The sequence below is a fragment of the Paenibacillus sp. FSL H7-0940 genome, from assembly GCF_037979415.1.
GTDB lineage: Bacteria > Bacillota > Bacilli > Paenibacillales > Paenibacillaceae > Paenibacillus > Paenibacillus amylolyticus.
The window spans coordinates 4,152,058-4,382,743 of the sequence record NZ_CP150280.1 but is presented as its reverse complement, the minus strand read 5'-3'; the positions used below and the strand labels follow the sequence as shown (position 1 = coordinate 4,382,743).

The following is a 230,686-nucleotide window of genomic DNA, read 5'->3' as shown; positions in this document are numbered from 1 at the left end:
GATCAAACAACAGCTCAAACAGATTGAACAGGAGGAGCAGGTACAGATCATCTATGCCTGTGAATCGGGCAGTCGGGCGTGGGGGTTTCCTTCCCAGGACAGTGATTATGATGTGCGTTTTCTGTATGTAAGACCGCTGGAGTGGTACTTGTCGATTGAGGATAAAAGGGATGTTATCGAACGCCCCATCAGTGATCAGCTCGATATTAATGGTTGGGATATGCGTAAGGCTTTGAAGCTGTTTCGCAAATCAAATCCACCGTTACTGGAGTGGCTGCAATCCCCCATTCAGTATGATGAACAGTATAACGTGGCACAGCATATCCGTGCACTGTCGCCTTTGACCTTCTCGCCCAAGTCCTGCATGTATCATTATCTCAATATGGCAAAGGGGAACTTCCGCGATTATTTACAAGGGGACCAGGTGAGGATTAAAAAGTATTTCTATGTTCTTCGTCCCTTACTGGCTTGTGGTTGGATCGAACGTTATGATGCAATGCCACCGATGGCATTTGAAGAGCTTGTGCAAGAACTTGTACCTGCGACTACACCGCTGTATACGGAGATTCATGAATTGCTGCGCCGGAAAAAGGCGGGCGAGGAACTGGATCTGGAGCCGCAGTTGCCAGCAATACAAGCTTTTTTGGCGGAGAAGATCGAGCATTTTGAACAACTGGCCGGCCAGATGGAGAATGAGCAAATTATTGAATTTGAAGAATTGGACCGGATTTTCCGTTTTGCATTACAAGAGGTGTGGGGGAACAATTAGGACGTTTCTTCTCACCCAGGCAAGCGATTCGATGATGAATGTCCGCGTCCGAACGTTTTATAGTCCAGGTCGGCTGGCTGATTGTGACGAATTGCAATTGCTAGGGAGAGTATGTTCTAAGGAACACAGGACGTCTTATATGGCCTCCAGGGTGCCTTTTTAAAATGTAAGGAACATGGGACACGTTATTGTCCGAAAAAGTCGGATAAAAGGCTGGAAAATGGCGGTTTAGCCCCATATAGCGTGACTTGGGTTCGTTAGGTTTCAAGGGGGCTTCTCATCATGAAATAAGACGCCAGCGATTCGTTAGCGCTCCATCATGCACTTGTGCTGCTTTGGCTCAGGGACGTTTAAGTACGCTTGGGCTTTCAGCAGGTTTGCAAGAAACGCACTAGTGCGTGACGACATTTTTCATATATAAGGAGGAGAACTGATGCATCTGATCTTGAAAGCAAGCGGCGCTGACGCGGGGGTTGTATCCCATTTATTAGCGAAGAATCCGCTGAATATATATGACCGCGTAGACAAAGGTGTGCGTGTAAGAATGGTGTACACCACAACTACAGAGAGCGAAACAGAAGTGCTGATTCATGCCGAGCCTGATCCTGTGGATCTGGTCAGAGGTACACCTGATGGATATGACATAACGCAATATATCAATGATCGTGAGTTCGTGACCAGCAGCTTGTTCTGCTCCTACATACGTGGGGCGCTAGGGACGGCCTTGAATGGTAAGCCCATGGAAGACTATGTGCAATGGGTAGGGCATGCTTTCGAGTTGGAACTGACCTTTGGCCCAGTGGCTTCCGATCTGCCGGATCGAGTTGTGGAAGAATTATTCTCGCCATTAGGATACGCCGTTTCGGTGGAGCGTGGAGAACTATCGTATTCATTTGATCTGAAAAATAAAAGCACGGTTCGCCATATCATCCTGCGTGGACGTAATACGGTACAACATGCACTGCGTCAGCTTTTTCTACTGATTCCAGTGCTGGATAATTACAAACATTATTTCATCAGTGAAGATGAGATCGATAAAATCAAACGGTATGGTGAAGGGTGGCTGGATGCTCACCCACTGAAAGAACTCATTGTGAAGCGTACGCTACGATTTGCCGAACTGATTCGGCAGTATGAGCGACAAGAGGGTGCTTTGTCTGCGTCTCTTGGACAGGAGAGAGGAATATCTCAAGTCTTGGATACGGTTATTCAGGAGAATAAAGCAGGGCATCAGGAAGAAGGAGAACAAGAGCACCTGGGGTCCGAGTCCGATAGCGATGAGAAGCAACTGAATGCAGATTCTAGAGGTCCAGGTGAAGGTACGGATGCAGATACAGAGATAGAAGATGGTGATCCCAAGATTGCTGATGTAGATACAGGTACAGCTGGAGGAGATGGCGGGCAATCTGAACAATCTGAACCTCTTGTGCGGTTAAACGAGTTGCGTTATCGTGCGATTACAGATGTGATTGCAGCGTTGCCAGTCAAACGGAAGATTGTTGATATGGGAGCGGGTGAAGGCAAGCTGTCTGCCCGTTTGGCGTACATTCCCGGTGTGGAGGCAATTCTGGCCGTTGAACCTTCCGGTCAGTCGCGGCTCCGGGCTATGGAGCGCTTCGCGAAGCTGGAGGGTCGTTCTGGAGTGGTGGCTATGCCGGAGCCAATCATCGGTTCACTGTTTTATTTTGACGAGCAGATGCAAAACCAGGACGTTATGATTCTGTGCGAAGTGGTTGAGCATATCGAGGAATATCGTCTGAACGGAATTATGGATACAATCATGAACGATTATCAGCCAGAAGTGCTGCTGGTCACTACACCAAACAAAGAATATAACGAAGTGTATGCAATGGAGCAGGAAAGTTTCCGTCACCATGATCATCGCTTTGAATGGACTCGTGCGGAGCTGGCTTCCCGGTGTGAGGAATGGACGCAGCACGGGAACTATGGCTATGAAATTAAGGGTATCGGTGAGCATGTAGAGGGCTATGGACAACCTACCCAACTGGTCATTTTTGAACGGAGAAAGGAGAGTCTATCATGAGTGGAAAAACGGGTTCTAGCGAAACAGCTGGTGTGGGCAGAGGACAGCTGGATCGGGAAAGTGGGACAGAGGAAAGACAACGCGAGATTCGTCTGCCTCATGCAGGTATCGTTGTTCTTGTCGGCCCGTCCAACAGTGGAAAAAGTACACTGCTGGATCGTCTCGTTGCAGAAAGTGTCATTCGCCGTACAGAAGCCATCTCGTCAGATCAATTCCGCATGCTGGTTGGAGATGATGAGTATGTGGATTGGAAACAACGTCCCCGCAGCGAAGCGAATGTGATCTATGCGGAGTATCAGCAAGTATCGGCCAAAGCATTTGAGGCGATGGAGGCGATGCTGGCAACCCGCTGCCGTCTGAACAAGCTGACCTGGGTGGATGCGACACATCTGTATCCCGAGGATCGCGAGCGCCTGATTCAGGTGGCAAGAAAGGCTCATGTGCCTGTGATTGCTGTGGTGCTGGATATCCCTGAAAAAGAGCTGCTGGAACGTGATGCCCAGCGGGAGTATCCGCGTGGACGTCAACGGGTAAAACAACAGGTGCAGCAGTTCAAGCGCACATTGCGCTCGATCCGTGAGGATGGCTTCGATGCCAGTTATGTGCTGAAGCAGCCGGATGAGATTACGTTTGTCCGCACATCCAATCCACTGGTGACCGACATGGGTACAGGTATTGATATCATCGGAGATATTCATGGCTGTTACGATGAAATGATGGAAATAATCGTGCGTCTCGGGTATGTGGACGAGGATGGAAGTGGTCTGTACCGTCACCCTGAAGGAAGGAAATTGGTTTCCGTTGGTGACGTAACGAGCCGTGGGCCAGAATCATTAAATTGTCTGTTGTTCTGGCAACGGCATTGTGCCGCCGAGCTCGCCTACATGATTGACAGTAATCACGGCTGGAAGATCGCGCGTTATCTGGATGGTCGTGATGTTACGTTGAGTCATGGTGACGAACGGGTGGAGATGGAACTGCTACAGTTTGAGCGGGAGCAAGGCCAAGAGAAAGCAAAGCGAGTACGTGCAGAGCTTAGGGCATTTCTGCTTGATGCACCATCTCATCTGGTCTTTTCCCGGAACGGGGTAAGACAGGTGGTTGTAGCACACGCGGGAATTCGAGATCATTTTATCGGAAAACAGTCCAAACGCATTCAGGATTACTGCCGATATGGCGATGTAGAGGGTACGGATGAGCAGGGTCGGCCTGTGCGCAAGGATTGGTACGTGGATCACAATTCGGGTGAATGCATCGTCTGGGGACATGATCCCCGTCCATATCCTACGATTGTGAATGATACGGTCAACATTGATCAAGGTGTCGTTTTTGGTGGCATGCTCACTGCTTGGCGAATGCCAGAACGTGAGGCAGTCAGTGTTCCGGCGAAGCAGGATTATGCTGGAGATCCGGATAGTCCATTAAAGCGCTGGGAACAGCGGCGTTTTGCTCCGCCCAACATACGTAAGTTCAAGGAGGGTTTCACGGTTCAGACAGCATCCAAACTTGATGTGTCTGTGCACGGTGAGGTGGCGAAGACGGCAATTGATACGTTTTCCCATTATACTGTACCGCTGGAAGAACTGATTTACATCCCGCCTACGATGAGTCCGCCGCCGGGTGTCTGTTCTGTAGAGGGATATCTGGAGCATCCACAGGATGCGTTCCATTATTATCGCTCACAGGGCGTTACCCGTATGGTTGCCGAGAAGAAACACATGGGCAGCCGGGCCATTTTGCTTCTTTTCCGGGATGAGCAAGCTGCGGTGCAGCGAGTGGGTAGGCCGATGTTGGGGAACATTGTGACCCGGACGGGCCGATCCTTTTTTGACCCTTCGACAGAGCAAGATGTGCTTTCCAGATTACATGCGGACTTGACCGTAGACGGTTATTTTGATCGTCATCAGACGGAGTTTGTATTGCTCGATGCGGAGATTGTACCTTGGAATCTAAAGGCGCGTGAGCTGATTGCTTCACAATATGCACATGTGGCTGAAGCCTCCATGATGGATCGCTCTACGGTGCTGGACAAACTGCGCGAAGCTCAAGCAGCAGGTCGTAACGTAGAGGAGTGGTTGCAGGAAACAGTAGGTAAACTCACTAATGCCGAAACGTTCCGCGATGTATTCCAGAAATACTGCTGGGATGTGGATGATATCGGGGACATTCGGATTGCGCCGTTCCATACACTTGCACATAGCACGGGAGCATTTTGGGAGCAAACACATGAATGGCATATGGAACAAAACCGTGAGTTCGCCCGGATGTCGACCTTGATGATGGAGACGGAATATCGCGTGATCGCAAGTGAGGCAGATGAAGCGGATGTCATTCGTTGGTGGGATGAGATTACGGCGGAAGGACATGAGGGGATTGTGATCAAACCCGAAACATTCCGCGCCTGGAATAGCAACAAAATCATCCAGCCTGCGATAAAAGTACGAGGACGTGCATATTTGCACATCATCTATGGTATGGATTACCTGGCACCCGACAATCTGTCCCGGCTTCGTAAACGCAAAACGTCCAAAAAAGAACGTCACGCCTTAATGGAGAGTGCTTTGGGCATGGAGGGGATTGAGCGCTTTATACGCAGAGAGCCAGTGGAACGAATTCATGAATGCGTGCTGGCGACGCTTTCGCTAGAATCAGAGCGAGTAGACCCGCGTTTGTAAACTGTTATGTGAAAATAAATTTTGTTATTAACCTATATTGTATGGGTAATTATGGTATGATACTCTGGCCAAACTAATTGCTGGAGGTTATCCGTATGCGTATCAAATTAATAAGCAGTTTGCTTGCCATTTTTATGATTTTTGCTACTGTTGCATCTGCCCATCCGGGAAGAACAGATGCAAATGGGGGACATACCTGTCGAACCAACTGTGCAAAATGGGGGCTGAAACAAGGGGAATATCATTATCACAACGGAGGTTCTTCTTCGAGTTCCAAATCTTCCTCTTCAAGTTCATCCAGTTCAGGAAGTACCAAGAAAAGTAATAAGTCTTCAACGGCAACCCAAAAGAAAGCCACTCCTAAACCAGAATATATCAAGTCTGCTATTCAGGTGAAGGTGAATGGTTCCAAGGTTATTTTCACCGAGTCTCCAATTATAATGAATAACACGAATCTCGTACCTCTGCGTGAGATGGCCAAAGCAATGAAAGCCAAAACGTCTTGGGACAGTAAGACTCAGACCATTACCGTTACCAAAGACAAGTACAAGCTAATCTTTACCTTGGGCAGTAAAAAGGTGAAGGTTAACGGGAAAGAAGTCACCCTACAGGCAGCACCCAAAGAAATTAAGGGAACGACGTACATTCCCCTCAGAGTTTTGGTAGAAGGGCTTGGGGCATCCCTCACTTCTTCTGGTAATACGCTGACGGTGAAAGTCAAATAATAAGAATAAGAATTCATAAAGAAGCAGGTTCGGAGTTTATCCGACCTGCTTTTTTTTGTATATGAACTTCGTTAAAGCGAAACCTCATCAGGCCATTTTACTTGGCGCTGCAACTTTTGACATGACCCGGATCAGTCGGTATGAGCAACGGCGCGAATCTCAATCAGTTGATGAGGGAAGGCCAGACAAGATGTCCCAACCATCGTAACAGCCGGACGATGAGTACCAATGTACTCTTTATACACAGCAACACATGGCTCAAGATGCTCCTGCGGGTGAACCAAAAAAATCTCCAGTTCAGCAATGTTCGACTTGGTCACGTTAAATCCTGCGAGCACGCGATCCAAGTTATCCAATGTCTGGCGGACCTGTGCTTCAATATCATCGACACCAATAAACGTCCCCTGCATATCATGCGAAAATTGACCTGCAATGTAGATCGTACCGTTAATGCTGTATCCCTGAGCAACGCTGAATGCCTCTTCCCACGGGACCCCGTGGCTATATATTTGAGCTGTAGTCATAAGTTTCTCTCCTTTGAAAATTCAAGATATGGTTAGTATAAACGGAGAAAAACGACTTGGGCAGTACGCACTTTCATGACAGTGACTATCCATTGGGATAGTGTAAACACGGTGTTTGTGAGCCTAACGACTCATTTCAGAGAATCTTTATATCAGGATATTTAATTTAGGTATAACTAACTTAAGTCCTATATCCTTCCACTAGAATCTGGGTAATAATTATAATAGGCAAGTGATTAATGGAATCTCATAACGTAACGATAGGGGGTAACCTGTATGGCATCTGTGATTCTGCTGGTGAAACAGACGGAGGACGATGAGAAGGTTATTTATCGCTTCGGACCGAATGAGCGAAAGATGGGGCTCATTGAGATGAATAAGATTAAGGAAAGTGTGAAGGAACTGGAACCTGTCCAGGTGGATGGGGTAAGCCCGAGTTTTTTCTTTAACCGAGCCGCGCAGCGACTGGTACGATGTTTATTCAGGGAAGGCGGCAAGTTCCCGGAACGAACGACGTTTGAATCATAGTCTTAGCACCGCAAAAATAAGTCCACAACCCTGCTCATGGGTCATGGACTTATTTTTCGTTTCAGAACGTTTTGGCATAAGAAATCAGTGCTGTTATCGTGATGATGTTAAGCAACGTTGAGATTAGCACCGTCTGGGCTGCAAAATCTGGTTCGTTATCGTATTCTTCTGCGAGAATGGATGCATTGACACCCGTCGGCATACCGGAAGCGATAATAAGTGCCTGTGCAGCGATACCTTCCAACCCAAGCAGTAGCACAATTGAAATCCCGATAGCCGGGCCAATCAGAAGACGCAAAAATGTGCTAATATACACATCAAGGCGATACAGTTGAATTGGATATTTTACAATCTGTGCCCCGAGTGTCAGAAGCGCCACGGCAACCATACTTTGCTGCGCATAGGTCAGTGGCATGGACAGGAACGTAGGCAAGGGAACCTTCCACATGTGTAACAGAATCCCCAGCAAGAGCGCATATGGAACAGGCATTTTAAGAAATCCAATAATCACAGCACGGTAATTACCTTTGAGCTTCGCGCCCTGAATGGACAACACGCCATAGGTAAATGTCAGTAATGCCTGCAAAGACATGACCAGTGCCTGAATGGAAGAGGCGAGTGGATCGCCGCGGAATACCAGTGCATTGATGGGCAGTCCATAGTTGCCTGCGTTATCCAGCATAATACTGTTGTTGAAAGCAGCCTTCATGCCTTTATTCATCCGAAGCGAGCGCGCAAATACAGAACCTACAATATAGAGAATCAATACATATATCGCGTAAAAGAGTGTCACGGTCCCAAGCAGTTCGCCCGACATATCCGAGTGGTACATGCTCATAAAGACGGCTGCGGGGGTAATACAATAGAAATTGATTTTGGCGAGTGTGTACAAGTCCAGCTTGAACACCTTTTGCATCCATGACCCCACGGCGATCAGGAGAAAGACGGGCAGGACGACTTCAAGCATGATGTCTGCAATCATTAGTTCAGCTTCCTTTTTCATGAAAATTTCAATCCGATTTCGAAAATGCTTTGCTCATTATATCATTTTATACACAACCGAATGTGGGAATAGGCTAAAAAAGATCAGGAGGGGTTGCATCATGATTCCAGATCATCTGGATGTTGGTTTATCGATATTGTTTATTGGTTTCAATCCGAGCATTACGTCTGGAGAGACAGGTCATCATTATGCTTACAAAGGAAACCGGTTCTGGCGCATCCTTGAACGGTCGGGGTTAACCCCGCGTTTATACGATGCACAGGAGGATGGAGAGTTGCTGAAGCTGGGATATGGATTCACGAATATTGTGGCCCGTCCCACCAGAGGTATGGAGGATATTACGAAGGAAGAGTACGCAGAAGGACGACAGATTTTACGGCAAAAGCTGGAGGAATACCGACCGGACATCGCCTGTTTTGTCGGAAAAGGAGTGTACACCCAGTACAGCAAGCGTACCAAAGTGCAATGGGGATTCCAGGACGACCCGGTCGTCAAGGAAATTCAGGAGTTCGTCGCTCCGTCGTCCAGTGGACTCGTGCGCATGTCGATGGATGAGATTGTGGCGATCTATTCCCAGCTTGCTGATTTTGTTGCGGAGAAGAACAGGGAAGATTAAGAGGCAAGTAAGGCAGGAAAGGTAAGATAGCAGGAAGAGGCTACCACGGAATGTGTGATTCGGGTTGCCATAAAGTTCACCACCAAACCTGTAGAGAATGTGCAGCGGCAATTACAGAATGTTGGTACGCAGAGTTCACCCAGTCGGCTTTGGCGATAAGGGCGAATTCTTTTTTTTGGATAAAGTGAGAGGTTTCGGGAACGGCTTCCGTCTATATAGTACAGAACCATGCATGGAAGCTGTGGAGAAGGGGGATTACATGAATCAACAGATACCGGAGGAGGAGCTTATTCAGCGTATTGTTGCAGGGGATAAGCAGTTGTTCTCCGTGCTAGTGGATCGATATAAAAATAAAGTCTACGGCATCATGCGCGGAATGGGCGCGAGTCATCCGGATGCACAGGATCTCGCTCAGGATACGTTTATTCGCATCTATTGTTATCTCCCTTCGCGGCGGGAGGGAAGCAGTTTCTCGTCGTGGGTGTATACCATTGCGGTGAATCGGATGCGGGATTTTATACGGGAAAAGAAACCCGTCATGTTCCCGGTCAATCAGGGGATCGAACCTGTCAGTAATGAAACACCTGAAAAGCGTGTGCTGCATAAAGAGATGCAGCGTGAAATATATCGACAGCTCGAACAGTTACCTGAATCGTATCGCCTGGTGTTATTACTGAAGTACACAAACGAGTTGAGCTATGAAGAGATTGCAGACATTACAGGCATGAGTTCAACCAAAGTGCGCAACGCCCTTTATCGCGGGAAAAAAACGCTGAGGAAGCAAATGGAACGCAAAGGAGGTTTAGCTACGTATGAAGCCTATTTCAAAGGATGAAGATCGGTTGTGGGAAGAGCACCTGTTCCGTGAGGAGCCGGATGCGGATTTCACGCTTAAGGTCATGCAGAAGCTGGATGGCGTGTCCATGGAAAGTGTGGAAGAAAAAAGTCCATTCGTGAAAAAATCTATGAGAGCACATTGGATGCGCCGGACTGGAATCGCCGCAGCGGCAGTTGTGATTCTTGCCGGAGGGGCCTGGTATGCTTTTGATCACACAGCAGAGCCAGCGCAACCCGCGGTAAATGCTGTAGATCGTCTGCCATTGCCTAACATACCTGTGCCTGAAGCATTGAAATATTCCTATTTTGCGGATGATTATAAACGTCTTAAACCTCTTGGACTTGTGGTTAATCCGGATATCAATATCAATGACCAGGGCTACACGCTTAAAATTGAAGACGTGCTTGTAGACCGATCTCATATGGTAATGACCATGCAACAAACAACACCTGATGGATTAGGGGTATCACGGTTTCTGCCTGAGTTGGGGAGAATTCATGTTACGGATGAAGAGGGGCGACAGGTTGCCACTCTTGCAAGAGATGCAAGAACAAAGGGCCCTCTAACTGAACGATTGTTATTCCAGTTTCATGATGAAATTCCGGATCAAGTGGTCGTGCGGGGTGAACTGCGTAATTTAAATGTGGGCAGATATTATGATTACGAGAAGAAATCCTACGAAGATAGAGATGTTACGGTGGATTGGAGCTTCAAATTCAAGATCGATATGACCAAAGCCAAATCATTGGCTGTTGAAAATTCTATGGATAACACATATACGACGCCAGAAGGACTAAAGCTTGATATGACACAGCTTGTACGCACGCCAAACGGAACTCGGCTTGACCTGAATGTGAGTCTGGATGATGAACTTCGTGCCAAAGTTGATGAGAATTGGGCGAGCTATATGAGTATCATCTACCATCTTGAGATTCCTGAAACAAATGAATATCGAATTTTCAATGGAATAAGACCAGATGCCCGTCAAGCCAAGTTCCAGCTCCAAGATCAGAGTGACTTAAGGAACGGTGGGCCGTTGAAGTTGTCAGAGACATGGGACCCTGCGTTGGTAACGGTAGATGCGAAGAACATTCGCTTTGTTCTGGATGGTTACACCCTGCCGGTGAAAGAAGAGAAATCAGTGGAAGTTGACCTGAATAAGAGGCGTAAGGACACGAATTTTTATACTTTTGCACAATTTGAACAGCTTGGAGATAAAATATTATTCTATGATTTTGAGTACGAGCCACTGATGGAATCGTATGATCCTCCGAAGATTGATGTAAAGGAAGGGTATTCACTAGTTCTGAAGGGGAGTGGGACGTTCCGAAATGCTTTCATGGGTGATCGCTGGGTTGCAGTAGATTCGGATGGAAAAGAGTATCCTGTTGAAGTGAACGGTTATCCGGATCAACCTAATAATAACGGTGAATACGTTGAAGATGATCTGCAATTAAAAATTCGGGGGTTTAACGAAGAAAAGGGTACAAAATTCACTTTGAAAAGAACCGTAGTCAATAGAGAGTATCGTGATGTGAATTGGGAAGTGGATCTTCCGTCGTACGATAGCCTGCCTTGGCTGAAATAACCACTAGTACAATTCCTCAGACATGAAGTAAATGAAGCTTCGAATGGATGATATAAGGATGGGTGGATGGATCATCAGATTTAAGTGTGAATGTACAGGAATATAAGGATATAAGCCTAATATACGAAAAAGGCCCTGCATAATATGCGGGGCCTCTTTTGTATGCACCAGACTTATGGGACAGCAAGTACCTAACGAATTCATCTTCAGAAAAGAGCAGTACCTTTTCCGAATTATGCCGATTCCCTTGGAATCAACGTAGTCGATAACATAACCGTCTCTTTCGGCGTTCCCGGGCGTTCGATCCGGCGTTGTAAAGCTTCAACGGCACGCTGTCCGAGTTCCTCTTTGCACAGGTTAACCGTGGTCAGGGGCGGGGAGGACGTAACGGCAGAATGTACATTGTCGATACCGATGACAAGACAATCTTTAGGCGTGGAGATGCCCATCTCCTTTAATTTGTGCATCCACTGCAAGGCGATATCATCATTAACACCAATCCAGGCATCAGGGCGCTCGTCCTCTGGCATGTTTTGAATGGTGGTAGCCAATTGGTTAACCCATTCGCCGTTCTCATACGGAATATTCCATTCTCTGAGGCTGGTCGTATGACTGGTGTCCACATGGAAATGGTTCAAGGCCAACTCAATCCCGATTTTCCGCTGCGCGAAGCTGGCAGCACGACCATCATCTGTGATGAGGCCGATCCGTCGGCAATTCAGAGACATTAGATATCTAGCCACGGTGATGCCAGCTTCCAGATTATCATGGCTGATCGTATCACAATTCAGCAGGGGTTCCTGATGATCTACCAAAATAATAGGCCGACCCGTCTGAGAGAGTCGTTGCAGAACCGTATGCGGGAAAGCTCCCATGACAATAATCCCGGCACAACGTTCCCAGTCCAAGTGAGGAGCAATAGCTTTTTCGGGTGAGGTGTTCTCGTCCGTCACTCCGAGTGAGGGAGATACAATGGCATGATGCCAACCACGCTCATTACAGGCGGAGATCATGCCTGACAGAACACGTTGCCAGTAGTGGGGTTCACCGCGGTTGAGCTGATTCATGCAAATGAGAACAAACGGTGGATCGGACGGATCTGCATGGTTTGCAGTAGCAGAACTATTGCTAGTACCTGGAGTACTTTGGCGATACCCCAGTGCCCGAGCGAGTTCCAGAACCCGTGCGCGTGTTGCTTCACTGACACCCGTCTTGCCACTGAGTGCGCGGGAGACGGCATATTTGGATAATCCCAGCTGGTCAGCCAGCGTCTGAATGGATACTTTGCGTGACATATCATTACTCCTTCATTTGACGATCATCTTCTGACACAGTACACTTACAAATAATAATGTTATTATAATTTATCATAACAAAAATAACAATATAATTAGAGTGTTAGCTCCAATCTATATATGTTCAACTAAATATTTACACGATAACGGAGAGGGCAGAAATAACCTGAAGAAGCGAAGCGTGCGCCTTTATCACCGGATTTCCCCTTGAGAAAGGGGATCGAAAAATCTGGGGATAACAGCGATCAGAAGGTTAGGTTATTCTGCAATCGGAGTGCTGGTGTAAAAAATTATTAGCTGAACTTAAATAAACCAATTCAAAGGAGACAACATCCATGGAACAGTTCAGATTACCGAAAATCCCTATGCCGCATCTGGAATTGCCGCAAGCTGTGCAGGATATTCTGACTGAGGCGGACGAGCGTTTGCAACATCGACCGAGATTGCTGACTCAGTTTCGCAATTGTTTTCCGAATACACTGGAAACGACCACGAAGCTACTGGAGGATGGGACAACCTTTGTGATTACAGGGGATATTCCCGCCATGTGGTTAAGGGATTCGGTAGAGCAGGTTATGCATTATGTTCCACTTGCGAAGGATGATGAGAAGTTGCAACGTATCATTGGAGGGCTGATCAAACGTCATACGTTCTACGCTGATATGGATATCTATGCCAATGCGTTCAATGAAACAGCGAATGGATGGCATTGGGATGCCAATGATGAGACGGAGATGTCGCCCTGGGTGTGGGAACGGAAGTTTGAATTGGATTCCCTCTGTTTCTCCATGAAGTTGGCTTATGCATATTGGCAGGAGACTGAACTTACGGATATATTTGACGAGCGCTTCAAGAAAGTAATGGAGAATATCGTACACCTGTGGGAGATAGAACAGCATCACACAGAGCAATCACCTTACCGGTTCATGCGCCGTAATTGTCCTGCCCATGATACGCTGCGTAATGAAGGATTGGGTATGCCGGTGAATTATACGGGGATGATTTGGTCCGGATTTCGTCCGAGTGATGATGCCTGTGATTTTCATTATAATATTCCGGCGAACATGTTCGCTGCGGTAACCTTGCGCCAGATGGGGGAGATCGCGAAGTGGGTGTTCCGGGATGAGCAGCTGGTGAGTCAAATGGCTCGTTTGGAAGAAGAAATACAACATGGCATTTCCCTGTACGGTACTTACCGTCATCCGGAGTATGGACAGATATATGCCTATGAGACGGACGGTTACGGCAACTTTTGTCTAATGGATGATGCGGGCACACCTGGACTGATGTCCATACCGTATATGGAGTATGCTTCGATTGAAGACAGGATATATCAGAACACACGTCGATTCATTTTAAGTAAGGAAAATCCGTTCTATTATGAAGGGCGGGTAGCCAAAGGTATTGGTAGCCCTCACACCCCTCCGGGATACATCTGGCATATGGCGCTATCCATGCAGGGTCTGACCGCAGACAATGACGAGGAAATACTGGCGATGATTGAATTGCTGGAGAACACGGATGCGGGTACTGGATATATGCATGAGGGTTTCCACGCCGATGATTCCAGTACGTTCACCAGACCATGGTTTGCCTGGTCCAACAGCCTGTTCTCGCAGTTGGTGTATAAGGCAATGAAAAAAGGAATTCTATAAAATGATGAAAGTCCAAAAAAACTGCTCACTGCTCGCGAAGCAGCCGTTCCGGTTACGAATCGTTCTTTCGATCGCTGTTATCCCCGGATTTCCTGATCGACTTTTGTAAAGTCGAAATCCGGGGATAAAGGCGAGCACTTCGTTTCTTCAGAATCGATTTCGTTCCCTGCACTACTTTTGCTATTTGGAATGACAATTTTTTTGTGACAACATTTTTGGAACTAGGAGAGTAAGTGAAAAAACAAGAAAGCCCAAACTGCTAAACTTTTGCAGTTTGGGCTTTCTTTAATATGAAATATACAGGCGCTTTGCTATGTGTTTTTCAGTAGATCGGCGATGAACACTTTCTGTCCTGTGCGGGCGCTTTCCAGGGAAGCGAGGACCATGGCCATGCTGAACTGGTTATCACTGCAATCGGTCTCAGGCAATCGCCCTGATTCCAGTGCGGCGAACATGTCTTCGAGACAGCCGTGATGTCCTGTTTTGTCCATGACAGGCAAGTCCGCTTCAATCCGCTCACTTGGCTGGAAAAAGGATGGTTTGCCGTCAGCATCCAGGCTTTGCGCAGTAACTACTTCAGCATAGATGTCATCATGACCATCCCAGATGGCGGTTCCTTTTTCACCGATTACGCGCCAGCTTGCTTCCCATGATGTGGGTACACCTTCTGCGCACCAGGACCCGCGATAGTTGAATACGGACCCGTCGGACATCTCAAATATACATAACGCCATCGCATTGCCCTGATACCAGGAACCTGGAGGATTGAACTCATGGCAGTACACAGATACCGGGTTGGCTCCGAGAATATACCGTGCCTGATCAAACGTATGTATCGCCATATCGAGCAGCAGTGGACTATCCATCAGATCACGGAATCCACCGAAGTGTGGCCCGAGGAAAAAGTCAGCCCCTGCGTAACCTACCTGCCCTATAGCTCCGCCGGAAATGAGGTGCTGGTAGGCGCGGATACGCGGATCGAAACGGCGATTCTGCATGACGGCTTGAATGTGTCCTGTGCTGCGAGCGGTTTGCACAATATCTGTGCAGTCTGAGAAGGACTCTGCCAGTGGCTTCTCGCCAAATACGTGACATCCTTCCTTCAGCGCCGTCATGGCAATGCCGTAGTGACTCGCCGGAATTGTGACATCAAATACGATATTTGCACCAGTCGCTTGAATGGCTTCACGGATATCGGTGAACGTAGGGCAGGTGAGGCCATGTCTTGTAGCAAAAGCAAGGGCTGTCTGTTCATATAGATCGACCAGTCCGACGATTTCTGTATCCGGCCTTTGCAAGGCATAATCCGCCCATGTGTTTGCCATGGCACCGCAGCCAGCAATAATTACCCGATAAGGATGAGTCATGTTCTCATCTCCTTTGCATGGAATTGTGTTATACAGCTCGCATGGTTTCCTATACCGGATTGGGCACAAAATCGCCGCCGCGGCATTGTTTCAAATATCGCAATGCATGCACCTGTCCGGTCATTTCGAGTTCGTCTTTGTAGACAGGATCATGCCAGCCTTCAATGTCAATCGTACCCTGATAACCGTTCTGGCGCAGAATGGTGATAATGTCTGCCCAGTTGTTATCCCCGAAGCCGGGTGTGCGGTGCCAGACAAATTCACGTGGGCCATGCACACCGTATTCCTTGACAATATCCCAGGCAATCGTGGCATCTTTGCCATGTACGTGGAAGACTCTATGAGCCCATTTGCGTAGCTGTGGAATAGGATCAATCAGGCTGGACATTTGATGGCAAGGCTCCCACTCCAAGCCTACATTTTCATCCGGAACAGCATCAAACATCATCTCCCAGGCCGTCGGGTTATGGGCAATGTTCCAGTCGCCCGTCTGCCAGGTTCCACCCATATCACAGTTTTCAAAAGCAATGCGTACACCCCGGTCTGCTGCCCGGCGTGCCAATTCACCAAATACTTCCTTGAACCGGGGGATAGACTCGTTAATGGGTTGATCGGTCAGACGTCCGGTGAACCCGGAGACGATATCTGCACCAAAGAGCTGTGCATGATCGATAACTCGCTCCCAACTTGCCAATGTATCGGCGTTGTCTCCGGCTCCTGTGAGCGGGTTACCAAATACACTCACCGCGGAGATGACAATACCTTGTTCGTCCACGATTTCACGGACACGTTTGGCTGTCTCTGCCAGATCCAGATCACCAGTTGTTTGCCAGAAGGTCAGGTTAAATGATTCGAAGCCATGTTGCATGATCTGCGGGATAACGCGGACGGCGTCCTGCCCGCCTACAAGTGTACCGATGCGTAATGATTTATTCATGGTTGTATTTCACTCCAATATTGGCTTATAGTACTTCGTGACACACTCATTATAGCCGTGGATTAACGGGATGGCTCTAAACAATCTTGTGTAATAATAGTCGGATCTTGTGAAGAGGGGGAAGAAGTCGTGCTGGATCTGAAAGCGCTTCACGAAAATACCCGAATTGACCATAAATCACATCCATTTCAGCTGTTCCAAAATCGGTGTTTAGATATGAAAGCTGAAGAATGCATTTTGTATTTGCATTGGCATGAACATTTTGAGCTGATTATCATGCGCAAGGGCAGTGCGCTGTTTCATATTGATAGCAAACCTTATGTGGTTCGAGCAGGTGAGGTCATCATCATTCCTGGAGGTACATTACATGTCGGATATGCTCTGGATGAGGGGGATGTGCATTATGATTCCGTTGTGGTCAACCGTGCACTGTTCCATGATTTCACTCATGATCCTGTGCATGAGCAATATGTCGCGCCGTATTTGGAAGGAAGAGTGAGATTTCCGGTCAAACCGGCAGAGGAAAATACAGCCTGCACAGGCTATTATTCTTTGCTGAATGAAGCTGTGGAGGAAATGGCGTTACAGCCCCCGGCTTATCAGCTCGTGGTGAAGTCCAAGTTGCATGCCTTGTTCACCCTGCTTGCGCGAACCTTTATGCCGCAGCAGCTACCGGATAAAACGGTCGGATCGTATTTTCCAAACCGCGAACGTTTCAAACAGTTGATTGCACAGATTGAAGCGGACCCCACAGGTAAGATGTCTGTTACGGAAGCGGCAAGTCATGTGGGATTAAATGCGTATCACTTCTGCAAAATGTTCAAAAAGCTGACCGGACGTACCTTTGTGGAATACGTGAACGGGTGCAGGATGAGTGAGGCAGAGCAGCTGCTGCAAGGCAGTAGTCTGACCATTACGGAGATCGCCGCCAGAGTTGGCTGCGACAACGCCAACTATTTTACGAAGTTATATAAACAGTACAAGGGCATGACTCCCTCGCAGGGACGGGGGAGAAAAGAAGGTTGAGCACGACCAGTTTAGTAGTAGTCTCGAATAAAAGGTCTATAAAGATGGTTCTGACCCTATTTAACTCGCAGTCGCAATTGTGAGCAGAAGCAGAAGCAGTAAAGCACACAACAATGATTACCGTAACCATAATCATCGCATACGCACATATACAAAGAATAACCCGGATAAAGGCCTCTTCAAGGCTGTTATCCGGGTGGTTTTGATTCAATAATATCAAGACAATCATCTATGTGTACAACGTGCTCATTTCATAAACCTAGAGAACAGACGATTGGCTTTCTTGGCGAGGTCGTCCATTTTGACGTTGGCATGATCGAACTGATTGTATCCCCATTTGATCGTTTGCAGCATGCGTGGAGATATGGGCGTTCCTTTGATCCGTGGATAGATGTTGTGATAAGCCCAGACAAGATGCTCCCAGCGATTGTCATTGCCGTCCTGGATATACTCGGATACGTCAATCACTTTCCCGCGTCCATCCTGAAGTATTACATTTTTCAGATGAATGTCGCGAGGGTTCAACCCGCGGCTGCGAACGGCTTCTCGCGCTGCGTCCACATCGAGCATCACCTGCTCGGGGACAGCGATTCCTTTTTCCAAACATTCCAGCAAGGTATCCCCGGGTTCAAAACTGATCACGAGTACATTCCGGCCGCTGCCGTAATAGGTAGGGAAGTATGGCAGACCTTTGAGCTGCTCGTATACCTGTTTTTCATTTTCGAGTTTGTCCAAGGCATGATCCGAGTACATCTTGAAGGCATACTGCGGCAAGCCGTCATACGTAAATACAGCCGCGTCTGTACCTGTGCCAATGCAATTTAATCCTTCTACATCGCCGATGATGTTTACGAGCTCATTCCGGTCGCTTCCGATGACTTGGATCTGTTGTAATGCTTCTTCCGCCTGGAACCAATCCGGTCGATTCATGGGTGGTGCCTCCTTTTAGGATATGCCTGTACAATTTTTTTTCATATAATCTTTTTCTAACGAACCGAGTAAGTCTTATTTCACGTAAATCGCCAGATCTGAAAATGTAACGAATCAGAGACACGCTATTGACTCATTTGCTTGCAATAAACACGTTCTACAACCGAAATACGACTAATTAGCTTGTCTGGGGTTCGTTAGATTCCGTAAAACCTCATGATCCACGTGATAAGGTGTGTGAGATTCGTTAGCGCCGGGCCAGCACTGGCTTCGGGCTAGACCGTACTAACATCCCGGTCCCGAATTCGTGCCCTCTATAGAGTATATTATGCGTTCTGCTCCGCAATTTCATCTTTTGGTGATGTTACTATATAAACGATACGGATCGAATCGGAAACGGTTGCGTTAGAAGAAAATAACGGAAGCGCGCTTGCGGCAATGTTGCCCGGGCTTTATACTTTGAGCATTAAGGGATCTCATGCAGATCCGGCATACAGAAAGGCAGAATATCTTATGGCACAATACCCGCAATGGTCTTATTCGCAGTCGCGGGCGAGTATGTTCGATGAGTGCCTGCGCAAATATTATTATCATTATTACGGTGCCCATAACGGTTGGAAGACAGACTCTGCTGATGAGATGCAGGTTCGTCTGTACCGTCTGAAGCAGCTCAGCAATCTGTATCTTGTCTTCGGGGACCTAGCGCATCGCATGTGTGAGTCGGCGGTACGCAGCAGGGAAGAGGGCAAAGATAAACCGCGTGAACACTTCCTGGAACAGACCATACGCAAGCTGCTGAATCAGGCGTATGTGGAATCCATGGACGCGGATCAGTGGCGGCTGAACCCCAAGAATCGCACGATGCTGTCAGAGATCTATTATGGGGATGACACGTTGAATGACCGGATCGCCACGATTAAGGAACGGGCTTCGGCCTGTGTCGGTAACCTGTACCAGACGCTTACGTGGGAGGACTTGTCCCGGGCAAGTACGGACATTCTGGAGATCGAGAAATGGGATACCATGATGCTGCACGATACACGCGTGTATGTGAAGATGGACTTATTGTATCGGCGCAGTAACGGCAATATTGTCATTGTGGACTGGAAGACGGGCAAGGAAGATGACTTCTCCGATCAGCTAATGCTGTACGCATCCTATGTGAGAGAACACTACCGGGTTCCCTTGGAGCAGATTGAGCTGCGAGTGGAGTACCTGTTAACCGGAAAACACCGGGAGTTTACAGCGACAGAAGAGGATATCCGGAAGGTAGAGGAGAACGTGGGTCGTTACATTGAGGAGATGCGATCCTGCGTGGAGGATGAGTATTACAACCGTCCCAAGGACGTCACCTACTTCACAGCGATGCCATCACACCGGTCCTGCCGGGATTGCAACTTCCGCGAAGTGTGCAGTGAGCGAGCAGTCTGAAGCGCCAAAACCGGAGCAACCTAAAGGCCTTATACCAAACAACGAGCTATTTCATATGTGAAAAAAATCAAGAAGCGCAAGCCGGGAACATCATCTGCCCGACTTGCGCTTCTATTGCGTCCCACAGGCCTGGCGACAAGGCGCCGAGGTGGAACGATTATATCAAGATTACTGGACAGCGGCGGTATTCTCCAGCGCCTGACCCGCAGGAACATAGGCATGCCCGAGATCCCGGGCAACCGCCTCATACGTGATGTGTCCATTCAGCGCGTTGACCGCGCTGCGAATGGACGAACTGCCGCGAATCGCGGCGGCTGCACCGTGGTTGGCCAGCTGCAGCGCATAAGGCATGGTGGCGTTGGTCAGCGCCACCGTGGACGTACGCGGCACGGCGCCCGGCATGTTCGCCACCGCGTAGTGCACGACGCCATGTTTCACATAGGTCGGTTCATCGTGGGTTGTGATATGATCAATGGTCTCAACGATCCCGCCCTGATCAATCGCGACATCCACTATGACCGAACCCGGTGCCATCGTCTTCACCACCTGCTCGCTGACAAGCGTTGGCGCCTTGGCGCCCGGAATCAGCACCGCACAGATCAACAGATCTGCCGCGGCAACAGCTGTTGCGATGTTGGACGGGCTGGATACTAGCGTGTGGATCTGATTGCCAAAGATATCATCCAACTGGCGCAGACGATTCAGATTCAGGTCAAGGATGGTCACATCGGCGCCAAGACCAATAGCTATTTTGGCTGCATTTGTTCCCACCGTTCCACCACCAATAATGACCACTTTCCCCCGACTGACGCCTGGTACGCCGGACAACAGAATACCCTTGCCACCTTCCGTTTTCTCCAGTAGTTGTGCTCCGATCTGGGAGGCCATGCGGCCTGCAACTTCACTCATAGGGGTTAACAGGGGGAGAGCACTGTTGACCTCCAACGTCTCATACGCAATAGCCGTTACCCGACTTTTAATAAGGGCTTTGGCAAGCTCAGGTTCCGCTGCGAGGTGCAGGTATGTGAACAGAATCAGTCCCGGACGAAAATATCCATATTCACTGGCAAGCGGTTCTTTCACCTTGATAATCATATCGGCTTCGGTCCACACGGACTTGGCATCCATCCGAATCTCGGCGCCCACAGTTTGATATTCATGATCCGTGAATCCACTGCCGATCCCCGCGCCTTGTTCAATCAGTACCTGGTGACCGGCTCTGATGAAATCAGCAGCCCCGGCCGGAGTCATTGCTACACGATTCTCATTATTCTTGATTTCTTTGGGAATTCCGATTCTCATCACCATGCACCTCGTCCATTTATTGGTTGTTAGCTTATACTACAAGTTTATGACTTGGATAATCGTTTTGCACCTTACTTGATGTCTAATATTTAGAAATTGAACTCAACATATTGTCGAAAAAGACTGTTCAGGACATTTGTCCATGGATTATAATGTAAGAAAAAATAACACAAAGAGGGATCGCCATTGCGAAATGACCGTGTGTTTACGATCAAAGATATCCTTGCACGTCCGGTATTTGGCCGAGCACGACTAGCGGCAGGGAAGGATGGAGTGAACCGTCAGGTTGGCTGGGTTCATGTATTGGAGATTACCAATGTATCTCCATTCGTAAGCCCCCATGATCTTATTTTATCCACTGGACTGTGGCTTCAATCGGAAGAAGGGCGCGAAGAGTATCTGCTTCAACTCATTGGCAGTGAGGCAGCCGGGCTGTGTGTGGAGTTTGGTACCAGCATATACGGAATCCCGGAAGAACTGATTGAACTGGCGGACAGACACCAGTTTCCGCTGATCGTATTTGAGCAACCGGTCCGTTTTGTTGAGATTACACAGGATATTCACTCTCTGCTCATTAATCATCAACATCAGTTGCTGAAAAGTCTGGAAGCATACTCCCGTCAGCTTCAGCAACGAACATTACAGAGTACGGATATGTCTGCTGTGCTGAACCTGCTGTATGAGTACGCTACCAAACCGGTGGTGTACATTTCGTCCATGGAGCCGGGCAGTTTTGTGCCCGAACTTGTTCCGGAGATGGAACAGGCCATCTATACCTGGTATGAGCAGGAGGTAGAACATCTGGATTTGAATGATTCAGATACCGAATTATGGTTCCACATGGACGAAGAGAAGGCTCTGCTGTGTCATCCGGTCGTCTGTTTTGGCCAGGTATTTTCGGCTGTAGGCATGATTGTGCATCCCGCAGCTCCAGTCGAATATCTCAAGCTGCTGCTCGACTATACAGCGAAGGCAGCGGCAGCGCTCACGCTTCGCTCCCAGTTTCTTGAAGAGAAGATGGTCCGCAATCAGAATGAACTGATCCAGGATCTGATGAATGGCAACATCCATCAGGAGGAACAGGCTCAGACTAGAATGGGGCTTCGTTTGCTGGTGAAGGGACAGTACTGGTTTGCAGGAGGGGTCATCGAGATTGAGCATCGATTGAAGGGTACAGGCCGGGAGAGGATGGAAGCCAATCATCAGGATGTTCTTGTCCTGCTGCGTTCCCTGCTCAAGAAGAACAATCTGCCTAGCCTGATTATGCTGAAGAACAATCAGGTGTATCTGTGCTGTGCGAAGGAAGCAGTCTCGGCTGCTACACGTCATCAGCTGCTACGCTTGCTGGAAGGAATCGCTCTGGACGTGAAGCAGTTTGCGAGCCGCAACTTGAAGCAGGTCATGATTCATGTGGGATTTGGCAAGTTTCGCAGCCGTTTGACCGGTCTACCGGAGAGCCTTCAGGAGGCCTATCAGGTGATCGAAGTTTCGAGATCGGTAGATTCGATGGAACATGTTCACTTTTACGAACGTATGGGTATATATCAAATGTTAAAAGCATTACCCCAATCCTTCCTGCAACCCTTTGTCCAGGATCACCTGGGTATGTTGATTGAACATGACCAAACGCATCACCTGCGATTGGTAGAGACGTTGGATGCTTACCTGCAGAACTTTGGTTCCAAACGGGATGCGGCCGCCCAGTTATTTATTCATCGGCAAACGTTGTACAACAGACTGGAGAAGCTGGAAGAACTGATGGGTCCAGGTTACATGGATCAAGGGAGAAGAATCTGTCTGGAGATGGCGCTGCTCGCGCACGCGATGATTGAGAATGGGCAGTGGCACTCCTCTTGATGAGGTGAAAGGGATGCAAGACAGACTGTGCACCCATCTTACACTACCTTGAGCACAGTCTAGCAGTTTCTACTAATCCGCCGGGTATGTTGTAATGAAGCAGGCAGGCGTTGCAGAGTGGAAGTGGAGCGTCGGCCCCGATAAAGCTTCATTTGACCGGAGGATGGTGCCAGTGATAAGGAAGAAGGCGCAGCCAGCCGATACGGGGGGGATGACCGGTCAGGGAGTCCTTCCGGTTCTGCGACGTTGTCCTCCATTGAAATGCCACTTTGGTGCAGCCATTCATTAAGTCGTTTAGGATTGATTCCAAGTTGTCCGCTCAGATTACAGATATCGAGGTTTATTCTCACACAAATCCGCCTTTCCTGGAATATCGGGCTGGTAGTAGGGTATGAAAGGGAAGCATGAATTCGAGATCGGTAAATGCTCATGTACATGTTGGCTGTGCTTGATTGGCGGAATGATCCATTATGTTAAGAAGTAGCGCGGAGGGGTCTATGTATACCTTGTAAAAACGTTTCCATGTCCGCTGTTTTGAATATTTACTATAAATTGGCTTTTAACAAGATTCTATCACTTCACATGCAATTGCGCGTCTCAATATAGTCTCAATTTTGTGAGAGAAAAAAGTATATTAAAAGTACCAGTATCTAGTACGGAGGACATATATGGGAAACAGTAGTGAGGCTCAATACGACAAATATGTTGAGGATGGCAAACGTTTCATTGGTCGAACCAAGGAACTGACGACACTGGAGCGGTGGTTCAATCATCCGGAAGCGCCACTGACCATATTTTCAATTACGGGTATGGGAGGCATCGGTAAATCTTCCTTGCTTTCAGAGATGTTATCCGTATCTCGTGATCAAGGTGCGACGGCAATATGGATGGATGGCCGATCATGCGGCGCAACGCCTTCCGTTTTTATGGAATATTTGTCCTCTACTTTGGAGTTGGAAACACTGGATAATGACGGATATCCGCGACCACTGAGCTTGCTGAAAGACACTTCGGTCGAGAAGCGATTGGTCCTGGCAGTGGATAATTATGAAGAACTCGCACTGCTGGAAAGTTGGTTCATGGAAGTCTTCATATCCAAACTTCCGTTAAGAGGGATACTTGTCATTCTGGCATCACGCCCAGAACTTGCATCCGCCTGGCGGACACATCCCCGATTGCATCAGCGGTTTGTACAGATGCAGCTTCAACATTTTACCGTCGAAGAGATTTCGGAGTATATCTCGGTTGCGGGCTCTCTGATTCAGGGGATGGCAGGTACTATTACGAGAATGACCGATGGACATCCGCTGGGTTTGGCGCTTGCTGTGGAAGCTGCGGATCAGAGACGGAATCTTCCCCATGCCGAATGGGCTGAACTGTCGCATATGATTAGTGCCCGATTGCTGTTGGAACTGACGATTCCTCGTCTGCATCCCATGGTGGAGGTGTTAACCCTGCTTGGAACAGCAAATCAGGAATTGTTATCATCTGTACTGGATATGACTGTGACCCAAGAAGAGTACCACATGCTGAGACAGATGTCGTTTATTCGTTCCGGCCCGGATGGTCTTGCCCTGCATGACATGGGCAGGGTGCATCTGCTACGGGATTTGCGCCAACGTGAGCCGCATCGGTTGCAGACGATGCGTATCCAAATCGCGAAGTTGCTTAAACCGCTACATGAACAGGCAGGTTCGCATGAGCGCCGCCAGATTGCCCGGAAGATGTTGTTGCTCTGTCAGGAGTCCATGCTTCAATTCCGCAAGTACGCGGATGTGTCCCGTGATTCCTTGTTCTCCCCTCTTGAAACGATGAAACAAGAGGATCTGCCTTCGCTGCACAGGCTGTTACAACAATGGTGTGAGTACAGCGTGGCACCAGATCAGGCCGTGTTCTATGGCCCGTTCCTGGATGAGCTGGCGCACCGTTATCCCGAAGGGATCGTATTGATGCGTGACCAGCTTGGAGAGCCGATCGCCATGTTCATTACAGTGCTAGTACATAGGGAAAGTAGCGGTCTGCTACTGAAGCATTTTCCAAATGAGATGAATGAATGCTTCACACCACAGGAGCTTGGTAATGATCCGGATCGGAGTGATACTCACTTTGCTTTGTTGGCTGCGGCAAGAGATGACGTGCCTGGTTACACACGAGAAGAACTGGTGGGGTATATGGCACTGGACCGACTGTCTCTCTTGGGTGATGGTGCGAGAGTGATATTGATTGCAACGAATCCTCATCTGAAGTTGTTCCTGCTGAGTATTGGCTTTCAGATGCGGAGAACCCGAACCCGTGCTTGTGACAGATATGAGGACCCGGCAGATGTGCTTGATTTGGATTTGCGTAGTGGGCAATTCGGAGCGTGGGTTATGTCCCTGCTTGATCCTGAATGGCAAGATGATCGGATACAGTCAGGAACAACGGTGCGGGAGCGGACATGCTGGTCGGAACAGGAGGTTCGCAAGATGCTGGGGCACCTTCGTTCTCCAGGAGAATTGCATGAATATGCTGGCAGGGTTGCAGGAGCAAGGGATGGGATCCAGTTACAGCTGTATGTCATGGATCTGTTGGAGGGCAGAGTGCATGGCCTATCTCCACAGGATCAGATGCTGTTATACGCAGCCTACTGGACGCATGCTGGCAATCCAACTGCCGCAGCCCAGACGTGTTCCATGAGTCGGGCGACATTTTATCGCCATCTCAGAACAGCGCTGACTCGCTTGGCGCGGATTTTGTAGGGTTCTATTCATTCATATACCGATAATAACGACAAGAAGAGGCTGGTCATAGACCAAGCCTCTTCATGCGGTTATAGAGCGTTGCCCTGGAGATGCCAAGTTGCTTGGCGAGGGTTCGTTTGTTACCACTTGCTGCTTTCAGATATTGAATTAGAAGTTGCGCTTCATAGGTGTCCAATTTTTGCTGGTAGGTAACACCGGAGACAAGTTCGGAATCATCCGAAGGTTCTGTTTCGTCCACATTTGCAACCGTTCGAGGTTCTTGTTCTGCTCCCGCCGAATCCTGACGTTGCTGATATTCGTTGTTGGCATGTGAATGGATTCCGGATGCCAGTTGAATTTCGGACTGTTCTTGCATGGTGAGGGAAGTGAGGGTATCGGGCAGATATTCCTGCTTCACCTCACCATCTGTCGTCAGAATGGTCAGGCGTTCGATCACATTTCGTAATTCACGTACATTGCCTGGCCAATCATATTGGAACAGCAACTTAAACACTTCAGGTGGAACCAACTCAATATGACGGTTATAGAGCAATGAGAATTCTTGAAGGAACGTCTGGGTTAATTCATAGATATCTTCCTTGCGCATACGCAGAGGAGGGATGACAAGGTTAATGACATTCAGCCGATAGTAGAGATCTTCTCGGAATTGATTACGGGCAATCATACTCATTAGATTCTGGTTGGTTGCTGCGATAATCCGGCAGTCGGCCTGCTTCATACGCGTTCCCCCCACAGGAAAGTAACTCTTCTCCTGCAACACCCGAAGCAGTTTCACTTGCAATTCCAATGGCATCTCACCGATCTCATCCAGAAAAAGAGTACCCCCTTCGGCAAGCTCAATCTTGCCCTTTTTGCCTTTGGGATCTGCTCCGGAGAAGGCACCTTTTTCGTAGCCGAATAACTCACTTTCAAACAATGAAGCAGGGATTGCCCCACAGTTAATAGCGATGAACGGTGCAGTCTGCAATTCACGGAGATCATGAATGGCTTTGGCGAATAACTCCTTGCCTGTGCCGCTCTCCCCGAGAATAAGTACGGTTGCTGAGGTGGTACTGATCTTGCGAATGGTCTCCATGCACTGCTTGATGACCGGGCTGCTGCCCTTGATTCTGGCAAATGGATCTAATTCGGGACGTAGCCGAGCAACGGCTTTCTCCAGGTGTTGGACTTTGGAGGTCATATGTAATAGTTCCTGATGTAATCGGATTTCGGTTGTTATATCCACTTCGGCAGCAACTGCACCCACAATATGTCCATCCAGTTGGACAGGACGAGCATTAATAAGGGCGAACAGGTCGGGCCGTGGCTGATGCTGTTTGCGATAGACCGTTTCGCCGGTATACAACGTCTTGAGAGATTGTAGCCGATCTGGAGGGAAAAAGTCCGCCGCGGGTTGTCCGATAATATCATTTTTGCTGATCGAAAAAACATGCTCCGCGCCAGTTGTCCAGTAGGCCACTTTGGCATCTTCATTAATTAATGTCAGAGCTGAACCCGCTGTCTCCAGTGTGGTCTCAAAATAAGCTTCTATTAGGCGATGCGCATGCATCATGGCATGCAAAACATCGGATACGGCGATATATCCCAATAGAGGGCCATCATCCTGAATGAATAAATAAGAAGATGTGTCGAATAAGCAGAAGGCATCTACCAACGATGTTGATGACGGAATGGTAAGTGTGGGGAGGTCTGTATCCAGAACATCCATATCCGTACGCAATAAAGACATTAATTCTGGAAGTAAATGTTTCATCGATATCACCTCAGTTAGGGCATAACTTTCAGAACTGTACCTGTTACAAGGAACTTTTATGATCGGAGTAAATGGAAATATTTGAGTGAGATAGTTATCCATATTATAGCTTTCAAAGTGAAGTGTGTATAGATTTTTTGACATGAATCATACATAAGACAATCGGAAATAGTGGTTAATTTTGTTTTGTACAACTAGAATACGCTCTCAATCTGAAGCGAAAGTGAAGCATTCATGAACATGACAGTATCAGTTCGTTAATCTCAACACATTCACTGGGCAGGTTAAGTGATTCTATATGTTGACTCTCAATTTGTCCACACCATTAAGTATCGTCTGAATAATACTATACCAAGGACTGAAATGAATGAATTCAATCGAAGGAGGGTGATGAAATGGCGATTCTATCAACTGGGCCCATTGAGAATAATATTTCAGGAATAACGGGGATCCGACCAACTCAATCCGTTACGGTCAAAATCGATAACCGGAATGCGACAGATGTGTTCACAGTGCTTCTTCGGGGCTATTACCTTAATGTAGTCAGAACATTATATGTAGAAGAACTGCTCAATGTATCACCTAATCAGGTCATAACCAAAGTTTATAATGGGAATTTTGATGCTTTTGAGTTTGTATTTTCAACCTCAGACACGGCTGCTCCAGAAGCACAAATATCCGTATGGGGTAAAAATGCCGCAGGCGAATTAGTCGCGGCTCACCGATTGGTATCCCAGGAGTTATTGGGAGAAACGCTGAGCACAACGGGTGTAACTGGAGCCACTGGAGCCACGGGTATTACGGGAGTAACAGGAGGCACCGGAGCTACTGGAGTGACAGGAGCTACGGGAGTAACGGGAGGCACTGGGACCACCGGAGTAACAGGAGCCACGGGCGTTACGGGAGTAACGGGAAGCACCGGGGTCACCGGAGTAACAGGAGCGACGGGCGTTACGGGAGCAACGGGAAGCACCGGGGCCACCGGAGTGACAGGAACCACGGGCGTTACGGGAGTAACAGGAGGCACAGGGGCCACCGGAATAACAGGAGCCACGGGCGTTACGGGAGTAACGGGAAGCACCGGGGCCACCGGAGTGACAGGAGCCACGGGTGTTACGGGAGTAACGGGAAGCACTGGAGCTACTGGAGTGACAGGAGCGACTGGTGTTACAGGAGCAACGGGAAGTACCGGGGCTACCGGAGTGACAGGAGCCACTGGTGTTACGGGAGCAACGGGAAGCACCGGGGCTACTGGAGTGACAGGAGCCACTGGTGTTACGGGAGCAACGGGAAGCACCGGGGCTACTGGAGTGACAGGAGCAACGGGCGTTACAGGGGCCACCGGAATAACAGGAGCCACGGGTATTACGGGAGTAACGGGAAGCACTGGAGCTACTGGAGTGACAGGAGCAACGGGAAGTACCGGGGCTACCGGAGTAACAGGAAGCACTGGGGTTACCGGAACAACAGGTGTCACTGGAGCAACCGGTACAGCAGGGCAAGGGTTGTCCTCTTATGCCTATATTTTTAATACTTCAGCTCAAACTGTAGCTATTGAAGCGGATGTAATCTTCGACAGCAACCAAAATCTTACTAATATTACTCATGCGCCCAATACCGCTGCGATTATTATTGGTAATGCCGGGGACTATGCGGTGTTTTTCAACGTTGCAGGTGTGCAGGCAAACCAATTCACCCTTTATCAAAACGGAGCCCCTGTAGGTGGCAGTGTCTATGGTTCAGGAGCTGGGACTCAACCGAATCCAGGCATGGTCATTATTACGGCTGCTCCCGGTGATGTGCTGACATTACGGAATCATTCCAGCGCATCAGCTGTTGGTCTGCAAACACTAGCAGGTGGAACACAGACCAATGCTAATGCTTCTATTCTTATTCAACAGTTAAGTGGTTAACTTTTAAATAATAAATGGGTGTGTCCAGAAAAATAGACATTTAAAATTGTGGTCCTATCTCATAATTAGTGGTTGACAGTCTTCGGTCGCAAATCATGGGAAGTTCTCACTTTAATAATTTTCGCATTAAAAGAGTCATAATATAAAGTCTAGCCGCTCTTTTTGAGTGGCTAGACTTTAGCTTAATTAATAGTTAAGTTCTCTCATTAAAAACATTATTACCGGCTAGGATTCCTGTAGAGCTCATAACCATCCTCTAGAACGCTGAAGTTCGTTAAACTTAGCATTTTTGTTTATCGCTTTAATATGCGGTGGGGTCGTTAGCGCTTGGAGCGAGAGAGCCCCTTTTCGTTATTGTATAACTTGGTTTACAGCCTTGGTTTAAATGCATCTCGATGTTCTCTCAGGAATGCATCAAGTGAACGCGGCGCTCTGCCAAGCAAGCGTTGGACCGTATCCGTCGGCTTCTCTGGCACAACGGAAGACATCGTCTGAATTTCCACAACGTGGTCTGCAAGCCAAGGAGGCATCTGTCCATGTTCGATCAGATCCGTTCGAAGCTCCTCGGGTTTGAGGTTGAAGAATCCGATCGGACGATTGAACAGGGTGGACATTTTATCTGCAATCTGTGCATAAGTGAATGCTTCGGAACCGGTAAGCGTATAGATGCGGTTCACTGGTTTGTCGCTAGTCAGCACTTCTGTGGCAATATCTGCGATGTCTCGGCAATCGATGAAGTTGCACGGGGAATCTCCAATGCAGCCGAAGAATACATCTTGAGTTGTAATGGTTGGTGCGAGTCGGAGCAGATTTTGCATAAAAGCATAGGGCCGCAGCATTGTATATGTCATCCCGGATTTCACTAGAGCTTGCTCGATTTGTTCATGCCAGCCTGCTACAGTTACTGGTGAACGTTCGTCATATGCTGGGCTGGATATTTTGACGACATGCTTGACTCCCTCTTGCGCAGCCATCTGAATAATGGATGTCTCTAGTTCCACTTGTTTAGGGTTGTTGGATAACGCTAGAAATAGTTGACTGGTACCCGCCAAAGCTCTGCGCATGGATTCGGAATCATTTGCATCGGCAGCACAGATTTCAATCCCGGACAACGCCAAGTCCGCCATTTGTTGACGAAGCTTATCCGGCTTTCTACTTACTGCCCGAACGGGAATACCTCTTTCCATCAAACGTCTCAAAAGTACATTTCCAATCATGCCTGTTGCTCCAATAATAGTAATCATGTTTCAATCTCTCCTTATAATGAACTTGTTTATTTGATAATGTAAGCTCGCCAGCGCCATGTCATGATCGTACAAGCTATTGCACCGGACAATGGAAAATCGAACCCAATATGATCCAACCAAGCCCATGAAGAACTCGGGTTTACGATCTGCAATACATTAGAAATCCCCCACGCCGCCACCAAGCCAAACCCTGCGCCTGCAAGTGCCAAGCAGCCCACGACAATGATTCGGGGGGCTTTTGCCACCCACCGTGTGCGGTTCTTACGGTTACGAAGCCAGAGTCCGGCCCATAGAGCCATAAGCAGAGACGCCCCTCCAATCGTTGTTAAAGCTCGTAACTGAAGGACTTCATCAGCGGTAACGATTCCCCCGATGCTTGCCATGATGGCAGGAGACAAGTAGGCCGGGATTAATTCACGCCACAGCACAAAAGGTTTTGGGGGAGGATTAGCAGCTCGGTTTGGATAAGCTTCCTCGGAATGAATGGGGTCATTAAGGTTAACCATATCACTACTCCTTTTTTGTTTAGAAATCACTGATTTGCTTTCATCTATAAGTAATTAGGAGCCTAACTATATGGCGATAGAAATGGGCTAGTTGAACTAGCCCGGTTCACCTTTCTTCGTTATGCTCCTAGGATTTTGGTTCGGAGAAGTCGTGTGACTCATCTGTAAGTGCAGCAATACCTTGTGTTACACGCCCCAGCAGGTTGAGAAACACACTCCTTTCCTCGATCGTAAGTAATCCAACCATCGCTTCCAGTCTGGCAAAATGTTCCGCAGCCATATCCGTTAGTTTTTTCGCACCTTTGGCGGTCAAAATGACTGACTTCTGACGACCATCAACGGAACTCGTCCGACGAGCAACCAGTCCGTCGCGTTCTAAAATCTCGATTAGACCAGTTACGGTAGCACGGGTTACACCCAGATTTTCCGCCAGTTGGGAGGGCAGTTCTTCTCCTTCGTGATCTTCAAGATCTGCCAACAGACGATATCGTCCTGTCGATAAACCAAATCTGGAGAAATGGATTTCTGCAGCATGCCCAAGTTTGGCTCCTGCTACCATCAGTCTGGATGCGACAAGCACGGCTTGTGCATCCACGTCTAATTGATAGCGATCAACCTGACGCTTCGTTTGTACTAACGAAGGGATGAGGTACATATCAGTTGTTGATTTGTTTTGATTGTCCATACATATAGTATGGTGCCTAACTATATAGTTGTCAACTTTTGTTTAGACCATTCGTCAAGTTGGATGCTCTCGTAAAGTGTTCGTACACAAAAAACCATGTGCCCAGAAAGAAAGAGGCGACATGGTTTTCTTTTGTCTTTTTTCATATATATTGATCCAGTTGGAGAATAACTATCGGAACATATTCTTAACGACCATCCAGAGATTAGCCGGTTTTTCGGCCAAACGGCGGGTATAGTACGGATACCACATGGTGCCATAAGGTACGTAACAGCGAATGCGATAGCCTTCTTTGGCGAGACGTTCCTGTTCGCTCATGCGCAGACCATATAACATCTGAAATTCAAAGGCATCCGGAGAGATTCCCCGATCCTTGGCGTATTGTTTTGTCCAGTTAATGATGTGATCATCATGCGAGGCAACCGCAGTGTACACACCCTGATCGAGGTGATTACGAATCATCGTTTTGAATTGATGAATGACTTCAGAAGTATTCTGATAGGCGACTGATCCGGGTTCTTTGTAAGCACCTTTAACCAGACGAAGCCGAATGCCTTCCCGAATCATATCACGCGTATCTTCTTCGGTGCGATGCAGGTAGGCTTGCAATACTGTGCCTGTATTATGCAGTCCTTCCGAGTGCAGTCTTCGCACAATATCCAGCGTTGCTTGAGTAAATGGACTATCCTCCATATCAATTCGGACAAAAAGATCATGCAATTTGGCTTGTGTGGCAACGGTACGGATATTTTGGTAACCCTCTTCCGGTTCAAGTGCGAGGCCCATCTGGGTTGGTTTTAGCGAGACGTTGGAGTCTACGCCTTCACGTGCAATGCCTTCTACCAGGCGTACATACTCATCCCTGTATAATGCCGCTTCGCTCAGGCGAGTGATGCCTTCGCCCAGATGATCGAGTGTAGCCATAATGCCTTTATTATTGAGTATATGGATCTCTTCGAGAGCTTCTTCCAAGGTGTTTCCTGCAATAAATTTGCCTGCCAGCTTCTTACCATATCTAATGGACAGGTTCTCTACAGCTTTGTTGCCTGCCACGGTTAATAAGGTTTTGCGATATATTTCCGTTCCCACACTCATTTTCGTTTCCTCCTTCAGCATTGTGCATCCTTAATTCAAGCAAGAAACGTGCCAGATTTGGCGATGGTCTACTATTTTTCATGGAGATTTTAACTTTATAAAAAGGAATCAAAAAAATCTGGGGATAACAGCGATCGGAAGGTTATTCTGTCATCGGAGTGGCCCGTGTGAATTTTCTTTAGTTAAATTTAACGAGAAAAATATTTCAGTCTCAACCGGAGTTGGCACGGATTTTGCTACATATATTTGGTGATGAGTAACATGCAAAATAATTCAGGCGAGCAGCCAGCGAATCCCACATCCTGAAGGAGGAATCATTGATGAATATCCCTTTTGTTAACGAACCATTCACACCCTTTGCAGTACAGGCGAACCAGGAAGCATTTGAAGACGCACTTCGTCAGGTAGAAGCTGAACTTGGGCAGGAATACCCGATTATTATTGGTGGGCAAAAAATAACAAGCAGCCGCACGTTAACTTCCGTGAACCCTGCAGCCAAGAATCAAGTTGTCGGAACGATCCATCAGGCAGATCGAGAATTGGCCGAAAAGGCCATTCAGACAGCGGCGGAGACATTCCAGACATGGAAACATACTGAGCCGAATGAACGGGCCCGTTATCTATACAAAGCAGCTGCCATTATGCGCCGTCGCAAGCATGAGTTCTCTGCATGGATGGTTTATGAAGCCGGCAAGACTTGGCCTGAAGCCGATGCGGATACAGCAGAAGCCATTGATTTTATGGAATTCTATGCACGGGATATGCAGCGACTGAGTGAACCGCAGCCTCTCGTGCGGATTGCAGGGGAAGATAATGAACTGAGTTATATACCGCTGGGCGTTGGTGTTGTTATTCCACCTTGGAACTTCCCGCTGGCGATTATGGCAGGTATGACCTCTGCTGCACTGGTCTCCGGCAACACGGTGGTGTTAAAGCCAGCAAGTACAACTCCGGTGATTGCCGCCAAGTTTATGGAGCTGCTCGCAGAAGTTGGTCTGCCGGATGGCGTTGTGAACTTTTTACCAGGACCAGGCAGTGAAGTGGGTGATTATCTCGTGGATCATGCGCTCACCCGGTTTATCAGCTTCACTGGTTCCCGAGATGTGGGACTGCGAATTAATGAACGTGCAGCACGAACAGCTCCAGGTCAGAAGTGGATCAAACGGGTTATTGCAGAGATGGGCGGCAAGGATTCCATCGTAGTAGACAGTGACAGTGATCTGGAACTCGCGGCAGAGTCCATTACCGCTTCGGCATTTGGTTTCTCAGGACAGAAATGTTCGGCGTGTTCCCGTGCCATTATTCATAAGGATGTATATGATGAAGTATTGCAAAAAGTGATTGAACGGACACAGAAACTGACGATGGGTAGTCCGCTTGAAGTTGGCAGTCAGGTTGGGCCCGTTATCGATGACAAGGCCTATGCGAAGATCACGGAATATATTGAAATCGGCAAGGGTGAGGGGCGGCTTATGCACGGTGGCGGTACAGGGAACGTTGAAGGTTATTTCATTGAACCAACCATAATTGCCGATGTGGATCCCAAAGCCCGGATTGCTCAGGATGAGATTTTTGGACCTGTGCTTGCGTTCATCAAAGCAGAATCTTTCCAGGATGCTTTGGATATCGCCAATAATACAGACTATGGTCTGACCGGCGCGGTGATCTCACGTAATCGTGAACATCTGGAACAGGCAAGACGCGAATACTTTGCGGGTAATCTGTATTTCAACCGGAAATGTACCGGAGCACTGGTAGGTACACATCCATTTGGCGGATTTAACATGTCAGGCACGGATTCCAAGGCAGGTGGAAGAGACTATCTGTTGTTGTTCACACAGGCGAAGCTGGTATCGGAGAAATACTAGACAGAAACTCATAATCCAACTAAAAACTTCTTACATTCGCTTGAATAGTATGCTATTATCCCTGCAAATCCTTTTGTTCGTATAAGAAACACAGATGTTTATTGCCGAAGGCATAAGGAGGGTAACGGATGTTAGGTGTTCAGTTGGTACAGGAACAACGTATTCGGCTGTCCATCACGCCGGAGATGAAACAATCCTTTCATTTGCTAACCATGTCTGGCCAGGATCTGACCCGTTACTTGCTGGATGCGGCGGCGGAAAATCCAGTACTCGAAATGGAAGAACAAGCCGCGCCCCTCGCCCGGATTCCGCGGCGAATGGATCAGCGCAGGTGTGATTCCTATGATCCGTTGCTTCAGGCTAAAGGTGCCGAACCTACTCTGGAACAATTGCTGATTGCGCAAATTCGAGTGATGACAATTCCAGACGAATTGGAAAATATGGCCGTATATTTGGCAGGGTGCGTTAATGATGATGGTTATCTGACGGTTGAACTGGCAGAGGTGCAAGCAACACTTGAGCTTCCGATGAGCAAGATTGCAGCGGGACTGGAGCTTCTCCAATCGCTGGACCCTGCTGGTGTAGGGGCGCGGAATCTGCAAGAATGTCTGTTGCTCCAGATTAGACGTGATCCATCAGCCTCGCTGAATGCGGAATGGATGGTGAAAGCGGGATTGGAAGCACTGGTTCCTTTTCACCCAGGTAGAACAGGGAGACGATTAGGTATGACTTCACGGGAAGCTCAGACTGCCTATGACTATATTACACGTCTGGACCCCAAGCCCTGTCGATCGATCGGATGTACGGAACGGCCACATTACATTATTCCGGATGCCATTGTTGGGTTGCGTAACGGTGAGGTCCATTATAGTTTGCATGCAGCAGGTAACCCTCGGGTATCGATGAATGAAGCGTGCTTCTGCTGGATCAGGGAAGAGGCTCCCGACGCAACCTGGTCTACCCGCGTGGCAGAAGCGAGGGCTATCATTCGGAGTGTACACTTGCGGCGCAGAACTTTAGTGCGTGTGCTGGCGGCAGTGATGGAAGAGCAGAAGCACTTTTTGGTCAAAGGCCCATCCGGGCTAAAACCACTTAATCTGGCTGTTATTGCAGAGAGGATTGGCATACATGAATCAACGGTAAGTCGTGCGGTGAACGGTAAATACATTGAGACCCCACATGGTGTATATGAACTCAGGGATTTTTTTGCCTCGGGAATCAGTACAACGTCAGGGGATAAAACATCAGCATCAGCGGTGAAACGTAGATTAAAAGAAATCATTCGCACGGAACAGGCTCAGCGTCCATACTCGGATAGTCATTTGGCCACATTGCTCGCCGAGGAGGGGATTGTCATCTCCCGCAGAACGGTTGCCAAGTACAGGGAGGAACTTCAGATTCTACCTTCCCTTGAGCGTAAACGGTGGGTTTAATCGAATAGCTGGCGTCTTATCATCTCTGAATACAAGAACCCCCGCAAACCGGATAAACGGTATGCGAGGGTTCTTGTTAATTATTTGTGTTTGGGTTGCTGCATTAGTTTTCCTGATTACCTACAAACGTTCCATATTACGCAGGAAGTGTTCTCCGGCAATCCCTGGTGTAGTCATCTGTTCCGGATGAAGAATCTCTTCCAGTTCTTCCGGTGTCAGCAATCCGCGTTCGAGAATAATCTCTTGCAAGGAAAGTCCAGTCTTGAGTGCTTCCTTCACAATGGAAGCTGCCACATTATAACCTAAGTGTGGGTTCAACGCCGTAACCACACTGAAACTTTGCTTCATGATTAATTCGCAGCGCTCACGGTTAGCTTCCATCTCTTCAACTGCATAACGCGTGAAAACATCGATGCCGTTATTCATAATTTTCAGCGATTGCAACAAGTTGAACGCAATAACTGGGCCCATGACATTCAGCTCGAATTGACCGGCTTCACACGCCATACAGATCGTATGGTCGTTCCCCATCACCTGGAAGGATACCTGGTTAATGACTTCTGCCATAACAGGGTTGACTTTGCCCGGCATAATGGAGGAACCTGGCTGACGCGGTGGCAGGCGCAATTCATTGAATCCTGCACGTGGACCTGAAGCCATCATGCGAATATCATTACAGATTTTGGAAAGGCTAACCGCACATACCTTCAGCGCCGCTGAAAGTTCCAGATAGGCATCTGTGTTCTGCGTTGCATCCACGAGATCCTCAGCTGTTTGTAGTGGAAGTCCGGTAACATCAGACAGGTGCTCTGTAACCTTGACGATATATTCGGGTTTGGCATTGAGCCCTGTACCTACCGCAGTTGCACCCATGTTAATGGTAAGCAAGCGGCGATTGGCGAATTCAAGACGCTCAATATCCCGTCCGATTACACGGGCATAAGCTCCGAATTCTTGTCCAAGGCGAATAGGTACGGCATCCTGAAGATGGGTACGGCCAACCTTGACCACATCGTTAAATTCCACTTCTTTTTTACGGAACGCATCCTGTAGTCTCTTCATGGTAGCGAGTAACGTCTCCGACAGTCGGTACGCCGCAATGCGCAGTGCTGTAGGTACCACGTCATTGGTGGACTGGGACATGTTCACATGATTATTGGGATTGCAATGGAAGTAGTCTCCCTTGCTTTTGGTTAACAGTTCCAGCCCGCGGTTGGCCAGAATTTCGTTCATATTCATATTCATGGAGGTGCCTGCACCGCCCTGAATGGAGTCTACAATAAAATGATCCAGATGATGGCCTTTCATCATTTCTTCAGCTGCCATGACAATCACATCGCCAATCTTGCTCGGCAGCATCTTCAACTCCATGTTGGTAATGGCTGCTGCCTTCTTCACCGCAGCCAGAGCCGTGATCAGCTCCCGGTGTACCGGAACGCCGGTAATCGGGAAGTTTTCCACGGCCCGTACCGTTTGAATTCCGTAATAAGCATAAGCCGGGATTTCTTTTTCACCGATAAAATCTTTCTCCGTCCGTGTGGACATAGTAGACATCTCGTTCGCCTCCAGTGGCATCAATAAAAATAGTTCGGCTCCAGCGTTGCTGAAGCGCACTCAGTATATCATTTAAGCAAAATGGATGCCAATCTAAATCATTTGGCCACTTGTGCCGATAATAAATAAAATTAGGGATATCCAAGCTTGTCTTATACATTATGCGCTATATGGTAGAGAAGTCATGCATGAACGGCAAGTATGAGGGGGAATAGAACGTTTTCAGTGATGTATATCACATGAAATTTGGTACTTGATTGGTAAAATAGGAAAAAAGGACTACGGGGTGTGCACATGAAATGGACTTTAGGAGCAAAGACTGTCGCAGGTCTGGTACTGATTTCGATTATTACCTACGGAACTAGCGGCTTTTTTATATTTTTTGTCAAAGACTGGATTACATTAGATATTCCGAATTGGGTATACATATCGATTATTTTGATCATGGGAGTATGCTGGAACGGGATTCTGGGATGGTTTGCCTCACGTTGGCTGACTCGTCCAATCGTTCATCTGTCCCGGGCTGCACAGCAGGTGTCAGCGGGGGATCTGACAACCGAAATTCCACAGCGACGCACGCAGGATGAACTTACTGTATTATATGATGCTTTTCGCGCAATGGTTTCTAACCTTCGAAGCATTGTAAATGATATTGCAGACAGTACAAGAACGACTTCACAGAACGCACAGTCTCTGAGTGAAGCAATTACCCAGGCCGCTGAACAGATCGAGATGATGTCGGATGCGGTGGATCATATTGCGGTAGGCGTAGAAGAGCAGAAGGTCACTTCCCATCAATCTCTGATCACTGCGGATGAGATGCTGAACGATTTCCAGCGTATGCATAGCCAGTCCATGGATATGACAGAGATGTCCGGTCAGATGGAACGATCGGTGGATCATACCAAACAGACTTTCTCATCGTTGATGAAAGGAATGGACGAGCTGGCCGAGTCGCACAATCGTTCCCGCGATATTATGTTGTTGCTGGAGAAGGAAGCCTCCGATATCGAGGTAATTACCCAGTCTGTCAAAAACATCGCAGAGGAAACAGGGTTACTTGCCCTGAATGCTTCCATTGAGGCTGCACGAGCTGGCGAAGAGGGTTCTGGTTTTGCAGTTGTGGCGCAGCAGATCCGCAAGCTGGCAGACGAAAGTAAGGAATCGGTACACCGTATTAATGAGCTGATTAGTCGTGTGCAAGAGCGGATCAGGGAGACAGCCCAACTGTCTCATGAGCAGCATGGTCTCGTGGTTAATGAATCGGAGCGGACCGTGTCTGTGGATCAGACGTTGCATGAACTGACAGGCACAGTGGAAGTATTTATGAAGGGTGCGCATGATATCGGCTCCAAGATTGCAGAACAGACCGGTCGCGTGGAGCAAACGCACGGTCATGTGAAGAAAATCCAGGGCAAAGCCGGATCGTTCTCAGATGAGGCGAGACGAATTATGGATGCCGCACACGAAGAGACAGCCATCATGGAGGAGATTTCATCCTCGGCTGAAGAACTGAGACAATTAACCGATCGGTTATTGGACAAAACCAAAGCATTCCGGATGCAGCCTTAAGCTGTGTTCGGGATTTTTTTTGTTTTTGGAGAACAGTTTTGGCATGATAATTTGCTTATTCTGGTTAAAGCCGAACGTTCTTTCGTGAAAACGAAAATTTGTAAAGATTATTTTATGAAAGATTAACAAATTCGCAACTTGCAGGCGATAAATGAAGATATAATAGGATTATCACAACAGATAAAGGAGCCCAGTATATTGAAAACTTGGACAGGTATCCTGCTGATGATTATTTTGGCGGTAGCTACGATTAGTACAACTTCGGCTGCCAGAACCATGAATGAATCGCAAAAACAGCTTAACATAGATGATCAATCCAGCCAGACCGCAGTGGGCGAGGCTTCCAATATAGATAAACTGCATGACACAGCGAAGACAACACAGGAATCGATTCCCGTGAAAGAGGAATACGTTTCGGTAGCTCCAGAGAATGAGAAGGTCAGATTATACCCTATGAAAGTTGAGGGTTCAGGATATATATATAACGGAATGATTTTGGAAGTGGACGGCAAAACGCGAGAATTTAGTGATTGGCAGGGAGAAGGCGGGTCTTACAAACCCGAAGTGCACGAGCTGGATATGAATGGAGACGGCCAGAAAGAAATTATCGTTTTGTACACAGAAGGTCATGGAACAGGTATTTATTTGGGACAAGCACGTATCATTAATCCGGTAACGCTGGAAGAGATGAAGATGCAATCTCTGGATGAGATTGTGAAACAGCATGTGAAGTCAAAAGTTACGGTTAGACCAGACCGTGTGGATGTTGATGTCGCCGTTGATGGCGTTCAAACAGAACCTTTACGGATCGAGGAAGATACGAGTGGCGGCGTATATAACGAAGAGTTGGGATTCGGTGGAGTTACCTATTACAGTGTAGAGGATGGCCAGCTTGTCGTATCAGCAGCAGGATCTTACGGTGCGGCTTTATATGCCGGCGATCTGACATTCACTTATGAGTATCAAGATGGCGAGTGGAAGGCCGTAGATTTGAAGTACAGCATGGAAGTGTATGAAGAAGAATATTATGAATCTTTTGATTGATACCATCCTGTTGATATCGTAGTGCATCGGGAATTGAAAGTTCTCAAGTGTGAAGTTAAGTGAACATCTGACAAGAATATCTTCCTTACTCCGTATACGGACAGTGGGAAACAGGGCGAGGCTGAAAAAAAATGGGGACATACAGCCTTGTTTTGTGCTGCCCGAAAATAGGCACTGTGTACTAAAAACGTAGGAAACAATTGACATTATCACTTTAGTCGTTTAAATGTATAAAGGACAAATCATTTTAACATTCAGGAGGGATTTTGATGAAGAAAAAGGTTGTACTGGGTTTGATGGTAGGCACATTAACGCTTGGGATCGGAACAGGTGCACTCGCAGCAACAGGATTGGAACAGATTAAAGCCTATCTGAACAGCAAGATTACGCTAAAAATGAATGGTGCCACGGTGACAGCCAAAGATGCCAATGGTAAAACAGTGTTGCCTATCACTTACAACGGAACGACTTATTTGCCTGTGCGTGCTGTGGGATCTTTGCTTGGGACAGAGATCACGTATGACAGTGCAACTTCATCCGTCCTGATTGGCGGAACGAATGGATCTGCGCCCGTAACCAACGGAAAAGTAACGCTGAGTGCACTGGGAACATCCGTACTGGGATCTACTGCTTGGCACACCAAAGATCCTAAGGATACCACATATAAAGGCAAGGATTACAAGGATGTTTATCTGCATAATGATCCTACGAAACAGGGGGATGATATCCAGATTAATACGGGTAAAAAGTATTCTTCTCTGCACTTGGAACTTGCCGCGCTGAAAGGAAATCAGGAGATTCATATCTATGATCAGGATCTCGCGACACTCAAAAAGTTCAATATCACTCCAGAAAGCGGTATGATGAGTCTAGATGTGGATGTTAAAGGTACAGACGCTGTCTATGTAGAGATTGTATCTGAAGATCCGGGTTCGGCTCTGTTTGTACCGCTCACAACATCGTATCTGACGAAGTAAAACACAATCTGCAAGTTTGCGACCTTACAGAAGGGGCAAGGCAAGCATAAACATAAAAAAACGATGATTCACTATGCGATTCCTGAACCGTATCCGGTATTCAGAGTTGCCTGGTGAACATCGTTTTTATTTTCTTTTTGTTACGAATATTAACGAATGACGGTATCCAGCGGTTTGAGATTGGCTTCAATCTCAGCGCGGCGACCTTCAAGGAATGGAGGCAAAGCAAGCGATTCTCCCAGATGCTCCAATTCTTCGTCTGTATCAAATCCCGGACCATCGGTTGCAAGTTCGAACAGAATACCGTTTGCTTCACGGAAATAGAGGGAGCGGAAGTAGAAGCGATCTACAAAACCGGAGTTAGGGAATTGGAAGTTACGAACCCGTTCCACCCACTGTTTCAGTTCTTCTTCGTTATCCACACGGAACGCAACGTGGTGTACGCTACCACGTCCAGGACGCTCTTGGGCAAGGTCATTCCGTTCCTCGACATGCACCTCGGAGCCGCTGCCACCTTCACCGGATTCAAAAATGAGTACATCAGGTTGACCTGGAGTAAAGGCAGGGTAACTTCCTTTAGCTCTGAAACCGAGCAGTTCGGTAAGAACCGGCGCGGTAAGGGAAGCATCTTTTACCGTAAGATGGATAGGGCCAAGACCTACAATGCCATATTCGGCAGGCACAGGGCTCTGATCCCATGGTTTACCACCAGCGACACCTGTATTGTTTTCATCCGAGACCAGAATCAGACGTTGTCCTTCAAAGTCTGTGAACGAGAGCGTGGCACGACCACCCCGTTCAACAATCTCTCCATGTGGGACTTCGAATTCGTCAAAACGTTGCTGCCAGTAAGTAAGTGCCGCATCACTTGGAACACGCAGTGACGTTCCAGATATGCTGTTCACCCCTTCACGAGTCTGTCCGGCCATCGGAATCTCGAAGAAGGTAAGTTCGGTACCCGGATTGCCTTTTTCATCGCCATAGAAGAGATGGTAGACGGACACGTCGTCTTGGTTGACCGTTTTTTTGATGAGGCGCAAACCCATGATGTTGGTGTAGAAACGATAGTTCTGATCGGCATGTGCTGTTAGAGCGGATACGTGGTGAAGTCCTTTGATTTGCATAATAATTCCTCCTAGATGAAATGGGATAGTGTAAATGTTCAGTTGAACGTTTGTTAAGTGCGGTATATTGTATTTCGATTAAGAAAGTTACTAACTTTTCGTTTGTTTTGGTTCTGAATTTATCTTAACATAAAGATATTTAAATTACAATGCTTATTTAGAATTCCAACTGGACAGCACTTTCATTCAATGGCAAAATGAAAAAGTTAACATTAAAGAGAGATACTGTTGGTGAAATCCTTGTAAAGGAGAGAAGAGATGCATGGCGTATCCACCATGGCTGGACCCTTATGATGCAGAGCCGTTTATCCTGTTCTCCACTTCACATATCGTTTCAATTAGCGTAATTACAGCATTGATTGTACTGATGTTTTTGCTTCGGCACCATCTTCGATCATGGTCAGAGAGGGCACGCCGCATACTGCGGATTGTTCTGGCTTGTATCATGTTTGCCTCCGAAATCGTGCTGCAGCTCTGGTATGTGTATGGAGGGATATGGAGCCTGCAGACGTCACTGCCACTCGAACTATGCAGTCTGTCTCTGCTATTATCGGCGTTGTTACTACTGACACGCAGTCGACTGTTGCATTCTGCACTGCTGTTTGCAGGCATTGCCGGAGCCCTTATGGCGATCCTGACTCCTAATCTGGGTTATGGTTATGCACATTTTCGATTCATTCAATTTTTCGTCGCTCATGCCTGTATCATTCTGGCTTTACTCTACATGACTTGGGTGGAACAGCTGCGACCTAGCTGGAGATCTGTAGCAGGTTCGATGATATTTGTGAATGTGGCAGCACTAATTGTATACATTGTAGATGTCATGCTTGACGCGAATTATATGTTTTTGAGACACAAGCCGAGTACACCCTCGGTGCTGGATATGCTAGGTCCGTATCCCATGTACATCCTTGGGGAAGAGATACTTGCGCTAGTTTTGTTCTCGCTAATGTACATTTTGCTCTTTGCCATTCCAGATCGGTTGAAGCATCGTGTGAAAAAAGGTAAAAGCTCCGCGGTATAGGGATAATCCTTGTAGTTGCGTCTGCGCCGTATTATAAACTCTTTATAAATAAAATATCCCGCAGTAACCTGACTGGATCAGGTCGCTTGCGGGATGTTTGGGCGTTGTCCCTGAATGGGGCCAGCTTTTATATGTTTATCCACGGAGCAGAGATTCCGCACCATCCACGTAGATTCGTGTACCTGTAACATGAGAGGCTTCATCGGAAGCGAGGAACAGAACGAGGTTCGCCACTTGCTTCGACGTTCCAGGTTCGCCCTTGAGCGGATGTTCGTGACCCTCAGGGAATTCAACAGGAATCTGTACTTCTTTCAGATCATCCGACGGGTAGGTGTTATCATCAATGTTGGTATCGATGGCTCCCGGGCAAACGGCATTTACACGGATCTTATAACGAGCCAGCTCCAGTGCAGCCATCTTGGTAAATGCAGTTTGTCCCGCTTTGCTGGAAGCGTATGCAGAGAAACCAATCCCTGAGAAGACCCGGTTACCGTTGATGGAACTAGTGATAATGATGCTGCCGCCATGTTCTTTCAGATGAGGAATAGCATATTTGACGGTTGCGAAGGTTCCGCGCATATTGATCTCCATCGTCTGGTCCCAGTCCTCAATTTCCATCGTTTCAATCGGGGCCATCGTTCCGTTAATGCCGGCATTCGCAAATATGATATCCAGTTTACCCGCTTCAGCCGCAGCCTGATTGATTGCCTTCTGCACATTATCCGGTTTGGAGATATCACATTCGATCACATACGCTTCTCCGCCAGCCTTTTCAATCGTCTGCTTGGTTTCCTCCGCATTTTCGGGTGTGCGATCCAGCATGTACACTTTGGCCCCATGTTCGGCGAATCGAATAGCAGTAGCCTGACCAATACCCGATCCACCTCCGGTTACAATCGCCACTTTGCCTTCCAAACGTTGTTCTGTCATCTCTGATCCCTCCATGAGTTAGATTATCGTTGTACGCTCTACTTCTAACATACCCGGCTCAAGATGCGTGAATCATATGTGTATATATCAAAAAGAACAGGACCGCAATGCGGCCCTGTTCTGTGAGCAGATCATCTTCATGATCTGTCTGCTGTAATATTATTTTGGCATGTGAATGGTAGGAAACACCCTCAGGTCATGCCCTGGTTTACTTATGTTTCTTCCAGTCCATTGCACTGTTATTGAGCAAATATTCGAAATCGTTATCCCGGCGCTTCTGCTCCGCTTGGCGAGCTTCTTCTGCCTGCTGACGTTCCTGCTCTTTAAGAGCCGCCTCGGCAGCCTTGGCTTCATCCGCCTGAGCTTTCAGCTTCTCCAGCACATCACTGCTAAGCAGATCCTTCAGTGTTGTGGGTTTATCCTGTGCTACTGCTGCTTTGGGAGCAGGAGTGCGTTTTTTGGATTTTGCCATAGGAAAATCTCCTTTCCAAACATGAATCAGGTTCCATTTATCGTACAGTAGTCATAGTATATCAGGTTCCCGTAAAGCATTCCATGAATCTGCGGAACAAAAGCAGGAAAACGAGGGTTGCGTGACGAATGAAAACGGGTATAAAATCATATACTATTACCGATACTGCGACTATTCCCTGGAGAAAGGAGTCGTTGTTCGTGGAAGTAAACCGTGGTTTACTGAAAGGGCTTGCATGGGGCGTTGCCTTTAGCTGCCCGTTATGGATTGCGATTATCGGCTGGTTACGTTTGATGGGATGGATGTATTGAGGATGATGCCGGAAGAGGTCATTTTTTATAAAGTCATATATGTAACCGTTATCATTAAAATCAATAAATAAAGCTCTGCCTTGCGAGATACGCACAGGACAGAGCTTTTGTTTGTTTAGAGTTCCTTACAAGTCATAACCATGGATTATTATCCATTTGGCAAGGAAGTTAATTAAGGCATTTTTACCGGCTCTGGATACTCCAGACCGTGGGTGTCTACCGTAACCTTTTTCATGACTTGATCAGTAACCGGTTTGTCATTTTCACCTATTTCCTGAGCTGCAATGTTATCCACAACTTCCATACCTTCGGTCACTTTTCCAAAAGTAGCATATGCATTATCCAAATAATCAGCATCTGCTAACATGATGAAGAATTGGGAGCCTGCTGAATCAAGATTATCCGATTTACGTGCCATCGAAATAATTCCCCGAGTATGATTTAGGTGATTCTTGTGGCCATTGGATGTAAATTCCCCTTTGATCGTATAACCTGGGCCGCCTGAACCGTTGCCATTGGGATCTCCACCCTGAATCATGAAGCCGGGAATGACCCGGTGAAAGATCAGGCCGTCATAGAACCCTTTATTCGCAAGGGAGATGAAATTATACACCGTGTTGGGCGCAATCTCGGGGTAGAGCTCAATAACGATCTTTTGACCATCTTGCATCTCAATGGTAGCTACCGGGTTTGGACCTTCAGGTGCGGCCGGGACCGGCGTTTGTTCGGCACTGGTTGCAGGGCGTCCGCAACCACTAATGACGATAAGCAGCATCGCAAGAACGAGCGATACTGCGGTTGTTTTTTTCCACCGTAAAGACATAAAAACGTTCCTCCTTGCATCTCTGCATTATATATTTTCTCCAAATCATATTTGGATATTTACCCAACTATCATACCGTTTTTGTGGACAGGATGGCAATGTAATACATGTGTTTGTGGTGAACAAAGGATGGCCTTCATGGAATGATGGGTGTAAAATAAGGAAAATGCTTCCGCATCGGGGACGTACGGGTCTGTTCCGTCCGCTCCAATACACGGCAGTCCCGGCGTCAGTAACGGAAAGGGCGTGCGGGTATATGAACTTCTCGTGGAAGCGCAATCTGGTCATATTGTGGATTGGTGTATTTTTTTGCAGCACCGCCTATTCGATCTCAATTCCATTTCTGCCCCTGTTTCTAAGTGCTGACTTGGGGGTTCGTGATCACCTGGAGTTATGGTCAGGGCTGGCATTTGGCATTACGTTTCTTGCGAGTGCACTCGTGTCTCCGTTCTGGGGATCACTGGCTGACAAATACGGACGCAAGCCCATGCTGATCCGGTCGGGATACAGCCTTGCCGTCTTGTATTTAATCAATTATTTCGTGCAGGACCCGTATTCACTAATTGTTGTTCGATTGTTTCAGGGTCTGCTTGCAGGGTTTGTTCCAGCAGCGATTGCCTTGGTAGGCACGAATACACCTGAAGAGAAGACTGGTTATGCACTTGGTATTATGTCCACTGCAGGAGCCACTGGTGGTATTATCGGACCGTTAATTGGTGGCGTGGTGAGTCATTATTATGGTAACCGGAATGCATTTTTGTTTTCGGCTATTGTTGTGTTAGTCTCAGCAATCATCGCAACCTTCTGGGTAAAAGAAGAGAACTTCAACCGGAACAAAGCGCGTTCCCACGTCATGGATGACATTCGTGAAGCGAGAGCGAATCGTTTGTTTATGACGGTGCTTGGCATGATGGGCATATGTACATTTTCCGTCATGATTCTGGAGCCACTATTGACGGTCTATGTGATGGAGATGGGCGTTCAGCCGGATCGTGCCTCACTCAGCTCGGGTATTATTTTCTCAGCGGTGGGGGTAGCAACCGTTATTATGGCGCCGCGTTGGGGCAAGATTGGTTCAAGGATTGGATACGGTAAAGTGTTGATCATCGGACTGGTTGGTGGGGCTGTAGGGAATCTTCTGCAGTTCTTTACAACAGGTTATATCGCATTCGGCATTTTACGATTTGTGTATGGTTTATTCTTTGCGGCTGTATTTCCGGCAATTAACGCCATGATTGTGCAGGCTACCGCATCGAGTTTCCGGGGAAGGGCTTTTAGTCTGAATCAATCCGCTGCCCAGATCGGGACGATGGCGGGACCGATTATTGGTGGTGTACTTGGAGGCTGGCTGCCGATACGCTGGATATTTATTATTAATGGAGTTGCATTGATCATCACTGCGATGGTAGCGAAGTGGTCAGGATTGGATCACAAACTGCCCGTGGCAAGTAAGGTTTCCGCTAAGCGATGATGCTAAATCACTAAGTGTAAGTGAACTTACAGGTAACAAAAAAGATGACGCTGTGAAATTACAGACGTCATCTTTTTTAAGTCTACTACGGATCTATTAAGTTAGTCATCTGAAGAGGGCTTACGAGAAGCCTTCTCTTTGGGAATGGCATGCTCGACCGCATCACGTTGATCCTCATCCTCAAGTGCTTCGGGGAAGGAGTCCTCAGTGAACAGTCCGAAGTCCGGGTCAATATCCCGTTCGGTCACGAGATTATCCGGTTCATGCACATGCTTCTGGCGATCTTCCTTCATCGTGTATGCACCTCCTCATTCAGGATGTCATAACAGCTGTTAATGTCGTGGTGGAATGTCGTTCTCTGGTTTGGCATCTGCACCAGCACCATTAAGCAGATCGGTACCATGCAGCGCATCCGGATCGGGTGCAGCAGGATCAACCGGACTGTTCGGTTGCAGAAGATCTGCATCCGGTACAGATTCCAGCGGTGTCTCAGCCAAACGTGAATCCAATTCCGGCTCATCCACAGCGGTTGCGGCTACGGGTGCCAGATCCGAATCTTCCGTTACAATCCGTCTGCCGGAAACTTCATCAAAGGTATCCATATCGCCTTCCGGGACTTCCGTCTCTGGCGGAATATCGCGGGACCTCTGATAACGGTCATAATAGCGGTCGCTCTCTTCGTTACTAATTGGTTTGTCAGACATGAGTAACACTTCCTTTCATTGTCGGTTGTCCAAATGCTTCTTACCCCGTAGTTACCCAAAGCGCTAATATTGTAATCTTGCACAGGTTATTATCTCCGGGTGTTCGCTACGATATGAATGCCTTAGAATTTGGGGAATACATACTTCACCAAGAAGTATAAGAATCCGAAAAAGATAATGATATATGCGGCATATTTAATAAATGTGGAAGCGACCATACTTGAATCCGATTTATGCTGAACATCCTTATGTTCCACCTCAACCGTACGATGGGGCTCATTCATTGTAATCATCTCCTTAGCGTGTTTGTTTGCTTTGAGAAACCATTACACCCGGAGCAAAGGATTGAATCGCAGCCACCGTTTTTACAGCTTTTCCTGTTTTGCCTATGTTATGATGAAGCTTGAATATGTAAGGGAGGGATTCATGTGGACTGGTATACACTGGGTAATATGATCACACGCATCCGTATCGGGCAAAAGGCGTCCACACCCGGGTTCTCCCGTACCGTCATCCGTCGTCCGGATGGTTTGTTTTGGGTAGGCGGTATATGGTCCGGGCAAGTTGTCCAGTTACGGGATTTCCTTTTTTCCGACATATGGACCATCTATGATGATGAGGAGACAGAGCAGTGGCTTGAATTTCGCAGTCAAGTTGAACAGAAAGAACGGGAAATGATAGTGAACCAGTTCGAAGACTTGCGTGATTAATCGGATAACTTTAACAATAAAATGGAAATAAGACTATAAATCGACTTAAATGTGAAATTTCATTTTATCTCAAGAAGGTGACGTGACAAACGGTGGCGAATGATAAATGAGAGAATCTAAGATAGTGAAAATTAGAACTTTGAGGTGCTGTGAATGAAAAATGTGCCCAAAGCTATCGTCATCTTATGGATGAGTGTATTGATTATTCTAGGCATGCCACATGGGATAGTCTTTGCAACTACAGGAGCGGTTCAGCAACCTGTATCCATTACAGGATGGGAAGTAAAATGGGGGAACGTTGACGATCAAGGGTTCATCAGTGAGGTTAAGGGAGCAGACGAGATATGGGAAAAGCAGGGCAGCGATAAATTAGAGTATAGCAATACGGATCGATCGAATTCTTTATGGACTCGCCTGACCATTCCTGAGTTGAGTGAGGAAAGTTCAGCCATTCGATTTGAGAACGTTAAAGGCAATCATATTGTTGTTTATCTGGAAGACCGCAAGGTCTACGAGAATTATCATTACAATTATGATAATAATGCTGTGTTGCTGCCCTTATCCAGCGAAAATTCAGGTGACACGCTCTATGTATGGTCGCAAAATGAAAAAGGCCGTCTGGGGATACAAGGTACTGTTCAGGTTGGACCTTATGCCGCGTTACAGGAGAAATATATTCATAACGGACTTATTGATGTAATTTTGGGCGCGACCTTTGTGTTCACAGCGATTACGATGCTGAGTTGTACGTTCTTCCTTGGCAAATTCCATAAGGGATTATGGATCTCGCTATGCATTGTGATGGGTTCCATCGGCACGATGATCATCACGTACTCGCAATTTTTGTATACGTTCTATCAGGTATATGGTGACCTGTATTCCGTAGTCTTTGATCTGGCGATGCTGCTGGGTATGCCAGCGCTATGTTATTTTTTTGAACAGATAATCGGGCCAGGACTGCATGGAATCTTCACCAAACTGCGAAAAATACTATTCATATATTCAGTTATCGCTGTGTTCTCTCTATTTATCTATGTTACTTCAGGTGGGCAATGGGAGATCCTCTACAATCTGCTCGTACAGCGTGTGGTTGGCATTGTGCTGGTCATTCTGCTGACAATCCTGTTAGTTGGTACCATCGCCAAAGCGCTGCAACGAAATCGGGAAGCTATGCTGCTTGCAACGGGATTTGGTACATTTGCCTTGATCAGTGTGGCTGAACTGTTATGGTATTATCAGCGGAGTGGGACGTATCATCTGTTATGGTGGAAATGGTCCATGGTTGCATTTGTGATCTCGTTGATTGCCATTCTCGGAAGTCGTTTTGCCGAAAAACATACTAAAGTTCTAGAGTATTCCAAGGAACTGGAGCTGTTCAACAATGAGTTGCAGCGATCCGAAAAGATGGAGATTATTAGTGAATTGGCCGCTTCCGTTGCCCATGAAGTACGTAATCCACTTCAGGTGACAAGAGGGTTCTTGCAACTTATGACGGAACAGGAAGACAACAAAAATAAGGGGTATGTGCAAATTGCACTGGAAGAACTTGATCGGGCTTCGGGCATCATAACGGATTTTCTTACCTTTGCCAAACCTGAGTTTGATCATATTATCTCGCTCAATATCTCGGATGAGTTCAATCATATTGAAGGCATTCTTGTACCGATGGCTAATCTGGAAGGTGGTAAAATCACCACTGACATTCCGCCAGATCTATATATTCGAGGCAATTCCTCGAAGTTTAAGCAGGCTTTTATCAATATTATTAAGAACAGTATTGAAGCTCTGCAGGGACAAGGCCAGATTGATATCTGGGCGTACAAGCAGGACGGAATGATTAAGGTGCATGTCAGGGATAACGGAGAAGGAATGGACGAGGAAGCACTCTCCCGGTTGGGCGAGCCTTATTTCTCCAATAAAATCAAAGGCACAGGCCTCGGCATGATGGTGACATTCCGTATTGTTGAAGCGATGCAAGGACAGATCAGCTTTACAAGCACCAAAGGGGTAGGAACAGAAGCGGTTGTAACTTTTGTCGAGTTCGTCGATTGACGAACTCACAGAAGGATACAGCGGCTTTTTTTGTTCCTACCCCTAATTTCTTACACTACAAGATTAGCTCACCCGAATTAACTTCTCCAAGGTCCGCAATTCACATCATAATTTACTTTGGAAGGATTGGGAGGTATGACAAGCACATAGTCATTCTGCTGCTCCTCAACAGTACGGACCTGAATGTGCTCCGGAATTACGATGCCAAACGCTTCACGAAGCGCCTGCTTCGGATTGGAGTGCAATTGTTGTCTGAAGTGCTCGTCAGTCCAAGCCTTTTCAATAATATCCTCATGCAACGTTTTCTCTGATACCATCATCGTCAACATTCCCTTCATATTTAAAATTAAACTGAATTAGCTTAGTCGTTATGCTCAGAATCCCAATTGTTGCTCGCTAATCCAGTGATGAAACCCACCTTGGAGGAGCTGTTTCTTCCGTTGTGTAATGTCCTGAACAGCTTGTACTAAAGTGCTGCATAAATAAGAATTAAACGCCTCGAGATGCGATATTCCTAAGTTAGACGATGTTAGTGTACGATTATAGTGATAAGCAATGTCTACGTAAGAGTTCATGAGTTGTGTATTGTATACATTGTCATGTATACGGTCGCTTAGAGGATGAACTGGATAGTTATGATTCAATGCTGCGGATATGTGGGAGAGGTAGCTGTTGTAGTTTCCATGCACAGCATCTTGTTGCGTGTCTGTGAAGTCATCGGTCATCTGGAGTGTCATGAGTGTGATGTTGATGGTAGAACACACCGGGATGATCCGGTCGGACTGATTCAGCAGAAGCAGTGCACCAGTAGCTCCAATGAGGAGTGGGGCAGCCTTTTGCGCAATCAACAAGGGATTCTGTTGGAAATAATCAATGGAATGCTCACCCGTAACACTCACGGCCCAATCCACTACATATTGTCTGAAATAGACCCAGAACGTGGAGGAAGGATTGAATAATACCGAGTAAGATTGAAGTGCATCCATGTAATATAGATTACCCAGGGATAACTTCAATGTGGCATTCTCCGGTTGTTCATCCATCACGTCGTCCTGATTCAGAAAATATAACATATGGATGAGACAGGCTGTACTTAATTGGTGTGCTTTCTCTGGGGGTAGTTTATCTGAGTGTTGCATCCAAAGTGGAGTGATGTACCCGATGTAGCTGTGTCCTGAATCTCGTAACAGCGGATTAACCGAACGAAGCTGCTCTAATGCATGTCCTGACAAGGGTTCGGGATATTCCCGTACGAGTTGCTCCGCTGAAGCAAACACGACCTCCAGATCGGATCTAAACGGATCTAACCAATCTTTCCGCATTATTACATATCGTCCTTCCTGCGATAAGGTGACTAAGGACTGTTCGACTAGATCATGAAGTTACACTTAGTATAGCGGAAATAAACTGAAAAAAATAGGATTTTTTGTGATCAATTGTGAGAAAAATGATGACTTTTTGTATTTTATGGCATAAAAAAGTGGATTTTAGGCTCAAACTAGGAAGGCACAGGATTTCGACATCGGAAAGGCGGCAGAAAAATGAATTTGAAATGGAAAACATGGAAGGCAGCCGGATTGGCAGCCGTAGTTATAACAGCAGCAACAGGACATGTGGCATTTGCTGATCCAGCCGTTCGTGCTGAGCAACATGATGATGCGTCAAAAGCTTCTTCCTCCGGCAAACCAGCGAAGCCATGCATGCAGGCAGGACACGGTCTGTTTATGATTGGTGAGACGGCAGACTTGCTTGGGATTGGACTTCGGGATCTGAAAGAACAGATGGAACTTGGCAAGACGTTGTCCCAGATTGCGAAAGAGCGTAAGGGACTTAGTGAGGAGCAGTTATTGCAGAAGTTGAAGCCTACACTGGCACAACGTTTGGATCAAGCTGTGGAAGAAGGTTGTCTCACCAAGGAACAAGCTGCAGCCACGAAGGCAGACATGGATACCAAGTTGAAAAAGGTCATTAATACACCGCTGCGTGATTTGCGGCGTGAATTTGCCCACCATGGCAAACGTTCCATGGTAGATAAGGGCGAAATTGCCCGGTTTATTGGAGTGACCCCTGCTCAACTGCACGAGCAGCTTCAGGGAGGGAAATCCCTGGCTGAGATTGCTCAGGCAAAAGGCATTAGCGAAACGCAGCTGGTGGACAAGCTGAAGGAACAATTAACGGGTGATTTGAAGAGATTTGTGAATCAGAAGGGCAACGTGCATCCAGCCCCGGGTCCCCAGGAACCTGTTCCTGGACGATCAACTTCGAGCGAAGTAGAATAAAGAAGAGCGTCTCCGTGAGGGGACGCTCTTCTTTATTCTAAAACGGCTCACTCGTTCCCGGACTGCGAGTTGAGCCGGGTGACGGAGTTCGCTCAGGTGAATTTCTTTTGTCCACAGCAGCTGATGGATTGGGAGTTGAACGTGGTTTACGCATTAACCCTACGGTGAAACGTGAGCCAGGAAGCTTGGATAGCGCCCAACTGATTGCAAGAGCAATACCAACGGTTACAAGGAACGATAGCAACGTTACAGGCAGATGCAATCCACTGAGTTGAAGCGGTCTGGTGACATAAGCGATCGCGTAGATCACCAGTGCATGAACCAGATATCCACCAAATGAATAGCGGCCAATCCAGGCTAAGAGGCGCTGAAACCGTGTATCTTTGCCCCGCATTAGTACAAGGAAACCATACATCATAAACATCTGAGCCATAATGATCAGGAATGTGGTTGGTTTCAGATAGGTGGAGATATTCAGATTAACAACATCCCCGGACCCACGCAGCACATCGTAACCAAGCCATATATACATCCCTATAAACAGACAGATCGTCCATGGCAGGATCTTTGTGGTCCAGCTCCTCCAGCTATCCACTGACCAGGCACATACGGCACCCAGTAAAAAGTAGAACCAGTACATCACCCATGAATAGGAGCGATATTGCAGCAACGTTGACCAAGGCTCAGACATGGATTCTGTCCAGCCCCCCATATTATAGTAGGACCATTGCATAAGCAGGGCATATAGTGCTGCTGCAAAGAGAATTAGTCCGATAATGACTTGCATGGGCGTGAAACGTGAGGTGTTCTGGATACGTCTCTGAATGGCTTTTGCTCCTGTCCAGAACAGGGGGAACAGAATATAGAACTGAAACACCATAATAACAAACCAGAGATGATACCCCGTCTGTGGTATAAACAGTTCACGAATCAGACTGCGAAAATCCGGTATGCCTGCAAGCCAGAACGCGGGGGTGAAGATACGGACAGAAAGCCAGTAGATCAGTGTCCATACGACAAACGGCATATAGATATCGCCAAATCGCTTTCGAATGAAGCGAGGATAGTCCGGTTTGGTGTTACGATGATGGTAAAACAACATTACACCCGATAGAAATACAAACGTTGGCGTACCAAATCGGGTCAGATGATAAATCATGGTCAGCATAATGGAATCCGGTTGTTCAATATCAGCGCGATAGATATACTCAGCGATACTATGCTGCATGACGATTGCCAGAAAGGCAATGCCCCGCAGTTCAGTCCATTCCGTTATTCGCGGTTTTTTCACATTGTAATCCTCCCTCCAGGAACCGGAGTTCATTATATAAGGGTACATGTTAAACATTAAGGCTGCATTAAATGGTGAAAATAGGTACTAAAAAAGACGGCTTTGGCCGTCTTTTCTGTTGATATATCTCATGCTTGTTTTAGTTCTGATCCTCTGATGATGGAGTCTCTGAGGACTCGGCATCTTCTTCAAACAGTTTCTGAATGTAGGACTGGAGTTTGGTCACATCAACACCCAGTACCTGAGCTGAGCTGACCAGTTCATTGGTGAGTAGTTTGTTCGGTGGAATCTGCTGCTGATCGATATCGTTCACATGGATATCGAAGCCAAGTGATGCGAGTTTTAACATCTGGGTTGGACTGAGGTCTGTCTCAATGTAGGGAGCGATCGCTTCCAGGATATCAGGGATTTTGAAGAGCGACGTGGTGCTCTGCATTTTCTTGGCCAGCTCGGTCATGAAGATCCGCTGCCGTTCGGTGCGCGTAAAATCCGAGGTGGCATCATGCCGGAACCGAACATATTGCAGAGCGGTTTTGCCGTCCATATGCTGCAATCCTTTTTTTAAGTCAATGTCGTACATATGTTTATCTGCTTTACTGGTGTAATACATGTCTTTCTCCACATCGATTTCAATGCCACCTACCGCATCAACAAGTGCCATGAAACCTGTAAAGTCTGTGTAGACATAATGCTGAATGGGAATACCGAGCAGATCACTGACGGTTTGTTTGGTCAGCTCCGCACCCCCGTAGGAAAAGGCTGCATTAAGTCTGCTTTTGCCATGCCCGGGAATGGCAACATAGGTATCACGCAGTACGGAGAATAGATGGGCTTTCTTGGTGACCGGATCAATGGAAGCGACCATGACCGAGTCTGAGCGTCCTGAATCATCGCCTCTTGAGTCTCCACCAAGGAGCAGAATGTTCACCCGTTCCTGGCCCTCCCATCTGGGAATCGTTGTTGTTGGTGTGTCTGAATCGTTGTCTGTGCCGGAAGAGGACGAGTTGGATGAAGTCCCGGAAGCCGTGGAGATGCTATTGGCAAAATGAACAATCGAATATCCGTAATATACAACGACACCTGTAATCGCAAGTGCCAGGGTCAGGGCTGTACCCCATAACCATTTTTTAAGCATAATCTTCACCTTTCTATGATTGAACTGATATGTAACCCAAACTAGTTTAACAAAAAGAAAGCAAAAAGTCCTCTTTGATTTCGTAACTTCGGTCAATTTGAGGATTGTTTGACAAATAGTTAGTGTATATTTAATATGTAAAAAATAATCTTGTTTTGTGTAATGGGGGTATTAAAAGCCAGTTATGAATCAATCACTATTTAATTGGATTAATCAGTTTGCAGACCAAATACCGTTTCTGGACTGGTTTATGATCACATCATCCGAGTATGCGGTTTGGGTCATGATTGCACTGCTCGTTATTGTATGGTTTCTCGGCGATCCATCGAAACAACGAATTGTTTTCTATGCCTGTGTGGCTTCCATTGTAGCGCTGGTTCTGGCCAAATGGGGGATTTCACCAGCAGTCGGTCACCCAAGACCTTTTGTAGAAGGGACTGTGCATCAGCTGGTTGCCCATGTACCTGATCCTTCTTTTCCAAGTAAACATGCTTCCTTTGTATTTGCTCTAGCGGCTGCTTCATTCTTTATTGGACGTCGCTTCGGGTTATGGATGTTGTTACTCGCTGTGTTGACAGGGGTGTCGCGTGTATATGTTGGTGTGCATTATCCAGGAGATATTCTGGGAGGATTCATTCTCGGAAGTCTGCTTAGTGTGGTTCTGATTACAACCCGCAATTATACCAAGTCGATTCCCGACTTCTTCATTAACATACACCGACGTGTTTTTCGTTAGCTTTTGAAAGCAATGTCTAGTGAAGTTTTGGTAGTTTAGTTTATTGAAAGAAGTCTCTTATCTCTGGTTCTGCCAAAGATGGGAGACTTTTTTTGTGTTATGTTCGAAGTTACCTGAAATTTATAGAAATTGAATTCTAACATCTACAATTCATGACGATAGGTGACGATATATTATAAATATGTATTATTTTGAGGAGTGGGACACATGGAAGACACGCGGGGGAATAAGTTGGGGATATTGAAGTTAACGATTCGAGGCAAGTTACTGACAGGTTTTCTTATCGTCGTGGCTCTGCTGGTTGTTGTAAGCGTTTATGCGTTAATACAGATCCATAATATGTCTGGTAAAGCCAATGATGTGGATCAGACCTGGATGCCGAGTGTAAGCCTCCTTGGCTTGATGAATGGGGATGTTTCGGATGTAGAGCGGTTGGCGCTGGCAATTATCGTTGAACAAGACGAAGAAGAAAATGTCAAGGTGAATGAAGCGTTAAAGTTGCTCCTCACCAAGATTGAGGATGAGCGTAAACAGTTGCTTACATACATTGAGAGCAATGATGAATCGATGAAGCTCTACAATGATTTCAGTACGAATTATGATGCGTATCTGGAGAAAATGCCTGCATTCATAGAATTCGGTATTGCAAATAACTATGAAGAAGCAAGTAGACTGCACACTGAAGCCTATCCAATGTGGTACACAGCAAACGACTCTATCACCAAGTTAATCACTTTAGGCAATGAAGGATCGCAAGCCGCAACGGGTGATTCTGTCGAGTTGGCTGAGAATACATTTAATGTGATTTTGGCAGTGACAATTTTTGCATTCCTGGTCGCGATATTCATTGCATTCTTCATTGCAAGCATTATTTCACGTCCAATCAAAAAGATGAATGAAGCGGCCTTGGCTATTGCCAATGGTGATCTGACGGGTGAGACGATTGTGCTCAAGAACAAAGACGAATTGGGAACGCTCGCGGCTTCCTTCAATACCATGAGTGGCAATCTGCGCTCCATGATTGAATCGGTGTCGATGACTTCCGAACAGGTAGCTGCTTCATCGGAGGAGCTTCTTGCAAGTGCGGAGCAGAATACTCAAGCCTCGGAACAGATTTCCGAAACGGTTGAGGAACTGGCCGTAGGTACGTCGGATCAAGTTGATATTGTAAAACGCTCTTCACAGGCGATGAATGAGATGGCTCTCGGATCGGAGCAGATTGCCGAGCTTGCTCAGAGTGTATCCGTATCTGCTGTGGATGCGGCGAATCAATCTTCCGAAGGAAATATGATTATTCAGCAAGCGGTTGAACAGATGGGTTCTGTTCGAAATTCCATTGCTTCGCTGACTGAATTGGTTACAGGGCTGGGGGAACGTTCAGCAGAGATTGGAACCATTACGGAGGTAATCAACAACATTGCCCGGCAGACCAATCTGCTTGCACTGAATGCAGCCATTGAAGCCGCACGAGCAGGAGAGCACGGACGTGGTTTCGCCGTAGTTGCGGGAGAAGTGCGTAAGTTGGCTGAGGAATCTTCTACATCTGCGCAACGAATTACGGATCTCGTTCAATTGATTCAGAAAGATACGGATCATGCTGTTCAGGCAGTCAAAGTGAACAGCAGTGAGACAGAAGCAGGAATCGAGATGGTTACTGCGGCAGGACAAGCGTTCGAGCAGATCTCGGATGCGGTCAACAAAGTAGCGGGTGAAATTCAGGAAGTATCTGCAGGTTCAGAGGAAATGTCGGCGAGTACAACTGAGGTTGTAGGATATGTAAGTCAAATTTCCAACATTGCTGGAGAGGCAGCTGGCGGGGTTCATAATGTATCAGCCGCAACTCAGCAGCAGTTGGCTTCGATGGAAGAGATTGCTTCATCCGCAGGTTCATTATCCAAAATGGCCGAAGAACTGCAGGAGCAGATTAACAAGTTCAAAGTGTAACCAATGAGATGTTCTCATACCTAAGGTGTACAAAAACATACTGACAGGATGGTCAGAATGCCATTCGATTTGTACTGTTGATGATAACAAGGGCGAGAAGCTGTTTCTCTAACGCGCATATGCGTTAGAGAAACAGCTTTTTTTGTCACATGACGCAGAGCAGGTCACAACAATGTTATTTCAGAAGTCACCAACGCTTATATAGCTGGTGAAACAAACGGCTATAATGGTAATTAATGGTGGAACTTACACTGAAATACACCATGGGGAGGAGCGATATAAACTTGCAGTCCAGAGTAATGCATACGGAATATTGATGAAGAGGAGATGAATAGTTGAACATGAAGGGGAGCTGGTGGAGACGAGTCGCTATGATCGCGTTATCGGCAGGATTACTGGCAGGGAGTTTATCGATGGGCACAGGAATTCGTAAGGCGGATGCGGCCGCCGGAAATCAGAACTATGCTGAAGCACTGCAAAAGGCCATTTACTTCTATGAGGCACAGCGCTCGGGTCCGTTGCCAGCGAGTAATCGGGTCGAATGGCGTGGTAATTCGGGCATGCAGGATGGAGCTGATGTAGGCGTTGATCTGACCGGAGGATGGTATGATGCCGGAGATCACGTGAAGTTTGGATTTCCGATGGCTGCTTCCGCAACGATGCTCGCCTGGTCTGTCGTGGAATACAGTGACGGATATGAACAGGCCGGACAACTGGAGGAGATCAAGGATAATATCCGATGGGCGACCGACTACTTTATGAAAGCGCATACGAAACCAAATGAATTATGGGGACAAGTGGGGGCAGGTAATACCGACCATGCCTGGTGGGGACCCGCAGAAGTCATGCAGATGAACCGTCCTTCGTTCAAGATTGATGCTTCATGCCCGGGCAGTGATCTGGCGGCAGAAACGGCTGCAGCGCTGGCAGCGTCATCGATTGTATTTGCAGATGATGATCCGGCATATTCGGCCAGACTGCTTCAACATGCGAAAGAGCTGTACAACTTCGCAGATACATATCGGGGGGAATACACCGATTGTATCACTGATGCTGCAGCGTTTTATAATTCGTGGACAGGATACGAAGACGAGCTGGCATGGGGTGGCGCATGGCTTTATTTAGCTACTAATGATAGCGCTTACTTGTCCAAAGCCATTGCAGCTACGGACCGGTGGTCTTCTAGCGGAGGCTCAGCCAATTGGCCCTATACCTGGACACAAGGTTGGGACAGTAAACATTATGGTGCCCAGATCCTGCTTGCCCGTATTACGTCCAGTTTGAACATGCCGGAGGCGACAAGATTTATTCAGTCGACTGAGCGCAATCTGGATTATTGGACGGTTGGAGTCAATGGGACACGAGTCAAGTATACGCCGGGAGGTCTGGCGTGGCTGGATCAGTGGGGATCGCTCCGATATGCAGCGAATGCATCCTTTATTTCTTTTGTATACTCCGACTGGGTCAGTGATCCTGTGAAAAAGTCGAGATATCAGGATTTTGCTGTCTCACAGATGAATTATATTCTGGGCGATAATCCGCGTCAGAGCAGTTATGTGGTCGGATATGGGCAAAATGCACCTCAACATCCGCATCATCGGACCGCTCACAGTTCATGGCTGAATAACGAAGATATCCCGGCTAACCATCGCCACATTCTGTATGGTGCCATGGTCGGTGGCCCGGATGCATCGGATGGATATACCGATGATATCGGGGATTACGTGAGTAATGAGGTCGCAACCGATTACAATGCTGGTTTTACCGGCGCACTGGCAAAGATGAATTTGCTGTTTGGTCAGAATCATCAGCCCCTGGCGAACTTCCCTGCACCTGAGGTGAAGGGAGATGAGTTCTTTGTGGAGGCTGCGATCAAATCATCAGGCGCCAATTATACGGAAATCAGAGCACAGCTTAATAATCGTTCCGCTTGGCCTGCCCGAATGGGAGATCAACTTTCTTTTAAGTATTTCCTGGATCTGAGTGAAGTGTATGCTGCCGGACGTACGGTATCGGACGTGCAAGTGACAACCTCCTATACGGAGGGGGCGACGGTATCCCAACCAGTTGTGGTGAATGCAGCCCAGCATATCTATGCCATTACGGCGAACTTCGGTAATACCAAGATCTATCCAGGTGGGGAAGGAAATTATCGTAAAGAAGTACAGTTCCGCATTACAGGCCCACAGGGTGCATGGAATGCCAGCAATGACCATTCGTTCCAGACGCTGACCACAGGCACTCCTGTGAAGAGCATATACCTTCCAGTCTATGATGCGGGGGTGAAGGTGTATGGACAGGAGCCTGGTGTTACACCAGTCACGGTCCCAGCCGCACCCGCTGGCGTGCAGGCTGTAGCGGGAAGTAGTCAGGTTAACCTGACCTGGGCCGCTGTATCCGGGGCCGAATCGTATACGGTGAAGCGTTCCGAGGTGAGTGGAGGACCATATATAACTGTTGCGACAGGGGTTAATGGATTGACCTACACAAACACGGGACTGACCAACGGGACGGCTTATTATTATGTAGTGACTGCTGTGAATTCAGCAGGGGAATCATCGGGTTCTGTGCAGGTGTCGGCTACCCCGCAAGTAGCTTCGACGGTGCCAGGAGCGCTGACTTTAAGTGGGACAGCTGGTGATGCGCAGTCGGTCCTGACCTGGACAGCAGCCTCGGGCGCTACTAGCTATAAGGTACAACGTTCGGTGGCAGGCGGGACATATGCAGATGTGGCAACCGGATTGTCCGTGTTGACTTACACCGACACAACAGCGCTGAATGGCACCACGTACAATTACCGGATTGCAGCTGTGAATGCGAACGGACAGACACTGTCCAATGTCCTGGCACTGACGCCTTCTGCACCTCCGGTGACGACGGGTACACTCGAAGTGCAGTACCGCAGCGGAGGGTCTGGGAATTCAAGTAATGCAGCGACTCCGCAGTTCAACGTGAAGAATACCGGAACACAGGCGATTGATCTCAGTACCGTGAAGATCCGATATTATTTCACCAAGGATGGTGCGGATCAAATGACCTTCTGGTGTGATTATGCCGAGATGGGCACGGCCAATGTTGAAGGTACATTTGTCGCAGTGAATCCGGCGAAGGGTACCGCAGATACGTATCTGGAGATTAGCTTCAAGTCCGGAGCAGGCAGTTTGGCCGCTGGAGCAGAGACCGGCGTGATTCAAGCACGCTTTTCCAAAAATAACTGGAGCAATTTCGATCTAAGTAATGATTATTCCTATGATGCTTCCAAGACGGCTTTTGCCGCATGGAACAAGGTAACCGGGTATCAGGGAAACACCAAAGTATGGGGCTTGGAGCCGTAACTGGCTGAATCATAAGCAGAAGAGCAGCATGGACAGACCAACAGCAATTATATTCAATTTCCACTATTCCAGGGAGGTATATATTAATGTTGAAATCAGCTGCGAAAAAAAGTTTAACAGCCATGCTGGCGGGAACCGTCATGTTGACCGGATACACCGGACTCTGGGCAGGGCCGCAAACAGCACATGCCGCAGATCAGGCCATCGAGATTCAGGCAGACAGCATTAATGAAGTTCGGTTTTTGCAATTATATGATCAGTTGAAAGATCCGGCGAACGGATATTTTTCGCCAGAGGGTCTACCGTATCATTCCATTGAGACCCTGCTCAGTGAGGCACCGGATTATGGTCATATGACGACGTCAGAGGCATACAGTTACTGGCTGTGGTTGGAAACTATGTATGGCCACTACACGGGAGACTGGTCCCAACTGGAAGCAGCTTGGGACAGTATGGAGAAATACATTATCCCGGTCAACGAAGGTGACGGCAAGGAAGAGCAGCCTACGATGAGCTCATACAACCCGAACAGCCCTGCTACGTATGCAGCGGAAAAACCTTTTCCTGATCAATATCCATCGCCACTTAATGGTCAATATGCAGCGGGTAAAGACCCGATTGATGCTGAACTTAAGGCGACCTATGGTAACAATCAGACCTATCTCATGCACTGGCTGGTCGACGTGGATGACTGGTATGGATATGGAAACCTGTTGAATCCATCACATACGGCTACCTATGTGAACACGTTCCAGCGTGGGGAGCAGGAGTCTGTGTGGGAAGCCATTCCGCATCCATCTCAGGATGATAAATCTTTTGGTAAGGCAAACGAAGGCTTCATGAGCTTGTTCACAAAGGAAACTCAGGTACCGTCAGCGCAATGGCGTTATACAAACGCAACGGATGCGGATGCACGTGCAGTACAGGTGCTGTATTGGGCGAAGGAGATGGGATACAACAATCCGGAATATCTGGATAAAGCGAAGAAGATGGGGGACTATCTGCGCTACGGCATGTATGATAAATACTTCCAGAAAATTGGAAGTGCAAAGAGCGGTACACCAACTCCGGGTACAGGCAAGGATTCCAACATGTATCTCATGGCTTGGTATACGTCTTGGGGAGGTGGCTTGGGTCAAGGTGGGGATTGGGCTTGGCGCATTGGAGCGAGCCATACCCATCAGGCTTATCAAAACCCGGTTGCAGCGTATGCTTTGTCTGATCCGGCTGGCGGCTTGATTCCGGAATCAGCAACAGCGAAGGCAGATTGGAATGCGACGTTGAAACGTCAGTTGGAATTCTACACTTGGCTACAATCCCATGAAGGAGCCATCGGCGGGGGAGCAACGAACAGTCTGGATGGTTCATACAAAGCCTATCCGGCAGGCGTAAGTACATTCTACGACATGGCTTATCAGGAGGCACCTGTATATCGTGATCCGGATTCCAACACCTGGTTTGGATTCCAGGCATGGCCGCTGGAGCGTGTAGCCGAGATGTATTATATTCTTGCGGAAAGCGGGGACTTGACCTCTGAGAACTTCCAGATGGCCAAGAAGGTAATCACGAAGTGGATCGACTGGAGTAAGGATTATGTATTTGTAGGTGAGCGTCCGGTGACGGATGCGCAAGGGTATTATCTGAATTCGGCTGGACAGCGCATTTTGGGAGGAACTAATGTTCAGGTAGCAACAACGCCGGCGCCGGGAGAGTTCTGGATTCCGGGTGGTCAGGAATGGCAGGGTCAACCGGACAAATGGAATGGATTCAGTTCGTTTACGGAAAATCCGAACTTCCGTGTAACGACCAAAGATCCAGTGCAGGATACAGGGGTTCTGGGAAGTTACGTTAAAGCTCTGACCTTCTTCGCAGCGGGAACTCAGGCAGAGAACGGCACACTTAGTGCGGAAGGCCAAGAAGCCAAGGATCTGGCTGAGGCTCTGTTGGATACAGCTTGGGATTACAATGATGGTGTGGGTATTGTTACGGAAGAAGAACGTAAAGACTACTTCCGCTTCTTTGCCAAAGAGATCTACATCCCGGCGAACTGGTCTGGAACCTTTGGTCAAGGCAATACGATTCCAGGTACAGCAGGTGTACCTTCCGATCCGGCGAAAGGTGGCAATGGCGTATACATTGGATACTCCGACTTGCGTCCGGCCATCAAGCAAGATCCGGCATGGGCTTACCTGGATAATCTGTACAAAACGTCATATAACACAACCACGAAACAGTGGGAAAACGGTGCACCTACCTTTACGTATCACCGGTTCTGGTCACAGGTGGATATGGCTACAGCGTACGGCGAGTATGATCGTCTCCTCGGAGATTCGGATAGTCCGGAAGTGGAAGTACCCGCTGCTCCTGCTGGCGTAACAGCAACTGGAGGAAGTGAGCAAGTGGTTCTGAATTGGAACGCAGCCGCTGGTGCAGCCTCGTATACCGTGAAACGTGCAGAGGTGAATGGTGGTCCTTATACGTCTGTAGCGACAGGGGTCACAGGATCGACATTCACGGATACAGGCTTGACCAACGGCACAACGTATTATTATGTCATCACTGCGGTGAATGCCGTAGGTGAGTCTGCACCGTCGACACAGGCATCTGCAACACCACTCGCAGGTACCGTTGCGCCAGGCGTATTCAACCTTACTGGAACGGCTGGCAATGCCCAGGCGGTACTGACATGGACCGCATCAACTGGAGCAGCGAGTTATAAGGTACAACGTTCGGTAGGCACCGGGGCATATGCTGATCTGGCAACAGGTTTGACCGCACTGACGTATACCGACGCTACAGCGGTGAATGGTACGGCTTATAATTATAGAGTCGTAGCCATTAATACGAGTGGTCAGACGAATTCAAATGTATTGGTGTTGACCCCATTGGCACCTCCAGTTACAACGGGAACGCTTGAAGTACAATACCGTAATGGTAGTTCAGGGGCTTCGGTCAATGCGATTACTCCACAATTTAATGTGAAGAATACAGGTACAACTGCTGTGGACTTGAGCAAAGTGAAGGTCCGGTATTATTTCACCAAGGATAGTGCCGCTGATCTGAGTTTCTGGTGTGATTATGCACAGATTGGCAGCGGTAACGTGGAAGGGCATTTTGTTTCGATAGATCCGGCCAAGGGCACGGCAGATACGTATCTGGAGATTGAATTCAAAGCAGGTGCCGGCAGTTTGGCCGCGGGTGCCGAAACCGGAATCATCCAGGGACGTTTCTCGAAAAACAACTGGACGAATTTTGATCAAACGAATGATTATTCCTTTGATTCTACCCAATCGGCCTTCAGTGCCTGGACAAAAGTGACAGCTTATCAGGATGGCGCCAAGGTATGGGGAATTGAACCTTAAATGAGTTGATCGACCGATTGTAGAGTGATGTTACTCATCATACAGGTTAAGCCGGGGAGGAATCCCTGGCTTTTCTTGTTTTATGGAAAGCAAAAATGAAATTCGAAATAATCACCGGAAACTGCTGATAAATCGATCCGTATTGAGTCTGGAGGCAAAAATGTGAATTCGGTGAACGGTAATCGGCAAATGAATCATAGTAATGTTTACCATATTTGCGATTTTAATCATTAAAATCTAGGTCATATGGCATATACCCTGAATGAGAAACGACCTAACTCTTTTATCGCGGTAAAATGAAGCATATCAAATAGTTACAATAATTTAACCTTTCAAAAAGAAGGGATCAGCAGTGAATTTTTCCAGCAGATTATGGACATACCCTGATACTTAGTGCTCAAGTTCGCCTATATCAATACAGGACTTTTGACTGATGAACGTTATGGATAGCCCGTTTACAATGGGGCAAGCCCGGGAGAACCAAGCCAGGTTAAAATTCTGTAACATCAGGGGGAACTCGACATCATGAACTGGAAAAAAACGATTATTACGGCAAGTGTCACAGCAACGATGCTGATGGGAAGTCTGACGACAGGAGCACTAACGGCACAGGTATCGGCAGCTGCTGTTAACAATTCACAAGTAAAAGTAATTTGGGGCGTAAACCTACGCACAACACCTTCTTCTTCTGCGAAGATTGTTCGCTTGGTCGCTAAAGGGGAAACGGTAACGGTGCTTCAGCAATCCGGTTCGGATTGGTATAAGATTAAGGATTCTGCTAACCGGACAGGCTACATATCTTCTTCATCCAAATACACACAAGCGATTAGTGGCGGCACAAGCGGATCGGGTTCGAATAGTGGTACATCGGTGACCGGCAATGCGTCTGTAGAAAAAGTGATTGCAGCGGGAATGAAATATTTGGGAACACCTTATGAGTTCGGAGCCAGTCGTAACAGCACAGCTACTTTTGACTGTTCCAGCTTTGTACGCCAGGCCTTCATTGATGCACTTGGCATCAAGCTTCCAGCGGATTCCCGCAAACAGGGAGACTATGTAAAAGCCAAGGGTACAGTTCAGACGAACTGGAAAAACCTGAAACGCGGCGATCTGATGTATTTCATGTCGTATAAAGGCAGCTCTGCATCATCGTATTCGGGCGTGAATAAATCTAGCGCAACGATTACTCATACAGGGATTTACCTGGGCAACGGCAAGGTATTACATACGTATTCCAACGCTGGCGGTGGTGTAACAACTAGTGATATCTCCGGCAAACACTGGGAGTATCGCTTCCTGTTTGGTGGCAGTGCGCTGTAGGTTAGAACAAGAACTTTAATCTATAATCCACGCATGTTCATATGCATACAAAACACCTCCCATTCTGCCTTTGACAGGCGAGTGGGAGGTGTTTTGGTGTTATTTATTACTTTGAAAAACTCAATCGTGATAGTACAGTCGGAACAGGATATCCTGATTGTAGTTGCCGAATCCCTCGCCATATAAGGTAAGCCCGCCTACATGCTGAGCATCTTCCTCCACCGAAAGACGAAGAGTCCATTGGTTGCGTTCGACCGGGATATCTGCGAGTGTAATGTCGGATAGATGTTGTCCATCAATAAACGTACCCTCATTGGTAATTCGCAGTACCTTGAGCATGCCGTACTGATTGACACTGTCACTCCACCATTCAGGGGTGAACATGCCACGTCCGTTGCCTGAATCTCCAGGACTTGTCCATTCCCCCAATCGGATGCCATTCAGCATGAATGTAATATCTGAGGGCCAATTCGGATTAACCGAAGGTGCTTCTGATCCGATCTCAAGGGACAATTCAATCGCATTGATCTGTTGTCCGGATAAAATATAGTTTGGAATTTTGTACTCCACAAATCCACGGCCAAACCACAGAATATGTGCATGCATCCGCTCGGGGTCGAGAAAATAACGAGGGTCATCATACTGTCCGATAACATGATTGGATGTAGCCAGACCACATGTCGGATAGACGTCAAAGTGGGTGTAGTGTCCCACAGGGACGGAAACCTCGTGAAGCTTGCGGGCTGTCCCGCTTTCCTGCGGCATGGAGATGCCAATCCAGTCTACAGCAAGGCTGTTCATTTTATGTGTGCCGCCGTCTTTGCGTATCATTTTGGACTGAATAATGCCCACATCCTGAAGTTTGCGGACATGCATGGTCACGATGGCACTACTCAGACCCAGTGAAGCAGCAAGGTCTTTCACATTCATCGGAGTCTCTGCAACAAGGCGGATGATCTGTAGACGGACTTCACTGGCAAGTGCTTCATATAGGGGTAGCCATTCGGCATCGGTATTTGCTCTGATCACAGTTGTTCCTCCATTTTATCTGTATAGAATTAAGTTAAACATAAATTCAGTAAAAAGAATAACATTTTGCAAAATTCAGGTTGAAATTAAGGCTATAATCGATTTTAATATAAATATGAACGTTGATCCATAGAATATCAATTAATTTTTATATTAATCTTAGGGAGTTGAAATTCATTATGGAAAAAGCAAAAATGACGGTAGATAAAGATTTTACTATTGGTGTAGTGGATAAGCGCTTGTACGGATCATTTATTGAGCATCTGGGACGTGCAGTCTATGGCGGGATTTACGAGCCGGGGCATCCATCAGCGAACGAACAGGGTTTCCGTACGGATGTGCTGGAGATGGTCAAGGAGCTGAACGTACCGATTGTACGTTATCCTGGAGGTAATTTTGTATCCGGTTACAATTGGGAAGATTCGGTTGGGCCTGTGTCAGAACGCAAACGCAGACTGGACCTGGCCTGGAGAACGATTGAGACCAATGAATTTGGCTTCAACGAATTCGTGGACTGGGCAAAACAGGCTAATTCTGAAGTCATGATGGCCGTTAATCTGGGAACACGGGGTACGGATGCAGCTCGCAACATTGTGGAATACAGCAACCATCCGGAAGGTTCGTACTATAGTGATCTTCGCATCAAGCATGGATACAAGCAGCCACATGCGATTAAAACATGGTGTCTGGGCAACGAAATGGATGGTCCTTGGCAGATTGGTCACAAAACGGCAGATGAGTATGGACGGTTAGCTGTTGAAGCGGCAAAAGTCATGAAGTGGACGGACCCGACGATTGAGCTGGTAGCCTGCGGAAGTTCGAATCTGAATATGCCATCGTTCCCGGAATGGGAAGCAACGGTGCTGGATCATACGTATGATCACGTGGAGTATCTGTCCTTGCATCAATACTACGGCAATCAAGAGCAAGATACACCAACGTTCCTGGCACGCTCGCTTGAAATGGATCGTTTTATCGATACCGTGAAGGCAACTTGTGATTATATCAAAGCGAAGAAACGCAGCAAAAAGACGATGTATCTGTCCTTTGATGAGTGGAATGTATGGTATCACTCCAATGAAAATGATTCAAAGATGGACCCTTGGCAGATTGCTCCGCCACAGCTGGAGGATATCTACAATCATGAGGATGCACTGCTTGTTGGATGTATGTTGATCAGTATGCTCAAACATGCGGATCGGGTTAAAATGGCCTGTCTGGCACAACTCGTTAACGTGATTGCACCAATCATGACAGATACGGGCGGTGGTTCATGGAGACAGACAATCTTCTATCCATTTATGCATACGTCTCTCTTCGGGCGTGGAACAGCATTGGTGCCATTGATCCAGTCTCCAAAATACGATACAAAACAAATCACGGATGTTCCTTATCTGGAAGCTATTGCGGTTCATAACGAAGAGCAGGGTGAAGTGACTGTATTCGCAGTCAACCGTCATCTGGAAGAATCCCTTCCGCTCGAAGTGGATCTGCGCAGCTTCGGGAAGTGTACCGTGATTGAGCATATCGTGCTGGAAAGTGATGATCTCAAAGCATCGAATACGGCAGCACAACCAAACCGCATTGCTCCTCATAATCGCGGGGGTGCAGTTGTATCTGATACTTTGATTACGGCGAGTTTGGCGAAAGCATCATGGAACGTGATCCGTTTGAAAGTGCAGTAGGGGATTAGCATAAAGGGATGGGACACGTGAGAGCGCAATGGCAGGCTTGATGCCCGAGAAGGAAGCCAGCGGACAGCGGATCAGCGTGTTCCTTCAATCAAAAAAGCTGGGTGCGAGTTCATCGCATCCAGCTTTTTTTCGTTGTATTTTATAGGGAAAAGGAAGGCATGGGAGGCATGAGTAATGAAGTGACAGACAAGGTAGCATTAAGTTAGGTAATGGCGTGTGTTGAAATGAATTACATGGTCCTGCCATACGGATACGCGCTAACGAACCTAGGACACCTTATTGTGCCGATTATCGTTATAGTAGAAATTTAACGAATCGGAGACACGTTATCCTAGCAAAAAGACGGATAAATCTCGGTAAAAGCATGCCCAGAGCGGAAATAAGGTTTCTAGGATTCGTGAGAATATTAGAGTATCCAAAAACAGACTAATAACGTGTGCTGAGTTCGTTACAATCGACCCACCTGTGTGAAAAGGTTATTTCTCTTTCGCTTTGATTCAGCGTAGCTTCCGCTCCAATTCAAAACTCAAAACTTTCACCGTCACGTGGGATGAGCACCTGACCATCCAACTGCTCGGATGCCAGATAAGTCGCAAGATCCGTACGAGACATCACACAATGGTTAATCGCATCCATGTGCACAGCGATGACATGAGCAGATGGCGCATGGCGCTTCACGGCGACAACGTCAGGCCCGTCCATCGTAATGGGATCACCCTCCACGAAGCGTGCACCTCCGGCATTCACGACAATGACTTCAGGCGTATATTGGCGGATGGCCTCAGCAGGTTCTTCACACCAGATGGTATCCCCCGCAATATAGGTGACAGGTTCTGCATCTGCTTCAAGTACGAAGCCGGACACCTTGCCCATACGTTCACCGATTTCACCTGTGCCATGATGCCCGGATGTACGGGCAAATCGGACAGAGTGATGCTCATGTTTTTCATCTACAGCTGTTACATTCGTGAATCCGGCACCTAGAAATACATTCTCATCCCCAGGCTGGCAGATCAGGGGAATGTCTTTGCCAAGTTGTTTCGCCGCTGCTTCATCCCAGTGGTCCACATGCGTGTGTGTCACAATCAACAGATCCGGATTCAGATAATCCGTTTCGGTTTCGGGCAGACCGACTCTCGGGTTACGTAGCTCATTCGGTGTGTTCGGGAATGCAGGCATGACTTCGGCGTTCATCAGCATCGGATCAACGAGAATGTTCAGCCCTCCGTATTCCAGCCACAGTGTAGCATTGCGAATCAATTGAATTTTCATTATATTTGCACTCCTTCGAGTTGTTTAATAGTATTACCCTATATGGTATACAACCCGTTTAACGGCGTACATAACATGATGAATGGAATTAGGCCACGCTAATTTCACCGTGAAAGGATTGCTGAAGCAAGATGAATGAAATGATAGATGACACGGATATACGTATTTTGCAGATTCTGATTCAGGATGCCAAACGTTCTCACAAAGAGATCGGTGAAGAGGTTCATCTCACGGGACAGGCGGTTGGTGCAAGAGTGCGCAAGCTGCAAGATCTGGGTGTGATTGAAGGGTATACGGTAAAATGGAACCCGGAACGCCTTGGCCTTGGTCTACAGGCCTTTGTCACAGTTTTCTTGAACTCCGGCGACAGACATGCCGCCTTTCGTACATTCATTGCTGAACGTGAGGACATCGTTGAAGTCCATCGCGTCAGTGGAGAAGGCTGTTATCTGATGAGAGTGCAGACTGGCACCACAGAGCAGCTTGGCCAACTGCTTGAAGCGTTGTTGCCTTACGGCAATTACAAAGTCAGCCTGTCCATAGGTGTAGAGAAATCACAGTGATGTGTGGGGAGCTTGTCCTCATCCATCCCGGTACTCAACGATCCTGTTGCTGTTCCAGCAAAGTCTCCTGAAGTAAGGACACCGCCTGGTTCAGCTCTTTTTTGCTCAGCAGATGATCTGTCTGAATATGAGACCGTGTGCCGTCTTTTAAGTACAGGACAAACATGGGAGAAGCGGACAGGAGCCACTTGCTGCGGGCAGGTGAGGCGAGTTCGACTTTGCGAATCTGGCTCCAAGCAATCTTACGTTTGCCCGTGCTTAACGCATCATCATCCCAGGATAACAACACGGCAGGGGTTCTGGTTAGTCGTGACACAAACATGAAGAACAGCGGTCCGATCAACCACATACCCAGCACGGCTGCAATGGAATAGTATATGGTCTCCAGTCTTTCGGCTTGTCCGTCCACGATGATCCATAATAAGCTCACGCACAAGAGAAGGAAAAGGAAGCATAAACTTCCCTTCCATAGAGCTGTGCTGCGTTGGTAACGAATCTGCTGATGGTCACGCTTGGGTGTTTCGGGTTGTTGCATAGATGTTCCTCCTAATTAACAATGCTGATCGATATGCCAAACGTGCCGCCTGCATAAGCAGAGCGGCATGTTCAACGTTCTGTATTTACTATAACTCAGTTTCATTACCCTGATATAGCTGAATTTTTACCTGCATCACGCGCATGGGTGTACAAGTCTGCATATACACCTTTGGCTGCGATTAGTTCCTGGTGCGGTCCTTCCTCCACAATCTCACCATTTTCCATCACCAGAATTCGATCGGCATGCATCACCGTGGACAGACGATGAGCAATAACAATGGTGGTGCGTCCCTGGGATACCGATTCCAGCGCCTGCTGCACAAGCTGTTCCGTGTGTGAGTCCAGATTGGCGGTTGCCTCATCCAGGATGAGCACTCGGGGCTGGAACACCACGATTCGGGCAAATGAAATCAACTGCCGCTCCCCGGCGGATAGTCCGCTTCCGCGTTCGGATAGATGCGTATCATATCCTTGAGGCAACCGTGAAATCATCGTATGTGCCCCGACAAACCGACAGGCCTCAATTGCCTGCTCTCGCGTAATATCCTCACGAAACATCCTCACATTATCAATAATGGAACCGGAGAACAGGAAAGGTTCCTGTTGAATCAGACCCACGATACGATGAAGCTTAGCCTGCGGCAGCTGCCGAATATCGGTACCATCAATCTCGATACTACCCTTGTCTACATCATAGAAGCGATTGAGCAGGGAGATCAGTGTACTTTTGCCAGCACCTGTTGTGCCCACGATACCTACCATTTCACCCGGATAGAGGTGCAGGTTCATCTGTTGGATCAAGGGCCGGTCTGCCCGATAACCAAACGACACATCATTAAAATCAATCTGGCCCATCACATTTTGTGGTTCAAGAGAGGAGGCCATACCGGGTTTGGGATCAGCAACTTCAGGCCGTGTATTCAGAATGTTCCAGATGCGATCCATCGATACGGTCGTGGACTGGAATGTATTCCATTGCATCGTAATCTGGTTAATCGGTTGAAAGAACTGGCGGATATAGCTGATAAACGCATACAATACCCCGACTTGCAGGGACTCACCCAGTACGGCGCGACCTCCAAGCCAGACCATCATGACCAGTGCTGCATTGCCAAGGATATCAAATGTCCGGTTGAAGATGACATTGGAACGGGCTTGCGCAATGTTGGCTTTCAGATGGAGCGCATTCTGTTCCGAGAAACGTTTCTTCTGTTCTTCCTCCTGGTGAAAAGCTTGAATCAGGAACATGCCGGACAAGTTCTCCGCCGTAAATGCGATCAGACGGGAAAGACGCGTACGGGCATTTTGATAAGCTTTCCGCAGTCGACTACGGAATAATACCGCAACCACCGCAATGACAGGCAGAACGATCAGGGAGTATGTCGCCAGCACAGGATCAAGTTGGAACATAAAGACGATAATGAGCACCAGCATCATACCATCCCGAATCAGACTGAGCAGTACTTGAGTGAAAAAGCTGCTGATGGTCTCCGTATCACTGGATACGTTTGTGACCAGACTGCCGATATGAAAACGGTCAAAGAAGGACATGGACATCTTGGAGATATGCTTGAACAGGTCCTTTCTGATCCGGGATACAATGTTCTGCCCTACGTGCTGCAACAGATTATTCTGGATATAGGTAAAAATAAAACTGATGACAGCCAGCCCGAGAAAGATGGCTGCGAGCTGAACGAGAAAGCCCACACTGGTCTGGCCCACGGCCAGATGATCATCGATGGCGATCTTCACCAGATAGGGTTGCAGCAGATCTGCCGATATGCCAAGCAGTGAACAGAAGAAGATACCGGCAAAAGCCCATTTATGCGGTTTGGCGTATGCCATCATCGCCTTAAACGAAGTTCGTTTACTCTGATCGGCCTCTGCATCTTGGTGAAGTTCAGCGTTAGCGTTAGACATGATGTAATCCCTCCTCCTGCAAACGGTAGGTGGCCGCATATAACCCCTTGGCAGCCATCAACTGCGCATGTGTTCCCTGTTCAGCGACTCGCCCTTCATCCAGAACGATAATATCGTCGGCGTGACGGACCGCGCTGATGCGATGAGAGATGATTAATGTAGTCTTGCCCTTGCCGATCTCACGCAGGCTACGCAGAATACCACTCTCGGTGACAGCATCAACCGCACTCATGCTGTCATCCAGAATAAGTAACTGTGCTTGTTTGATCAGTCCTCTTGCAAGGCTGGTTCGCTGACGCTGTCCACCAGACAAGGTGAGTCCACGTTCGCCAAGCAGTGTATCGAAGCGATCAGGAAAACGGACAATATTATCATAGATCATGGCTTGCCGTGCACTATGTTCCACTGTATCCAGCGATACTTCCCGGTCGCTGAATGCGATGTTATCCCGGATCGTGGTACTAAACAGGAATCCATCCTGAGGGACATAGGCGATGCGCGATCTTAGGCTTTCCAGCGACAGCTTCCGAATATCGGTGCCATTGATGCGAATCGTTCCTTCAGGTGGTTCATATGTACGCAGCAATAACTTAACGAGGGTACTTTTACCTGACCCGGTCTTGCCTACAATACCGACCGTTCGCCCGGCACGGATATTGAGTTGAATGTTTTTGAGAGCAGGAGATGAACTGCCAGGATAGGAGAAGGTTAGATTCTCCATGGAGATATCTTGTACGGTTTGGAGCGATGTGGCTTCAGGAAGTTCACGTACATCCGCTACTTCGCTGAGCAGGTCATTCACTCGTTCCAGTGATGCGCCTGAGCGCTGAACGGTATTAATAACATTGCCGATCTGTTGAAGCGGTCCCATAATAATGCGCAGATATAAGGTTAAGGCGACAAAACTCCCGAGTGTAATTGAATTCTGCATGGTCATAATACCTCCGACAAGCAGAGAAACGACCAATGAGATAGCTCCCAGCAGTGGTAGCAAGGCTTGAAACAAGGAAGACAGACGAACCAGTCGAAGCTGTTTGCTCTTGATCTCATCGACGGTAGTTCCAAAGCGTGCACGAGCACTGTCTTCGATGGCAAACGTCTTGGTTACGCGAATGCCACCCAGCTGCTCTTCCGCCGATTCCGTCATGGTTGCAAGAGCTTCCTGCACGTCGCGAGAGCGCTTGCGAATCCGCGGACCAAAAAACACGACCAGAAATGGAATCGCCAGCAAAGGAACAACACTGATTAAAATGAGCGTCAACGGAATCCCGCTAAGCAGCATCATGACAATGCAGGACAACAGCAGGAAGGTGGCATTGGTCATGAGCGTCACACCATTGGATATCGCTTCACGTACGGAAGTAACGTCATTCATGACATAACTGAGCAGCTTTCCGTTCCCCTGTTTGGAGAAATAATGTTCGCTAAGTTCGGAAAACTTACTGAATATACGCTCACGTGTCATGAATTCGAAGCGTCGACCGAGCTTCATAATCATGAATTGCCCGGTACCGAACAGCAGATTATACCCGATGGCAATAGCTAGAAGGGACAGGCTGTACCTTACGACCGTCTGCATCTGAAGAGAGTTCTGCATCAACTGATCCGTGAAGCTACCGAGTAAGCGGGGCAAGGAAGCTTGCCCGACATTGGAGGCGATGATCAGAAGAACAGCAACCAGATAAACAGGCCAGTTCGACACAACATAACCGCGGAGTAATCCTTTCTTGGACATAAGCGTTGTTCTCCTTTTGTTATAGGTGAAGTCAGTTCAGGCAGGTGGAGTCAAGAAAAGGGCCGACACCTGTTATTAGCGCGTCGTGCCCTCTTACTGTATGCGATCAAGTTCGTTGTTTATCCGTCATCCGATAGATTTCTCTATTCTTATTTTTGCGCTAATCCGATGGGATGTCAACGAAGCCAGTTAGCAAAAAGCAGGTGATCGGATTATCGACGTCGGAAAGGAGCTCTATGCAGTGTTCTCGTGTTGTATTCACCAGATGTCGAAATTACTGAAACATTTTCTAAGGATGCCCCGTCTGTAGGAATGAAGAGGTAAAAAATAGGCTTTACTAATCATATGGAGGTGCCAGGAAATGAAACATAAAAAAGGTTTGGCTGCAACACTTGCGCTCTGCGTTTCTTTGACAGCAGGAGGTGCATCGGTATTTGCTTTCACAGATGTGAAGGATGAAGGTCAGAAGTCGGTTGTGGATTCATTGAAATCAAAAGGTATTGTTAACGGAGTAACGGCGGATCTGTTCCGTCCAGATCTTGCATTGTCCGAGCCACAGGGTGTTCAACTGATTGTGAATGCATTTGGTCTGAAAAATGAATTTGCGGAAGCATCCGCTCAGAATAAAATCAGTCCGGATACGTGGTATGCCGATGCGGTGCAGGCCGCTACTCAGAATGGACTGTCCATTCCGGTTGAAGTGAACCCGCAGGGCAAGATGACACGTGAACTGTTTGTCATTTTGCTGAATGAAGGGATTAACACAACCGGGAATTATCCGGTCATCATGAAGTATAATCTTGTTAAGGACGAAAATAAAATCGGTAAGGACGCCATATCTGCAGTCCAGAACCTGCTGAACATGAACATCATTGAACTGGATAAGGACGGTAACTTCCGTCCAGATCAGTCGCTTACCCGTATGGAGGCTGCAAGCATGATCTTTAATGCACTTGAATTTGTGGATAAACACGGCAATGGCGGCTCAGCAGAGCCAACTCCAACCAATCCAGGTGAAGGCCAACAAGCGATTGTACCTGAAGTAACAACGACCAAGGTTGATGACAAAACAACCAAAGTTAAACTCAGTGCTGAAATGCCGCATCCTGGTTATGGATTGAAGATTGATGATGTGAAATTGGAGAAGGATGGACGCGCTATCGTGCTCTATTCCATTATTCAACCTGATCCAGACATGATGTATCCGATGGTTATCACCAATGTGACTGCAGAAACGGATATCCCAACAGGGTATACAGCAGAAGCTCAACCTTCTGGTAAGTAAATTCACTGCAAACCCTACAAACTGAACATGGTTAAAACGGATGTGTATCTTCCAAACCACTCTCCATACATGTATGGAGAGTGGTTTTTTATTTGAGTTGAAACTGTACACAGGTTTTCATATGATTATTTATATTACATTTAGTGTAATTAATCCTGTCGCTTTTTTATAAAGAAATGGATATCTACTTAGGATGTAAAGCCAGTTCGTGTTAGCGGAATGGCTTTTTTTAATGGTCTTTTCCGAAATATCTACTGTTTTCAGATTCCACACCTTGTGCAAAATTTACATATATGACTCCAAATTACTAGTGTTTATAAGCGTTTATGTATCCTGAAGGCAAAGATAAAAACAACATATATACGAAAGAGGGAGGAGAAATATAGAATAAAGGCAAGCCATTACAGGCTTGTAGTTTGCGAGAGATGTATGATAGATAATATTACATTGTATCACGTCGGTAAAACCTTGAAACCTGCAAACCTTAGAATTCAGTATGATGGCTGTAGACATCAATACCGTGTCCCATGCGTATATGTGGGTTTTGACTTTAAGGTCTGTTTTCTAACCTAAGTTCGGATCTGACATCTTTCAAGTTGATGTGATGAAACTCTCAATGACAACTACAGGAGGGAAATAGGTCAAATTCTACATGTTTTATACCCGCGAAATGACAATGACAAGCTGGCAACAAAAGTGTAAACCCCTGTTGTAACAGTATATTCCGTGATTTTAGAAGTGAAGATGGAAATGGCATATTTACGGATTCGAAAATGATCCATAAACTCAGTATGTAAGCGTTACCAAAAAAGGAGGAAACAACTGATGCAACCAGATGGGAAGTCCGCCTTATCGCAAAACTTATCGGTATACACCAATCCGAGCAGTAAGAAAAATAAATTATGGAGAAGGACGATTCGGAACTGGGAGTTGTATCTGTTTATTGCGCCAGCCTTTTTATACTTTCTGATATTCCATTATGGTCCGATGTACGGCATACAAATTGCATTTAAAAACTTTATCCCAACGCTTGGTGTCACAGGAAGCCCATGGGTCGGATTCGATCATTTCATCCGTTTCTTCAATTCGTATTATTTCTGGGATTTACTATGGAATACCCTTAGCATCAGCTTGTATGAGCTGGCTATAGGTTTTCCACTGCCGATTATTCTGGCGTTATCGTTCAATGAAGTGAAGGATTCCTTCTTCAAGCGTACTGTGCAGACCGTCACGTATGCACCGCATTTCATTTCGGTCGTGGTGATGTCGGGGATGATCATTACCTTTTTATCACCCTCGTCAGGCATGATTGTCAATTTGGTACAGGCCCTTGGATTCCAGGCACCTCAATTCCTGACGGACCCTGCGTGGTTCAAGACAGTGTATGTACTATCAGGAGTCTGGCAAAGTGCAGGCTGGGGCACCATTATATACCTTGCCGCTTTATCGGGTGTGGACCCGCAACTGCATGAAGCGGCTGTGGTGGATGGTGCGAGCCGGTTCAAACGGATTTTGCATATTAACATTCCAGCGATCATCCCTACGATCACCATCTTGTTAATTCTGAATATGGGCAGTATTCTGGGCGTCGGATTCGAGAAAATCCTGCTGCTGCAAAATCCGCTGAACATGGGCTCGTCCGATGTCATCTCAACATTTGTCTATCGATCCGGTCTGGTCGATGCGCAGTACAGTTTCTCTACGGCGGTGGGATTGTTCAACTCCGTAGTGAATGCGATTCTGCTTATTACCGTGAATCAGATTGCACGCCGCACCAGTGAAAACAGCCTATGGTAAAAGGAGGGGAATATACATGTCATCCGCTGTGAAAGAAAGTAGAAGTGATAAATTGTTCTTATTGTGTAATTACATCTATCTGACGGTAGCGCTCGTCATTGTGCTGTATCCGCTGTTATACATCATCAGTGCTTCAATCAGTGATCCCAAATATGTAGCCTCCGGTGAGATGTGGCTGCTTCCAAAAGGGATTACGTTTGAAGGTTACGCCCGGGTGTTTGAGAACACCAACATCTGGATTGGGTACAAAAATACGATTATCTATACCGTTGTAGGCACCATCGTTAACCTGATTGTTACACTACCGGCAGCCTATGCGCTCAGCCGCTCGGACTTTGTGGGACGCGGATTCTTCATGGCGATGTTTATGGTAACGATGTTCTTCGGCGGAGGGCTTGTCCCAAGTTACCTGCTGGTCAAGGATCTTGGTATGGTGAACAGCATGTGGGCACTTATTCTGCCCGGGGCTGCATCCATCTGGAATATTATCGTATGCCGGACGTTCTTCCAATCGACCATTCCCAAGGAGTTACAGGAAGCGGCGCATATTGATGGGTGTACCAACACCCGGTTGTTCATCAAGATTGTGCTCCCGCTTTCGATGCCAATCATTGCAGTGATGGCGCTCTTCTATGGAGTCGGACACTGGAACAGCTATTTTAGTGCCATGATCTATCTGAATGATTCCTCCAAGTACCCGCTACAGCTCTTTCTGCGCCAGATTCTGGTGCTTCAAGAAATGGCGGCTCAAGGGGGAGGCGCTATCGATACGTCTTCAGCCACGGCGATGAATACCAAAGCGGAGATCGCTGCACTGGTTAAATATGCCGTCATTATTGTTGCCACCCTACCTGTCATTGCGGTGTATCCATTCCTCCAGCGTTACTTTGTACAGGGTGTTATGATCGGTTCCGTTAAGGGATGATCTTAATCCATATACCACATTAAACAAGGGGAGTTGTTGTTATGAAAAAGCTTCGCAAGGCTTCATCCATTACACTCTGTCTCACCTTATTCGCAACATTGCTTGCAGCTTGTGGTTCAACCAATGAAGACGGAAGCACGACCACCAAAGTAGAGGGGGTCAAAAAAGAAGGTTTCCCCATTGTAGACAAAACGCTAACGTTAAAGGTCATGTCCCAGGATGCGGGCGTAGCCGACTGGAGCACGATGCCTGTGCTGCAAGAAATGGAGAAACTGTCGGGCATCAAGCTGGAATACCAGCTCTCACCAATCGACAGCTTTGAAACGAAGAAAAATCTGGTTTTCGCGAGCGGAGACTTGCCGGATATGTTCTATGCTGCGGACCTCAAGCCAGCCGAACAGGTGACTTATGGCAGCCAGGGCATCCTGATCCCGTTGGAAAAATACATTGACGAAGGTTACGCCCCGAATATCAAAAAGATTCTCGATGAGAACCCGGATGTCCGCAAATCATTTACAACACCTGATGGGCATATGTATGCACTCCCATTCATTGATAAAGCCGCCGTGTGGTATAGAGGCCCAATGTGGTACAACGGGGAATTCTTGAAGGCACTTAACGTAGAAGAGCCCAAGACTACGGAAGAATTGTATACGTATCTCAAGCGTGTAAAAGAAGAAGATCCCAATGGCAATGGCCAACAAGATGAAATTCCGCTTACTTCTGTAAAACTGGATGATCTTCGCATGTTTTTCTTCGGCTTCTGGGGAATGTACAACGAAGGCATCTATTCCGATAAGGACGGTAAAGTTCACTATCCTTATCAAGAAGAGGGCTACAAAGGTTATCTGACGTTCATGAACCGCTTGTGGAAGGAAGACTTGCTGGATCATGAGACCTTCTCTCAAACAGGTGATCAGAAAAAAGCTAAAGGTGAAAGCAACAAACTTGCACTGTTCAACGATTACCATCCATACTTCACACTCGGTGGTGAACCTAGCACGGATCATCCGCTGATGACACCCGTGAAGAGCGAGGTGGCAGACTCTCCGGTATACGGCAAGCATCCGGGCATGTCGGCTCGCGGTACCTTTGCTATTACAAGCAGCAACCCGTCACCCGAGGCGACGATGCGATGGATCGATTACTTATACAGCTATGACGGTGCGACACTGTTCAATCAAGGTCCGGAAGGTGTGTTGTGGAAATTCAAAGACAAGGAAAATCACGTGAAAGAGTGGCTCCCCGTTCCTGGCGGCGGTGATCGTGAGGAATACCGCGGTAAAATCACGCCGAACTTTGGTATCTTGACACCGGGTATTAATGATCCGGATGTAGCGAAGGGTCTACGCACCGAATTTGATGAGTGGATTGACCAGCAGAATCAAGAGAAGTTGGTACCTATCGGAAAAGCGCCATTTCCTAACGTGTATTTGACGAATGAAGAGCAAAGCGAAGCAACCGCTCTATTGTCTGACCTGGATACGTACGTTAAACAGATGGAAGCGAAGTTTGTGACCGGCCAGGAACCACTTGAGAACTGGGATAAGTACATTGCACAGATGAAGAAAATGGGCAGTGACCGTATCATCGAACTGTATCAGGGGGCATATGACCGCTGGAATTCGGGGCAATAAAGCCTATCGAGGTACATCCCATGCAGAAAGACAGCAGTTAGCTTCAATATTGTTAGCTGCATTAAATTTTTCGCATATAAGAATTCACGGGGGAGGTGTGGACCGTTATGCAGAAATGGTTTGAAGAAGCCAAACTGGGGATATTCATCCACTATGGCATCTATGCGGTGGACGGGGTTGCGGAATCCTGGTCCTTCTATAATGGCAGGATATCCTATGAAGAATATATGAAACAGTTGGATGGTTTTACGGCATCGGAATTCAATGCGGAGAAGTGGGCGGAATTGATTGAGAAGTCTGGTGCCCGGTATGCCGTATTGACAACGAAGCATCATGATGGCGTTGCTCTATGGGATACGCAATATAGTGATCTCAATGTTGTCAAACAGACACCAGCGAATCGGGACATTGTGAGGGAATATGCGGAAGCGATTCGGGAAAAGGGCATTCATCTGGGGATGTATTACTCGCTCATTGATTGGTCACACCCGGATTATCCTAGCGTGTATGAAGGTGGGAAAGTACCGGAGGATCTCAGTAGTGTCAACCGGCATTCAAGTCCTGTGGACGGTGTTCAAGATCAGGCAAAGTGGCAGAAGTTCCTGCAATTTAATAACCATCAACTGGGAGAGATTTTAACAAATTACGGAAAGGTGGATCTGCTGTGGTTTGATGGGGACTGGGAACGGAGTGCCGAGCAGTGGAATCTGCCGGAGTTCAAGCATTATCTGCAATCTTTTAACCCGGATATCATCATCAACTCCCGCCTTCAAGGTTATGGGGATTACAAAACGCCTGAGCAAGGCATTCCGATCACAAGACCGGAGGGACCCTGGGAATTCTGCACCACGATCAATAGATCTTGGGGTTATGTGCCAACCGATCATAAATATAAATCCCTAAATCAGATCATTCGAATGTTCTGTGACTGCATTTCGATGGGCGGTAATATGTTGCTGGATATCGGTCCGCGTGAAGATGGCACCATCGATCAGAGGCAGGAGGATATTCTGCTTGGACTGGGAGCTTGGATCCGAACCCATGAAGAGGCCGTCTTTGGTACGGGGGAAGGCATTATGCCTCGCTATTATCTGGGGGGAAGCACCGTATCAGAGGATCGAAAGACGCTGTACCTGTTTGTGTATGACGATCCAAAAGAGAATGTGTGCATCAAGGGTCTCTGCAATCCGATTAAGAAAATTACCGTGCTGCATTCGGGCAAAGAGCTTAATCATGAGATTCATGGGGGCGTGCCTTGGTTCAATATCCCGGGGACAACGTGGATCAAGATGACCCCGGAGGACACGCATGAACAGGTGACCGTTCTTAAGATCGAATTCAATGAGGAGCTGGAAATGTACGGCGGCTCTGGAGCCGTTGTCACCCATAACTAACCATTACGGGGAGGGTGTGTGCTGGTAGAAGCATGCCCTCCCTTACGAATTGGAGAGAGTGACATGAACAGAAGTGGAGTGCCAGAACCCAGGATTGAGTATGCTCCCAAACATTATATATGCAAGCGTGCGCAGGAACCGTTGGTGTTAGACGGTCGTGTGGATAAGGCATTTTGGAATGCGGCTCATTGGACGGAGGATTTCGTTGATATCGAAGGTGATCTTCGTCCGAAGCCAGAGAAACAGACACGGGTAAAAATGCTGTGGGATGACGACTATTTCTATTTTGCTGCCGAGCTGATTGAAGATCAGATCTGGGCTACCCTGACTGAACGTGATTCCGTTATTTTCTATGACAATGACTTCGAGATTTTTATCGATCCCGACGCGGATTCCCATCAATATTATGAGTTCGAGATCAATGCGCTCAATACGGTATGGGACCTGTTATTAGTGAAGCCGTATCGGGATGGTGGGCCTCCGGTTAACGGTTGGGATATTAGCGGTCTCAAGACGGCCGTATATATCGACGGGGAACTGAACAGACCTGGTGCAGAGAACCGGAAATGGAGCGTGGAAGTCGCGATTCCCTGGACCAGTCTAAAAGAATGTGCCGAAGGAAACCGTCCACCTGCGCCGGGTGAGTTCTGGCGCGTCAACTTCTCGCGTGTGGAGTGGCAGACCGAGGTACAGGACGGTGAGTACCGCAAGGTGCTGAATCCAGATACTGGAAAACCTTATCCGGAGGACAACTGGGTGTGGTCACCCATGGGCATCATCAACATGCATTACCCGGAGTTGTGGGGTTATGTTGTATTCTCGGATGAAGGAACGGATCAGTCGTTTGAGTTGCCGGAAGATGAACGAATCAAATGGGAGCTTCGCAAGCTCTATTATCGTGAACGCAATTATTATGAAACCCATGGTGAATTTACACAGGATGTGAAGCTGCTTATGGGTGAGGAATCGTGGAGCTGTGAGCCTGTTATTGAAACGACTCGTAGCCTTTTCCAGATTACTGCGCCGTCTTCGGACGGAACGGCCTTGATCTGTATTCGGGAAGACGGAAAGCTGTGGAAGGAGTGAGAACGCAATGACCAGCCAAACCTTGGTATTTTCCCTTGATGCACAGTCATTGGAGATAATTGAGCAGAAGTTCCAGGAGAAGGTACGTTTTGCAGAGGCCCGCAAATCGGAATTGTTTCATGTTTTTCAGCAGGAGCTAACGCAAGAAGAGGCATGGGCGTTGAAGTATGTCTATGCCTATATGCCGGTAAACGACATGGCTGATTATAACGGGGACTTGTTCTTGAGTCATGTGCGCCGGGCTTTGGACACCCGCAAACGTGTGCCTTGGGGAGAACGCGTTCCTGATCATCTGTTCCTTCATTTTGTACTGCCTTATCGTATAAATACGGAAAATATTGAAGATTACCGCGGCTTATTGTATGACGAATTAGCCGAGCGGACTACGAACTTATCCATGGCAGATGCCATTTTGGAGACGAATTACTGGTGTCATGAAAAAGCGACCTATATAGGCAGCGATCTGCGTACGATATCACCGCTGACGATGATCCGGAATGCTCGTGGTCGATGCGGCGAAGAATCCACGCTGGCGGTAGCCGCTCTTCGCAGTATTGGTATACCTGCCCGTCAGGTCTACACACCACGCTGGGCTCACTGTGACAGCAACCATGCTTGGGTAGAAGCCTGGGCAGATGGTCAATGGTATTACATCGGGGCATGCGAGCCGGAAGCCCGTCTGAACCAAGGGTGGTTCAGCCCGCCAGCCCGCAGGGCCATGCTGATTAATACGAGGATCTATGCCGACTATCCCGGACCAGAGGATATTACGCTCTCGGAAAAGGGATATACGGAAATTAATTTACTTGAGAACTATGCGCCCACACGCAACATCTATGTGAAGGTGAAAAATGAGCAGGGAGAGCCCGTACCCGGCGCGAGTGTTCGTTTTGAGCTGTACAATACGGCTGAATTCTATCCGATTGCCGAGATTAGGACGGATGCACAAGGGGAAGCAACCTTTAAGACTGGCTGTGGTGACCTTTTGATTCGTGCGGTCAGCGGCGGCAAGTGGAGTGAGGTCCTATTCAAGGCTCAGGAAAATAAGGATGTAGAGCTTGTGCTGGACTCGTCAGAGCAGCCTACAGGGATTGTAGATTTCGATATGGTTCCTCCTCCGGAAAGGGAAGGAGAGGTCGTGGTTGCATTACCAGAGGAGAAGATTGAGATTCATAATCGTCGTCTGGAGGAAGGAGCGCAGGCACGGAGCGAGTATGAGGACACGTTCCTGAGTGAGGAGGAAGCTGTATCTCTGGCTAAAAAGGTTGGACTGCCCTCGGTACGTGTATGGGATGTTCTCCACAAGGCACGGGGGAACAGCCGGGAAATTGCAGCTTTCCTAGAGGAACGTTCCAATCCATACGGTGAGTGGCCGCTCCGGTTGCTGGAGTCGATGAATGAAAAAGATTTAATTGATACTTTTCGCCAGACGCTGGATGGTCATCTGATTGGTGCGCTCTCGCAGCAAGGATCTTGGGCGGAGGATACGTTTGTGAGATACATCCTGTGTCCGCGGATCTCCTATGAGATGCTGGTCCCTTATCGAGGTGTATTCCAGAATGCCTTTTCGACAGAGGAGGTAGTGACGTTTAGGGAAAATCCTGCGACGCTTGCCCGAATGCTGGAACAGCAATATGAGTACTATGACGATCTTCCTAATCTAAAAGGCAAAGGGAATCCAATAGGGACGTATAGTCTAATGAAGGGAGACTCTCAGTCGCTGGATATTTTGTTTGTGGCTGTATGTCGCAGTCTGGGTATTCCGGCCCGATTACATCCGAGCGCACAGAAACCACAGTATCTAAGTGACAAAGGCTGGGAGGATGCAGTGTTTAGTCTCGTCTCACCTCTAACTCAGGAGAGCACAAGCTGGGGAATGCTCCGACTTCATAGGGATATAAAAATTCCGCAGGATACATCTGAAGCATCCTATTTCGAGAACTTTACGTTTGCCCGTCTGGAAGATGGCGTCTACAAGACGTTGATTTATCCTTATGGCAATACGAATGTCTATAGCGAGCCATATGAGGTTGAGGCAGGAGCTTATCGCTTAACGACAGGCATTCGTCTGAACGATGGAACGGCAAAAGTACGATTCGTTTACTTTACCGTGCGCGCCGGAGATACCACTGAGGTTGTATTGTCTTATCGTGAGAATGAGGTTAATATTCCTGTACTGGGTAAACTGGCACCAGGAAGTATACTGACCCTTCTGGACGGTTCAGAGGTAGAACTGAAGGAACTTCTGGGATCGGAGGGTGCTATTGCTGCCTGGATTGAACCGGAGCGGGAACCGACCAAACATCTGATTCGTGAACTGTGCGAGCTGGCAGAGCCGCTGGATAGGCTGGGTATACCAATCGTACTCATGATCGGAGATATGGAATGGAACGCTGCCTTTGACCCTGCTGGTTATCCAAAGCTGCCTGTACGCACGGTTTTTGTACGAGATTCCAGTTATGCTTCCTTGTCCGGCTTCATTTTGAAGCCTGCAACTCACGAAGCGGGTTATCCACATCTGTTCGTGCTGGATACTCAGTATCAAGTTCGTTATTCGGCTTCCGGGTACAAGATTGGTACCGGGAAGGAAGCCTTGCAGATTGCTGCTGCGATATCTCAATCATCGAACGGATCGGAGTGAAGAGAGTGACGAAATATATTGCTGCGGGTTATGCTGTTGATTCAGTTCTTCCCGATATGACACATGAGGATCTCTTGAAGTTAACACATCTGAACATAGCCTTCGGACATGTCAAGAATGATGCAATCACTACCGAGCATTTAAAAAATGGCCATGTGATCCAGAACATCAAGCGGGAGCATCCAAAACTTAAAGTGCTGCTGTCTGTAGGTGGATGGAGCGCTGGCGGTTTTTCCGAAGCTGCCTCAACCCAGGCGGGGAGGGACAGCATGGCTGAATCAGCGGTTAGGGTGCTGGAGGAATATCCTTTTGACGGGATCGATCTGGACTGGGAATATCCTTGTTACGGTGAAGCTGGTATCGCATCCAGCCCAGATGATAAACGGAATTTTACGTTACTTCTCAAGACAATCCGGGAGGCACTGAGTGCTAAGGGAGAAGCGGATGGCCGTCATTATCTGCTCACCATTGCGGCAGGGGCTGATCAATACTACGTTGATGGTACAGAGATGGCCGAGGTGCAGCAGTACCTGGACTACGTGCAGTTGATGACCTATGATATGCGTGGCGGTTTTCAGGTTCTGACCGGACATCATACGAATCTGTACACGCCAACAGGAGATCTGTTTCGAATCAGTACGGATGCTTCCATGAACCTGTTTGTTCGCGCAGGCGTTCCGAAGGAGAAAATTGTGATTGGAGCTGCCTTCTATTCCCGGATCTGGACTGAGGTTCCTGACCGAAACCACGGACTCCATCAAATGGCCGGCAGCACAGGCGGCTACGGTCCGTCATTTGCCGAGCTGGAAGCGAAGTACATTAACAAGAATGGTTACACCCGTTATTGGGATGAAGAAGCCTGTGCACCGTTTTTGTTTAATGGGTCCAGCCTCATATCTTATGATGATGAAGAATCGATCCAATGCAAATGTGATTACGTAAAGGATCAAGGTCTGGCCGGGATCATGTTCTGGGAGTACGGCTGTGATCCAACTCACCGTTTGCTGGGTGCAGTGCATCAAGGACTGAAGGTTCTTCCGGCTGGGAAAATCGGATAAGGCCGCCAGCCGCGACGAATCAGATTATGTCTACGGACTAAAAACATACGAAGGGGCCGTCCTATACGTTATGAGCATGACGTATAGGACGGCCCTTGTTTGCGTTGTTTTGGTCTAATGAATCAGGCACATGTTAGACGATGTCTCCCTTTATCCAATACATTCCTCGTCATCATCATCAGGAGAATCGGCGGAGCCATTGGGACGGTGCATTTTACGGTATTGCCCTGGGGTATAACCCGTCTCTTTTTTGAATTTGCGGATGAAGTTTGGTGTATCCAGGTAACCGACACGCGTGATGATATCTTTTAACGGATCGGTTGTATGCAGCAGTAGTCGAATGACCTCATCCATCCGTTTCTGCCAGATATATTGGGTAAAGTTCATGCCGATCTTTTCTTTGAAAGAACGACTGAAATAGGATGAAGAGATCGTGAATTTCGATGAAATCGTACCTAAACTGACATCATAATCAGAGAAATTGGCATCGATATAAGCCACGATTTCATCCATAAGAGAGCTTTCTTCCGTCTCACTCTTTGCCTCGACATGGGCGCAGATTTCGGCGGCAAGGCCTGTCAGTTTTTTCTCCAAATCCTCTAACGAGTCGTAGGAAGTGATCCTTGGAAGGTGATCAACCACATGATGGATTCCAAGCTCCGAAGCGGTTTTGAGCATTGTATTCAGAATATCAAAGCAGATGCAACGCAGCAGCGGTACAGATGGCATTTCGGATTTCAGGGTATTCAACGCAGTTGACACCATCTGAACCGCCACATCATAGCTGCCTTGTTTTAAGCTCTGAACCAGCTTTAATAACACATCCTTAGGGACCCAGAAGGAGGAATCCTGTACATCGGAACCAGAGAGGTCGTTAAAGTATGTACTCCTGCCCTGTCCATGAAGCATCGATGCTTCCAGAGCGGTCGAGGCCTCAATGTAGGACTGATTCAGCTGTTTCGGATAAGTGTACCGATTGCCTATCCCGATTGCGGGCGCGACCCCGGTGTGTTCTGTCACCATCCATTGCAGTTTTTCAACGATAGGCTCCATACGGATATTCAGGCTACCTTCATGCCCAATTTCGGCATCGAATCCCACGATAAGGGCCAATTGGTCTGCCTGTGGCAGCTCTACGCCGTAAGCATATGCAGACAACTCCGGCAGGTCCACATCGTTCATCAGCTGCATGACAGTAGGTTGCTCGGGGTTATCACCGATAGGAAAAGCATGCATTTCCCAGCCCATGATCATGACAAAATAATGGGACCGGTTAAAGCGTATGCCAAGCTTATCCGTAAACTCAGAAGGAAAATCTCCGGTGTGACCGTGCTTCAGCAACATGAGCAAAATATGATTGCGAGCATAGGGCTCCTGAAGATCTACGCGCTGACTATAATCATGCAGTGTTTTCTTGATCCATTCCAGCTCGTTGGTGGTGGAGGATGGATCAGGATCATTTTTCAACCGAATGAACTCCATTAAGTCTGAAATCGGATGGTACTGTCTTCGGGCCAACATAATGGCGAGGAACGTGCCCATCACCACCATGAAGGAGAAAACGAGAACAACAAAGGTGCGAATATGAACGATTCGGCTAAAAAATTGGTTGCTGGGCATAGCGGTTACATAAGTCCAACCCGCATCCGATTTAACGGATACAACCGAATGTGGTTCTTGATTTAAGGAGATGCTGTGCGTGCCGGGTTCAAGAGCAAACAGAGCGTTAACTTCCTGTTCGGATATGATTTCTCCCTTGTAATTGGCTGCCAGTACTTGCCCGAAATTATCGAAAATATAAGTCATCCCGTGATAGTCGCTAAGGATGGAATCAATTAAGCCCGTCAGATTGGACTCGTGAATCAAGTACATGACGGTTCCATGGGCGGGCGTATTGTTAGGTGCAATCGGTACAAGGTATGCCAGCATGGAATTGGGTATTCTGGTTCCTTGGACGACCTGCTCCGCTGGACGTATTGTGGGGGACTGTACGTTATTCAAATCCCGGATCATGTCTGTTTTGTTCCACGTAGTAAATTTGTAGCGGCCAGTGAATACATCCAGGTTCTCAGAACCTTGAGAAGAATAGATGTTATCATCTCCACGGAAGAACAGGAATAACTCATCGATAATGGAACTGGTGGCTTTGTATTTGACCAATGCGCCGATGGATTCCCGGCTATAGTACGGATGGTGGGTCCAATACCGCGTTAACTGCTCATCGTAGGCGATGCGAAAAGCGATGTCTTGGAGTTCTTTCATGCGATCATCAATGACAGTTTTGGCTTGAGTGAGCTGATTGACATTGGTCTGTTCAATCTCTGAACGGAGCGTGTCCACAGCGTTGTGATAAATAATGATGGTTAAAATAACAAGAGGGATAAGAAAAATGGAGATATAGGATAGGGTGTACTTAAACAGAAGCTTGGACTTGAAGTGATTCCATTTCATATCTGCAACCTCCCGTTTATCTTAGTGCTGCAGCGATAGCGCTCTCATATGGGCAGTGAAGCTATTGTTAAGATGGGAGCTGCTGGGGTGTTCCTTCTAAAAATACTAGGAGAACTTCTCTAATAAAGCAATGGTTCTTTTATAAATTCCAGTGCAATCCGTAAGAAAGATATAGTTATAGCAAAATCCCCTCAAAGTTCACTCATTTCCTTATGCTACCACACAAGGCTTTTCAAAGAGTAACTACTTTAAGGGGATAATTTTACTGATCATATATTATATTTTCTATTACTGAATATAGGAGTTACAACGATTATTCGTCCAGAGGTTCATAGTCAAACCAATCGTAACTTGCAGGCGTACACTCCCCCGATGGAGCATAAGCGTACATGGCGATCATCACACCTGTGAAACCACTTGCTACTTCGGTAGATAACAGATGTGTTTCCCCTGAACCCACTTCGATGGCATCGGATGAACCTTGCTGGTAGAGGAACGTGAAGTGATTACGGTCAGCCTTGATTTGTAATACAACCGGCCCCGTGTCACAGTCAAGCACCTGTTCGGTTCGCAGAGAGCCGACGGTTCGCCGCAATACGATTTTCTTCTGCCCATAGACCTGTGTTACAGCCAAATCGTAATGATATTTATCATTCATAAATAAGGTTAATCCGGCTTCCTCACCGCTCGCAAATGGCTCATAACACAGCTCGGTGGCCATATTGCATAAGAAATGGCTCAATCGACGCCCAACAAAGGCTGGATTTTGTCCATCATCGAGTGAAACCGGCTGACCCCGCAGGATGAGTTGCCCGGGATTTTCTGTGAGTGTCCAACTATTCGGAGCCGGGTTCCGTAAGAAGATCCAGTTCATGTCCAAAGTTGGTTCGTCAAAATGATCCCGTATAGCCCGAGGTGACCAAGGATGCTCAGGCAATGAAGGTCCGGTCATCTCTGGTTCAATATGTCCGTCCACACCGATTATCGGCCAACCGTCATCCGTCCAAGTGACAGGTGCCAGGAAGGTCTCGCGTCCCAGATGGTGTCGCATGGGGTAACCTGCTGGACGAAGGCCCAGACATACGGCCCACCAGCTTCCATCCTGGATCTGGACAAGGTCTGCATGACCGGTTGCGTGAATGCTGGATTTCATGCTCCGATTGGACAGAATCGGATTATGAGGACACGGATCAAATGGTCCGTATGGCTCTGTGCTCCGAGCGATGGTCTCCATATGGCCATACTCGGTTCCACCTTCGGCGATCATCAGATAATAGAGGCCGTTTATTTTATACATGTGGGGAGCTTCGGGGGCTGCTCCTCCGGTTCCAGTCCAGATCAATCGACTATCGGTTAGTCTGGCTCCGGTCGTGATGTCTATCTCGCACTGATAGATGCCTTCGCCTTCATCGCCGTTACAGGCCGTTTGAAAATACACACGTCCATCTTCATCAAAGAAAAAAGAGGGATCAATGCCGCCCTGATCAATAAAAATCGGAGCAGACCATGGTCCCTCGGGCAGGGCACTACGCACATAAAAATTTCCGCCGCCGCTGACATTGGTTGTTGTCATGTAGAACCAGCCATCATGGTGCCGGAGTGTTGGGGCAAAAATGCCGCCAGAACTGCCCGCGTTCGCTAAAGGGAGTTGCTCAGTTGTTGTGAGGACATGGCCGATCTGTCGCCAGTTCACAAGGTCTTTGCTGTGGAAGATGGGCACACCAGGGAAATATTCAAAGGTACTGGTTACCAGATAATAGTCTTCATCTACACGGCAGATACTTGGATCTGGATAAAACCCCGGAATGACCGGATTGGTATATTTCATCATTTATGCTCCTATTCATTTCGAGAATTTAGTATGAATCTGGACACATTGAAAATCCCTGCTACAAGGCGAATTATAACGCTTATAAGTATATGGAACCTTGATTTTTCGGTCTTGGAATAGCATGATATAGACATTCAACCCAACTATGTTCGCGGAGGGGAATGCTTTTGAGTAATGCATATTTGAGATGGTTTACCTCGGACCATCAACAATTTCCGTTTTTTATCCAGTACGGTGGACATGTTGAGGACATGGAGCTTCATAATCATATGGATTTTACGGAACTTGTGATTGTTCTGAATGGTCATGCAACCCATGTGGTGAACACCGAGGAATTTTTTATTAAAAAAGGGAACGCATTTGTGATTAATGGCGACACCCATCATGCGTATAAAGACCCTCATGATTTTAGGATCTGTAACATTATGTTCAGTCCCGAGATGCTTGCTTCGGCTGGGCCCGATCTGAGAAAATCTAACGGCTTCCAGGCGCTGTTTGTTTTGGAACCGTTTTATCGTAATATTCACTCCTTTCCGAGTAAATTGGCGTTATCCATTTCCAGTCTGGAGTATGTAGAATCACTGATATCGTTCATGATTGAGGAGTATCAGAGTAAACAGCAAGGGTATCAGACGATGTTGATCTCACGTCTTACGGAGATGGTTGTTTATTTGTCGAGGCAATATGATACGCAGGAGAAAGGGATCGAAGGTAATAATCTGATGCATCTGGCAAATGCCATTTCATTCATTGAAGATCATTATCTGGAGCCACTGTCGCTAGAGGATATTGCGGGGAAGTCGAATATCTCAATAAGGCATCTGAACCGGATTTTTCGATCCTATTATCAGATGACCCCGATCTCTTATCTGCAAAAGTTGCGTCTGGAGAAGGCGTGTCATTTGTTAAAAAACGGGAACCTGTCCATTACGGAAATTTCGTATGAATGCGGGTTTAACGACAGTAATTATTTCACCCGCCAGTTTAAGAAAGCCTTTGGCAAGTCTCCCAAAACATACAGGCAGACTCATTAATACCTGGCCGAATATAAAACACCAAAACAGGGCCTCCTCATATGGAGGTCCTGTCTGCTGTCTCAGGGAAAATTTAATAGTCCAAAAGCCGTCCGTTGTCATGCCACTGACCGTACATTTTATTTTCCTTTGTGTTGGTTATGAACTTATCCAATCTGCTCTGGAATAATGCTGGCTGATTCTTCACACTTTGGATCGTATCGATACGAACGTTTTGATACAGGACAGGGAAGGCCATGAAATTTGCATAAACCTGCTGGTCTTCTTTCAGCCTTTGTTCGATCACACCATCAATAATGAAAGCAGTCGGCTCCATAACAGGAAGAACCTTTCTACCCTCGTCATGCATGAAGCCCAATTTTTCAAGACGACGGACACGTTCCTTGTTCAATTCAGTCCATGAGCTACGTTTACTCCTAGGAGATAATCTTTGTGCTAATTGAGTCTCGGATATTTTCTTTTTGACTCCATCGATCCAGCCAAAGCACAGCGCCTCCTCAACCACGTCCAAATACAGCAGGGTATTTGGCACGGGTTTTATGCTTATCATTACCCAGCAAGATTTCTCAACTTTTCCATGCGTCCGCAACCAATTTCTCAATTCATCCCTCGACGTCACGGGGATACAATGTACATTTTCCATCCGATTGTCAACTATACTTGAGCCGGTTCCTGATACCAGAAGAGTGAATAGTCATTCATGATGGAGGCGTGCCCCAATTGACGCAGCATCGTAGAAACATTGCCTCGATGATAGGTTCCGTGGTTAACCACATGTATTACGATGTCCGATAAGCTGGTTTCGCGAACTCCTGCAAATGGATTATCGAGTAGAATGGTTTGCCCCAAATCAGCTTGGCCTCGTAACCACTCACTGTATTGTGCCGACAGGTCGGTAAAACATTGGATGTACTCATCCACAGAACCGTGAATTTCACTATTGAGTGGTATGCATGCTTGCAGTGCCTCGCGCATACCGGTGCCAGTTAACACCAGATACCACATCTTATCCACTGTATAGATATGGCTGAGTGCGTGAGCAATGGTTGGATATGAACTGTTCACTTCCTGACTCAGTACAGAAGAGGGCAATTCCTTGATTCTGCCCAGGATGGTTTGGTTGGCCCATGCGTGGTAGTTATACATTTGTTCCGGATGATTCATTGATGATCGTCTCCTTTAATTTGGCTATAGATTAGGTTAACTTACTGAGATGATTATAAAAAAAGAAGTATGACAACAGCGTGTCATACTTCTTCATAGAGCTTAAGTGCGTTTCGAAGTTGTTCTTTCAGAATGTCTCTTAATTCAATCGGTTCAAGTACCTCGGCGCCACTGCCTAAACTAAGTAGAAACGACCATAACCACTTGGCTTGTAACGGTTGATGAACCGAGATACGCATTGTCATACTTCCATCCTCGTGAAATTGCTTATCTGCCTGTTGAAAATGATCCATGGCTTCCGCGAGCGCTTCCGGGTTCACCCGAAATACCACATCACTTACCTGATCTTGCCATGACGGATCTGACCCAACCGTCTCTTGGGGAAGCTCAAGGTGGGGTTGGAAGTGTTCCGATGTCAGTTGCACGTTCATCATCCGGGACAGTCGGAACTCGCGATAATCCTGCCGTGTCTGGCAAAATCCATATACATACCAATTACGATATTTAAAATGGAGTCTTACCGGTTCCAGATGGCGGGGTGTATGTTCATTCTTTGTATTGATGTAGTCAAAACGGACAACCTGATGATCCGTAATACCTTTACGCAGATGAGGAAGGGCATCAGGTTCTGTTCGGCGAGTCTCCAGATCCACCGATAGTCTTGAGGTTTGATGCTCCGGTCCAATCGTTTGCAGACGTTCAATCGTGCCTTGTGCACGTGCATCTTCAAATACTGTGGATAGACTGCTCAGAACCGTGATCAGGGAATCCACATCATAAGAACCGAGTAAGCTTTTATCCATCTTGTATCCGTCCATCATGCCGTAGCCACCTTTGAGTCCCTGATGGGAGACAACCGGGAAGCCGGCGGCACAGATTACATCAATATCCCGATAGATCGTTCTTGGGGACACCTGAAACTCTTCAGCCAAGGTGGAAGCAGACAATACTTCGTGGTTCAGCAGTTTGTATATGATTGAGATTAATCGCTCCAATTTCAAAAGGTATCCCCGCCCGTTATTCCATTTTGTCATTACAGGCCATTATTATATCACGCCAGGGTAAACAACATGGAGGATTACAGAGGGTCTATAGAAGTCATACCATCCAGTATGTTTTGTTCCAACATAATTGGACAAGTTCTTCGGTGAGAGGAAACAAAAAAGAGTGCTGGATAGCACCCTTTCGAAGAAACATGATTGTTGTTGTGTTGAACAGTTACGTTAGCAGATCGGTCGAACTTCATATCGAGTGAATAGTCAGAGCCGGCTCTACTCTTCTTGCACGTTATAGAGAACCCGAGCGAGCAGATTCTGTCCATAGTTTCCGAAATTTTTACCAAAGATCGTTAAGCCCCGTTTGTTCAAAGGTGCGTCCGTAACCGCAATGCGGAAGTGAATATCGCTTTTGTAATCCAGCCCAATCTGGTCCAACGTCACATCCGAGATGCGGCATCCGTCGATATAGCTGCCTTCCTGTGTAATCCGGATCAGCTTCAGCATGCCGTACTGGTTCAAGTGGGGAGGCCACCATTCCGGATTAAAGGTACCGCGTGTATTGCCAAAATCCCCCGGACTTGTCCAGCAGCCAATCTCAATCCCATTGACATAGAAGTAAATATCCGAAGGGTAATTGTCACAAAAGCCAGGGGCCTCCGATCCCAGTTCCATCGACAACTGAATTTCGCTAAAGGACTGATTAGGTTTGAGATAGTTTGGAATCCGATACTCGAGATAACCCTCGGCCAGCCAGATCATCTCCGCATCAATTCGCAGTGGATCAGCAAAGTACCGCGGATCATCGAACTCTCCAACAATGCTGTCCCGGGTAGCGAGACCACATGTAGGTGCAGCCTGATAATCGCTGTAATGACCGACCTGAATTTCCACCTCATAACGATTGTTAATCTCTTGTGAACGCAGATCAACCATCAATTTTTCCTCATTGAGATAACATATCTTCTGAATTCCATGTTTGCCAACGGCGGTGTTGATCTCGATCAATCCGCTCTCTTCAAGCTTCTTGATATGCATTGTGATAGCGCCATTGCTCAGTCCAAGCTTGGTTGCAAGATCATTGAGATTAAGACTTTGGTTCTTGGCCAGCAGCTCGATGATCTGAATCCGGATTTCCGAACTGAGCGCTTTGAAGATATTCACACCCGACATCAGATCTTTAATATAAATCATAGGTGGATTTCCTTTCCCCGTTCTGAACAAAGTCTTCGACACAGACATTTGCACATTTATATGTTTTATTTCAGATAATTATAAATCATTCCCTCATGGAAGGGAAGGGTGGAGAAATAGAAGCCAAAACCCTTGTATATAGCGCAAATACGAAAATATAACCTATATTTTGTCCACTATTCCGGTTAAAATAAGTGTTAATCAGTTCACATATATTTGAAATATACCATTGAAATGTCATGTAACCGCTTTTATAATCCTATTATACCTAAATTGATTCAATACTTCATGAACCTAATTAACCATTTGAACAGGAAAGGTGGAGTTTGGTTTGGAAAAGTTAAGCAATGTGAAGAGGTTTAAGTGGAAACGGTTGGCGTTACCGGCATTACTTGTGATGGTATTACTGCTGGCAGGTCAGTCAAAAGCTTTGGCGGCATTCTGGAATCTGACCGGAGATACGGCTGTTCATGATCCGTCGATTATCAAAGAGGGCAGTTCCTGGTACACCTTTTCAACCGGCCCGGGCATTCAAGTATTGAAATCCGATAATGGTTCGTCCTGGTATCGTGTTCCACAAATCTTCTTAAGTAAGCCATCCTGGTGGGCTTCTGCCGTTCCGGGACAAAGCGGATTGGATGTATGGGCACCGGATGTAGAGCAGTATAACGGAAAAGTATGGCTCTATTATTCGATCTCCACCTTTGGCTCCAATCGGTCTGCGATTGGTCTTGCTTCTGCGAACAGCATTGGGGCAGGGCAATGGAAGGATGAAGGATTGGTGCTTCAAACCACGACCGCCAATAATTATAATGCCATTGATCCAAATCTGGTCATTGATGCTTCAGGCAATCCATGGCTGGCCTTTGGTTCTTTCTGGAGTGGCCTGAAGATTGTCAAGCTGGACAAAAACACGATGAAACCGACGGGAAGTATAACTTCCATTGCTGCGCGCCCGAATAACGGAGGTGCTATTGAAGGACCAAGTATTGTATATCGTGGCGGCTATTATTACCTGTTTGCTTCCATCGATTCTTGCTGCCAAGGGGTGAACAGTACCTACAAAATGGTCTATGGACGTTCGACCAGTATAACAGGCCCTTATGTGGACAAAAACGGAGTTAATATGCTGAATGGTGGCGGAACGATATTGGATACAGGCAATGTGAAGTGGAAAGGTCCAGGTGGTCAGGACGTGTACAACGGCAATGTCATCGCAAGACATGCCTATGATGCAGAGGATAATGGCAATCCGAAATTGCTGATTAATGACTTGCTTTGGGACTCGAGTGGCTGGCCGAAATACTAATTTATTTTATATAAATGTAAAATGTTTTATAAAAGTGTTGACTAAAGTGATCTGGATTTGATAAATTTAACAACAGAAATCTTATTTCATCCAATTGAATACGGTTACAAGTCCAGATCAGGAGGGGTTCAGATGGTAAAGAAAAAGAGTTGGGTCACATTTATGCTTCTTATGCTGGTAAGTGCACTGGTACTCGCAGGTTGCGGAGGAAGCAGCGGTGCAAGTGGGGACAAGGAGTTAACATTTATGTTCCGCGGCGGTACTGATGAGCAGAAAGCATACCAAGCGGTGGTCAAGAAATTCGAAGAAGATCATCCGGGTGTGAAAGTCAAAATTATTGTAACGGCTGCGGATCAATATGCAACCAAGCTAAGAGCGGCAATTACAGGCAACAGCTTGCCTGACGTATTTTATATCAATCCGGGTGACGTGAAAGCGTATGTGAACAGCAATGTGCTGATGAACCTCACTTCGTATATTGAAAACAATCCGGATGTTGATCTCGATAATATCTGGAAATACGGCGTGGACCTGTATCGTTATGACGGCCAAATGGCAGGTCAAGGTGATATCTACGGTATGCCGAAGGATCTGGGGCCATTTTCACTGGGCTACAACAAAACGTTGTTTGAAAAAGAGGGTATCCCACTCCCTGACAAGGATAAACCATACACATGGGAAGAGTTCATCAAGGTGAATCAGCAAGCGACCAAGGATACCAATGGAGATGGTAAACCGGATGTATACGGTACTGGATTCAACGTACAGTGGGCCCTGCAATCCTTTGTATGGAGCAACGGTGGGGATTGGTTGGATGAGACCAAAACAAAGGTAACGATTGATGATCCAAAATTCGCTGAAGCGCTGCAGTTCTTCGCGGATATGCAGAATGTATACAAAATTACACCTTCCATTGAGGAAGCGCAAACATTGGATACGTATCAACGCTGGATGAAAGGTGAAATGGCTTTCTTCCCTGTAGGCCCATGGGATATGAGTACATTTGAGAAATTACCTTTCGATTATGATTTGCTGCCATTCCCTGCGGGATCAACTGGCAAGTCGGCAACGTGGATCGGATCTCTGGGAATCGGAGTATCGGCGAAAACGAAACATCCAGAAGAAGCAGCAGCATTGGTGAACTACCTTACGGCTTCGAAGGAAGGCATGCAACAACTGGGAGATGCCAAGGTACAGATTCCGAACTTGCTTGATATGGCAGACGAGTGGGCCAAAGATACATCCACGAAACCAGCCAACAAACAGGAATTCATTGATATCGTTGAAGATTACGGCCGGGCTCTGCCAGGTAACTACACGTACAATGCGGAATGGTATGACCTGTTCTTCACGGACATCCAGCCGGTATTGGATGGCAAGATTACAGCCGCAGACTATGTGAAGCAGCAACAACCAAAAATGCAAAAACTGCTCGACAAAGCGGTTGAACAAGAAAAGAAATCTCAGAAATAGTAGATAGGAAAGGGTGATGCCGGCAGCCTGCAATCATGCTGCTGGCATCATTCGTATTGGAACTTATTGGATTCCATACGGGCATGTGGCATTCGTTGATCGACAAGGTTCAATCGAAGAATGCCACATGCTGATACTAGAAACAGGGGTGAACGCCGTGATTACGAAATCGAGTTTGTATCGCAAAGAGATGCTGTACGGATATCTGTTTATTTTACCTCCGATTCTTGGATTGCTGATCTTTGTCATGTTCCCGTTCCTCTACTCCCTTTATGGTTCCTTTACGGATTGGGACGGACTGGGACAGATGAACTTTATCGGATTGGCCAACTTCAAGGATTTGCTAACGGATGACCTCTTCTACAAAGCGATGTTTAATACATTCTTCCTGATGCTCGGTATCCCGATTGGTCTGTTGCTCGCATTATTGCTGGCGATGGGTCTGAATCGTAAAATTCCCGGCACCACGACATTCCGAGTAATCTATTACATCCCGGTCATTTCTTCCCTCGCTGCGGTGTCCATCATGTGGAACTGGGCGTACAACGGGGATTACGGTCTGGTGAACCAGTTCCTTGACCTGTTTGGGATTAAAGGTCCTAACTGGCTAGCGAACAAAGACACGGTTAAACCGGCTTTGATTATTATGACGGTGTGGAAAGGCTTGGGATACACGATGTTGTTGTACCTGGCAGCACTGCAAAGTGTATCACGTACATACTACGAGGCGGCTGAGCTGGATGGAGCGAACGGGTTCCAAATCTTCCGCAATATCACCTGGCCTATGGTGAAGCCAGTTACCTTTTTCCTCATTGTTACAAATATCATTGGCGGTTCCCAGATCTTCACCGAGATGAACATTATGACACCTACGGGTGGTCCTGAATATTCTTCGGCATCGATCGTTTTCTACATCTGGCAGAAAGCATTCAGTAACTTGCAGATGGGTTATGCCTCAGCGATGGCCATGATTCTTGGTATTTTCATTTTTGTCATTACCCTGGTGCAATTCAAAATGAACGAAAAATCAGCCTATGATGGGGATTGATTGTCAAGGAAAGGAGTGAACCGGAGATGTCTTACAGTCAAAAGAGGAAATTAACAAACTCGATCATTTTTATCGTACTCGCGATTGGGGCGATTGCGATGATTGCACCACTGATCTGGATGTTGTCCACGTCATTGAAGGAGAAGCAGGATGTGTTCGCGCTTCCGCCTGTATGGATACCTGAAGTATTCCAATTTGGTAAGTATAAAGAAATCTGGGAAGCCGGTCCCCTACTCAGCGGGATCAAAAACAGCCTCATCGTTGCGGTGAGTGTAACGGTGGTGGGTACGTTTACGTCCAGTATCGCAGCATTTGCTTTTGCCAAGTTAAGATTCCCGCACAAAAACAAACTGTTTCTCGCGTTGCTGGCATCCATGATGATTCCTTATCCAACAGTCATGATCCCACAATTCATCATGTTTGCAAAGCTGGGCTGGGTGGATACGCTGTTACCATTGATTGTTCCTGGCCTGTTCGGTAACGTAATCATGATCTTTTTCCTACGCCAGTACCTGCTTAGTGTACCTGATGCAATTATTGAGGCGGCCAAAATCGATGGAAGTTCCTACTTCCGGCTGTACTCCAGTATTACGTTTCCGCTCATCAAACCGGCGATTGCTGCACAGCTGATTCTCTGGTTCATGGGCATCTGGAACGATTATCTGGCACCGATTATTTATCTGAATTCACCGGAGAAGCAGACGTTACAGCTCGTTATAGCAAACTTTAATGCCACGTATGCGATTCAAACCGATTATCCGCTTATTATGGCGGCGTCAATTGTGGCTCTGTTACCTGTATTAATCATCTTCCTGATCTTCCAGAAACAGATTATTGAGTCGGTTGCAATTTCGGGAGTGAAGGGATGAACCAGCGGAAGAAATTCCGACGGTGGTCGAATTCAGGAAAAGGAGTGGTTGCTTCCATGTTGTTATTGTTGGTTGTTGGAGCTGCGGGTTGTTCCGGAGAAGGAGCAGGAGAAACGGTGTCCCGTCCCGTCTTTCCTGAAGCTCCTCAAGATACTCAGTTGTATGACACTTCCATTTTGGATGATGAATCACGCTGGACGGTGAACAATGCGCATGATCCGGCCATTATCAAAACAGACCAGGGATACTACGTCTATTCCACAGACGTTCGTGTAGCAGGAGAAGCGAAACCCGGCGTCATGGTACGCAAATCAGATGATCTGATCCACTGGAAGTGGGTAGGTCAAGCTCTCCCGGGTATTCCGCAAGAAGCGCTGGACTGGACAGGTGCGGTCAATCTGTGGGCACCGGATGTGGTCCAGGCTGGTGATACCTATCGGATGTATTATTCGGCTTCTTCTTTTGGCAGTACACAGTCGGCTATTGGTCTTCAGACATCCTCATCTCCCGAAGGTCCATGGACAGATGAAGGACTCGTTGTGAAAACCTCTGCGAATGAACAAGACAAATTAAATGCCATTGATGCCAATCCCATTGTGGATGCCGAGGGCAATTCGTGGATGGTATACGGTTCGTTCTTTGACGGCATCTATATTGCGCCACTTGATCCCGACACCGGGAAATTCAAGGACGAGGGTTATGGTACTCGCATTGCCGCTCGTGATCGTGCAACTGAAGAGGGTGCAGTGGAAGGTCCATACATTGTGTATAACCCGGAGTTCAAAAAGTATTATCTATTCGTCTCCTATGATTCCTTATTCGAAGATTATAACGTGCGGGTTGCGCGTGCTGATTCGATCACAGGACCGTACACAGACATAAACGGCAATAACATGCTGGATACAGATTATCTGCCGCAATATGAGATCGGCACCAAAATTCTCGGCGGTTATCGTTTCACAGAAGGCGAGGGCTGGGTTGCGCCTGGACATAACTCCGTTCTGAAGGACGGAGACGATTATTACATCGTGCATCATGCACGGGGCGAGACGGATAAAAACTGGCCATATCTGCATGTACGCAAAATGTTATGGACAAAGGATGGCTGGCCTGTGGTTTCACCTGAACGGTACGCTGGTGAGACAGCACAGGACATTCCGAAGTCCATGATTGCCGGGGAGTGGGAAGGCATGGCGCTTGATCCGTCCGTAGACGGGCAGATTCAAGCCGTGCCTTATACCCTAACAAGCAACGGTAAGATTAAAAGTGAAAAAGGTTCAGGAACCTGGACATTTGATGACAAACAAACGCTGACACTGAAGTGGAAAGAAAGCCCATGGGGCGGAGCTTCCACGGAAGAGCTGAAGCTGCTCCCGTCCTGGGACTGGGAGCGAAGCCAGCCCGCACTGGTGGTAACAGGCCTCAATGACCACGGTGTGGCGGTCTGGGGCAAGCAGATCAGCGCAGCGGAGGAGTAAGGGGGCGAGTAGCGAGCGCGGTGAGAGCGAGCTGCTGCTCCGATGGTGCACAAGCAGTGAGGGGGAGGAAGGAGCCGCAGGAGCGAGTTTGGCATCCGATTTCAACCGCCAAGAGCGGTGGAAAGAGAAATCGGAGGACAAGAGAGCGCCAAGGCCCTGCCACCCCCGAACGTCCGCTGTACATGACAAAGTTGGCCTATAGCTCTGCGGCCAGCCCAGCATTACATGGGGAGAGTTGACCCTGCGAAGCGGTCGACCCCATAAGATCGAGCCAACAAAAAAGGCTCGAAGTGAGGTTGTAACCCAGCGAGCGCGGTAAGAGAGAGCTGTCGCTTCGATGGTGCACAAGCAGTGAGGGGGAGGAAGGAGCCGCAGGAGTGAGTTTGGCATCCGATTTCAACCGCAGAGAGCGGTAGTAAAAGAAATCGGAGGACAAGAGAGCACCAAGGCCCTGCCACCCCCGAACGTCCGCTGTGCACCACCCCAAAAGGGTTTTCGCTTTTTCGCAATTGGGTTACATCCCTAAACTTCGAGCCAAACAACATTTGAAAGGGGAGCATTCCCATGACTGATTCTATTACATTTACTAATCCCATCTTGGAGCAGCGCGCTGATCCGTGGGTGTACCGTCATACAGACGGTTACTATTATTTCTCCGCTTCCGTGCCAGAATTTGACCGGATTGAAATCCGAAGAGCAGAGACGTTGGAAGAGTTAAGAGATGCTGAGCCGGTAACGGCTTGGACGAAGCGTGACACAGGGCCAATGAGTGCCAACATTTGGGCACCGGAGATTCATTTTATCGATGGCAAATGGTACATACACTACGCTGCCGCTCACACCAGTGAGACCAACGAAGGTCTGTTCGATCATCGGATGTATGTCCTGGAGAACGATTCCGCGAATCCACTCGAAGGAGAGTGGGTAGAGAAAGGGCAGATCCACACCCGGTGGGAATCATTTGCGCTGGATGCAACGACCTTTGAACATAAGGGAATCCGCTATCTGGTCTGGGCACAGAAAGATCCCGATATTGTGGGTAACTCCAACCTGTACATTGCCGAAATGGAGAACCCATGGACGCTACGCGGCGAACAGGTTATGATCTCTACGCCAGAGTATGATTGGGAGATCATCGGCTTTAAGGTCAATGAAGGAGCAGCCGTGATGCATCGGAATGGGCGTTTGTTCATCGGCTACTCGGCCAGCGCGACCGATTACAATTATTGTATGGGTCTGCTCACCGCAGATGAAAATGCCGATTTGCTTGATCCGGCAAGCTGGGTGAAATCACCCAAGCCGGTATTCCAGACTTGTGAAGCGAACGGCCAATACGGCCCGGGTCATAATAGCTTTACGGTGTCACCGGATGGCAAGACCGATATTCTGATTTATCATGCGCGTAATTACAAAGACATCGAGGGTGATCCCTTGTATGATCCGAACCGCCATGCCCGTGCTCAAGTGATTCATTGGCGTGAAGATGGCACACCTGATTTCGGTGTTCCGGTCCCAGATGGCAGCGCAGTAGCAGAAGCAAAATAAGAGGTAGTGAAACCTTAATATGAGAGCCCTTAGTTAGCGAGTGATGCTGATTAAGGGCTCTTCTGTGTGTGAACGATGAGATAGAGTGGCCTGAACATAAGTGTCCTGGACACAAAACAAAGCAACCACAACGATGATTTCTGCGTATGAGAGAGATACAGATTAAGATGCAGAACCTATTAGGAGGATCACATATGGATTCACGCGAGACGTTGGACAAGGAACTTGAACAGATTTTGAAATGGGAGAAACAACAGAAAGACTTGTTTATTTGGGATAAAATCGGGCGTTTGCCCTTTGCGATGTTGGATAAAGTGATGCCTAAAGCGCTGAAACAGAAGATCGGAGATTCCCTGAACGACGTGGGTCAGTATGTGCAGAATGGGGGCAAGTTTCTCGTACAGAAGAAAAAAGTAGCCAAGCTACTGCAAGAGGAAGCTGAGAGGTGCGGTTATTCCATGATGGATACGACCTATCGTCTGGAGCAGGAATCTGAAGCGGAGGGGACAGCAAAGATTCATAGTGTAGAGAATCTGCCACTTCAGGTGCTGGACCAGGTGGCTGATAACATTACCGAGAGTCGAACCAAGTTTGCCGCGGCTCAGGGAGCAGCTACAGGGTTTGGTGGCATTGTAACCATAGCAGCAGATATTCCGATGGTGATGGGGCTTTCTCTGAAGGTACTGCAAGAGATGGCTCTATGTTATGGTTATGATCCGGATGAACCGCTGGAGCGCATCTTCATTGTCAAATGTCTGCAATTCTCTTCCGCTGATATTGTAGGTAAGAAAGCGATCATTGAAGAACTGGCCGCTTATGATGATCCCGACAAACCCATTGAAGTGGTATCGCAGATGCAGGGGTGGCGGGAAGTGTTTAACTCCTACAGTGAATCTTTTGGCTGGAAGAAGCTGTTCCAACTCGTGCCGATTGCCGGCATGGTATTTGGTTCGGTGAGCAACAAAAATACAATTCGAGATGTAGCCGAAGCAGGCAAAATGTTGTACAAAAAACGGCTGATCCTTCAGCGTTTGAAGTAATATTACAGAAGAAGTCATATTATAGAAGAATATTTAAATTGAAAGAGATGAATTTGATATGTTAAACAAACAGGGTTTCTATGATCTTTTAGATCGTAATAATATCGTTTACAAAAGTATTGAACATCCCGCAGTATACACGATGGAGGAAATATTCTCTTATCAGATTCCACATACAGAACGTATCGTTAAAAATCTGTTTCTGCGTGATGACAAGAAGCGCAACTATTATCTGGTGACGATTGCTGGGACGAAGTCCGTTGATTTGAGAAGTTTAAGCGAAAAGATACCTAGCCGCAAATTAAGTTTTGCCAGTGAAAAGGATTTGTTGGAATTCCTCGGATTGGAAAAAGGGCACGTCAACCCTATGGGGGTTCTCAATAATATTCAGAAAAACGTGACCGTAGTTTTTGACAAGGATTTAGTTGGTCAGAAAATTGGAATTCATCCCATGGAAAATACGGCGACGGTATTCCTTGAATTTGAAGATGTGAAGGAACTAATTACAGCTCAAGGTAGCAACATTGTCATGTGTGATGTGGAATAAACGGTTGAAGCTAAATACGAGAAAAACATATATAACAAAAGGGTTCCTACCGCTCTGTGATTACAGAGTTGGTGGGAACCCTTTTTGTTATGGCTAAACTTTTTATTTAGACTGCTAATGTAGGTGACTAAAGTGAAATCTAACGAACTCAGCAGACGTTATTCGGCGATATTTCACTAATCCCGATTTCTAAAGAATCTCAGACACGTTATTTCTGCATCTCACACGCACATTCCAAGGTTTTTGGCCTTTTTCTCAGGAATAGCGTTGCTCAGATTCTTTAGATTGCGAAACCGGCAGTATTCGTTCAAATAAGTGCTGTCAGGTTCGTTAGCGCAAGATAACGTCTTATAAGGCGATGCTGCCACGTAAGGAATGGATCTAATATAGAATAAAAAGTGGACACCTGTTGATGTATTCTTTATTCCTCACTACCATTTTCTTTCGCCCAGATATTGAGTAATTTATCGGATGGAAGCAGGAATGTGAAAATCCCGAGCAGGGGCAGGAAGCTGCACATCTGCATTACGGGTGATACGCCGAAGACGTCAATCCAGTTCCCCAGCACGAGTGCGCCCAGGCCTCCCATACCAAATGCCAGACCAGTAATTAGACCAGAAACCGTTCCGATTTTGCCTGGAATCAGCATTTGCGCGTATACAACCGTAACCGAGAAGCTGGATAACATGATAAAACCAATAATGGTTAGCAGTACGCCTGTCCAGAACAGATTCGCATAGGGCAACAACAGAGCCAGAGGAGCAGCTCCGGCCATGGACAGGAAGATCAGGTTACGTTTGCCGAATCGATCCGCCAAGGGGCCTCCGAAGAACGTACCCAGTGCTCCGGCAGCCAGGAACAAGAAGATATAGATCTGCGCGTCTTCTGTGGACAATCCAAAAGTATCTTTCAGATTAAACGCATAGAAGCTGCCAATGGAAGCGATATACCAGGAACGAACAAAGACAAGCAAGATCAATAGCGTAATGGCGGCAGTAATCTTTTTACGCAAAGCAGGATTGGGTGCACGACGGGCGGCAGCCTGTCTACGCAGGTATCCTCCCGATTGCAGCATACGTCCATACCAACGGGCTATGTAGATCTGAACTGCAATTCCCATGGCAGCAATGCCTGTAAATCCAATGGCACCGAACAGTCCAAACGGGATAAAGATCCAGCGTGTAAGCAATGGGGCAAGGGACTGTCCGGCGTTACCACCAACTTGGAAGATGGACTGTGCCAGTCCACGGCGTTGACCAGCAGCCATATGGGATACCCGTGAACCTTCCGGATGGAAAGCGGCGGAACCCAGACCGACAAAGATAACGGAGATCAGGACAGCCATATAACTGTCAGCAAAAGCCAACAGCAACATGCCGGTAAATGTAAAACCCATGCCAATGGGCAGGATAGATGGTGTCGGTTTTTTATCAGCAAACCAGCCTACGACAGGCTGCATAATGGATGCGGTAAAGTTGATAGCAAATGAGATCCATCCGATCTGAGTATACGTGAGATGCATGGAGTCTTTCAAAATCGGAAAAATGGCGGGAATAACCGACTGGATCGAATCATTGAACAGATGAACCAGACTGATGGCAATGAGTATCCGGTAAACGGTGCTTTGGGCATCCGATCCGGGTGGGGCTTTCGAACGCGCTGTGGCGTCCTTGGTTAATGAGGTTTGTGTAGACATGTACAATTCTCCTTTGGTCGCGGTCACGAGGGATCAGCGCCTGATGTTGTAATATATGCGTGTAAGCATATTGTTACATAATAGGATAGATTGATTGGACCGACAAGGGGAACAAGGGAAAACGTTGATGAATTCAACTCTATTTCTGAGGTGTTTATTAATAGCATTACATTTACAAAATAAACGTATTACTTTAGCATCTACTGTAAGAAGACCCATATTTATGTGTAAGAAGGATAGAGGAGGGATGGATATGAAATCCTTATTACCTTATGAATCCGCCAAACGTGAGTTGGTGATGACTATTTTGTATATGGCTGTAATAACATTTCAGGCTGTCTATGTTGCACCAAAATCTCTATCTGCTGCCATCGTCATATTTATCATTTTTCAGTCAATTGGTGTGCTTATGTTGAGACATTACATTAAAAAAGTCAAAGAACTAAAGAAAGATCAGTCTACTTGAATGCGCTGCGATCCCATTGTATTGAGAGACTGAGTTTCTAAAGGTTTATACTAAAAAGCCGAACTTCTTAAGCTATATAAGCTGAATTAATCATTTACACGATAACGGAGAGGACAGAAAAAACCTGAAAAAGCGAAGCGTTCGCCTAAAAGCTTTCTGAAAGAAAGCTGCATCGGAAGCATACGCCATCCCCGGATTTTCCCTTTTAGAAAAGGGAATGTAAAAAAATCTGGGGATAACAGCGATTGGAAGGTTGTTCTGTCATCGTAGTGTTCAGTGTAAATAATCTTTAGTTCAACTTATATAGCAGAGTTCGGCTTTTGGCATTCTATGATTCTATCTTATACAGAATGGATGAACCTGACGAATTAACGATTATCAATCGTCTCCGGATACATATCATGATTCATCATGCGGTGGTCGGCCATCTGCTCGTACTTTGTTCCCGGCTTACCATAGTTCGTATACGGGTCAATGGAGATGCCGCCGCGCGGTGTGAATTTGCCCCATACTTCGATGTAGCGTGGGTCCATCAGCTTGATCAGGTCGTTCATGATGATATTCACACAATCCTCGTGGAAATCACCATGGTTACGGAAGCTGAACAGGTACAGCTTGAGTGATTTACTCTCGACCATTTTCACATCCGGAATGTAGCTGATATAAATCGTTGCAAAATCCGGCTGACCCGTAATCGGGCACAGGCTGGTGAACTCCGGGCAGTTGAATTTCACAAAATAATCGCGGTACGGATGTTTGTTATCAAAGTTCTCCAAGATTCCCGGATCATATTCAAACGTATATTTTACGTTCTGGTTGCCCAGCAACGTCACATCTTGCATCTCATCAGGTTGTCTCATCGGTTATTAAACGCTCCTTGTTTCCGTCAAAGCCCGAAGCCTCGCGGTATATATGAATAGGCAATTTTGCCTGTATAATTCTCTTCATTGTCTGAGGACATTTCGTCCTCATCCTACATTAGCCGCCCATTCCACCCATCCTGCCCATCACACGCCGCGTTTGTTGCCCCATACCAACGTATGAAGCTGTGGAAGCACACGAACGTCATTCAGGTCATCGGAGGCACTGACTTGGTCAATCAGCCACTCATAACGAGCAAGCAGCGAGGACGCCAGATCTGGCGTATCAGCGGAAGTCACATCCGGGTTCCCGGTTTGTAAAAATAAATCCGTGCCCGGATACCGTGCATGCACACGGCGGGCATAGTCCAAGTCTGTCTCATCGAAGATCACGATCTTCAGACTGTGACTTCGTTCTACCGGGCCAGCGGCCAGCCGTTCGATCAGATCATCCAGCACGGCCCAATCGGTGTCCATGCCGGAGCTCGGTGGCTTGGGCGAGACGGTGACTTCGTCAATGTTCGCCAGCCAAGGCTGCCAGCGGGAGCCCTGTGTCTCCACCGCAGTGCGGATGCCGTTCTCCCGCAGCAGGGCAACCAATCCGCCCAGCGAAGCGAGCAGGGCGGGATTACCGCCAGAGATAGTAACATGGGAGAAACGGGTGCCGCCAACGCGGCGCAATTCTTCCCATACATCCTCTGGCGTAATCATTCGAATCAGGTCCTTGCCACTGCCGTCCCAGGTAAAGGCCGAGTCGCACCAGGAGCAGCGATAATCGCAGCCAGCGGTACGAACAAACATCGTTTTTTGTCCGATGACCATGCCTTCGCCTTGAACCGTCGGACCAAAAATCTCCATCACGGGAATACGAGCCTCTTTACGAGATCCCTTCTCGTTCACCTGCTGTGTCACACTACTCATCGATCATCCACTCCCGTCTCGCTTCCGCGTAACTGGTGGGTGTCTCGAAGAGTCGGACAAACTCCGTCCGCCCACCATCGGTCAGCCCGGCATAGGGTTCCGTCTGGAGCGCATGTTCCATCTGTTCGAACAGCCAAACGACCATATTCTCGGCTGTTGTATTCATTAAAGGAAGTGTCTCGTTAAGGTACTGATGATCCAGATATCCCTCAATCTGAGTTTTCCATATATCTTTGATATGTCCAAAATCAACTGTCAGCCCGGTTTCACCCGGATAACCGCTGATGCCAAAAATAACTTTATACGTATGACCGTGCAAGTTCTTGCATTTGCCTTCATAACAATGCAGGTGATGTGCTGCGTCAAAGGTGAATTCTTTGCTTACAAGCACACGTTTGCGGTGATAGCGCAGCTGGGTGGGTAGAATATCTTCTCCGATACGTTGCAGATGCTCAACAATACGGAATGTTCCCGGCTCTCTCATCGTACATCCACTCCCGCGGATTCAGCAGCAGTACGTTGCTGTACATAACGATCCAATCCGGCTTTGCGCAGCTTGCAAGCGGGGCATTCTCCGCATCCATCGCCGATCACGCCGTTATAACAGGTCAGAGTACGCTCACGGACATAATCAAAGGCACCTAGATCATCGGCCATCTTCCACGTTTGGGCTTTGTCCAGCCACATGAGCGGGGTGTGAATGACAAATGGATAGTCCATGGACAGGTTAAGCGTCACATTCATCGATTTCACAAATGAATCCCGGCAATCCGGGTATCCGCTGAAATCCGTCTCGCATACACCTGTAACCAGGTGACGTGCTCCTTTTTGCTTTGCCATAATGGCCGCAAAACTGAGGAACAGCAGATTCCGTCCATCTACAAATGTACTCGGCAGTTCGCCTTCTTCATGCGTAATCTCGACATCCGTGCGAGTGAGCGCATTGGGGGCAAGCTGGTTTAACAGACTCATATCCAGTACCGTTTGCTGTACGCCCAGATCACGTGCGATCTCTGTTGCACATTCAATCTCTAACTTGTGGCGCTGACCATAATCAAACGTAACGACCTCTACTTCGGCAAACTGTTGTTTGGCCCAGAACAGACACGTGGTACTATCCTGACCGCCGCTGAATACAACGACTGCTTTTTCTTCGTTCAACATAAAAAAACCTCTCTATCTTCTTGAGATCAAACCATGCACATAGGCACAGAGTGTCGGAAGAACAGAGAAGTTCATGAACTGGCATCCATCAAAAAACACACCTTCTCGATAACCGCTTCAAAAAAGCAGGCAAGAGTAAGTGTCCTTAGTTTTTTACGTACATGATTGCATGGTGACCGCAATGTGTACGCAAGACTTATACTGACCATCAGATAGTCAAGTCTTATAGAGGGAGTTCGCGAACCTCTCCCATGCCACAGGCATGGATTTTCTTCTTCAATTGTCTGAACCATTATAACATGAAACGGTGTGGTGACCACCCCACTGGAGCATAGTGGCAGCTAATCGGTCGGCTTCATCAACTAACAGCTTATTTGATCAGTTTATTTGATCAATACATTGCCGAAAGGGATCACTTCTTTCAGAATTCGTTTGAACAGTCCCTCATCGTTAAGATCTTGTTCCAAGCGATGATTCTCACGTCCAGCCTGAAAGAGTACAGATCCATGTCCTGTCATCTTCCAATGATAATTCATATGCTGACTGGCAAGGTTGTTACCATATACGGTGAGTTCCAGATGTGCATTTTCAGGATAGGCAATAATACTGCCAGCATCCACATAGAGTGGCGCTGTTGGGTGAAGTTCCTGTTGGCAGACCTGACCTTGAGTGAGCAATCCGATTTTGCCTTTGCCGGAAAATTTCATTTTCACTGCATCACGGGTGATCAGCATGTTTTTGATTTTCTGAATTTTGGTAAGCATGGTTACACCATCAGAGTAGAAGAACAGGTGGCGGAAGTCATAGAGCAGATCACTGTCCTCCGTGAGCTCCACTTCCTTCATAGTGAATCCGGGAGGCAGGGCAGCCACAAATTGGCAAGGTCCGGTGATTTCGGATTTAATCAACTTTTTTTTGCGATATATGCCCGTGATATTCATGAATTTATCATTGCGACTCCCACTTGGACCGCGGAAGGCCACAATTTGCTGCGGATGCAAAATATGAAGGCGGTCATCTTTAATGAGTGAAAATGTGACGACTTGTCCTGCTCCGCCTGCTTCAGCATTGTTCAGGTGTATGTTCATGCAGTTGCTCCTGTTCTTTTATACTCGGCCCGAACGGCGACGCATTCCCCAGCGCATCACACGAATCAGAACAAAGTAACCCAATATGAGAGAAACGACAGTGATGATCGTCGTCTGAATTCGTTTGGTGGTAGCTGCTTTGGCATTCTGGTCGTCCTGTAATTTACTTACCATTTCAGTGAGTTTCTGGTTCTGAGCCAGCAGTTGTTCGTTCTGGGTCTTAAATGCTTCGACATTGGCCTGGGCTTGTCCCAACTGAGCAGACGTTTGATTTAATTGCTCCATCGTTTGCTTATAACTTTCCTGCAGAGCGTTCACTTCTCCGGGCAGTTCGGAGACTCGCTCCCATCCGCTGTATATATCCGTAAAAATATTGGCACTGGCTGCACTTACTGTCGAAGCGATCGAAACGGTAAATAGAATGCATGTGGTGAATAACACCCGAATGAAATAACCCTGAATGGATTTTGGCATCGTTAACACCTCTTTCTTCGGTTAGATAGACCAATCGCCGAATTGGTCGTCTATTGTTGAAATACGGCTCTTACATTATACGTCAAAACCGGGACGATGGGTTCAAGATGATATCGTTTTATTACCCGAAATATATAAAATTATTTAGGAACAGGGCTGTTTAGCTTACAAATCTGCGGGGTAATAGAACGATAGGCAAGCATACCGGACCGTTTTACAGATCTTTTACTTCAGTTCCGGGTGCATGCTATTCACAAATGCGCAATTTAATGAACGATACCAATATATCCGATTGAATATAAGATCGTGAACATGAAGGAGTAGAAACATTATGTATACAGCAGATCAGAACACATCAACCAAAACGATTATGATCACTGTTAATGGAGAGCCAGTAGGGCGTAAGCTGGTCATTGACAGTGTCACCTATGCACCGGTAAACGAAGTAGATGGTGTACAATATTTACACAAAATGGGAATCGATCATCCTACTGTTTAATTTGGGACTTGTCATAGATAAGTGATTGATAAGCTTGGCATAATGCCAGGCTTTTTCGTCGTTTATTGTCGTATTGAGACGGATTTAGGGATATAAAACTAATATATTGGAAAAATTTAATGAGAACATGTGTTCCGTGACAATATAGTGTCCATTCACCCTGATAACTTAGAAGATAATACACATAAATCGGGGGAGAGACTACCAGTGAACTCAGTCTTTGAAGTATCTTATTCGTGGAATAAAGAGGCCATACCGACAGGGGGAGCCGACCCCGTATATATGATGGTAGAGTGGCGTAACGGTGCCCCTGCCAAAAGACTTAGGAAAATAGCACCCAAAATTGTATCAAGAGATTTGGAACTTTTGCTCAAACCGGAATATGGAGTACAGCTAAAAGGCATTTATGGATGTCGTTCCAAAGAAACGGATATTGGCTGGGTACTGAGACTTGGCGATATGTATAAGGGGGAAAGCAAGCAAATTTTGCTTGAATTCGTCATGGGACCCCGTGTATCAGGAAAAGCTGCCGTATGTTCAGCCTACTGGAGCACAAGAAAGTTGAAGCAAAGTCAACGTGTATTGTTACGAAGAGAACAGCTGTATATTCAGTACACCAGTCATCTGGGCATGCTGAGACAGCCAGAAGATCCCAAGGTGGAGAAGACGATCAAATTAAGTGAAACGGTACCCTTGATCAAACAAGCCCTGCGCGCCTACGAAAGAGGCCGGGTTCAAGAGGGAAGTAATATGTTACGTCGTCATGCTGATGCCTTGTTAATTGAAGCTGCGCGGAAGCAAGATCTGGACTATTACGCGGAAGCCGAGATCGTTGAAAAGTTGCGTTATCACTATGAGATCACGTTTACAACAGGATATCATGATCGTGAAAAAAAGATATTAGGGGAATAGGGTTGATTTCAGATGTTAACGGTATAGAGAGAGTCTACATATTTGAAGGTGAAGTTTAGGAGAAGGTCGAATGTATGTATCAATATCATATTAAACAATGGATGGAGTTGTATCAAATTTATTGAAACAACATCGTGGAGGGTCCGGCAAAATGACAGACCGACTAATCCGATTAATGCGCATTATAACGCTGGTGCAGGCGAAGCCAGGCATACTGGCACGTGAGCTCGCCCAGCGATGCGAGACGACGGAAAGGACGATATACCGCGACATGGAGGCCCTCAGTGCAATGCATATCCCGATCGCCAATATGGGACACGGGCAAGGGTACATGTTTATCAGCCAATTTGCCATGTATCCGCTAAATTGGTCTGATGAAGAAGCCCAAGCCTTCATGCATCTTGCTGAAGTTATGGAGAATATTCGTCCTTTGCTGAAACCTGCTTTTGAGAGCGCTTATGAGAAAGTGGTTGCTGCGAGTCAGAAAAACAAAACAGAACGAGTGGAATGGTCGGAGCAAATTAGTGGATTGTTCAAAGCGGGATTGCCCGCATGGCAAAATGAAAACAACGATTCGCAGAATCAATCCATGATTACCCTGCTTCAGGCTGGCATTTCACAGAACACCATTGAAGGGGAGTATCTGTCTCAAGGTAAAAAAGGGATCGTACGTATAGATCCTTACTGTCTTATCCCTCGTGAATACAGATTTGAGCTGTTAGGGTATTGTCACCTGTCGGAGAAACTTCGAATATTTCAGGTGAGCCGGCTGCAAAAGATACGGATATTGCCACGCACGTTTCGCAAAGAGGATTATCTCATGCAATCGCACTTCCGCATTCCTTGGGCATACGAGGGAAGTACGGAGTGGACTGCGTTCAAAATTCGATTTGCACCCCATGCTGTGGAGCGTGTGATGCAGGAGCAATTTTTTATGCGACCCATCCTAACCATTGAACCGGAAGGTAGCCTGTTATTTGAAGCCATATTAAGTGATGTTGACGAATTTCTCGTATGGATATCTAAATATGGACCTGATGCGGAAATTCTCGAACCGGAAATCTGCCGCATCAAGATGAAAGAACGCCTAAACTATTGGCAACAAATGTACAATAAAAGTTGAGATTAGAATGCAATCCATCCTAAGCCAAGACACGATTAAGTATTGTGCTGTGGACGGTTACTCTTTGGTTTTGAAAAGGCTTGCCAGATTGCCAAATGGAGATTCTTTCTCTTCATCTTCTGTGGAGCTGGAATAAACAACCTTGGATGTAATGCCCTCATCATCGGCTGCACAGTTGCTTTCCAGAGTGAAACGGTCAAATTGATGCATAAACACCTTGGCTGTATTAATGGCATCATCCAAGGCACGATGCTGGGTACCATCAAATTCAATTCCGCAGATTTCAAGAGCCTGAGCGAGTCCGAGTTGACGGAACTTTCCCTCTTTACGAACGGTGCGGGACCATTGTTGCTGGAGATCGTTATGATTAGTGATCCAGGCCACATCAAGTTGATGGGTGCGACAATGAGAGATCAGTTTGCTGCGGTCATCGGGTCCCCAGGAACACATGTAATAGGGGTCACTTCCCATCCAGGCGATGAATTGATTCAGTGCTGCCGGAAAAAGGGGGGCTGCATCAATATCTTTCTGCGTGATACCTGTAAACTGAATCGTGTCAGTGGACAGAACAGACTTATTGGAAGGACGAACATACGTATGGAACGTATCCGTTACAACCAATCCATCTGCACTTTCCGTAACTTTGACGGCACCGATATCAATAATTTCAGAAGAATAGCGAGTATTGCGACTTACCGTGAATTCAAGATCATATATGATATATGGCATAGGACAAGCTCCTTTATCGATTAATACCTGTGATAGATTTCTATTTCTCTATATTACAGGGAACGTGCTGCCATGTCAGCCATCGCCAGAGAATTCATTGTAGTCAGGATGAACGAACAGTCTGAGTGTTTAATGATCTTTCTAATGCATTTCCGATTTTGGTAAGTCTTTACTTCGCAAAAAGTGGTCGTTATAATGAGGGAAGTTAGGGACTTTCCTATGTTTTGTTTGTATTTATGGCAACATAAAAGTAAAATTTTCCGTCTTATTATCAGAACTTCCTAACACCGTTTGAAGTGTTGGGGAGTTTTTTATTATTTATAGCATACTCATGTAGGAAAGGAGAAAAAGTTAGTCGGTTGTTGGTATAACATAGGAAAACTACTTCACGAGTTAGTATTATTGAATTTAAAGTACATATGGAGGTTTGTTTCTTTGATTAGTAGAAAATTGAAAATAACAGCAATTATAGCCAGTGTGTTTATTGTTTTAATGAGCGCTGCATATGGTGCATTCTATATTTGGAACAAAAATTATAAATTTAATAATAATTATGTATGGCAGCCTTTGGAGGACGTGCAATCTACACTAAACCTGAAAGATTCCTATAACGTTATTGTAGCTGGAACGGATCCGGAAGGTATTACTGCTGCCTTATCAGCTGCTCGTAATGGGATGCGTGTATTGCTGGTGGAAGCAAGAGATCGCAACATGTTGGGAGGATTGTTGACCGAGGGAGGCCTTAATACGCTGGATCTAAATTATTCCCCTGAACAACCGCAGTTATTGAGTAGTTTGCGGCAGCCTGACTTTTTGAACAAAGGCATTTTCCAGGAATGGTTTGACCAGATCGAGGGTAGTTCATTTGATACCAACACAGCGGCTAACATTTTCTATCGGATGGTTCGTTCTGAACCTAACATTGACCTGTTGATGAATGTTAAGGAATTAGTTCCCCTTACTGAACAATCTACGGGAGACCACACGATAATAACGGGTATGAGCATAACTAAAGAAGATGGAACAACTGTTCAGATTTCAACCCGCTCCATCATTGATGCAACGCAAGATGCGGATATTGCAGCCGCTGCAGGAGTTCCATATTCCATAGGCAGACAAGATATTGGAGATGGTAAATCCAAAATGGTCTCTACGCTTGTATTCAAGTTAAGCGGTGTTACTGATGAGGTATGGCAAAAGTTTAGGGAAAGAGAGGGAACCGGGGTTGATAAGATGAGTGCTTGGGGGTACGGTGATGCTAGAAAATATGAATCCTCCAATCCACAACATATTAAGATTCGAAGTCTGAATATCGGAAGACAAAATGATGATACAATCTTGATTAATACGATGCAAATCTTTGGGGTAGATCCGTTAGATCCGATATCTGTGAAAAAAGGTCTGGAAATCGGGCGTAAAGAAGCCCCACTAATTGTTGATTTTCTGAAGAAAAATTATGATGAATTTGCAGGGCTAAAATATGCTGGAACAGCAGACGAGCTTTACGTGAGAGAATCACGTCATATCTATGGCGAGTACCGATTAACATTAGCTGATGTCATGGAAAATCGTGATCATTGGGATGCCATTGGATACGGCTCATACGATATTGATATTCAGAGCACGAGTGTTGGAAATCCCGGCACGATTATGTTGAGTCCGATTCAATATGGTGTACCTTTTCGCTCGCTTGTACCGCTAAAGGTTGATGGTTTGCTCGTCGTTGGACGTGCAGCAAGTTTTGATACAATCCCACACGGTAGTGCAAGAGTTGTCCCACTGGGAATGGCAGAGGGAGAAGCAGCAGGAGCGGCGGTCAAGCTGGCATATATCCATAAGGAGTCCTTCCGCGAACTCTCAACTTCCGAAGAGCGAGCATCTGAACTACGTAAGATGCTGGAGAATCAGGGGATGGATCTGAAAGTACATCGTTTCGAACAGCCTGATTATATCGAGCATAAGGATTACAAGGGATTGCTGGCTGCAGCGAGTATGTATATGACTTCAGGCAATTATAATAACGATGGTTGGGAACTGGATAAAGGAATGAATCCAGAACGATTTTTAAGTAAATTGAAAAGAATGCAAGCGATGTTTCCAGAAGCCTACACAGGCAGTGCCGACCAAGCTCTAGCAAATATGGAGAATGCCGTAACCCTACCTTTAACGTTGGATCAGACTGCGTATATGTTATGTCTGGCAATGGGATCTTCAGAAACGGAAACTTCACTTGAACAGGCACTTGCTCAATTACAAATGCAAAACTTTATAAGTGCCGACACGCTTGCTGGCATTGCTGACAAGAACAATCTTACAAATGGGGATGCGTTTATGCTCATTCGTGATGTAGTGGAGTATTATTCTGGAGTTGTATTCGACTAATTGGTTGACAATTACTTGTAAATGAACTAATGTGGTCAAAAATGATAACAGCGTTATAACGAGGACATGATTGTGCAATCCAGCTTCAACAGAGAGGGAACAGTGTGGTGCAAGGTTCCTGTAGCTGCTTCATAAATTCCTACCTCGCGAGCTGCGGAAGAGAATGCCCCTACAGGGTTGCAACCTCCGCCGGCAGGGCCCGTTATGCCCCGTAGGACTGCATGTTACAGATCGCAAAGGTTGCGAACGGATTAATTTGCAGTTAAATAAGGGTGGTACCACGACACATTCGTCCCTTGACGGATGTGTCTTTTTGCTGTTTATGCGCCGTATTTAATAACAAAAAGGAAGATTAGGAGTGTGTTATGATGCGTCAAAGTGAAATGCTTGTCCCAACATTACGTGAAGCGCCAGCGGAGGCAGATGCAGCGGGACATCGCTGGTTACTGCGTTCCGGTATGATTCGCCAACTGGCAGCAGGGATATACAGTTACTTGCCCCTCGGACGGCGTATATTGTTAAATGTTGAACGGATCGTTCGTGAAGAGATGGATCGTGCTGGATGTCAGGAAGTGTTGCTGCCGATTATGCAGCCAGCCGAACTGTGGGAAGAGTCCGGAAGGTACACACAGTATGGTCCTGAATTAATGCGTCTGAAGGATCGTCATGCACGGGAATTTGCTCTTGGACCAACACATGAGGAAGTCGTAACCGCTTTAGCACGGGACGAGGTGAGTTCGTATCGTAAGCTGCCATTCACCCTGTACCAGATCGGAACCAAGTTCCGGGATGAGCGCCGTCCTCGATTTGGATTGCTGCGTGGTCGTGAGTTCATCATGAAGGATGCGTACTCTTTTGCTTCGGACTGGGAAGAGCTTGATCGGACTTATCAGGCGATGAACACGGCGTATAGTCGCATTCTGGAGCGTTGTGGTCTGGACTATATCCGTGTTGAGGCGGACGCAGGAACGATTGGCGGTCAAGGGGAAACACATGAGTTCATGGCTCTTGCTGATGTGGGTGAGGACACAATTGTAACCTGCAAACATTGTGGATATGCTGCAAATCTGGAGAAAGCGGATTATCAGACTTCTGGAGATATGGAGAAAAAAGAAGGAAGCTTGGAAGTTCCAGCCTACTCTGCGAGTGCAGACTCCGCGCTTCAAACGGATGAACATTCAGGAGTGGAAACCGTAGTACGCATCTCCACACCTGGCGTTCGTACGATCGCAGAGTTAACCTCTTTTGTGGGCAAAGGTGCTGAACATATGATCAAAACGTTGCTTTATGTGGCGGATGGTCAGCTCGTCGCTGCGCTTGTGCGTGGAGATCATGAATTGAATGACATCGCATTGAAGCAGGTGTTGGGGGCAGAGGAACTGATCCTTGCAGACGATGCAGCCATTGCGGCACATCCAAATCTGAAGGTAGGATTCCTGGGTCCGATTGGACTAAATCTGCCGATGGTGGTGGACGCTGACGTGGCAGTGATGAAGAGTGCAATTACAGGAGCCAATGAAGTGGATGTGCATGTTTCCGGTGTACGCCCAGGGATTGATTTTGCATTGGAGCGAGTAGAACGAATCCGCTTTGCTGCGGAAGGGGATGCTTGTCCAACATGTGGATCACCACTTGTGTTTACCAAAGGTATCGAGGTTGGACACATATTCAAATTGGGAACGAAATATAGTGATGCCATGGGTGCTTCATTCCTGGATCGTAATGGTCGCCAGTGTGCGCCCGTCATGGGGTGTTACGGCATTGGCGTATCCCGCCTGATGGCCGCTATAGCTGAGCAGTATGCAGGAGATGAGGGCATTCGTTGGCCTGCCGCTGTGGCGCCATATGATGTGCATCTGATTACAGTAAGTTGGAAGGATGAGCAGCAGCGTCAACTCACCCTCGAACTGGAACAACAATTGATCGATGGCGGTTACACGGTATTGGTTGATGACCGGGATGAACGTCCAGGGGTGAAATTCAAGGATGCGGAGCTGATCGGATTGCCTGTGCAGATCGTTATTGGCCGAGGAGCAACCGAAGGACAGGTCGAACTGGGATCACACGCACTTGCAGCAACAGGTGAATCGAAACGAATCGGGTTGACTGCACAGGAAGCTGTGCTTTATGTGAAGGAACAGCTCACTTCCTAAATTCAGGGATTCGTTAATTATATGAGTTCATATAATAGTACCGAATATGATGCGGTAGCTGATTTTGATTGCTGAAATTCCAATGAGAGCATGAAAAAGAGGGCTATAGGCATGCAATTTGGTAGGATTTTATGAGTGATATCATACGAAATAACTATATTTGGATAGTTGTATTTAGTATACAAATGATTTTATGATTAAGGATTTGAAGATGATCATACGCAGGCGGATTTATGTGCAAGTATGCAATTTTGAGAAGATAGAGATGTCAAAATTAAATGTACAATAAACGCATGAACACGGTCATTCCGGAGAGTTCTTATATAGTTCGGTGTCGAAGGCACATGATAAAGTTGGTCCGTAAAGGCCAGGCTGGGATTTATTTTTGCCTCAGATGATTATCAGGATCAGCAGGATATGTCCACAGGAAATGTTCAAGTATCTGATGTGGATTGATGTCAAAGAACGGAGATACAAAAGGGTGTCCCCTTAACCAGTAATCTGGCTTTGGGGACACCCTTTTGGTTATGACAAAATTGATTCGTTATGTTGTTGCGCCTTATAAGCGGATCATGCCTATATGCACTTTGCTTTGCTGAGCTTAAGAAGCTGCAGGCAATTTCAATTGTTGACCTGGATAAATCCAGTGTGGATTTTTAATATTGTTCAGCTTTTGCAATGCCTGCCAAGTTGTGCCGTATTGTTTGGAGATAGAGTACAGGGAGTCTCCGGATTTCACAACATGCAGTTTGGCTGGAGCTGGTTTACTTGGCGTTGGTTTAGACGGTTTTTCCGGTTTTGGTGTTTCTGGTTTTGGCTTGGTTGGAGTTGGTGTTTCTGTTGCCGGAGTTTCCGGCTCTACTGCAGGTTTTTTCGCTTCACTGATCCGACCATCTGTTTTGATGTCTACAGCGCCAAGCTTCTGCATGTAATTGATCAATGCTTCGTCCAGCGCGCCATACATACCCGTAGTTGGATATTTGGCAAACATGGTGTATTCGTCACCACCAACAGCTGTGAAATCATTCGTTGCCAGTGTATACGTTGCTTCCGGATCAAGGGCTTTATCGCCCACGGTTACGGAATGTACACGGCTACCTTCTGCAGCGGAAGTGTCGATTTTGAACTTGATACCAGATACTTGCGGGAATCCACCGCTTGGTTCAGGGTAGGAAGCTACACCGACTTCAAGGGCTGCCAGAATATCGGACCCTTTCACTTCAAGCGTTACCACTTGATTACCAAAAGGAAGTACTGTGATGATATCACCTTTGGTTACGATCCCTTTTTCGATGGAAGCACGGATACCCCCACCGTTTGTCAGTGCAATATCGGCTTTGCTGACATCACGAATGGCATCTGCAAGCAGGTCACCCAGATTAGTTTCTCCTGCACGTACCTGTTCACGTTTACCATCCAGCAGAATAGCTGTATTGGCTACTTCTTCTTTCAAGATAGGTTCTTGTTCTTTTTGAATGGAGTTTACGAGAGTCGCGACTTTCTCATTTGGTTTGATGTCTTTTGCTTCAGTTTCATCAATTAATGTTGCTTGTTTCTTCGTTACTTTACCACCATCTACCCACAGATCGATGACACCTACGTAGTTAGTGTATTCTCCTGCACTTGCAATCAATGTTCCGTTATCGGATACAAGGCCATCTTGCAGTACAGTGTGGCTGTGACCATCGATGAATACATCGATGCCAGGAACTTCTTTAACAACTTTAAAGCTAGTATCCGTGCTGGATGCATCTTGTCCAAGGTGTCCCAATACCACAACAACATCTACTTTGCTGCGGATTTCGTTTACCAGAACTTTGGCTTCCGCAGATGGATCTGTAATATCAAGACCTTCTACGTTTTTAGGATTCGTTTTATACAACGTTTCCGGTGTAGTCAAAGCGATGATACCAATCTTCACGCCATCCACCTCTTTAATGAGGTAAGGATCGAAGAGACGTGTTCCGTCTTTTTTCTTCACGTTGGCACTCAGCATGGGGAAGTTCATCATGTCTGCCAGTTCGATCAGGCGATCCGAACCATAGTTGAATTCGTGGTTACCCGGTACGATGGCCTGGTATCCCATTTCATTCATGACTTTCACGATGCTCTCACCATTCACAAGAGTGGCAAATGTTGTACCATGCACAGCATCTCCAGCATCTAGCAAGAGTGTGTTCGGGTTTTCGCTACGATATTTGTCAGCGATTCCAGCTACTTTGGCAAAACCCATAGCAGGTGAAGATTCAACTGCACGGGCATGCGTATCATTCGTATGTAGAATGGTAATGTGTTTACCTGTGCCCGGAGTGGTATCCGTTGCAGCTGCGGCAATACCTACACTGCCAAACAGCAAACAGACCGTTAGCAGAAGTGAAACGTAATTCTTCCAGATTTTCATATGAATCCGAAACCTCCCAAAATAATAATCTACTTGAGCGTTTACACAGCTCAAATAGTATTTTAACAGACTATTATTAGGAAATCTCGCGAATTACGTAAAAATAAGTAACCTGAAAGTGACATGTAAATCTGCTGTTGGAATATATAATCTTCGGAAAGAACGTATGTTCTTAAAGAGTGTAAAAAAAATGCTGCGCTTCACGTGGCAGTCCGGTACGCAAACAAAATTTCTCCAAAGATTCATCCGGTTCAGGCATCACTCCGGAGGTCAGCAATTGAATGGCAAAACGGTTAGCCTGTCTTTCCAGCTTGCCTGGAGCAAAATAGGAATGTTCCTCCAGAAAGAATCGATTAATCCCTTTATGAAGTCGGTCGTGTCCAAGCTCATGTGCGCACACGAACCGTTGCCATTCCGGCGGCAAATCATTGTGTATGACGATAAACCTGCGCCGGAGCTTGCGAAAGTACAGTCCCTTGGTGGACTTCCCCAAATTGGTGAAACGAATCTGTATTCCAACCGCGCGGGCAATGCTGAACGGGCAGTTGGTTCGGTGTTTTCGAATCAGCTTTGTTACGATGTCATCCATATGATCTCACCTGCTGCCTTATTAAATTCAGTGGGTCATGCCTCATGGGCGATTGTCCGATTCGTCTGTCTTTTTGCGTTTGTTCATCTGTTTGGCTTCCCAGAACAGACCTGTCAGCACATCCTTGATTCGTTTCTTGTCCTCTTCATCGAGTGGAATGCCGTCAAACATCAGATCATCATCGTCTTCCAGCATCTTTTTGAAATCACGACGGTCTTTGTATGTAGCCCATTCCGGTACGTCCTGAAGTTCAGCAGCACTCCCTGGTTCAATATAACCAGCCTGCTTCATCATCTCTGTATAAGGCACCGAGAGTGCATCTGAAATCTTGCGGATGGTCGCTGGTTTTGGCACACCCCGGACCCCGTTCTCAATACGTGAAATCTGTGAGTTGCTTATTCCGGCTGCTTCGGCGAGCTGATTGATACTATATCCCTGTTGCTCGCGCAGTTGTTTCATATAAGGACCAAAAGCGTGCTCCACAATTATGCCAACTCCTTCGATTCGTACAAGTGCTTGAATTAATATTAAGAAGAAAGTTGAATGCGACAACTCCTAAACCCTCTGCGGGTGCGCCGTTCCGGATTCGGATCGTTCTTTTGATCGCTGTTATCCCCGGATTTCCTGTTTCCCTTTCCTAAAGGGTGAAATCCGTTGATAGCGTATGCTTCCGATGTAGCTTTCTTGCAGAAAGCTTTTAGGCGAACGCTTTGCTTCTTCAGAATCGATTCCGTCTCCTTCACTACGTATGCGCTTGATATATACCTTAGCGGCATTAAGGAGAAGGGGAGCTTCTTAATATTAAAAATCAAATGACTTGTACGGAAGTTCATTAATTAAACAGTACTATAACGTATATATACCATTAGGTAAAGAGATATGAAACAATTATGCCAAAAGGCATAGGAAATGAGAGCGAAGGTTTTATTTTATCGTCAAAACGAACCAAAATGAAGGTTTACTCCGATCTCCAGAAAGTGGTATCCTCAAATAGAAATACGAACACTATACGAACAAAATGTAACAATAACACAGGTTGGATTTTAGAGATGACTCTTTGAAGAAGGTAATTCCCCGGATTATACCGATTTGGAGTGATTCCAAAAGGCAACAGCGGGAAATTGAAGACATGTCGTTATTTATTTAGGAAACTGGACAACTCTATGAATAAGAGCGTTTTTCCATCGTGCAAAGAATGATGGCAAAACAACATGACGTGAACGATAGAGTGAGAGATATGAATGGAGTAAAAAATATTAGAGGAGGAAGATAAATATGGAATTGATGCTGCCCGAATTGGACCGACGTAAAACGCAAACAGCTGTTGAAGCTGCGCTGGAAAAATACCGAATCTATAAAACCATTGCATTTGAAGAACGAGAGGTTATGGTGACGGCAAGTTACGCCGAGCGTTTCCACGGTGCAACCAATGTTACGGGGGATTCCACGGCGAGAACGGCAATCTACAATGTGGACGTGCAGCGCGCGCGTCAGGCATATTGCGATACGATTGATTTTGTTGTGTCCCGGCTGAGTGAAAAGGAACGTGTACTCGTCTGTGAACGATATCTGAAAGACGATGATGTGTTTGACTATAAAGTGTATAACCATGTGTTTGATCCGCCTGTCAGCAAGGATACGTATACGAAGATTCGTACACGTGCTTTCTACAAAATGGCGCTGGCTCTGTCAGATCGAGGTCTGATTAATATGGAGCCTTTGTCTGTGTCCCGCAAAGAGCGACAGAAGCTGGGCTGAGTGAGCGATTGAAGAAGTTGATCCTTTAATATCCAAGATGGATTGGTTACAATAGTTGAACAAACCACAGTTGGTACAGCCAAAGGAGAGAATTCTGCGATGTCGGAAGAAGTCGGAATGCAGGAAATGGTCACGTTGAAGATAATCGCGGAAACGCTCAATACGTCCAATGATCTGAACTTAATGCTGGATACCGTGGTCGGCAAATTACTGGAGTTGACCGGATTAACGGCAGGCTGGATGTTTCTGATTAATGAACGTGGAGACTATAGCTGTGTTTCGGATTATAATCTGCCCCCGGCATTACTGCGTGAAGATAAAGAGCCCATGCGAACGGGTACCTGCTGGTGTGTGAACCGCTTTAAGGACGGTCAGCTCAATCATGCGGTCAACATCATTAACTGTAAACGGCTGGAGGATGCCGTTGAATTCCAATGGGGAGATACCCATGATATTACCCACCATGCAACCGTCCCGTTAAGGTCAGGGGAGAAGATGCTAGGCCTGCTCAACGTGGCTGCGCCAGCCAAGGAACATTTCAGCGACAGTGAGCTGGCGCTGTTACAGGGCGTGGCGTACCAGATTGGGAGTGCGGTAGAACGGATGAGATTGTATCGCACGGAGCAGCGACGAGCTGATCTGTATGCCAAGCTGGGGGAGTTCAGCACGGCCTTGGGTCTTGCAGTGAACGAATGCACCAATTCTGAGGCTTTTTGTTTAAAAGTTGTACAGCTGCTTGGGCAGCATTATGATTGGCCTTTTGCTACAATCATTCAGCAGAAAAGCGGAATGTTCGTTTTGCAGGCAGCCTATGCAAATGATACGGTTCGAACGTTATCAAGTACTCCGTTATCTTCCGAAGTGACGAGCCACATTAACCATGTAATCAATAGTCATCGTGTAACATCTCTGTCTGGGACAGAGATCGCTGAAATATTTACCCTGTGCAAGCCTGACCAGACTACGAATTCCATTGCCTCGGGAATTGCTGCTCCCCTTCTATACCATACGCCAGGGGAAACGGGAATTCTGGTGATCGGAATAGGAACATCAGGTCCTGCGCAGGCGGACCGTGAAGTGCTGGAGGCATTGGCCGAACATATTGCGGCCTCATGGGAGAGTCTGAAGCTGGCGGAGAATCGCCGCGAACTTGCACGAATGGAAGAGAGAAACCGTTTGGCTCGCGATCTGCATGATTCGGTTAATCAGATTTTATTTTCACTATCGTTAACTGCTAAAGGCGCGGAAAGTATGTTATCCGGCTCTGAGCAGCTGCACCCGGCAACGGAAGCGATGAAGGATATTCGGGCTTTGTCTCAGGAGGCGCTCAAGGAAATGCGCGCATTGATTATGCAGCTCCGTCCCGCGGGACTGGAAGCAGGGCTGCTCCATGCGCTACAGGAATACGGCACCAGCCAGGGTCTTCAAGTGGTGATGAATCGGACGGGAATGAGGTCTTTACCGCGTAATATAGAAGAAGCATTGTGGCGAATCGGACAGGAAGCGCTGAATAATGTACGGAAACACGCGGATGTTCCTTCTGCTGAGGTCACCCTCAAGTTAAGTGATCATGAAGTGGTGCTCACCGTCACAGATCAGGGAAAAGGTGGTACGGAAAGGCCAAAAGCCTCGTCTGGAAGCTCGCTTGGCCTGTCCATTATGAAGGAACGGGCTCAATCGCTCGGGGGCAGCTTAGAAGTAGTGAGTTCTCCCCGCAAGGGAACAACAGTAACGGCAGTCATTCCACTTCCGTTCGAATCTGTATAAAGTCAGGGGGAAGAAGAGATGCCGATTACGATTTTGCTCGCAGATGATCATGCGATGGTGAGAAGAGGTTTGCACGTTTTTTTGACCACACAGCAAGACATGAAGGTTGTGGGCGAAGCATCGAACGGGCAGGAAGCACTATCGCAGGCGGAAGCGTTAAAACCTGACGTGGTATTAATGGATCTGCATATGCCGGTCATGGACGGAATCGAAACAGCCAGACGACTGCGCACATTAATGCCAGCAACGCGAATTATTGTACTCACATCGTTTTCCGATCAGGATCATGTGGTTCCTGCTGTGCGTGCAGGGGTGAAGGGGTATCTGCTCAAAGATATTGAACCGGAGGATCTGGCTGTGGCCATTCGCAATGTGCATGCAGGTCAGGTAGAATTGCATCCCGCCGCAGCAGGTCAATTGATGCATGTGATGGCTTCATCCGATTGGTCTATAAATGAACAGCAACCACAGTATATACCGACAGATCGGTCAGCAGATAGTCAATTCCAAGAGCTTAAGCAGACGAAGAAATCCACTGAAGCATCCCTAGGTGGTCTGGATATGCTCACTCGCCGTGAACAAGAGGTTTTGGGACTGATTGCTCAAGGGCTGAGCAACAAGGAAATTGCGGTTCAATTGGTCATTACCGAAAAAACGGTCAAAACCCATGTTAGTCATCTGCTCGACAAACTGGGTCTGGCGGATCGGACGCAAGCGGCTCTTCACGCCGTAAGAAACGGTTGGGTCGTCTGACCATTTCCGACATATCTTCATACTTAAGTCGTATAAACTCAACCTAAAGGTTGAGTTTTTTGGTATTTCAAGTTAAGTCTATCTGCTGACGATTTGGATGCAAAAGAAAGGTAAGATAAGAGTAGAAATAACAGATCGGTTGAAACATGAGAGTTTGAATTATTAAAAACCAAGGAGAGTGACATGAATGAATATTGTTATTTTGGCAGGAAGCAATCGGAACAATGCAACCAGTACACGTCTGGGAGAGTATGCTGTGGAGATTATTCGAGGTCAGGGACATCAGGCCAGCCTGTTTGATCTGTATCAGACACCACTTCCATTCTACGCGCCAGATGAAAAACAAGCGGATCATGAACATCTGGCAGATTTGAATACACGTATGCTCGCGGCTGATGCAATCATCTTGTCAACACCAGAGTATCACGGCAGTATTAGCGGTGTGCTCAAAAATGCACTGGATCACCTGAGTCAGGCTCATTTCAGCGGCAAGCCCGTCCTGTCCATCAGCTCCTCTGGCGGAGCGGTGGGGGTAAGTTCGCTTTTACAACTGCAAGCGATTGTTCGCAATCTGCATGGCATCAATGCCCAAGAGTGGATATCCATTGGTGGTGCGCAGCGCAGACGATTCGAAGCGACATTTGACGGATATGAAGAGTACGAAGGCAGTCAGGATATAGAGGACCGGGTGCAGCGGGTTATTGGATCGTTTTTAAATCTGGCCCAGACGTTAACAAATGCGCGGAATTCTACCATGAGTTGAGAACCAAGGAAGATGAAAAATCGGAAAAGGAAAAGAGGTTGAGCATGATGATTACAGGCATATTTGAAACACATCTAAACCTGACGGATCTGGAGAGATCCCATCATTTCTATGAAACGGTCCTGGGTTTATCTCATGCCTACGGGCAGAAAGAACGTGGGAACTCCTTCTACTGGATTGGTGGAAAAGGCAATGCCATGCTGGGATTGTGGCAAAAGGAATCTTCCGAGGTGAAACGTCAGCACTTTGCTTTTCATGTATCTCTGGAGGATATGAAACACGCGGTGGCTCACTTGGAGAACAAAGGGATCAAGACACAGAACTTCCTGAATGATGATATCGGTGAACTGTACGTCTTCGGCTGGATGCCTGCGGTATCTGTATATTTTAACGATCCAGATGGTCATTTGCTTGAATTCATCGCCATGCTCCCGGATGAAGCGAAGCCTGAACTCGGCATGGTGCCGTGGAGTCAGTGGGAGGAGATGCAGGAGAAGACCGTATGATGATTGAAGAATTACAGTTATATACAACACGGATGGAGGACCTCAAGCATTTTTATCGTGATACGTTGGGAATGGAGGTGTCCAATGCGACGGATCAGGCCTTCAACCTGCAGGTTGGAAGGACAAAGATGATTTTCAAACCGTGTGAAACAGATCATGAGCCCTTTTATCATGTGGCCTGGTCGATTCCGACGAATCGGTTCAAGGAAGCGAAGCAGTGGGCTGCATCACGTGTTGTTTTAAGCAGAGAAGGAGATCGGGATGAGACGTACTCTACTAACTGGAACTCTCATTCTCTCTATTTCGAAGATCCAGCAGGCAATATTATTGAGCTGATTGCTCATCATCGTATTCAGAACGAGAGTGACCATGACTTCTCGACTCAAGATATATTACAGGTGTGTGAAGTTGGCCTGGTGACGGAGGATGTTCTGTCTACGGTGAATGAGCTTCAGCAGATTGGACTCACGCGCTGGGGTGAGGTTAGTGATACCTTTGCTCCTGTAGGAGATGTGCACGGTCTGTTTATTGTGGTGAGGAAAGATCGGACGTGGTTTTTCTCCAAGCAAAAAGCACAGATCTATCCGTTGGAAGTATCCATCCTTGGCGTGGGCAAGCTTCGAATTGGCTAAAGTTTGTATTCCGGGGCAAAACGGGCATATGTGGAGCATTTCCATCATGTTATAGAAGTAAACGCTTTATTTATTAATTAGGATATATAAGTTGAACTAAATTTACACGATAACGGAGAGGACAGAAAAAACCTGAAAAAGCGAAGCTGAAAGCTTTCTGAAAGAAAGCTACTTCGTAAGCATAATCTCACATTTATCACCGGATTTTCCCTTAGGAAAGGGGATCGAAAAAAAATCTGGGGATAACAGTGATTGGAAGGTTGTTCTGTCAGGCTTACAGATGATGAAGGGTGGTGGCAAGCTTGGATCGACGTTTGTTGGAAGATGGACTAGCGATTATCGTTTCCAGTCGGGAACGTACAGGAGATCTGTGGCACGCCCATTATGGGGCGGGTGCGATTGCGGCATATTTTTGGTTGCGGGAAAATCGTCTCACTGCCCTTGCCGCCGGCAGTGTTACCGCCGAAGCAAAAGCCATGCTTCGCCAGCATGGAATCAGCCCTGGTCAGACCTCTCCGATTGGTGAGATGATGCCCAGGGAAGATGCCGAGGCGTGTATTACGGACGCATTGGATCGAACGATTGGAGAACTGCACTGGGTTGGACACCAGGCCATCTACGGGGCAATCAGTCTGAAAGCTATTCGCGAACTGGATGGATGGGGTACTGCGGAGGATATTGGTCGGCTGGTTGAACTGATCGATTCATTCGATCGAACAATCCCGGGAAGATCCTGGATGAACACAACGATGAAAGAAATTCGCAGTCTGAAGCCTGAGAAAAGCGATGGTTTCCCCGAGATTGAAAATCCAGTTCAGTTGTCACGTCTGATTCTGGATGAGCTTGGGGCTTTCCAGACTATCTATCACGCGGAGGCGCATCATGATCTAATCGGTCATATGCTCACCTACGGACATGCGCTTAACATATTATATGAACTGGGTTATCCGGCATTATTCCACAAAGGCATTCCGCCTTTCCTTACCATGGTGAAGGCACTACGCTTAAGCCGAGATGTGGATGTTGAACAGGAGATGCCGACATTGCAATCACCCGTAGACCTGCTGCCACTGGAACGAGCGGAACGATCAGTGGCGCTCCCTCATGAACTGGAATATTGGCTCACCGACAGACGTTCCCGTGACTGGAACGGAGGTCATGTATTTAAATTCCCGTTCAGTTTCTATCATCATGCCAAGAACGGGGAACCTATACCGGAAACATGGGAGAATTTTCGTTATATCATCGCGTGAGATAGAGCCAACAATATGGAACAAACGATATAGAACGAAGGATATGGAACCAACGATATAGAATCAAAATGAAGAGCACTTGCCAAAGCTGGCAGGTGCTTTTTGGTGTTCTAGCGTTAATATTCCAAGCTACTAAAAGCCGAAGCGGATCCGAATGTGTCCGGAGTCTGCATGTTCGAGAACGCACCCTTCATTTACGAGCCCATGTCCTTCATGTGCGATAAACGCTCGTAATACCGTAAAAGGCGGATTGTCTCCCTTCTCATGCAGAGCTCTGCTCCAGACGGATTCGAGGTCTTCCCTCCGGTTTGCGGTTGGGGCAAAGCCTAGAGGAGTGAGAGCTAACGAATCGGAGGCGTCTTATTCAAGGATTTGAAGCGTCTACAGAAATCTGAGGAACCTGAGACACGCTGTATTGGAATAAACAGCCATTTTCAGCGTTAATGTAAGGTTTTTTAGAAAATAGGGTGTCTGATGTTCCTTATAATTTAAAAAGAGAACCTGAATGCCAAATAAGACGTCCTGTGTTCTTTAGAAAATCATCTATCCATTCGCCGGAATTAGCGGGCTGGGACTTCAAGCTTTTTGGACACGGGCACCCATCATTCTAAAATCCATTATCGTATAGCTTGTTTGAATTGAAATGCACACATTAGTTTTATCCAGATTAAAACCGACAATTGTCCGCCCCGGACACGACTACATTCATGCGTATTTCATCCCGATTACCATCAGCGCGAGTGGGAAAAGGCAGTAAAATGGTATTATCGGATCAGCAGCAAGGAAGACACACCGACAGCTCATACGCTAAAGTACAGCCGGCCATGGGGCCGGTTTTTTAATTCGGTGATTGCATCCTTGCCCTGATCGGGTATTAAAGACTAAACAGATAACAGGAGGCTACGTGATATGAAAACAGTATTGTATGTTCCACTCGATGATCGTCCAGCGAATCTGGATGATGTGATTGTGCAAGGGAAAGCAGCCGGTATCCATATCGTTACACCGAACCTGAGTGATATTAAGAATCGTCTGGACTCGGAGAAAACCGTAGATGGCACAACGCTGCTCGGCACCTCAACGCCGGTTTATGGCAAACCGTCCAAGATTCACGACTTTATTCTGAAACATGCTGCCAAGGTCGACGGATTCATTATCTCATCCGATATGCTCGCTTATGGCGGTCTGATTGGCAGTCGTCAGCTCCGTGAAGATGGAGGAGGCGCCTATCCAGAATACGATGATGAGACGACGCGTTTGCTGGATGTGATCCGCGTGATCAAGCAGAAATATCCACGCAAACCCGTATTTGTAATGGACACCATCATGCGTTTGGCTACGACCTCGTTTGCAGATGGCTTGGCGCTTGATGCATATAATGAGTCCCGTGCATTGATGCAGCAGCCACGTCAGACATACACTGAGTTTGAGGATATTATCGAAGGTTATAACCTGTCCCCGGATGGAGTGGAATATGGGACAACGACCTATTTTGATAAAGAACAGTATTACAATACAAGAAAGCATAAATTCAAAACAAATCTGTACATTTTGGATCAGCTGGCTCGCACAGGTTATATCGATTTCCTTGCAGTTGGAGTCGACGATGCTAACACGCAGGGTGTTCAGATCAATGAAATCAAATATGTAGAAGCGCGGATCAATGAATGGCTGGGTGGAACCAATGGACAAAATCCGGATCGTGCTATCGTCTTGCCGGATGCAGATGGTCTGGGGCACGCTTTGGTTGCTCGCATGGCGAACCAGTTGTTCCGAGGCGGGGCGAGGACACGTTACGCAGTGAAATATTTTGGTCCTCACGGCAATACCATCATTAACACGTATGAATACATGGATGTACACGAGAATGTGGTTCGTCATGTGGATATTGTAGGTGGTGTGCTTGTAGCGGATTCGGCATATCCTGAACCGGAGGTGGTGACGGATGTAGGTGCTGGCTTGGAAAATGAACAGCTAGTGGCTGTAGCAGCCGATCAAGTTGTCCCGTTTGACATGACCTCCGAACTGGATCGTATGACGAAGGGTCACCCGGGTAATTCCGGAGAGAACACGGGCATCGACATTGAGATTATTGCCATTACGGCTCTGGATCAGGTGCAGGCTGCGTTGGAGCAATTGACGCTGAATAGTGAGCAAGGTCTGCCTTCGGTGTTGATTGATTTTGTGGGTAAAGGACCAGCGAATGTCGATGTTGCCGAAGCATTGCTCAACAGTCCATATACCGGACGGGTTCTGGGTTATAGTGCATGGAATACACCAGGTAACAAGATCGGTATTGCTGTAGGTATGGGGCAGTCGAGGTACGCATTGATCACAACAGAGAAGCATGAGCATAAGTTGCGAGATGCGATGAACGCGCATGGCTCGTTGTTGTTTAAGCGTTTCCTGAAGGATTACTACTACAAAGCGGTAGCGATTGCGGACATCCGCACGTATTCCCGAGCCCATGCGTTGTATACCAACGTGGCTACCCTTTCGGATCAAAATATGTTGCTGTTCAACTCAGAGGAAGACTATGCCCATTTGCAAACATTGCTCCGTGATTTGATGCAGACTTATACCACGGCGCTTGCGAATAAAACAGCCTTCCAGACAGGCAATGTGGCGATTAAGCAGATCTGTAATGACGAATTGTCCTATGCGACGTATGGCAGTGCGCTGCTGGAATATGGTAATCCCGACTTCATCTGGGGCCGTGCATTTGAGATCACATTGAATCCGCTGGTTAATTTTAATATTGTGTAAAAGATTGCCTCAGATATGCAGCCTATAAGCCATGACCGCTTCCTTTAAACGTTGGCTTAGGCCAGCACTGGAAGAAGGTATGGTGTGGAATGGATCGGAATCAGTTAAGGGGATCGGATCAGTTGATCATTACGATCCCCTTAACATTACGGTTAACTTTCAACGCTACCCTATTGCACTAGCTAACTTATCAAGTGCAATGTACTCCTTATTCGAAAGCTCTTCAATCATTGAAGTCAGTTTGGGTATATTGAGTGAGTGTTCGTTGATTATCATTTGTTTAAGCGTATTGTTTCGAAGAGAACGAGCCTTTAGTTCAATATCCTCAAATAGGTTGTAAAACAGACTGCCATCAATTAATCCAAGTTTATGTAAATAATGAATTCGCTTGGTCATTAACGTCTTATGCTCAGATAACATATGTAATGCTCTTATATATTGATGATCGGCACGAACAGATTCAATTAATTTGTTATAAATGTGGATACCAAATACAGGGTCCAGACTGCCGTGCAGACATTGCTCTTCTGCTGGAATGCCTTCAATGACTTCAAAGTATGCAGCACTATTCGTAGAATTAAGATAATGTTTCAGTGAGATTTTGAAAAACTCCAAATTGAAACGATAGGACTTGAACGAATTCATGGAGATAAGTTGTATACCAAATACATTATCCCAGCAGTCCTCTTTATAGTTGATATGTTCATTGACTGCTTGCTCAATCTCATAAAAGTATCCCTTTGTTTTCTTATAATTGGGCAACGGGTCAGGAAAAAAATCTGCGATATTAAATTCTTGATTATCCCGATCATAACCGTATATGAATAAATCATGAGGTGCACTTTCTTCAGTTCTATAGGCTTTAATATGTTGTTTATCGATAAGAACATAAATGTAGTTACCATTATTAATTGACTCTATGAAGAAATCGGTAACATTTAACTTGAGCAATTGGATCATTTCTTTTTGCATACTGTGAATATTTAACAACGGATGGTACTCTCTCATTAATGGCTGGTAGAACTCCAAGTGGAAAGTATCCGGTTGGTAGAAATCAAACCTTAGTTGCATGTGATTCGTAAATAACCATTCATGGTAGGAAGGGTGATTGGGAAGAATAGAGTGCATATTAGCATGAATCGGATAGCCTTGAATTACAGGTGAATGCATAATAAGTTCTTTTTTCATGATCAATATCTCACTCTCTACATGGGATAGTTAACTTTTAGCGCACCACAAACGCATTTCTTAGTGCTTCACACTTCGTCTAATTACGTACAGCCTATATACGAAGGATATTACACCTGCAATAAAATGTAAATAAATAACATTGTTTTGATATCGATATAAAAGTGATTGCTGTGTTGGGAAATTAGAACAGGTGTCGTCTTTTTTCCACCCGAACGTCTCCCTTAATCGCACAGAAGTCGTACGGAACACCATCCGCGCTAGGGATGAAAGGGTGTAAGATTGTATTATCGGATCAATAACAAGGGACGCACCGAAAGCACATACGCTAATGTACAGACCGGCCAGGTGGCCGGTCTTTTTGATGCGGTGAATGTAGTCCCGGTACTGGTTCGATAGCAATACAGACTCTGAGTTAAAAGGGGGAGTCTACTGCTGCTGCACTGTCGCTGCATCGTGTGGGCAGATCTCAAACTTGCAGCCAAAGGGGGCGAAATGAATGTGTCTATGAGAAATGAGATTAACACTGACATGAGCACCAGTAAAATGAGTACGCTCATTAAAAAAACGCTGAAACAGAAGCTCGCGGTACTTGTTCCAGATTGGGGCGGTCGTGTGCTGGATGTACCTGGGCCAGGCGAAGTGTTGGCTGGGCCTTGTGCCGTGGTTGCGTTTGCCGAAGAGGTGCCGAAGTCTGCTTGGACGGGATATCGAAGGATTATTAAAATCTCACCATACGCTCGTCCGGAAGATGGTGGCGCTGAAAAGGTAGAAGCTTGGTCAGCTGATCTAATCGAAGGGTTGCATCAAGTAAGGCTGGTGGATGAAGCAGGTGAGGCCTTCACTTGCATCTATTTGGGTTCTTCAGATAGTGACCGGGTGGATGCAGGGTCTGGCATGGTTACGCGGAGTCTGCGGTTCGGAGTGTATGTTCCCGAAGACTCGGGAGTCGTCCTCGCTGAAACAGGGGACGCGTGGTTAGCTGCGCTTCAAGACTGGACACAGTCGGAACTTGGTTCGGGCTTCTCGGTATATGGGGATGTCTGGCCCGGTGGATACGATATGCCGTCTGTGTTATGGCGATTGGCCGGATGCAGCACTTCTGTCGCGGGGACTTCTACATTGGAGGTTCGACAACAGTGGATTGGGCATGTGCTCACCGATCATTCGGTGCTAACACGCCAGACTGTTACTCGGTTGGTAGAGCAACTTGCAGTGCAATCTCGTCTTGCCGTCACTGAAACGGGTGGCGAAGAGCACGAAGGTAACACGCGATATATCACAGTGGATGAAGTCACAGCAGATCTGCAGACCGATGCGTATCTGAATGGACAGATTCGTCTGACACTACAGCAGCGGATTCGCCGTCCGGGTACGAATGTACCTTTGATTCGTGAGATTAACCATAACAAAGGTATGGAGTAAACGTTAGTCGAGAGGAACCTTCTATTAGAGGTTGTTCAAAAAGTCCGCTTTTGATTACAAAGGATGCCTAACGGCATCATCAGCATCGAATATGGAATTCAGCCGAATAAGCATAAGCTTACGAAGTATGTTTCCTTTGGAAACATTGTAGTTGCTCACGTAGTTTTCCCTACGCTCTGCTACTCCATTTCTAACTTCATCCCATCTTCTCGGTACTGAAAACCGATCTTTTTGAACATGCACTTTTAAGAGTGGTTCCAGATTATAGCTTTGAGATGATAGATGTAGCTTCAACATTATAGCTTCAAATTCATGGTTCATAGGATCGAAAATTCATAGATCAAGCTTAAAGATCAACGATTCACGAAATCAGTAGTCCAACAAATGAGGTGAGATGGCAATGGCAAGCTCAGTGAAAAAAAGCAAACAGACAGCCCCGCGGTATACACGGGCAGAACTGATGAATCATGCAGAAGCCCTCTTTGCCGTTAAGGCAGAGGTGCTGTACGGTGCGCTGTACGAAGCGGCGCAAGAGACGTTTTCCATTGAAGAAACGCAGGAACGAATTAACCAATTTATGAAAGCGAAGGTGAAGGGATAATGGCAGGTGGAAATTGGGAGCAAACAAATCGTCCGGTCCTTCCGGGCTTATATATGAATTTTCAGGCGGCAGCATCTTCGGCCATTCAAGCGGGTACGCGGGGAACCGTCGTTGTGCCGATCAAGGCCAACTGGGGTCCGGTAGGGACTTTTGTTGAAGTAGGGAGCGAAGCGGCGATTGAACGTATTTATGCGGCGAATGTGCTGGATAACGGTACGGCTTATACTTCCTTGAAGCTCGCCCTGTTGGGTAGGCCGAAGAAGTTGCTCGCTTATCGGGTAGCAAGTGCTGCGGCCAAAGTAGCTACGCTTACCTTGAAGGATAGCAGTGATGCCAATGTGCTGCAACTGGACGCGAAGTATCCGGGGGATCGTGCAAATGGATTCTACGTCACCATCCAGCCAGGTGTGATTGATAATACGAAACATGAAGTGCGTCTTTTTGAAGGGAACCGGATGTTGTATGCGCTCCTGACAGCGGATATTACAGCAGCTTCTCTGGCAAAAGAGATTAACGCGGATGAGCAAAATGTCTGGGTAACGGCTCAGGCGATTGGCGATGGTACTGGCGTGGTTGCTGCCGTTGCGGGTGCGGCATTCAAAGGTGGCGTAAGTGGCAACGATGACCTGACCAATGCAGAATACATTGCTGTACAGGGTGCGTTGGAAGGGGAGCAATTTGACTTCTTGGCTTTGGATCAGGCGGCTGATGCACCTCTGCTTGCGAGTTTTGCGGCATGGGTGAAACGTGTGCGTAGTGAAGGTAAACCGGTGGTGGCCGTATTTGGCGGTTCCGCAGCCGACGACACCTCAGCTACAGCAGCACAAAAAGCGGCAGCACGTTCGCTTGCGCTCAACCATGAAGGTGTGATTAATGTTGGTACAGGCGTACGCCTTGGAGATGCATTCTACAGCTCGGCGGAAACGTCCGCCTATGTCGCGGGACTGATTGCCGGACAACGTCTGAACCAATCCACAACCTATGCAGCTACTCCGTTCGATGATGTGACACGTCGCTGGACGCGTGCAGAACAGGAGCAGGCGGTACAGAATGGTGTATTTATTTTCTTCCATGATGGACGTCAGGTGAAAGCACTTCGCGGTGTAAACACACTGGTAACTCCGGCCGCTGGACAGAATAATGCGTGGAAAAAAATCCGTTCCATTCGTGTGTTGGACGCCATTAACACGGATTTGCAGCGTTCTGCGGAAGATACGTATATCGGTAAAGTGAACAATACCGAAGAGGGTCGTCAGGCATTGATTAGTGCCATGAAGGCCTATTTGGCGCTGCTTGCACAGAGCAATGTGATTGAAGCTGACGGTTATGATGTCATTCTCGACCCGGCTTATTACGGTGCGGCACCAGTTCTCAAACCGGAAGCGGATCAGGTATTCCTGCAATGGAATGTAAAGCTGACGGATGTGATGGAGCAGTTGTTTGGTACATTTTACGTGCAATAAGGTTTCTAGAATAATTACTATATGTTGAACTGATGGTTTACACGATAACGGAGAGGGCAGAAAAAATCTGAAGAAGCGAAGCGCTCGCCTTTATCACCGGATTTTCCCTTTTTGAAAAGGAATCAAAAAAATCTGGGGATAACAGCGATCGGAAGATTGTTCTGACTGCGGAGTTATACCGTGTAATATTTATTAGTTCAACCAACCCAAGGAGGAAAATATATGTTGGATGCATCAAGAGTAATTCTCGGTACCCATGGTCAGTTGCATATCGATGGTGTGTGGCAGACAAACATTAACAAGTTGGAAGCGAGTGTGGAGATTGAAAAGCGTGAGCTGAACCTGGTCGGTAACGACTGGAAGGTGCACAAAAACGGCGCAAAAAAAGGAACAGGCACGATGACCGGCTACAAAGTCACTTCCGATATGATCCAGCGCGGCTTCACCAAATTCGAGATTATTTCCAAGCTGAACGACCCTGAATCGTATGGACATGAGAGCGTTCTGCTCAAGGGCTGCATGGTGGACAAAATCCAGCTTGCCAACTGGACAGCTGGCGAAGAAGTACCGGAAGAAACAGGCTTTACGTTTGAAGGATTTGAATTGCTGAATCCGATTGTGGCGAACTAAAGATTGGAATAGGCACGTGTGATTGGGCTAGTTTGCTCCAGCGTGGTTGCATAGTTACTTCATATTAATATGGACACCAATGCGGGCCGAGATGGTCTCGGTCTCTTTGTTGTCTCTACAGGCTTGGAAGCTGGCATAGATAAACCCATTTGTGAAATAAGAAGGAGATAACGCCCAATGAGTATGAATGAAAATATGTCCGAAGAACAGATTTTGGATCAGTTGTTTGAAGCAGCAGAACGTTTGCCAGAGGAGAATGTGCGCATTCAGCGTCTGGATCTGCTGTTGACTTTGCGTGGACTGACGTCTTCCAAAGTGGATCACATTCGCGAACGCTGTACGATTCGTAAAACGACCAAAGGACGCACCGAGGAAAAGGTGGATACCGAAACGTTTAACGCGCTGCTCATTTCCGAAGCAACCGTGAAATTAAAAGTCCGCAGCCTGGAATTGTCTGGCTGGGGTGACACCCGTATTACCGGCCGCATGAAGTTGTCCGGTGGCGAACAGGCGGTACGTCGTATGTTGCTGGCAGGTGAATTGGATGCCGTAGGTGATAAAGTGCTGGAGCTGTCCGGCTTCGGTGTGGAGATTGAAGACCTAAAAAACTGATTCACTCCGGCGGGATGACCACGTTCCTGTATCACATGTGGGTACGTCATCATCTCCGGCCCGGAGAGTTCTGGTCTTTGCCACGTGGGGAGCGCTCGCTGTTGATTGCATTCTCGGAAGAGGAAATGTCAGCGATAACTTCGCAAATGAATCGATAACGATATAAGGCAGGAGGTGAAAAAATGGCAGAAATGATTGTAGGTTTATCCAAATCTAATGCGGAAATGCGGACAACCCTTCGATACCTGGATCAGATTCAGCGTTCGACGGAACGTCTGGGCAGAGTTCGTTACCAGAGTCTGATCAAGGTGAACAATGAGCTGAGAACGACTGGACGCAGGTTGGAGCATATTTATAGTATGGCTGTGCGAATCAGCAGGCTGCGTATTACACCGACGGTTGATCTGGTTGACCGTGCTACTCCGGCATTGAATGGTTTGTTGAGAAAAATGAAGCAAATCCGATCTAAGATGTTGAATGCTACAGCTAGTGTGCAGCTCAAAGTCAGCCACCAGATTTCAGGTGTATCCGTTAATGTGAATTCACAGCCACTGATCGATGCTTTGAATACAAATACCCAATCTATTAATATGCTGAGTACCAAGCTAGACTCTATCAATATTGGAGCGGCACCAGCGGCCGAAGCGAAACCTAAAACTTTTTTGCAGAAGATGAAAGGTATGTTTGATCGTGGGAAATCAATCTCATCTGGTGTGGGGAAAGTCTTTGATGCAAGAAATAGTGGGAAGAAGCTATGGAAAGAAATCACAACACCTGCCACACCGGGGAATAAATTGAAAAAGGCGTTCAAGGTTACAAAACGTGGGGCAAAGTTTGTGAATGATTTCTCGTCCGCAGGGTCCGATTTGATCGGTGGATTCGATGGATTGTGGGGCGATGTAAAAGGTCTCTTTGGTGGAGGTGGAAGCGGAAGTGGGGCAGGAGGCAGTGGTGGGTCTGGCATCATAAGCAAACTTGGTGGCAACCTCGTTAAAGGAGCGGGAAAATTGTTCGCACCACTCCGTATGTATAACAATATTAAAGAACTTGCAAGCGCCCCACCTGAGGATCGTGCTCGTGCGGTGGGTTCGGTTGCTGGTAATGCAGTAGGAACAGCTATTGGTACCGTACTTGGCAGTGTAATTCCAATTCCGGTGGTTGGGAACATGCTGGGCGGTTCAATAGGCGGTTGGCTGGGTGAAAAGGCAGGCGGTTGGCTGGGTGACAAGGTAGGTGGATTCCTAAAAAACAACGCGGAAGACATCTCAAAAGTAGCAAAATTTGCTTCTGAGGGAGCGAGTTACGTGGCGGAGAAAACGACGAATTTGTTCAATGGGGTTGCAGGTTTTTTTGGTTTCGGTTCTAAAAAGGAAGAGCAGACCGCCCCAGCCGCAGCGGTCATAACGTCACCCTCAACACCTGTAGCAACGCAGACACCACCCCCTCCACCGATAGCACCTCAGATGCCGCCTCCATACAGGCCGGCAGTTCTATCGATCACCGGTCCAGAAGCCTACATGAACAATCGATTTGGTTCACCGACGGCTGCGGGTCTTATGGGAACAAGTGTGATGCAATCCCAAGCGGTAGCAATGAATAACGCGGGTCAACCCAATGAGAAAGCTTCGCCGCTCACAGTGCGTATTTCCGAAGAACAGATGAGCAGTCTTGCAGGTTACCTTAAGGATTTCAAAACGGAAACGACGAACCAAATTGCTGTGAATATTGCACCGGGTACGGTACAAGTGACCGTTCGGGAGAACGCTATTGATTATGACGCAGTTTCTCATCAGGTGGGGCAACGTATCTCTGATGAGTTCCGCCGCGCGATGCAAAATCGCAAAACAATTATGGCCTAAGCAGAAAGGAGGCCGCAGATATGTCTGTACTTGAAGATAAAGTTGGTCCTAACAAAATGTCATTTACGTTGAAGGATGGCAATACTCCATTTCAATTTCCGGTAAACCCTGAAGAAGTTAATATTTCCAGATCTAAGGGATATGAAACGGTCAATATGTTGGAGCATGGCGAGTTTGATTTTGCACAAGGGGAGAAGGTGAAGGAGATCACCTTCTCTTCTTTTTTTCCGAAACGATATGATCCGTCCTATTGCATGGATGAAAAATATTTTCTGGATCCACGCGTGGCGATGAATGTGTTGAACACTTTTCTCATCTCCAAAAAGCCGCTGCGTTTCATCATTTCAGAGACGGGCGTGAACGTGCCTGTTTTTATTGTTTCGCTTAATTCGAGCTTTCGTGGGGGGGAGACAGGGGATATTTATTTCGACCTGACCCTACGCACATGGCGGGATTCCAAGGTGGAGAAGGTGGGCTCTGCGGCATCCGCGAGCAAGTCAGGTTCGCGTACCGATTTAAAAAAGAACAGCAAGACCTACACCGTCAAATCTGGCGACTCCCTGTCCAAAATAGCAAAGCTTGAGCTGGGTAGCAGTTCCAAATGGAACGAGATCTACAAGCTCAACGCAAAGATCATCGGGAGTGATCCGAACCGGATCAAGCCCGGACAAAAGCTGGTGATGCCATGACCTACAAGGTCATTGTCGACGACAAATACGACATCACCAAGTTGGTGGAGACGATTACGCTGAAGGACTCGCTTGACCAGATTGCCTATCAGGCTAACATCCGGCTGGCGGTGTCTGCATCTTCCGGTCTGCCTTCGATCTCACCGGGCATGGCGGTGCGGATTAGCGGGGTTCCTTTTGGCGAAAAATCCATGGTTCATCTGCTGCATCCTGCGGTCATCTGGGAGGTGGAAAGCTCGAACAGTGGCACTAAGCGGCTATCTCTCACGGTGTACGACCGAATGATATATCTGGAAAAATCAGAGGACGAGTTCCTGTTGCCTAAGGATCAGACCGCTACGCAACGACTCAAAACCTACGCCAAAGAGTGGAAGATTCCATACGCTACATTGCCAGAAACCAAGACAAAGCTGGGAAAAGCCGTGTATCGGTCACAGACGATCTTCTCGATGATGTTTGCCGATCTGAAAGAAACGGCGAAGTCCGGCGGGGAAATGTACCATCCACGGATGACGCCCGGTGGGTTGGAGCTCTTCCAGGTTGGAAGTAATGCAAAGGTGTATGAACTTGATCGACTAATTGATCTGACCCAGATGCGTACGCTCGAAGGGGCGGTCACCAAGGTTAAGGTGATGGCAGCGTCGGAGTCTGGCAGTGGCAAAGAAGTTCCTTCCAAAGTGCTCGCGATTGAGCAGGATAATGTGGAAGAACTGGGCACATTGCAAAAGCTGATCGAGGACGATCAGGTGAAATCCACAACCGCCGCGAAAAAACTGGCGAAAAGTCATCTGACGGGTATTCAGGAGACCTTTACGATATCAGCACCGGATATCAATACGATTCGCGCCGGGGACGCAGTGTTGTTGAAAGGACTGAAGCTAATCGTCATGTCGGTTAGCCGTGATCTGTCTGCCGGACCTGGAACGATGACGTTGGAACTGGGGACGGCTGAGCTGGTGAAAAGGAGGTATTACCTTGAATAAAGATGATCCGTATGGGCATTTTGCCGACGTCATGCGGGGTGCGATGAGTACACATTCTCGTCAGGCTGTGAGCGGGCTGGGCGCGGTATTGGGTACGATGACCTCGTCCGGCGTTAAGCTGGATGATTTCAAGCACGAAGTGCAGGATTATCTCGTGGCCGAGTTGCCGGGCACGCTTGGACTGCCGGAGCGCGAGGCTGCTGGCGCGATTTCCGGTATACCTGACGTGGCAAACGGCGGAACGACGGGCACGGGACGGTTTCTTTTGCAAGAAGAGGAAGTGGAAGAAGCGGTGTGGTCTCTTGGTAAGGGATTAAAAGCGGGAGATCGCGTGCTGGCGATGCGCGTGAATGGCGGCAACGACATTGTGGTGTTGTGTAAGGTGGTGAGTGCGCATGCCTAGTTTGTTCCCGGAAACGGGGGTGGTATGGGGAGATGAGGAGGATCTGTCGGGGGTGGCTTCGGAAGAGGTACGCTTTGGGCGGAGCTGGCGATTTGATTACGATACAGGAGATTTTGTGCTGACCCCAAGTGGCAAAGTAGCCGCGGCGGATGCACATGAAGCCTGGGTGCAGTGGTGTATTAAGGCCGTGAAAACGCCGCGGTACAGACATGTGATTTACTCCCGGAACTACGGTTCGGAGCTGGAGGATCTGGTGGGTCAGGGTGACAGTCGGGGTGTGATGGAAAGTGAGATTACCCGGATGGTGACGGAAACGTTGCTGGCTGATCCGCGCACGGAATCGGTAGACCAGTTCACGTTTGATTGGAATCGGGAGCAGTGCATGTTCTCGTGCCGGGTGGCGAGTGTGCAGGAAGAGATGTTTATTCTGGAAAGTGAGGTGATCTGACGGGATGGCTGAGATTCCGCGTTATTTGGAGGACCAGACGGAGGAACAGATTATGCAGCGTATGCTGGATCGTCTGCCCGCGGATCTGGATAAGTCGGAAGGATCGTTTCTGTGGGATGCGGAGGCTCCGGTTGCGTTTATGCTGTCTGAGGCTGCATTGTGGGCACAGGAGTTACTTCGGCGGGGGTTTGCAAGTACGGCTGCGAGCAGTGATCCGAATTTTCGTTCGGAAGAGCTGGATCTGCGGGCAGGAGAGCATGGCATTACGCGGCGGGCTGCGGTAGTTGCACAAGGTTCGGTTAGATTCGTGGGTACGCCGGGCAAGGTGATTCCTGCGGGAACGGTCGTGGCTACACTCGCGGATGAAGTATCTGCTGAAGCTTCGCTCGAATATGAAACGGTGGGGCGTTTGGAACTGGATGCAGAGGGCTCCGGGGTGGTAGGTGTGCGAGCGCTTGTTGCCGGAAAAGAGAGCAATGTGCCTGCGGGCACGGTAACTGTGCTGTCTACACCTGTAAGTGGCGTGACTTCTGTCACTAACGTTGATGTGATCAAAGGCGGTGCAGATATTGAGGCAGACACGGCGTTGCTGGAACGCTTTTATGCCAAAGTCCGCAATCAGGGGACCAGTGGCAACAAGTCGCAATATGTGCAATGGGCCAGTGAAGTACCAGGTGTAGGCGCAACGCGTGTCATTCCTTTATGGCAGGGGCCAGGCACGGTGGGATTGTATCTGTTAGACACGGACAAACGTGCTGCGGGTACCGATCTGGTGGCGGCTGTGCAGAAGTACGTTGACCCGACGCAGGATGGACAGGGTGAAGGCGTTGCACCGGCGGGGCCAGTAGTGTCTGTGATGTCGGCGGTGGAAGTGCCGATGAATATTCAGGTGAAACTGACGCTGGCAAGTGATGCGACACTCGCCGATGTACGAGCATTGATCGAACGCGGGGTGACCGCGTATCTGAAACAGTTGGCTTTTGCCGATCCACTCGTTCGTTACACTCGCATTGCTGCGATCCTGCTGGACATTCCGCCCATTATCGACTATTCGGAGCTTACCGTGAACGGTGTGAGCGACCAGAATATTGAGATAACCGCGAGTCAGGTGGCGGTTCTGGGGACGGTGGATGTGCATGAGTAGTGTTGGGCAGATGGTGGACGAAGAAGTAGTTTTGGAGTGCGGAGACCAAGGAAGATTGGGAGAAGTACGCCGATCCGGATTGGATCTGGTAAGCGAGACGCTCCATGTTGATGTGCAAGGAAGGGAGGGGACAGGGCATGAGTGCTCCTTCTATTGTAGATGTTGGACTGACGAGTGAGAAAGGGCGGGAGTTGTTCTCGTATTTGCCCAGGTATTATGAGACTTCGCGTGTCATGCAGGCCGATATGCAGGCCAAAGGCAGTGAAATGGATCTGCTGTACAAGGCGCTGGATGAGACGCTGGAGCAGTTTTTTGTCCGCACGGCGACGTGGGGGCTGGACTTCTGGGAAGAAGAGCTTGGCATTGAGACGGATCGTCTCAAACCCGTGGAACAGAGGCGTGCCGTAGTGGAGTCGAAGCTGCGTGGTGCCGGAAAGTTTTCGGGGAGACAAGTTGTGAATGTGGCTGAAGCCTATGCCGGGGGAAAAGTGGATGTAACATTTCAGCCGGAAGTGTGGAGTTTTACGGTGAGCTTTGTGGATACGATGGGCACCCCGCCCAATATCGATGATCTCAAACGTGCGATTGAAGAATTGAAGCCGGCCCATATGACCGTGGAATATGAGTATCGTTATCTGGTCTGGGACGATCTGGACAAGAAGCAGAAAACATGGGATGAACTGGACGCCGCGTCCTTGACGTGGAATGAACTGGAGGTGTGGGCGTAATGCCACAAGAAACAGATCGATTAAAGCTACCTCTTCCATTGGGGAACGAGAATGTGACCCGGGAGAGTATTAATGGGATTTTTGAAAAGATTGATGCAGGTGTTGCATCGCAAGCGGATTTGGATGCGCTTCGTGAAGCGGTGAGTCAAATGGATATTCCCGATGCGTCTTTGACGCAGAAGGGGAAGGTCCAGTTGTCTAGTAAGACGGATGGTACGTCTGAGGCGGTGGCGGCGACGGAGAAGGCCGTAAGGGATGCGAGGGTGGCGGCGATCAATGCAGCGTCTACAGATGCGACAACAAAAGCTAATGCGGCGGTAGCGCCAATTATCAGCTTGGATTCGTCCAATCTTGTTCAGAATTCGTCCGCAAACTTAGGGCTTTACGGGTGGAGTGACTATGGGTCAGCTCCATGGTCTGTGACCGCTGGTACTAACTTTAGAACGCTGAAGTATTTTCAAGTAACAGGAGCTGTGGCGGCTAACAGTTATGCAGTTCTTGATTCTAACCCAACCAATGTCATCGCTGGGACATACAACTTACAAGCAATGTTTTATACATTAGGAATGACAACGGGCATTTTGCTTATTGAAGTTAAAAATGCCAGTGATGATATAACAATCAATTCGCTTGTCGCCGACGCTAATTCCAATTGGCATCGGAAGTCGAAAACAGTAACTATTCCTTCCGGTGTAACATCGGTAAAACTTCGTCTGGTTGTAGCGGGTGGAGCATCCGGGGTTCCCGGGAGTGTTAAAGCTATTTCAAGGATTAAGTTTTCAGCGGGTGCGGTGGATGTACCGTACACCGCTGAAGCTGACGACCTTGCGCTTTTTCAATCTGGCGTTGATGCTAAAAACGGCATTGTGGGTGCCATTAACGCCAAGGGTGGCAATGCATCCACAAGTGACACATGGGTAACGTTGATGGCAAAAATAAACGCAATAGAACAAGGGCAATATGCAAAGTTTTCGCCAGATGTACGCGGTAATTATATAAACGTACCCGCTGGTTTTTCGGGACAAGTAGGGTCAGATATAGCAACTTTTGCAGCAGGAACAAAAGTTATTAGCCTTTTTACTAATTCGGCAGGTAACATGCTATCTCAATGCAACTATGGTGCTATTTCAGTTGCGTTTTCCCTTCGCGATAATCAGGGTGTTTTATGGCCCATACACACTCCGCATGGCAACAACACAGGTCTTTATTTTATTATGAGTGTTTTATTTTGCCAAATTGATTTAGTAGCCCGATCTATTTCTACTTATTTGAGGGTATCAACCGATGGTGCTTATTATACCCAGGGGCCTTTCGCCCCTAGTAATTTCAATACACAAGGCCCCATTAAACTTGTATACGCTGTGTACGATAATACATGGGCTCAATCTAGGGAGGTGTACTATAAAGTTACATTGACCTCCATTGTTTCAGGGTAAGCCAACTCTTAATGATAAGATAGAGAGTATTAAAATGAGTAGTAGGGGACATGGTGTAACCCTTACAAAGCTGTATACCAAAGGGGAGCAATAGCGAAGGGTATGACGTTGTGGACAAGTATCGGTTATAAACGTACACTCATTGCGATCGCACAAATTTTAATGATTATCACGAGTATTATTGCAGTGGTACATGGCGGGAAAACGGATAACTAAACACTATGAACATAAAGGTAGGATTACTGGAAGGTGCGAACTGGTCGAGTGGGGTAAGTGCTCTATATCACAAGGAAGATTATACTTGTGTGAAATAAATCAAGTGTTGTGGTACTGCACCAATAGAATTTGAGGGACGTAGCATGTTCAAAAGTGATTTTTTTAGGAAGTGAAGGAAGTGAACGAAAGCTCGCAAACCTTTTTAGGAGGTGAAACCATGGAAAAATGGGAAACCATATGGAAGTCTTTTATCGCTCTGCTAAGCAGCTCAGCAACCTACTTCTTCGGTGGTTGGTCAGGCGTGCTCGGGGTACTACTCGTATTCGTCATCCTCGACTACCTAACGGGTATCGCAGCGGCGGGGGCGAGTGGCAAGCTCGAAAGCAATGTCGGGATGTTCGGCATCGCGCGAAAGGTATTTATATTTGCAATGGTATCGGTGGCTCATCTGGTGGACGGTGTTCTGGGAGACGGACATTTGTTCAGGGATACGGTCGCCTTTTTTTATATCGCGAATGAGCTGTTATCTATTATTGAGAATGGGGGCAAACTGGGAGCACCCATTCCGCCTGCGATCCGGCAGGCCATTGAAGTGCTCAAAGGCAAGGGAGGGGACGGTGGGATTCCCGGTAGCTACACTCCTCATTCCAGAGAATCTATTGCACCGTCAGATCATGAGGACGTGGATCAACAGATTAGAGACGATACGAAGTAAGGATTCAGCATTCATTCCAATACGCCTTGTGGCAAGGGATAGGGCACTACCGATTCAAAAGTATGTACCATTTGTTACAAGTAGTGAAAGCTACGGAATCGATTCTGAAGAAGCGGTAGCGGTCGCCTTTGTCTCTAAATTTTAACCTTTAAATAATGGAGCATAAAAATTTGGAGACAACAGCGATCGGAAGAACGATCCGGATCTGGAACGGTCATGTACCGACTTGGTACGTATTCCTAAAAGGGTTGGTAGATAACCAACTTAAAGTACCTTTTACCATCAACAAGGGACACGCACACAAGCAATGCCAAGCCTCCTGGCATTAACTATATACAAACGGCAATTTGCCGCATAAAGGGTGTGAGAAACATGCAAACGAGAAGTTCAGGCAACACACAGGGCATTGACGTCTCTCGTTACCAGGGCAATATTGACTGGGCGAAGGTGAAGGCGAGTGGCATGACATTTGTATTCATCAAGGCAACTGAGGGACAGACATATACCGATCCGAATTACCAGAAAAATGTAATAGGAGCACTGGCGGCGGGCTTGATGGTGGGAACGTATCACTTCTTCCGCGCGACATCTACCGATGGTGCCAAGGCAGAAGCGGCACATTATGCCAACACACTTAACAAAGTTGGGGGCGCCAAGGCGTTACAACTGCCACCCGTCATGGACTACGAGAACAACCCCGGCAACCTTAGCAAAGCGCAGATGAATACAGTTGCCAAAGCTTTTTTAACCGAATTACAACGTCTGACAGGTGTGAAACCGATCATATACACGGGCAATTCATTTGCCGGGAATTTTGATACATCACTCAGCTCATACGATCTGTGGATCGCACGTTACAGCAACACCCGTGTACCGGAAGACCAGCCGGCATGGAAGCGTTGGACGTTCTGGCAGTATACGGATTCGGGCAAGGTGAATGGTATTAGTGGCAACGTGGATATGAATGAATTCGAGGGAACAGCGGCACAGCTCAGAGCAAGATACGCAGCAGCCACTCCGAAACCACTGGAGCCATCCAATCCAACGAATCCAAGTCATCCGAATCCACCAACCGAACCACCGAAAGGGGGCGAACCGATGACAGCCGAAGAGAAAGCAGCGTTTGATGCACTCAAATCCCAGGTCGACAAACTGCAGGCGCGTCAGCAAATGGAAGTTCCAGTATGGGCAAAAGCAGCTGTGGATGCAGCACTAGCATATGACACCAAAAATCCATTGTTCAGCATCGATAATGGGGCGAGTTATGATTTTTACCGTTTTATTACCGTGATGCATCGCAGAGGTTTGTTTAAAAAGTGAGCTGATTCTTAGCAAATTAAAATGTGGATTTTATCTGAATGTGGATTGAGTGGAGAAGGGACATGGGACGCTTTTTGTCGAACTGTGTTCCTTTTTTGTGTTTTGTGTAAGTAATATTAACGCATATAATAAAGTTAAAGACTTATGTCTGTAAATCTCTTGTCTAATTGATTAATGTGATGTAAAGTAAGTTACACGAAATTGTTTTTCACCACAGTTTATTTACACAATCCTCCTCATCATGACAAAACCATAACACATGAAGTTATTGTAATGTCTCCCTGTTGTACAATCCAACATCTCAAGATGACTCGTTCATACATTTTACACATCCAATCTGCAAGAGAAAGCCACCGATTTAAACAACTTACACGATTCATCAAACAACCTAGCCTTTGTTGAGTTTCTTTCATCCGTATTGCTAACGAACGATAACGATACCTAATCCGGTCTCCACACTCCATGCTCAACACGACACGCTCAAGGAACAGACTTTATTGCGTAGCCAGTCGTAGTATCCATATGCCCATCTGTATTTTCGATCTACCAACTTAAACTTGCTCTTACCAGTCCATAACCGTTCATTGATGCTTATTGACCTTAGTTCAAATAAAACGCAACAATTTCATTCAATTTCATAGATTCATCTCACAAGATCCGTTGTTGAACCTTTTTTTTCTATAAAAGTAATCAAACGACGTCCTCAATCCATGTGCACGGTCTGATATTTACCTGTATTCCATACGTATCCCATGCTGTTTTTACATTTCATATACATGCCGTACTTTTCCCAGAACCTTAATACAGGTATCACAGGCATCTAAAGCCTTTTATATGATACATAGCACCAAACCGATTGCCAACATTGGAGATCTTTCATGCCAGCATCACACACATTATGAGACAGGGAAGGGTGTTGTACGTATGCGAATGAGAAAAAAATGGATGTCCGGTGTTCTAACGATGGCCTTGAGTACCGTATTGGTGTTGTCCGGTTGCTCCAGTAACGAGAGTGGAGAGAATACGCCTGCTCCGGCGGAAGGAACCGACCCTCCAACCGAAACGGTAGCGCAGGATACGATGATTATGGGACGTGGTGGGGATTCCGTAGCACTCGACCCGGCGATTGTAACCGATGGGGAGTCGCTGAAGATTGGGCATCAGGTGTTTGATTCATTGCTGGACTACAAGGAAGGCGGAACAGAGGTCATTCCTGGACTAGCAGAGAGCTGGGAGATTTCGGCGGATGGGCTCAAGTATGTGTTTAAACTGAAGTCCGGTGTGAAATTCCATGATGGAACTGACTTCAACGCAGAGGCTGTTGTGTTTAACTTCAACCGCTGGGGCGATCCGGCGAGTGAATATAAATTCGAGGGAGATTCCTTCGATTATTACGATTCCATGTTTGGTCCAGAGGACGGACGTGTGATCAAGGAAGTGAAGGCGACGGACGAAACTACGGTGGAGTTCACATTGAACCAGCCACAAGCCCCTTTCCTGCAAAATATTGCGATGACGCCATTTGGCATTGCCAGCCCAACCGCGATTCAGGAGAAAAAAGAAAACTTCAAGAGCGAGCCTGTGGGCACCGGCCCATTTGTATTCAAAGAGTGGAAGCGTAACGACTCCATCACCCTGGAGAAAAACGCGGATTACTGGAAAGAAGGACTGCCAAAGCTGAACAAAGTGATCGTGCGTTCCATTCCGGATAATACCGCTCGCTTCAATGCCCTGCAAAACGGCGAGATTGATGTCATGGAAGACCTGAACCCGGACGATCTGTCCATTCTTGAAGGCAACAGCGAGTTACAGAAGATCGAGCGTCCACCGTTCAACGTGGCGTATATCGGCTTTAACTTCAAGAAGAAACCATTTGATAATGTGAAAGTCAGACAAGCCCTCAATCATGCGGTGAACAAGCAGGCTCTTATTGATGCGTTCTTTGCTGGACAAGCTGAACCTGCCGTGAACCCAATGCCGCCAACGCTGTGGGGATACAACGATACCCTTGAGGATTACCCATATGATCTGGAAAAAGCAAAAGCTCTACTGGCCGAAGCAGGCTTCCCTGACGGGTTGCCTGATCCGATAACCTTCTATGCAATGCCGGTATCCCGCCCGTATATGCCTGATGGCAAGAAGGTTGCGGAAGCGATCCAGGCCGATTTTGAGAAAATCGGAGTGACCGTCACCATCGAATCACCGGAGTGGGCAACGTATCTCGAAGATACAAAGGCCGGGGAGAAGGACGACATTTACATGCTCGGATGGACAGGTGACAATGGTGACCCAGATAACTTCCTGTATACACTGCTGGATAAAGATGCCATTCCAAGCAACAACCGCAGTTATTATGTAAACGAAGAGTTGCATGTGTTGCTGACGGATGCGCAGAAAGAAACAGATCAGGAGAAACGTGCGGAGCTTTACAAACAAGCGCAGGCAATTATCAAGGAAGACGCACCATGGATTCCTCTGGTACACACGACGCCAATTCTGGCGGGTAAATCAAACTTGAAAGGTTTCGTTCCTTCTCCACTGGGCACCGAATCCTATGCCGGTGCTTATTTCGAGTAAGCTGTAAGCTGAACTTATCCATTTCAGGATAACTGCGATCTGAAGATGGCACTACAGTTCGGAGTGATTACGTTTTAATTCTTTCTATCAAAGCGCTGGTGAGACGCAATGCTTGGCAGAACCCACATCCGGACGTAACTATCCAAAGCATGCGTTTTTGCCGGCGCTTTTTATTTTGCACGATATGTCGAAGGCAGGTGAACAGGATTGAACAGCTATATTGTCAAACGTGTGCTTGTGTTGCTGCCTGTACTTCTGGGCATGACCCTGATTGTCTTTTCCATCATCCACGCCATCCCGGGTGACCCGGCCGAGACCATACTTGGGCAAAAGGCAACCGAACAATCCAAGCAGGCCCTTCGTGACCAACTCGGTCTGGATAAACCCTGGTTCCAGCAATATTTCGCATACTTGGGCGATTTGCTCAAAGGCGACCTTGGAACATCCATCCGAACCAAGGTGCCTATTGCCCAGGAAATTGTGCCTTATCTGACAGCAACCCTTGAATTAACGATGGCAAGTATGTTGTTTGCTGTCATTATTGGGGTGAATGCCGGGATTGTCAGTGCATGGAAGCACAACTCCTGGTTTGATTATTGCTGTATGGTCATTGCTTTGGTGGGTGTATCGATGCCAATCTTCTGGCTCGGTCTGATGGAACAATGGTTGTTTGCGAACAAGTTACAGTGGTTGCCATCCATTGGACGCATGAATGCGCGTGATCCGGTGGAAGCCATTACGGGCTTGTATGTGCTGGATACGATGATTGCTGGACAATGGAATCAGTTGTGGACCGTAACGAAACATTTGATTCTGCCAAGTGTTGCACTGGGAACGATTCCAATGGCTGTTATTGCCCGGATGACGCGTTCCAGCATGCTGGAAGTGATGAGTTCCGATTACATTCGTACAGCAAAGGCGAAGGGACTGGGTCCGTTTTTTGTTGTATATGGACATGCACTCAAAAATGCGTTTATTCCCGTGCTCACGGTTATCGGCATCCAGACCGGATCGTTGCTCGGGGGTGCGGTGTTGACCGAAACGATCTTTGCTTGGCCGGGTGTAGGACGTTATATATATGAAGCGATTAGTTCGCGGGACTACCCGGTGATCCAGAGTGGGATTCTGATCGTGGCGTTCTTTTTCGTGGTGATCAACTTGATTGTGGACTTGCTCTATGCCGTGTTTGATCCTCGGATTAGTTATAAATAGGAACTCCATCAAGAACCAATCTGCAGAATCGAAGCTAAAATCTTTCTAAAAGAAAGCTACATCGGAAGCATAGGCTGCGCATTTTATCCGGATTTTCACTTTTGAAAAGGTGATCAATATAATCTGGGGATAACAGCAATCAGAAGATGATACTACAATCGTAGTGCTTGAGTGTAATAGAACGCGTTGATCTTTTGTTATATTTATATTCAAGAAAGGAGACACCGCATGGCCAAATTATCGACCAATACCGGACCATCCATTGACGCTGCGTCGGCGAGCACATCCGGTCCATGGCGGGAAGCGTGGAGAACGTTTCGGAGAAATCGGCTTGCGCTTGCAGGTCTGATTATTATCGTATTTTTTATCCTGTTGGCCTTCCTCGCGCCATACATCGCACCTTACGATTACAAGGAACAGGTGTTGGTGGATCGGCTTCAGGCCCCTTCGGCAGAGCATTGGTTTGGTACCGATGATCTGGGGCGTGACGTGTTTTCCAGAGTGCTGCATGGGGCGCGTATTTCCTTGTGGGTGGGCTTTTTCTCCGTCATTGGTTCCATTATTGCGGGCACGCTGCTGGGGCTGATTGCCGGATTTTATGGAAAATGGGCGGACATGCTTATCTCGCGTCTATTTGATATTTTGCTCGCCTTTCCGGGGATATTGCTAGCCATCGCCATTGTGGCGATATTGGGCCCGTCTTTGCAAAATGCACTGCTCGCCATTGCCATCGTGAACATTCCAACCTACGGAAGATTGGTGCGTTCACGGGTACTCAGCTTGAGACAGGAGGAATTCATTACGTCGGCACGGACACTTGGAGCGGGCAATGGGCGAATCTTGTTTCGCCACATCTTGCCCAACAGCCTTACTCCTCTGATCGTGCAAGGTACACTCGGAATTGGGACTGCGATCATCGAAGCTGCTGCACTCGGATTTCTAGGCATGGGTGCACAACCACCCGACCCCGAATGGGGTAAAATGCTGTCGGACTCCCGTCAGTTTATACAAAAAGCACCGTGGACACTGATCTTCCCCGGGGTTTCCATTATGTTGACCGTTCTCGGCTTCAACCTAATGGGCGACGGCCTGCGCGACACCCTTGATCCGAAAATGGCGAAAAAGTAGAATTATCAAACTCAAACTCAAACTCAAACTCAAACTCAAACTCAAACTCAAACCGTAACCGTAACCGTAACCGTAACCGTAACCGTAACCGTAACCGTAACCGTAACCGTAACTTCTAACCCAAGCTCGAACTCAAACTGCAACTTTGATTTGAAACTCTAGCTCTGACAACGCTAACTTATTCTGTAACGCAGCATGCGTGCCAAAGGCAACGTTAACAAAACCGTAAGCACTAATTTTATCGCCACCCAATTTGTAGCTGTAACGCTAACCTCTGCTCCAACTCTAACGAACCCGGGAGACCTTATTTTACGAGTTCCAGCCAATTTCCCATTCTTACGAACCTCAAACGCGCTATTTTGTGAAAAACCTGCCGAAAGTCTCGAAAGGTTGGCTAAAGTGGAGAAGTAGCGTGTCTACGATTCGTTAGCTTACAAAAACCTCCCAAAAAGGCCAATTAACGCCTCTGAGGTTCGTTAGCGCGTGCTGTCATGCTGCTCAAGACATCCAAGCAACCACAATACCAAGATACCAAGATACCAACATACCTACCAAAGTACCCATACAACATACATCAGTCTCATCACAGTAAGGTCGAAGATACTCCAAGGTACATTAGATGGATATGTTTTAACGCTATCTACTAAAGCAACAGACACATCACAATCTTTGACCATGCCGATTCGAACTCTGGTTCGAGTCGGCTTTTGTTTTACCTGCGGGATTACGGTAAAATGATTGGTGATGTGCAAAAGTTAAAGAGTTATTCGATCTTTTAGTTAAAATAACCGCCTACGTATTGACACCCAATTTTCCCATATGTTATATAAAAGGAAGGGTTTAGCACTCCGATCATCAGAGTGCTAACAGATGATGTTTTTACTATAAGCTTACATATGGAATGATTCTGTTTTGGGAAATAGATATTAAACCTGAATAGAACATGCGAAGCCACGGTGTGCAACAGACTTGAAGCTACATTCCACGTTTAAGAGATATCACTTCATTGATGTCCTTTATCCTAAAAAATCAGTCGCTGATCAGATGCAAAAGTAGTGCAGGGGACGAAATCGATTTGGAGGAAGCAGAGCGTTCGCCTAAAAGCTTTCTGAAAGAAAGCTGCTACGGAAGCATACGCTATCACCGGATTTCTCCCTTTTCAAAAGGGAATCAAAGAAATATGGGGATAACAGCGATCCGAAAAACGATTCGTAACCGGAACGGCTACATTGCATAACGTCGTGCACTTATTTTTACAATGAGCCAGTTAGAAGTGAATCACAATAACTGTGGACTAGAGCGATCAAAGGTTTTTGAGTCTACTAATGGCCGCAGGATTATCTCAGTTACTTTCTATTTTCAGTCAAATCATTCGATATCCCAATTTGAAAGGAGTCCAACCACTCATGGCTAAAAAAGAATTCCAGGCAGAATCCAAACGTTTGCTGGATATGATGATCAACTCCATTTACACCCAAAGAGAAATCTTTTTGAGAGAATTGATCTCCAACTCCAGTGACGCCATTGACAAAATATATTACAGAGCACTTACCGACGATTCGCTCGTTTTCAACAAAGAGGACTACTTCATCAAGCTTACGATTGACAAAGAAAACCGCACGCTCACACTGACAGATACCGGTATTGGTATGACGCAGGAAGAGCTAGAGAATAATCTGGGGGTTATCGCGAAGAGTGGTTCCCTGGCGTTCAAGAAAGAAAATGAAGCAAAAGACGGTCACAACATCATCGGACAATTCGGGGTTGGTTTCTACTCGGCATTTATGGTGGCGGACAAGCTGAGCGTAACAAGTAAAACGCTGGGCAGCGACGAGGCTTGGAAATGGGAGTCCGAAGGCGCGGATGGTTACACAATCACACCAGCTGAGAAAGATTCAGTAGGTACAGAGATCGTCCTGACGATCAAAGAAAATACCGAAGAAGATTCGTATGACGAATTTTTGGAAGAGTACCGCCTGAGATCCATCATCAAGAAATACTCCGACTTCATTCGCTACCCGATCAAGATGGATGTAACGGGTCAACGTCCGAAAGAGGGCACGGAGAACGAGTTCGAGGAATACCAAGAAGAACAAACAGTGAACAGCATGGTGCCGATCTGGCGTAAAAATAAAAGCGAATTGACTGAAGAAGACTACACGAACTTCTATATGGAAAAACGTTACGGTTTTGACAAACCGCTCAAACACCTGCATATCAGCGCAGATGGCGCTGTGGTATACAATGCAATCCTGTTCATTCCGGAAAATACACCGTTTGATTACTATACCAAAGAGTATGAAAAAGGCCTCGAGCTTTACTCCAACGGTGTATTGATCATGGATAAATGCGGGGATCTGTTGCCAGATTACTTTGGATTTGTCAAAGGTATGGTGGATTCCGAAGATCTGTCCCTGAACATTTCCCGTGAGATGTTGCAACATGACCGTCAGCTTAGCCTGATCGCGAAGAACATTAAGAACAAAATCAAGAGTCAACTGCAAAGCCTGCTGAAGGACGAGCGTGAGAACTACGAGAAGTTCTACCAAGCGTTTGGTCGTCAATTGAAATATGGTGTATACAGCGATTATGGTGTGAACAAGGATACTTTGCAGGATCTGCTGTTGTTCACGTCTTCCAAAGAGAGCAAACTCGTGAGCCTGGACGAATACGTCTCCAGAATGCCGGAAGATCAGAAGTACATCTACTATGCATCTGGTGAGTCCATTAGCCGTATTGAGAAGCTGCCACAGATCGAGGGTGTTCTTGAGAAAGGGTACGAAGTATTGTACTTTACTGATGACATCGACGAGTTTGCAATCAAGATGATCACGAACTACAAGGAGAAAGAATTCAAATCCATCTCCAGCGGTGACCTGGGCATCGAAGATAGCGCAGACAAAGAAGAAACGGACGCACAGGACAACGACAACAAAGAGTTGTTTGAAGCGATGCAAGCTCAATTGGCAGGTAAAGTCAAAGCGGTTAAAGCTTCCAAACGTCTCAGAAGTCACCCGGTATGTTTGTCCACTGAAGGTGAGCTGACGATTGAAATGGAGAAAATCTTGAAAGCTATGCCGAACAGCGAAAACGTACAAGCCGACAAAGTACTTGAAATCAACGTGAATCACGATGTCTTCAAATCGTTGAAAGACGCTTTCGCGCAGGATCAGGAAAAGCTGAACCTCTACACTAGCCTCCTGTACCACCAAGCATTGCTGATCGAGGGGTTGCCAATTCAAGATCCAGTAGAGTTCACCAACGATATCTGTAAGGTTATGGTGTAATACCGTTACACCCACCATCTCCACCCCGACAGGGCGTTTCAGTCCTGTCGGTTTTTTTGTTTTTTACCCACAACGGGTAGGAGCGGGGGAGGCAGACCATCATTGCAGCGATGGATGAAAATCGTAATGAAATTCTTTAGCCTTTCAAAGTTTTGAAGAATTCTCCCTTTATAGAGAATAGGGAATGTAATGACTTTGGGAGTGAATCAAACAGCAAAAGTAGTGAAGGGGACGGAATCGATTCTGAAGAAGCGAAGCGTTCGCCTTTATTCCCGGATTTCTCCCTTTTAAAAGGGAATCAAAGAAATTTGGGAATAACAGCGATCAGAAGAACGATCCGTAACCGGAACGGCTACCTGGTGGCACAGTGAGTACTTATGGTTGTTCTGCTATGGGAGCGAGCATATGTGAATAATGAGTTCAATATGAATCATTGTCATTTAGATGCACGGATGATAGTCTGGCAGGGTATAATAAGAGAAGATGACTGTTCATTACAAGTTGATGTAAGAAGAGATGACAATCGCAGACAGGTTTTACTTTTCGAAACCACAGATGTTGTGTATAATCACTCAAAATAGAGACAGTCGGCTAGGAGTGATCCCCATGCAATGGAACGATCTGAGAGAACATAGACAATATCCTGAATTAACCAAATTGGATGGATCTCGTGCAGCGTATGAACGAGACTATTCGAGACTCATTCATTCACCGACCTTCCGTCGGTTACAGGGCAAATCGCAGGTGTTTGGCGCAGGAACGGGTGATTATTATCGTACTCGCTTGACCCATTCCCTGGAGGTGGCACAGATTGCACGAGAGGCTGCCCGAAGTCTGATTCGCCGTTTTCCCGAGGTAGACTGGGACCGCGCAGACAACCCCGGCCTTATTATTGATTCAGAAGTGGTGGAGTGCGCTGCAATCGCACATGACTTCGGTCACCCGCCGTTTGGACATAAAGGTGAAGAAGTATTGGATGGTATTCTGGATGACCTCATTAACACCGAGGCTAAGAAAATCATGAAAAAAAGCCGCAGCGCCAAAGTTCCAAAGGTCGAGTCTGAAGTCCGTGCCGAGTTAAAACGGAAATACGAGCATTTTGAAGGCAATGCGCACAACTTCCGTCTCATTATGCACTTGGAGAAACGTGAAGATATCGACGGACTGAATCTGTCTGATGCGGTATTACTAGGAATCAACAAATATCCATACCCTGGGACAGAGAGTAAAAAAGGCATGTATCATCATGAGTGGCAATATATTCGGGAGATCCGTGATCGCTGGAACGTACCAGCAGGCAAGAAGACACTGGAAGCACAGCTGATGGACCTTTGCGACGATATTGCGTACTCCTCACATGACCTGGAGGATGGCATCAAAGCAGGAAAAATTGAAGTACATGAGCATTTCCTGCAAGATCCGCATGTGAATCGACTGATTGTGGATAAGATTACAACGCTGGAGGATCTGTTCTGGAACGGATGGACCCGAGAAGCGATTGGGCAGAAGGTAGAAGAGGTCCTCGCTTCGTTCCTGCGCATCTGGAATGAGAAGATGCCGTTCTGCGAGCATGATTACTCGCGTACCCGCCGTGAGGTGAAAGCCTACTGGGTGAGCTTTTTTGTAGGCAGTCTGGGCGTTATTGACGACGGTGACTGGAAGAAGGTAACCTTTGTCCGTGAAGGGGCTGAAGACCTCGATATGCTGCGTACGGTGAGTGTGCTCAAGAGTTTTGCCTGGGTAACCATGATTCGTGATCTACGTGTACAGCGTCTACAGAAGCGCAGTGAGTGGATGATTAAGCGATTATGGGATGCATTCCTCGATCCGGAAACGTCCAAATCCATTATTCCATCCGACTGGCTACAGCGGTATGAGAAGGATCAAGCCAAAGCCCAGCCGATATGGACCTGGGAACACATGGTGATCGATTATATCGCAGGAATGACGGATGCATTTGCCGAGAAAATATATAATGAACTATACGGTCTGAAGGTGGGTTCGATCTACGATTTGGATTAAAATTAACCGATATAAAGGGAGATGAGACGCATGGCTAAGCGAATGAGTGAGACGTTCAGTCTGGGCGTACTTGACCTTGTTCCAAGGTTAGACGATGTCACAGCGGAACAGGCACTTCAACAATCGGTGACACTTGCGCAACATGCCGAGGCTTGGGGATACGCCCGATACTGGACGTCAGAGCATCATGATATGGCTGAACTGGCATCGGCCTCTCCCGAAGTACTGTTATCGCACATCGGAGCAAGGACAACAACGATCCAACTTGGCTCTGGTGCGGTCTTGTTGCCGCATTATAGCCCGCTCAAGGTTGCGGAGTCATTCCGCCTGCTGGCTGCGCTCTATCCGGGGCGCATTGAGCTTGGGCTCGGACGTGCTCCTGGCGGTGGACCTCATGCCACGATGGCACTCAGTGACAATTACTTGCAGCATGTGTCCAAGCTGCCTGAATCACTCGCAGCACTCACAGAACTGCTCGAAGACCGTTACATGTACGAGGATCATTCCGTGACAGCTCGTCCGATTCCCAAGCTCCCGTTATCACTCTGGATGTTGGGAACTAACGTGAAGAGTGCAGAATATGCGGCACGGTTTGGCATGGGATATGTCTTTGGTCAATTCATGAGTGACGCCGATGGTACAGAGGCTGTAAGGCGATACCGAGAAGGATTTATGCCTAGTGCAACGATGAAGGAGCCTGAGGTTATGGTGGCAGTGAGCGTATTGTGTGCCGAGTCAGAGACGGATGCTTTGGACTGGAGTCGTGACATGGCGGAGAGGCGCAAGCTGGATGGGAAAGAACATTCAACTGAGCCGAATTCAAGTGGTACCGCGGTCTCTAATACGAATGATGAAGCCGTTAGTGATCAAAATGAATCGGTGCGGCACTATGCAGGTACACCTGAGCAGGTATGGGCTCGATTGCAGCAGGTGAGTCGCAGGCTGGATACGGAGAGGTTGCTGCTGGTTACGGCAGGACCAGATTATGAGCGCAGGTTGGATTCATATCGATTGCTGGCTGAGCATAAGACAGCAATACTGAACTAGGCGGATCGCTTTATGATGTTAGCCGTTGAAATCCGAACAAACCGAAGAGCTGCAGATCGGGACTTTACCGTATGCTGCAGCTCTTCGGTTTGGACTTTGTCAAGATTCAACAATCTTTTACAAAATCAAGCATCTTAATGACAAAATAATGTTATAATACTTTACGTCTATTTTCCTATCGATATAATATAGAGAAGTTCTTTTGACAAGAGGTCAAAAGAAGGGAAAACAGTGACATAAGCACCTGAATTCGGGATGACCGAAGAGGTCAAGGGGGAAATCATATGTTCAGCAGATTTAAGATCAAGAGTATCGGTCTGCGTATCAGCATCGCGTTCTACTTGTTAATCCTCTGTTTAATTATTTTGAGTGTCACGATTGTCACCCGGATGAATTCAATTGAAACCAACACGAATGAAATTACGAACAATTGGATGCCATCAATCCAGCAAATTAACCGTTTAAATTATACCACAGAGCATGTCCTGTCACTAAGTTATCGTCACTTTGACGCGGAAGAAACAGACAAGGCATTTTTGTCAGAAGAGCGTACCAAGTATATTCGTGAAACGACGCAGGCGATTAAAATCTATGATCAGCAGGAGAAGTCTGCGGAAGAGCTCGAACACTGGAATGCGTTCAAGAACAAATGGGAAGCGTATCTCAAGATTAATACGCAATCGATCAAGCTGAGTGATGAGGGTCAGACACAGTTGGCGAAGGAAGTAGCTGATAAAGGTGCTGATTCCTTTGACACCATGCAAGTCGATCTTGATTATCTCGTGGAATACAATCAGGAACAGTCCAATCTTGCGGCGGCCCAGACGATCAGATCAGTGCAGGATGGTAGATTAATCATCATTATCGGTGTTCTTGTCATGATTGCCATTACAGCGATCAGCATTCCGATTATTCGTTCACAGGTCGTGAAACCACTGCTACGTGTCATTAGTGCGGTGAAACTGATTGCAGAAGGACAATTGAATGTTCAGGACATACATACCAAACATGAGGATGAAGTTGGTGTTCTGGCCAAAGCGGTGAATGACATGAAAGGTAACCTGACTTCCATGGTTCTGAGCGTCAGACGAATTGCGGAAGCTGTTAATCTACAAAGCGGGGAACTGGCAATATCCTCAGAAGAGGTTAAGATTGGTAGTCGCCAGATTGCTGTGACCATGGAAGAGTCAGCCAAGGCCGCAGAGAGCCAGGCAGAGACAGCCATGGAATCAGCCCGTACGGTTGAAGTGTTGAATGATCACATTCAGAATCATACGGAACAAGGCAGCCAGTTGCGCGTCATGTCGGATCTTGTACTGGAGCAAGGGTTGAATGGTCGCAAGGTGATGGAACAATCAGTGCAGCAGATGCAACAGATTTCCGGTTCGGTCTCTGCTTCCATGAACAAGATGGAACGGTTGAATCGTAAAAATGAAGATATTTCCAAGCTGGTTCAGGTCATTCATGACATTGCACGCCAAACCAATCTGCTGGCATTAAATGCCTCCATTGAGGCAGCGCGTGCGGGAGAGAGTGGACGCGGATTCGCCGTAGTGGCATCAGAAGTGAGGAAGTTATCTGAGGCTGTGCAGACTTCGGTTGAAGAGATCACGGCGATTACCGAGGATATTCAGCAGGAGTCACAAGGGGTGGTTGCGGAATTACGTACGAACGTTCAGGAGACCGAACTGGGTCAGGAACATGTGCTTACTTCAGGTCAACTCTTCCGTACAATTAATGAATCGGTGGAAGGCATGGTTGGTGTCATCAGCACTATGACAGATGGACTGGCAGGCATGCAGGAAGCAAGCGGACGAATGAATGATTTTAGTCAGCAGATTTCCGCTGTTTCGGAACAATCGGCAGCGAGTGTGGAAGAAGTTTCTGCATCGGCGGAAGAGCAAGTAAGTTCCATGGAAACGATTAGCGGCAACATTCAAAGTCTGAAAGAATTATCGGAAGATTTGCTTACATCCATTGAAAAATTAAAAATATAACCTTGTTCTTATAATAGAAGAAGCTGGAATCACGCAGGCGGCTAATGGTGAGAAATCAGTATAATATATGAGCTGTTGGCCTATAACGTTTACTGGCAAGAACGATTAGATTTCCAGTGTTATAATCTCAAAATAAAGTAAGGCGTTCCTCAACAATGGGAACACCTTATTTTTTTTCTGTCCAAATAGATACGTGCAAGGAAATGGGTAGTTGTCTAGCAGTCTAACATTGTATACAATGACTACCTGAAGCAAACGTATGAGTCGTATTTGATATGTCTTCAATGAGCTTACTATTTATATAGAAGAAACATGATTAATGAAGGAAGGAGAGGGGAATTTTGCCTGATGAAACACTTGGTATGTACGCTACTTCTGGGAAACACCTCTATACCTTTGCTTGCCACGAGAACGAGCAAGAATTATGCATGCTGGAGCTGAATACGCTACTTGAACCGAGTTCGGAGATCCCTATGGATATGGGGTCGTATGTGTGGTCTGAACGATGTATTCCACCTGGACGCAGTCCTTTTATCCATGGCAGACTGGACGTGATCGGGGAAGGGGGCAGCGTGACTGATCTGCTTCCTTTTGCCAGAGATATTCATCTGTTGCCAGAAGAGACATTTAAGGTAGTTTGTCTGAAAGAAGGGGATCAAGCCCCTGATTATGCACAGTCTCGTCAGCTGGAAAAAGAAGTTGGCATGTGCATTAAAGGCAAGGCACAGATGAAACAACCTAAGGTGACTTTCGGCCTAATCCGAACAGGAGAAAAATGGATCTTGGGCCAGTGGACAGAAGCGGATCGATCATGGCAGATTCACCGGCAGAAGCCGCAAAATTACTCAACTGGATTTGGCATTACACTTGCGAGAGCGCTGGTTAACATTGCTGTTCCGAGAGTAGAAAACCATCGGTTGCTTGATCCATGCTGTGGTATGGGAACGGTTGTCATTGAGGCTTTATCCATGGGAATTGATGCAAAAGGTAACGATCTCAATCCGCTGGCTGTCCGAGGTGCGCGTATCAATCTGCCGCATTATGGATATGATTCAGATCGAATCACACTGGGGGATATGAATGAACTGCAAGATTTGTATGATGCGGCAATTCTGGACATGCCCTATAACCTCTGCTCTGTACTTCCAGATGCTGAGCAACGAGCCATGCTGGAGAGTTTGCGCAGATTGGCAAAACGAGCAGTGATTGTTTCCACAGAGTGGGTAGAAGAGCACTTGTTGGAAGCGGGATGGACTGTAAAAGAGTACCGAACAGTACACAAAGGCACGTTTATACGTCATATTTGGCTATGTATGTAAGCGTAAAAAAACAAAAGCTCTACCTCTGAGGAAATTTCCAGAGGTAGAGTTTTTTTATTGCTTATATATCAATTGAACTAACCATTTACAAAGAACGTAGAGGACAGAAATAACCTGAAGAAGTGGAGCTAAAAGCTTTCTGTAAGAAAGCTGCATCGGAAGCATACACTTCACCTTTATGCACAGATTTTCACCTTATAAAAGTGAATTAAAAAAATCTGGGAATAACAGTGATCGGAAGGTTGTTCTGTCATCGAAGTTGCAAGTGTAAGTATTCTTTAGTTCCATTGGTATCGTTGAACTGATTTGCACAATATTGCATGGGAACGGGTGTTTGTGTTAATATTTATGACTATAATCCACAAGGTTCAACGGAAGGGTATCGCCAGCGACGTAAGCTTCCAGATTTTTGACGAAAATATCGACTGCTCGATCCGCGTATTGCTCTGTACTTCCTGCGATATGAGGCGTAATTAACACGTTATCCATGCCCCATAGCGGGTGGTCTGCAGGAAGAGGTTCTTCTTCGAACACGTCCAGTGCGGCGAAGGCAACTTGGCCGTTTTGGAGTGCATTCAGCAACGCTTCCGTTTTCACACTGGGGCCACGGCCTACATTGACGAAGCAGGCACCGGATCGGAACTGCTCAAATGCAGTTTGATCATATATATGTTTGGTTTCATCAGTTAGCGGTAAAATGTTAATTACATAATCGCCCTGGCTCAAGGCTTCATGTAAACCGGTCATGTCGTACATTTGGTCCACATTGGGGACATCCTTACCTGAGCGGCGAACTCCGATCGTACGCATGCCGAGGGCTTTGAGAATACGGGCTGTTTCCGTGCCAATCTCACCTACACCAACGATGACCGCTGTTTTGTCATGCAGTTCCGGCAGTGGTTTGGCAGGAGCTTTCCATTCGGCCTGCTGTTGATGCAGCATAGCTTGTCTCAGCCAGCGACTGTGGGATAACATCATGCCCAGAATAATTTCGGTGATTGGAATCGCGTGAACTCCATTTGCACTGGTGACCTGAACGTTCTTTTGTTGCAAATCTGCGAAGGGGAGATTGTCCACACCAGCAGACCAGACCTGAACCCACTTCAACAGGCTATCCTGTTTCAATGCATGTTCTGTGACGAGTGGGGACCAGCCGAGAATAATCTCAGCTTCTTTCAACTCAGCGGGGTCCAATTCCTTGGCTTTTCCGAATTTCAGGGTGTATCCTGGTGCAGTATTCTGAATTCGTTGTTGCTGTTCTTCGGATAGAGATGGAAAACATACAATTTTACCCATAATGTGTGGTCCTCCTGAGATAAATAGTTTGATGAGTTTGATGATTAAAGTGTATCAGATTTGGTGTTGGATGTGCATTAAGGTGGGAAATGCAGGAATCTAGCCTTATTTGCAAATGGTTATATTTGTGTCACTCTATACTTACCCAACTTGAAACGATATCTATAGTTATGAAATAATAGAGCGAACTTTAGAGAGGTGTATGCAATGAATAACCAATCACATCAGGATCATTCATCCCGACGGGAAAGATTGTTTGTAGCCATTCGTCTTCCTGTTGCTGTTCAGCAGTCTCTTCAGATGGATGCGAGGCTTGTACAGAACAAGCTAGATTTTCGTAAATGGACAGATCATAGAGATTATCATATAACCTTGCAATTTCTGGGGGATACGTTAGTTAGTGACATCGGGCACCTGCGAAAAGCATTGCGCTCAGCAACAAGCGGATTACAGCCGTTTGAACTTCAGCTTTCCGACTGGGGCACATTTGGACTTAAAGAAGCACCTAAGGTGCTTTGGAAAGGTGTTAGCGGAGAGATAGAGTACTTGTTTTCATTGCAAAAACAAATCGTGCAGGCGACTTCGCCCCTGGGGTATGAAGCTGAATTAAGACCTTATGCTCCCCACATTACCATTGCCAGAAAATATCTGGGACAGCTTCCAGGTAATGAAAATAAAGGGATATCTGGAGTGCTTCCGGAACATTCCACAGGTGTTAATTCATGGATGGTGGAGGACATTGTACTTTATGTGACAAGGCTGGGACAATCGCCAATGTATGAGGTCGTGGATACGTTCACTTTTTCCTGATAATCATTTTTATGCCATAAAATCACATTGACATAACGTTTATCCCTATGTAATATTAGCCATCGTTATTCAAATTCTTTTTTTTGGGTTACTTAGTTAAGGGAATTGTTTCGACAGGAGGAATCTTCGAATGAACATTATAAGCAAAAATCGTTGGGTAGCACCGATGTTATCAGTGCTGCTTGTATGTATAGTGGGGGTAAATGTCGTTCAGGCGACGGGGAAGTGGAATGAAGCTAGTGATAGTAAACAGATGACCGAACTTGCGGCTTCTGGGCAAAATAACCAAACATCTACGCAAGAAGAGAGGCGCATGATGGAAGATGGGACAAGTCTGTCCTCTAATCTGTCTGCCCAAACCGTAGCGTGGACTGAATCTCTGCCAGCGAAGAACTGGCTTACGACTGCTCAAGAAGAGCAGGAATTGCAAGAAGCCAAGGCCAAGAACAAAGCTAGAGCGGTAGCTGCGGCCAAAGCCAAAAAAGAAGCTGCACTGAAATTGGCCAAAGTGAAACGTGCCAAAGAAGTCGCTGCTGTAACAACTCCCCCCCAAAAACTATACTTTACACGGACCAAACTTCTGAACCAGGAAGATTCGAAACTTGCAACCTGGTCATACAGTGTGTCCGATAAAGAACTGCATCTGCTGCAAAAAATCGTCATGGCAGAAGCGGAAGGTGAACCGTACGAAGGCAAAGTGGCAGTTGCCAATGTTGTCTTAAACCGGCTGCGGTCAGCCAATTTTCCCGATACCATTTACAAGGTCATCTATCAGAAATCCCAGTTTAGTCCTGTAGCGAACGGACGTATGAAACGTGTGGTTCCCAACGAGGACAGCATCAAAGCAGTGAATGCTGCGTTGAACGGGAAGAAGGAAGTTGCCGATGATACGTATTATTTCTTATCATTGACGCTTGCCGACGATCTGACAGTTGCTCGCTCGCAGAAAAAAGTAAAAACGATCGGTCATCATACTTTTTACAAGTAATCGACCCGTAAATTCTGCAAACAGGCAGGGTAGTTAACTGTGTGTGCTTCACACGGCCCTTGAAAAAGCCTGAATCGTAGTTTTATTTCGTTATTAAAAAATATCGTTATACTCTAAATTACCCTTTTTTCTGCCAAATCATACGGTGGAATTAGTGAAAATGAAAGAAGGTTCCCTTCCAAAAATTCGGAAGGGAACCTTCTTTGTATATCGTGAGCAATTGTCTTGTCCCCTATAACACCTCGTGAGAGCTGTCCTATAGGTCCGTAGAGGCATCAGAATGGTATTCTGGTACCTGACAAGGACGTGGCAGTAATTCCGGCTGTGAAGCGCTCCAAGGAGGTTGTTGTGACTTCGGCTGTCGTCGGAAACAATAAGTCATGAACAGCTTGAGCACAGCACTTCGGATCATAGACCGAATGGTTACCTGAATGATGCGCTACGTTCAGCGGGCTTTCAGTTTGAGTAGATGCCTGCTCCACTAGTTGTCTGAAACGATTGGTGATCACGTCGGCAGAGTGAATGACGTGGCCGTATCCGGCTTGTACAAAGTATTCACAGTTCTCTTCCTCTTGACCTGCAATCGGAGGAATGAACAACATCGGTAGACCCTTGGCCAACGCTTCAGTGCATGTCATGCCACCTGGCTTCGTAATCAGCACATCGGATACATCCATCAGTTTGCTTACTTCCCGTGTATATCCCAGAATACGAATATTCGGGTGCTGGAAGCAAGGCATTTCCTTCATTTTTGCGATCATTTTTTCATTGCTTCCTAGACAGAAGACCAATTGAACACGATCTGCCCAAGACGTGAGAGCTTTCATATGATCCTCATCAAACGAAAGTCCCCATCCACCACCCATAAGTAGCGCTGTAGGCATGTTCTGAAGCCCCATCTCTTCCCGTAGCTTCACTTTATCTCCAGCTTCCCAGAAGTCTGGATGCACAGGGATTCCCGTGATCTGAATATGGGAGGGATCTACACCCCGGATTTCAAGCAATGCTTTGACCTGAGGGGTAGAGACCAGATATTTGTTCACTTCCGGATTAATCCATGTTCCGTGCACGTCATAATCCGTCACGACCGTATAGAGCGGGATATTCAGACCCTGGCGTTTGAGCCGGGAGATGACAGCATTCGGAAAAGGATGGGTACAGATCACCGCATCGGGTTTCAGTTGGGATACGACCTGTGCCGTCTGTGTATAGAAAATTCGGTGCAACGCCAGCTTGGTAAAACCATTTAATGATTTATTGTACTGTGTGCGGTACAACAGGCTGACCAGTTTGGGTTGAACCGATAGTGTCTTTCGATATGCAGAGAAAATTAGTGGAGCTACCGTTGGGTTCAAAAATTTGCCTAGTTCAATGACACGACTGTGAACATGTGGACTGACTTTTTTGATGCCATGTGCCAGCGCATGAGCGGCCTGAGTGTGACCGGTACCGAAACCTTCCGATAATAAGAGCACTCTTGGTTTTCGCATGAGTTCACCTTTATTCATAAGTTTTAATTCAAAATGAAGATATTCATTGTTTATTCTAGCTATGGAATGCGTTACTACATGAATATACATTGAAGCACAAAATCATGTTTCTTCTATGAATATTTACACCATATATCATACAATGAGACAACTTAAACTTCATTATATACACGTATTATCTGAGTCATCTTACACTATAGACGACGACAGAAGGAGTTTCCACTGCATTTAGGTTAAAAAATATTAACACAATTTTTAAAATGTTAGGGTTGCAATCTGTTTTCGAAGGTGGTATTGTAGTTTTTGACCGAATGACTGAATTGTATTTCTGGTCATTTATGTAGAGCGATTGAACAATGAATGTGATTAAAGGAGGGATTAGATGGCTCCGATTGACAGGAGACAGCAGGTTATTCATGCAGCAGCCCAGTCGTTTGCCATGTTTGGATACAAAGCAACGACGATGGATCAGGTCGCCAAGATTGCGAACGTTGGCAAAGGAACGATCTATACGTTTTTCACCAATAAGGAACAATTGTTTGATCAGATCCTGGTAGAAGTGATTCAGGAAATGAAGAACATCGCGCATCGTGAAGTACATCAGGAAAGTGCATTTTTCGATAATCTGTTTCGGGTACTGGATGCCTTGTTAGAGTTTCGTCGTGATCACGATCTGCTCGTTAAGTTATCTCAGGAGCTGAAGGACTTTGGAACACTGCAGGCCAAGGAAGGCTTGGACAAGGTGGAGAAAGTAATCTCCGACTTTCTGGCTAAGGAGCTTGAGAAAGCAAAAGACAATGGAGAGATTCGAGATTGTGATCCGCAAGTCGTCGCATTTATGATGATTCGCCTGTATATTGCACTCACCTCAGACTGGAGCAAACAACATCAACCGCTGAGCAAAGAGGAAATTAAGACTTACTTTCGCCTTTTCTTAATGGAAGGAATTGCTGCTGTAACGTAATCCGAATTTAATCTACTATAATATAAGGATTTTCACGCGTATCAAGCAGGGAGGCTTGTCGGAAGACAGGTTGTTTTTTTGTCCTAAAGTGACCGTTTGAGGAAAGTGGTCACTTCGTGTTTCAGTATGTTTTCTGGAATGCGACATTGTATTTCATTATGGTTATTCCTGCTCATGGAGCAGAGAGATTAAGGGGAGAAAATGACATGAAATCTTTATCCGTGTTTTTCAAGGATGTGGGATCGGCCGTGAGAAACCCGAAGGTGTTGATCCCTGTTATTGCAATTATGTTTATACCGATCCTGTATAGTGGCATCTATCTGGCAGCCTATTGGGACCCGTATGGTCATGTGGATGAGATGCCGGTTGCCGTTGTTAATTTGGATAAAGGTGCTGAGCTGGAGGGCAAATCCCTCCATGTAGGTAGTGATCTGGTGGATGAGCTGAAGAAAAATGCCGATTTTAAATGGGATTTTGTCAGTGCCAGTCAAGCCAAAGAAGGCATGAGTAATGACAAATATTATATGCAAATTACGATTCCGGAGAACTTCTCATCTCAGGCAACAACATTGCTGGATGACAAGCCGGAGCCGGCTGATCTGATCTATGAACCGAATGGCAATTACAGTTTTGTTGGTGCACAGATCGGTAAGACCGCTATTAAGGACCTGAAAGCAAAAGTCTCAGCCAAAGTAACGGAATCCTATGCAGAAACATTGCTCGACAAGTTCTCCGAAGTATCGGATGGCTTGGCTGAAGCAGGAGATGGGGCGGGTGAACTAAATACCGGCGCAGGCAAACTGGATGATGGTGCTGTTAAGCTCAAGGATAACCTGGCGAAGCTTGCATCCGGAACGCTTGAACTTCAGGAAGGACTTTCTCCATTAAGTGATGGTGTTAACGCGCTGCACACAGGGGCAACCAAACTTGAAAGTGGAACATCAAATCTTGTATCCGGTCTGCAACAGCTTCAGGCAGCTGCTTCGAGCCAGCTTCAGAGCGGAGCAGATCAGTTGAAGGATGGTAGCGCCAAGTTGGAAACTGGACTCCAGTCTTCACTGGATGGCACAAGTAAGTTGCAGGCTGGTCTGAAATCATCAGAACAGGGCAGTGCGAAGCTGTCGGATGGTCTGCAAAGTGCTGTTCAGGGCAGTGGCACTCTGGCAACAGGCCTGCAATCGGCTGTAGATGGCAGCTCCAAGGTTGCTGATGGTGCACAGGGTGTAGCCGCCGGATTGAAACAGCTTGCTGCATCGAACCCCGAACTGGCTGAAAATGCGGATGTACAGAAGCTGCTTGCAGCAAGTGAAGCTGTTGCTGATGGCAGTGCACAACTGCATGAGAGCGAGCAGAAGCTGGCACAAGGTGCAGATCAGCTGCATCAGGGCAACCAGCAACTGGCTGCGGGTGCAACCGAGCTTCATGGAGGTCAGGAGCAACTTCTTGCTGGTGCGAACCAGCTGGTGGATGGTCAGAAACAATTGCTGGCTGGTGCAGGGCAGCTTAGTCAAGGAGGAGCGAAACTCTCCGATGGTCTGAAGCAGTTCAGCGGCAAATTGGGTGATGCTGCAAGTGGCGGTACATTGCTTGCAGATGGTGCCAAGCAGCTGGGCTCAGGAACAACAGCTTTGCAAACGGGTGTAGGTAAACTCAGTGGTGGCGTTAGTTCACTAACCGATGGTTCCAAGCAATTGGGTGATGGCGCGGGCAAACTGGCTGACGGCCTTACTGAGCTAAAAGATGGCTCGAGTGAATTGGAAACCAAGCTGAATGATGCCGCACAGAAAACATCCGAAGTTAAGAAAACGGATGATGTAGTGAACATGTTCGCTGAACCGGTAAACTCCTCGGAGAATACAGCAGAGAACGTGAGTAATTATGGTACAGGATTGACACCGTTCTTCCTGTCGATCGGTCTATTTGTGGGATCGTTGATTTCCACGATTGTATTGAAAATGCGGGAAACGTCCGTACCTGGTGCAACAGGCTGGAATCGTTTTGTCAGCCGGACACTGGTATTTGGGTCCGTGAGTATTTTCCAATCGGTTATCGTGGCAAGTTTCATGTTATATGGTCTTGGACTGGAGACGCACAGCGTAGGGTTGTTCTACCTGTTTACCATTATTACGGGGCTGACCTTCATGTTGATTGTTCAGGCACTTGTAACCTGGCTGGATCTGCCTGGACGTTATGTTGTCATTCTGCTGCTGGTCTTCCAGCTTGCGGCTAGTGCAGGGACCTTCCCGGTAGAACTGATTCCATCATGGCTTCAGGCATTTAGCCCTTGGTTGCCAATGACACACAGCATTATGGGCTTTAAAGCCGTGGTATCGAGTGGTAATCTGGATGTGATGTGGCATCAGGCAGGTATTCTTAGCATCTATGCAGGTGTATCCATTCTGCTGACGCTTGCTTACTTCCTCTGGAATGGCAGACGTCCGAAAAAAAAAGTCGAACAGGCTGATTCTGGTCAAGTTGTGACGGCATAAGTCGAACCTGATCTTCAGCAGGGTCATATTATTGAAAAAAACTTTATTTTCTTGTAGTGAAATTATGCAATATAGTAGTCAAATAGTGCAAATAGCCTGTGACCCCAAAAAGGGGTTGCAGGCTATTTTGTATACAAATGCATAGAGAAGTAAAGTTTCGCTGGCTTAAGCAGTGAAAATTTAGTGGAATTATGGATAAACGTAGGCGGCACATGGAACGATTTTCTTCTGTCAGCAATTTAATTCAGTTGTACTCTGGCTTAAAAAGTGTATAATTATTCGAAAAAGAGATGAATTTAAACGTCACTACTGTAAAGCTGTACTGCAAAACATTTCTTATCAGAGGTATTAAAAAGTTTAAATTGCGCTGATGTTAGGTCGGTGTTAAAATAATAGAACTATATCAAAAAAACGTCGCTCCATTTCAGTAGCCGTGCCAGCGGTTGCGTGTTGATTTATACAGGCTGTTTGCCGGATCGTCCGGATCAGCTCATCTCATTTAATGGCTTCTGCCCAATAGCAGGCATTATTTTTGACAGTCTCATGCTGTCACCTCTTCTATCTAGCAGGCTCTATCGCAAGCGAAAGGCCAGCTCCTCCCGTTTCATTGTTGCCTGTTGCCTATGTTCTTGATCTTTCCGAAATACTTCATTATAGAAAGGTTGCGTTCCATGAGACACATCGGATTACCTCCAAAACAGGGTCTGTATGACCCGCAGTTCGAAAAAGACGCATGCGGAATGGGTTTTGTTGCCAACATCAAAGGAGTACCTTCACACGATATCGTTAGTCAGGCACTGACCATGCTTAGTAACATGGAACACCGTGGAGGACAGGGAAGTGAGCCGAATTCCGGTGACGGAGCAGGTATCCTGATTCAGATTCCACATCGCTTTTTTGCAGAGGAAGCGAAACGCCTTGGTTTTGCATTGCCTGAACAGGGATTCTATGGCGTAGGGATGTTGTTCCTTTCCCAGGACCCTGCCATTCGCAGTGCGCATGAAGAGAGCCTTAAGAAGATTATTGAAGAAGAAGGTCAGACGTTCCTGGGTTTCCGGGATGTTCCTACTTTTGATGAAATGCTTGGCCGTTCTGCGCTTGCAGCAAAACCTTATGTACGTCAGGTGTTTATTGGAAGATCCGCAGATGTGAAGGATGAGCTTGGATTCGAGCGTAAGCTGTATGTTATTCGCAGACGCGCTGAGCTGGCTATTCGTTATTCGGCAGATGAAGCAGAAGGTGGTTCGTTCTACCTTCCGAGCATGTCTTGTCGCAAAATTGTATATAAAGGCATGCTGACAACTGAACAAGTTGGCGGGTTCTATCTGGATCTGCAGGAAGAACTCGTGGAATCGGCCATTGGACTTGTGCATTCCCGTTTCAGTACCAACACCTTCCCAAGCTGGGAACGTGCCCACCCGTATCGTTTCATGATCCACAACGGTGAGATCAATACGATGCGTGGTAACGTGAACTGGATGCATGCACGGCAATCCTTGTTCGAGAGCGAGTTGTTTGGTAACGACATCGCGAAAGTAAAACCGGTTATCAATCCGGACGGTTCGGATACAGCCATGTTTGATAACACGCTGGAGTTCCTGTATCTGAGTGGTCGTTCCCTGCCACACGTGGCCATGATGATGGTTCCTGAACCTTGGAGCACGGATGAGGGCATGGACCCTGCCAAAAAAGCATTTTATGAATATCACAGCACGATGATGGAGCCTTGGGATGGACCAGCAGCAATGGCCTTTACAGATGGTTTGCAAATTGGTGCAACACTTGACCGTAATGGATTGCGTCCAGCTCGTTATTATGTAACCAAGGATGACCGTATTATCCTGTCCTCCGAAGTTGGGGTACTTGATATTGCGCCGGAAGAGATCCTGTACAAAGATCGTCTGCGTCCAGGTCGGATGTTGCTTGTGGATACACAAGAAGGCCGCATCATCGCGGATGAGGAAGTAAAAGCAATCATTGCAGCCGAGAATCCGTATCAGGATTGGCTTGATGAGCATTTGATGGATCTGAGCGAGTTGCCGGAAGCACCGGAACTTCCTGATCCAAAACATGATAACGTGACCCAGCTTCAGCTGGCATATGGTTATACATTTGAAGAACTGCGTAAAATCCTGGAGCCGATGGCAACAACAGGTATGGAAGCTACGGGTTCGATGGGGTATGATGCACCGCTGGCTGTGCTGTCGGATCGTCCGCAGCGTCTGTACAACTACTTTAAACAAATGTTCGCCCAGGTAACCAACCCGCCAATCGATGCAATCCGTGAAGAGATTGTAACGTCTACGGCAACAACCATTGGTCCTGAGCGCAACTTGCTGAACCCTGAACCGGAGAGTTGTCGCCAGATCCGTCTGGATACACCGGTATTGTCGAATGAAGACTTTGCGAAGATTCGCCATGTGCGTCGCCCAGGCTTCCGCTCCATGACGATTCCAATCTTCTTCACCGCTGCGGAAGGAGCAGAAGGACTTCGCAAAGCGATGGATTTGCTCTTCGAAGCTGCAGATCGTGTCATCGACAAAGGTCATAACATTCTGATCCTGTCTGACCGCGGTGTGGACGCAGAGAATGCTGCCATTCCTGCATTGCTTGCTGTAGCAGGTCTGCATCACCATCTGATTCGCCAGGGAACCAGAACCAAAGTCAGCATTATGCTTGAATCGGCAGAACCGCGTGATATTCACCACTACGCGTTGTTGCTGGGTTATGGTGTAAGTGCGGTGAACCCTTATCTGGCCTTTGAAACGCTGGATGACATGATTCAGCAAGGGTTGTTGCGTGGTATCTCGCATGAGAAAGCAGTGAAAAACTACATTAAAGCAGCTACCAAAGGCGTTACTAAAGTGTTGTCCAAAATGGGGATTTCTACGATTCAATCGTATCGTGGAGCTCAAATCTTCGAAGCGGTAGGTCTGAAATCAGACTTCGTTGACCGTTACTTTACCTGGACACCTTCCCGTATCGGTGGAATTGGGTTGGAAGAAGTGGCAGCCGAAGCGTTGACACATCATAACCGTGCCTTTACGGAAAAAGACGGTAACGATAAAGTATTGGATTCCGGTGGGGATTATCAATGGCGTAACGACGGAGAAGAGCATCTGTTCAATCCGCAAACCATTCATACCCTGCAACATGCGGTACGCACTGGGGATTACAAGCTGTATAAAAAATATTCCAAGCTCGTGCAAGGTGAGAATGATCAACTGTTGACCATTCGCTCCATGCTGAAGCTGAAACCGGTGGGAGCTTCCATTCCACTCGAAGAAGTTGAATCCGTAGAAGATATCATGCGTCGTTTCAAAACAGGTGCAATGTCCTTCGGTTCGATCAGTAAAGAAGCGCATGAAGATCTTGCCATCGCTATGAACCGTGTTGGAGGTAAATCCAATACCGGTGAAGGTGGGGAAGATCCGGCTCGCTTCATTAAAGATAGCAACGGGGATTCCCGTCGCAGTGCGATTAAACAGGTAGCATCCGGACGTTTTGGTGTTACATCCAACTATTTGGTTAATGCCGATGAGATTCAGATTAAAATGGCACAGGGAGCTAAACCAGGTGAAGGCGGACAGCTACCAGGACGTAAAGTGTATCCTTGGGTTGCTGAAGTTCGTGGATCAACACCGGGTGTAGGTCTGATCTCGCCACCACCGCATCACGATATCTACTCGATCGAAGATCTGGCAGAGTTGATCTATGACTTGAAAAATGCCAATCCGCGTGCTGAGATTAACGTGAAGCTTGTATCGGAAGTGGGCGTGGGTACCATCGCAGCTGGTGTAGCCAAAGGCCGTGCCGATATTATCCTTGTCAGCGGTTATGACGGAGGTACAGGTGCATCACCACAAGGTTCGATTCGCCACGCAGGTATGCCTTGGGAACTGGGTCTTGCAGAGACACATCAAACGTTGATGTTGAACAATCTGCGTGACCGTGTTGTCCTCGAAACAGATGGCAAAATGCTTAACGGCCGTGACCTGGCGATTGCTGCCTTGCTTGGAGCAGAAGAGTATGGATTCTCTACAGCACCGCTCGTAGCACTTGGCTGTATCATGATGCGTGTTTGTCAGATGGATACCTGTCCGGTTGGTGTAGCGACACAGAATCCGGAATTGCGTAAAAATTATATGGGTGATCCAGCTCATGTGGTTAACTTCATGCGATTTGTTGCTGAAGATGTGCGTGAGATCATGGCTGATCTTGGTTTCCGTACTATTCAGGAGATGGTCGGACGTACAGATTGCCTCGAAACGGTAGAAGCCGTAGATCACTGGAAGAAAAAAGGTGTGGATCTGTCTGTATTGCTGCACGTGCCTGAAATGCCGGAAGGCTCTGCACGTTACCGCACACAGCATCAGAATCACCAATTGGAAGAAACGCTGGATATGCAACAATTGCTGCCACTGGCACAGTCTGCTATTGAATCCGGGCAACCGGTTGAAGCGGTGCTTCCAATTACAAACGTTAACCGTGCAGTAGGTACCATTTTGGGTAGTGAGATCACACGCAAATATGGACTCGCAGGATTGCCGGAAGATACGGTTAAATTCAAATTTGTCGGCTCTGCCGGACAAAGCTTTGGGGCCTTTGTACCTAAAGGTATGACCTTGACCGTTGAAGGTGATTCCAATGACTACGTAGGTAAAGGATTGTCCGGAGGTAAACTGATCGTGATGCCTTCTCCGAAAGCAACGTTTGAGGCGGAAGATAACATCATTATCGGTAACACGGCTCTCTACGGAGCAACAAGCGGCGAAGCGTATATCCGTGGTATTGCGGGTGAGCGATTTGCTGTACGTAACTCGGGCGCCAAAGTAGTCGTTGAAGGTGTAGGCGACCATGGTTGTGAGTATATGACAGGTGGACGTGTCGTTGTACTGGGCGATACAGGTCGTAACTTTGCAGCAGGGATGTCCGGAGGTATTGCCTATGTGTATGATCCGGAAGGCACATTCCTGAAACGTTGTAATCTGGAAATGGTTCTTTTGGAACGTATCGAAGATGTGGCCGAAAGTGCAGATCTGCGAGGCATGATTCAACGTCATGTTGCCAACACAGGAAGTGCTGTCGGTCAGCGCGTTCTGGATAACTGGCAAGATGCGCTGAATCAGTTCGTTCGGGTTATTCCGAAAGACTTCAAACGTATGACAGAACAGATCGAACGGATTCAGGCAACAGGTTTGACTGGAGAAGCAGCGCTGCTTGCAGCGTTTGAAGCGAATATGCGTGAACTTGCACGTGCTGGAGGTTAATAACTTCCTTGTTCCAAGGTGTAAGTGCATGAACAGGTTGTATTAAGAATAATAGGAGCAATATGGTTGCCATTCCGGCACCATATTGCTCCTATTTTGCTTTCGACAAAATTAGAACCCCATCAAAAAACGTTATCGCCATGAGACGACAACATCGAGGAACTTTCTCAAGTATAATAAGGCTAGTTTTGGAGGGCAGGGAAAGTATAAAGATAAGAGAGGTTAGCGGAATGAATATGAAGCATCCAAACAGGGACGATCGTAGGCCGACAGGTAAACAAGTCGAAGCAACCCAGATGGACATCATGAAGGTGTTACTGCAATGCGGAATCGACCCGGAGCGTTGGAACCATTTCGTATCCTCCGTCAACAACAAGCGTCCTTGACACAATAGACAAGCATGGAATGAAAAAGAATTAAGACACAAAAAAAGCCCAGAAGCCAGAGAGGTTATCTCTCGGGAACTGGGTCCTCTTTTCGGGTTTAGTCCATGCTGCGTTCCATTCGGACAAATGCAATAAAACGACGTGCCTCTTCTTCTGTTAAAGACTTCCCATCAATCATCAGATCAAAGCGTTCTAACACTTCTTTGTCCGATAACTCCAAGGTATCCACGAAATCACGTACGTCTTCATCCATCACGACATCACTTTGCTTTGTACGTCCTATAAGATAATCAATAGACACATCAAAGATATCAGCAAGTCTCGTTAACACTTCGAAATCCGGTTTACGTCGATTCTTCTCGTAGTGGGAGAGAGCAGCTCTTGTAATATGAATGGAGCTCGCAAGTTCTTCTTGAGTAAGTCCCCGCTGTTCCCGTAATTCCGCAATGCGATTTCCGTAGCTCATAAGCTATTTCCCCCTGAACGACATCAAATATATATTGAAACAATCCTGAGCCAAGTGTTTGATCAGGGCAGCTTTCCTGCAAAAGAGTAACTCCTCATGTGTTTCCTTTAACCCATTTCCATTTGTAAATAGGTCTGTCTAAGGACATCTCAAATTGTCGTAAATCAAAAGAACCATGTCCAAATACCGCTTGACATGATACGTATTGTATCGTAAATTGGACGTATGGAGTTACAAAATGTATCATTTGGAATATTTTAAGTATCTCCTGATTGCCTGGACCATATACCTGTGAGAAGGAAGTGGAGGCAGTCCATGTAGGCTAATCCATTCTAAAGGAATGAAACCATGTATTCAATAATTCAGGAATGGGCTGATATGAAATTAAATGTCCATATGTACATTCAGGAGTTTCACGGGAAAATGGTAGACCGCAAAAGACGCCCTGTTCTGTTACTTGGAATGGACACTCAAGCAATCACCTTCCTGAGCGACCTGAACTTGCCGGTATCATCAGAAATGCTCATTGGTTTGGATGTTGAAGATCAACATGTATGTGTACGACTTCACGCAAGGTTGCAATGGAAACAGCCCTTCGGAGAGCTCACAATGTATCATTCAAACTTGCATATTCAGCACGAACAGAAACTATATATAACTGGACAGTTAAACACAATGCTTACTGAAGTTCAGTTTCCCGCGGTTTCCCGTTTTCAGTATGAAAAGGCAACAGAACAAAAGGCTCTGCAAGAACCCTATCATTACATTGATTTCACCATATAATTCCAAGTCGATTCTTAACATTTTCTGAACAAAACATGTACTTAACGCCATTTTACTATATTTCATAGCGTTATGCATTAGTTCTTTAACACCAAAAGCATTTGCGCAATGAATAAAGGGGCGAGGGGGCTCATACTATTTCAGGAAGTTTGGATATGGTTGAAATGCACTGCCACATATTATCCGGCCTAGATGATGGTCCTGTTCGAATGGAGCAGTCCGTTGCGATGGCTGAGAAGGCGGCAGCCTCAGGAATTACCTCCATTATTGCTACTCCGCATCACCTGAACGGGCAATACAACAATGAACCGATGGTGGTCAATCAGGCCGTGAACCTGCTCCATGCAGAACTTCGCAAACGTAACATTCGCCTGGAGATCCGTCCCGGACAGGAGATCAGGGTGCATGACAACCTGATTGGAGACTTATATGCAGGAAAGTGCTGCACACTCGCCGGAAGTCGTTACATGTTGCTGGAACTACCCTTTGGTCATATTCCCTCACAGTTCCCCAGGATACTGCATGAATTACGAATAGCGGGAATTACCCCTATTATTGCTCATCCGGAACGTAATCGCGTCATTTTGAAGAAGCCAAAGTTGTTGGCTGATTACTTGAGTCAAGGCGGACTATGTCAGCTCACAGCTCAATCTTTCACTGGGCTTTTCGGACGGAAAGTTCGGCAGTGGTGTTTTCATTTTTGCAAAGAAAACGGGTTTCATTTCATTTCATCAGATGCACATGATACGTGCAAAAGGACATTTGCCATAAGTGAAGGAGAGCGGGCCATCGAGCGTCGATTTGGAGCTGAAGCCGTTAAGCGGCTGGCAGAGAATGCGTCGCACATTCTATCAAATTCGTGTCTGGTCACAGAACGCTGGAAACCTCGCAAATGGCTACTGTCCATCTGGTAGTTACATAGGATAGATCACAACGTATAGGAGGAATGAAAGTGGAACTGAAAGGATATTTTCGACTCTTACAAAAGAAACTGTGGTTGATTGTTGCAATTGCTTTGATAGCCGGTGTGGGTGCAGGGGTCAAAAGCATTTTCTTCACCCAGCCCATCTATGAGGCAAGTTCCAAACTGATCGTGAACCAGACCTCTAACGTTCAAGGCCAGGCGATGATGGACTTCAGCATGATTCAAACCAATATCAAACTCATTAACTCATACAGAGAAATTATTAAATCTTCAGCCATTATGGATAAAGTCGCTACCACGTATCCGGACCTAGGCTTAACCTCTGCTCAGCTCATGAATAGCACTTCCGTCTCTACAGCCAGCGAATCCCAAGTGATGAGCATAACTGTACAAGGGACTACCTACGAAAAAGCCGCAAAAACGGTCAATGCCATCTCCAACGTGTTCCAATCTCAAATCCCCCTAATCATGAAAATCGATAATGTGGCTATCCTCAGTGAAGCAAAAGTGGATAGTAACGCATCTCCAATCAATATGAAAACCACATTAAGCATCATTGTCAGTCTGTTCGCAGGTCTTGTGCTCGCCATTGCACTTGTATTCCTGATGGATTATCTGGATGACACATTCAAATCCGAAGCCGAACTTGAAAAAGAGCTGGGTCTGCCTGTGCTTACCGTGATATCCAAAATGAAAAAAGACGATCTGAAAAATACGAAAAATTACGTATCTCAACAGAAAGTGGGGGATGGCAAATATGTCGCGGCTAACCAATGAAAATAACAGTCTGGTGACCTATTTTAACTCCAAATCTCAGATCTCGGAGGGATACCGTAAATTACGGACGAACATCCAGTTCTCCTCAATCGACAGTCATATCAAAAAAATCATGGTGGCTTCCGCTGAATCCGGCGAAGGCAAGACCACAACCATTAGCAACCTGGCGGTAACCTATGCCCAGGAAGGCAAAAAAGTTCTGCTGATCGATGCGGATCTGCGTAATCCTTCCTTGCACCAGGTGTTTTCCGTACCGAATCATATCGGTCTTAGTAGTGTGCTATCTAATCAGTACAGTGTGGAAGACGTGCTTAGAGAGAGTTATATCGACAATCTCCAATTGTTCACTTCTGGCCCAATTCCGCCGAACCCTTCCGAGATGATCGGTTCCAACCGGATGAAAAGGCTGATTGAGAAGTTAGAGGATCAATATGATGTCATCATGTTTGATACACCGCCGGTGCTTGCGGTAACGGATGCACTCATTGTGAGTTCGCTGTGTGATGGTGTGCTACTGGTCGTGAACTCGGGCAAGGTCAAGAAGGAACTGGTGAAGAAGACCAAGGCTGCTCTGGAGCATGTGAATGCACGAATTCTGGGCGCAATCCTGAACAATATCAAAAACGCTGCAGTTCCGGTGGGCTACGGAGAGAAGTAAACCTTCCATCCAATGCTCCCAAGTAAACAGGTAATGTCTACTGCACCTTTATCACTGTAGGCACTCGGTCATGCTGTGGGTTCAATGAACCTTAGACGTTAATCGTCGAAGGTATGACGTGAGGACGGGTTAGATGCCCTGGTTCAACTTTTATCAAACTAAAAAAAAAAGAGGATAGGGTGGTATTTATGAAAAAAGTGAGAAAAGCAATCATTCCTGCAGCTGGACTAGGTACACGATTTTTGCCAGCCACAAAAGCGATGCCCAAAGAAATGCTCCCTATTGTGGACAAACCAACCATACAGTATATCGTTGAGGAAGCCATTGCCTCTGGAATCGAAGACATCATCATCGTAACGGGTAAAGGGAAGCGGGCAATTGAAGATCATTTCGACAACGCTTTTGAATTGGAACATAACTTGCTGGAAAAAGGGAAACTGGGCCTGCTTGAAGAGGTTCGCAAATCCTCTAACGTGGATATCCACTACATAAGACAAAAAGAGGCCAAAGGACTTGGTCATGCTGTCTGGTGTGCACGTAACTTTATCGGTGACGAACCTTTTGCCGTGTTGCTCGGAGATGACATCGTCGTATCGGAAGTTCCATGCACCAAACAATTGATTGATCAATATGATCAGGTTCAACATTCCATTGTTGGCGTACAAACCGTACTGGCTGAACAAACAGACAGATACGGCATTGTGGACCCGCTTCAATCGGATGGCCGTTTGACAGAGGTTCTCAGGTTCGTAGAGAAACCTGCCCAAGGCACAGCGCCTTCCAACCTGGCGATTATGGGGAGATACGTACTGAGTCCAGAGATTTTCGAACATCTGGAGCAACAAGAGATTGGTCAAGGGGGAGAGATTCAATTAACAGATGCGATTCAGCGCTTAAATGAGACACAAGGAGTGTATGCTTACGATTTCGAGGGAGTACGTTATGACGTGGGCGAGAAACTGGGATTCATTTTGACAACCATCGACTTCGCTCTACAAAAACAGGAACTTAGAATTCCAATGCTGCAAGCTCTGCAACAGATTCTGGAAAAAGAGTCGGTAGAACATGTAGCCGGGGGGGAGTTTGAATGAGTCCATCTCCCCAAACGAAGGAAGCGGAGATTGTTATGGACCCAAGTCTGGGGTACAATGCATCAACGATGTCAGGACAAAATGCGGATAAAGTGTATCTATTTATGAAAAGAATGCTCGATTTGCTGGGTTCTTTCATAGGTTTGATCATTTTGTGCCCCTTGTTTGCGGTCATCGGATTACTGATCAAAATCGAGGCCCCGCAGGGGTCTGTTTTTTTTCGTCAGGTACGGGTCGGACAGAATGGAAAAGAGTTTCATATGTACAAATTCAGGTCGATGGTTGCGAATGCAGAAGATCTGCTGGAACAGCTGATTGATCAGAATGAAGTGAACGGGAATATGTTCAAAATGAAAAATGATCCCCGCATTACCCGGATTGGCAAGTTCATTCGGAAAACCAGTCTGGATGAGCTGCCTCAGTTGTGGAACGTGTTCAGAGGAGAGATGAGTCTCGTTGGACCCAGACCGGCTCTGCCCAGAGAAGTGAAGAACTACACTTCCTATGACAGACAACGTCTTCAGATGATCCCGGGATGTACGGGATTATGGCAAGTCAGCGGACGAAATAGTGTTGGTTTTGAGGAAATGGTGGAGCTGGATCTGACGTATGCCCGTGAGCGCAGCATGATGGTGGATATCAAAATTATCTTCAGAACGTTCAAGGTGCTGGTAGGTTCGAAGGATGCGTTTTGAAACACGATTCTGGCTTTGAGGTGGCATAGTAGATATGCAAAAGACCGGTATACTTGCTGCATTAAATATGAAGTCGTTTAATATCATTCTTTTTTCGCTGGTAATTGTTTTCGCAGCAATCTATCTTCCGCTAGTCTCGGTTGTTGCACTCATAGCTGTGATTCTGCTGGGCGTTTATATTAAACAGCCCAGCTGGATTTTTATGATTCTCATCGTAAGTTTTTCATTGTCCATTGATAAAATATTTAGCATTCATCTGGCAGGACTGGATTCGCTGTCCTTCTACAAGCTGGCGATTCTGGGTTTTGTCGTCTCTCTTTTTCTACGCTTTGGTATTCGCAAAGAGTTGATATATCCTGCACTGGCGATTGGTTTTTTATTTGTGGAGAGTTATTTTCTATCTGATCTGCCCAGTAAGGTTAGTCCGCTCGATCCATTCAAGGCCTTTCTGGGAGTCATTGTTCCTTTTTTGTTGCTGATGCCCCATTTTTCAAGAGAGATCAGTCAACGAATTATACGTGTACTCGCATGGTTGCCGCTGTTCAGTCTGGCTGGTGGTTATATTCTGCAACTCGCCGGCATATTGTCCATTACTAACCTGGAGATGTCGGGAGTAACCCGGTTACAGGGAGCTAACATCGCTGCGCATCTGGCCATGTTGTGTTTTATCTCGATCTGCGTCTGTCTGATTCAGATCAAGCAAGGGCATCAGGTTGTTCTGTATTACATGCTTACCTTGACACATCTGGTCATTCTGGTCCAGACGGGAACAAGGGGGCCACTTATTGCGCTTATACCGATTATTCTGGTCTATCTTTTTGATCAACTAAAAGCCTTCATCAAAGGCAGAGTCAGTGCGATTATTCCTCTCATTCTGTTTGTTGTCGCTGTGGCCTATATGGTGATTGCACAGTGGGACAATTATGAGATGAGGTCAGAGAGCAAAGGCTTGTCGGGAAGGGATGTAGCCTGGAATTATTTTATTGGCAAAGCAAATGAGTATCCGATATTTGGACGTGGACTCGGCTCAACTCTTGTAGCGAATGATGGAAGTATCTTTTCCGGCTTCGTTGTTCCGCATAATGAATACATTCGTTTTTATTATGATGGCGGGTTAGTTGGAGCCATCCTGTTGTTTCTATCGCTGCTGCTGGTGTTTCGGGCTGTTTACTTCCGATTGGGCGGCATGATCCGGTTGTATTTTGCCGGTATGATTATCGGTTTCCTGACCTATTCCTTTTTTGACAATACCCTGTCCACGGTTCATCTGATTGCTCCATTCTGTATCTTCCTGAACGCGTTATATGCTACGGGAAATGGAGTCCATTCCAAGTCAGGGGCTGAAGCAGAAGTGGATATACAGATACAGCGAGCCAAGGACGTATCCTTTTCAAAGGAGATTAGAACATGAAGGTCTGTTTGATCAGTTCTACAGGCGGCCATTTTGATGAATTAACCAAAATTATTCCTGCGGTTGAAGAACATGATTATTTCCTGATTACCGAGAAAAATAAAAGCAGAAAAGTAGAATCGTCTCAGGGCAAAGTATACTTCTTAATGCAGCAAGAGCGTAAAAATGCGATGTTCTTGCTAATCTTTGTGGCTAATATTATCAAATCGTTCTTTCTATATCTGCGTGAGCGTCCAAAGGTGATCATTACAACAGGGGCGGGAGCCACATACCCTTTTTGCCTCATTGGTAAAATCTTCGGTGCCAAGCTGATTTATATCGAAAGTTATGCCAAAATCTATTCCTCCAGCGCAACCGGGAGATTGATGTACAAAATCTCGGATGAGTTCTTCATCCAATGGGAAACGTTGCAGGATAGCTATCCCAATGCGAAGTACAGGGGGGCTTTATTTTGATATTTGCAATCGTTGGAACCCAGCGTTTTCCCTTCAATCGGATGTTTGAGCTTATTGATGAGGCGATTGAGGCAGGAATTATTGAAGAAGAGGTTGTTGCCCAATCCGGATATACCGAGTATCAGCCGCGAAATTTCACTATGATTCCTTTCCTCACGCAGGAAGAGATGAATGAATATGTGGAGCGCAGCAGATGCATTATTTCTCATGCGGGTGTTGGCTCCATTACAAATTGTCTTGAACGCGGCAAGCCCGTTATTGTCATTCCACGCCGGAAAGAATGGGGTGAGCATGTGGACGACCATCAGCTTGAAATCTCCAAAGTTTTTCAAGACAACGGCTATGTGGCCGTCGCGGAGAGTCGGGCTGAATTGCAAAAGTTGGTTCCTTGTATAGAGGAGCTAACGTTCCAGCCTTATGTGAGAAAACAGTCTGATCTGATCTCATCCATTAAAAATTACGTGAATAGTCTGTAAGTGGTATGAAGATTAACCATGAAAAAAAGGAGTCTATCATGAAACCAAAAGTATTGGTTGTTGGATCATCCTTGAAGGATATGGGCGGAATTGTGAGTGTCATCAAAAACATTGAGGATTCCTCCATCTCGGAAATGTATGCCATGCAGCGAGTCGAAACGTATATCACGGGCAGCGTGTTATCACGGCTACTTATTTTTATACGGGGATTCATGCAATTCTGGATGAAACTGTACACGTTTAAGCCGGATATCGTGCATATTCATATGGCGAACAATGGGAGCTTTTATCGGAAGTCTCTATTTCTGCTAACCGCACGAAAGTTGTTTCGAAAGTCAGTTATTCTGCATATTCATGCGGCCAGCTTTGATGATTTCTACAATCAATTTGCTCTGCAGCGCAAGTATTGTCACTACATTCTGAATCAGGCAGACAAGTTGATTGTCTTGTCCCAGACATGGAAAGAATACTTTGCTACGATTGTGCCGGAGACAGCGATTGAGGTTCTTTATAACGGGGTCTTTGTCAAAGAACCGTTTGTAAGAGAACAACAAACAGCCGTTAATGCTCTCTTCATGGGCAGACTGGGTGAGCGAAAAGGAGTCTACGATCTGCTTCAGTCCATTCAGCAATTAAAGGCGCTGGGCGTTACAGCCACCTTTAATCTGGCAGGGGATGGTGAAGTCGAAGAAGTCAAAGCAATCGTGCTGCAGTATGGAATAGAGGATCGTGTCAATGTACTCGGCTGGATTAACGGAGAGCAAAAGGAAAAGCTGATGCGGGAAGCGGATCTACTGGTCCTGCCTTCTTATCATGAGGGATTACCTATGGCCATACTTGAAGCAATGAATTGTGGCTTGCCCATTATATCGACCACCGTCGGAGGCATCCCCGAAGTGATTACATCCGGTCATAATGGGCTGTTAATCGAGCCGGGAGATGTGCACGGGCTGACATCAGCGCTGGAATATCTCATCACGGATGAAGAGGTTAGAGCAAGAATGGGTTCACATAACAGAGAGATTATATCAGATAAGTTCGATATGAATCTTCTCGTGGGCAGATTATCAGGAATATATGATGCACTTCAAGTGAAGGTATCCTAGTGAACAGGAAAAGGTGATGAGATGAACCCCTTGGTATCTTGCATCATTACGACCCATAACCGGGCCGATTTATTGAAAAATGCGTTGAGAAGTGTACGGGAGCAAACACATCCGTATCTGGAAATTTTCATTGTGGATGATGGTTCAGAAGATCAGACCCCAGAGATCTGTCAGGCTTGGACCCGGGAAGATTCACGGATTAGGTACATCCGGGTTCCATATCCCAAAGGAGCCAACCATGCACGGAATGTAGGGATATCCCAAGCCAATGGCAAGTACATTGCCTTCCTGGATGATGATGATGAATGGATGCCTGACAAAATAAAAACCCAGGCGGAAGTGCTGGAGCGTACACAGGAATCATTCACCTTTTGCAGCAAGTATCTCGCATACACGAATGAGCAGCATCAGGTGGTCAAACGGAAATTGTCGGTGGAACCTCGCGATGTTATTCGGTATGAGGATCTGCTTACATTCAACTGGATTGGGGAAACGTCCAAAATCATGGTACTTACCTCACTGGCCCGTGAAGTTCGATTTGATGAAAATCTGACATCCGCTCAGGATTATGATTTTTATCTGCGTATATTGAAACGAGGCTACATCGCCGTGAATGTGAAAGAACCGCTGGTGGATATCAACATCCACAGTGGTCCACGAATTTCAACCTCTACAACGGCCAAGTACAAGGGCCAACGCAAGATTATTTTGAAATACTACAATGACATGTCCAAGGAACAGAAGCGCCGTCAGTTACACCATTATCGAATGCTCGAATGGTCGAGAAATACACTTCGCAATAACGTTTATTTGAAAAAAGCACTGTCGCTGTACCCTTGGTGGAAAGATTGGGTGCTGCTCAAGCGTAATACCAAAATTATGCTGCAAGGATTTCTAATGAGATTTCATGCAAGGCGCGCAGTTGGTACGTATACAGAGGAACCTGTGCGAATGAAACTAAAGTAAGAGGTGCCTGGATGGAAAATCCGACGGTGTATATGCTGCCCAAGATGATTGAGAACAATAAATTCAATGAGCTGTTATCCGATTCCATTGAGAACAAGGGATGGGAAGTGAAACAGTTTACCAAAAGAGATCTAATCAAACTGAAAAAAAATGATGTGCTGCATTTTCATTGGCCCAGCTTCTATTACAGAGGTTCATCCGTGCTGACAACAGTGATCAAATCGATTCTATATGTATTGATGATTTGTTTTGCACGCTTGCGCGGGGCCAAATTGTTCTGGACGGTGCACAACATCTGGCCACACAACAGCGGCAAGACGCGGTTCGATTATTGGATGAGAAAAATACTGGTCCAAAATTGCTCCAAGCTGATTGTCATGGGTAAACCCTTGATTTCTGAGATCTGTTCGACGTTTGGGATTGATTCCAGCCGGATCGAGGTTATTCCGCATGGACATTACAAGGGAGTGTATCAGGGGAAAGGTGTGAATATCCGCTCCCGGTTTGGCATCCCGGAGGATAGTTATGTGTATGCGTTCTTCGGTCAGGTGTCGCCGTACAAGGGCGTGGATGATTTGCTGGAGGCATTCAAGGATCTGGATTCCGAACAAGCCCATCTGTTGATTGCCGGTAAAAAGGTAAAGGATTATGACCTTGGAGATGAATTTCTCAAGAGTGGACATATTCATACTCATTTTCATTTCATCGAAGATGATGAATATTCGGATTATTTTGATGCAGTCGATTCGATCATTCTTCCATACAAGCAAATTGCCACTTCAGGCAGTGCGATTCTGGCATTGACCTTCTGTAAACCGGTGGTGGCACCACGGATTGGCTTGTTGGAGGAATACCTGCCCGAAGATTGTGCGGTCCTCTACGAACCTTCCGATCCGGATGGATTGCTCAAGGCAATGAATATGATCCGGTTAAAACAATCGGAGTTTCAGGAAGGCAGTGGTTTTGTCAAAGCGTTGGAGCGGCTGGATTGGCCAGTGATTGCCCAAAGGACACTTACCCTGTACTCCAGTTAGTGCAGATGAACGGGTGGACCTAATTGAAAAATATGGGGATGAAATGATGAAAGTAACCGTCGCGATCTGTACGTATAACCGTGCACAGGATGCGGTAGAGGCCATACGAAGTGCAATACAACAGAATTACGCAAGCAGCGACTATGAGATCATACTCATTGATAACAATTCAAAAGACAACACACGGGAAGTCGTGCTTCAAACCATCTTGCAGCATGAGAACCATTCGATCCGGTATGTGTTGGAAGAAAAGCAAGGCTTGTCTGTAGCCCGTAACCGGGCCATTCACGAGGCACGTGGCGAGTATATCCTGTTCCTTGACGATGATGCCTTTGCTTGCAGGGACTGGATTCACCAGATCGTTAGTGTGTTTGAGATGAATGAAAATATCGGTTGTGTCGGTGGCAAGATTGATCCGATCTGGGAAGTGCCTGAGCCAATGTGGATTCCACCGGAGAACAGGTCGCTGTTCACCATTCTGGATTTTGCAGATGAAGTCACTGAAATGAAAAGTCCCTATATTCCATTTGGTGCCAATGTGGCTTTTCGTTTATCTGTCTTTGATCAACTGGCTCCCTTCCGTGAAGATCTTGGAAGAGTGGGGAACAACCTCCTCTCCAGTGAAGAGAGTGAGTTAATTGCAAGAATACGGACAAAGTTCAAGGTATATTACACGCCGTATGGCGCGGTACAACATAAAGTAGCCAAAGAGCGAACGACAAAGAACTGGTTTCTGCGCCGAATCTATTGGCAAGGTGTGAGTGATGCTATTCGGGATCAGGATCGTGGTGTTGTGCGTACGGCCAAACATGGCATCAAGCTTGCACAGGGGATCACAACCTCACTGATCTACATTTATAATGCAGATCGGTTCACACGTCAGCTTGCCAAAGTATGTTACCGAAACGGCATGATTGTTGGGTCGCTTCGTCAAAACAGTAAGGGATGAGGATCGCTATGGCGCAAGTTGCACTTCGCAAAGTATTCAGAGGAAACGGCTTAATGAGTGCCATATTTCAGACAAGTGGAACCAATCTGCTGGTCATGACACTGACGATGTTGTCTTCCATTTTGACGTCACGCATGTTCGGCGTAGAGGGAAAGGGTGCATTCTCGGCCATCCTGTTCTGGCCAGCACTCTTAACCGGATTGGTCGGATTCGGACTACCAACTTCTATCATTTATAACATCAAACAGAGCGCAACCGAGAAGAGTGCACAGTATGTTCGGTTAAGCTTTCTTTTTCAAGTTCCGGTGTGCATCATCATTGGCATTGTGGCCTGGTTTGGATTACCTTTCTGGCTCTCCAGCTTTCCGCCGGAGGTCGTGCAGATATCCAGATGGTATACGATTGCAACCGTTCCTGTACTTATTGTCATCAATCTCATATCAGCCCTCTCGCAGAGTCGGGAGAAATTCGCTGTATATAATGGTATCCGGTTAATGATCCCCCTGTTTAATGTAGGCGGGCTTTTTGTGTTATGGGGCCTGGGCATGCTGAGCATTCAGCTCGCGGCTGCGATCTATTTTGTAACCAGCTTCTCCGTGGTGGCGTGGGCTATCTATGCCAACCGTAATGAATTGAGACTGAGATGGTTCAAGGATCGGGTGGATCAGAGTTCGGCCAAGAAGCTTTTTGGTTATGGCAGCAGGGTGTATGGTGTTGAATTGTTAGGAACGCTGTATACCCAGTTTGATAAAATCATTATTTTGGCTTTGCTCACCCCGCGTGATTTTGGACTGTATTCCGTCGTATTTGCGTTATCCCGAATCTACAATGCGGTTCAGACGGCGATTAGCAATGTTGTTTTTCCAAAAGTGACCGGATTGCCCCAAGAGCAGATTATTCGAACAGTTGGCAGAGCCTTCCGCATCTCGCTCATGGTCATGATGATTATTGTAATACCCACCATGTTTGTGGGGAACTACCTGATGGGTCTTCTGTTTGGCTCCGAATTTTTGGAAGCGAGCGTAGCATTTTATATTTTGGCTGTGGAATGCATCATTGGTGGTGGCTCCTGGATTCTGGCATCCGCATTTAATGCACTGGGTCGGCCTGGACTTGTGATGATCAGACAGCTCATTGCACTCTCGGTAACGGTGGCTTTGTTCTTTGTATTCACCCCGTTGTGGGGGCTCAACGGAATTGCGATTGCCTTATTGATCGGGTCCATTGTACGAATGGTGGTTACTGTGGCTGCGATGAAGATTGTATTTAAGGTGAAATTTGCCGCCATGTTCTATGACAAGGAAGATCTGACGTTTCTCTATGAACGGTTAAATAAAAAAAGAAGAAGAGTCACCCAAGGAGGAGATGGAGATGCTGGGCACTAACAATATTCATCCAATGGAAGAGTTGAAGGGACATTTACGTCAGATTTTGAAGGTCATTCCACCGCGTACCGAAATCTATTATTTGGATTACCCGGTGCATAGCAATGGTGGCGACTTGTTGATTATGAAAGGTACTGAGGCTTTCTTCCGGGACAATGATATTCATGTACGTGCCAGATACAGCATTCTGGATTGCCCTTTGTCCCTCAAGGTACCGGAAGGTATCACGATTGTGTTGCACGGGGGAGGTAACTTTGGTGATCTGTACCCTGCCCATCAGAAATTGAGAGAGCGCATGATTGCCCAGCATCCGAATCACCGGATTGTCATTCTGCCTCAGACGATGTTTTACAAGAGTGATATTGAATTGAAAAAGACAGCACAAGTATTCAATCGTCATAAGGATGTACACTTTTTTGTCCGGGATACCTTATCTTATGAGATAGCCAGTAAAGAATTTCAACAAACCAATGTGTATCTATCTCCGGATATGGCGCATCAGTTATGGCCTCTTAAGTCCAAGAGCAAGCCTACTGCAGAGATGTTGTATTTCTTCCGGAAAGACATTGAGAAAACTCAGAATCAGGTGCATTACGAATCCGTCAGTGGATCTAAGGCCACGTTTAAAGACTGGGAGACATTGTACAACCGGGTAGACCGGAAGATCATTCGGATGATTACATCCCGGTTAAAGTCAGGGAAAGGCAGCTCTTTTGCCCGCTGGTTGTGGTACAAATACTCTGATCGGATGGTACATACGGCCATTAAGGAATTCAATCAATACCAAACCATCACGACATCCCGTCTGCATGGACATATTCTGGCCTGTCTCCTGGATCAACCGAACATCCTGCTGGATAATTCATACGGCAAGAACTCGAATTATTATGCAGCTTGGACCAAGAGCAATCCGGCAGGCAGACTGGAATCCAATCAGACCAGCACATATAACAAACCAACCGAGACCGGCAAGGGAGCAAGTACGGTTGTGTTATCGGATGGTGCAGCCCTATGAGAAGTATTCTGTTATCCGGCGGTTCTGGCAAGCGTCTCTGGCCGTTATCCAACGATTCCAGATCCAAGCAATTTCTTAAAGTTCTTCATGGGCCAGAGGGAAATCCGGAATCCATGGTACAGCGGGTATGGGGACAGCTGAATCATGCCGGACTTGCATCAGAGGCGCTTATTGCGACCAGTTTGCCACAGGTGGAGATTCTGACTTCTCAGCTGGGAGACGATGTGAGACTGGTTGTGGAGCCCGAGCGCAGAGATACGTTTCCTGCGATTGCGCTGGCAGCCTCCTATCTGTATTCCGTAGAGAGTGTGAGTCTGAATGAGACGATTGCAGTGTTGCCTGTAGATCCCTTTGTTGAGAAAGAATTCTTCGAAGTGCTGGCAACCTTACCGGAGATGCTTGATAAGTCTGGTGCTGATCTGGCCTTAATGGGAGTTGTGCCCACATACCCGTCAGAGAAGTACGGATACATCATTCCGCAATCCCAATCTTCCAGTGAAAATAACAATGAATACGTGAATGTAGCGAAGTTCCAGGAGAAACCCTGCGAATCCGATGCGGTCCTCATGATTGAGCAGGCCGCATTATGGAATTGCGGGGTTTTTGCTTTTAAACTTGGTTATTTGATTAATCTGCTCATTGAGATGGAACTGCCGATCCAGTATGACGAGATGCTGAAGCAATACGGAAGATTGAACAAGATTAGTTTTGATTACCAGGTTGTCGAGAAGGCAAATCAGATTATTGCTATTCCGTATAACGGCTTCTGGAAAGATCTAGGCACGTGGAACACACTCACGGAAGAGATGGGAAGCTCGGTTGTAGGAAAAGGGTGGATTACGGGAGATTCCCTGAATACCCACCTGGTCAATGAATTGAACATTCCGGTTGCCATATTGGGCTTGTCGGATGTGGTGGTCGCCGTGAGTCCGGATGGCATTCTGGTCAGTGACAAAGAAGCCAGCCCACGGATCAAGGAAATCTTGAAGAACGAGGATCAACGCCCCATGTATGAGGAGCGCAGGTGGGGTTGCTACCGGGTTCTGGATTACACAAGAAACGAAGCTGGCGGCGAGGTTCTCACCAAACGAATCTGCATCAGTGCCGGGAAAAACCTGAGTTATCAATACCATTTGCTTCGCAATGAGGTATGGACGGTTGTATCGGGAACGGGGGAATTGATTCTGAATGGGCAGAGCCGAATGATCGGGCAAGGAGATACGGTGATCATTGACCGGAGTATGCTTCATTCCGTCAGAGCCGTTACGGAACTGGAGATCATTGAAGTACAGATCGGCAGTCAGCTGATTGAGGAAGATATCGTTAGAGTGTCTACCGAATGGCAGGACATTGTTCAGACATATGTGAAGCACGCGTAACCAACACATTAGGACATGGGGGAGATTATGGAATGAATATTACGGTGATTGGCACAGGGTATGTGGGTTTGGTATCGGGCGTATGTTTTTCGGAACTGGGAAATAACGTGATCTGTGTCGACAACAATGTGGAAAAAGTGAATATGTTAATGGACGGTCATGTTCCGATCTATGAACCGGGTCTGAAGGATATCATGAATGCCAATATGAAAGCAGGAAGGCTGTCCTTCACCACCAACATTCAGGATGCTATCAGTCGTTCGGATATCATCATTATCGCGGTGGGTACGCCATCCCTGCCTAATGGCGAAGCAAATCTGAGCTTTATTGAGCTTGTCGCGCGAGAAATAGGTTCTTATATGGATAATTATAAAATAATAATGACTAAAAGCACTGTTCCTGTCGGAACTAATGATCGTATTCAGGAATGGATCAGCAGTTTGACGAATCATCCATTCGACATGGCATCGGTACCGGAGTTCCTGCGAGAAGGTACCGCTGTCCAGGATACGCTCTATCCTGACCGGATAGTCATTGGGACACATAGTGAGCGGGCAGTCGCCACGTTGAAAGAGCTGCATCAGCCATTAACCGATCAGATTATTGTTACGGATATTCGCTCGGCGGAAATGATTAAATATGCATCCAACGCTTTCCTCGCAACCAAGATCTCATTTATCAACGAAATCTCTAACATCTGTGAAAAAGTAGGAGCAGATGTCAGCCGTGTTGCCGAAGGCATGGGCTATGACAGACGAATCGGTGCTTCCTTTCTCAAGGCTGGCATTGGTTACGGAGGTTCCTGTTTCCCTAAGGATACACAAGCTCTGATTCAAATTGCAGGTAATGTGGATTATGACTTCAAATTGCTGAAGTCCGTGGTGGAAGTGAACAAAGATCAACGCTTTAACGTCATTCGTAAACTGGAAGACGCACTAGGCTCACTCGAAGGGAAGGAGATAGCCATCTGGGGGCTCGCTTTCAAACCGGATACCGATGACGTTCGTGATGCTCCGGCGATTGAGATCATTCAGCGTTTGCTTGAGCAGGGAGCAGTGATTCGGGCATATGACCCCATCGCTACCGAGAACTTCCGCAAAGAGGTGGATTCCCCATCCATTACGTGGGAAGAGCGTGCCATGAAAGCGGCGGAAGGTGCTGATGCACTCTGTGTTCTGACGGAATGGAAAGAGTTTATGGAGGTTAATCTGACTGATTTGGCAGCGCATATGAATCAACCCATCCTGATTGATGGAAGAAACATCTACGGAGAAGATCAGATTAAAGATACGTCCTTCCAATACTACTCCGTTGGTCGTCCAGGTCTAACCAATATCGATGGTAGAAAAACGGCAGTCATCTAACGGAGGCCATAACATGAGACGCGGGATCAAAATAACATTAGGTGCCATTTCCCTTGTTGCAGTTGTCATGATTGGATATTCTGTGTATCTGTATTCGCATGTTAAATCAGCGGCGGATCAAATGTATGAACCCCGGGAACCCATCAAGCAGGTATCCATTGTAGACCAGCGGGGTGGGGGAGATTTCCCTGTGGATATGGAGAATGAAGAACCTTTTAATGCTTTGATTCTGGGTGTGGATGAACGTTCCAATGATCGGGGGCGCTCCGACACCATGATTGTATTAAGTGTTAATCCTGCGAAAAAATCCGCACTTATGTTTAACATTCCTCGAGATACCAGAACGAATATTGTTGGTCACGGCACGGAGGATAAGATCAACCATGCCTATGCTTTTGGGGGCGTTAACATGTCTGTGCAGACCGTGGAACAATTGCTCAACGTTCCCATACATTACTACATGAAAGTGAATATGGAGGGCTTTGCACAAGTCATCGACATGGTGGGTGGAGTGGATGTGAATAACCCGTTTGCATTTGACTATGAGGGTTACCGGTTCGAGCAAGGGAATATTCATCTGGATGGTGAAGCTGCTTTGGGATTTTCGCGGATGCGTTATGATGATCCGAAGGGAGATCTCGGGCGGAATGACCGCCAGCGGGAGATCATCAAACAAGTGCTGAAGAATACGGTCCAGGTATCCAACGTATTGCAACTGGAGACGTTGCTGGACGAAGTCAGTGCTCACGTCAGAACCGACGTTACCTTTGATGAGATGAAGCAGATGTTCTCCAATTATCGTTCGGTACTGGATCATATTGAATCCGTTGAGATTAAAGGCACGGGCAAGAAAATAGACGGAGTGTATTACTATATCGTGGAACAATCGGAACGAGATAGGATACATCAGATGATTGAAGAACATTCAAAATGATCGGATAGGGCGGTGAACCAGATGCGTATCTCCAGGCTAATGAAATTGTCCCTGATTGTGCTACTAATGTATATGCTCATGATACCGGCAAGTACAAATTATGTTCAATCAGCTCAAAACTATCAATGGAATAATATACCTATTGGTGGTGGGGGGTACGTTACAGGGGTGGTAATTCATCCGACTGAGCCTGATCTGGTTTACGCTCGAACTGACGTTGGAGGAGTATATCGGTTGGATACAGCTTCAGGAGATTGGGTTCCACTACTGGATCATTTTGGAGATGAGGACAGCAATCTGTACGGCGTGGATGGAATTGCGCTGGATCAGCAAAACCCTAATGTCGTGTATATCGCTGCTGGGAAGTACGGGAACGTGGGGCCGAGTGATATTCTGAAATCCACAGATCGGGGAGAGACCTGGACTCGAACCGGACTTAATCTTCGGAATGAATCAAATGGAAATATCCATCGAGCCATGGGAGAGAGCATCGCGGTTAATCCCACGAACTCCAATTACCTGCATGTGGGTACACGATATGATGGATTGTACACTTCCAGTGATGGTGCAGCCACATGGAGCAAGGTATGGGATGTACCTAGCGGACTGTCCGGTGAGGGAATTCGGAGTGTAGCTTATGGATTGAATCCCGTGACGAAGCAAGGTCAAGTTGTGTATGCGGGGGTTCGCGGCATTGGTGTGTACAGCAAAGCACCAAGAAGCAATGGGCAGACCACTTGGCAACTTACCGGGAGAAGTCCCGAATATCCTGCACGTATGACTGTGGCTAAGAACGGGACGTTGTATGTGACCACGGATAATCAGGGCGTCTACAAGTTCAATGGTGTGCAGTGGACAAATATAACACCCAGCTCCAGTTACTCATCTTATTATGGAATCACGATTGATCCCAATAATGATAATCACATCCTGGCAGCCGTTCGAACAGGCGGAGATAATCTGCCACTGTATCGTTCCGTTAATGGCGGACAGAGTTGGACAACAGTGAGCAAAACGCTGGTATCCAAACCGTCCTGGTGGACACCCAACATGTTTTTCTCAGCCACATCCAGTATCAAGTTTGATCCGCATAATCCGGGCACCGTATACGCTACAGACTGGTTTGGCGTGTACAAGACGGAAAATATCAATGGTACCAATGGATTGACTGGCAATACAGCGAGTACTTGGGAAGCCATTACCGATGGTCATGAAGAAGTCGTCGCACTCACGGCATCCACACCACCTCAGGGTGTTTCATTTTTTAGTGGTTTAACGGATCAAGTCGGATTTAGACATGAAAATGTAACCGATGTTCCTCTTAATAAAATCCCGCTCTCAGGTATGCGAGAAATTGTGAGTATTGACTATCACGAGGCAAATCCGAATTACATGATATTTCTGGGAAGCAGTGACTGGTATGGTACCACCACACGTTTATTTGTCTCTTCCAATAACGGAGTTACAGTAACTCCAATGAATGTTCCGGCTGGCTCCAAACTGGGGAGGGTCGCCTATTCAGCTATTAATCCAAATGTAATTGTTTATTACCCCCAGACCGGTAATCCGGTCAGAAGCACGAATCGTGGTGCAACATGGCAAAATATGAATGGTGCCCCTTTTCAGGCCATCGGGGGGAATATGGTCTTTGCCTATAATCATCCACTGGCTGCGGATCGCATCAATGGATATAAATTTTATATGTATGCTGCTGGTTATCTGTATCGGTCTACGGATGCAGGTGCCAACTGGTCCAAAGCGAATACGGTTCGCCTTCCGATTAATACGGATATCAATACAAGCTTCATTAAAGTCGAGGCTGCACCTGGCGTGGCGAATAATGTATGGGTGAGTCTGGGAACCGATGGATTATATGCATCAACGAATTCGGGAAATACATTTTCCAAGATCCAGGGTGTACAGAATTCCAAATTATTTGCCTTTGGTAAAGCTCAGCCCGGCAGATTGGTTCCGGCTGTCTATGTATATGGCACCGTAAATAACGTGCATGGATTCTTCCGTTCCGATGATATGGGGATAACCTGGAACAATATAGGTCCTTTAGGTAATGGAATCGGGCTGGGCAATGAACCGCAAATTATGGCGGCAGACCGTCAAATCTATGGTCAGGTATATGTAGGTACAAATGGCAGAGGCATGTATGTTGGATCAATAGAATAACGATAGAGATATGAAAGTGGTGAAGATCAAAATGATGGAGGAGGGCTCCGGGCGCACGAGACAAAAGCATGTACGAAGAACATACGGATTTCTCATTGCTCTGCTGTTGATTGTGATCTGGATTCTGGTCATCTGGTCCATGTCCACGCAATCCTCTCAACAGCAAGACATTCAGCCTTGGCTTCATAAATGGTCTCAAAAATTGCACATCGGTTTTACACTTCCTGATGTGCAATTCACTTACGGGGAGTATGAGTATTCGCTGAAGCAGCGGCCGTATGATTTTGCAGAGTTCATCTTTCGCAAGAGTGCGCACTTATTTGTATACGCTGTGCTCGCCGTGCTTGTGTACGGCGGGATGCGGTACAGAAGAACCTCCCTTGTGACCAGTATCGTTTCTGCTCTGGCTGTGGTGTTTGTTATAGCCTCCATTGATGAGTATATTCAGCAGTTCAGCCCGGATCGGACAAGCTCGATACGTGATGTTGGAGTAGACTTGCTCGGCGGCTGCTGTGGGATTGCCATATATGCAGCACTTCAGTCCATGATCCGAAGGATCAGAAAAGGAAAGCGTACTTCCATTCACAGCGAGTGATTTCCCAGGAAATTAGATGTATCGTTCAACTTCTACTTGTCTGCCATCCATCATAAGTATGGAGTAGGACAAGGAGGACTGGACATGCTGCGAAGAAGGAACCGGAATGCTTTGCTCAAAAAGATCGGGTTCATCACGATCATTGTATTATTGCTGTGGTTGATTGCCAGAACCATTCCGTATTTGTTTCAGGCAGATACATCGGATGAAGCTGCTGCTGTTGCCGAAGAGTTCTACAAATATGAGCAGACGGGTGACTTCGGCAGTTCGTGGGAACTCTTTCATCCCCTGATGAAAGAGCGGTTTCCCAAGAGCGCTTACGTACAGAACAGAGCACATATATTTATGCAGCATTTTGGCGTGGAAACGTTTGAGCTGGAGATGGAGAAACCAGAGCGCGAGTTCGATGTAACCGTGATTGATGGCGTTAAGCCATTTTCTGAAGCCTACAGAATCCGGGTCACGCAGAAGTACTCAGGTACCTTTGGCCAATTCGATATTGTGCAGACCTGTTATCTGGTAGAGGATGGCGATGAGTGGACCTTACTCTGGTATTATCCAAATCAGAAAAATGAGGATACCTCGCAGGTCGACAAAAGTGACTGATCAGGAAATAGTATTAACCCATACATTGAACCGAATTGTATCATTTACCTAACATGAGGCTCCATAAATGCGAGACTTTTGTCGCATTTTTGGAGCTTTTTTTGTGTTTTGCTTGTTTTTATAGCTTTAAAGCCTTGACATTAGTCCCGGTGTCAAGTAAATTACGAGATAGATACAAAATGTATCAATTTTCAGCGTCTAACGACAAATAACAAGGACTTCTAAGCTCCTTGTGAGGGGAAGGAATATCATTGATCGAAACGGGCCGCTTTTACTGTGTCAGTTGTGGGATGATTGTGTCGGTCACTAGAAGCTCTGTCGAAATGAAGGAAGAGGGCAATGGAGGCAATCACGTATTTCGCACCGGATTCTACCGGAGTGAAATGCCGCTTGGATGCTGTGAAGCGTGTGTAGTTGAAGCGAAACGTCAGGGGAAATCCCAGTTTGCGGGACAATATACTAAAGATTATGATACACTATGTGCATATGAGAAACGGGCATGAATGATGTGCTCGTCCATGAAGGAGGGGATTGAATGCAGCAGGAGCCGGTCGTCCGGATTCAGGGCGTCAGCAAGATCATATCCTCCCGATCATTGGTCAGCGACCTGACTCTGGATATTTCTCCGGGGCAGGTTTTTGGTTTTTTAGGACCCAATGGCGCGGGAAAAACAACAACGATTCGAATGATGGTTGGACTGATGTCCATCAGTAAAGGTGATATTTTCATTTCCGGACACAGTGTAAAGAATGAATTTGAGAAGGCGGTAGCCCAGGTAGGAGCTATTGTGGAAAATCCGGAAATGTACAAGTTTCTGACCGGGTACCAAAATCTCGTTCACTTTGCCCGCATGTCGCCGGGAGTTACGAAGGAACGTATTGCGGAAACAATTGAGCGTGTGGGGCTCACAGCTCGTATTCACGATAAGGTCAAAACCTATTCACTGGGCATGCGCCAGCGTCTGGGTGTCGCGCAAGCGATATTACATAAACCGAAGCTGCTTGTACTGGATGAGCCGACCAATGGTCTGGACCCACAGGGTATACGGGAACTGAGAGATTATTTGCGTCAGCTCACCCAAGAGGAAGGCATTACGGTCTTTGTATCCAGTCATCTGCTGTCAGAGATGGAACTGATGTGTGATACGGTTGCCATCATCCAGAATGGCAAGTTGATCGATGTAAGAAACCTTCGGGCTGAAGCAGGTTCGGATGCATTAATCGAAGTTGCTTTTGAGCTGAATGATGCAGATCGTGCTGCGGATCTGATTCAGGGTGCTGTCGTACAGGGCAATGTCCTGGTGATGCGGGTGTCTCGTGAGCAGATTCCGGATATCAATGCCAAGCTAGTTAGCGAAGGGTTTCAGGTATACGGTATTCGTAACGTGACTCACACCCTGGAAGAACAATTCTTGCAAGTCACTGGGGGTGGAGGCATTGGGTAGTTTTGGTAATCTGATATTGAACGAGAATATGAAAATTTTCCGTCGTCCCCGTACCTGGATCATGTTATCAATTCTGGCGCTGATCTCGCTATTAATGCCAGTGTTACTGCGAGAAGGCATGGGGTCCAATGAAGTTTTGTACTGGGAAGCGGCTGTAACGACCATCCAGGTTACATTTTTCCTGAACACGATCTTTTGTGTCGTGATTGCAGCGGAATCGGTCGCAGGCGAATTTACTTGGGGAACCATTAAGCTATTGCTGATCCGTCCATGGTCACGAAGCAAAGTTCTTGCTTCCAAATATCTGACCGTCGTTGGCTTCAGTATTGTCAGTACATTGCTGGTCATCGCGATGGCCATGCTGATGTCTTATATCCTTTTCTCCCATGATGCTCCGGGAGGAAGCGGTAGTCCGGCTACGAATGCTCTGACGTTATGGGGATATTTGTACGTTGATCTGTTCATTACGCTTGCGATTGCCTTTATGGTGTCCTCCGTATTTCGTTCAGGTGCACTTGCGATTGGATTATCTCTGTTCATTATGTTCTCACAGAGTATCTTCTCACTCATATTCAATCCGGTCCGTTATGAGTGGGCCAAGTATGTTCTATTCAACAACATGGATCTTAGCAAATACATGACCTCTGGGGCAGATTTTGCGCTAATGGGTGGTCCGAGTGCAGGAATGACACTGGGTTTCTCCATTGCAGTTCTGGCGGTGTATTACGTTATTTTCATGGTGATTTCCTGGGTTGTATTCAGCAAAAGAGATGTGGCAGGCTAACGCCTGCTTCTTTTTTTGCTCCAATGTTTGTTTTGGAAAGAAAATAAGTGTATATTCAGCATCGCCTGTGGCATGACTGTCATTTAAGGGTACTTAGTATCATAAGTAAATGACTAGATATACATATGAACGCCGCAGTCACTTTGGCAGAGCAGCGCATGGAGGGATCACGTTTCTTGATAAATAACAAGTTCTACCGCATATGTACAGCGATTATTCTGCTGCTGCTCATCGTGTATCTGGGGGAAAAAGTGAACTTTATTTTCAGCCCCCTGACCTCACTGATTCACATCATCATCATTCCGCTGCTGATTGCTGGTTTCTTCTATTATCTGCTGCGCCCGCTTGTCGATTATATGGAAAGGCATAAGATCAAACGTGCATTATCAGTTCTGATTATTTATGTCGTAATTGCACTAATACTTGCAGGTTTTAGTGTGCTCGTATGGCCTTCCCTGCGTGAACAATTGATGAATTTCGTGGAGAATGCTCCAGCGTTGGTCACTTCACTCAGCGATCAGTTGAATGCACTTGAAAGGAGCAATGTTGTATCCAGATACCTGCCTGATGATTCCAATCTATTCTCACGATTATCCGATGTTCTGAGCCAAGGGATCACTCAGGTAACCAATTATGTCTCGGGGTTATTCTCCGTGGTATCCAATCTGGTTATTATTCTGGCAACGTTCCCGATCATGTTGTATTACATGCTCAAGGAAGGTAGCAAGTTTGGAACGAATCTGACCTTATTGTTGCCAAGGCATTATCGAAAAGATGGGGAAGAAACCGTTCATGAGATCGACGAAGCACTAAGCAACTATATTGTTGGCCGGGTTATTGTTAATGTAGCCTTGGGGATTCTGATGTACATCGGTTTTCTCATCTTAGGTTTGCCTTACGCATTGCTGCTGACTGTTGTATCGATTATTCTGAACTTCATCCCTTATGTGGGTGCTTTGCTGGCAGCTATTCCGGTTGTCATTGTTGCGTTTATCGAATCACCTTCGATGGCGATCTGGTCACTGGTCATCATTGTAATCGCACAGCAAATTCAGGATAACCTGATCTCACCTTATGTCTATGGCAAACAGCTCGATATTCATCCACTGACTACCGTTATCCTTTTGCTCGTGGGTGCTGACTTGGGAAATATCTTGGGTATGATCATCGTGATTCCCCTATATATGATTCTGAAAATTATAGTTCGCAAAATCCATTATCGGATTGTCGAAGATAAGACTGAAAGTTAAATGGAATTTGAAATACAACGCTGTCATGTGCCACTACTAATTTTTGTTGTTGAATCACATCGATAAGCTCAACAGGATAAGCCGCATATCAATGGTGAAGGGTCAGGTAAGTTTGCCCTCGCCATTGATATGCGGCTTTTTTTCATACATATTGTTCACTCATGTTATATCTGTTATACTTGATATATAACAGATAACAAAAGAAGGTGAACCCTTGATTATTCAACTGGATATGCAATCCGAACTTCCCATCTATTCACAACTTGTTTATCAAATTATTGAAGGTATTGCTAGTGGTGAGTTACAGCTAGGTGAGGCGTTACCTTCGGTTCGGAATTTGGCCGCAGATATCGGTGTTAACCTTCACACCGTCAACAAGGCTTATACATTACTCAAGCAAGATGGATACATTCTGGTTCATAGACAAAAGGGAGTTGTAGTGAACCCTGATGGAATGCCTGGTTTAACGGATGATTTTTTGAAAAAGCAGCAAAGAGAATTAAGACCGATTATTGCGGAAGCGATCTGTCGAGGAATGACCAAAGAAGAATTATCTGCGGTGTTAGACCAAATGTATGATGATGTGAAGATGGGTCACAACAAAGAGTAAAGAATCAAGGGAGTGTGTTATGTATGCAGCTATTTAGTATATTACCTATCATTTTAATCTTTGCTCCATTAGCCTTACTTCTATCTTTTACACCATATCTGACAAGGGAAACCATTAGCTTTGGGGTTACGGTAAGTCAATATAATTACTACACACCCATCTTACGTAAGCTAAGAAGTACGTTTGCTACAGTTAGTCTGATCGGAAACGGGATGATTATACTTGTCTGTCTGTATTTTCTCCGATCTGCTAATGAAGATGCTACAGCAATGATTACCGGTGTTAGCACAATGATATTTATTGTGTACTGGACAGCGCTACACATCTTATTTTATTTCAAGATGAAAAAGATAAAAGGAACACTTACAACTGTAGAAGCACCTCAAAGAGTTAAAATCGATACCACCTTTCGCCAAAATAAACTCACCTATTCCAACTATTGGTTTCTCATTCACATTGCTATTATTGTTGCCATTGCGATCATTTCGATCCTGAATTATAAGGCACTACCTAACGTCATTCCAATAAAATATGATCTTCAAGGCCATGTCACTTCCAGTGTGCCTAAAACTTACCTCTCGGTACTGGCTATTAATCTTGTACAGCTAGGAATCATTGCACTTATGATGTTGGTTAACTGGAGTATTAAATCAAGCAAACAACAGCTTACTACGTCTAATCCGGGCCAATTTGCTACTGAAAATATTCAATTCCGCCGTAAATGGTCCCTATTTACGCTTGTAACAGGATTACTTCTTACCATCTTATTTGCCTTTATTCAGATCAATATGTTCGTCCCTAATCTGGTCTTGTTAACAGCTATTAGCTTCATCACTCCTGTGGTGATCGTGTTAGGTGTTGTATGGCTGTCTCTCACAGGCAGACAAGGCGGTGGGAAAATTCGTAATCAACAAGAGGATCACGAACGATCTAAGGAGCAGCCTGTGAATGACGATGATCATTGGAAGCTTGGGTTTATTTACTTCAATGCCGATGATCCTTCTTTAACCATAGAAAAGCGTTATGGAATAGGCTGGACAATTAACTTCGCTCGTCCACTATCTTGGGTCCTGTTGTTATTCATCATTGCTATTGTTGTTATAAGCATAGTCCTGAGCCAATAAAGGCTCATAATGCTATGCATATAATAGATGAAATTAATTATTAGGAGGAGTTATTACAATGAACAATTGGAAAAAGCTATTACTTTCTCTTACTTTCGTAGGTCTCATCCTTCCGGTAACATCCATCTCAGAAGCTGCTGAAAAATCCGCTGGTAGTGAAAATCTTGTTCCTATTCGTGAGATTGCAGAAAAGAATGGGGCAGAGGTATCTTGGCAACAAAAGACAGGAGAAATCACAATTCGAAAAAGTGAGCTTACGATTGTAGTTAAGGTAGGAGAGAAACAGGCGATGGTGAATGGGCAAGCCATATCCTTAGACAATCCTGTTCAGTTAACGAAAGGAACTACCTATATGGATGGGGCATTTCTTTCCGAGACGCTGAAGGCAGCACCTGAGGATATATTCATTTCCCTTATTCGTGAGGGCGATGGCAAGGAGGCTGCCAAGTATGTTCATACCTCTGTGAGTGGAGTGTTGTCACCCACGTTGTTGAGTCAGCTGTGGGGAGCTTTAGAAGGACAAAATGGAAAAATTACAAGTGAAGCCATAGCTAAGCATGTAGAAAATAATACAGTGCATCGCAATGTTACCTATACGTTCAAAACAGAGCTAACTCCTTTAAATATTACGGTCAGAATGAATCATAACGGACTTGTGGATGATTTGCATATTGCCGCCGCTACGCCAGATGTGTATCAAAAACCAAGCTACGACGACCCATCTACCTATACAGAACAAGACATTACGGTTGGTCAGGGTGATTTAGCTTTGCCAGGGACATTAACTTTGCCCAAGGGAGAGGGACCTTTCCCGGTTGTCATTCTGGTACACGGATCTGGGCCTAGTAATCAAGATGTTGCCATTGGTGGTGCAAAGCCGTTTCGCGATCTTGCGGTAGGTTTGGCTTCACAAGGAGTTGCTGTATTAAGATACGATAAGGTCACGTATGAGCATACCTATAAGGTGGCTTCACAGCCTAAATTCACATTAAAACAAGAAAGCGTAGATCAGGTAAACGATGCAGTGGAATTGCTTAAAAAGAATACACATATTGATTCTACAGCGATTTTTGTAGCTGGACATAGTCAAGGCGGGTTTGCAATGCCGTTAATCATTGCTGAGGATAAACAACATGATATTGCAGGAAGTATTTTACTTGCTGCACCAAGTAGTAGCTTTGTGGATGTGCTTACCGAGCAGCAGGACGAATTGGTAGAGCGGATGAAGCAGCTTGGTTTAGACACGGATGTCATTCAAGGACAAGCTGATTTTTATAAAAATGTGGCTGCGATGGTTAAAGATCCAAAATATTCTGTAGATCATCTTCCTGAGGCATTTCCACTTCAACCTGCTTATTGGTGGTTTGAGCAGAGAGATTATGTGCCTGCGGAACTGGCTAAAACACAAAATACACCTATGCTTGTTATACAAGGCGAAAACGATGTACAAGTGTCTATGAATCAATTCCAAACCTGGAAATCGTCTCTTCAAGATCATTCCAATGTTACGTACAATAGCTATCCAAAGGTAAATCATCTTTTATCCAGCTATGATGGGCTTTCAATCGGTCAAGAGTACGCTGAGCCATCTAATGTCTCCAAAGCCATTATCGATGATATTGCGAAGTGGGTATTAAAATCAAACTAAAAACGGGAGTTCCATTCTTGGTTGAATGATTACATGGAGAAGTGACGGATGGGGCGAGATATAATAAAAAGAGGAGCACTTACCAAAATAGGCAAGTGCTCCTCTTCTTATTTATAAATTTGCTTTATTTAGACCAATTGGACTCTTTCTCGTCTTCATCTGTATAATCAGACATGGTCAGTGGTTCCTTGGGAACAACGGCCACTTTGTAGAACCGATTTTTGTCTTTTTCCAGCAAAACAAAGATTAGATTCTCGAACTCATATTCTTCCTGTTCGTTCATCTCGGGACGATGGCTGTAGAGCCATCCACCAATGGTGTCCCACTCATCTGCATCCAGGCTGGACATAAACATGTCGTTCACCTTCGATAAGGAAACCTTGCCATCCATAATGACATAGTTCTCATTGATGACTTGAATATCTTCCACTTCGTCTGCGTCGAACTCGTCGCGAATCTCACCAACAATCTGCTCAAGCACATCCTCGATGGTTACAATTCCGGAAGTTCCTCCATATTCGTCGACAAGTACGGCGATATGTACGCCATCCTTCTGCATTTTCTTGAGCAAGTCCTTCACAGGAGTTGTTTCGTGAACAGCCGATACAGGCTGAATCAGGGAGGATAGATCAACAGGTTCATCGTTTCCGTAAAGTTCCAGGAAGAATTGTTTCGTATTAATGATACCGATGATATCGTCTTTACTCTCATTCACTACTGGAAAACGTGTATATTGTTCTTCACGAATGATCTCCAGGTTTTCCTCGTTTGTTCTATTCACATAAAGGCAGACCATATCGGTCCGGGGTACCATGATTTCTTTGGCTAACATCTCATCAAAAGCAAAGATCCGGCTTACATAACCGAATTCGGCTTGGTTGATTTTACCACTCTCAAAGCTTTCATTAATGATGATCTGCAACTCTTCTTCGGAGTGTGCATCTTCATGTTCAGAAGCAGGTTTGATTCCGAACAGTTTCACCAGTTGGTTCGCTGAGCCGTTTAACAGCCAGATAAAAGGATACATAATTCGGTTAAACCAGATGATAGGTGTAGACGTCAGCAGTGCAACAGTCTCGGCTTTCCGGATTGCAATCGTTTTTGGAGCGAGTTCACCAACCACAACATGCAGATACGTGATGGAAGCAAACGCAATTACAAATGATAAGAATGAAGAAACCGCCTCAGGAATTTGCAAGCTTTCAAACACAGGGTGGAGAATCTTCTCTACCGTTGGTTCACCCAGCCAGCCCAGTCCCAGAGATGTGATCGTGATTCCAAGCTGGCAGGCAGACAAATATCCGTCCAGATTGGCAACGGCTTGTTTAACAGCCAGCGCACGCTTGTTTCCTTCTGCAATCATTTGATCGATCCGGCTCGGACGAACCCGTACCAGAGCGAATTCCACTGCGACAAAAAACGCCGAAAGTCCTATCAAAAAAGCAACCAATACTAAATTTAACGCATACCTCTCACTTTCCATTCACTGCTCTTCTCCTTTAGGTAATAAGTTTTTAACGATTATTATATCTAATTTTACGTAAGAAGACCACCTCCAGACAAAGAAATGAGGAAGAGTCTGGAAGGTGAAATGAGCAGATTGGCGTCACAATGCGAATCTGCTCCATCATTAAACTGATATGTAGAAGGTAACACAGTCAGAATATACAATGAACGAAGTACAAATTTGAATTTCCAGAATCAAGTATTCCGTCTGCTTATGTAAAGTTTTATCTAAGCAAACGTTACGAATAGGGGGTACATTGGGTATCTATGATTAGCTGTATACATAATCGTCAAAGATGTGTAGGTGAGAGAAAGGCAAGGCCATGAAGCTTGCCACTTGAGGAGGAAGCCGAATGTTCTGGCTGGTCATTATATTACTCGTATTTATTTTCCAGGCAGCCACAATTCTTTTGCTGGAATTTCGTAATCCGGCTAAAGCTGTGGCTTGGCTGTTTATTTTGTTCTGCGTGCCTTTGATCGGTTTTGTGGTGTACTATTTCGTGGCGCAGGATTATAACAAACGAAAAAAACTCCGTAAGGGTGGATCGCGCATCTTTCGTGAAATGAAGGAAACGATCTGGGAACAAGCCCACATCATTGGAGATGTCGAACAGATGCCTGGCGATCGTTTCATCCACCAGCATCGATTGTTTAACCTGTTATCCCATCTGTCGGAGAGCCCGATTACAGGTTGTAACAACAGTACGGTGCTCACAAATGGTGAAGAGGCATTTGCGGCAATGCTGAGGGAAATGGAAAAAGCAAAGCACCATCTGCATGTGGAATTTTACATTTTCCGTGATGATGTGATAAGTACGAAGTTTCAGGATGTCATGATTCGCAAGGCACAGGAGGGCGTGAAGGTTCGGTTTATTTGTGACGGTCTCGGCAGTCACAAGATGAGCTGGAGTTTTATCCGCAAACTGCAAGATGCAGGTGTGGAGTTTCATTATTTTCTACCGCCACTGATTGCAACGATTGACCGAAGAGTCAACTACCGGAATCACCGAAAAATAGTCGTTGTGGATGGACAGGTTGGCTTCGTGGGTGGCATTAATGTAGGCGATGATTACCTTGGACAATATCCAGAGGTGGGTTTCTGGCGGGATACACATGTGCAGATCGAGGGAGATGCCGTGTACTTCCTGCAAAGTACGTTCCTGAACGACTGGAAATTGGCTTCCGGTGAGCGAATTACCGAACCCCAGCTTGCGGAATTATTTCCACCCCATATCTGTAGCGGGGAAGAACGAATTCAGATTCTGGCCAGTGGGCCGGATCAGGACTGGGATGCCATTCAGGAAATGTGTTTTGGGGCCATTTCGGTAGCCTGTGACCGGATTTACATTACAACGCCTTATTTTATTCCTGATCCTGCCCTGTATGAGGCACTCAAAACAGCTGCTGTCAGTGGCGTTGATGTGAAAATTATCATTCCGTATCAATCCGATTCAAAGCTTGTTCATTTGGCATCCCTTTCATATGTAGAGGAACTTCTGCGAGCAGGTGTTGAGTTCTTCCAATATCGCAAAGGTTTTGTACATGCGAAAGTGATGATTGTGGATGAGTTGCTTGCAACAGTAGGCACGGCCAATATGGATATGCGCAGTTTTTTTTGCAATTTTGAGTTAACGGCTGTCTTGTTCGAGTCTTCTCCGATTCGTCGTTTGATCACTGACTTTGAACGTGATCTCGGGGAATGCAGTCAGATCGATGGGGAGGTATTTCAGAAGCGTTCACGACGACAAAAAGGCGCAGAAATGCTTTCTCGGATGCTTTCACCGCTTCTTTAGCCGATTTAGGGCAGATTTCTGAAGATAAGTTCACTTTTTGTGAATTTATCTTCTTTTTGCTAAGTATTTTGCGCAAATTTGATCTTTTATGATATAATAGATATATAAATCATGTCTTGGCGAAGGAGGGGAGTCTGCGGGAAAACAGGCTCCCTTTTGCTCTCTTTTGAAAGTGCAAACCGGGATGAATAACATTTTGAATCCATTTTATATCGCCTTTAGATGCTTGCGCTGTATAGCCAGGGCACATATAGAACGCAGTTTGCTGTTCTCCATATGTAGATTCACCCTGAGTATTTAAATGATTTATAAAATGGATTCACACACTGATTTAACGGGGGGGGATACCATGTCCAATGTAACGGTGAAAGAACTAACAGCCAAGCAAGCTGACCGCGGGGTCAAAAGCTCGGTGTTTACATTAAAGCTGCTGCAACGTATTGTGATGATTCTGATCGGTGCTGCACTAATGGCTGTATCGCTTGAAGTGTTTCTCGTACCGAATGGTGTTATTGATGGTGGGATTACGGGGATTTCAATTATGGTGTCAGAACTTACACATCTGCCACTCGGAGTGTTCCTGACCTTGCTTAACTTGCCTTTCCTGATTCTGGGTTACAAGCAGATTGGTAAAACATTTGCGTTATCCACGCTGCTGGGGATCGTGGTCATGTCCATTGGGACATCATTATTGCACCATGTGCCTGCACTAACACCAGGGGAGCCTTTGCTCGGAGCTGTATTTGGCGGATTGATCCTGGGTGTGGGTGTTGGACTTGTCATTCGGTCTGGCGGTTCACTGGATGGTACGGAGATTGTGGCGATCTTGCTTAGTGAGAAGTCACCTTTGTCTGTAGGACAGATCGTATTGTTCATTAACGTATTTATTTTCGCAGGTGCAGGATTTGTATTCGGCTGGCCGAATGCCCTGTATTCCATGATTGCATATTATATTGCGATGAAGATGATTGATATTGTGAATGAAGGACTTGACCAGTCCAAATCGGTATGGATCATTAGTGAGAAATATCGTGATATCGGTTCAGCCCTGACAGACCGTCTTGGTCGTGGTGTAACTTTCCTGGATGGAGAGGGTGGATTCAGCGGGGACGAGAAAAAGATCATTTTTGTCGTGATTACCCGTTTGGAAGAAGCGAAGCTGAAGACCATCGTTGAAGATTGGGACCCGCAAGCCTTTGTGGCTATCGGTAACATTCATGACGTGAAGGGCGGACGTTTCAAGAAAAAAGGTATCCATTAGCGATTGATATATACATGAATGATAATAGCCGACACCCTTGTGATGAGGGAGTCGGCTATTTTTTCTTCAAATGTTTGAGAATGAGCTCTACCGGTTGGGGTTCAACAGCTGCGATTAAATCACCGGTTTGGTTCAAGCGTTCAATAATGTTCATCAGATGGTAATCCTGGATGGAGACGTTGCTTCTAACCTCATCCCAAGTAAGGGGTGTAGAGACAGTGGCGCCGGATTTGGCACGTGGTGTATAGGGAGCGGCAAGGGTCTTGCCTCCATAATGCTGGAGATAGTCAAAATAAATGCGGTCTCCACGGTCCTTTTTGAGTCGTTCCAGTGTGAACAGATCCGGGTGCTTCTGAGTGACATATTTGCCTACAAAATAGCCGATCTCTCTCAATTCATCAAAGGTTACCCCCTGCACAATGGGAACGATGATCTGAACTCCTGTTGCGCCCGAAGTTTTGGGAATGGACCTCAGGCCAAGGGAAGTCAGGGTTTCGCCAACGATGAGTGCAGCTTGCATGATCCGGGGTTCATGTTCCTGAGAGGGGTCCAGATCAATCATCCATTCACTGGGCAGATGGCTTCCCACAGTATGCAGAGAAGGATGAAATTCAAGTGCAGCCAGATTGCCAAGCCATAACAATTCGGGAAGTCCATTCATGACCACATAGCGGATGCCGTCGTGAACTTCAGTGCGTACATAATCTGGTACAGGCTCAGGGGCATTCTTTTGATAGAAAAATGTTCCTCCAGCGCCGTGGGGATACCTTATCGTGGTGAGAAGTCGATTGCTCGTATACGTGAGCAGATAAGGAGCCAGAGCGGCCAGCTTTTGCAGATAGATGGCTTTGGTAACACCCGCTTCCGGCCATAAGAGCTTGTCCGGGTTGGTGACCGTCAGCTCAGTGCCTTCTATTATGATGGTTCCCTGGATCTTGGGGGCCATATGGAACACCTCCTATATGCTTAATGAATTATTGAAACATGGGTCGAAACACGAGTGCAGCGAACTCTTGATCATGGAAGAAGCTGGTTCGCCAGGCAATCCTCGCGGGTTACATCCGCGAAGGTTTGAATACTGGGATGGCGTAGAGTGTTATGATGAGTCAGCTCCATATATTGCACTTTGACTCCTATTCGCGGTTCCACCCAGGTGGTCTCTGCACTGCGCTCGGGTACATTATGGAACGGTCTGTCCTGCCTGATCAGAGGCTCGACTTGATGTGTGAGTTCCCGCCACGTATTGGAGTTCAATTTGCCAGTCCCGACATGACCAATATAGACAAAATCAGGCCCATCATATACACCGACCGCGACGGCATTCACAATACCGCTCCGGTACGTGACTCCCCCGATCATGGCATATACGTCATGCATGATTTTGACCTTCTGCCAGCGCTGGTCCTTGCCCTGTATGCCATAACTGCTGGTGAGATCCTTGCAGACAATGCCTTCCATCTGATGTTGTCTCATGACCGTAAGCAGGGAAGCGGCATCAAGTGTATTGGTGACCTCTTGAACATGGGGAGCGGTGTTAAGGACCTCGTGCAACAGGCGCTGTCGATCTGCCAAAGGCTGATCCGTCACCCATTTCCCCTCATAGAACAGGATATCAAATACCATATATGTGACCGGAATCTGATGTATGGCTTGGGCGATACCTTCGGGTCTGCTCATCCGATCCCGCCGCAGAACATGATAAAACGAAGGTTTTCCGGTGTCTGGGTCCAGCGCAATAACTTCTCCATCCAAGATATAGGAGGAGCCTGAGCATAGATTGCGTGGTGTTACCAGCTCGGGATACTGTGCGGTTCGATCATGTAATCTGCGATTCACCAGACGCAGCTCCTGCCCGTCCTCATAGGCAAGCATGCGGACTCCATCCCACTTGATCTGGGCAATCCATTGCGGCCCTGTGGGCAAAGTATCTCTGGATATGGGTTCGAACGGAATCAACGGTTTGAACATGGGGAACTCCTCTCTCGTACACCAATTAGCTCAGGTTAATTCGGAATTTTACTATAATTTTTGAAGCGGGACTTCATATGATGCACCAGAATGAGCAGTAACGGAAGTGCTATACCACAGGTCAGATCCCAATCAATCCAATAGGGAATAACGACCTTGAGATAAAAGTTCTCGTTTGGAGAGATTAGAATAGACATGGCGAGAATAAGCATGGCACCCGGCAGGATCAGAGAACGGTGACTGGACAAGCGAAACAGATGAGCGACGCCCAGGACAAAACCGTAGAAGAACAGAGCGGCTTTGAAGAAAACAGCAATAATCCAGACCGATGCTATGAAAGCTTCGATGCGTTGCATAAAGTTTCCGATATTGATCTTCTGTGAAAGGTTGAATGAAGCGAACCAGTGATGCTGGGTCATCCATGGTCCCATAACGAGCAGACACATACTTAGCGTCAGTGTGAGTAACAATCCGCCAATCATCCCTGCTAACAGGATGTCCTTCTCCAGATGGGGCTCATTTTTAGTGTAGGGAAAAAGCATCATGAAGATGCATAGCTCACAGTAGGGATAGGTGAGTACAGCAACAAAACCTTTGAATGGATCAAGAAACCCTTGTGCCAGCACAGGTTGGATGTTGGCCAAACGTACATGGGGGATTAGACACACCGTCAGAATAAGCAGAAACAACACGATCAGAGGAAGAAAGACCTCAGCAGTTTTACCAATGCTCTCCAGACCCGACAGAAGCCCCCAGACAAGCGCACACATAAAAACCAAATGCAGAATCAGTAATGGAGATTCCGGCAAGATCTGGGTAGACATAAAATCGCCAATCTCCCTAATGAACGTTGAGGTACTGATCAGGAAATAAAAGAGATAAAAAGAACCAAACAAGGTCCCGATCCAGGGTCCCAGTGTTCGAAGGACATTTTGAATCAGATTCAACCGGGGATGCAGTTTGTAGGCAACTAGCATAATGAAGAGTATTCCCAAGCCCCCTGCGACTCCCAATAAGGCTGATAACCAGGCATCCTGATGAGCGTAGGATGTGATCATGGAAGGGAAGACCAGAATCTGCTCCCCAATGGTGCACAGGAACATGAGTGAAGCGAGCTGTCTAACAGTCAAACGTCCCTTTTCGATCATGAGGTATCTCCTTAACATATCTTGTCTATGTATTGGTTAGAATGCACCAATTGTGCCAGTTTTATAAAAGCCAACTCAAAAAGCCCGGGTAACTGATCTCTCTGTGATGTAGAGAAATCAGTTACCCGGGCTTAATAAAATGAGGTTAAGCAAGCATATTGTAACGCCTAAACAAAATCAGTTCGCAGTTGTCAGACGTATACGAATATTTTGTGGGTCTACCGTAAACCAGGTACCCTCCACTTGGGTAACGACTGCACCGGATTGACGCAATTGTTCAAGTGCCTGATCCAATTGTTCCTGTGTGGCGTACACAATGGTGAAGTAGTCAATTCCTGTAGCGTTATCTGGATTAACAGGTGCGTTCACTCCCGCCCAGATATTAAGTCCCAGATGATGATGATAGCCACCTGCGGATACAAAGAGTGCTGACATGTTGGCGAAGTTACCCACGATATCAAAACCGAGTATGCCGGTGTAATAGTTGCGTGCTTCTTCCAGGCTTCGGACGTGGAAATGTACATGACCAATAACGGTGCCAGCAGGCAGGCCCTGCCAAGGTTCATTCTCCGAGATGGCAAACAGGCTTTCCACATCAACAGGATCACTTGCCATCACGTAGTTATTGTCGCTATCCCGTTTCCAGGTATCACGTGCACGGTCGGCATAGATCTCAATCCCGTTCTGATCGGGATCGGAGATATAGAAGGCTTCGCTGACCAAGTGATCGCCTTGGCCGATATCGATACCGGATGCAGCCAGATTACGAAGAGCAAGACCCAGGGACTTGCGTTCCGGCAGCAGGATGGCGAAATGATACAAGCCAGCGTGTGAGCGTTCCGGCAGGGTAATTCCATCCGTGAGCTCTTCCAATCGCAGCAGGGACTGTTTTCCGTCGGCTGTCAACGTGGCCACTTTGCCACTACGCTCCAGTAATTTTAATCCAACCACTTCGGTATAGAACTTAATTGAACGGTCTAGGTTCATAATTCGCAGACTCACTTCACCCAGATGGGTTGTGGCAGGGATTTGATATGTTGTATTCATGATTGTTTCCTCCTGATCATAGATAATATGGGTGCTTGTTTAATTGTGTATATGCGTTGAAAACGGATTATTTAATTGCATACTGTTGAAGTAGAATTACAGGGTGACTGTATATTCATAAATAAGTTACTTTTCATAAGTTAATATAAAATATAAATCAGCTTTCGTCAATCGTATTTTGCAATTATAGCTGGAGTTTTATTGACTAGAATTGCTTATATAGTTCTGTAAAACAAAAAAATCCGACTGTGAAGCCGGATCGGAGTAAACATCATTACATTGAGTTATATAACGGAATCGTTCTTGCCTGAGCGACATTCAAACTTTTGGTTTGGGTGTCGCCTTTTTTCTTTTGGCTGGTGCAGCAGGTGTATCGGATTCTCCTCCGGCAACCGCTTGAGCAGGCGTTTTTCGCGGTGCACGTTTCTTAGGCTTGGCCGTTGTTGTCCCAGGGTCAACCGGAATAGGCTTCACGGCCTCGATACTTGCCTGCAAGGCAGCCATCAAATCCATCACATTAGCTTCAGGTTTGGCTGGAGCAATCTTGATTTCTTCGCCTGCTACTTTGTGCTGAATAAGATCCAGCAGTTTACTGCGATAGTCATCGGTGTATTTACCGGGTTCAAAAGGTGTGGACAATTGATCAATCAGCAACTTTGCCATCGTGAGTTCCTTTTCATTCACGTTCTGCACTTCCGGCAAGTTGGGCACCTGGGAGACAGGACGAATCTCGTCCGGATAGAAAATCGTCTCCATGGAGAGGCAATCTTCCAGCACGCGTATGGCAGCCAGGCTGCTCTTCGAGCGAATGGAGATTTTGGCGATGCCAATTTTGCCGGTATCCCGCATGGCGTTCATCAAGAGCTGGTAGGCATTTCCACCAGCCTGATCGGGCGATAGGTAATATGTTTTCTGAAAATAAATCGGATCAATCTCAGTCAAGTCGACAAAATCCAGTATGGTAATGGTTTTACTGGTGGAATCGTTTAACGCTTCCAATTCATCTTTCTCGAAGAGTACAAACTTTCCTTTTTCATATTCATAGCCTTTGGTGATCTCTTCCCACTTCACGTCCACTTCACAGGAGGGACATTGACGAACATAAGCGAGCGGGCTGCCGCAGACTTTATGGATATAGCGCATCGAGATGTCTTTGTCTTCGGTAGCCGAGAACATTTTGACAGGGACATGCACAAGGCCAAAACTGATTGCGCCTTTCCAGACGGTATGCATAGGTCGGCTCCTTTCAAAAGGTTGTTCAAAAATTCCATCTTCTCGGTACTGAAAAACGGACTTTTTGAACACGGATTTATATTTAATAGTATGGGCATCTGGCGCGAGGGATAATCGTCTTGTAGACGAACGAATTCGTATGGTTCGGCGAGACTCGGGGATGATAACAGAAACATGCTTCGGATTCCAACAGGAAGATGAGCATGGGATAAGTAAAGTAGTTATTCTCGCAGCACATATGCCGGGAGGTGCAATATTGAAGAATAGACGTGATGAGGAAGAAGCACACAAGCATGCATTTTCTCCGTATCCTCTTGCCAAAGCCGAAAGTGCTGAAGAATTCTATACACCTGCTACAGCTGTAAACTGGGAAGCGGTCACTTCGGAAGAATTGCCCCTTGATCGGGAGTCGTTCATGCTCGACATTGACCGGATGGTGAATGAGGGGTTAGGCGGGGGACAGGTTACGGAAGATAACGGTTATATTGGTGAAAGTACAACAGATAGCATGGTTCGAGAGTCACATGATGATCCGGAAGGGGAGTATGAATAAGATGATGGATGCAAAGCGCGCCAAAGCGATCTATGATTCGAAGGATACCATTGCCGTTACGCTGGAGGGAGATCCAGTCTGGATCGAGAATGTGGATGAAGCCAATGGCATGGCAACCGTTCAGGTTGGAAGCAGACCGGGAAATACCCAGACGGTTCGTGTGGATCGCTTGGAGGAGTAGATACAAGTAGCATATCGTTATTGAGGCATTCGAGAATGAATCAAAGCTGAAATATATGTATAACACGGCCGGTACCGAGAGGTGCCGGTTTTTTGGTTTTTCCTAATAGGTGTCTGAAACTTCGAAGGAAGCGAGTTTTGAGACACGTCTAATAATGCATGTTATATTTCGCTTGCCTCCTTGGATGTTGCGGGGGAAGAAAGGGACCGATATAATAAGGTTCAAAGTGAACTCAGGCGGCTGGACCGCCAAAGGTGGGGCGAATATTGAATCAGACGCACGAGCAGTGGGTGTATCAATCCCATGGCATTGCAGATACAGAAGCACTCGCTTCCGCACTCGCCGGACAGGCAAACGCCGGCATGGTGATTGCTTTGGATGGTGATCTGGGCGCGGGAAAAACGGCATTTTCACAGAAATTTGCCTGGCATTTGGGTGTACGTGATGTGGTAAGCAGTCCCACATTCACACTAATTAAGGAGTACGAAGGGCGTTTGCCTTTATATCACATGGATGTATATCGCATATCGCTGGAAGAAGCGGATGAGCTTGGACTTGATGAATATTTCTATGGAACCGGAGTCAGTCTGGTGGAGTGGTCGAGTATCATTCCCGAATTGCTGCCGCAAGAGCATTTGCATGTGCAGATTGAAACAACGGGCCTGGAGGATCGAACGATTACGCTGGATGGGTACGGCGAGACTTATGCAGCCATGTGCCGACAGTTCAGACAGAATGGGGTCAAATGATGATGGAAGATTTACAAAAAGAGCCGCGTCAGCGGTTTTTGGCGTTGGATACATCGACCGCAGTGATGGCAGCTGCGATGATGGAAGATCATGCGCTTCTGGAAGAACGCAATGAACGGGCTGAGCGTAACCATTCGGTACACGTCGTACCGGTGATGGAGCAGATGCTGGCCGCCAGCAACACACAGCCTGGGCAACTTGACGGCATTGCCGTTGGCGTTGGCCCAGGCTCGTACACGGGCATCCGCATTGCGGTGACCGCGGCGAAGACACTGGCCTGGGCGTGGGACATCCCCGTAGCCGGGGTGTCCAGCCTTCAGGCCATCGCCTGGGGCGGCTGGCACAGCGGCCTTGCCGCCAAGGCGGAAGCTGCGGCAGAAGATGCCGCAGCAGGGGCTGGCGGAACGCCATCCGCGGACCAGGGCAGCACAGGTGCTGCCCCTGTCCACTGGATCGTTCCGCTTGTGGATGCACGGCGCGGTCAAGCGTGCACCGCGCTGTTTGCCTCCGCTGGGAGCGATGCGCCCCGGCGTCTGGCGCCTGATGCCATCCGTAAGATGGATGGATGGCTGGAAGCCCTCGCCGCCCGCATGGCGGAGGCGGCGCCGGAAGAGCGGCCCGTAGCCGTCTGGATCGTCGGCGAGACGGGCCCTCATGCTGCGGCAGCGGCGGAGCTTCGCTGCCCCGCAGGAACGGCGCTCCAGCTCGTACCTTATGAACTGGAAGGCCGCTGGGTTGGGCGCCTTGGCGCCGCCGCGCTGCTTGCAGGTCAGCGTGATGACGTGCATGCGCTGGTGCCAAACTACACCCAGCTGTCTGAAGCGGAAGCCAATCTGCTGCGCAAAGGCTGAAGGGGGAGGGGAAGCAGATGGACAATGTGGCGAATAATAAGCAGGAAGCAACGCTTCAGTTCAGGTTCATGACACTCGCGGATATTCCCGATGTGATGGAGATTGAACATGAGGCCTTTACCCTGCCCTGGACGGAAGAAGCATTTCAAAATGAATTGACACACAATCATTTTGCTAAATATATGGTGATGGAATTGGAAGGCAAGGCCATTGGCTATGCAGGTATGTGGACAATCATGGATGAAGCCCATATTACCAATATTGCAGTCAGAGGCGCGTATCGTGGACGCAAGCTTGGCGAAAAGTTACTGGATGAATTAATGAGCACAGCGGCTTATCTCGGGATGGAACGAATGACGCTGGAGGTCAGAGTCTCGAACAGCATTGCTCAGCGTTTATATCAGAAAAAAGGGTTTGAATCGGCGGGTCTTCGTAAAGGGTATTACTCCGATAATGGGGAAGATGCGATGATTATGTGGGCGAACTTGCCGTCTGCAGGCCGGAGCGGCGAAGAGGAAGGAAGCGTACTGGATTCATGAACGAACTTAATGAAAAAATAAATTCTGCACCATCCTACATTTTGGCGGTGGAGACAAGCTGTGATGAAACATCGGTAGCAGTAGTCAAAGATGGACGGGAAGTGCTGTCCAATCTGATCTCAAGTCAGATCGAGACCCATAAGGCATTTGGTGGTGTTGTACCTGAAGTGGCTTCACGCAAACACGTTGAAGTCATTACGTTGATGCTGGAACAGGCGATCGAACAGTCCGGCATTCGTCCACGTGATCTAAGTGCTATCGCCGTGACGCAAGGTCCGGGGCTGGTCGGAGCACTGCTGGTGGGTATCGTTGCGGCCAAAACGATGGCGATGGCACTGGGCAAACCGCTCATTGGCACACATCATATTGCCGGGCATATCTATGCCAACCGACTTACTCATGAACTGCAATATCCAGCGATGGCATTGGTCGTATCTGGTGGACATACAGAACTCGTGCATATGGAATCCGAGGGTAAGTTCAAACTGATTGGTCGTACACGTGATGATGCTGTAGGCGAAGCGTATGACAAAGTAGCACGTGCACTGGGTTGTCCTTATCCGGGAGGCCCGCATGTGGACCGGATGGCGTCTGAAGCGGAGGATGTAGTGCCATTACCACGGGTATGGCTGGAAGCAGGTTCGTACGATTTCAGTCTCAGTGGTCTGAAGTCTGCTGTACTGAATGTGCTCAACCAGGCCAAAATGCGCGGAGAAACCTTGGAGCCGTCTGCGGTTGCACGTGGTTTCCAGGAAGCTGTTGTTGAAGTGTTGGTGGAGAAAGCCGTTAGAGCAGTTCGTGAATATGGTTCACGTCAACTGTTATTATGCGGTGGTGTTGCAGCTAACCGGGGGTTACGCTCGGCATTACAGGAGCGATGCACGAAGGAAGGGCTTGAACTGTTGATCCCGCCAATGGAGTATTGTACAGATAATGCGGCTATGATAGGAGCAGCTGCGTATCTGAAATGGCAGCGGGGAGAAATTGCTGAATTTGATGCGAAGGCAGATCCGGGACTTTCTCTGGAGGAATGGTCCGTTCAGTCCTTATAGAGGTTGTTCAAAAAGCCCGCTTTTGATTACGAATGATGCCTAGCGGCATCATCAGCATCGAATATGGGATTCAGCCGAAATGTCCGTTGCTCACGTAGTTTTGACTACGCTCCGCTACTCCATTTCTAGCTTCATCCCATCTTCTCGGTACTGAAAACCGATCTTTTTGAACACGCACTTATAGTTTATATAGGCAGGCAGTTTGAGATTAAGAGTTGACAGCAGGGATGTAAAGAATGTATATTTAGTTACAAATTTAAACAGGAATTCAGATTCCTGAACTGATAAACGCGATGAACAGGAATAGTAAGGTCATTCCCGGTCTTAGAGAGCTGCGGTATGGTGCAACGCAGTCGAAGGAAACCTGAAACTCACCTGGAAGCGGAACGATGGAACACGGTGACTCCCTGGGAGAATCCGAAGGCCGATCATGGCCCAAAGTACATGGTTACGGGTTGCCTCCGTGAATGGGCCGTTGTCGGTAGGACCGTTATTATAAGGATCAACTGACGATAACTGAGGGGGCTTTCAGGCTGCTTTAAGTGATCCGGATATGCGAAAGCATTCAGGGGTTGTCTTGAATGAACAGGAAGGAAGTCAACAAGAGTGGTACCGCGAAGGTGAACAGCCTGTCGTCTCTTGCATTATTGCATGAGGTGGCAGGCTTTTTTGATTTTCAAAATAAGGATGAATGAAGTTAGGTCATATTATAAATGTGATGAACGGGAGCAGTAGAATGATAAAGCGCTCAGAGAGCTGCGGGGTGGTGCGACGCAGTGGCTGGAATCATTCGAATCTCGCCCGGGAACGGAGTTGTGGAAGCGTGGGGATGATATCAATCGCCCAGTTGTCCTGATGGACAACAACATGTGTTACACAGCAACGGTTAACCCCCGTTATAGGGTGTTTCTCCGAATTCCAGTGGTGTCGTGCGTGCACGCACATCCAGCGGATTTCGGAGACGACGAGGTGGATGGAGTCCGGCGCAAGCCTGGCCCATCAAGCGAGAGTGGTACCGCGGAGGGGATAATAACCCGCCGTCTCTTATATGAGATGGCGGGTTATTTGTGTTTGCTGCCGGCAGCAGGGTGGGCAGGGGAAGAACCATATGGAGATTGAGAATCAGAAGGTCAGGGTGTAAGTCGACGTACACTCTGTCATGAAGGTAAGCAGGATATACAACGAACCAGTAATGAACATTGAACAACAAGTATAGGCACTAAACATTCAACAGGTATTAGTGATCACCCAGGACTAAGCTACAAACAACATACGCGTTTACAAACAAAACATATAACAACAGGGACGGCGATCCGCGGGTGTTTTGTGGCGCGTGGATCGTAACGAAAATATTTATAAAAATTTGATGGAGGTTGATGGATATGACAACAACTAATAACAAACGCATGATTGAAATTTTTGATACAACGCTGCGTGATGGAGAACAGGCACCGGGAGCAAGTCTGCAGCCCGAGCAAAAGATTGAACTGGCACACCAACTGGCTTCTCTGGGTATCGACGTCATTGAGCCTGGATTCCCGATCTCCAGTCCAGGTGAGTTCGCGGCGGTTCAGGCGATTTCGAGACAGTTGCAGAACGTGGAGATCTGTGGATTCGCGCGTGCGGTCAAAGGTGATATCGATGCAGCAGTTCAAGCAACAGCGGATGCAGCACGGCGCCGAATTCACCTGTTTATCTCTTCTTCGGATATTCATATCGAGCATCAACTGCGCCGTCCGCGCAGTGAAGTGGTGGCTACCGCTCGTGAGATGGTATCTTATGCCCGCCAGTTCACGGACATCGTAGAGTTCACAGCGATGGACGCTGCCCGTACCAAGATGGACGATTTGATTGAAATGGTAGAAGTCGCCATTGAAGCTGGGGCCAGCATTATTAATCTGCCGGATACGGTCGGTTATGCCCTGCCACATGAGTATGGCGAGATGTTCCGCCGGGTGCGTGAGGGTGCAAGAGACGGCGATCAGGTTCGTTATAGTGCTCACTGTCACAATGATCTGGGCCTGGCCGTAGCTAATAGTTTGGCTGCGATTGCCAATGGGGCTACCCAGATTGAAGTGACCATCAATGGTATCGGAGAACGGACGGGGAACTGTGCACTGGAAGAGCTGATTATGGCGCTGGAGACTCGAGGAGACGCAATTGGTGCAACGACGAACATTAAGCTGAATCAGCTGTATGAGACTTCACGTCAGATTAGCCGTGCGATGCACTTCCCGATTGCGTACAACAAACCAGTGGTGGGACGTAATGCATTCCAGCATGAATCTGGCATCCATCAGGATGGTCTGCTGAAGAATCGGAGCACCTATGAGATTATGGACCCGGAAGCGCTGGGTATCCCACGCAGCATGATTATTCTGGGCAAACACTCCGGTCGTCACGCCCTGAAGGATCGGGTTCGCAAATACGGTTTTGAGCCGGATGAGCAACAGATGGAGCAATTGTATGAGGTGTTCAAAGAAACCGCAGACCAGCAAAAAGTGGTCAGTGACGACCAGTTATTACAGATGGTTAGCCAGACCATGAATATTCCTGCACAGGATTATGAATTGGTTGAATTGCAGGTGACGGCCGGCAGCATGACGGATCGAATGGCCGCCGTTCGCATTCGCACAAGCGCTGGAGAACAATCTTACTCTGCTGTTGGCGGTGGACCCGTGGATGCAACCATCCGTGCGATTGGTCAGAGCATTTCCGATGATATTGCATTTGTAGATATGGAGATGCATGCCTTGAGTGGTGGAGAGGGTGCAAGTGCAGAAGCTGTAGTTACCGTGGAGCGTGCAGGACGTGAGTTCCGGGGAACAGCAACACATAATGATATCGTCATGGCTGCCGGTTTGGCGTATGTAGCGGCTTGTAATGCTGCTGGGCTGAAGGCCGAGTCTTCCGAACATCATGAACAAGAAGCACATGCGTAAAACATCTATTGCCAGATCGCATCTACAGCGGCAATAGTAGCAATTGCAATTCGATGTAAATATGCATGGCATATAGTAAATAAATGACGGGCAGGCCTTGAACGACAAAGGTCTGCTTTTGTCTTATTATGGAGGTACATTGAGGAGTGGAATGATGCATTTGTCAAGGTGTTATTATAGTTATCCACATATCCAGTGTAATTAGTGGGTAACTATCCCAAAGCCAAACCAGCATAGTTTTCGAAACGAAAAGGGTTTAGGGGATAGAATGACTCCTTACTATCCACAAAGTTGTGGATAAAGTGGATAACTTGGTGGATAAATATGGTTTTTGTGTGCAAAAGGCTATTCTACCGCTGTATAATTAAGCTTATTAATGTGCTTGCTATCTTGATTTCTTGTGGATAAGTCTGAGGAACAGGGGGATAAAAATATTTTTCTTCATTCGAGTAAATTTGACAAAAGTCAAAACAGCTCCCCTAACCTCCGTATGTTAGAGTTCAATCTCAAGGAACATACAGAAGATAAGGTGCATAGCTTCAATACGCATCCTCAACAAACAAAAAGCTGATCCCAATAAGGAATCAGCCGGTGGTACTACTATAATTGTATGACGCGATCAAGCCATGGTCTGAGTCTGTACTATTCGTACTATTCCATAGCTAGTTCTTCCCAGTCCTCGTAGGCTTTGGTGAGTTCTGCTTTGTGTTCCTCCGATTGTTGCTGGAGTTCTTGCAGCTTCATATAATCCTGATAGATTTCAGGCAGAGCCATCTGTGCCTCAAGTTCGGTGATCTTCGTTTCCAACTCCGCAATCTGTTGTTCCAGAGCTTCCTGCTTGCGTTGTCGGTTGCGCTCTTCACGCTTCGCCTGTTTTTCCGCTTCGAATGAAGCCGCTCCGGATTTTTCGGTTGTGGCTGTGTTCAGATCGGATTTGGACGAGTTCTTGGACGAAGCCTGACGTGCCTCAGCAGCTTCACGTGCGATGTCCTCAAGCTCCTGTTTTTTCTCCACATAATCATCGTAATTACCGAGATATTGTTCTGTGCCGCCTGGATGAAGCTCAACAATGCGTTCAGCCATTTTGTTGAGGAAATACCGGTCATGGGAGATGAACAGCAGGGTGCCTTCATAATCCATTAATGCCGCTTCCAGCACTTCTTTGGCAAACAGGTCGAGATGGTTCGTAGGCTCATCCAGAATGAGCATGTTGGCTTCCTTCAGCATCAGCTTGGAGAGAGACACACGTGCCTTCTCACCGCCGCTGAGGGAGGAGATTTTCTTGAGCACATCGTCACCGCTGAACAAAAAGTTCCCCAGTACGGTCCGAATGCGTGCTTCTTCCATCCCGGGATAGGCACTCCACAGTTCTTCCAGAACCGTGTTGGACGGATTGAGCCCAGTCTGTTCCTGATCATAATAGCCAATCTGCACTTTTGTTCCCCATTGGATCTCCCCGCTTACCGGACGTAAACTTCCCGTAAGACACTTCAGCATGGTGGATTTACCAATACCGTTTGGTCCAATCAGAGCAACCGTTTCCCCACGCCGCAGATCGAAGGATACGTTGCGGAACAATGGAGAAGCCTCGTCATAAGCGACAGACAGCTGATCCACTCGAAGCACTTCCTTGCCTGACATAACGGCGGTTTCGAAGGAAAAATGGGCTTTTTTCAAATCTCCCATCGGTTTATCAAGCCGCTCCATTTTGTCGAGGGCTTTGCGCCGGCTTTGCGCCCGTTTGGTCGTCGAAGCACGTACAATGTTTTTCTGAACAAAATCTTCCATCTTGGAGATTTCGCCTTGCTGTTTCTCATATTGCTTCATCTGAGTTTCATATTCGGCAGCTTTGAGCTCCATATAACGGCTGTAATTTCCCGTATATTTTTTGGAGCGGTGACGTTCGATCTCAACGATGGTCGTTACGAGTCGATCAAGGAAGTACCGGTCATGGGATACCACGAGCAGTGCGCCTGAATAACCTCTCAGATAATCTTCCAACCAAGTAAGGGTGGCGATATCGAGATAGTTGGTAGGTTCGTCCAGCATGAGCAGATCGGGTGCCTGAAGCAAAATACGAGCAAGGGCAAGGCGTGTCTTCTGCCCGCCGCTCAGAGTAGCAATGGGGGTGTCTGGCGAAAATTCGCCGAATCCCATTCCGTGCAGTACGCTGCGAATGCGGGTTTCCATCTCATAACCGCCATGGTCCTTGAACCAGTCGGAGCGTTTCGCATAACGTTCCAGCAGGTCAGCATACTTTTTCTCATCTTCCATCTGGGCAGGGTCGGCAATATCACGTTCCATCTGACGCAAATCGGCTTCAGCCTGTGTCAGGTGAGCGAAGACGTTCATCATTTCTTCCCAGATGTTACGGTCGGATTGTAGCCCGCTGTTCTGAGCGAGGTAACCGAGCGTCGTTTCTTTGGACTTGAAAATCTGTCCTCCGTCATAGGACATTTCACCGGCTACAATTTTGAGCAAAGTGGATTTCCCTGCACCGTTTACACCAACGAGGCCGATGCGCTCGCGTTCTAATATTTGTAAGTTCACGCCGTCCAGGATTGGATCGACACCAAAACGTTTGATAATTCCGGATACTTGCAGCAGCATAAAATTAAGTTCCTCCATAGGTCCAGTTCTTGATATGACAACTATATCCCAGTTTACATGAAATACAGAGCAATTGCACCGATTGGGAACGCATGGGGCATGTAGTCTTTTTGATCAATCAATGATAAACTGAAAGAAGGCATGTTATTACATGAGGATTTTGCAGAAAATGAATCATTTTAACCATTTCAACAAGATGACAACTGGTCATAACATATAAATTGTTTTTAATGAGAGCTTTTTTCTACCTTCCCTATCAACAGGAGGTTATTCAAGGATATGCAGGATCATGCGGAACTGAAAAGTCAGCTTCGATCCAGACTGAGACAGAGCCGTGATCTGATGGATGCAAATATGCGTCAGCAGGCAATGACTAAGATTAATGCTGGAGTGAAGCGGGAGCTGGAGCGCCTTAGACAGGCCAAGAGCAAGGTTGTGAACAAACCACTCGTCATATTCAGTTATCTGTCCTATGGAAGCGAAGCGTCCACAGCTTTTCTGTTTCAAGAGGGCTGGAATCATGGTGATGTGATGTTTGCACCAAAAGTGTTGGCGAATCCACCTCGAATGGAGCTACGGCGAGTGACCGGAGAACAAGATCTGGAGCCAGGCATATGGGGGATACCCGAACCTAAGGATTCCTGTGAAGTCCTGACGCCTGATGATTGGCCGGATATCGATCTCGTATTGGTACCGGGGCTTGGTTATGATCTCCACGGCGGGCGTATTGGTTATGGTGGCGGTTATTATGATCGTTTTGCCGAGACGCTTGCAGCAACATGTGCGATGACGGGCAAGAAACCGTTGATGGCTGCGATGGTATTGCCGGGTCAGTTACAGGAGGAGATCCCGATGGACCTGCTCGATCTGCGGATTGATCTGTTGATAACAACCGAAGGTATATTACATATCGAATAAAGGGTTGTGATGTGATTGAGTTCAGAAGTGAACAACGGCCAGGCTTCGGGTGGCAAACTGACCCATTTTAATGAACAGGGGCGGGCCCGGATGGTTGATATCTCAGGTAAGGAAATTACCGTACGTACGGCTGTGGCTGTAACCAGATTGACGATGAATCCAGATACACTGGAAGCGATTCGGGAGGGCCGAATCGGCAAAGGTGATGTTCTGGCTGTGGCTCAGATTGCCGGGATTCAAGGCGCGAAGAAAACGTCGGACTGGATTCCGATGTGCCATCCGCTGGCACTGACGGGTGTGGATATTCGTTTTCATGATAATGGAGTGGATGAATTACACATTGAAGTTACTGTCAAAACTGAAGGCAAAACGGGTGTTGAGATGGAGGCGCTCACGGCTGCCTCAGCTGCAGCACTGACGGTCTATGACATGTGCAAGGCCATGCAAAAAGATATGATTATCGGTCCAACCATGTTGAATTCCAAGAGTGGTGGCAAAAACGGTGATTACAGCCGATAGGCAATATTTATTTTCATAGAGGAGAAGGGTGATCTTTATGGTGTGGAGAACAGCAATCCTGACAGCCAGTGACAAAGGAGCCCGCGGGGAACGTGAGGATACGAGTGCACAAGTCATTCGGGAGCTGGTGGAAGAAGAGCTGGGTGGTCAAATCGTGGAGTACCGTATCGTTCCGGATGAACCCGATGAGATTATTGCGGCTTTGATTGAGATGACGGATTATTTTCACGCCGATCTGGTGCTGACTACCGGTGGCACGGAGCTGGCCATTCGTGATATTACCCCGGAAGCGACCCGGCGCGTAATTGAGCGGGAAGTTCCCGGGATGGCAGAGGCCATGCGGTACAGTGTAATGAGCAAAAACCGTTCTGCAATGCTGTTCCGTGGGGTATGTGGCATTCGTGGACGCACGCTGATTGTGAATCTGCCAGGTACACCAAAGGGTGTGCATGAACATCTGGCGGCCATTATGGATCAGCTTCCGGAAGCGCTGCTGATGGTTACGGGTCAGTTCAAGCAATAATCGAGCACGGACTCTGGGGCAAGATATCCGATTAGCCATGAACCGGTGTTAGATTGTTCTAGTGACATCTCTTATCTTATTTGTGAATTTTGCGGGTTATGTAAGTGGTTACATCTATGGTATGATGGGCTTAAATTAAGAACGCAGCAGAGACATCTATGAACATCTGGCCGAGTATGCGCATCTTCGAAGCTTGAGACGAGGAGGAATATCAATGTTTAGTTCCATTGGACCAACGGGTTTTATTTTGCTGGCTGTGATTGCATTGTTGTTGTTTGGACCCAACAAACTTCCGGAACTGGGACGTGCAGTTGGGCGTACCTTCCGTGAATTCAAAGAGGGCGCTCGCGAGATTATCTCTGAGGATGACTCGTCCAATCGCAAAGAGCAGGAGAAGGCGAAACCGCTGGCGACTGAGAGCACACCTGCAGACAAGCCTGCTGATAAACGCCTGCCGGAATAATCTTGACGGCAATGAAAGAGAAATCCCTTCCTGCCGGAAGGGTTTTGTATTTTAAGCTGGCAATAATGGGGGGCAGGCATGACGCAGCAAATGGAAGAAATGTCGATTACGGAACATCTGAGCGAGCTGCGGAAGCGGCTGATTTATGTACTAAGCATTTTTGTGCTGGGACTGATTGCAGGATTTTTTGTGGCGGACCCGGTATACCAATATCTGACCAAGGCAGAGTCGGCAAAAGGTTTTGTATTACATGCCTTCTCGTTCTGGGACGGGATTGGCATCTATATGAAGATTGCAGGGTTGTTCTCACTTATTATTACACTGCCGTTTACGGTGTATCAGATCTGGAAGTTTGTTAGTCCAGGGCTAAAGCCGCGCGAACGAAAAGCAACGCTGAAGTATGTGCCCTATGTGTTTCTTTTATTTCTGACAGGTATGGCTTTCTCGTATTATGTTATTTTTCCGATGGCACTTGCCTTCACAACAGCGATTACGGAGAAGATGGGGCTTGTGGAGACCTACGGGATGAAACAGTATTTCAGCTTCCTGTTTGGCATTGTGTTGCCTGTGTCCCTGTTATTTGAACTTCCTTTACTTATTATGTTTCTGACAGGACTGCGGATTCTGAATCCAATTCGTCTTCGCAAGATGCGCAGAGTCTCTTATTTTGTTCTGATCTTCATTGCAGTGGTCATTACACCTCCAGACTTTATTTCCGATCTGCTGGTGATGATTCCTTTGCTCCTGTTATATGAGATCAGTGTGTTATTATCCGCAATCGTATATCGCAAGCAGCTTGCAGCCGATGAAGAGATCGAATCCCGCTACGTTCGTGCCGAGGATAAGAAACATGCGGGCTGAATGAGGATAAGCTGTGATGTGCCCGGAAAAGACGGTATGTTCTTATCCGGGCTATTTCTGTAGACTGCCGACCAACACGACAGGACAAGCAGGCATATTATGTTCAACAATGGATACAATGGGAAAGGGACTGTCTGTTAACGTTGCAGAAGGGTTAAACAATTTCGTAGAATAAGATTAGTGAATTGCAACATAGAACCAGGCACAGCGGGTGTAATTTGGCTATGATTATGTAAATTCAACGTAAATTCTCGCAGGAATTCGTCAAAAGGACTTGAAATCATGCTTCAAGTTGAGTATCATAAAGTTGGTTGTTAGCACTGAACACTGTCGAGTGCTAATACATATGGCTACAACCTACAATGTAACGTTATATAATTTCAAAAGGAGGCTATTTTTCATGATCAGACCTTTAGGTGAACGCGTATTGGTAGAACCACTGGAGCAAGAACAAACAACTTCTTTCGGGATCGTACTCCCGGACTCCGCCAAAGAAAAACCGCAAGAGGGTAGAATCATTGCAGTTGGTGCTGGAGTATTGAAAGACGGCGTACGTGTAGCTCTGGAAGTGAAAGAAGGAGATCGCGTTATTTTCTCCAAATATGCCGGTACAGAAATCAAATTCGAAGGTAAAGAATATTTGATTATGAAAGAAAGCGATATTCACGCGATTCTCGACTAATTCAAATTTAATCGGATAACCGAACCATATAGCACGACCATTTTCCAACAAAAACTAGGGAGGTTTTCTTAACATGGCTAAAGACATTAAATTCAGTGAAGACGCTCGTCGCTCCATGCTTCGTGGTGTGGACGCATTGGCTAATGCAGTAAAAGTAACACTCGGTCCTAAAGGCCGTAACGTGGTTCTGGAGAAAAAATTCGGAAGCCCGCTCATCACAAACGATGGTGTAACCATTGCTAAAGAAATCGAACTGGAAGATGCATTCGAGAACATGGGTGCACAACTGGTTAAAGAAGTAGCAACAAAAACCAACGATGTTGCCGGTGACGGTACTACAACAGCAACTGTATTGGCGCAAGCGCTGATCACAGAAGGCTTGAAAAACGTAACTGCAGGCGCTAGCCCAATCGGTATCCGTAAAGGGATCGACAAAGCGGTTAAAGCTGCGGTTGCTGAATTGCAATCCATCTCCAAACCAATCGATTCCAAACAATCCATCGCACAAGTTGCAGCAATCTCTGCAGCTGACGAAGAAGTAGGCGAACTGATCGCTGAAGCTATGGAAAAAGTGGGTAAAGATGGCGTTATCACTGTAGAAGAATCCAAAGGATTCGCTACAGAGCTTGAAGTGGTTGAAGGTATGCAATTCGACCGTGGATACATCTCTCCTTACATGATCACTGATACGGACAAAATGGAAGCTGTTTTGGACAATCCGTACATCTTGATCACAGACAAAAAAATCTCCAGCACGCAAGACATCTTGCCATTGCTTGAGAAAATCGTTCAACAAGGCAAACCGCTGGTATTGATCGCTGAAGATATCGAAGGCGAAGCACTGGCTATGCTGGTTGTGAACAAATTGCGTGGTACATTCAATGCTGTAGCTGTTAAAGCTCCAGGATTCGGTGACCGTCGTAAAGCAATGCTGCAAGACATCGCTGCCCTCACTGGTGGCCAATTGATCACGGAAGAACTGGGTCTGGATCTGAAATCCGCTGTTGTGGAACAACTGGGTACAGCTCGTCAAATCCGTGTAACAAAAGAAAACACAATCATCGTTGACGGTGCTGGTAACAAATCCGATATCGATGCACGTGTTAGCCAAATCCGTACACAATTGGAAGAAACAACTTCCGAGTTCGACAAAGAGAAACTGCAAGAGCGTCTGGCTAAATTGTCCGGCGGTGTAGCAGTAATCAAAGTTGGTGCGGCTACTGAAACAGAATTGAAAGAACGCAAACTTCGCATCGAAGATGCCCTGAACGCAACTCGCGCTGCGGTTGAAGAAGGTATCGTATCCGGTGGTGGTACAGCGCTCATGAACGTATATAGCGCGGTTGCGGCTGTAGCTCTGTCCGGTGACGAGCAAACAGGCGTAAACATCGTCCTACGTGCTCTGGAAGCACCAATCCGTACAATCGCAGCTAACGCTGGCGAAGAAGGTTCCGTAATCGTGGAACGTCTGAAAAAAGAACAAACTGGCGTAGGCTTCAACGCTGCAACTGGCGAGTGGGTTAACATGATCGAAGCTGGTATCGTTGACCCTGCGAAAGTAACTCGTTATGCATTGCAAAACGCGGCTTCCGTAGCAGCAATGTTCTTGACTACTGAAGCAGTTATCGCTGACAAACCAGAACCAGCAGGTGCTGGTGGCGGAATGCCTGACATGGGCGGTATGGGTGGAATGGGCGGCATGATGTAATAAAGGTGTAAAAACCTTTAAAGCATCATGTGCCTGGCAGAGTGAATTCTCGTTACGATGTGACAAGAATTTGTGAAGCAGTCACTGTTACAAATTATAAACAATACAAAAACCACTTCTTAATTAAGGAGTGGTTTTTGTATTGTTGAGTATTTTTATAATCAAAGTTAGTATCAAGAGATATGGAGGGCATATATCATGAAACATATTAGAAAAATGATAGTGGCAGGTTTAGTGTCTGCTGCTGTTATCATCTTAATCTATAATTTCACTTCTGATTCCGAACGAAAATTTGTAAAAGTAAATGAAGCTAGTGATACTCCATTAACTACATTCACAGTAATTAATAATGAGGATTTCGCAGGCACTACAAATACGCATCAGTTTGATATTCCAACAGGGTTTAGTTATGTGAAAGTGAGTTTTAAAAACACGGGTTCGAAACACTTCACGTTCACGATCAATGAAGGATCACCTAGTGGAACTGAAATATTGTATGGCAGGGTCCCGGCAGACGGAAAAGAGCATACATATTATAGTGACAAAGCATTGTCGACGGGTTCGTATTATGTAAGTACCTCTTCTGCGTAAGGGAT

The 230,686-nt window shown here is 46.8% G+C and carries 194 protein-coding genes and 2 other annotated features (1 of these 196 cut by a window edge); of the genes, 136 read left to right on the top strand and 58 right to left on the bottom strand.

Annotation, left to right across the window (positions count from 1 at the left end):
- The 4 genes from MHB71_RS19450 to MHB71_RS19435 form a co-directional block, all read left to right on the top strand.
- Positions 1 to 769, top strand: partial view of a nucleotidyltransferase domain-containing protein gene (locus MHB71_RS19450; protein ID WP_340027311.1) — the 3' portion only. It extends 32 nt beyond the left edge of the window; only the last 769 of its 801 coding nucleotides appear in the window; its start codon lies beyond the left edge, outside the window; its stop codon occupies positions 767 to 769.
- 433 nt (positions 770 to 1,202) lie between these two features.
- On the top strand, positions 1,203 to 2,813 hold the full coding sequence (locus tag MHB71_RS19445) for a 3' terminal RNA ribose 2'-O-methyltransferase Hen1 (RefSeq protein WP_340027310.1): 1,611 nt from the start codon (positions 1,203 to 1,205) through the stop codon (positions 2,811 to 2,813).
- The gene (locus MHB71_RS19440; RefSeq protein ID WP_340027309.1) at positions 2,810 to 5,488 is read left to right on the top strand and encodes a polynucleotide kinase-phosphatase; all 2,679 of its coding nucleotides are present in this window, start codon (positions 2,810 to 2,812) and stop codon (positions 5,486 to 5,488) included. The genes MHB71_RS19445 and MHB71_RS19440 overlap by 4 nt, the downstream gene beginning before the upstream one ends.
- A gap of 95 nt (positions 5,489 to 5,583) precedes the next feature.
- Positions 5,584 to 6,213: a copper amine oxidase N-terminal domain-containing protein gene (locus MHB71_RS19435; protein ID WP_036606441.1), complete on the top strand. Its 630-nt coding sequence runs from the start codon at positions 5,584 to 5,586 to the stop codon at positions 6,211 to 6,213.
- 131 nt (positions 6,214 to 6,344) lie between these two features.
- Here MHB71_RS19435 and MHB71_RS19430 read toward each other — a convergent pair whose 3' ends face one another.
- Complete coding sequence (locus MHB71_RS19430) at positions 6,345 to 6,737, bottom strand: RidA family protein (RefSeq protein ID WP_076251277.1); 393 nt, start codon at positions 6,735 to 6,737, stop codon at positions 6,345 to 6,347.
- A gap of 276 nt (positions 6,738 to 7,013) precedes the next feature.
- On the opposite strand from MHB71_RS19430, the gene MHB71_RS19425 reads away from it, so the two are divergent.
- On the top strand, positions 7,014 to 7,265 hold the full coding sequence (locus MHB71_RS19425; protein ID WP_076251279.1) for a hypothetical protein: 252 nt from the start codon (positions 7,014 to 7,016) through the stop codon (positions 7,263 to 7,265).
- Between the two features lie 61 nt (positions 7,266 to 7,326).
- Here MHB71_RS19425 and MHB71_RS19420 read toward each other — a convergent pair whose 3' ends face one another.
- Positions 7,327 to 8,247, bottom strand: a complete 921-nt coding sequence (locus tag MHB71_RS19420) for an AEC family transporter (protein WP_017690279.1) — start codon at positions 8,245 to 8,247, stop codon at positions 7,327 to 7,329.
- A 121-nt stretch (positions 8,248 to 8,368) separates the two neighbouring features.
- Between MHB71_RS19420 and MHB71_RS19415 the strand changes: the two genes are divergently transcribed.
- From MHB71_RS19415 to MHB71_RS19405, 3 genes are all read left to right on the top strand, one after another.
- A complete protein-coding gene (locus MHB71_RS19415; RefSeq protein WP_036672422.1) occupies positions 8,369 to 8,884 on the top strand; it encodes a mismatch-specific DNA-glycosylase in 516 nt (171 codons plus the stop codon).
- A 259-nt stretch (positions 8,885 to 9,143) separates the two neighbouring features.
- The gene (locus tag MHB71_RS19410) at positions 9,144 to 9,719 is read left to right on the top strand and encodes a sigma-70 family RNA polymerase sigma factor (RefSeq protein ID WP_340027307.1); all 576 of its coding nucleotides are present in this window, start codon (positions 9,144 to 9,146) and stop codon (positions 9,717 to 9,719) included.
- Positions 9,697 to 11,310 (top strand): hypothetical protein, encoded by a 1,614-nt coding sequence (locus MHB71_RS19405; protein ID WP_340027306.1) that lies wholly within the window; start codon positions 9,697 to 9,699, stop codon positions 11,308 to 11,310. The genes MHB71_RS19410 and MHB71_RS19405 overlap by 23 nt, the downstream gene beginning before the upstream one ends.
- Before the next feature lie 233 nt (positions 11,311 to 11,543).
- Here the strand turns inward: MHB71_RS19405 and MHB71_RS19400 are convergent, their stop codons facing one another.
- On the bottom strand, positions 11,544 to 12,605 hold the full coding sequence (locus MHB71_RS19400; protein ID WP_340027305.1) for a LacI family DNA-binding transcriptional regulator: 1,062 nt from the start codon (positions 12,603 to 12,605) through the stop codon (positions 11,544 to 11,546).
- Positions 12,606 to 12,940: 335 nt separating this feature from the next.
- Here MHB71_RS19400 and MHB71_RS19395 point away from each other — a divergent pair, with 335 nt between their 5' ends.
- The gene (locus MHB71_RS19395) at positions 12,941 to 14,260 is read left to right on the top strand and encodes a glycoside hydrolase family 125 protein (protein WP_340027304.1); all 1,320 of its coding nucleotides are present in this window, start codon (positions 12,941 to 12,943) and stop codon (positions 14,258 to 14,260) included.
- A gap of 311 nt (positions 14,261 to 14,571) precedes the next feature.
- Here the strand turns inward: MHB71_RS19395 and MHB71_RS19390 are convergent, their stop codons facing one another.
- Together MHB71_RS19390 and MHB71_RS19385 are read right to left on the bottom strand one after the other, a co-directional pair.
- The gene (locus MHB71_RS19390) at positions 14,572 to 15,627 is read right to left on the bottom strand and encodes a Gfo/Idh/MocA family oxidoreductase (protein ID WP_340027303.1); all 1,056 of its coding nucleotides are present in this window, start codon (positions 15,625 to 15,627) and stop codon (positions 14,572 to 14,574) included.
- 49 nt (positions 15,628 to 15,676) lie between these two features.
- A complete protein-coding gene (locus MHB71_RS19385; protein WP_340027302.1) occupies positions 15,677 to 16,564 on the bottom strand; it encodes a sugar phosphate isomerase/epimerase in 888 nt (295 codons plus the stop codon).
- 129 nt (positions 16,565 to 16,693) lie between these two features.
- Between MHB71_RS19385 and MHB71_RS19380 the strand changes: the two genes are divergently transcribed.
- Positions 16,694 to 17,590: an AraC family transcriptional regulator gene (locus tag MHB71_RS19380; RefSeq protein ID WP_340027301.1), complete on the top strand. Its 897-nt coding sequence runs from the start codon at positions 16,694 to 16,696 to the stop codon at positions 17,588 to 17,590.
- Positions 17,591 to 17,836: 246 nt separating this feature from the next.
- Here MHB71_RS19380 and MHB71_RS19375 read toward each other — a convergent pair whose 3' ends face one another.
- Positions 17,837 to 18,520: a serine/threonine protein kinase gene (locus MHB71_RS19375; protein ID WP_340027300.1), complete on the bottom strand. Its 684-nt coding sequence runs from the start codon at positions 18,518 to 18,520 to the stop codon at positions 17,837 to 17,839.
- A 513-nt stretch (positions 18,521 to 19,033) separates the two neighbouring features.
- On the opposite strand from MHB71_RS19375, the gene MHB71_RS19370 reads away from it, so the two are divergent.
- Positions 19,034 to 19,951, top strand: a complete 918-nt coding sequence (locus MHB71_RS19370; RefSeq protein ID WP_307539283.1) for a PD-(D/E)XK nuclease family protein — start codon at positions 19,034 to 19,036, stop codon at positions 19,949 to 19,951.
- 168 nt (positions 19,952 to 20,119) lie between these two features.
- Here MHB71_RS19370 and ald read toward each other — a convergent pair whose 3' ends face one another.
- Positions 20,120 to 21,253, bottom strand: a complete 1,134-nt coding sequence (ald, locus tag MHB71_RS19365) for an alanine dehydrogenase (protein ID WP_036606470.1) — start codon at positions 21,251 to 21,253, stop codon at positions 20,120 to 20,122.
- A gap of 189 nt (positions 21,254 to 21,442) precedes the next feature.
- On the opposite strand from ald, the gene MHB71_RS19360 reads away from it, so the two are divergent.
- Complete coding sequence (locus tag MHB71_RS19360; protein ID WP_340027299.1) at positions 21,443 to 23,113, top strand: PucR family transcriptional regulator ligand-binding domain-containing protein; 1,671 nt, start codon at positions 21,443 to 21,445, stop codon at positions 23,111 to 23,113.
- Positions 23,114 to 23,172: 59 nt separating this feature from the next.
- Here MHB71_RS19360 and MHB71_RS19355 read toward each other — a convergent pair whose 3' ends face one another.
- Positions 23,173 to 23,463 (bottom strand): hypothetical protein, encoded by a 291-nt coding sequence (locus MHB71_RS19355; RefSeq protein ID WP_338707938.1) that lies wholly within the window; start codon positions 23,461 to 23,463, stop codon positions 23,173 to 23,175.
- 318 nt (positions 23,464 to 23,781) lie between these two features.
- Between MHB71_RS19355 and MHB71_RS19350 the strand changes: the two genes are divergently transcribed.
- Positions 23,782 to 25,851, top strand: coding sequence for a hypothetical protein (locus tag MHB71_RS19350; RefSeq protein WP_340027298.1), 2,070 nt, complete (start codon positions 23,782 to 23,784; stop codon positions 25,849 to 25,851).
- A gap of 46 nt (positions 25,852 to 25,897) precedes the next feature.
- Here MHB71_RS19350 and MHB71_RS19345 read toward each other — a convergent pair whose 3' ends face one another.
- A complete protein-coding gene (locus tag MHB71_RS19345; RefSeq protein WP_340027297.1) occupies positions 25,898 to 27,607 on the bottom strand; it encodes a sigma 54-interacting transcriptional regulator in 1,710 nt (569 codons plus the stop codon).
- Between the two features lie 395 nt (positions 27,608 to 28,002).
- Between MHB71_RS19345 and MHB71_RS19340 the strand changes: the two genes are divergently transcribed.
- Complete coding sequence (locus tag MHB71_RS19340) at positions 28,003 to 29,520, top strand: collagen-like protein (RefSeq protein WP_340027296.1); 1,518 nt, start codon at positions 28,003 to 28,005, stop codon at positions 29,518 to 29,520.
- A gap of 368 nt (positions 29,521 to 29,888) precedes the next feature.
- Here the strand turns inward: MHB71_RS19340 and MHB71_RS19335 are convergent, their stop codons facing one another.
- The 4 genes from MHB71_RS19335 to MHB71_RS19320 all read right to left on the bottom strand — a co-directional run bounded on the left by MHB71_RS19335 (position 29,889) and on the right by MHB71_RS19320 (position 33,053).
- Positions 29,889 to 30,764, bottom strand: coding sequence for an SDR family oxidoreductase (locus MHB71_RS19335; protein WP_340027295.1), 876 nt, complete (start codon positions 30,762 to 30,764; stop codon positions 29,889 to 29,891).
- A gap of 29 nt (positions 30,765 to 30,793) precedes the next feature.
- Entirely contained in the window at positions 30,794 to 31,273 is a 480-nt protein-coding gene (locus MHB71_RS19330) for a hypothetical protein (RefSeq protein WP_036612071.1), read from the bottom strand.
- Between the two features lie 127 nt (positions 31,274 to 31,400).
- Positions 31,401 to 31,958 (bottom strand): MarR family transcriptional regulator, encoded by a 558-nt coding sequence (locus tag MHB71_RS19325; protein WP_047841886.1) that lies wholly within the window; start codon positions 31,956 to 31,958, stop codon positions 31,401 to 31,403.
- Positions 31,959 to 32,129: 171 nt separating this feature from the next.
- On the bottom strand, positions 32,130 to 33,053 hold the full coding sequence (locus MHB71_RS19320) for a proline dehydrogenase family protein (RefSeq protein ID WP_340027294.1): 924 nt from the start codon (positions 33,051 to 33,053) through the stop codon (positions 32,130 to 32,132).
- 320 nt (positions 33,054 to 33,373) lie between these two features.
- Between MHB71_RS19320 and pruA the strand changes: the two genes are divergently transcribed.
- Together pruA and rpoN are read left to right on the top strand one after the other, a co-directional pair.
- Positions 33,374 to 34,921: an L-glutamate gamma-semialdehyde dehydrogenase gene (gene pruA, locus MHB71_RS19315; protein ID WP_340027293.1), complete on the top strand. Its 1,548-nt coding sequence runs from the start codon at positions 33,374 to 33,376 to the stop codon at positions 34,919 to 34,921.
- 128 nt (positions 34,922 to 35,049) lie between these two features.
- Positions 35,050 to 36,354, top strand: a complete 1,305-nt coding sequence (rpoN, locus tag MHB71_RS19310) for an RNA polymerase factor sigma-54 (RefSeq protein ID WP_340027292.1) — start codon at positions 35,050 to 35,052, stop codon at positions 36,352 to 36,354.
- A gap of 120 nt (positions 36,355 to 36,474) precedes the next feature.
- Here the strand turns inward: rpoN and MHB71_RS19305 are convergent, their stop codons facing one another.
- Positions 36,475 to 37,908 carry an aspartate ammonia-lyase gene (locus MHB71_RS19305; protein ID WP_017690253.1) on the bottom strand — a complete coding sequence of 478 codons (1,434 nt, stop codon included), beginning with the start codon at positions 37,906 to 37,908 and terminating at the stop codon, positions 36,475 to 36,477.
- A gap of 294 nt (positions 37,909 to 38,202) precedes the next feature.
- Here MHB71_RS19305 and MHB71_RS19300 point away from each other — a divergent pair, with 294 nt between their 5' ends.
- The 3 genes from MHB71_RS19300 to MHB71_RS19290 all read left to right on the top strand — a co-directional run bounded on the left by MHB71_RS19300 (position 38,203) and on the right by MHB71_RS19290 (position 41,501).
- Positions 38,203 to 39,480 carry a methyl-accepting chemotaxis protein gene (locus MHB71_RS19300; protein ID WP_036612082.1) on the top strand — a complete coding sequence of 426 codons (1,278 nt, stop codon included), beginning with the start codon at positions 38,203 to 38,205 and terminating at the stop codon, positions 39,478 to 39,480.
- A gap of 198 nt (positions 39,481 to 39,678) precedes the next feature.
- Entirely contained in the window at positions 39,679 to 40,524 is an 846-nt protein-coding gene (locus tag MHB71_RS19295) for a hypothetical protein (protein ID WP_340027291.1), read from the top strand.
- Between the two features lie 269 nt (positions 40,525 to 40,793).
- Positions 40,794 to 41,501 (top strand): hypothetical protein, encoded by a 708-nt coding sequence (locus MHB71_RS19290; protein ID WP_339189336.1) that lies wholly within the window; start codon positions 40,794 to 40,796, stop codon positions 41,499 to 41,501.
- Positions 41,502 to 41,650: 149 nt separating this feature from the next.
- Here the strand turns inward: MHB71_RS19290 and MHB71_RS19285 are convergent, their stop codons facing one another.
- Positions 41,651 to 42,625 (bottom strand): ring-cleaving dioxygenase, encoded by a 975-nt coding sequence (locus tag MHB71_RS19285; RefSeq protein ID WP_340027290.1) that lies wholly within the window; start codon positions 42,623 to 42,625, stop codon positions 41,651 to 41,653.
- 262 nt (positions 42,626 to 42,887) lie between these two features.
- Between MHB71_RS19285 and MHB71_RS19280 the strand changes: the two genes are divergently transcribed.
- Entirely contained in the window at positions 42,888 to 43,649 is a 762-nt protein-coding gene (locus MHB71_RS19280) for a TIGR02206 family membrane protein (RefSeq protein WP_340027289.1), read from the top strand.
- Between the two features lie 135 nt (positions 43,650 to 43,784).
- Here MHB71_RS19280 and MHB71_RS19275 read toward each other — a convergent pair whose 3' ends face one another.
- The 3 genes from MHB71_RS19275 to MHB71_RS19265 form a co-directional block, all read right to left on the bottom strand.
- On the bottom strand, positions 43,785 to 44,579 hold the full coding sequence (locus MHB71_RS19275) for an SDR family NAD(P)-dependent oxidoreductase (RefSeq protein WP_036612094.1): 795 nt from the start codon (positions 44,577 to 44,579) through the stop codon (positions 43,785 to 43,787).
- 208 nt (positions 44,580 to 44,787) lie between these two features.
- Complete coding sequence (locus MHB71_RS19270) at positions 44,788 to 45,051, bottom strand: YqkE family protein (RefSeq protein WP_036612099.1); 264 nt, start codon at positions 45,049 to 45,051, stop codon at positions 44,788 to 44,790.
- Between the two features lie 483 nt (positions 45,052 to 45,534).
- Entirely contained in the window at positions 45,535 to 46,185 is a 651-nt protein-coding gene (locus tag MHB71_RS19265) for a peptidylprolyl isomerase (RefSeq protein ID WP_340027288.1), read from the bottom strand.
- A 256-nt stretch (positions 46,186 to 46,441) separates the two neighbouring features.
- Here MHB71_RS19265 and MHB71_RS19260 point away from each other — a divergent pair, with 256 nt between their 5' ends.
- Positions 46,442 to 47,656: an MFS transporter gene (locus tag MHB71_RS19260; protein WP_036612104.1), complete on the top strand. Its 1,215-nt coding sequence runs from the start codon at positions 46,442 to 46,444 to the stop codon at positions 47,654 to 47,656.
- Between the two features lie 101 nt (positions 47,657 to 47,757).
- Here the strand turns inward: MHB71_RS19260 and MHB71_RS19255 are convergent, their stop codons facing one another.
- The 3 genes from MHB71_RS19255 to MHB71_RS19245 form a co-directional block, all read right to left on the bottom strand.
- Positions 47,758 to 47,949: a hypothetical protein gene (locus MHB71_RS19255; RefSeq protein ID WP_036611535.1), complete on the bottom strand. Its 192-nt coding sequence runs from the start codon at positions 47,947 to 47,949 to the stop codon at positions 47,758 to 47,760.
- Between the two features lie 39 nt (positions 47,950 to 47,988).
- Entirely contained in the window at positions 47,989 to 48,360 is a 372-nt protein-coding gene (locus MHB71_RS19250) for a hypothetical protein (protein WP_036611534.1), read from the bottom strand.
- A 122-nt stretch (positions 48,361 to 48,482) separates the two neighbouring features.
- Complete coding sequence (locus tag MHB71_RS19245) at positions 48,483 to 48,644, bottom strand: hypothetical protein (RefSeq protein WP_017690239.1); 162 nt, start codon at positions 48,642 to 48,644, stop codon at positions 48,483 to 48,485.
- A 144-nt stretch (positions 48,645 to 48,788) separates the two neighbouring features.
- Here MHB71_RS19245 and MHB71_RS19240 point away from each other — a divergent pair, with 144 nt between their 5' ends.
- On the top strand, positions 48,789 to 49,070 hold the full coding sequence (locus MHB71_RS19240; RefSeq protein WP_036611533.1) for a hypothetical protein: 282 nt from the start codon (positions 48,789 to 48,791) through the stop codon (positions 49,068 to 49,070).
- A 153-nt stretch (positions 49,071 to 49,223) separates the two neighbouring features.
- The gene (locus MHB71_RS19235) at positions 49,224 to 51,122 is read left to right on the top strand and encodes a HAMP domain-containing sensor histidine kinase (RefSeq protein ID WP_340027287.1); all 1,899 of its coding nucleotides are present in this window, start codon (positions 49,224 to 49,226) and stop codon (positions 51,120 to 51,122) included.
- A gap of 77 nt (positions 51,123 to 51,199) precedes the next feature.
- On the opposite strand, the gene MHB71_RS19230 is transcribed toward MHB71_RS19235, so the two are convergent.
- Positions 51,200 to 51,442, bottom strand: coding sequence for an NHLP leader peptide family RiPP precursor (locus tag MHB71_RS19230; RefSeq protein WP_091015589.1), 243 nt, complete (start codon positions 51,440 to 51,442; stop codon positions 51,200 to 51,202).
- Between the two features lie 54 nt (positions 51,443 to 51,496).
- A complete protein-coding gene (locus MHB71_RS19225; protein ID WP_127548306.1) occupies positions 51,497 to 52,444 on the bottom strand; it encodes a hypothetical protein in 948 nt (315 codons plus the stop codon).
- A 219-nt stretch (positions 52,445 to 52,663) separates the two neighbouring features.
- Here MHB71_RS19225 and MHB71_RS19220 point away from each other — a divergent pair, with 219 nt between their 5' ends.
- Positions 52,664 to 53,401 (top strand): hypothetical protein, encoded by a 738-nt coding sequence (locus MHB71_RS19220; protein WP_340027285.1) that lies wholly within the window; start codon positions 52,664 to 52,666, stop codon positions 53,399 to 53,401.
- A 37-nt stretch (positions 53,402 to 53,438) separates the two neighbouring features.
- On the opposite strand, the gene MHB71_RS19215 is transcribed toward MHB71_RS19220, so the two are convergent.
- Both MHB71_RS19215 and MHB71_RS19210 read right to left on the bottom strand, forming a co-directional pair.
- Positions 53,439 to 54,692 carry an acyltransferase gene (locus tag MHB71_RS19215; RefSeq protein WP_340027284.1) on the bottom strand — a complete coding sequence of 418 codons (1,254 nt, stop codon included), beginning with the start codon at positions 54,690 to 54,692 and terminating at the stop codon, positions 53,439 to 53,441.
- 139 nt (positions 54,693 to 54,831) lie between these two features.
- Positions 54,832 to 55,827 carry an LCP family protein gene (locus tag MHB71_RS19210; protein WP_340027283.1) on the bottom strand — a complete coding sequence of 332 codons (996 nt, stop codon included), beginning with the start codon at positions 55,825 to 55,827 and terminating at the stop codon, positions 54,832 to 54,834.
- 184 nt (positions 55,828 to 56,011) lie between these two features.
- On the opposite strand from MHB71_RS19210, the gene MHB71_RS19205 reads away from it, so the two are divergent.
- The 5 genes from MHB71_RS19205 to MHB71_RS19185 all read left to right on the top strand — a co-directional run bounded on the left by MHB71_RS19205 (position 56,012) and on the right by MHB71_RS19185 (position 66,524).
- Positions 56,012 to 56,563: an undecaprenyl-diphosphatase gene (locus tag MHB71_RS19205; protein ID WP_051449605.1), complete on the top strand. Its 552-nt coding sequence runs from the start codon at positions 56,012 to 56,014 to the stop codon at positions 56,561 to 56,563.
- A gap of 207 nt (positions 56,564 to 56,770) precedes the next feature.
- On the top strand, positions 56,771 to 58,507 hold the full coding sequence (locus MHB71_RS19200; RefSeq protein WP_338707948.1) for a methyl-accepting chemotaxis protein: 1,737 nt from the start codon (positions 56,771 to 56,773) through the stop codon (positions 58,505 to 58,507).
- A gap of 341 nt (positions 58,508 to 58,848) precedes the next feature.
- The gene (locus tag MHB71_RS19195; RefSeq protein ID WP_340030200.1) at positions 58,849 to 61,842 is read left to right on the top strand and encodes a glycoside hydrolase family 9 protein; all 2,994 of its coding nucleotides are present in this window, start codon (positions 58,849 to 58,851) and stop codon (positions 61,840 to 61,842) included.
- A gap of 86 nt (positions 61,843 to 61,928) precedes the next feature.
- Positions 61,929 to 65,204, top strand: coding sequence for a glycoside hydrolase family 48 protein (locus tag MHB71_RS19190; RefSeq protein ID WP_340027282.1), 3,276 nt, complete (start codon positions 61,929 to 61,931; stop codon positions 65,202 to 65,204).
- A gap of 525 nt (positions 65,205 to 65,729) precedes the next feature.
- Entirely contained in the window at positions 65,730 to 66,524 is a 795-nt protein-coding gene (locus MHB71_RS19185; protein ID WP_047841902.1) for an SH3 domain-containing C40 family peptidase, read from the top strand.
- Between the two features lie 120 nt (positions 66,525 to 66,644).
- On the opposite strand, the gene MHB71_RS19180 is transcribed toward MHB71_RS19185, so the two are convergent.
- Positions 66,645 to 67,553 carry an ArsR family transcriptional regulator gene (locus MHB71_RS19180; protein WP_082218994.1) on the bottom strand — a complete coding sequence of 303 codons (909 nt, stop codon included), beginning with the start codon at positions 67,551 to 67,553 and terminating at the stop codon, positions 66,645 to 66,647.
- Positions 67,554 to 67,732: 179 nt separating this feature from the next.
- Between MHB71_RS19180 and MHB71_RS19175 the strand changes: the two genes are divergently transcribed.
- A complete protein-coding gene (locus MHB71_RS19175) occupies positions 67,733 to 69,238 on the top strand; it encodes an alpha-N-arabinofuranosidase (protein ID WP_340027281.1) in 1,506 nt (501 codons plus the stop codon).
- A gap of 528 nt (positions 69,239 to 69,766) precedes the next feature.
- Here the strand turns inward: MHB71_RS19175 and MHB71_RS19170 are convergent.
- Positions 69,767 to 70,519 carry an MBL fold metallo-hydrolase gene (locus MHB71_RS19170; RefSeq protein WP_340027280.1) on the bottom strand — a complete coding sequence of 251 codons (753 nt, stop codon included), beginning with the start codon at positions 70,517 to 70,519 and terminating at the stop codon, positions 69,767 to 69,769.
- A gap of 131 nt (positions 70,520 to 70,650) precedes the next feature.
- Between MHB71_RS19170 and MHB71_RS19165 the strand changes: the two genes are divergently transcribed.
- The gene (locus tag MHB71_RS19165; protein WP_036611514.1) at positions 70,651 to 71,082 is read left to right on the top strand and encodes an Lrp/AsnC family transcriptional regulator; all 432 of its coding nucleotides are present in this window, start codon (positions 70,651 to 70,653) and stop codon (positions 71,080 to 71,082) included.
- 34 nt (positions 71,083 to 71,116) lie between these two features.
- On the opposite strand, the gene MHB71_RS19160 is transcribed toward MHB71_RS19165, so the two are convergent.
- From MHB71_RS19160 to MHB71_RS19150, 3 genes are all read right to left on the bottom strand, one after another.
- Complete coding sequence (locus tag MHB71_RS19160; protein WP_340027279.1) at positions 71,117 to 71,617, bottom strand: hypothetical protein; 501 nt, start codon at positions 71,615 to 71,617, stop codon at positions 71,117 to 71,119.
- 104 nt (positions 71,618 to 71,721) lie between these two features.
- On the bottom strand, positions 71,722 to 73,539 hold the full coding sequence (locus tag MHB71_RS19155) for an ABC transporter ATP-binding protein (protein WP_340027278.1): 1,818 nt from the start codon (positions 73,537 to 73,539) through the stop codon (positions 71,722 to 71,724).
- Positions 73,532 to 75,274, bottom strand: coding sequence for an ABC transporter ATP-binding protein (locus MHB71_RS19150; protein ID WP_340027277.1), 1,743 nt, complete (start codon positions 75,272 to 75,274; stop codon positions 73,532 to 73,534). The genes MHB71_RS19155 and MHB71_RS19150 overlap by 8 nt, the downstream gene beginning before the upstream one ends.
- 361 nt (positions 75,275 to 75,635) lie before the next feature.
- Between MHB71_RS19150 and MHB71_RS19145 the strand changes: the two genes are divergently transcribed.
- The 8 genes from MHB71_RS19145 to MHB71_RS19110 all read left to right on the top strand — a co-directional run bounded on the left by MHB71_RS19145 (position 75,636) and on the right by MHB71_RS19110 (position 87,097).
- A complete protein-coding gene (locus tag MHB71_RS19145; RefSeq protein ID WP_047841909.1) occupies positions 75,636 to 76,559 on the top strand; it encodes an S-layer homology domain-containing protein in 924 nt (307 codons plus the stop codon).
- A gap of 825 nt (positions 76,560 to 77,384) precedes the next feature.
- Positions 77,385 to 78,356 carry an ABC transporter permease subunit gene (locus MHB71_RS19140; RefSeq protein WP_340027276.1) on the top strand — a complete coding sequence of 324 codons (972 nt, stop codon included), beginning with the start codon at positions 77,385 to 77,387 and terminating at the stop codon, positions 78,354 to 78,356.
- A gap of 16 nt (positions 78,357 to 78,372) precedes the next feature.
- Positions 78,373 to 79,281, top strand: coding sequence for a carbohydrate ABC transporter permease (locus MHB71_RS19135; protein WP_036668765.1), 909 nt, complete (start codon positions 78,373 to 78,375; stop codon positions 79,279 to 79,281).
- Positions 79,282 to 79,322: 41 nt separating this feature from the next.
- Positions 79,323 to 80,918, top strand: a complete 1,596-nt coding sequence (locus MHB71_RS19130) for an extracellular solute-binding protein (protein WP_340027275.1) — start codon at positions 79,323 to 79,325, stop codon at positions 80,916 to 80,918.
- A gap of 107 nt (positions 80,919 to 81,025) precedes the next feature.
- Positions 81,026 to 82,312: an alpha-L-fucosidase gene (locus MHB71_RS19125; protein WP_036668769.1), complete on the top strand. Its 1,287-nt coding sequence runs from the start codon at positions 81,026 to 81,028 to the stop codon at positions 82,310 to 82,312.
- 63 nt (positions 82,313 to 82,375) lie between these two features.
- Complete coding sequence (locus MHB71_RS19120; RefSeq protein WP_340027274.1) at positions 82,376 to 83,398, top strand: carbohydrate-binding family 9-like protein; 1,023 nt, start codon at positions 82,376 to 82,378, stop codon at positions 83,396 to 83,398.
- A 7-nt stretch (positions 83,399 to 83,405) separates the two neighbouring features.
- Positions 83,406 to 86,039 carry a transglutaminase domain-containing protein gene (locus MHB71_RS19115; RefSeq protein WP_340027273.1) on the top strand — a complete coding sequence of 878 codons (2,634 nt, stop codon included), beginning with the start codon at positions 83,406 to 83,408 and terminating at the stop codon, positions 86,037 to 86,039.
- Positions 86,040 to 86,044: 5 nt separating this feature from the next.
- Complete coding sequence (locus MHB71_RS19110; protein WP_340027272.1) at positions 86,045 to 87,097, top strand: glycoside hydrolase family 18 protein; 1,053 nt, start codon at positions 86,045 to 86,047, stop codon at positions 87,095 to 87,097.
- Positions 87,098 to 87,247: 150 nt separating this feature from the next.
- Here the strand turns inward: MHB71_RS19110 and MHB71_RS19105 are convergent, their stop codons facing one another.
- Entirely contained in the window at positions 87,248 to 89,548 is a 2,301-nt protein-coding gene (locus tag MHB71_RS19105; RefSeq protein WP_340027271.1) for a helix-turn-helix domain-containing protein, read from the bottom strand.
- Between the two features lie 313 nt (positions 89,549 to 89,861).
- On the bottom strand, positions 89,862 to 91,376 hold the full coding sequence (locus MHB71_RS19100; RefSeq protein ID WP_340030198.1) for a glycoside hydrolase family 43 protein: 1,515 nt from the start codon (positions 91,374 to 91,376) through the stop codon (positions 89,862 to 89,864).
- A gap of 170 nt (positions 91,377 to 91,546) precedes the next feature.
- Here MHB71_RS19100 and MHB71_RS19095 point away from each other — a divergent pair, with 170 nt between their 5' ends.
- Positions 91,547 to 92,413 carry a helix-turn-helix domain-containing protein gene (locus MHB71_RS19095; protein WP_036611501.1) on the top strand — a complete coding sequence of 289 codons (867 nt, stop codon included), beginning with the start codon at positions 91,547 to 91,549 and terminating at the stop codon, positions 92,411 to 92,413.
- 73 nt (positions 92,414 to 92,486) lie between these two features.
- Here the strand turns inward: MHB71_RS19095 and MHB71_RS19090 are convergent, their stop codons facing one another.
- The 4 genes from MHB71_RS19090 to MHB71_RS19075 all read right to left on the bottom strand — a co-directional run bounded on the left by MHB71_RS19090 (position 92,487) and on the right by MHB71_RS19075 (position 95,766).
- The gene (locus MHB71_RS19090) at positions 92,487 to 93,056 is read right to left on the bottom strand and encodes a YdeI/OmpD-associated family protein (RefSeq protein WP_307414662.1); all 570 of its coding nucleotides are present in this window, start codon (positions 93,054 to 93,056) and stop codon (positions 92,487 to 92,489) included.
- 11 nt (positions 93,057 to 93,067) lie between these two features.
- Positions 93,068 to 93,577 (bottom strand): DinB family protein, encoded by a 510-nt coding sequence (locus MHB71_RS19085; RefSeq protein ID WP_340027270.1) that lies wholly within the window; start codon positions 93,575 to 93,577, stop codon positions 93,068 to 93,070.
- 83 nt (positions 93,578 to 93,660) lie between these two features.
- Positions 93,661 to 94,578, bottom strand: a complete 918-nt coding sequence (locus MHB71_RS19080; RefSeq protein WP_036611491.1) for a YafY family protein — start codon at positions 94,576 to 94,578, stop codon at positions 93,661 to 93,663.
- 270 nt (positions 94,579 to 94,848) lie between these two features.
- Complete coding sequence (locus MHB71_RS19075; RefSeq protein WP_036611489.1) at positions 94,849 to 95,766, bottom strand: winged helix-turn-helix transcriptional regulator; 918 nt, start codon at positions 95,764 to 95,766, stop codon at positions 94,849 to 94,851.
- A 397-nt stretch (positions 95,767 to 96,163) separates the two neighbouring features.
- Between MHB71_RS19075 and MHB71_RS19070 the strand changes: the two genes are divergently transcribed.
- From MHB71_RS19070 to MHB71_RS19035, 8 genes are all read left to right on the top strand, one after another.
- Positions 96,164 to 97,075 carry a glycoside hydrolase family 43 protein gene (locus MHB71_RS19070; protein WP_051154000.1) on the top strand — a complete coding sequence of 304 codons (912 nt, stop codon included), beginning with the start codon at positions 96,164 to 96,166 and terminating at the stop codon, positions 97,073 to 97,075.
- Between the two features lie 132 nt (positions 97,076 to 97,207).
- Positions 97,208 to 98,548: a sugar ABC transporter substrate-binding protein gene (locus tag MHB71_RS19065; protein ID WP_340027269.1), complete on the top strand. Its 1,341-nt coding sequence runs from the start codon at positions 97,208 to 97,210 to the stop codon at positions 98,546 to 98,548.
- A 157-nt stretch (positions 98,549 to 98,705) separates the two neighbouring features.
- Positions 98,706 to 99,596 (top strand): sugar ABC transporter permease, encoded by an 891-nt coding sequence (locus MHB71_RS19060; protein WP_036611613.1) that lies wholly within the window; start codon positions 98,706 to 98,708, stop codon positions 99,594 to 99,596.
- A gap of 26 nt (positions 99,597 to 99,622) precedes the next feature.
- The gene (locus MHB71_RS19055; protein WP_036611483.1) at positions 99,623 to 100,465 is read left to right on the top strand and encodes a carbohydrate ABC transporter permease; all 843 of its coding nucleotides are present in this window, start codon (positions 99,623 to 99,625) and stop codon (positions 100,463 to 100,465) included.
- A gap of 56 nt (positions 100,466 to 100,521) precedes the next feature.
- Positions 100,522 to 101,943, top strand: a complete 1,422-nt coding sequence (locus MHB71_RS19050) for an arabinan endo-1,5-alpha-L-arabinosidase (RefSeq protein ID WP_340030197.1) — start codon at positions 100,522 to 100,524, stop codon at positions 101,941 to 101,943.
- A 564-nt stretch (positions 101,944 to 102,507) separates the two neighbouring features.
- The gene (locus tag MHB71_RS19045) at positions 102,508 to 103,488 is read left to right on the top strand and encodes a family 43 glycosylhydrolase (RefSeq protein ID WP_340027268.1); all 981 of its coding nucleotides are present in this window, start codon (positions 102,508 to 102,510) and stop codon (positions 103,486 to 103,488) included.
- Between the two features lie 194 nt (positions 103,489 to 103,682).
- Positions 103,683 to 104,528 (top strand): EcsC family protein, encoded by an 846-nt coding sequence (locus MHB71_RS19040; RefSeq protein WP_100528726.1) that lies wholly within the window; start codon positions 103,683 to 103,685, stop codon positions 104,526 to 104,528.
- Positions 104,529 to 104,586: 58 nt separating this feature from the next.
- Positions 104,587 to 105,075 (top strand): prolyl-tRNA synthetase associated domain-containing protein, encoded by a 489-nt coding sequence (locus tag MHB71_RS19035; protein ID WP_340027267.1) that lies wholly within the window; start codon positions 104,587 to 104,589, stop codon positions 105,073 to 105,075.
- Between the two features lie 421 nt (positions 105,076 to 105,496).
- On the opposite strand, the gene MHB71_RS19030 is transcribed toward MHB71_RS19035, so the two are convergent.
- Complete coding sequence (locus tag MHB71_RS19030) at positions 105,497 to 106,771, bottom strand: MFS transporter (protein ID WP_047841924.1); 1,275 nt, start codon at positions 106,769 to 106,771, stop codon at positions 105,497 to 105,499.
- 253 nt (positions 106,772 to 107,024) lie between these two features.
- Between MHB71_RS19030 and MHB71_RS19025 the strand changes: the two genes are divergently transcribed.
- Positions 107,025 to 107,237 carry a hypothetical protein gene (locus MHB71_RS19025; protein WP_340027266.1) on the top strand — a complete coding sequence of 71 codons (213 nt, stop codon included), beginning with the start codon at positions 107,025 to 107,027 and terminating at the stop codon, positions 107,235 to 107,237.
- 368 nt (positions 107,238 to 107,605) lie between these two features.
- On the opposite strand, the gene queF is transcribed toward MHB71_RS19025, so the two are convergent.
- The 6 genes from queF to MHB71_RS18995 all read right to left on the bottom strand — a co-directional run bounded on the left by queF (position 107,606) and on the right by MHB71_RS18995 (position 111,744).
- On the bottom strand, positions 107,606 to 108,097 hold the full coding sequence (gene queF, locus MHB71_RS19020; protein WP_036668798.1) for a preQ(1) synthase: 492 nt from the start codon (positions 108,095 to 108,097) through the stop codon (positions 107,606 to 107,608).
- A 147-nt stretch (positions 108,098 to 108,244) separates the two neighbouring features.
- On the bottom strand, positions 108,245 to 109,018 hold the full coding sequence (gene queE, locus MHB71_RS19015) for a 7-carboxy-7-deazaguanine synthase QueE (RefSeq protein ID WP_340027265.1): 774 nt from the start codon (positions 109,016 to 109,018) through the stop codon (positions 108,245 to 108,247).
- Complete coding sequence (gene queD, locus MHB71_RS19010; protein ID WP_036611465.1) at positions 109,011 to 109,502, bottom strand: 6-carboxytetrahydropterin synthase QueD; 492 nt, start codon at positions 109,500 to 109,502, stop codon at positions 109,011 to 109,013. The genes queE and queD overlap by 8 nt, the downstream gene beginning before the upstream one ends.
- Positions 109,499 to 110,179: a 7-cyano-7-deazaguanine synthase QueC gene (gene queC, locus MHB71_RS19005; RefSeq protein WP_340030196.1), complete on the bottom strand. Its 681-nt coding sequence runs from the start codon at positions 110,177 to 110,179 to the stop codon at positions 109,499 to 109,501. The genes queD and queC overlap by 4 nt, the downstream gene beginning before the upstream one ends.
- Positions 110,180 to 110,565: 386 nt before the next feature.
- Positions 110,566 to 111,270, bottom strand: coding sequence for an AIM24 family protein (locus tag MHB71_RS19000; RefSeq protein WP_340027264.1), 705 nt, complete (start codon positions 111,268 to 111,270; stop codon positions 110,566 to 110,568).
- A gap of 18 nt (positions 111,271 to 111,288) precedes the next feature.
- Entirely contained in the window at positions 111,289 to 111,744 is a 456-nt protein-coding gene (locus tag MHB71_RS18995; RefSeq protein WP_036611459.1) for a hypothetical protein, read from the bottom strand.
- 331 nt (positions 111,745 to 112,075) lie between these two features.
- On the opposite strand from MHB71_RS18995, the gene MHB71_RS18990 reads away from it, so the two are divergent.
- From MHB71_RS18990 to MHB71_RS18980, 3 genes are all read left to right on the top strand, one after another.
- Complete coding sequence (locus MHB71_RS18990) at positions 112,076 to 112,243, top strand: hypothetical protein (RefSeq protein ID WP_200868507.1); 168 nt, start codon at positions 112,076 to 112,078, stop codon at positions 112,241 to 112,243.
- Between the two features lie 207 nt (positions 112,244 to 112,450).
- Positions 112,451 to 113,155: a hypothetical protein gene (locus tag MHB71_RS18985; RefSeq protein ID WP_340027263.1), complete on the top strand. Its 705-nt coding sequence runs from the start codon at positions 112,451 to 112,453 to the stop codon at positions 113,153 to 113,155.
- 151 nt (positions 113,156 to 113,306) lie between these two features.
- The gene (locus MHB71_RS18980; protein ID WP_340019498.1) at positions 113,307 to 114,278 is read left to right on the top strand and encodes a WYL domain-containing protein; all 972 of its coding nucleotides are present in this window, start codon (positions 113,307 to 113,309) and stop codon (positions 114,276 to 114,278) included.
- A gap of 57 nt (positions 114,279 to 114,335) precedes the next feature.
- Here MHB71_RS18980 and MHB71_RS18975 read toward each other — a convergent pair whose 3' ends face one another.
- Positions 114,336 to 115,007 carry a 3'-5' exonuclease gene (locus tag MHB71_RS18975; protein ID WP_340027262.1) on the bottom strand — a complete coding sequence of 224 codons (672 nt, stop codon included), beginning with the start codon at positions 115,005 to 115,007 and terminating at the stop codon, positions 114,336 to 114,338.
- A gap of 435 nt (positions 115,008 to 115,442) precedes the next feature.
- Between MHB71_RS18975 and MHB71_RS18970 the strand changes: the two genes are divergently transcribed.
- Positions 115,443 to 117,389, top strand: a complete 1,947-nt coding sequence (locus tag MHB71_RS18970) for an FAD-dependent oxidoreductase (RefSeq protein WP_340027261.1) — start codon at positions 115,443 to 115,445, stop codon at positions 117,387 to 117,389.
- Positions 117,390 to 117,757: 368 nt separating this feature from the next.
- On the top strand, positions 117,758 to 119,542 hold the full coding sequence (locus MHB71_RS18965; RefSeq protein ID WP_340030195.1) for a proline--tRNA ligase: 1,785 nt from the start codon (positions 117,758 to 117,760) through the stop codon (positions 119,540 to 119,542).
- Between the two features lie 601 nt (positions 119,543 to 120,143).
- On the opposite strand, the gene MHB71_RS18960 is transcribed toward MHB71_RS18965, so the two are convergent.
- The 3 genes from MHB71_RS18960 to MHB71_RS18950 all read right to left on the bottom strand — a co-directional run bounded on the left by MHB71_RS18960 (position 120,144) and on the right by MHB71_RS18950 (position 123,018).
- Positions 120,144 to 121,943 (bottom strand): 5'-nucleotidase C-terminal domain-containing protein, encoded by a 1,800-nt coding sequence (locus tag MHB71_RS18960; protein ID WP_036668808.1) that lies wholly within the window; start codon positions 121,941 to 121,943, stop codon positions 120,144 to 120,146.
- Between the two features lie 172 nt (positions 121,944 to 122,115).
- Entirely contained in the window at positions 122,116 to 122,532 is a 417-nt protein-coding gene (locus MHB71_RS18955) for an ImmA/IrrE family metallo-endopeptidase (protein ID WP_017690190.1), read from the bottom strand.
- A 42-nt stretch (positions 122,533 to 122,574) separates the two neighbouring features.
- The gene (locus MHB71_RS18950; RefSeq protein WP_082219000.1) at positions 122,575 to 123,018 is read right to left on the bottom strand and encodes a helix-turn-helix domain-containing protein; all 444 of its coding nucleotides are present in this window, start codon (positions 123,016 to 123,018) and stop codon (positions 122,575 to 122,577) included.
- A gap of 789 nt (positions 123,019 to 123,807) precedes the next feature.
- On the opposite strand from MHB71_RS18950, the gene MHB71_RS18945 reads away from it, so the two are divergent.
- From MHB71_RS18945 to MHB71_RS18910, 8 genes are all read left to right on the top strand, one after another.
- Positions 123,808 to 124,290, top strand: coding sequence for an ArpU family phage packaging/lysis transcriptional regulator (locus tag MHB71_RS18945; RefSeq protein ID WP_017690187.1), 483 nt, complete (start codon positions 123,808 to 123,810; stop codon positions 124,288 to 124,290).
- A gap of 99 nt (positions 124,291 to 124,389) precedes the next feature.
- Complete coding sequence (locus tag MHB71_RS18940; protein WP_340027260.1) at positions 124,390 to 126,057, top strand: GAF domain-containing sensor histidine kinase; 1,668 nt, start codon at positions 124,390 to 124,392, stop codon at positions 126,055 to 126,057.
- Between the two features lie 18 nt (positions 126,058 to 126,075).
- Complete coding sequence (locus MHB71_RS18935) at positions 126,076 to 126,810, top strand: response regulator transcription factor (RefSeq protein ID WP_100530017.1); 735 nt, start codon at positions 126,076 to 126,078, stop codon at positions 126,808 to 126,810.
- Positions 126,811 to 126,997: 187 nt separating this feature from the next.
- Complete coding sequence (locus MHB71_RS18930) at positions 126,998 to 127,573, top strand: NAD(P)H-dependent oxidoreductase (protein WP_036611439.1); 576 nt, start codon at positions 126,998 to 127,000, stop codon at positions 127,571 to 127,573.
- A gap of 44 nt (positions 127,574 to 127,617) precedes the next feature.
- Positions 127,618 to 128,079, top strand: a complete 462-nt coding sequence (locus MHB71_RS18925) for a VOC family protein (protein ID WP_340027259.1) — start codon at positions 127,618 to 127,620, stop codon at positions 128,077 to 128,079.
- Positions 128,076 to 128,711 (top strand): VOC family protein, encoded by a 636-nt coding sequence (locus tag MHB71_RS18920; protein WP_340027258.1) that lies wholly within the window; start codon positions 128,076 to 128,078, stop codon positions 128,709 to 128,711. The genes MHB71_RS18925 and MHB71_RS18920 overlap by 4 nt, the downstream gene beginning before the upstream one ends.
- Positions 128,712 to 129,013: 302 nt before the next feature.
- Entirely contained in the window at positions 129,014 to 129,964 is a 951-nt protein-coding gene (locus tag MHB71_RS18915; protein ID WP_100530014.1) for a hypothetical protein, read from the top strand.
- A 909-nt stretch (positions 129,965 to 130,873) separates the two neighbouring features.
- Entirely contained in the window at positions 130,874 to 132,730 is a 1,857-nt protein-coding gene (locus MHB71_RS18910; protein ID WP_340027257.1) for a DUF4127 family protein, read from the top strand.
- A gap of 165 nt (positions 132,731 to 132,895) precedes the next feature.
- Here MHB71_RS18910 and MHB71_RS18905 read toward each other — a convergent pair whose 3' ends face one another.
- Positions 132,896 to 133,918: a hypothetical protein gene (locus MHB71_RS18905; RefSeq protein ID WP_340027256.1), complete on the bottom strand. Its 1,023-nt coding sequence runs from the start codon at positions 133,916 to 133,918 to the stop codon at positions 132,896 to 132,898.
- A 501-nt stretch (positions 133,919 to 134,419) separates the two neighbouring features.
- On the opposite strand from MHB71_RS18905, the gene MHB71_RS18900 reads away from it, so the two are divergent.
- The 23 genes from MHB71_RS18900 (at position 134,420) to MHB71_RS18790 (ending at position 163,179) form a co-directional block, all read left to right on the top strand.
- Positions 134,420 to 135,343 carry a hypothetical protein gene (locus MHB71_RS18900; RefSeq protein WP_340027255.1) on the top strand — a complete coding sequence of 308 codons (924 nt, stop codon included), beginning with the start codon at positions 134,420 to 134,422 and terminating at the stop codon, positions 135,341 to 135,343.
- Between the two features lie 400 nt (positions 135,344 to 135,743).
- On the top strand, positions 135,744 to 135,944 hold the full coding sequence (locus MHB71_RS18895) for a hypothetical protein (protein WP_017690177.1): 201 nt from the start codon (positions 135,744 to 135,746) through the stop codon (positions 135,942 to 135,944).
- Positions 135,944 to 137,407 carry a phage tail sheath subtilisin-like domain-containing protein gene (locus MHB71_RS18890; protein ID WP_340027253.1) on the top strand — a complete coding sequence of 488 codons (1,464 nt, stop codon included), beginning with the start codon at positions 135,944 to 135,946 and terminating at the stop codon, positions 137,405 to 137,407. The genes MHB71_RS18895 and MHB71_RS18890 overlap by 1 nt, the downstream gene beginning before the upstream one ends.
- A 222-nt stretch (positions 137,408 to 137,629) precedes the next feature.
- On the top strand, positions 137,630 to 138,037 hold the full coding sequence (locus MHB71_RS18885; protein WP_124117078.1) for a phage tail tube protein: 408 nt from the start codon (positions 137,630 to 137,632) through the stop codon (positions 138,035 to 138,037).
- Positions 138,038 to 138,214: 177 nt separating this feature from the next.
- Entirely contained in the window at positions 138,215 to 138,649 is a 435-nt protein-coding gene (locus MHB71_RS18880; protein WP_017690174.1) for a hypothetical protein, read from the top strand.
- Positions 138,650 to 138,831: 182 nt separating this feature from the next.
- A complete protein-coding gene (locus MHB71_RS18875) occupies positions 138,832 to 140,508 on the top strand; it encodes a hypothetical protein (RefSeq protein WP_340027251.1) in 1,677 nt (558 codons plus the stop codon).
- A 56-nt stretch (positions 140,509 to 140,564) separates the two neighbouring features.
- Positions 140,565 to 141,197, top strand: coding sequence for a LysM peptidoglycan-binding domain-containing protein (locus tag MHB71_RS18870; RefSeq protein ID WP_036611596.1), 633 nt, complete (start codon positions 140,565 to 140,567; stop codon positions 141,195 to 141,197).
- Positions 141,194 to 142,180 carry a phage portal protein gene (locus MHB71_RS18865; protein ID WP_340027250.1) on the top strand — a complete coding sequence of 329 codons (987 nt, stop codon included), beginning with the start codon at positions 141,194 to 141,196 and terminating at the stop codon, positions 142,178 to 142,180. The genes MHB71_RS18870 and MHB71_RS18865 overlap by 4 nt, the downstream gene beginning before the upstream one ends.
- Positions 142,173 to 142,583 (top strand): hypothetical protein, encoded by a 411-nt coding sequence (locus MHB71_RS18860; RefSeq protein WP_145320658.1) that lies wholly within the window; start codon positions 142,173 to 142,175, stop codon positions 142,581 to 142,583. The genes MHB71_RS18865 and MHB71_RS18860 overlap by 8 nt, the downstream gene beginning before the upstream one ends.
- Positions 142,576 to 143,031 (top strand): DUF2634 domain-containing protein, encoded by a 456-nt coding sequence (locus MHB71_RS18855; protein ID WP_340027249.1) that lies wholly within the window; start codon positions 142,576 to 142,578, stop codon positions 143,029 to 143,031. The genes MHB71_RS18860 and MHB71_RS18855 overlap by 8 nt, the downstream gene beginning before the upstream one ends.
- 4 nt (positions 143,032 to 143,035) lie before the next feature.
- Positions 143,036 to 144,175, top strand: a complete 1,140-nt coding sequence (locus MHB71_RS18850; RefSeq protein WP_340027248.1) for a baseplate J/gp47 family protein — start codon at positions 143,036 to 143,038, stop codon at positions 144,173 to 144,175.
- A 137-nt stretch (positions 144,176 to 144,312) separates the two neighbouring features.
- Positions 144,313 to 144,903 carry a YmfQ family protein gene (locus MHB71_RS18845; protein ID WP_340027247.1) on the top strand — a complete coding sequence of 197 codons (591 nt, stop codon included), beginning with the start codon at positions 144,313 to 144,315 and terminating at the stop codon, positions 144,901 to 144,903.
- Positions 144,903 to 146,339, top strand: coding sequence for a phage tail protein (locus tag MHB71_RS18840; RefSeq protein ID WP_340027246.1), 1,437 nt, complete (start codon positions 144,903 to 144,905; stop codon positions 146,337 to 146,339). The genes MHB71_RS18845 and MHB71_RS18840 overlap by 1 nt, the downstream gene beginning before the upstream one ends.
- A gap of 433 nt (positions 146,340 to 146,772) precedes the next feature.
- On the top strand, positions 146,773 to 147,270 hold the full coding sequence (locus MHB71_RS18835) for a phage holin family protein (RefSeq protein WP_100530002.1): 498 nt from the start codon (positions 146,773 to 146,775) through the stop codon (positions 147,268 to 147,270).
- A gap of 372 nt (positions 147,271 to 147,642) precedes the next feature.
- Positions 147,643 to 148,590, top strand: a complete 948-nt coding sequence (locus MHB71_RS18830; RefSeq protein ID WP_340027244.1) for a glycoside hydrolase family 25 protein — start codon at positions 147,643 to 147,645, stop codon at positions 148,588 to 148,590.
- A 930-nt stretch (positions 148,591 to 149,520) separates the two neighbouring features.
- Positions 149,521 to 151,167 (top strand): ABC transporter substrate-binding protein, encoded by a 1,647-nt coding sequence (locus MHB71_RS18825; protein WP_340030194.1) that lies wholly within the window; start codon positions 149,521 to 149,523, stop codon positions 151,165 to 151,167.
- Positions 151,168 to 151,374: 207 nt separating this feature from the next.
- Positions 151,375 to 152,379: an ABC transporter permease gene (locus MHB71_RS18820; protein ID WP_017690144.1), complete on the top strand. Its 1,005-nt coding sequence runs from the start codon at positions 151,375 to 151,377 to the stop codon at positions 152,377 to 152,379.
- Between the two features lie 228 nt (positions 152,380 to 152,607).
- Complete coding sequence (gene nikC, locus MHB71_RS18815) at positions 152,608 to 153,507, top strand: nickel transporter permease (protein ID WP_074093899.1); 900 nt, start codon at positions 152,608 to 152,610, stop codon at positions 153,505 to 153,507.
- Positions 153,508 to 154,913: 1,406 nt separating this feature from the next.
- Positions 154,914 to 156,794 carry a molecular chaperone HtpG gene (htpG, locus tag MHB71_RS18810; RefSeq protein WP_340027243.1) on the top strand — a complete coding sequence of 627 codons (1,881 nt, stop codon included), beginning with the start codon at positions 154,914 to 154,916 and terminating at the stop codon, positions 156,792 to 156,794.
- Between the two features lie 606 nt (positions 156,795 to 157,400).
- On the top strand, positions 157,401 to 158,816 hold the full coding sequence (dgt, locus tag MHB71_RS18805; protein ID WP_076209597.1) for a dGTP triphosphohydrolase: 1,416 nt from the start codon (positions 157,401 to 157,403) through the stop codon (positions 158,814 to 158,816).
- Positions 158,817 to 158,846: 30 nt separating this feature from the next.
- Positions 158,847 to 159,863, top strand: a complete 1,017-nt coding sequence (locus MHB71_RS18800; RefSeq protein ID WP_340027242.1) for an MsnO8 family LLM class oxidoreductase — start codon at positions 158,847 to 158,849, stop codon at positions 159,861 to 159,863.
- A gap of 284 nt (positions 159,864 to 160,147) precedes the next feature.
- On the top strand, positions 160,148 to 161,860 hold the full coding sequence (locus MHB71_RS18795; protein ID WP_340027241.1) for a methyl-accepting chemotaxis protein: 1,713 nt from the start codon (positions 160,148 to 160,150) through the stop codon (positions 161,858 to 161,860).
- Between the two features lie 341 nt (positions 161,861 to 162,201).
- Positions 162,202 to 163,179: an RNA methyltransferase gene (locus tag MHB71_RS18790; protein ID WP_340027240.1), complete on the top strand. Its 978-nt coding sequence runs from the start codon at positions 162,202 to 162,204 to the stop codon at positions 163,177 to 163,179.
- Between the two features lie 339 nt (positions 163,180 to 163,518).
- On the opposite strand, the gene MHB71_RS18785 is transcribed toward MHB71_RS18790, so the two are convergent.
- Entirely contained in the window at positions 163,519 to 164,475 is a 957-nt protein-coding gene (locus MHB71_RS18785) for a D-2-hydroxyacid dehydrogenase (protein ID WP_340027239.1), read from the bottom strand.
- 207 nt (positions 164,476 to 164,682) lie between these two features.
- Here MHB71_RS18785 and thpR point away from each other — a divergent pair, with 207 nt between their 5' ends.
- Together thpR and MHB71_RS18775 are read left to right on the top strand one after the other, a co-directional pair.
- Positions 164,683 to 165,285 (top strand): RNA 2',3'-cyclic phosphodiesterase, encoded by a 603-nt coding sequence (thpR, locus tag MHB71_RS18780; RefSeq protein ID WP_340027238.1) that lies wholly within the window; start codon positions 164,683 to 164,685, stop codon positions 165,283 to 165,285.
- Positions 165,286 to 165,415: 130 nt separating this feature from the next.
- Positions 165,416 to 166,273, top strand: a complete 858-nt coding sequence (locus MHB71_RS18775; RefSeq protein ID WP_091015454.1) for a cell wall hydrolase — start codon at positions 165,416 to 165,418, stop codon at positions 166,271 to 166,273.
- Positions 166,274 to 166,548: 275 nt separating this feature from the next.
- Here MHB71_RS18775 and MHB71_RS18770 read toward each other — a convergent pair whose 3' ends face one another.
- The gene (locus MHB71_RS18770) at positions 166,549 to 167,763 is read right to left on the bottom strand and encodes a UDP-N-acetylglucosamine--LPS N-acetylglucosamine transferase (RefSeq protein WP_047841963.1); all 1,215 of its coding nucleotides are present in this window, start codon (positions 167,761 to 167,763) and stop codon (positions 166,549 to 166,551) included.
- A 382-nt stretch (positions 167,764 to 168,145) separates the two neighbouring features.
- Here MHB71_RS18770 and MHB71_RS18765 point away from each other — a divergent pair, with 382 nt between their 5' ends.
- The 4 genes from MHB71_RS18765 (at position 168,146) to MHB71_RS18750 (ending at position 176,872) form a co-directional block, all read left to right on the top strand.
- The gene (locus tag MHB71_RS18765; RefSeq protein ID WP_036611349.1) at positions 168,146 to 168,727 is read left to right on the top strand and encodes a TetR/AcrR family transcriptional regulator; all 582 of its coding nucleotides are present in this window, start codon (positions 168,146 to 168,148) and stop codon (positions 168,725 to 168,727) included.
- 206 nt (positions 168,728 to 168,933) lie between these two features.
- Positions 168,934 to 171,216, top strand: a complete 2,283-nt coding sequence (locus MHB71_RS18760) for a YhgE/Pip domain-containing protein (RefSeq protein WP_100530033.1) — start codon at positions 168,934 to 168,936, stop codon at positions 171,214 to 171,216.
- Positions 171,217 to 171,887: 671 nt separating this feature from the next.
- Positions 171,888 to 176,486, top strand: a complete 4,599-nt coding sequence (gene gltB / locus MHB71_RS18755; protein ID WP_339182679.1) for a glutamate synthase large subunit — start codon at positions 171,888 to 171,890, stop codon at positions 176,484 to 176,486.
- Positions 176,487 to 176,716: 230 nt separating this feature from the next.
- The gene (locus MHB71_RS18750) at positions 176,717 to 176,872 is read left to right on the top strand and encodes a hypothetical protein (protein ID WP_017690128.1); all 156 of its coding nucleotides are present in this window, start codon (positions 176,717 to 176,719) and stop codon (positions 176,870 to 176,872) included.
- Positions 176,873 to 176,969: 97 nt separating this feature from the next.
- Here the strand turns inward: MHB71_RS18750 and MHB71_RS18745 are convergent, their stop codons facing one another.
- On the bottom strand, positions 176,970 to 177,338 hold the full coding sequence (locus MHB71_RS18745) for a helix-turn-helix transcriptional regulator (protein ID WP_036668894.1): 369 nt from the start codon (positions 177,336 to 177,338) through the stop codon (positions 176,970 to 176,972).
- A gap of 378 nt (positions 177,339 to 177,716) precedes the next feature.
- Between MHB71_RS18745 and MHB71_RS18740 the strand changes: the two genes are divergently transcribed.
- From MHB71_RS18740 to MHB71_RS18605, 28 genes are all read left to right on the top strand, one after another.
- Complete coding sequence (locus MHB71_RS18740; protein WP_127551237.1) at positions 177,717 to 178,121, top strand: hypothetical protein; 405 nt, start codon at positions 177,717 to 177,719, stop codon at positions 178,119 to 178,121.
- A gap of 155 nt (positions 178,122 to 178,276) precedes the next feature.
- Positions 178,277 to 179,035 carry a CpsB/CapC family capsule biosynthesis tyrosine phosphatase gene (locus tag MHB71_RS18735; RefSeq protein ID WP_036611338.1) on the top strand — a complete coding sequence of 253 codons (759 nt, stop codon included), beginning with the start codon at positions 178,277 to 178,279 and terminating at the stop codon, positions 179,033 to 179,035.
- Between the two features lie 38 nt (positions 179,036 to 179,073).
- A complete protein-coding gene (locus MHB71_RS18730) occupies positions 179,074 to 179,823 on the top strand; it encodes a Wzz/FepE/Etk N-terminal domain-containing protein (RefSeq protein WP_076327310.1) in 750 nt (249 codons plus the stop codon).
- Complete coding sequence (locus tag MHB71_RS18725) at positions 179,804 to 180,481, top strand: CpsD/CapB family tyrosine-protein kinase (protein WP_036611333.1); 678 nt, start codon at positions 179,804 to 179,806, stop codon at positions 180,479 to 180,481. The genes MHB71_RS18730 and MHB71_RS18725 overlap by 20 nt, the downstream gene beginning before the upstream one ends.
- Before the next feature lie 188 nt (positions 180,482 to 180,669).
- Complete coding sequence (gene galU, locus MHB71_RS18720) at positions 180,670 to 181,572, top strand: UTP--glucose-1-phosphate uridylyltransferase GalU (protein WP_036611572.1); 903 nt, start codon at positions 180,670 to 180,672, stop codon at positions 181,570 to 181,572.
- 35 nt (positions 181,573 to 181,607) lie between these two features.
- Positions 181,608 to 182,267 carry a sugar transferase gene (locus tag MHB71_RS18715; RefSeq protein WP_047844154.1) on the top strand — a complete coding sequence of 220 codons (660 nt, stop codon included), beginning with the start codon at positions 181,608 to 181,610 and terminating at the stop codon, positions 182,265 to 182,267.
- Between the two features lie 34 nt (positions 182,268 to 182,301).
- On the top strand, positions 182,302 to 183,678 hold the full coding sequence (locus MHB71_RS18710) for an O-antigen ligase family protein (RefSeq protein WP_076319065.1): 1,377 nt from the start codon (positions 182,302 to 182,304) through the stop codon (positions 183,676 to 183,678).
- The gene (pssD, locus tag MHB71_RS18705; RefSeq protein WP_036668906.1) at positions 183,675 to 184,133 is read left to right on the top strand and encodes a PssD/Cps14F family polysaccharide biosynthesis glycosyltransferase; all 459 of its coding nucleotides are present in this window, start codon (positions 183,675 to 183,677) and stop codon (positions 184,131 to 184,133) included. The genes MHB71_RS18710 and pssD overlap by 4 nt, the downstream gene beginning before the upstream one ends.
- On the top strand, positions 184,130 to 184,609 hold the full coding sequence (gene pssE, locus MHB71_RS18700; protein ID WP_253506272.1) for a PssE/Cps14G family polysaccharide biosynthesis glycosyltransferase: 480 nt from the start codon (positions 184,130 to 184,132) through the stop codon (positions 184,607 to 184,609). Before pssD ends, pssE begins: the two co-directional genes overlap by 4 nt.
- A gap of 38 nt (positions 184,610 to 184,647) precedes the next feature.
- A complete protein-coding gene (locus MHB71_RS18695; RefSeq protein WP_340027237.1) occupies positions 184,648 to 185,715 on the top strand; it encodes a glycosyltransferase family 4 protein in 1,068 nt (355 codons plus the stop codon).
- A gap of 21 nt (positions 185,716 to 185,736) precedes the next feature.
- Entirely contained in the window at positions 185,737 to 186,681 is a 945-nt protein-coding gene (locus MHB71_RS18690) for a glycosyltransferase family 2 protein (protein ID WP_340027236.1), read from the top strand.
- Positions 186,682 to 186,692: 11 nt separating this feature from the next.
- On the top strand, positions 186,693 to 187,715 hold the full coding sequence (locus tag MHB71_RS18685) for a glycosyltransferase (protein ID WP_076209611.1): 1,023 nt from the start codon (positions 186,693 to 186,695) through the stop codon (positions 187,713 to 187,715).
- Between the two features lie 43 nt (positions 187,716 to 187,758).
- Entirely contained in the window at positions 187,759 to 188,664 is a 906-nt protein-coding gene (locus MHB71_RS18680; RefSeq protein WP_235431526.1) for a glycosyltransferase, read from the top strand.
- A gap of 8 nt (positions 188,665 to 188,672) precedes the next feature.
- On the top strand, positions 188,673 to 190,049 hold the full coding sequence (locus MHB71_RS18675) for an oligosaccharide flippase family protein (protein WP_036668918.1): 1,377 nt from the start codon (positions 188,673 to 188,675) through the stop codon (positions 190,047 to 190,049).
- Complete coding sequence (locus MHB71_RS18670; protein ID WP_047841970.1) at positions 190,036 to 191,064, top strand: polysaccharide pyruvyl transferase family protein; 1,029 nt, start codon at positions 190,036 to 190,038, stop codon at positions 191,062 to 191,064. Before MHB71_RS18675 ends, MHB71_RS18670 begins: the two co-directional genes overlap by 14 nt.
- The gene (locus MHB71_RS18665; RefSeq protein WP_047841971.1) at positions 191,061 to 192,443 is read left to right on the top strand and encodes a sugar phosphate nucleotidyltransferase; all 1,383 of its coding nucleotides are present in this window, start codon (positions 191,061 to 191,063) and stop codon (positions 192,441 to 192,443) included. The genes MHB71_RS18670 and MHB71_RS18665 overlap by 4 nt, the downstream gene beginning before the upstream one ends.
- A 32-nt stretch (positions 192,444 to 192,475) precedes the next feature.
- Positions 192,476 to 193,807: a UDP-glucose/GDP-mannose dehydrogenase family protein gene (locus MHB71_RS18660; protein WP_047841972.1), complete on the top strand. Its 1,332-nt coding sequence runs from the start codon at positions 192,476 to 192,478 to the stop codon at positions 193,805 to 193,807.
- Between the two features lie 13 nt (positions 193,808 to 193,820).
- The gene (locus MHB71_RS18655) at positions 193,821 to 194,741 is read left to right on the top strand and encodes an LCP family protein (RefSeq protein WP_036668922.1); all 921 of its coding nucleotides are present in this window, start codon (positions 193,821 to 193,823) and stop codon (positions 194,739 to 194,741) included.
- A 21-nt stretch (positions 194,742 to 194,762) separates the two neighbouring features.
- Entirely contained in the window at positions 194,763 to 196,922 is a 2,160-nt protein-coding gene (locus tag MHB71_RS18650; protein WP_076319073.1) for a hypothetical protein, read from the top strand.
- Positions 196,923 to 196,953: 31 nt separating this feature from the next.
- The gene (locus MHB71_RS18645) at positions 196,954 to 197,517 is read left to right on the top strand and encodes a VanZ family protein (RefSeq protein ID WP_179088674.1); all 564 of its coding nucleotides are present in this window, start codon (positions 196,954 to 196,956) and stop codon (positions 197,515 to 197,517) included.
- An 84-nt stretch (positions 197,518 to 197,601) separates the two neighbouring features.
- Positions 197,602 to 198,123, top strand: coding sequence for a hypothetical protein (locus MHB71_RS18640; RefSeq protein ID WP_017690106.1), 522 nt, complete (start codon positions 197,602 to 197,604; stop codon positions 198,121 to 198,123).
- A 251-nt stretch (positions 198,124 to 198,374) separates the two neighbouring features.
- The gene (locus MHB71_RS18635; RefSeq protein WP_127551208.1) at positions 198,375 to 198,626 is read left to right on the top strand and encodes a hypothetical protein; all 252 of its coding nucleotides are present in this window, start codon (positions 198,375 to 198,377) and stop codon (positions 198,624 to 198,626) included.
- Positions 198,627 to 198,658: 32 nt separating this feature from the next.
- Complete coding sequence (locus MHB71_RS18630; RefSeq protein ID WP_047841976.1) at positions 198,659 to 199,567, top strand: ABC transporter ATP-binding protein; 909 nt, start codon at positions 198,659 to 198,661, stop codon at positions 199,565 to 199,567.
- A complete protein-coding gene (locus tag MHB71_RS18625; RefSeq protein WP_076319075.1) occupies positions 199,560 to 200,351 on the top strand; it encodes a DUF2705 family protein in 792 nt (263 codons plus the stop codon). Before MHB71_RS18630 ends, MHB71_RS18625 begins: the two co-directional genes overlap by 8 nt.
- 176 nt (positions 200,352 to 200,527) lie before the next feature.
- A complete protein-coding gene (locus MHB71_RS18620) occupies positions 200,528 to 201,601 on the top strand; it encodes an AI-2E family transporter (RefSeq protein ID WP_340027234.1) in 1,074 nt (357 codons plus the stop codon).
- A gap of 214 nt (positions 201,602 to 201,815) precedes the next feature.
- The gene (locus MHB71_RS18615; RefSeq protein WP_036611299.1) at positions 201,816 to 202,211 is read left to right on the top strand and encodes a GntR family transcriptional regulator; all 396 of its coding nucleotides are present in this window, start codon (positions 201,816 to 201,818) and stop codon (positions 202,209 to 202,211) included.
- Positions 202,212 to 202,234: 23 nt separating this feature from the next.
- Positions 202,235 to 203,335 carry a DUF5808 domain-containing protein gene (locus tag MHB71_RS18610; RefSeq protein ID WP_340027233.1) on the top strand — a complete coding sequence of 367 codons (1,101 nt, stop codon included), beginning with the start codon at positions 202,235 to 202,237 and terminating at the stop codon, positions 203,333 to 203,335.
- A gap of 58 nt (positions 203,336 to 203,393) precedes the next feature.
- The gene (locus tag MHB71_RS18605) at positions 203,394 to 204,983 is read left to right on the top strand and encodes a stalk domain-containing protein (RefSeq protein WP_340027232.1); all 1,590 of its coding nucleotides are present in this window, start codon (positions 203,394 to 203,396) and stop codon (positions 204,981 to 204,983) included.
- A 124-nt stretch (positions 204,984 to 205,107) separates the two neighbouring features.
- Here MHB71_RS18605 and MHB71_RS18600 read toward each other — a convergent pair whose 3' ends face one another.
- Entirely contained in the window at positions 205,108 to 206,466 is a 1,359-nt protein-coding gene (locus MHB71_RS18600; RefSeq protein ID WP_036668939.1) for a hemolysin family protein, read from the bottom strand.
- Between the two features lie 376 nt (positions 206,467 to 206,842).
- On the opposite strand from MHB71_RS18600, the gene cls reads away from it, so the two are divergent.
- Both cls and MHB71_RS18590 read left to right on the top strand, forming a co-directional pair.
- On the top strand, positions 206,843 to 208,282 hold the full coding sequence (gene cls / locus MHB71_RS18595; RefSeq protein ID WP_340027231.1) for a cardiolipin synthase: 1,440 nt from the start codon (positions 206,843 to 206,845) through the stop codon (positions 208,280 to 208,282).
- A 349-nt stretch (positions 208,283 to 208,631) separates the two neighbouring features.
- On the top strand, positions 208,632 to 209,543 hold the full coding sequence (locus MHB71_RS18590; RefSeq protein ID WP_036668942.1) for a YitT family protein: 912 nt from the start codon (positions 208,632 to 208,634) through the stop codon (positions 209,541 to 209,543).
- Positions 209,544 to 209,598: 55 nt separating this feature from the next.
- Here the strand turns inward: MHB71_RS18590 and ligD are convergent, their stop codons facing one another.
- From ligD to MHB71_RS18565, 5 genes are all read right to left on the bottom strand, one after another.
- Complete coding sequence (gene ligD, locus MHB71_RS18585) at positions 209,599 to 210,489, bottom strand: non-homologous end-joining DNA ligase (RefSeq protein WP_307414590.1); 891 nt, start codon at positions 210,487 to 210,489, stop codon at positions 209,599 to 209,601.
- Positions 210,490 to 210,560: 71 nt separating this feature from the next.
- A complete protein-coding gene (locus MHB71_RS18580) occupies positions 210,561 to 211,511 on the bottom strand; it encodes a DNA ligase (protein WP_340027229.1) in 951 nt (316 codons plus the stop codon).
- Positions 211,512 to 211,546: 35 nt separating this feature from the next.
- Positions 211,547 to 212,659 carry an endospore germination permease gene (locus MHB71_RS18575; RefSeq protein ID WP_340027228.1) on the bottom strand — a complete coding sequence of 371 codons (1,113 nt, stop codon included), beginning with the start codon at positions 212,657 to 212,659 and terminating at the stop codon, positions 211,547 to 211,549.
- Positions 212,660 to 212,836: 177 nt separating this feature from the next.
- Positions 212,837 to 213,706 carry a VOC family protein gene (locus tag MHB71_RS18570; protein ID WP_340027227.1) on the bottom strand — a complete coding sequence of 290 codons (870 nt, stop codon included), beginning with the start codon at positions 213,704 to 213,706 and terminating at the stop codon, positions 212,837 to 212,839.
- A 318-nt stretch (positions 213,707 to 214,024) separates the two neighbouring features.
- A complete protein-coding gene (locus MHB71_RS18565) occupies positions 214,025 to 214,939 on the bottom strand; it encodes a Ku protein (RefSeq protein WP_340027226.1) in 915 nt (304 codons plus the stop codon).
- Positions 214,940 to 215,195: 256 nt separating this feature from the next.
- Here MHB71_RS18565 and MHB71_RS18560 point away from each other — a divergent pair, with 256 nt between their 5' ends.
- From MHB71_RS18560 to MHB71_RS18530, 7 genes are all read left to right on the top strand, one after another.
- Positions 215,196 to 215,492 carry a hypothetical protein gene (locus MHB71_RS18560; RefSeq protein ID WP_076209630.1) on the top strand — a complete coding sequence of 99 codons (297 nt, stop codon included), beginning with the start codon at positions 215,196 to 215,198 and terminating at the stop codon, positions 215,490 to 215,492.
- A gap of 4 nt (positions 215,493 to 215,496) precedes the next feature.
- Positions 215,497 to 215,673, top strand: coding sequence for an H-type small acid-soluble spore protein (locus MHB71_RS18555; protein WP_026081228.1), 177 nt, complete (start codon positions 215,497 to 215,499; stop codon positions 215,671 to 215,673).
- A 266-nt stretch (positions 215,674 to 215,939) separates the two neighbouring features.
- On the top strand, positions 215,940 to 216,422 hold the full coding sequence (gene tsaE / locus MHB71_RS18550; protein WP_340027225.1) for a tRNA (adenosine(37)-N6)-threonylcarbamoyltransferase complex ATPase subunit type 1 TsaE: 483 nt from the start codon (positions 215,940 to 215,942) through the stop codon (positions 216,420 to 216,422).
- Positions 216,419 to 217,273 (top strand): tRNA (adenosine(37)-N6)-threonylcarbamoyltransferase complex dimerization subunit type 1 TsaB, encoded by an 855-nt coding sequence (gene tsaB / locus MHB71_RS18545; RefSeq protein WP_340027224.1) that lies wholly within the window; start codon positions 216,419 to 216,421, stop codon positions 217,271 to 217,273. The genes tsaE and tsaB overlap by 4 nt, the downstream gene beginning before the upstream one ends.
- A 17-nt stretch (positions 217,274 to 217,290) precedes the next feature.
- The gene (gene rimI / locus MHB71_RS18540) at positions 217,291 to 217,812 is read left to right on the top strand and encodes a ribosomal protein S18-alanine N-acetyltransferase (protein WP_036668955.1); all 522 of its coding nucleotides are present in this window, start codon (positions 217,291 to 217,293) and stop codon (positions 217,810 to 217,812) included.
- A complete protein-coding gene (tsaD, locus tag MHB71_RS18535; protein ID WP_036611272.1) occupies positions 217,809 to 218,864 on the top strand; it encodes a tRNA (adenosine(37)-N6)-threonylcarbamoyltransferase complex transferase subunit TsaD in 1,056 nt (351 codons plus the stop codon). The genes rimI and tsaD overlap by 4 nt, the downstream gene beginning before the upstream one ends.
- A gap of 284 nt (positions 218,865 to 219,148) precedes the next feature.
- Positions 219,149 to 219,507, top strand: a binding site (T-box leader).
- A 66-nt stretch (positions 219,508 to 219,573) separates the two neighbouring features.
- Positions 219,574 to 219,912 (top strand) — a binding site (T-box leader).
- A gap of 334 nt (positions 219,913 to 220,246) precedes the next feature.
- Complete coding sequence (locus tag MHB71_RS18530; protein WP_340027223.1) at positions 220,247 to 221,806, top strand: 2-isopropylmalate synthase; 1,560 nt, start codon at positions 220,247 to 220,249, stop codon at positions 221,804 to 221,806.
- Between the two features lie 651 nt (positions 221,807 to 222,457).
- On the opposite strand, the gene MHB71_RS18525 is transcribed toward MHB71_RS18530, so the two are convergent.
- On the bottom strand, positions 222,458 to 224,416 hold the full coding sequence (locus tag MHB71_RS18525; protein ID WP_036668959.1) for an ABC-F family ATP-binding cassette domain-containing protein: 1,959 nt from the start codon (positions 224,414 to 224,416) through the stop codon (positions 222,458 to 222,460).
- A 279-nt stretch (positions 224,417 to 224,695) separates the two neighbouring features.
- Between MHB71_RS18525 and MHB71_RS18520 the strand changes: the two genes are divergently transcribed.
- The 8 genes from MHB71_RS18520 (at position 224,696) to MHB71_RS18485 (ending at position 230,681) form a co-directional block, all read left to right on the top strand.
- Positions 224,696 to 225,334 (top strand): 5-formyltetrahydrofolate cyclo-ligase, encoded by a 639-nt coding sequence (locus MHB71_RS18520; RefSeq protein ID WP_340027222.1) that lies wholly within the window; start codon positions 224,696 to 224,698, stop codon positions 225,332 to 225,334.
- A gap of 15 nt (positions 225,335 to 225,349) precedes the next feature.
- Positions 225,350 to 225,853, top strand: a complete 504-nt coding sequence (gene moaC, locus MHB71_RS18515) for a cyclic pyranopterin monophosphate synthase MoaC (RefSeq protein WP_340027221.1) — start codon at positions 225,350 to 225,352, stop codon at positions 225,851 to 225,853.
- A gap of 37 nt (positions 225,854 to 225,890) precedes the next feature.
- On the top strand, positions 225,891 to 226,376 hold the full coding sequence (locus MHB71_RS18510; RefSeq protein ID WP_017690080.1) for a MogA/MoaB family molybdenum cofactor biosynthesis protein: 486 nt from the start codon (positions 225,891 to 225,893) through the stop codon (positions 226,374 to 226,376).
- Positions 226,377 to 226,590: 214 nt separating this feature from the next.
- Entirely contained in the window at positions 226,591 to 226,839 is a 249-nt protein-coding gene (gene tatA, locus MHB71_RS18505; protein WP_340027220.1) for a twin-arginine translocase TatA/TatE family subunit, read from the top strand.
- Positions 226,840 to 226,917: 78 nt separating this feature from the next.
- The gene (gene tatC / locus MHB71_RS18500; RefSeq protein WP_017690078.1) at positions 226,918 to 227,700 is read left to right on the top strand and encodes a twin-arginine translocase subunit TatC; all 783 of its coding nucleotides are present in this window, start codon (positions 226,918 to 226,920) and stop codon (positions 227,698 to 227,700) included.
- A 400-nt stretch (positions 227,701 to 228,100) separates the two neighbouring features.
- Positions 228,101 to 228,382 carry a co-chaperone GroES gene (gene groES / locus MHB71_RS18495; protein WP_017690077.1) on the top strand — a complete coding sequence of 94 codons (282 nt, stop codon included), beginning with the start codon at positions 228,101 to 228,103 and terminating at the stop codon, positions 228,380 to 228,382.
- 73 nt (positions 228,383 to 228,455) lie between these two features.
- On the top strand, positions 228,456 to 230,090 hold the full coding sequence (groL, locus tag MHB71_RS18490) for a chaperonin GroEL (protein WP_017690076.1): 1,635 nt from the start codon (positions 228,456 to 228,458) through the stop codon (positions 230,088 to 230,090).
- 198 nt (positions 230,091 to 230,288) lie between these two features.
- Positions 230,289 to 230,681 carry a hypothetical protein gene (locus tag MHB71_RS18485; RefSeq protein ID WP_340027219.1) on the top strand — a complete coding sequence of 131 codons (393 nt, stop codon included), beginning with the start codon at positions 230,289 to 230,291 and terminating at the stop codon, positions 230,679 to 230,681.
- Positions 230,682 to 230,686: the final 5 nt, after the last annotated feature.

Bases quoted from the DNA above. Each gene is read 5' to 3' on its own strand.
- MHB71_RS19125 (WP_036668769.1), top strand. From the start codon at position 81,026: ATGCAGAAATGGTTTGAAGAAGCCAAACTGGGGATATTCATCCACTAT.
- MHB71_RS19140 (WP_340027276.1), top strand. From the start codon at position 77,385: ATGCAACCAGATGGGAAGTCCGCCTTATCGCAAAACTTATCGGTATAC.
- MHB71_RS18725 (WP_036611333.1), top strand. From the start codon at position 179,804: ATGTCGCGGCTAACCAATGAAAATAACAGTCTGGTGACCTATTTTAAC.
- thpR (WP_340027238.1), top strand. From the start codon at position 164,683: ATGAATAACCAATCACATCAGGATCATTCATCCCGACGGGAAAGATTG.
- MHB71_RS18690 (WP_340027236.1), top strand. From the start codon at position 185,737: ATGAACCCCTTGGTATCTTGCATCATTACGACCCATAACCGGGCCGAT.
- MHB71_RS18785 (WP_340027239.1), bottom strand. From the start codon at position 164,475: ATGGGTAAAATTGTATGTTTTCCATCTCTATCCGAAGAACAGCAACAA.
- ligD (WP_307414590.1), bottom strand. From the start codon at position 210,489: ATGGCCCCCAAGATCCAGGGAACCATCATAATAGAAGGCACTGAGCTG.
- MHB71_RS18870 (WP_036611596.1), top strand. From the start codon at position 140,565: ATGTCATTTACGTTGAAGGATGGCAATACTCCATTTCAATTTCCGGTA.
- MHB71_RS19245 (WP_017690239.1), bottom strand. From the start codon at position 48,644: ATGAATGAGCCCCATCGTACGGTTGAGGTGGAACATAAGGATGTTCAG.
- MHB71_RS19410 (WP_340027307.1), top strand. From the start codon at position 9,144: ATGAATCAACAGATACCGGAGGAGGAGCTTATTCAGCGTATTGTTGCA.
- MHB71_RS19050 (WP_340030197.1), top strand. From the start codon at position 100,522: ATGTTGTTATTGTTGGTTGTTGGAGCTGCGGGTTGTTCCGGAGAAGGA.
- MHB71_RS19390 (WP_340027303.1), bottom strand. From the start codon at position 15,627: ATGACTCATCCTTATCGGGTAATTATTGCTGGCTGCGGTGCCATGGCA.
- MHB71_RS18695 (WP_340027237.1), top strand. From the start codon at position 184,648: ATGAAACCAAAAGTATTGGTTGTTGGATCATCCTTGAAGGATATGGGC.
- MHB71_RS19105 (WP_340027271.1), bottom strand. From the start codon at position 89,548: ATGAAATGGAATCACTTCAAGTCCAAGCTTCTGTTTAAGTACACCCTA.
- MHB71_RS18590 (WP_036668942.1), top strand. From the start codon at position 208,632: ATGTCCAATGTAACGGTGAAAGAACTAACAGCCAAGCAAGCTGACCGC.
- MHB71_RS18580 (WP_340027229.1), bottom strand. From the start codon at position 211,511: ATGTTCAAACCGTTGATTCCGTTCGAACCCATATCCAGAGATACTTTG.
- MHB71_RS18760 (WP_100530033.1), top strand. From the start codon at position 168,934: ATGAAATCTTTATCCGTGTTTTTCAAGGATGTGGGATCGGCCGTGAGA.
- MHB71_RS19130 (WP_340027275.1), top strand. From the start codon at position 79,323: ATGAAAAAGCTTCGCAAGGCTTCATCCATTACACTCTGTCTCACCTTA.
- MHB71_RS19205 (WP_051449605.1), top strand. From the start codon at position 56,012: ATGAATCAATCACTATTTAATTGGATTAATCAGTTTGCAGACCAAATA.
- MHB71_RS19420 (WP_017690279.1), bottom strand. From the start codon at position 8,247: ATGATTGCAGACATCATGCTTGAAGTCGTCCTGCCCGTCTTTCTCCTG.
- MHB71_RS18660 (WP_047841972.1), top strand. From the start codon at position 192,476: ATGAATATTACGGTGATTGGCACAGGGTATGTGGGTTTGGTATCGGGC.
- MHB71_RS18795 (WP_340027241.1), top strand. From the start codon at position 160,148: ATGTTCAGCAGATTTAAGATCAAGAGTATCGGTCTGCGTATCAGCATC.
- MHB71_RS19400 (WP_340027305.1), bottom strand. From the start codon at position 12,605: ATGTCACGCAAAGTATCCATTCAGACGCTGGCTGACCAGCTGGGATTA.
- MHB71_RS18530 (WP_340027223.1), top strand. From the start codon at position 220,247: ATGACAACAACTAATAACAAACGCATGATTGAAATTTTTGATACAACG.
- MHB71_RS19430 (WP_076251277.1), bottom strand. From the start codon at position 6,737: ATGACTACAGCTCAAATATATAGCCACGGGGTCCCGTGGGAAGAGGCA.
- tsaB (WP_340027224.1), top strand. From the start codon at position 216,419: ATGATGATGGAAGATTTACAAAAAGAGCCGCGTCAGCGGTTTTTGGCG.
- MHB71_RS19070 (WP_051154000.1), top strand. From the start codon at position 96,164: ATGGTATTACTGCTGGCAGGTCAGTCAAAAGCTTTGGCGGCATTCTGG.
- queE (WP_340027265.1), bottom strand. From the start codon at position 109,018: ATGAGTAGTGTGACACAGCAGGTGAACGAGAAGGGATCTCGTAAAGAG.
- MHB71_RS18935 (WP_100530017.1), top strand. From the start codon at position 126,076: ATGCCGATTACGATTTTGCTCGCAGATGATCATGCGATGGTGAGAAGA.
- MHB71_RS18800 (WP_340027242.1), top strand. From the start codon at position 158,847: ATGGCTAAGCGAATGAGTGAGACGTTCAGTCTGGGCGTACTTGACCTT.
- MHB71_RS19075 (WP_036611489.1), bottom strand. From the start codon at position 95,766: ATGATTTATATTAAAGATCTGATGTCGGGTGTGAATATCTTCAAAGCG.
- MHB71_RS18710 (WP_076319065.1), top strand. From the start codon at position 182,302: ATGCAAAAGACCGGTATACTTGCTGCATTAAATATGAAGTCGTTTAAT.
- MHB71_RS18840 (WP_340027246.1), top strand. From the start codon at position 144,903: ATGCCACAAGAAACAGATCGATTAAAGCTACCTCTTCCATTGGGGAAC.
- MHB71_RS18975 (WP_340027262.1), bottom strand. From the start codon at position 115,007: ATGCCATATATCATATATGATCTTGAATTCACGGTAAGTCGCAATACT.
- MHB71_RS18845 (WP_340027247.1), top strand. From the start codon at position 144,313: ATGAGTGCTCCTTCTATTGTAGATGTTGGACTGACGAGTGAGAAAGGG.
- MHB71_RS18520 (WP_340027222.1), top strand. From the start codon at position 224,696: ATGCAGGATCATGCGGAACTGAAAAGTCAGCTTCGATCCAGACTGAGA.
- MHB71_RS19260 (WP_036612104.1), top strand. From the start codon at position 46,442: ATGAACTTCTCGTGGAAGCGCAATCTGGTCATATTGTGGATTGGTGTA.
- MHB71_RS19200 (WP_338707948.1), top strand. From the start codon at position 56,771: ATGGAAGACACGCGGGGGAATAAGTTGGGGATATTGAAGTTAACGATT.
- MHB71_RS18650 (WP_076319073.1), top strand. From the start codon at position 194,763: ATGCGTATCTCCAGGCTAATGAAATTGTCCCTGATTGTGCTACTAATG.
- MHB71_RS19220 (WP_340027285.1), top strand. From the start codon at position 52,664: ATGAATTTGAAATGGAAAACATGGAAGGCAGCCGGATTGGCAGCCGTA.
- MHB71_RS19165 (WP_036611514.1), top strand. From the start codon at position 70,651: ATGAATGAAATGATAGATGACACGGATATACGTATTTTGCAGATTCTG.
- MHB71_RS18885 (WP_124117078.1), top strand. From the start codon at position 137,630: ATGTTGGATGCATCAAGAGTAATTCTCGGTACCCATGGTCAGTTGCAT.
- MHB71_RS18685 (WP_076209611.1), top strand. From the start codon at position 186,693: ATGGAAAATCCGACGGTGTATATGCTGCCCAAGATGATTGAGAACAAT.
- MHB71_RS18875 (WP_340027251.1), top strand. From the start codon at position 138,832: ATGGCAGAAATGATTGTAGGTTTATCCAAATCTAATGCGGAAATGCGG.
- MHB71_RS19025 (WP_340027266.1), top strand. From the start codon at position 107,025: ATGAAATCCTTATTACCTTATGAATCCGCCAAACGTGAGTTGGTGATG.
- MHB71_RS19290 (WP_339189336.1), top strand. From the start codon at position 40,794: ATGAAGAAAAAGGTTGTACTGGGTTTGATGGTAGGCACATTAACGCTT.
- MHB71_RS19055 (WP_036611483.1), top strand. From the start codon at position 99,623: ATGTCTTACAGTCAAAAGAGGAAATTAACAAACTCGATCATTTTTATC.
- galU (WP_036611572.1), top strand. From the start codon at position 180,670: ATGAAAAAAGTGAGAAAAGCAATCATTCCTGCAGCTGGACTAGGTACA.
- MHB71_RS18680 (WP_235431526.1), top strand. From the start codon at position 187,759: ATGATGAAAGTAACCGTCGCGATCTGTACGTATAACCGTGCACAGGAT.
- MHB71_RS19415 (WP_036672422.1), top strand. From the start codon at position 8,369: ATGATTCCAGATCATCTGGATGTTGGTTTATCGATATTGTTTATTGGT.
- htpG (WP_340027243.1), top strand. From the start codon at position 154,914: ATGGCTAAAAAAGAATTCCAGGCAGAATCCAAACGTTTGCTGGATATG.
- MHB71_RS18830 (WP_340027244.1), top strand. From the start codon at position 147,643: ATGCAAACGAGAAGTTCAGGCAACACACAGGGCATTGACGTCTCTCGT.
- MHB71_RS18825 (WP_340030194.1), top strand. From the start codon at position 149,521: ATGAGAAAAAAATGGATGTCCGGTGTTCTAACGATGGCCTTGAGTACC.
- MHB71_RS18765 (WP_036611349.1), top strand. From the start codon at position 168,146: ATGGCTCCGATTGACAGGAGACAGCAGGTTATTCATGCAGCAGCCCAG.
- MHB71_RS19155 (WP_340027278.1), bottom strand. From the start codon at position 73,539: ATGTCTAACGCTAACGCTGAACTTCACCAAGATGCAGAGGCCGATCAG.
- MHB71_RS19170 (WP_340027280.1), bottom strand. From the start codon at position 70,519: ATGAAAATTCAATTGATTCGCAATGCTACACTGTGGCTGGAATACGGA.
- MHB71_RS19000 (WP_340027264.1), bottom strand. From the start codon at position 111,270: ATGAACATACACCTGAACAATGCTGAAGCAGGCGGAGCAGGACAAGTC.
- MHB71_RS18835 (WP_100530002.1), top strand. From the start codon at position 146,773: ATGGAAAAATGGGAAACCATATGGAAGTCTTTTATCGCTCTGCTAAGC.
- MHB71_RS19115 (WP_340027273.1), top strand. From the start codon at position 83,406: ATGACCAGCCAAACCTTGGTATTTTCCCTTGATGCACAGTCATTGGAG.
- gltB (WP_339182679.1), top strand. From the start codon at position 171,888: ATGAGACACATCGGATTACCTCCAAAACAGGGTCTGTATGACCCGCAG.
- MHB71_RS19175 (WP_340027281.1), top strand. From the start codon at position 67,733: ATGGAAAAAGCAAAAATGACGGTAGATAAAGATTTTACTATTGGTGTA.
- MHB71_RS18920 (WP_340027258.1), top strand. From the start codon at position 128,076: ATGATGATTGAAGAATTACAGTTATATACAACACGGATGGAGGACCTC.
- MHB71_RS18570 (WP_340027227.1), bottom strand. From the start codon at position 213,706: ATGAATACAACATATCAAATCCCTGCCACAACCCATCTGGGTGAAGTG.
- tatC (WP_017690078.1), top strand. From the start codon at position 226,918: ATGACGCAGCAAATGGAAGAAATGTCGATTACGGAACATCTGAGCGAG.
- MHB71_RS19370 (WP_307539283.1), top strand. From the start codon at position 19,034: ATGGCACAATACCCGCAATGGTCTTATTCGCAGTCGCGGGCGAGTATG.
- MHB71_RS19445 (WP_340027310.1), top strand. From the start codon at position 1,203: ATGCATCTGATCTTGAAAGCAAGCGGCGCTGACGCGGGGGTTGTATCC.
- MHB71_RS18955 (WP_017690190.1), bottom strand. From the start codon at position 122,532: ATGGATGACATCGTAACAAAGCTGATTCGAAAACACCGAACCAACTGC.
- MHB71_RS19135 (WP_036668765.1), top strand. From the start codon at position 78,373: ATGTCATCCGCTGTGAAAGAAAGTAGAAGTGATAAATTGTTCTTATTG.
- MHB71_RS19350 (WP_340027298.1), top strand. From the start codon at position 23,782: ATGGGAAACAGTAGTGAGGCTCAATACGACAAATATGTTGAGGATGGC.
- queF (WP_036668798.1), bottom strand. From the start codon at position 108,097: ATGAGACAACCTGATGAGATGCAAGATGTGACGTTGCTGGGCAACCAG.
- MHB71_RS18925 (WP_340027259.1), top strand. From the start codon at position 127,618: ATGATGATTACAGGCATATTTGAAACACATCTAAACCTGACGGATCTG.
- MHB71_RS19030 (WP_047841924.1), bottom strand. From the start codon at position 106,771: ATGTCTACACAAACCTCATTAACCAAGGACGCCACAGCGCGTTCGAAA.
- MHB71_RS19280 (WP_340027289.1), top strand. From the start codon at position 42,888: ATGGCGTATCCACCATGGCTGGACCCTTATGATGCAGAGCCGTTTATC.
- MHB71_RS19085 (WP_340027270.1), bottom strand. From the start codon at position 93,577: ATGAATCATCCGGAACAAATGTATAACTACCACGCATGGGCCAACCAA.
- MHB71_RS19045 (WP_340027268.1), top strand. From the start codon at position 102,508: ATGACTGATTCTATTACATTTACTAATCCCATCTTGGAGCAGCGCGCT.
- MHB71_RS19385 (WP_340027302.1), bottom strand. From the start codon at position 16,564: ATGAATAAATCATTACGCATCGGTACACTTGTAGGCGGGCAGGACGCC.
- MHB71_RS19325 (WP_047841886.1), bottom strand. From the start codon at position 31,958: ATGGACAATCAAAACAAATCAACAACTGATATGTACCTCATCCCTTCG.
- MHB71_RS18770 (WP_047841963.1), bottom strand. From the start codon at position 167,763: ATGCGAAAACCAAGAGTGCTCTTATTATCGGAAGGTTTCGGTACCGGT.
- MHB71_RS19255 (WP_036611535.1), bottom strand. From the start codon at position 47,949: ATGAAGGAAGATCGCCAGAAGCATGTGCATGAACCGGATAATCTCGTG.
- MHB71_RS18715 (WP_047844154.1), top strand. From the start codon at position 181,608: ATGGACCCAAGTCTGGGGTACAATGCATCAACGATGTCAGGACAAAAT.
- MHB71_RS18555 (WP_026081228.1), top strand. From the start codon at position 215,497: ATGGATGCAAAGCGCGCCAAAGCGATCTATGATTCGAAGGATACCATT.
- MHB71_RS19230 (WP_091015589.1), bottom strand. From the start codon at position 51,442: ATGATGGTATCAGAGAAAACGTTGCATGAGGATATTATTGAAAAGGCT.
- rpoN (WP_340027292.1), top strand. From the start codon at position 35,050: ATGTTAGGTGTTCAGTTGGTACAGGAACAACGTATTCGGCTGTCCATC.
- MHB71_RS19305 (WP_017690253.1), bottom strand. From the start codon at position 37,908: ATGTCTACTATGTCCACACGGACGGAGAAAGATTTTATCGGTGAAAAA.
- MHB71_RS19335 (WP_340027295.1), bottom strand. From the start codon at position 30,764: ATGATTACTATTATTGGAGCAACAGGCATGATTGGAAATGTACTTTTG.
- MHB71_RS19300 (WP_036612082.1), top strand. From the start codon at position 38,203: ATGAAATGGACTTTAGGAGCAAAGACTGTCGCAGGTCTGGTACTGATT.
- cls (WP_340027231.1), top strand. From the start codon at position 206,843: ATGTTCTGGCTGGTCATTATATTACTCGTATTTATTTTCCAGGCAGCC.
- MHB71_RS19120 (WP_340027274.1), top strand. From the start codon at position 82,376: ATGAACAGAAGTGGAGTGCCAGAACCCAGGATTGAGTATGCTCCCAAA.
- groL (WP_017690076.1), top strand. From the start codon at position 228,456: ATGGCTAAAGACATTAAATTCAGTGAAGACGCTCGTCGCTCCATGCTT.
- MHB71_RS18995 (WP_036611459.1), bottom strand. From the start codon at position 111,744: ATGCCAAAATCCATTCAGGGTTATTTCATTCGGGTGTTATTCACCACA.
- groES (WP_017690077.1), top strand. From the start codon at position 228,101: ATGATCAGACCTTTAGGTGAACGCGTATTGGTAGAACCACTGGAGCAA.
- MHB71_RS19210 (WP_340027283.1), bottom strand. From the start codon at position 55,827: ATGCTTAAAAAATGGTTATGGGGTACAGCCCTGACCCTGGCACTTGCG.
- MHB71_RS19035 (WP_340027267.1), top strand. From the start codon at position 104,587: ATGTTAAACAAACAGGGTTTCTATGATCTTTTAGATCGTAATAATATC.
- MHB71_RS19250 (WP_036611534.1), bottom strand. From the start codon at position 48,360: ATGTCTGACAAACCAATTAGTAACGAAGAGAGCGACCGCTATTATGAC.
- queD (WP_036611465.1), bottom strand. From the start codon at position 109,502: ATGAGAGAGCCGGGAACATTCCGTATTGTTGAGCATCTGCAACGTATC.
- MHB71_RS19190 (WP_340027282.1), top strand. From the start codon at position 61,929: ATGTTGAAATCAGCTGCGAAAAAAAGTTTAACAGCCATGCTGGCGGGA.
- MHB71_RS19275 (WP_036612094.1), bottom strand. From the start codon at position 44,579: ATGACAGAACAACGTTTGGAAGGCAAAGTGGCGATTGTAACCGGAGGT.
- pruA (WP_340027293.1), top strand. From the start codon at position 33,374: ATGAATATCCCTTTTGTTAACGAACCATTCACACCCTTTGCAGTACAG.
- MHB71_RS18745 (WP_036668894.1), bottom strand. From the start codon at position 177,338: ATGAGCTACGGAAATCGCATTGCGGAATTACGGGAACAGCGGGGACTT.
- MHB71_RS19345 (WP_340027297.1), bottom strand. From the start codon at position 27,607: ATGAAACATTTACTTCCAGAATTAATGTCTTTATTGCGTACGGATATG.
- MHB71_RS19065 (WP_340027269.1), top strand. From the start codon at position 97,208: ATGGTAAAGAAAAAGAGTTGGGTCACATTTATGCTTCTTATGCTGGTA.
- MHB71_RS19330 (WP_036612071.1), bottom strand. From the start codon at position 31,273: ATGGTTAACCTTAATGACCCCATTCATTCCGAGGAAGCTTATCCAAAC.
- MHB71_RS18565 (WP_340027226.1), bottom strand. From the start codon at position 214,939: ATGCATACCGTCTGGAAAGGCGCAATCAGTTTTGGCCTTGTGCATGTC.
- MHB71_RS18880 (WP_017690174.1), top strand. From the start codon at position 138,215: ATGAGTATGAATGAAAATATGTCCGAAGAACAGATTTTGGATCAGTTG.
- MHB71_RS18905 (WP_340027256.1), bottom strand. From the start codon at position 133,918: ATGAAAAAAGAACTTATTATGCATTCACCTGTAATTCAAGGCTATCCG.
- MHB71_RS19395 (WP_340027304.1), top strand. From the start codon at position 12,941: ATGGAACAGTTCAGATTACCGAAAATCCCTATGCCGCATCTGGAATTG.
- MHB71_RS18670 (WP_047841970.1), top strand. From the start codon at position 190,036: ATGCTGGGCACTAACAATATTCATCCAATGGAAGAGTTGAAGGGACAT.
- MHB71_RS19100 (WP_340030198.1), bottom strand. From the start codon at position 91,376: ATGAAATATACCAATCCGGTCATTCCGGGGTTTTATCCAGATCCAAGT.
- dgt (WP_076209597.1), top strand. From the start codon at position 157,401: ATGCAATGGAACGATCTGAGAGAACATAGACAATATCCTGAATTAACC.
- MHB71_RS18855 (WP_340027249.1), top strand. From the start codon at position 142,576: ATGCCTAGTTTGTTCCCGGAAACGGGGGTGGTATGGGGAGATGAGGAG.
- MHB71_RS18605 (WP_340027232.1), top strand. From the start codon at position 203,394: ATGAACAATTGGAAAAAGCTATTACTTTCTCTTACTTTCGTAGGTCTC.
- MHB71_RS18575 (WP_340027228.1), bottom strand. From the start codon at position 212,659: ATGATCGAAAAGGGACGTTTGACTGTTAGACAGCTCGCTTCACTCATG.
- MHB71_RS19195 (WP_340030200.1), top strand. From the start codon at position 58,849: ATGAAGGGGAGCTGGTGGAGACGAGTCGCTATGATCGCGTTATCGGCA.
- MHB71_RS18945 (WP_017690187.1), top strand. From the start codon at position 123,808: ATGGAATTGATGCTGCCCGAATTGGACCGACGTAAAACGCAAACAGCT.
- MHB71_RS18750 (WP_017690128.1), top strand. From the start codon at position 176,717: ATGAATATGAAGCATCCAAACAGGGACGATCGTAGGCCGACAGGTAAA.
- MHB71_RS18775 (WP_091015454.1), top strand. From the start codon at position 165,416: ATGAACATTATAAGCAAAAATCGTTGGGTAGCACCGATGTTATCAGTG.
- MHB71_RS19185 (WP_047841902.1), top strand. From the start codon at position 65,730: ATGAACTGGAAAAAAACGATTATTACGGCAAGTGTCACAGCAACGATG.
- tatA (WP_340027220.1), top strand. From the start codon at position 226,591: ATGTTTAGTTCCATTGGACCAACGGGTTTTATTTTGCTGGCTGTGATT.
- MHB71_RS19270 (WP_036612099.1), bottom strand. From the start codon at position 45,051: ATGGCAAAATCCAAAAAACGCACTCCTGCTCCCAAAGCAGCAGTAGCA.
- MHB71_RS19225 (WP_127548306.1), bottom strand. From the start codon at position 52,444: ATGCGGAAAGATTGGTTAGATCCGTTTAGATCCGATCTGGAGGTCGTG.
- MHB71_RS19440 (WP_340027309.1), top strand. From the start codon at position 2,810: ATGAGTGGAAAAACGGGTTCTAGCGAAACAGCTGGTGTGGGCAGAGGA.
- MHB71_RS18640 (WP_017690106.1), top strand. From the start codon at position 197,602: ATGCTGCGAAGAAGGAACCGGAATGCTTTGCTCAAAAAGATCGGGTTC.
- ald (WP_036606470.1), bottom strand. From the start codon at position 21,253: ATGAGAATCGGAATTCCCAAAGAAATCAAGAATAATGAGAATCGTGTA.
- MHB71_RS19145 (WP_047841909.1), top strand. From the start codon at position 75,636: ATGAAACATAAAAAAGGTTTGGCTGCAACACTTGCGCTCTGCGTTTCT.
- MHB71_RS19235 (WP_340027287.1), top strand. From the start codon at position 49,224: ATGAAAAATGTGCCCAAAGCTATCGTCATCTTATGGATGAGTGTATTG.
- MHB71_RS19405 (WP_340027306.1), top strand. From the start codon at position 9,697: ATGAAGCCTATTTCAAAGGATGAAGATCGGTTGTGGGAAGAGCACCTG.
- MHB71_RS18910 (WP_340027257.1), top strand. From the start codon at position 130,874: ATGAAAACAGTATTGTATGTTCCACTCGATGATCGTCCAGCGAATCTG.
- MHB71_RS18960 (WP_036668808.1), bottom strand. From the start codon at position 121,943: ATGAAAATCTGGAAGAATTACGTTTCACTTCTGCTAACGGTCTGTTTG.
- MHB71_RS18665 (WP_047841971.1), top strand. From the start codon at position 191,061: ATGAGAAGTATTCTGTTATCCGGCGGTTCTGGCAAGCGTCTCTGGCCG.
- rimI (WP_036668955.1), top strand. From the start codon at position 217,291: ATGGACAATGTGGCGAATAATAAGCAGGAAGCAACGCTTCAGTTCAGG.
- MHB71_RS19090 (WP_307414662.1), bottom strand. From the start codon at position 93,056: ATGGAAAATGTACATTGTATCCCCGTGACGTCGAGGGATGAATTGAGA.
- MHB71_RS18525 (WP_036668959.1), bottom strand. From the start codon at position 224,416: ATGCTGCTGCAAGTATCCGGAATTATCAAACGTTTTGGTGTCGATCCA.
- MHB71_RS18850 (WP_340027248.1), top strand. From the start codon at position 143,036: ATGGCTGAGATTCCGCGTTATTTGGAGGACCAGACGGAGGAACAGATT.
- MHB71_RS18865 (WP_340027250.1), top strand. From the start codon at position 141,194: ATGACCTACAAGGTCATTGTCGACGACAAATACGACATCACCAAGTTG.
- MHB71_RS19340 (WP_340027296.1), top strand. From the start codon at position 28,003: ATGGCGATTCTATCAACTGGGCCCATTGAGAATAATATTTCAGGAATA.
- nikC (WP_074093899.1), top strand. From the start codon at position 152,608: ATGGCCAAATTATCGACCAATACCGGACCATCCATTGACGCTGCGTCG.
- MHB71_RS19150 (WP_340027277.1), bottom strand. From the start codon at position 75,274: ATGTCCAAGAAAGGATTACTCCGCGGTTATGTTGTGTCGAACTGGCCT.
- MHB71_RS18890 (WP_340027253.1), top strand. From the start codon at position 135,944: ATGGCAGGTGGAAATTGGGAGCAAACAAATCGTCCGGTCCTTCCGGGC.
- MHB71_RS18610 (WP_340027233.1), top strand. From the start codon at position 202,235: ATGCAGCTATTTAGTATATTACCTATCATTTTAATCTTTGCTCCATTA.
- MHB71_RS19040 (WP_100528726.1), top strand. From the start codon at position 103,683: ATGGATTCACGCGAGACGTTGGACAAGGAACTTGAACAGATTTTGAAA.
- MHB71_RS19425 (WP_076251279.1), top strand. From the start codon at position 7,014: ATGGCATCTGTGATTCTGCTGGTGAAACAGACGGAGGACGATGAGAAG.
- tsaD (WP_036611272.1), top strand. From the start codon at position 217,809: ATGAACGAACTTAATGAAAAAATAAATTCTGCACCATCCTACATTTTG.
- MHB71_RS19265 (WP_340027288.1), bottom strand. From the start codon at position 46,185: ATGTCTTTACGGTGGAAAAAAACAACCGCAGTATCGCTCGTTCTTGCG.
- MHB71_RS19435 (WP_036606441.1), top strand. From the start codon at position 5,584: ATGCGTATCAAATTAATAAGCAGTTTGCTTGCCATTTTTATGATTTTT.
- MHB71_RS19160 (WP_340027279.1), bottom strand. From the start codon at position 71,617: ATGCAACAACCCGAAACACCCAAGCGTGACCATCAGCAGATTCGTTAC.
- MHB71_RS18930 (WP_036611439.1), top strand. From the start codon at position 126,998: ATGAATATTGTTATTTTGGCAGGAAGCAATCGGAACAATGCAACCAGT.
- MHB71_RS18510 (WP_017690080.1), top strand. From the start codon at position 225,891: ATGGTGTGGAGAACAGCAATCCTGACAGCCAGTGACAAAGGAGCCCGC.
- MHB71_RS18600 (WP_036668939.1), bottom strand. From the start codon at position 206,466: ATGGAAAGTGAGAGGTATGCGTTAAATTTAGTATTGGTTGCTTTTTTG.
- MHB71_RS19285 (WP_340027290.1), bottom strand. From the start codon at position 42,625: ATGCAAATCAAAGGACTTCACCACGTATCCGCTCTAACAGCACATGCC.
- MHB71_RS18895 (WP_017690177.1), top strand. From the start codon at position 135,744: ATGGCAAGCTCAGTGAAAAAAAGCAAACAGACAGCCCCGCGGTATACA.
- MHB71_RS18655 (WP_036668922.1), top strand. From the start codon at position 193,821: ATGAGACGCGGGATCAAAATAACATTAGGTGCCATTTCCCTTGTTGCA.
- MHB71_RS19320 (WP_340027294.1), bottom strand. From the start codon at position 33,053: ATGAGTGTGGGAACGGAAATATATCGCAAAACCTTATTAACCGTGGCA.
- MHB71_RS18980 (WP_340019498.1), top strand. From the start codon at position 113,307: ATGACAGACCGACTAATCCGATTAATGCGCATTATAACGCTGGTGCAG.
- MHB71_RS18990 (WP_200868507.1), top strand. From the start codon at position 112,076: ATGTATACAGCAGATCAGAACACATCAACCAAAACGATTATGATCACT.
- MHB71_RS18630 (WP_047841976.1), top strand. From the start codon at position 198,659: ATGCAGCAGGAGCCGGTCGTCCGGATTCAGGGCGTCAGCAAGATCATA.
- MHB71_RS18645 (WP_179088674.1), top strand. From the start codon at position 196,954: ATGATGGAGGAGGGCTCCGGGCGCACGAGACAAAAGCATGTACGAAGA.
- MHB71_RS18965 (WP_340030195.1), top strand. From the start codon at position 117,758: ATGCGTCAAAGTGAAATGCTTGTCCCAACATTACGTGAAGCGCCAGCG.
- MHB71_RS18740 (WP_127551237.1), top strand. From the start codon at position 177,717: ATGAAATTAAATGTCCATATGTACATTCAGGAGTTTCACGGGAAAATG.
- pssD (WP_036668906.1), top strand. From the start codon at position 183,675: ATGAAGGTCTGTTTGATCAGTTCTACAGGCGGCCATTTTGATGAATTA.
- MHB71_RS18675 (WP_036668918.1), top strand. From the start codon at position 188,673: ATGGCGCAAGTTGCACTTCGCAAAGTATTCAGAGGAAACGGCTTAATG.
- MHB71_RS19375 (WP_340027300.1), bottom strand. From the start codon at position 18,520: ATGAATCGACCGGATTGGTTCCAGGCGGAAGAAGCATTACAACAGATC.
- MHB71_RS18735 (WP_036611338.1), top strand. From the start codon at position 178,277: ATGGTTGAAATGCACTGCCACATATTATCCGGCCTAGATGATGGTCCT.
- MHB71_RS18940 (WP_340027260.1), top strand. From the start codon at position 124,390: ATGTCGGAAGAAGTCGGAATGCAGGAAATGGTCACGTTGAAGATAATC.
- MHB71_RS18485 (WP_340027219.1), top strand. From the start codon at position 230,289: ATGAAACATATTAGAAAAATGATAGTGGCAGGTTTAGTGTCTGCTGCT.